The 230,686-nt window shown below is 65.4% G+C and carries 193 protein-coding genes, 2 tRNA genes and 2 riboswitches (1 of these 197 cut by a window edge); of the genes, 74 read left to right on the plus strand and 121 right to left on the minus strand.

What is annotated here, in order from left to right; all coding sequences use genetic code 11:
- Window positions 1-261: 261 nt before the first annotated feature.
- From C7450_RS13260 to dnaQ, 5 genes are read left to right on the plus strand one after another with little or no spacing between them, the layout of a single operon-like run.
- Window positions 262-1,092 carry a pyruvate, water dikinase regulatory protein gene (locus C7450_RS13260; protein WP_110374924.1) on the plus strand — a complete coding sequence of 277 codons (831 nt, stop codon included), beginning with the start codon at window positions 262-264 and terminating at the stop codon, window positions 1,090-1,092.
- Window positions 1,089-1,709: a Maf family protein gene (locus C7450_RS13265; protein ID WP_110374925.1), complete on the plus strand. Its 621-nt coding sequence runs from the start codon at window positions 1,089-1,091 to the stop codon at window positions 1,707-1,709. Before C7450_RS13260 ends, C7450_RS13265 begins: the two co-directional genes overlap by 4 nt.
- Window positions 1,710-1,724: 15 nt before the next feature.
- Window positions 1,725-2,594: a shikimate dehydrogenase gene (locus tag C7450_RS13270; RefSeq protein ID WP_110374926.1), complete on the plus strand. Its 870-nt coding sequence runs from the start codon at window positions 1,725-1,727 to the stop codon at window positions 2,592-2,594.
- 5 nt (window positions 2,595-2,599) lie between these two features.
- Window positions 2,600-3,205: a dephospho-CoA kinase gene (coaE, locus tag C7450_RS13275; protein WP_110374927.1), complete on the plus strand. Its 606-nt coding sequence runs from the start codon at window positions 2,600-2,602 to the stop codon at window positions 3,203-3,205.
- 4 nt (window positions 3,206-3,209) lie between these two features.
- Window positions 3,210-3,920 carry a DNA polymerase III subunit epsilon gene (gene dnaQ / locus C7450_RS13280; protein ID WP_110374928.1) on the plus strand — a complete coding sequence of 237 codons (711 nt, stop codon included), beginning with the start codon at window positions 3,210-3,212 and terminating at the stop codon, window positions 3,918-3,920.
- 238 nt (window positions 3,921-4,158) lie between these two features.
- Here dnaQ and secB read toward each other — a convergent pair whose 3' ends face one another.
- Complete coding sequence (gene secB, locus C7450_RS13285; RefSeq protein ID WP_110374929.1) at window positions 4,159-4,647, minus strand: protein-export chaperone SecB; 489 nt, start codon at window positions 4,645-4,647, stop codon at window positions 4,159-4,161.
- A 375-nt stretch (window positions 4,648-5,022) separates the two neighbouring features.
- Between secB and C7450_RS13290 the strand changes: the two genes are divergently transcribed.
- From C7450_RS13290 to C7450_RS13310, 5 genes are all read left to right on the plus strand, one after another.
- Window positions 5,023-5,742 carry a Tim44/TimA family putative adaptor protein gene (locus tag C7450_RS13290; RefSeq protein ID WP_110374930.1) on the plus strand — a complete coding sequence of 240 codons (720 nt, stop codon included), beginning with the start codon at window positions 5,023-5,025 and terminating at the stop codon, window positions 5,740-5,742.
- Window positions 5,743-5,755: 13 nt separating this feature from the next.
- Window positions 5,756-7,096 (plus strand): murein transglycosylase A, encoded by a 1,341-nt coding sequence (gene mltA / locus C7450_RS13295; RefSeq protein ID WP_245449696.1) that lies wholly within the window; start codon window positions 5,756-5,758, stop codon window positions 7,094-7,096.
- The gene (locus tag C7450_RS13300; RefSeq protein WP_110374931.1) at window positions 7,093-7,728 is read left to right on the plus strand and encodes a Smr/MutS family protein; all 636 of its coding nucleotides are present in this window, start codon (window positions 7,093-7,095) and stop codon (window positions 7,726-7,728) included. Before mltA ends, C7450_RS13300 begins: the two co-directional genes overlap by 4 nt.
- Window positions 7,725-8,111, plus strand: coding sequence for a helix-turn-helix domain-containing protein (locus C7450_RS13305; RefSeq protein ID WP_110374932.1), 387 nt, complete (start codon window positions 7,725-7,727; stop codon window positions 8,109-8,111). The genes C7450_RS13300 and C7450_RS13305 overlap by 4 nt, the downstream gene beginning before the upstream one ends.
- Window positions 8,112-8,319: 208 nt before the next feature.
- Window positions 8,320-9,318, plus strand: a complete 999-nt coding sequence (locus tag C7450_RS13310; protein WP_110374933.1) for an adenosine kinase — start codon at window positions 8,320-8,322, stop codon at window positions 9,316-9,318.
- A gap of 263 nt (window positions 9,319-9,581) precedes the next feature.
- On the opposite strand, the gene coaA is transcribed toward C7450_RS13310, so the two are convergent.
- Genes coaA through hisB form a run of 7 tightly spaced genes read right to left on the minus strand, consistent with a single transcriptional unit; the run spans window position 9,582 to window position 14,338 of the window.
- Window positions 9,582-10,556: a type I pantothenate kinase gene (coaA, locus tag C7450_RS13315; RefSeq protein ID WP_110374934.1), complete on the minus strand. Its 975-nt coding sequence runs from the start codon at window positions 10,554-10,556 to the stop codon at window positions 9,582-9,584.
- Window positions 10,557-10,581: 25 nt separating this feature from the next.
- Window positions 10,582-10,944: a phosphoribosyl-ATP diphosphatase gene (locus C7450_RS13320; RefSeq protein WP_110374935.1), complete on the minus strand. Its 363-nt coding sequence runs from the start codon at window positions 10,942-10,944 to the stop codon at window positions 10,582-10,584.
- A 37-nt stretch (window positions 10,945-10,981) separates the two neighbouring features.
- Window positions 10,982-11,788 (minus strand): imidazole glycerol phosphate synthase subunit HisF, encoded by an 807-nt coding sequence (gene hisF / locus C7450_RS13325; RefSeq protein ID WP_110374936.1) that lies wholly within the window; start codon window positions 11,786-11,788, stop codon window positions 10,982-10,984.
- 15 nt (window positions 11,789-11,803) lie between these two features.
- Window positions 11,804-12,559 carry a 1-(5-phosphoribosyl)-5-[(5-phosphoribosylamino)methylideneamino]imidazole-4-carboxamide isomerase gene (gene hisA, locus C7450_RS13330; protein WP_110375135.1) on the minus strand — a complete coding sequence of 252 codons (756 nt, stop codon included), beginning with the start codon at window positions 12,557-12,559 and terminating at the stop codon, window positions 11,804-11,806.
- Window positions 12,556-13,206, minus strand: coding sequence for an imidazole glycerol phosphate synthase subunit HisH (hisH, locus tag C7450_RS13335; RefSeq protein WP_110374937.1), 651 nt, complete (start codon window positions 13,204-13,206; stop codon window positions 12,556-12,558). The genes hisA and hisH overlap by 4 nt, the downstream gene beginning before the upstream one ends.
- Window positions 13,203-13,724 (minus strand): DUF2628 domain-containing protein, encoded by a 522-nt coding sequence (locus C7450_RS13340; RefSeq protein ID WP_110374938.1) that lies wholly within the window; start codon window positions 13,722-13,724, stop codon window positions 13,203-13,205. The genes hisH and C7450_RS13340 overlap by 4 nt, the downstream gene beginning before the upstream one ends.
- A gap of 26 nt (window positions 13,725-13,750) precedes the next feature.
- Complete coding sequence (gene hisB, locus C7450_RS13345; RefSeq protein WP_110374939.1) at window positions 13,751-14,338, minus strand: imidazoleglycerol-phosphate dehydratase HisB; 588 nt, start codon at window positions 14,336-14,338, stop codon at window positions 13,751-13,753.
- A gap of 238 nt (window positions 14,339-14,576) precedes the next feature.
- On the opposite strand from hisB, the gene hslV reads away from it, so the two are divergent.
- The 12 genes from hslV to trxA all read left to right on the plus strand — a co-directional run bounded on the left by hslV (window position 14,577) and on the right by trxA (window position 35,022).
- Window positions 14,577-15,161 (plus strand): ATP-dependent protease subunit HslV, encoded by a 585-nt coding sequence (hslV, locus tag C7450_RS13350; protein WP_110375136.1) that lies wholly within the window; start codon window positions 14,577-14,579, stop codon window positions 15,159-15,161.
- Window positions 15,161-16,246, plus strand: a complete 1,086-nt coding sequence (locus C7450_RS13355; protein ID WP_245449698.1) for a hypothetical protein — start codon at window positions 15,161-15,163, stop codon at window positions 16,244-16,246. The genes hslV and C7450_RS13355 overlap by 1 nt, the downstream gene beginning before the upstream one ends.
- 10 nt (window positions 16,247-16,256) lie before the next feature.
- Window positions 16,257-17,576, plus strand: a complete 1,320-nt coding sequence (gene hslU / locus C7450_RS13360; RefSeq protein WP_110374941.1) for an ATP-dependent protease ATPase subunit HslU — start codon at window positions 16,257-16,259, stop codon at window positions 17,574-17,576.
- Between the two features lie 323 nt (window positions 17,577-17,899).
- Window positions 17,900-19,447, plus strand: a complete 1,548-nt coding sequence (murJ, locus tag C7450_RS13365) for a murein biosynthesis integral membrane protein MurJ (protein ID WP_110374942.1) — start codon at window positions 17,900-17,902, stop codon at window positions 19,445-19,447.
- Window positions 19,448-19,601: 154 nt separating this feature from the next.
- Entirely contained in the window at window positions 19,602-20,642 is a 1,041-nt protein-coding gene (gene trpS / locus C7450_RS13370) for a tryptophan--tRNA ligase (protein WP_110374943.1), read from the plus strand.
- A gap of 373 nt (window positions 20,643-21,015) precedes the next feature.
- Window positions 21,016-22,425: an adenosylhomocysteinase gene (ahcY, locus tag C7450_RS13375; RefSeq protein WP_110374944.1), complete on the plus strand. Its 1,410-nt coding sequence runs from the start codon at window positions 21,016-21,018 to the stop codon at window positions 22,423-22,425.
- 314 nt (window positions 22,426-22,739) lie between these two features.
- Window positions 22,740-25,292, plus strand: a complete 2,553-nt coding sequence (locus C7450_RS13380) for a sensor histidine kinase (protein WP_245449700.1) — start codon at window positions 22,740-22,742, stop codon at window positions 25,290-25,292.
- Between the two features lie 34 nt (window positions 25,293-25,326).
- On the plus strand, window positions 25,327-26,988 hold the full coding sequence (gene tsaE / locus C7450_RS13385) for a tRNA (adenosine(37)-N6)-threonylcarbamoyltransferase complex ATPase subunit type 1 TsaE (RefSeq protein WP_110374945.1): 1,662 nt from the start codon (window positions 25,327-25,329) through the stop codon (window positions 26,986-26,988).
- 126 nt (window positions 26,989-27,114) lie between these two features.
- A complete protein-coding gene (locus C7450_RS13390) occupies window positions 27,115-27,813 on the plus strand; it encodes a nucleotidyltransferase family protein (protein WP_245449740.1) in 699 nt (232 codons plus the stop codon).
- A 2-nt stretch (window positions 27,814-27,815) separates the two neighbouring features.
- Complete coding sequence (addB, locus tag C7450_RS13395) at window positions 27,816-31,010, plus strand: double-strand break repair protein AddB (RefSeq protein ID WP_110374947.1); 3,195 nt, start codon at window positions 27,816-27,818, stop codon at window positions 31,008-31,010.
- Between the two features lie 2 nt (window positions 31,011-31,012).
- The gene (addA, locus tag C7450_RS13400) at window positions 31,013-34,594 is read left to right on the plus strand and encodes a double-strand break repair helicase AddA (RefSeq protein ID WP_245449702.1); all 3,582 of its coding nucleotides are present in this window, start codon (window positions 31,013-31,015) and stop codon (window positions 34,592-34,594) included.
- 107 nt (window positions 34,595-34,701) lie between these two features.
- Window positions 34,702-35,022 carry a thioredoxin gene (gene trxA, locus C7450_RS13405; RefSeq protein ID WP_110374949.1) on the plus strand — a complete coding sequence of 107 codons (321 nt, stop codon included), beginning with the start codon at window positions 34,702-34,704 and terminating at the stop codon, window positions 35,020-35,022.
- Between the two features lie 171 nt (window positions 35,023-35,193).
- On the opposite strand, the gene C7450_RS13410 is transcribed toward trxA, so the two are convergent.
- The 29 genes from C7450_RS13410 to C7450_RS13550 all read right to left on the minus strand — a co-directional run bounded on the left by C7450_RS13410 (window position 35,194) and on the right by C7450_RS13550 (window position 62,743).
- Window positions 35,194-36,513, minus strand: coding sequence for a bifunctional folylpolyglutamate synthase/dihydrofolate synthase (locus C7450_RS13410; protein ID WP_110374950.1), 1,320 nt, complete (start codon window positions 36,511-36,513; stop codon window positions 35,194-35,196).
- A 38-nt stretch (window positions 36,514-36,551) separates the two neighbouring features.
- Window positions 36,552-37,469, minus strand: a complete 918-nt coding sequence (gene accD, locus C7450_RS13415; protein ID WP_110374951.1) for an acetyl-CoA carboxylase, carboxyltransferase subunit beta — start codon at window positions 37,467-37,469, stop codon at window positions 36,552-36,554.
- Between the two features lie 51 nt (window positions 37,470-37,520).
- Window positions 37,521-38,354, minus strand: coding sequence for a tryptophan synthase subunit alpha (gene trpA / locus C7450_RS13420; RefSeq protein WP_110374952.1), 834 nt, complete (start codon window positions 38,352-38,354; stop codon window positions 37,521-37,523).
- Window positions 38,351-39,598 carry a tryptophan synthase subunit beta gene (trpB, locus tag C7450_RS13425; RefSeq protein ID WP_110374953.1) on the minus strand — a complete coding sequence of 416 codons (1,248 nt, stop codon included), beginning with the start codon at window positions 39,596-39,598 and terminating at the stop codon, window positions 38,351-38,353. The genes trpA and trpB overlap by 4 nt, the downstream gene beginning before the upstream one ends.
- Window positions 39,595-40,290 (minus strand): phosphoribosylanthranilate isomerase, encoded by a 696-nt coding sequence (locus C7450_RS13430; protein ID WP_110374954.1) that lies wholly within the window; start codon window positions 40,288-40,290, stop codon window positions 39,595-39,597. Before C7450_RS13430 ends, trpB begins: the two co-directional genes overlap by 4 nt.
- Before the next feature lie 48 nt (window positions 40,291-40,338).
- On the minus strand, window positions 40,339-40,665 hold the full coding sequence (locus C7450_RS13435; RefSeq protein ID WP_110375138.1) for a LapA family protein: 327 nt from the start codon (window positions 40,663-40,665) through the stop codon (window positions 40,339-40,341).
- Window positions 40,666-40,812: 147 nt separating this feature from the next.
- Complete coding sequence (locus C7450_RS13440) at window positions 40,813-41,136, minus strand: integration host factor subunit beta (RefSeq protein ID WP_110374955.1); 324 nt, start codon at window positions 41,134-41,136, stop codon at window positions 40,813-40,815.
- 27 nt (window positions 41,137-41,163) lie between these two features.
- Window positions 41,164-42,129, minus strand: coding sequence for a signal peptide peptidase SppA (gene sppA / locus C7450_RS13445; RefSeq protein ID WP_110374956.1), 966 nt, complete (start codon window positions 42,127-42,129; stop codon window positions 41,164-41,166).
- 89 nt (window positions 42,130-42,218) lie between these two features.
- Complete coding sequence (locus C7450_RS13450) at window positions 42,219-43,535, minus strand: Hsp70 family protein (protein ID WP_245449704.1); 1,317 nt, start codon at window positions 43,533-43,535, stop codon at window positions 42,219-42,221.
- Window positions 43,536-43,686: 151 nt separating this feature from the next.
- On the minus strand, window positions 43,687-45,390 hold the full coding sequence (gene rpsA, locus C7450_RS13455) for a 30S ribosomal protein S1 (RefSeq protein ID WP_110374957.1): 1,704 nt from the start codon (window positions 45,388-45,390) through the stop codon (window positions 43,687-43,689).
- Between the two features lie 417 nt (window positions 45,391-45,807).
- Window positions 45,808-46,494, minus strand: a complete 687-nt coding sequence (gene trmB / locus C7450_RS13460; protein WP_110374958.1) for a tRNA (guanine(46)-N(7))-methyltransferase TrmB — start codon at window positions 46,492-46,494, stop codon at window positions 45,808-45,810.
- 90 nt (window positions 46,495-46,584) lie between these two features.
- Window positions 46,585-47,757: a methionine adenosyltransferase gene (gene metK, locus C7450_RS13465; protein ID WP_110374959.1), complete on the minus strand. Its 1,173-nt coding sequence runs from the start codon at window positions 47,755-47,757 to the stop codon at window positions 46,585-46,587.
- A gap of 124 nt (window positions 47,758-47,881) precedes the next feature.
- On the minus strand, window positions 47,882-48,241 hold the full coding sequence (locus C7450_RS13470; RefSeq protein ID WP_110375140.1) for a helix-turn-helix domain-containing protein: 360 nt from the start codon (window positions 48,239-48,241) through the stop codon (window positions 47,882-47,884).
- Window positions 48,242-48,470: 229 nt separating this feature from the next.
- The gene (gene lnt, locus C7450_RS13475; RefSeq protein WP_110374960.1) at window positions 48,471-50,102 is read right to left on the minus strand and encodes an apolipoprotein N-acyltransferase; all 1,632 of its coding nucleotides are present in this window, start codon (window positions 50,100-50,102) and stop codon (window positions 48,471-48,473) included.
- Complete coding sequence (locus C7450_RS13480; RefSeq protein WP_110375141.1) at window positions 50,099-51,139, minus strand: hemolysin family protein; 1,041 nt, start codon at window positions 51,137-51,139, stop codon at window positions 50,099-50,101. Before C7450_RS13480 ends, lnt begins: the two co-directional genes overlap by 4 nt.
- A 19-nt stretch (window positions 51,140-51,158) precedes the next feature.
- Window positions 51,159-51,644 (minus strand): rRNA maturation RNase YbeY, encoded by a 486-nt coding sequence (ybeY, locus tag C7450_RS13485; RefSeq protein WP_110375142.1) that lies wholly within the window; start codon window positions 51,642-51,644, stop codon window positions 51,159-51,161.
- A gap of 68 nt (window positions 51,645-51,712) precedes the next feature.
- Complete coding sequence (locus tag C7450_RS13490) at window positions 51,713-52,798, minus strand: PhoH family protein (RefSeq protein WP_425351207.1); 1,086 nt, start codon at window positions 52,796-52,798, stop codon at window positions 51,713-51,715.
- Window positions 52,799-52,860: 62 nt separating this feature from the next.
- The gene (gene miaB, locus C7450_RS13495; protein WP_110375143.1) at window positions 52,861-54,240 is read right to left on the minus strand and encodes a tRNA (N6-isopentenyl adenosine(37)-C2)-methylthiotransferase MiaB; all 1,380 of its coding nucleotides are present in this window, start codon (window positions 54,238-54,240) and stop codon (window positions 52,861-52,863) included.
- 309 nt (window positions 54,241-54,549) lie between these two features.
- Window positions 54,550-55,350, minus strand: a complete 801-nt coding sequence (locus C7450_RS13500; RefSeq protein WP_110374962.1) for a lysophospholipid acyltransferase family protein — start codon at window positions 55,348-55,350, stop codon at window positions 54,550-54,552.
- A gap of 15 nt (window positions 55,351-55,365) precedes the next feature.
- Window positions 55,366-55,854: a GNAT family N-acetyltransferase gene (locus C7450_RS13505; protein ID WP_110374963.1), complete on the minus strand. Its 489-nt coding sequence runs from the start codon at window positions 55,852-55,854 to the stop codon at window positions 55,366-55,368.
- Window positions 55,851-56,546, minus strand: a complete 696-nt coding sequence (gene tsaB, locus C7450_RS13510) for a tRNA (adenosine(37)-N6)-threonylcarbamoyltransferase complex dimerization subunit type 1 TsaB (RefSeq protein WP_110375144.1) — start codon at window positions 56,544-56,546, stop codon at window positions 55,851-55,853. Before tsaB ends, C7450_RS13505 begins: the two co-directional genes overlap by 4 nt.
- An 87-nt stretch (window positions 56,547-56,633) precedes the next feature.
- Window positions 56,634-57,194, minus strand: a complete 561-nt coding sequence (locus tag C7450_RS13515; protein ID WP_110374964.1) for a NifU family protein — start codon at window positions 57,192-57,194, stop codon at window positions 56,634-56,636.
- A gap of 211 nt (window positions 57,195-57,405) precedes the next feature.
- Entirely contained in the window at window positions 57,406-57,993 is a 588-nt protein-coding gene (locus C7450_RS13520) for a GNAT family N-acetyltransferase (protein WP_110374965.1), read from the minus strand.
- 33 nt (window positions 57,994-58,026) lie between these two features.
- On the minus strand, window positions 58,027-58,521 hold the full coding sequence (locus C7450_RS13525; RefSeq protein ID WP_110374966.1) for a universal stress protein: 495 nt from the start codon (window positions 58,519-58,521) through the stop codon (window positions 58,027-58,029).
- A 225-nt stretch (window positions 58,522-58,746) separates the two neighbouring features.
- Entirely contained in the window at window positions 58,747-59,070 is a 324-nt protein-coding gene (locus C7450_RS13530; protein WP_110374967.1) for an HPr family phosphocarrier protein, read from the minus strand.
- Between the two features lie 31 nt (window positions 59,071-59,101).
- Window positions 59,102-59,503, minus strand: a complete 402-nt coding sequence (locus tag C7450_RS13535) for a PTS sugar transporter subunit IIA (protein WP_110374968.1) — start codon at window positions 59,501-59,503, stop codon at window positions 59,102-59,104.
- A gap of 77 nt (window positions 59,504-59,580) precedes the next feature.
- Window positions 59,581-60,078, minus strand: a complete 498-nt coding sequence (locus C7450_RS13540; RefSeq protein ID WP_110374969.1) for an HPr kinase/phosphorylase — start codon at window positions 60,076-60,078, stop codon at window positions 59,581-59,583.
- Between the two features lie 3 nt (window positions 60,079-60,081).
- Window positions 60,082-61,902: a stimulus-sensing domain-containing protein gene (locus C7450_RS13545; RefSeq protein WP_110374970.1), complete on the minus strand. Its 1,821-nt coding sequence runs from the start codon at window positions 61,900-61,902 to the stop codon at window positions 60,082-60,084.
- 142 nt (window positions 61,903-62,044) lie between these two features.
- Window positions 62,045-62,743, minus strand: a complete 699-nt coding sequence (locus tag C7450_RS13550) for a response regulator transcription factor (protein ID WP_110374971.1) — start codon at window positions 62,741-62,743, stop codon at window positions 62,045-62,047.
- Between the two features lie 553 nt (window positions 62,744-63,296).
- On the opposite strand from C7450_RS13550, the gene C7450_RS13555 reads away from it, so the two are divergent.
- Window positions 63,297-64,091, plus strand: a complete 795-nt coding sequence (locus C7450_RS13555; RefSeq protein ID WP_110374972.1) for a HugZ family pyridoxamine 5'-phosphate oxidase — start codon at window positions 63,297-63,299, stop codon at window positions 64,089-64,091.
- Window positions 64,092-64,300: 209 nt separating this feature from the next.
- The gene (locus C7450_RS13560) at window positions 64,301-65,929 is read left to right on the plus strand and encodes a phosphoenolpyruvate carboxykinase (protein ID WP_110375145.1); all 1,629 of its coding nucleotides are present in this window, start codon (window positions 64,301-64,303) and stop codon (window positions 65,927-65,929) included.
- Between the two features lie 144 nt (window positions 65,930-66,073).
- On the opposite strand, the gene C7450_RS13565 is transcribed toward C7450_RS13560, so the two are convergent.
- Window positions 66,074-66,859 (minus strand): SDR family oxidoreductase, encoded by a 786-nt coding sequence (locus C7450_RS13565; protein WP_110374973.1) that lies wholly within the window; start codon window positions 66,857-66,859, stop codon window positions 66,074-66,076.
- 360 nt (window positions 66,860-67,219) lie between these two features.
- Between C7450_RS13565 and C7450_RS13570 the strand changes: the two genes are divergently transcribed.
- The gene (locus C7450_RS13570; protein WP_110374974.1) at window positions 67,220-68,524 is read left to right on the plus strand and encodes a glycosyltransferase family 4 protein; all 1,305 of its coding nucleotides are present in this window, start codon (window positions 67,220-67,222) and stop codon (window positions 68,522-68,524) included.
- 117 nt (window positions 68,525-68,641) lie between these two features.
- Here the strand turns inward: C7450_RS13570 and C7450_RS13575 are convergent, their stop codons facing one another.
- Window positions 68,642-69,166 (minus strand): DUF1269 domain-containing protein, encoded by a 525-nt coding sequence (locus C7450_RS13575; RefSeq protein ID WP_110375146.1) that lies wholly within the window; start codon window positions 69,164-69,166, stop codon window positions 68,642-68,644.
- A 934-nt stretch (window positions 69,167-70,100) separates the two neighbouring features.
- On the opposite strand from C7450_RS13575, the gene C7450_RS13580 reads away from it, so the two are divergent.
- Entirely contained in the window at window positions 70,101-70,361 is a 261-nt protein-coding gene (locus C7450_RS13580) for a glycine zipper domain-containing protein (RefSeq protein WP_110374975.1), read from the plus strand.
- A 510-nt stretch (window positions 70,362-70,871) separates the two neighbouring features.
- Here C7450_RS13580 and C7450_RS13585 read toward each other — a convergent pair.
- Window positions 70,872-70,956 (minus strand) — tRNA-Leu (locus C7450_RS13585).
- 467 nt (window positions 70,957-71,423) lie between these two features.
- On the opposite strand from C7450_RS13585, the gene C7450_RS13590 reads away from it, so the two are divergent.
- Window positions 71,424-72,428 carry a complex I NDUFA9 subunit family protein gene (locus tag C7450_RS13590; RefSeq protein ID WP_110374976.1) on the plus strand — a complete coding sequence of 335 codons (1,005 nt, stop codon included), beginning with the start codon at window positions 71,424-71,426 and terminating at the stop codon, window positions 72,426-72,428.
- Window positions 72,429-72,439: 11 nt separating this feature from the next.
- Here the strand turns inward: C7450_RS13590 and C7450_RS13595 are convergent, their stop codons facing one another.
- Both C7450_RS13595 and C7450_RS13600 read right to left on the minus strand, forming a co-directional pair.
- Window positions 72,440-73,168 carry a sulfate transporter family protein gene (locus C7450_RS13595; protein WP_245449710.1) on the minus strand — a complete coding sequence of 243 codons (729 nt, stop codon included), beginning with the start codon at window positions 73,166-73,168 and terminating at the stop codon, window positions 72,440-72,442.
- A gap of 5 nt (window positions 73,169-73,173) precedes the next feature.
- Window positions 73,174-74,172, minus strand: coding sequence for a 2-hydroxyacid dehydrogenase (locus tag C7450_RS13600; RefSeq protein ID WP_110374977.1), 999 nt, complete (start codon window positions 74,170-74,172; stop codon window positions 73,174-73,176).
- Window positions 74,173-74,859: 687 nt separating this feature from the next.
- Here C7450_RS13600 and C7450_RS13605 point away from each other — a divergent pair.
- Window positions 74,860-75,504 carry an SH3 domain-containing protein gene (locus C7450_RS13605; RefSeq protein WP_245449712.1) on the plus strand — a complete coding sequence of 215 codons (645 nt, stop codon included), beginning with the start codon at window positions 74,860-74,862 and terminating at the stop codon, window positions 75,502-75,504.
- 57 nt (window positions 75,505-75,561) lie between these two features.
- Here the strand turns inward: C7450_RS13605 and otsA are convergent, their stop codons facing one another.
- The 4 genes from otsA to irrA are packed head-to-tail and all read right to left on the minus strand — an operon-like array spanning window position 75,562 to window position 80,163.
- Window positions 75,562-76,956, minus strand: coding sequence for an alpha,alpha-trehalose-phosphate synthase (UDP-forming) (gene otsA / locus C7450_RS13610; protein ID WP_110374978.1), 1,395 nt, complete (start codon window positions 76,954-76,956; stop codon window positions 75,562-75,564).
- A complete protein-coding gene (locus tag C7450_RS13615; RefSeq protein WP_110374979.1) occupies window positions 76,953-78,791 on the minus strand; it encodes a glycoside hydrolase family 15 protein in 1,839 nt (612 codons plus the stop codon). The genes otsA and C7450_RS13615 overlap by 4 nt, the downstream gene beginning before the upstream one ends.
- Window positions 78,788-79,609, minus strand: a complete 822-nt coding sequence (gene otsB, locus C7450_RS13620) for a trehalose-phosphatase (RefSeq protein WP_110374980.1) — start codon at window positions 79,607-79,609, stop codon at window positions 78,788-78,790. The genes C7450_RS13615 and otsB overlap by 4 nt, the downstream gene beginning before the upstream one ends.
- A 50-nt stretch (window positions 79,610-79,659) precedes the next feature.
- The gene (gene irrA / locus C7450_RS13625; RefSeq protein WP_110374981.1) at window positions 79,660-80,163 is read right to left on the minus strand and encodes an iron response transcriptional regulator IrrA; all 504 of its coding nucleotides are present in this window, start codon (window positions 80,161-80,163) and stop codon (window positions 79,660-79,662) included.
- A 352-nt stretch (window positions 80,164-80,515) separates the two neighbouring features.
- On the opposite strand from irrA, the gene fabA reads away from it, so the two are divergent.
- The 3 genes from fabA to fabI all read left to right on the plus strand — a co-directional run bounded on the left by fabA (window position 80,516) and on the right by fabI (window position 83,450).
- Window positions 80,516-81,040 carry a 3-hydroxyacyl-[acyl-carrier-protein] dehydratase FabA gene (gene fabA, locus C7450_RS13630; protein WP_110374982.1) on the plus strand — a complete coding sequence of 175 codons (525 nt, stop codon included), beginning with the start codon at window positions 80,516-80,518 and terminating at the stop codon, window positions 81,038-81,040.
- Between the two features lie 121 nt (window positions 81,041-81,161).
- Window positions 81,162-82,385: a beta-ketoacyl-ACP synthase I gene (fabB, locus tag C7450_RS13635; protein WP_110375149.1), complete on the plus strand. Its 1,224-nt coding sequence runs from the start codon at window positions 81,162-81,164 to the stop codon at window positions 82,383-82,385.
- A gap of 219 nt (window positions 82,386-82,604) precedes the next feature.
- Window positions 82,605-83,450, plus strand: coding sequence for an enoyl-ACP reductase FabI (gene fabI / locus C7450_RS13640; RefSeq protein WP_110374983.1), 846 nt, complete (start codon window positions 82,605-82,607; stop codon window positions 83,448-83,450).
- A gap of 112 nt (window positions 83,451-83,562) precedes the next feature.
- On the opposite strand, the gene C7450_RS13645 is transcribed toward fabI, so the two are convergent.
- From C7450_RS13645 to C7450_RS13665, 5 genes are all read right to left on the minus strand, one after another.
- Window positions 83,563-84,495 carry an AEC family transporter gene (locus C7450_RS13645; protein ID WP_210206438.1) on the minus strand — a complete coding sequence of 311 codons (933 nt, stop codon included), beginning with the start codon at window positions 84,493-84,495 and terminating at the stop codon, window positions 83,563-83,565.
- A gap of 205 nt (window positions 84,496-84,700) precedes the next feature.
- Window positions 84,701-86,956 (minus strand): glycosyltransferase, encoded by a 2,256-nt coding sequence (locus C7450_RS13650; RefSeq protein ID WP_110374985.1) that lies wholly within the window; start codon window positions 86,954-86,956, stop codon window positions 84,701-84,703.
- Window positions 86,956-87,678, minus strand: a complete 723-nt coding sequence (locus tag C7450_RS13655) for a hypothetical protein (protein ID WP_110374986.1) — start codon at window positions 87,676-87,678, stop codon at window positions 86,956-86,958. Before C7450_RS13655 ends, C7450_RS13650 begins: the two co-directional genes overlap by 1 nt.
- Window positions 87,675-89,177, minus strand: a complete 1,503-nt coding sequence (locus tag C7450_RS13660) for a glycosyltransferase family protein (protein ID WP_110374987.1) — start codon at window positions 89,175-89,177, stop codon at window positions 87,675-87,677. The genes C7450_RS13655 and C7450_RS13660 overlap by 4 nt, the downstream gene beginning before the upstream one ends.
- 106 nt (window positions 89,178-89,283) lie before the next feature.
- The gene (locus tag C7450_RS13665; protein WP_110374988.1) at window positions 89,284-90,456 is read right to left on the minus strand and encodes a hypothetical protein; all 1,173 of its coding nucleotides are present in this window, start codon (window positions 90,454-90,456) and stop codon (window positions 89,284-89,286) included.
- Between the two features lie 631 nt (window positions 90,457-91,087).
- On the opposite strand from C7450_RS13665, the gene argH reads away from it, so the two are divergent.
- Complete coding sequence (argH, locus tag C7450_RS13670) at window positions 91,088-92,452, plus strand: argininosuccinate lyase (RefSeq protein WP_110375150.1); 1,365 nt, start codon at window positions 91,088-91,090, stop codon at window positions 92,450-92,452.
- A 23-nt stretch (window positions 92,453-92,475) separates the two neighbouring features.
- Window positions 92,476-93,684 carry a TIGR03862 family flavoprotein gene (locus C7450_RS13675; protein ID WP_110374989.1) on the plus strand — a complete coding sequence of 403 codons (1,209 nt, stop codon included), beginning with the start codon at window positions 92,476-92,478 and terminating at the stop codon, window positions 93,682-93,684.
- 85 nt (window positions 93,685-93,769) lie between these two features.
- On the opposite strand, the gene C7450_RS13680 is transcribed toward C7450_RS13675, so the two are convergent.
- Complete coding sequence (locus tag C7450_RS13680) at window positions 93,770-94,894, minus strand: Ldh family oxidoreductase (protein ID WP_110374990.1); 1,125 nt, start codon at window positions 94,892-94,894, stop codon at window positions 93,770-93,772.
- A 379-nt stretch (window positions 94,895-95,273) separates the two neighbouring features.
- Here C7450_RS13680 and C7450_RS13685 point away from each other — a divergent pair, with 379 nt between their 5' ends.
- The 3 genes from C7450_RS13685 (at window position 95,274) to C7450_RS13695 (ending at window position 99,217) form a co-directional block, all read left to right on the plus strand.
- Entirely contained in the window at window positions 95,274-96,209 is a 936-nt protein-coding gene (locus tag C7450_RS13685; protein WP_110374991.1) for an alpha/beta hydrolase, read from the plus strand.
- A 123-nt stretch (window positions 96,210-96,332) separates the two neighbouring features.
- Window positions 96,333-97,742, plus strand: a complete 1,410-nt coding sequence (gene uxaC, locus C7450_RS13690; RefSeq protein WP_110374992.1) for a glucuronate isomerase — start codon at window positions 96,333-96,335, stop codon at window positions 97,740-97,742.
- Window positions 97,739-99,217, plus strand: a complete 1,479-nt coding sequence (locus C7450_RS13695) for a mannitol dehydrogenase family protein (protein ID WP_110374993.1) — start codon at window positions 97,739-97,741, stop codon at window positions 99,215-99,217. Before uxaC ends, C7450_RS13695 begins: the two co-directional genes overlap by 4 nt.
- Window positions 99,218-99,276: 59 nt before the next feature.
- Here C7450_RS13695 and C7450_RS13700 read toward each other — a convergent pair whose 3' ends face one another.
- The 3 genes from C7450_RS13700 to C7450_RS13710 form a co-directional block, all read right to left on the minus strand.
- On the minus strand, window positions 99,277-100,080 hold the full coding sequence (locus C7450_RS13700; RefSeq protein ID WP_110374994.1) for a 2-keto-4-pentenoate hydratase: 804 nt from the start codon (window positions 100,078-100,080) through the stop codon (window positions 99,277-99,279).
- A 26-nt stretch (window positions 100,081-100,106) separates the two neighbouring features.
- Window positions 100,107-100,850, minus strand: coding sequence for a M48 family metallopeptidase (locus C7450_RS13705; protein WP_110374995.1), 744 nt, complete (start codon window positions 100,848-100,850; stop codon window positions 100,107-100,109).
- A 75-nt stretch (window positions 100,851-100,925) separates the two neighbouring features.
- Complete coding sequence (locus tag C7450_RS13710) at window positions 100,926-102,215, minus strand: polyhydroxyalkanoate depolymerase (RefSeq protein WP_110374996.1); 1,290 nt, start codon at window positions 102,213-102,215, stop codon at window positions 100,926-100,928.
- Between the two features lie 347 nt (window positions 102,216-102,562).
- Between C7450_RS13710 and C7450_RS13715 the strand changes: the two genes are divergently transcribed.
- Entirely contained in the window at window positions 102,563-103,900 is a 1,338-nt protein-coding gene (locus C7450_RS13715; RefSeq protein ID WP_110374997.1) for an ActS/PrrB/RegB family redox-sensitive histidine kinase, read from the plus strand.
- 379 nt (window positions 103,901-104,279) lie between these two features.
- The gene (locus C7450_RS13720; protein WP_110374998.1) at window positions 104,280-104,834 is read left to right on the plus strand and encodes an ActR/PrrA/RegA family redox response regulator transcription factor; all 555 of its coding nucleotides are present in this window, start codon (window positions 104,280-104,282) and stop codon (window positions 104,832-104,834) included.
- Between the two features lie 140 nt (window positions 104,835-104,974).
- On the opposite strand, the gene C7450_RS13725 is transcribed toward C7450_RS13720, so the two are convergent.
- The 3 genes from C7450_RS13725 to C7450_RS13735 form a co-directional block, all read right to left on the minus strand.
- A complete protein-coding gene (locus tag C7450_RS13725) occupies window positions 104,975-105,487 on the minus strand; it encodes an MmcB family DNA repair protein (protein ID WP_110374999.1) in 513 nt (170 codons plus the stop codon).
- Between the two features lie 48 nt (window positions 105,488-105,535).
- Window positions 105,536-106,153: a LysE family translocator gene (locus C7450_RS13730; protein ID WP_110375151.1), complete on the minus strand. Its 618-nt coding sequence runs from the start codon at window positions 106,151-106,153 to the stop codon at window positions 105,536-105,538.
- Window positions 106,154-106,253: 100 nt separating this feature from the next.
- Entirely contained in the window at window positions 106,254-107,423 is a 1,170-nt protein-coding gene (locus C7450_RS13735; protein WP_110375000.1) for an MFS transporter, read from the minus strand.
- A 270-nt stretch (window positions 107,424-107,693) separates the two neighbouring features.
- Here C7450_RS13735 and C7450_RS13740 point away from each other — a divergent pair, with 270 nt between their 5' ends.
- Window positions 107,694-108,365, plus strand: a complete 672-nt coding sequence (locus C7450_RS13740; RefSeq protein WP_110375001.1) for a TetR/AcrR family transcriptional regulator — start codon at window positions 107,694-107,696, stop codon at window positions 108,363-108,365.
- A gap of 69 nt (window positions 108,366-108,434) precedes the next feature.
- Here the strand turns inward: C7450_RS13740 and C7450_RS35105 are convergent, their stop codons facing one another.
- From C7450_RS35105 to C7450_RS13785, 9 genes are all read right to left on the minus strand, one after another.
- A complete protein-coding gene (locus C7450_RS35105; protein WP_110375002.1) occupies window positions 108,435-108,815 on the minus strand; it encodes a DUF4354 family protein in 381 nt (126 codons plus the stop codon).
- Window positions 108,816-108,897: 82 nt separating this feature from the next.
- On the minus strand, window positions 108,898-109,584 hold the full coding sequence (locus tag C7450_RS13750; RefSeq protein WP_110375003.1) for a TetR/AcrR family transcriptional regulator: 687 nt from the start codon (window positions 109,582-109,584) through the stop codon (window positions 108,898-108,900).
- Window positions 109,574-110,959 (minus strand): enolase-like domain-containing protein, encoded by a 1,386-nt coding sequence (locus tag C7450_RS13755; protein ID WP_110375004.1) that lies wholly within the window; start codon window positions 110,957-110,959, stop codon window positions 109,574-109,576. The genes C7450_RS13750 and C7450_RS13755 overlap by 11 nt, the downstream gene beginning before the upstream one ends.
- An 8-nt stretch (window positions 110,960-110,967) precedes the next feature.
- Window positions 110,968-111,756, minus strand: coding sequence for an ABC transporter ATP-binding protein (locus C7450_RS13760; protein ID WP_245449716.1), 789 nt, complete (start codon window positions 111,754-111,756; stop codon window positions 110,968-110,970).
- Window positions 111,757-111,855: 99 nt separating this feature from the next.
- Window positions 111,856-112,869 carry an ABC transporter substrate-binding protein gene (locus C7450_RS13765; protein ID WP_110375006.1) on the minus strand — a complete coding sequence of 338 codons (1,014 nt, stop codon included), beginning with the start codon at window positions 112,867-112,869 and terminating at the stop codon, window positions 111,856-111,858.
- A 63-nt stretch (window positions 112,870-112,932) separates the two neighbouring features.
- Entirely contained in the window at window positions 112,933-113,739 is an 807-nt protein-coding gene (locus C7450_RS13770) for an ABC transporter permease (RefSeq protein ID WP_110375007.1), read from the minus strand.
- 266 nt (window positions 113,740-114,005) lie between these two features.
- Window positions 114,006-114,293 (minus strand): GIY-YIG nuclease family protein, encoded by a 288-nt coding sequence (locus C7450_RS13775; RefSeq protein WP_110375008.1) that lies wholly within the window; start codon window positions 114,291-114,293, stop codon window positions 114,006-114,008.
- 161 nt (window positions 114,294-114,454) lie between these two features.
- Complete coding sequence (locus C7450_RS13780; protein WP_110375009.1) at window positions 114,455-115,942, minus strand: M81 family metallopeptidase; 1,488 nt, start codon at window positions 115,940-115,942, stop codon at window positions 114,455-114,457.
- Between the two features lie 301 nt (window positions 115,943-116,243).
- The gene (locus tag C7450_RS13785; protein ID WP_245449718.1) at window positions 116,244-117,485 is read right to left on the minus strand and encodes an aspartate aminotransferase family protein; all 1,242 of its coding nucleotides are present in this window, start codon (window positions 117,483-117,485) and stop codon (window positions 116,244-116,246) included.
- Between the two features lie 228 nt (window positions 117,486-117,713).
- On the opposite strand from C7450_RS13785, the gene C7450_RS13790 reads away from it, so the two are divergent.
- From C7450_RS13790 to C7450_RS13805, 4 genes are all read left to right on the plus strand, one after another.
- On the plus strand, window positions 117,714-118,517 hold the full coding sequence (locus C7450_RS13790) for an IclR family transcriptional regulator (protein WP_110375153.1): 804 nt from the start codon (window positions 117,714-117,716) through the stop codon (window positions 118,515-118,517).
- 156 nt (window positions 118,518-118,673) lie between these two features.
- Window positions 118,674-120,284: an ABC transporter substrate-binding protein gene (locus tag C7450_RS13795; RefSeq protein ID WP_110375010.1), complete on the plus strand. Its 1,611-nt coding sequence runs from the start codon at window positions 118,674-118,676 to the stop codon at window positions 120,282-120,284.
- A gap of 124 nt (window positions 120,285-120,408) precedes the next feature.
- Entirely contained in the window at window positions 120,409-121,389 is a 981-nt protein-coding gene (locus tag C7450_RS13800; RefSeq protein ID WP_110375011.1) for an ABC transporter permease, read from the plus strand.
- The gene (locus tag C7450_RS13805; RefSeq protein ID WP_110375012.1) at window positions 121,386-122,222 is read left to right on the plus strand and encodes an ABC transporter permease; all 837 of its coding nucleotides are present in this window, start codon (window positions 121,386-121,388) and stop codon (window positions 122,220-122,222) included. Before C7450_RS13800 ends, C7450_RS13805 begins: the two co-directional genes overlap by 4 nt.
- Window positions 122,223-122,534: 312 nt before the next feature.
- Here C7450_RS13805 and C7450_RS13810 read toward each other — a convergent pair whose 3' ends face one another.
- Window positions 122,535-125,135 carry a transglycosylase domain-containing protein gene (locus C7450_RS13810; RefSeq protein WP_425351200.1) on the minus strand — a complete coding sequence of 867 codons (2,601 nt, stop codon included), beginning with the start codon at window positions 125,133-125,135 and terminating at the stop codon, window positions 122,535-122,537.
- 270 nt (window positions 125,136-125,405) lie between these two features.
- Between C7450_RS13810 and C7450_RS13820 the strand changes: the two genes are divergently transcribed.
- Window positions 125,406-127,256: a potassium/proton antiporter gene (locus C7450_RS13820; RefSeq protein ID WP_110375014.1), complete on the plus strand. Its 1,851-nt coding sequence runs from the start codon at window positions 125,406-125,408 to the stop codon at window positions 127,254-127,256.
- On the opposite strand, the gene C7450_RS13825 is transcribed toward C7450_RS13820, so the two are convergent.
- Window positions 127,239-128,036, minus strand: coding sequence for a class II glutamine amidotransferase (locus C7450_RS13825; protein WP_110375015.1), 798 nt, complete (start codon window positions 128,034-128,036; stop codon window positions 127,239-127,241). The genes C7450_RS13820 and C7450_RS13825 overlap by 18 nt on opposite strands.
- A 229-nt stretch (window positions 128,037-128,265) precedes the next feature.
- Here C7450_RS13825 and C7450_RS13830 point away from each other — a divergent pair, with 229 nt between their 5' ends.
- On the plus strand, window positions 128,266-129,669 hold the full coding sequence (locus C7450_RS13830) for a sodium:proton antiporter (RefSeq protein WP_110375016.1): 1,404 nt from the start codon (window positions 128,266-128,268) through the stop codon (window positions 129,667-129,669).
- Window positions 129,670-129,845: 176 nt separating this feature from the next.
- Entirely contained in the window at window positions 129,846-130,526 is a 681-nt protein-coding gene (locus C7450_RS13835; protein WP_110375154.1) for a hypothetical protein, read from the plus strand.
- A 13-nt stretch (window positions 130,527-130,539) separates the two neighbouring features.
- Here the strand turns inward: C7450_RS13835 and gyrB are convergent, their stop codons facing one another.
- The 7 genes from gyrB to mutM all read right to left on the minus strand — a co-directional run bounded on the left by gyrB (window position 130,540) and on the right by mutM (window position 140,465).
- Window positions 130,540-132,963 (minus strand): DNA topoisomerase (ATP-hydrolyzing) subunit B, encoded by a 2,424-nt coding sequence (gene gyrB / locus C7450_RS13840; RefSeq protein ID WP_110375017.1) that lies wholly within the window; start codon window positions 132,961-132,963, stop codon window positions 130,540-130,542.
- A 133-nt stretch (window positions 132,964-133,096) separates the two neighbouring features.
- Window positions 133,097-133,726: a LysE family translocator gene (locus C7450_RS13845; protein WP_110375018.1), complete on the minus strand. Its 630-nt coding sequence runs from the start codon at window positions 133,724-133,726 to the stop codon at window positions 133,097-133,099.
- Between the two features lie 116 nt (window positions 133,727-133,842).
- Window positions 133,843-134,982, minus strand: a complete 1,140-nt coding sequence (gene recF / locus C7450_RS13850; protein WP_110375019.1) for a DNA replication/repair protein RecF — start codon at window positions 134,980-134,982, stop codon at window positions 133,843-133,845.
- A gap of 161 nt (window positions 134,983-135,143) precedes the next feature.
- The gene (dnaN, locus tag C7450_RS13855; RefSeq protein ID WP_110375020.1) at window positions 135,144-136,265 is read right to left on the minus strand and encodes a DNA polymerase III subunit beta; all 1,122 of its coding nucleotides are present in this window, start codon (window positions 136,263-136,265) and stop codon (window positions 135,144-135,146) included.
- Between the two features lie 214 nt (window positions 136,266-136,479).
- Window positions 136,480-137,964 carry a chromosomal replication initiator protein DnaA gene (gene dnaA / locus C7450_RS13860; RefSeq protein WP_110375021.1) on the minus strand — a complete coding sequence of 495 codons (1,485 nt, stop codon included), beginning with the start codon at window positions 137,962-137,964 and terminating at the stop codon, window positions 136,480-136,482.
- A 1,114-nt stretch (window positions 137,965-139,078) separates the two neighbouring features.
- Window positions 139,079-139,345: a 30S ribosomal protein S20 gene (rpsT, locus tag C7450_RS13865; protein ID WP_110375022.1), complete on the minus strand. Its 267-nt coding sequence runs from the start codon at window positions 139,343-139,345 to the stop codon at window positions 139,079-139,081.
- A gap of 238 nt (window positions 139,346-139,583) precedes the next feature.
- A complete protein-coding gene (mutM, locus tag C7450_RS13870) occupies window positions 139,584-140,465 on the minus strand; it encodes a bifunctional DNA-formamidopyrimidine glycosylase/DNA-(apurinic or apyrimidinic site) lyase (protein WP_110375023.1) in 882 nt (293 codons plus the stop codon).
- 270 nt (window positions 140,466-140,735) lie between these two features.
- Here mutM and ubiE point away from each other — a divergent pair, with 270 nt between their 5' ends.
- From ubiE to cysK, 6 genes are all read left to right on the plus strand, one after another.
- Complete coding sequence (gene ubiE, locus C7450_RS13875; protein ID WP_245449720.1) at window positions 140,736-141,491, plus strand: bifunctional demethylmenaquinone methyltransferase/2-methoxy-6-polyprenyl-1,4-benzoquinol methylase UbiE; 756 nt, start codon at window positions 140,736-140,738, stop codon at window positions 141,489-141,491.
- Between the two features lie 45 nt (window positions 141,492-141,536).
- Window positions 141,537-143,108, plus strand: a complete 1,572-nt coding sequence (gene ubiB / locus C7450_RS13880; protein WP_210206439.1) for a 2-polyprenylphenol 6-hydroxylase — start codon at window positions 141,537-141,539, stop codon at window positions 143,106-143,108.
- Window positions 143,109-143,214: 106 nt separating this feature from the next.
- Window positions 143,215-144,438: a bifunctional phosphopantothenoylcysteine decarboxylase/phosphopantothenate--cysteine ligase CoaBC gene (gene coaBC / locus C7450_RS13885; RefSeq protein ID WP_110375025.1), complete on the plus strand. Its 1,224-nt coding sequence runs from the start codon at window positions 143,215-143,217 to the stop codon at window positions 144,436-144,438.
- Window positions 144,435-144,887: a dUTP diphosphatase gene (gene dut, locus C7450_RS13890; RefSeq protein WP_110375026.1), complete on the plus strand. Its 453-nt coding sequence runs from the start codon at window positions 144,435-144,437 to the stop codon at window positions 144,885-144,887. Before coaBC ends, dut begins: the two co-directional genes overlap by 4 nt.
- A gap of 27 nt (window positions 144,888-144,914) precedes the next feature.
- On the plus strand, window positions 144,915-145,364 hold the full coding sequence (locus C7450_RS13895) for an RrF2 family transcriptional regulator (protein WP_110375027.1): 450 nt from the start codon (window positions 144,915-144,917) through the stop codon (window positions 145,362-145,364).
- A gap of 91 nt (window positions 145,365-145,455) precedes the next feature.
- The gene (gene cysK, locus C7450_RS13900; RefSeq protein ID WP_110375028.1) at window positions 145,456-146,436 is read left to right on the plus strand and encodes a cysteine synthase A; all 981 of its coding nucleotides are present in this window, start codon (window positions 145,456-145,458) and stop codon (window positions 146,434-146,436) included.
- Window positions 146,437-146,608: 172 nt separating this feature from the next.
- Here cysK and pnp read toward each other — a convergent pair whose 3' ends face one another.
- The 9 genes from pnp to C7450_RS13945 form a co-directional block, all read right to left on the minus strand.
- Complete coding sequence (pnp, locus tag C7450_RS13905; protein ID WP_110375029.1) at window positions 146,609-148,744, minus strand: polyribonucleotide nucleotidyltransferase; 2,136 nt, start codon at window positions 148,742-148,744, stop codon at window positions 146,609-146,611.
- A gap of 661 nt (window positions 148,745-149,405) precedes the next feature.
- Window positions 149,406-149,675 (minus strand): 30S ribosomal protein S15, encoded by a 270-nt coding sequence (gene rpsO, locus C7450_RS13910; protein ID WP_110375030.1) that lies wholly within the window; start codon window positions 149,673-149,675, stop codon window positions 149,406-149,408.
- 137 nt (window positions 149,676-149,812) lie between these two features.
- Window positions 149,813-150,817: a tRNA pseudouridine(55) synthase TruB gene (gene truB, locus C7450_RS13915; protein WP_245449721.1), complete on the minus strand. Its 1,005-nt coding sequence runs from the start codon at window positions 150,815-150,817 to the stop codon at window positions 149,813-149,815.
- A gap of 10 nt (window positions 150,818-150,827) precedes the next feature.
- Complete coding sequence (gene rbfA, locus C7450_RS13920) at window positions 150,828-151,316, minus strand: 30S ribosome-binding factor RbfA (RefSeq protein WP_110375032.1); 489 nt, start codon at window positions 151,314-151,316, stop codon at window positions 150,828-150,830.
- A gap of 165 nt (window positions 151,317-151,481) precedes the next feature.
- A complete protein-coding gene (gene infB, locus C7450_RS13925; RefSeq protein WP_110375156.1) occupies window positions 151,482-154,217 on the minus strand; it encodes a translation initiation factor IF-2 in 2,736 nt (911 codons plus the stop codon).
- Window positions 154,210-154,938 (minus strand): RNA-binding protein, encoded by a 729-nt coding sequence (locus tag C7450_RS13930; RefSeq protein WP_110375033.1) that lies wholly within the window; start codon window positions 154,936-154,938, stop codon window positions 154,210-154,212. Before C7450_RS13930 ends, infB begins: the two co-directional genes overlap by 8 nt.
- Window positions 154,939-154,952: 14 nt before the next feature.
- A complete protein-coding gene (nusA, locus tag C7450_RS13935) occupies window positions 154,953-156,650 on the minus strand; it encodes a transcription termination factor NusA (protein ID WP_110375034.1) in 1,698 nt (565 codons plus the stop codon).
- 21 nt (window positions 156,651-156,671) lie between these two features.
- Window positions 156,672-157,412: a ribosome maturation factor RimP gene (gene rimP, locus C7450_RS13940; protein WP_110375157.1), complete on the minus strand. Its 741-nt coding sequence runs from the start codon at window positions 157,410-157,412 to the stop codon at window positions 156,672-156,674.
- A 186-nt stretch (window positions 157,413-157,598) separates the two neighbouring features.
- Window positions 157,599-158,219, minus strand: a complete 621-nt coding sequence (locus tag C7450_RS13945; RefSeq protein ID WP_245449722.1) for a 2-hydroxychromene-2-carboxylate isomerase — start codon at window positions 158,217-158,219, stop codon at window positions 157,599-157,601.
- A gap of 297 nt (window positions 158,220-158,516) precedes the next feature.
- On the opposite strand from C7450_RS13945, the gene C7450_RS13950 reads away from it, so the two are divergent.
- Window positions 158,517-159,764: an argininosuccinate synthase gene (locus C7450_RS13950; protein ID WP_110375036.1), complete on the plus strand. Its 1,248-nt coding sequence runs from the start codon at window positions 158,517-158,519 to the stop codon at window positions 159,762-159,764.
- Complete coding sequence (locus C7450_RS13955; protein ID WP_110375037.1) at window positions 159,761-160,507, plus strand: site-2 protease family protein; 747 nt, start codon at window positions 159,761-159,763, stop codon at window positions 160,505-160,507. The genes C7450_RS13950 and C7450_RS13955 overlap by 4 nt, the downstream gene beginning before the upstream one ends.
- 46 nt (window positions 160,508-160,553) lie before the next feature.
- Here the strand turns inward: C7450_RS13955 and C7450_RS13960 are convergent, their stop codons facing one another.
- A complete protein-coding gene (locus C7450_RS13960) occupies window positions 160,554-161,732 on the minus strand; it encodes a multidrug effflux MFS transporter (protein ID WP_110375038.1) in 1,179 nt (392 codons plus the stop codon).
- A 413-nt stretch (window positions 161,733-162,145) separates the two neighbouring features.
- Here C7450_RS13960 and typA point away from each other — a divergent pair, with 413 nt between their 5' ends.
- On the plus strand, window positions 162,146-163,972 hold the full coding sequence (gene typA / locus C7450_RS13965) for a translational GTPase TypA (protein ID WP_110375039.1): 1,827 nt from the start codon (window positions 162,146-162,148) through the stop codon (window positions 163,970-163,972).
- A gap of 301 nt (window positions 163,973-164,273) precedes the next feature.
- Window positions 164,274-165,446 carry an AAA family ATPase gene (locus tag C7450_RS13970; protein WP_110375040.1) on the plus strand — a complete coding sequence of 391 codons (1,173 nt, stop codon included), beginning with the start codon at window positions 164,274-164,276 and terminating at the stop codon, window positions 165,444-165,446.
- Window positions 165,447-165,469: 23 nt separating this feature from the next.
- Here C7450_RS13970 and kdgD read toward each other — a convergent pair whose 3' ends face one another.
- Both kdgD and C7450_RS13980 read right to left on the minus strand, forming a co-directional pair.
- Window positions 165,470-166,381: a 5-dehydro-4-deoxyglucarate dehydratase gene (kdgD, locus tag C7450_RS13975; RefSeq protein ID WP_110375158.1), complete on the minus strand. Its 912-nt coding sequence runs from the start codon at window positions 166,379-166,381 to the stop codon at window positions 165,470-165,472.
- Window positions 166,382-166,441: 60 nt separating this feature from the next.
- Window positions 166,442-167,602: a mandelate racemase family protein gene (locus C7450_RS13980; RefSeq protein WP_110375041.1), complete on the minus strand. Its 1,161-nt coding sequence runs from the start codon at window positions 167,600-167,602 to the stop codon at window positions 166,442-166,444.
- 302 nt (window positions 167,603-167,904) lie between these two features.
- Between C7450_RS13980 and C7450_RS13985 the strand changes: the two genes are divergently transcribed.
- Window positions 167,905-168,771, plus strand: coding sequence for a dienelactone hydrolase family protein (locus C7450_RS13985; RefSeq protein ID WP_110375042.1), 867 nt, complete (start codon window positions 167,905-167,907; stop codon window positions 168,769-168,771).
- Between the two features lie 281 nt (window positions 168,772-169,052).
- Here the strand turns inward: C7450_RS13985 and C7450_RS13990 are convergent, their stop codons facing one another.
- The 10 genes from C7450_RS13990 to C7450_RS14035 form a co-directional block, all read right to left on the minus strand.
- Complete coding sequence (locus C7450_RS13990; protein ID WP_170147238.1) at window positions 169,053-170,387, minus strand: amidase; 1,335 nt, start codon at window positions 170,385-170,387, stop codon at window positions 169,053-169,055.
- The gene (locus tag C7450_RS13995; protein ID WP_110375044.1) at window positions 170,387-170,902 is read right to left on the minus strand and encodes an FAD-dependent oxidoreductase; all 516 of its coding nucleotides are present in this window, start codon (window positions 170,900-170,902) and stop codon (window positions 170,387-170,389) included. The genes C7450_RS13990 and C7450_RS13995 overlap by 1 nt, the downstream gene beginning before the upstream one ends.
- Window positions 170,890-171,183, minus strand: coding sequence for an FAD-dependent oxidoreductase (locus tag C7450_RS14000; RefSeq protein ID WP_110375045.1), 294 nt, complete (start codon window positions 171,181-171,183; stop codon window positions 170,890-170,892). Before C7450_RS14000 ends, C7450_RS13995 begins: the two co-directional genes overlap by 13 nt.
- An 11-nt stretch (window positions 171,184-171,194) precedes the next feature.
- Entirely contained in the window at window positions 171,195-171,908 is a 714-nt protein-coding gene (locus C7450_RS14005; RefSeq protein WP_110375046.1) for an SDR family NAD(P)-dependent oxidoreductase, read from the minus strand.
- Window positions 171,909-171,974: 66 nt separating this feature from the next.
- The gene (locus tag C7450_RS34535) at window positions 171,975-172,532 is read right to left on the minus strand and encodes a hypothetical protein (protein WP_245449723.1); all 558 of its coding nucleotides are present in this window, start codon (window positions 172,530-172,532) and stop codon (window positions 171,975-171,977) included.
- 81 nt (window positions 172,533-172,613) lie between these two features.
- The gene (locus tag C7450_RS14015) at window positions 172,614-173,207 is read right to left on the minus strand and encodes a CarD family transcriptional regulator (RefSeq protein ID WP_110375048.1); all 594 of its coding nucleotides are present in this window, start codon (window positions 173,205-173,207) and stop codon (window positions 172,614-172,616) included.
- Between the two features lie 346 nt (window positions 173,208-173,553).
- Window positions 173,554-173,892 (minus strand): ferredoxin FdxA, encoded by a 339-nt coding sequence (gene fdxA / locus C7450_RS14020; protein ID WP_110375049.1) that lies wholly within the window; start codon window positions 173,890-173,892, stop codon window positions 173,554-173,556.
- Window positions 173,893-174,206: 314 nt separating this feature from the next.
- Window positions 174,207-174,542, minus strand: a complete 336-nt coding sequence (locus C7450_RS14025; protein WP_281064269.1) for an RNA-binding S4 domain-containing protein — start codon at window positions 174,540-174,542, stop codon at window positions 174,207-174,209.
- Complete coding sequence (locus tag C7450_RS14030; protein WP_245449724.1) at window positions 174,539-178,033, minus strand: helicase-related protein; 3,495 nt, start codon at window positions 178,031-178,033, stop codon at window positions 174,539-174,541. The genes C7450_RS14025 and C7450_RS14030 overlap by 4 nt, the downstream gene beginning before the upstream one ends.
- A 568-nt stretch (window positions 178,034-178,601) precedes the next feature.
- Window positions 178,602-179,453 (minus strand): DUF3108 domain-containing protein, encoded by an 852-nt coding sequence (locus tag C7450_RS14035; protein WP_170147240.1) that lies wholly within the window; start codon window positions 179,451-179,453, stop codon window positions 178,602-178,604.
- A gap of 288 nt (window positions 179,454-179,741) precedes the next feature.
- On the opposite strand from C7450_RS14035, the gene rpmB reads away from it, so the two are divergent.
- Window positions 179,742-180,038 (plus strand): 50S ribosomal protein L28, encoded by a 297-nt coding sequence (rpmB, locus tag C7450_RS33540; RefSeq protein ID WP_146227337.1) that lies wholly within the window; start codon window positions 179,742-179,744, stop codon window positions 180,036-180,038.
- 225 nt (window positions 180,039-180,263) lie between these two features.
- Complete coding sequence (locus C7450_RS14040) at window positions 180,264-180,827, plus strand: queuosine precursor transporter (protein WP_245449744.1); 564 nt, start codon at window positions 180,264-180,266, stop codon at window positions 180,825-180,827.
- An 11-nt stretch (window positions 180,828-180,838) separates the two neighbouring features.
- On the opposite strand, the gene C7450_RS14045 is transcribed toward C7450_RS14040, so the two are convergent.
- From C7450_RS14045 to C7450_RS14060, 4 genes are all read right to left on the minus strand, one after another.
- Entirely contained in the window at window positions 180,839-181,918 is a 1,080-nt protein-coding gene (locus C7450_RS14045) for an esterase-like activity of phytase family protein (protein ID WP_245449725.1), read from the minus strand.
- Window positions 181,919-181,923: 5 nt separating this feature from the next.
- Window positions 181,924-183,825, minus strand: coding sequence for a cobaltochelatase subunit CobT (gene cobT, locus C7450_RS14050; RefSeq protein ID WP_110375053.1), 1,902 nt, complete (start codon window positions 183,823-183,825; stop codon window positions 181,924-181,926).
- Window positions 183,826-183,875: 50 nt separating this feature from the next.
- Window positions 183,876-184,862: a cobaltochelatase subunit CobS gene (gene cobS / locus C7450_RS14055; RefSeq protein ID WP_110375054.1), complete on the minus strand. Its 987-nt coding sequence runs from the start codon at window positions 184,860-184,862 to the stop codon at window positions 183,876-183,878.
- Window positions 184,863-185,171: 309 nt separating this feature from the next.
- Window positions 185,172-185,795: a J domain-containing protein gene (locus C7450_RS14060; RefSeq protein WP_110375055.1), complete on the minus strand. Its 624-nt coding sequence runs from the start codon at window positions 185,793-185,795 to the stop codon at window positions 185,172-185,174.
- A gap of 232 nt (window positions 185,796-186,027) precedes the next feature.
- Here C7450_RS14060 and C7450_RS14065 point away from each other — a divergent pair, with 232 nt between their 5' ends.
- From C7450_RS14065 to C7450_RS14080, 4 genes are all read left to right on the plus strand, one after another.
- Window positions 186,028-186,309, plus strand: coding sequence for a BolA family protein (locus tag C7450_RS14065; RefSeq protein ID WP_110375056.1), 282 nt, complete (start codon window positions 186,028-186,030; stop codon window positions 186,307-186,309).
- 281 nt (window positions 186,310-186,590) lie between these two features.
- Entirely contained in the window at window positions 186,591-188,066 is a 1,476-nt protein-coding gene (locus C7450_RS14070) for a D-alanyl-D-alanine carboxypeptidase family protein (RefSeq protein ID WP_110375057.1), read from the plus strand.
- A 194-nt stretch (window positions 188,067-188,260) separates the two neighbouring features.
- Complete coding sequence (locus tag C7450_RS14075; protein ID WP_245449746.1) at window positions 188,261-189,457, plus strand: CobW family GTP-binding protein; 1,197 nt, start codon at window positions 188,261-188,263, stop codon at window positions 189,455-189,457.
- Window positions 189,458-189,989: 532 nt separating this feature from the next.
- Window positions 189,990-191,267: a GNAT family N-acetyltransferase gene (locus C7450_RS14080; protein ID WP_110375058.1), complete on the plus strand. Its 1,278-nt coding sequence runs from the start codon at window positions 189,990-189,992 to the stop codon at window positions 191,265-191,267.
- A 169-nt stretch (window positions 191,268-191,436) separates the two neighbouring features.
- Here the strand turns inward: C7450_RS14080 and atpC are convergent, their stop codons facing one another.
- From atpC to C7450_RS14105, 5 genes are all read right to left on the minus strand, one after another.
- Window positions 191,437-191,838 (minus strand): ATP synthase F1 subunit epsilon, encoded by a 402-nt coding sequence (gene atpC / locus C7450_RS14085; protein ID WP_110375059.1) that lies wholly within the window; start codon window positions 191,836-191,838, stop codon window positions 191,437-191,439.
- A 140-nt stretch (window positions 191,839-191,978) separates the two neighbouring features.
- Complete coding sequence (gene atpD / locus C7450_RS14090; protein ID WP_110375060.1) at window positions 191,979-193,430, minus strand: F0F1 ATP synthase subunit beta; 1,452 nt, start codon at window positions 193,428-193,430, stop codon at window positions 191,979-191,981.
- Window positions 193,431-193,508: 78 nt separating this feature from the next.
- Entirely contained in the window at window positions 193,509-194,387 is an 879-nt protein-coding gene (locus tag C7450_RS14095) for a F0F1 ATP synthase subunit gamma (RefSeq protein WP_110375061.1), read from the minus strand.
- Between the two features lie 165 nt (window positions 194,388-194,552).
- Window positions 194,553-196,085, minus strand: a complete 1,533-nt coding sequence (gene atpA, locus C7450_RS14100; protein WP_110375062.1) for a F0F1 ATP synthase subunit alpha — start codon at window positions 196,083-196,085, stop codon at window positions 194,553-194,555.
- A complete protein-coding gene (locus C7450_RS14105) occupies window positions 196,085-196,645 on the minus strand; it encodes a F0F1 ATP synthase subunit delta (RefSeq protein ID WP_110375063.1) in 561 nt (186 codons plus the stop codon). The genes atpA and C7450_RS14105 overlap by 1 nt, the downstream gene beginning before the upstream one ends.
- A gap of 325 nt (window positions 196,646-196,970) precedes the next feature.
- Here C7450_RS14105 and C7450_RS14110 point away from each other — a divergent pair, with 325 nt between their 5' ends.
- The 3 genes from C7450_RS14110 to C7450_RS14120 all read left to right on the plus strand — a co-directional run bounded on the left by C7450_RS14110 (window position 196,971) and on the right by C7450_RS14120 (window position 202,059).
- Window positions 196,971-198,149 (plus strand): M20 aminoacylase family protein, encoded by a 1,179-nt coding sequence (locus tag C7450_RS14110; protein WP_110375064.1) that lies wholly within the window; start codon window positions 196,971-196,973, stop codon window positions 198,147-198,149.
- A gap of 469 nt (window positions 198,150-198,618) precedes the next feature.
- A complete protein-coding gene (locus tag C7450_RS14115) occupies window positions 198,619-200,196 on the plus strand; it encodes a hypothetical protein (protein WP_146227338.1) in 1,578 nt (525 codons plus the stop codon).
- Window positions 200,197-200,727: 531 nt separating this feature from the next.
- Complete coding sequence (locus C7450_RS14120; protein ID WP_110375066.1) at window positions 200,728-202,059, plus strand: DUF4214 domain-containing protein; 1,332 nt, start codon at window positions 200,728-200,730, stop codon at window positions 202,057-202,059.
- A gap of 28 nt (window positions 202,060-202,087) precedes the next feature.
- On the opposite strand, the gene C7450_RS14125 is transcribed toward C7450_RS14120, so the two are convergent.
- The gene (locus tag C7450_RS14125; protein ID WP_110375162.1) at window positions 202,088-204,289 is read right to left on the minus strand and encodes a primosomal protein N'; all 2,202 of its coding nucleotides are present in this window, start codon (window positions 204,287-204,289) and stop codon (window positions 202,088-202,090) included.
- Window positions 204,290-204,469: 180 nt separating this feature from the next.
- Here C7450_RS14125 and C7450_RS14130 point away from each other — a divergent pair, with 180 nt between their 5' ends.
- A complete protein-coding gene (locus C7450_RS14130; protein ID WP_110375067.1) occupies window positions 204,470-205,507 on the plus strand; it encodes a tyrosine recombinase XerC in 1,038 nt (345 codons plus the stop codon).
- 35 nt (window positions 205,508-205,542) lie between these two features.
- On the opposite strand, the gene C7450_RS14135 is transcribed toward C7450_RS14130, so the two are convergent.
- On the minus strand, window positions 205,543-206,085 hold the full coding sequence (locus tag C7450_RS14135; RefSeq protein ID WP_110375068.1) for a hypothetical protein: 543 nt from the start codon (window positions 206,083-206,085) through the stop codon (window positions 205,543-205,545).
- A 115-nt stretch (window positions 206,086-206,200) separates the two neighbouring features.
- Window positions 206,201-206,668 (minus strand): VOC family protein, encoded by a 468-nt coding sequence (locus C7450_RS14140; RefSeq protein ID WP_110375069.1) that lies wholly within the window; start codon window positions 206,666-206,668, stop codon window positions 206,201-206,203.
- Window positions 206,669-206,829: 161 nt separating this feature from the next.
- Here C7450_RS14140 and C7450_RS33955 point away from each other — a divergent pair, with 161 nt between their 5' ends.
- Window positions 206,830-206,973: a hypothetical protein gene (locus C7450_RS33955; RefSeq protein WP_170147241.1), complete on the plus strand. Its 144-nt coding sequence runs from the start codon at window positions 206,830-206,832 to the stop codon at window positions 206,971-206,973.
- Between the two features lie 441 nt (window positions 206,974-207,414).
- Here C7450_RS33955 and lpdA read toward each other — a convergent pair whose 3' ends face one another.
- From lpdA to zapE, 9 genes are all read right to left on the minus strand, one after another.
- A complete protein-coding gene (lpdA, locus tag C7450_RS14145; RefSeq protein ID WP_110375070.1) occupies window positions 207,415-208,821 on the minus strand; it encodes a dihydrolipoyl dehydrogenase in 1,407 nt (468 codons plus the stop codon).
- Window positions 208,822-208,849: 28 nt separating this feature from the next.
- Window positions 208,850-209,593 (minus strand): SDR family oxidoreductase, encoded by a 744-nt coding sequence (locus C7450_RS14150; protein WP_110375071.1) that lies wholly within the window; start codon window positions 209,591-209,593, stop codon window positions 208,850-208,852.
- 105 nt (window positions 209,594-209,698) lie between these two features.
- Window positions 209,699-210,931, minus strand: a complete 1,233-nt coding sequence (gene odhB, locus C7450_RS14155) for a 2-oxoglutarate dehydrogenase complex dihydrolipoyllysine-residue succinyltransferase (RefSeq protein WP_110375072.1) — start codon at window positions 210,929-210,931, stop codon at window positions 209,699-209,701.
- A 93-nt stretch (window positions 210,932-211,024) separates the two neighbouring features.
- Window positions 211,025-213,985, minus strand: a complete 2,961-nt coding sequence (locus C7450_RS14160; RefSeq protein ID WP_110375163.1) for a 2-oxoglutarate dehydrogenase E1 component — start codon at window positions 213,983-213,985, stop codon at window positions 211,025-211,027.
- A 308-nt stretch (window positions 213,986-214,293) separates the two neighbouring features.
- The gene (gene sucD / locus C7450_RS14165; RefSeq protein ID WP_110375073.1) at window positions 214,294-215,178 is read right to left on the minus strand and encodes a succinate--CoA ligase subunit alpha; all 885 of its coding nucleotides are present in this window, start codon (window positions 215,176-215,178) and stop codon (window positions 214,294-214,296) included.
- Window positions 215,178-216,377 carry an ADP-forming succinate--CoA ligase subunit beta gene (gene sucC, locus C7450_RS14170; RefSeq protein WP_110375074.1) on the minus strand — a complete coding sequence of 400 codons (1,200 nt, stop codon included), beginning with the start codon at window positions 216,375-216,377 and terminating at the stop codon, window positions 215,178-215,180. The genes sucD and sucC overlap by 1 nt, the downstream gene beginning before the upstream one ends.
- 142 nt (window positions 216,378-216,519) lie before the next feature.
- Entirely contained in the window at window positions 216,520-217,482 is a 963-nt protein-coding gene (mdh, locus tag C7450_RS14175; RefSeq protein WP_110375075.1) for a malate dehydrogenase, read from the minus strand.
- Between the two features lie 285 nt (window positions 217,483-217,767).
- Window positions 217,768-218,397 (minus strand): TetR/AcrR family transcriptional regulator, encoded by a 630-nt coding sequence (locus C7450_RS14180; protein WP_210206440.1) that lies wholly within the window; start codon window positions 218,395-218,397, stop codon window positions 217,768-217,770.
- A 93-nt stretch (window positions 218,398-218,490) separates the two neighbouring features.
- Window positions 218,491-219,723 (minus strand): cell division protein ZapE, encoded by a 1,233-nt coding sequence (zapE, locus tag C7450_RS14185; protein ID WP_110375164.1) that lies wholly within the window; start codon window positions 219,721-219,723, stop codon window positions 218,491-218,493.
- A gap of 156 nt (window positions 219,724-219,879) precedes the next feature.
- Here zapE and C7450_RS14190 point away from each other — a divergent pair, with 156 nt between their 5' ends.
- The 4 genes from C7450_RS14190 (at window position 219,880) to C7450_RS14205 (ending at window position 225,840) form a co-directional block, all read left to right on the plus strand.
- Window positions 219,880-220,461 (plus strand): YqaA family protein, encoded by a 582-nt coding sequence (locus C7450_RS14190; protein ID WP_110375077.1) that lies wholly within the window; start codon window positions 219,880-219,882, stop codon window positions 220,459-220,461.
- A 40-nt stretch (window positions 220,462-220,501) separates the two neighbouring features.
- Complete coding sequence (locus tag C7450_RS14195; RefSeq protein ID WP_110375078.1) at window positions 220,502-221,014, plus strand: disulfide bond formation protein B; 513 nt, start codon at window positions 220,502-220,504, stop codon at window positions 221,012-221,014.
- Window positions 221,015-221,077: 63 nt separating this feature from the next.
- Window positions 221,078-221,291: riboswitch (cobalamin riboswitch) on the plus strand.
- A gap of 114 nt (window positions 221,292-221,405) precedes the next feature.
- A complete protein-coding gene (locus C7450_RS14200) occupies window positions 221,406-224,369 on the plus strand; it encodes a ribonucleoside-diphosphate reductase subunit alpha (RefSeq protein ID WP_110375079.1) in 2,964 nt (987 codons plus the stop codon).
- Between the two features lie 340 nt (window positions 224,370-224,709).
- A complete protein-coding gene (locus tag C7450_RS14205; protein ID WP_110375080.1) occupies window positions 224,710-225,840 on the plus strand; it encodes a ribonucleotide-diphosphate reductase subunit beta in 1,131 nt (376 codons plus the stop codon).
- Window positions 225,841-226,118: 278 nt separating this feature from the next.
- Here the strand turns inward: C7450_RS14205 and C7450_RS14210 are convergent, their stop codons facing one another.
- Together C7450_RS14210 and metE are read right to left on the minus strand one after the other, a co-directional pair.
- Complete coding sequence (locus C7450_RS14210; protein WP_110375081.1) at window positions 226,119-226,877, minus strand: acyl-CoA thioesterase; 759 nt, start codon at window positions 226,875-226,877, stop codon at window positions 226,119-226,121.
- On the minus strand, window positions 226,874-229,249 hold the full coding sequence (gene metE / locus C7450_RS14215) for a 5-methyltetrahydropteroyltriglutamate--homocysteine S-methyltransferase (RefSeq protein WP_210206441.1): 2,376 nt from the start codon (window positions 229,247-229,249) through the stop codon (window positions 226,874-226,876). Before metE ends, C7450_RS14210 begins: the two co-directional genes overlap by 4 nt.
- Before the next feature lie 108 nt (window positions 229,250-229,357).
- A riboswitch (cobalamin riboswitch) is annotated at window positions 229,358-229,580 on the minus strand.
- 202 nt (window positions 229,581-229,782) lie between these two features.
- Between metE and C7450_RS14220 the strand changes: the two genes are divergently transcribed.
- Both C7450_RS14220 and C7450_RS14225 read left to right on the plus strand, forming a co-directional pair.
- A tRNA-Leu gene (locus tag C7450_RS14220) sits at window positions 229,783-229,867 on the plus strand.
- Window positions 229,868-230,408: 541 nt separating this feature from the next.
- Window positions 230,409-230,686: the 5' end (the start) of an HlyD family secretion protein gene (locus C7450_RS14225; protein ID WP_110375082.1), read on the plus strand. The gene runs 892 nt beyond the window's last position; 278 of the gene's 1,170 nt are visible here — the first part of the coding sequence; the start codon lies at window positions 230,409-230,411; its stop codon lies beyond the right edge, outside the window.

Raw genomic sequence — 230,686 nt, forward strand, 5'->3', positions numbered from 1 at the left:
CCGTTAATCTTCATGGTTTGTTAACGATTGCGGCGTGATTGAGTCCGGACTGTCCCCATTCCCGCGGTATGACCCCTGCTGAATCCGTCCATAAGAAGCTCGCTGTTGATCGTCTCGGCCACTCAAGTCACAGTGGGGCGGCGCGCCTTGATGCGGACGGACGTTCTCCACAGTCGTCAACGCTTCATCCACTTGATTGCTCTATTGGCTTGGGGTGGCGCGGGTGCGCCGCACAGGCCGCAGGAAGTCCGGGAAAAGTCCTTGAGTCGCAGCTACTTCCATATTCATCTCGTGTCCGATTCGACCGGCGAGACACTCATTGCGGTCAGCCGCGCTGCGGCCGCCCAGTATGAGGGAATATCGGCGATCGAACATGTTTATCCGCTCGTGCGATCCAAGGCGCAGCTTGAACGCGTCATCGCCGAGATCGACGCGGCGCCGGGCATCGTTCTCTATACCTTGGTCGAGCCGGATCTCGCCGCGATGCTGGAGGCGGCTTGTATCGCGGCGAGTTCACCCTGCCTGCATGTGCTCGATCCCGTTCAGCGGCTGTTCGAATCCTATCTCGGTATGGCATCGCTGGCGCGCCCCGGTGCGCAGCATACCTTGAACGCGGATTACTTCCGGCGCATCGAAGCGATGAATTTCACGCTGATGCATGATGATGGGCAGATGGCCGACGATGTCGACGCGGCGGATGTCGTGTTGCTTGGCGTCAGCCGCACATCGAAGACCCCGACCAGCATCTATCTGGCGAATCGCGGCATCAAGACAGCCAATATTCCGCTGGTGCCAGGCGTTCCCGTGCCGCCGCAGGTGATGGAGGCACGCAAGCCCTTGATCGTCGGGTTGATCGCGACACCCGAGCGCATCGTGGAGATTCGTCGCAACCGGCTGCTCAGCCTGCGTGCAGATGAGGATTCGGCTTATGTGGACCGCGATAAGGTGGCCGAGGAAATTGCCCAGTCACGACGCTTGTGCTCGCGCAACAACTGGCCGGTGATCGATGTCACGCGCCGCTCGATCGAGGAGACGGCGGCGACGATCATCGAGCTCCACCGCGATCATCGTTTGAAATTCATCGCCCTATGACGTCAACGGACCTCTGGCTCTCGCCCGAAGCGCTTATTCTCGCCTCGACGAGCGCGACGCGCTGCCTCCTGGTCAGCGCCGCCGGCATTCCCGTGGAAACAATGGATCCGGCCGTCGATGAACGCGCCGTCGAAGCCCCGCTCAAGGCGGCCGGTGCATCGCCGATGGACGTGGCCTTGGCCCTAGCCCGGGCCAAGGCCCTGGCGGTCAGCCATCGGCTCCCGGGACGGTTGGTGCTTGGAGGCGACCAGACCCTGGATTGCGAGGGACGATCCTTCTCCAAGCCTGCAGACAGGGAAGCCGCCCGCCGCCAATTGAGCGCACTGGCCGGCCGAACGCATCATCTTCATGCGGCGGCAGCGCTGGCGCGCGACGGTCGGATTGTTTTCGAGACGGTTTCGAGCGCTGCGCTGACCATGCGGGCCATGGACGCGGCCTTCATCACGCGCTATCTCGCGGCAGCGGGTGAGGCGGTGACCCTGAGCGTGGGCGGCTATCAACTTGAGGGGCTCGGCATCCATCTGTTCTCAACGATCGTCGGAGATCATTTCACCATTCTCGGCCTGCCCCTGCTTTCGATCCTTCCGGCGCTGCGCCGTGAAGCCGTGCTTGCCTGATAGGAACCGCGATCGATGTCCGCCACGTTGCCGAAAGCCTGTGTCATTGGTCATCCCATCGGTCATTCCCGCTCGCCGCTGATCCATGGCCATTGGCTCAGGGAGCATGGGCTGGCGGGCGCCTATGAAAAAGTGGATGTCGCCCCGGATGATCTCGGCGCCTTCGTGACGAGCCTGGCAGAACGCGGCTACGTCGGTGCCAATGTCACCGTTCCGCACAAGGAAGCGGTCATTCCCCATATCGTTCATCTCGGCGATACGGCCGCGGCTCTCGATGCCGCCAATACGCTCTGGCTGAACGAGGACGGCGAACTCTGCGGTGACAACACGGATGTTGCGGGCTTCCTCGGCAATCTCGATGAAGGTGCTCCCGGCTGGGACGCCCGCGCAGAGGTCGCCCTCGTGCTGGGAGCCGGCGGCGCCGCCAAGGCGGTGGTCTATGCCCTGCTCACACGCGGCGTCCAGCGGGTGCTGATCTCCAATAGAAGCTTCAGCCGCGCGGAAGCCCTGGCCGAGCGTTTCAGGGGCGCATCCAATGGCCGGGTGGAGGCCGCGCCGTGGCAGGATATCGGCAAAGTCCTGCCACAAACCAAGCTTCTCGTGAATGCGACCTCGCTCGGCATGTTCGGCCAGGATCGGCTGGTGATCGACCTCACCGGTCTCCCGGTCAATGCGGTTGTCAACGACATCGTTTATGTACCGCTTGAGACCGAGCTTCTCGCCCAGGCGAGGTCCCGCGGCATCCTCGGCGTAGACGGCCTCGGCATGTTGCTGCATCAGGCCGTACCCGGTTTTGAGCGCTGGTTCGGGGTCCTGCCACGGGTCACGCCCAAGCTGCGGGAGCATATCGCGTCGGACGTCCTGCGGCACTACCCGGGGAACTGATCGGCATGACCTTCATCCTGGGCCTGACCGGTTCGATCGGCATGGGCAAATCGACGACCGCGGCCATATTCAGGTCGCGGGGAGTGCCCGTCCATGATGCTGACGAGGCGGTCCATCGGCTTTACCGGGGGCGAGCCGCACCGCTCGTCGAGGCGGAATTTCCAGGTACGACGGTGGATGGTGTCGTCGATCGCGCAAAGCTTGGGGCCAAGGTCATCGGTCATCCCGACCGTATGGCCGCGCTCGAGCGTCTGATCCATCCCCTCGTCCGGGCGGACAGGGATGATTTGCTCGCGCGCGCCCGCGCCGCCGGAGCACCCCTCGTGGTTTTCGACGTCCCCCTTCTTTACGAGACGGGCGCGGATAAAGAATGCGATGCGGTCCTGGTGGTGACCGCCGCGCCCGAGATCCAGCGCGAGCGCGTTCTGGCGCGTCCGGACATGACACCGGAGCGCTTCGCCCTGATTCACGTGAAACAGATGCCCGATGCCGAGAAGCGGCGACGGGCGGATTTCATTGTGGACACCGGCCGCGGATTGGCCGACGCGGAAGCTCAGGTCGATGCGATCATTGCTAGTATCGCCGCCCGGACAGGCGAGACGAAGGACTGATGTGATGCGTGAGATCGTGCTCGACACGGAAACCACCGGCCTTGATCATCTGACCGGGGATCGCATTGTCGAAATCGGTGGTGTCGAACTGATCAACCATTTGCCGACCGGGCTCACGTTTCACAAATATATAAATCCGCAATATCCCGTCGCGCCCGCTGCTTTCGATGTGCATGGGCTGTCCAATCAATTTCTCTCCGATAAACCACTGTTCGCGGATGTTGCCGCCGAATTCATCGCATTCATCCAGGATGCGCGTCTCGTCATCCACAACGCCGCCTTCGATATCGGGTTTCTCGATTCCGAGCTGACGCGACTTGGTTATCCACCTATCGAGCCGACCACTGTCATCGACACGCTCATGCTGGCGCGGCGCAAGCATCCGGGTGGGCCGAACAGTCTCGACGCCCTGTGCGCACGCTACGGCATCGACAATTCCCGCCGCACCAAACACGGGGCTTTGCTCGATTCGGAGATCCTGGCGGATGTGTATCTGGAACTTATCGGTGGCCGGCAGACCGATCTGGGGCTTGCCGTCGCCGGGATGATCCGCACCACCATCTCGGTGTCGCAAGGCTCAGGGCGAGCGATTGAGCGGCCGGAACCGCTTCCGTCGCTCCTGAGTGACGCCGAACGCGACGCTCATCGCAAATTTGTGACGACCCTGGGCGAAGCGCCCATTTGGACGCGCTATGGCGTCTCAACCGAGGCCTAGAACGTTTTCCGAACCGTTTGAGGCGCCTGCCTCCGCCGGCGTCATCCCCGGCCTTGTGCCGGGGATCCCGACTGGGAGGGCGCCGCGTTGGACAAGCTGAAGTCGGGCCGCCCGACTTCAGTGACAAAGCCCGGCCATGACGGCTGAGGCTCGGCTTCCCCCGGTTGTCCCCGGCCCGTGGCCGGGAACCCTCGGATGCCCGAATGGGCCGATATCCACTCCGATCAGGCTTGGTCGATCAGGCCTGGGCGGTCGGCTGCGGCTGCTGCACTTCCGACAGCTTCTGGCGGTAAAGCGCCGCAAAGTCGATCGGGTCGATGAACAGGGGCGGAAAACCGCCGTTGCGCACGCTGTCCGCCACAATCTGCCGGGCGAAGGGGAAGAGCAGGCGCGGGCACTCGATCATCACGGTCGGGTGCAGATGCTCCTGCGGGATATTGCGCAGACGGAACACGCCGCCATAAACCAGCTCGAAGACGAACAGGACGTCATTACCGATGGTTGCCTTGCCTTCGAGGGTGAGATCGACCTCGAAATCGGTCTCGGCGAGCTGGTTGGCACCGACATTGACCTGGATCGAGATTTCCGGACCCTGCTGCTGCGGCGTCAGCGAGCGCGGGGCGTTGGGGTTCTCGAAGGAGAGATCCTTGATGTACTGTGCCAGGGCGTTCAGTGAGGGCGCGGTGTCGGCAGGAGCGCCGGTGCCGTTGGTTGAGATGTCGGACATGTCGAAACTTCTCCGGATTGACGGATGATGGAAAACGGGGTTCCGGAAGGCATCCGCGCTCCCCGGACCGGGACTCGTCGATCGGCGACGGATCCCTGTCGGAACCGGGCCGTTCTGAATGATCTACCGAAGCCTCACAGAATTTCCCGGCTCCAGCCGCTGGGGGCTAGCATGGAAAGCCGGTCACCGACAAGGCATCATGGTCCCAATCCCGCAGCCTTGTGAGCCAGCGATCTCTTGTTTGCTGCGACGGTGGATGTTACGAGCGCAAGGCCCCATATCTATCGAGCGGTATCGGACGACAATGGTCTTTGTGGCTATGAAGCGAACCGTGGGACTTGACGCCAGGGTACGAGCACGAGACGACTGATAACCATGCAAGACGGTTTTGACGTAACGACCATAGTCTTCCTCGCGCTCGCGGTGTTCGTGATCTGGCGCCTCCGGTCGGTGCTTGGGCAGCGCACGGGCAATGAGCGCCCCCCGAACGATCCCTTCGCGCGCCGCGATCCGCCCATGAAGCCCGCCAACGGGACCACGAATGGCGACAATGTGGTGCGCCTGCCAGGCGCAGCCAATGACGCCGGCCCAGACGCGGAAGCTAATGCGAATCGCTGGAAGGGCATTGCGGAGCCGGGGACCCCGCTCGCGGCGGGTCTCGATGCTCTGGTTCGCGCTGAACCGAGCTTCAATCCGCAGGAGTTTCTCAGTGGCGCCAAGATGGCCTACGAGATGATCGTGATGGCCTTTGCGCAGGGCGATCGAAAGAGCCTCAAGGGCCTCCTGTCGAAGGACGTGTTCGAAGGCTTCGACCGCGAGATCGGTGAACGCGAGAAGCGCGGCGAAAAGATTGAGACCACCTTTGTCTCGATCGACGGTGCCGAACTTCTCGCTGTGGACCTCAAGGGCAAGCTGGCCCAGGCGACCGTGCGCTTCACCTCGAAGCTCATCACCGCGACCCGTGACGCCGCCGGCGTCGTTATCGACGGCAGCGCCGAGACGGTTGTCACCGTCACCGATGTCTGGACCTTTGCGCGCACGGTAGGTGGCCGCGATCCCAACTGGCAACTGGTCGCGACCGAAGCGGCTCAGTAGCGGGCCCGGGACGGTGCGACCCGGCATCGGCATCGGTATTCATCGCGCGGGGATCTCCGGTCGCCTTAACGCCGCGCTGCAGGGTTGCCGCATTTCACCAGTCGCCGAAAGCGCCCCATCACCGCATCGAAAGGCTATTCGGCCCGGGCAATCGCCGTTCACGGGGTGCGGGCTTGTTCTGCTGGCCGCTGGCCTTGCCCTGGCCTCCATCGCCTCGCCGGCATTCCCGGCGGCTATCCGGGAGGTCGGCGACGCGCGTCTCGAGCCCGTCGCCTTTCCCGCTCTCGATGGCTGGAAAAGGGACGATCACCGGGCAGCCTTTCGCACATTCCTCAGATCCTGCGAGGCGATCCGTCAATCCACGAGCGACCGGCAGCCGGCCACTCCGACGTCGTGGAGTTTGACCGGCATCTGCCAGCATGCCCTGAAGAACCCCCCGCGGACGCAGCCTGCGGCGCGCCGCTTCTTCGAGCGAAATTTCGCGGCTTTCCGCGTCGTGCCAGCACAGGGCAATGGCTTCCTCACCGGCTATTTCGAGCCGGAGTATCGTGGGAGCTTGCAGCCGGACGCGACTTTCACCACGCCGCTTCTCGGTCGCCCTGACGATCTCGTCACCCTCGAGAAGGGTGAACGTCTGCCAGAGCCGAACGCCGCGCTCACGGCCGCACGGCGGACCGCCACGGGCCTCGAGCCCTATCCCGACAGAGCCGCCATCGAGGACGGCGCCCTCGGCGCGAAGGCGCGGCCGCTCGCCTATCTCGACCCCATCGACGCCTTTCTTGCGCATATCCAAGGGTCGGTTCGGGTGCGAATCGATGATGGCCGTGTCATCCGGCTGGCCTATGCCGGCCGCAACGGGCAGCCCTATCGTTCGCTTGGCCGTATGGTGGCCGTCGAGACGGGCCTTCCGCCGGCCGAGCTCAACACGCCCAAGCTGGTGGCTTGGCTCAAGGCCAATCCCGAAATTGGCCGGCGGCTCATGCGGCAGAACCGCTCGTATATTTTCTTCCGTGTGGCGGATGAGCTCGATCCCGCGCGGGGCCCGCTCGGCGGGTCGTCTGTCCAGCTTGTTCCCGGGCGCAGTCTTGCGATCGACAGCAAGCTCTGGTCCTACGGTCTGCCGTTCTGGATCGAGGCGGAGCTGCCGCGCCCCGACGAAAGCCTTGAGCCGTTCCGAAGGTTGATGGTCGCGCAGGACACGGGCTCGGCCATACTGGGGCCGGCGCGCGGCGATATCTTCTTCGGCAGCGGCCCCGCGGCGGGGGACAGGGCTGGATTGATCCGCCATCCCGGGCAGTTCGTGGTTCTTCTGCCACGCCGGGCATCTGTGCCGGGTGGTGGGGCCAGGCCATGAGACGCCGGCGCGGCCGCGCGCTCGATAAGGAGGAGATCGCCCTATGGCATCATGTCGTGAAGGGTGTGAAACCCTTGCCCGGGCGGGCCATACCGGCCCTACCACCGGAGGAACCTGACCCCGGTTCGGACGGTCAATCCGGAGGCGAATCGAAGGACATCGCGCGAGCGACGCAGGCGCTTGCGGATAAGCTCGGGGTTAAAGCCGGGGGGAAGAAGGGTGTTGGCAAAGCCGCGCCGCAGAAGCCCGCCGCTCCCAAAATCCCCCCGCTTGCGCCTCTGGAACGCCGCCAGCGTCTGGCGCTGCGACGTGGGACGGAAGCGATCGAGGCCGTTCTCGATCTCCACGGCATGCGGCAGACCGAAGCGCATGCGGCCCTGATCGGCTTTGTGCGGCGGGCGCAGCGGGAGCAGAAGCGGATCGTGGTGGTCGTCACCGGCAAGGGCGGCGGCGATGAGGGGAGGGATCTCATGTTCGGGGAGCGCGGTGTGTTGCGCCGGCTGGTCCCCCAGTGGCTCGCCTCTGCGGAACTGCGATCGGTGGTTCTGGGCTATGGGGAGGCCGGGCGGCATCACGGCGGCACTGGCGCGCTTTATGTGCGCCTGCGCCGAAGGCGCGAGGAGCGGCCATGACGCCGTTCGGCGCGCGGATCCGTGAGCTGCGGCGCGAGCGTGGCGTGACCCTGAAAGACATGGCAGAGGCGCTCGATGTCTCGAGCGCCTATCTGTCGGCGCTGGAGCATGGCCGACGCGGGCGGCCGACCTGGGCGCTGATGCAATCCATCCTCCAGTATTTCAATATCATCTGGGATGAGGCGGACGAGCTCATCCGGCTTGCCGAGCTCTCGCATCCCCGTATCGTGATCGATACGGCGGGCCTCAGCCCGGAAGCAACGCTGCTCGCCAATCGTCTGGCGCGGGCCATCGGCGCGTTGCCGCCGGTCCAGGTTCGGCGGTTGTTGCTGATCCTGGGCGAGCGCGAGGACGATGAGCCAGGGCCCATGTCCGCCGACTGATCGCTTGGACGGGTCGGGCTATGCTTGACCCCCCAAGCCCGGCAATGCTTAGTGCGCGGCCAGAGGGCTCAGTGCCCGCTCGTCGCTTCTTAAGGGGGGCAGGTCCGCGACAGACGGACCCGCTCCGGGTCTTTGTTTCTGCGCATTTTCTTCACGCGTACCGGTGTTCACCACGCGCGAAAATGCTCCAGGCTCGAAAGGGAATTGGATGACGCGCCGCTATGACGTGCTGGGCATTGGCAATGCCATCGTCGATGTCATTGCTCGCACGGATGAGGACTTCCTCCTCACCCACAATCTGCGCAAGGGCGGCATGGCCTTGATCGACGAGGCGCGGGCCGAGGCGCTCTATGCCGCCATGGGGCCCGTCACGGTCATGTCCGGCGGGTCCGCCTCCAACACCATTGCCGGTCTTGCTTCGCTTGGTGCGTCTGCGGCCTTCATCGGCAAGGTGAAGGCGGATGAGCTCGGGGGATTGTTCACCCACGACATCCGGGCGCTCGGTATCGATTTCGAGACGACGCCGGCCGCCGATGGCCCGGCTACGGCGCGCAGCTTCATCCTGGTCACGCCCGACGGCGAGCGCACGATGAATACCTATCTCGGCGCAAGCCAGGATCTCGCGCCGGCCGACATCGACGAAGAGACCATTGCCGCGGCCGCGATCGTCTATCTGGAGGGCTACCTGTGGGATCCGCCGGCCGCGAAGGAGGCCTTCGTCAAGGCCGGGCGCATCGCCCACGCGGCCGGCCGCAAGGTGGCGCTGACCCTGTCGGATTCGTTCTGCGTTGACCGTTATCGCGAGGAATTCCGCGGTCTGATGCGCACCGGGGCGGTCGACATCCTGTTCGCCAACGAATCGGAGCTCACGAGCCTCTACCAGACGGCGGATTTCGATTCGGCTCTCAGCTATCTGCGTGAGGAAAACCTGCTCGGCGTGGTGACCCGCTCCGAGAAGGGCGTCGTGGTGGTGACGCGCGAGGAAACGCTCGCCGTACCCGCCGAGCCCATCGAGACCCTCGTCGACTCGACAGGTGCCGGTGATCAGTTCGCGGCCGGCTTTCTCTTCGGTCTCGCGCGCGATCTCGACCTGCGCACCTGCGCCCATCACGGCGCATTGGCGGCGAGCGAGGTGATCCAGCATGTCGGCGCCCGCCCGGAGCAGGATCTCAAGCAGCGCGCGGTGGACAACGGTTTGCCTGTCTGAGCGGTTGCACCAGCACGTCGTGTCGACCTTGGGGTTCCTTCTCCCCGGCGGGGAGAAGGACAGGATGAGGGGCCGGGGAACCGCTCGAGCAAATCCGGCTTGGATGGAATCGTCTGATACCATCTAAGCTCTTGAATTTGCTAGTTAATTTCTGAGTGGAGCAAGTCCGCAACAGACGGCCTTGCTCCAGTCGCCCTCACCCGGACGCTACGCGTCCGACCTCTCCCCGCCGGGGAGAGGTAACCCGCGCCTTGCGGACTTGCTCACAACCGCCGCAGCGCGACTTCCTCGATGCGGTGGCTGTCGCCCTTTTTCAGGATGAGGCTGGCGCGTCGGCGCGTCGGCAGGATGTTCTCGCGCAGGTTGGGAAGGTTGATGCCGGCCCAGAGGCTCTCGGCGGTCGCCAGCGCCTCTTCCATCGAAACGACAGCGTATTTCGCGAAGTAGGACTTCGGATCGCGGAAGGCCGTCTCGCGCAGCCGCATGAAGCGGCTCACATACCAGTCGTGCAGGTGTTCTTCGTCCGCATCCACGTAAATCGAGAAATCGAAGAAGTCGGACACGAACGGGATGGCCTTGCCATCGCGCGGCAGGCGCGCCGGCTGCAACACGTTCAATCCCTCGACGATGAGAATGTCCGGCCGATCGATGACGGTGGTCTCGCCCGGCACGAAGTCATACACGAGATGCGAATAGACCGGCGCCGCGACCTGCCGCTTGCCGGCCTTGATATCCGTCAGGAAGCGCAAGAGCGCCTGGGTGTCGTAGCTCTCGGGAAAGCCCTTGCGCTGCATCAGACCTAGCCGGTGGAGTTCGGCATTCGGCAGGAGGAATCCATCCGTCGTGATGAGGTCCACCTTCGGCGTATTGGGCCAGCGGGCAAGAAGCGCCTGCAGCACGCGGGCAGTCGTGGATTTGCCCGCGGCGACCGAGCCGGCAACGCCGATGATATAGGGAACCTTGCCGTTCTCGTCGGCCAGCAGGAAGCGCTGGGTCGCGCGGAACAGCCCTTGGGTTGCCGCCACATAGAGGGAGAGCAGCCGCGACAGGGGCAGATAGATCTCCGACACCTCCGACAGGGAGATGATATCGTTGAGGGACTGCAGGCGCAGGACCTCGTCCGCCGTCAATGTGAGCGGCGTATCGGCGCGCAGGGCCGCCCATTCCGACCGCCGGAAGATCCGGTAGGGTGACAGATCGGCCTCGAGATCAGGAAATGGGGTGACGCGATCATCCATGGGCGGATTCCAGTCGTCGAGGGGATCAGCGCTGGCGCTGGGCTTTCTCCGCCAGGCCGGATTGGGCCGTGCGACGCTGCAGCTCGGCCAGAACGTCGGCGATACTGACATCACCGGCTTCGAGAACGACAAGCAGGTGATAGATCAGGTCGGCTGCCTCGTAGGTCAGGGCCTGGCGATCACCCGCCATGGCGGCGATCACAACTTCGACCGCCTCCTCGCCCAATTTTTTCGCCGGTGCTTCAGGACGTTTCGCCATCAGCTTGGCCGTATAGGACTGGTCCGGCGCGGCCTTGGCCCGCGTGGCGACGATATCCGCCAAGTCGGCGAGCGTGAAGGCGGCAGTCGGCACGTCGGCCGTAGCGGCAGATGTTCTGGCGTCAGTCATTGGCCTTGCGTCCAAACCACAAAAGCGACGGTCGATGTCAGTCCGCTCGATGGTGGGGACCGCTCCGCGGGGGATCCAGACGCATCGCCAGGCCGGCATCGGCCATATAAGCCTTGGCTTCACTTATACTATAGTCGCCGAAATGAAAAATTGAGGCGGCGAGCACGGCACTGGCGTGGCCCTCGCGAACGCCCGCGACAAGATGATCGAGATTGCCGACGCCGCCGGAGGCGATCACCGGAATGCTGACGCTGTCGGCAATCGCGCGCATCAGGGCGAGATCATAGCCGGCGTGGGTACCGTCACGGTCCATTGAGGTCACGAGCAGTTCGCCGGCGCCGAGGCTGGCCACTTCCTGGGCATAGGCGACGGCATCGAGCCCCGTCGGGGTCCGCCCGCCATGGGTGAAGATCTCCCAGCGATCAGGCGCGCCGGGCAGGGAGGTCTTCTTGGCATCGATCGCGACGACGATGCACTGATCGCCGAATTTCTCCGCGGCCTCACGGACGAACTGGCGGTTCTTCACCGCCGCCGTCATGATCGAGACCTTGTCGGCACCCGCCAGCAGGAGCGTGCGGATATCCTCGACGCTGCGGACGCCGCCGCCGACCGTCAGCGGCATGAAGCAGGCCTCGGCCGTGCGCTGCACGACATCGAGCAGTGTCCCGCGGTCTTCGTGGCTCGCGGTGATATCGAGGAAGCACAATTCGTCCGCCCCGGCGGCATCATAGGCGATCGCTGCCTCGACGGGGTCGCCGGCATCGCGCAGATCGACGAATTGTACGCCCTTGACGACGCGGCCGTCCTTGACGTCGAGGCAGGGAATGAGACGCACCTTCAGCATGACGCCTATACCCTCCTATGAGGCCAAGGGCGCGGGCGTGCGCCCGGCGGCCTTGATCAACGCCATCGCCTCGGCGGGGTCGAGGCGCCCGTCATAGAGTGCGCGGCCGGTGATTGCCCCTTCCAGAATGGCGCAATCCGGCTCGAGCAGTCGCTTCACGTCGTCGATGGAGGCAAGGCCACCCGAGGCGATCACCGGGATGGATACGGCCTCGGCAAGGCGCAGCGTCGCTTCGACATTGAGCCCCTTGAGGATGCCGTCACGCGCGATGTCGGTATAGATGATCGCCGCGACGCCGGCGTCCTCGAACCGCTGCGCGAGTTCCTCGGCCGTCATCTCCGACAGCCGTGCCCAGCCCTCCACCGCGACACGACCGTCGCGGGCGTCGATGCCCACGGCAATCCGGCCGGGATGGACACGGGCCGCCTCGCGCACGAACTGCGGGTCCCGGACGGCCGCCGTGCCGATGACGACGCGCGTGATCCCGCGCTCGATCCAGCCGTCGACGGTCTTCATGTCGCGGATGCCGCCGCCGAGCTGGAGGGGCATCGCGCTGCGCGCGATGATGCCTTCCACGGCCTCGGCGTTCATCGGCCGGCCGGCGAAGGCGCCGTCGAGATCCACCACATGGAGCCACGAAAAGCCCTGCGCGGCGAAGGTCTCAGCCTGCGCGGCCGGATCATCGTTGAACACGGTGGCCTGGTCCATGTCGCCCTGGACCAGACGCACACAACGACCCTCTTTCAGGTCGATGGCGGGAAACAAGATCATGGCCGCCACCTCAGGAAATTGGCGATGAGCGAGAGACCGAGCTCCTGGCTCTTCTCCGGGTGAAACTGGGTGCCTGCGATATTGTCGCGGGCGACGATGGCGGTGATCGCGCCGCCGTAGTCCGTCTCCGCGACGAGATCGGACCGGTCGCGTGGCTTCAGCGCGTAGGAATGCACGAAATAGGCGTGCAGGCCGCCCGGTCCAGTCCGGAGATCCTTGAGGAGCGCATGGTCACGCGTCGCCACCAGCGTATTCCATCCCATATGCGGGATTTTCAGGCTGGCGGCGCCTGGTTCGATCAGGGCAACATCGCCGCCGATCCAGTCGAGGCCCGGGGTGATCTCATATTCGAGGCCGCGCGTGGCCAGCAGCTGCATCCCGACACAGATGCCCAAAAAAGGTGCACCACGATTCCGCACAGCGGTCTCGAGTGCCTCGACCATGCCCGGCACCGCATCGAGGCCGCGCCTGCAATCCGCAAAGGCACCGACGCCCGGTAGGACGATGCGCTCCGCGTCAAGAACCACCTCCGGATCGGATGTCACGGTGATCACCTCCGCGAGCCCGGCCTCGCGCGCCGCTCGCTCGAAGGCCTTGTGGGCGGAGTGCAGGTTGCCGGAGCCATAATCGACAATGGCCGTGGTCATCGCGGGCCCTCCTGTTCGGGGAACAGCCCGAGCACCGGTTGCGCGCCGGGTGTTGCCGCGGCGGCATGTTGCGGGGGCGGGTCATAGGCCGAGGTCGGCGTGGACGGGCGCGGCGATGCGGCGCCCATCTGCCGCGCGCCGAGCCAGGCCGAGAAAGCGCGTGCCTCCGCGTCGGAATAGCTGTCGGCCACCACGACGCCGGCGGCCTTGAAGCCGCGTCGCTCCAGCGCCCGCCGCCGGAGTCCATTGGCTTCCAGGGCGAAGAAGGCTGCGATGAGGAGCGAGATCACCGTGACGGCGAAGGAGGGCAGGCCAAACCACTGCAGCCCCGCGCTGACACCGCCGGTGATGATCGCCAGAGCGAGCGCCACCAGCCAGAGCCGATGGTACAGGCACCACAAGACCTGGAAAATGAAGGCACCCCAAGCGAAGCCGTCCTTGAGGACAACGGCCTCGCCGAGCGTTGCCGGATCGCCCGGCATGTCCTCTGTGGGGACATGCAGCGTGTACACTGCCATCACCAAAACTCCCGCACCAAACCGCCCTAAAGTGCGCCCTTCGTCGACGGGATACGCTCACCTTCGCGTGCATCCACGGAGACAGCGGCACGCAAGGCGCGGGCCAATCCCTTGAAGCAGCTCTCTGCAATATGGTGAGCGTTGTCGCCATAGAAAGTCTCGACATGGAGTGTCAGGCGCGCGTTGACGGCGAAAGCCTGAAACCATTCGCGCACGAGCTCGGTGTCGAATTGGCCGACCTTCTCGGTGGGGAAGGCAGTTCGGAAGACGAGAAACGGCCGGCCGGAGATGTCGACCACGACGCGGCTCAACGTCTCGTCCATCGGCAGGTCGACGCTCGCATAGCGCTTGATGCCGCGCTTTTCGCCGAGCGCCTTGAGCACGGCTTCGCCGAGCGCGATGCCGACATCCTCGACCGTGTGGTGCTGGTCGACATGCAGATCGCCGGTGGCCTTGACCTTCATGTCGAACAGGGCGTGGCGCGCGAAGAGTTCGAGCATGTGGTCGAAAAACCCAACGCCCGTCGCAATCTCAGCCTTGCCCGAACCGTCGAGATCAACCTCGACGGCCACGTCGGTCTCGCTGGTGCAGCGTTTCACGGTCGCGGCCCGCATCACTTGTCTCCTTCGGCTGCCGAGCAGCATTCTCTTGGCATTCTCTTGGCAGTTCGGCTGCTTCTAGCAAGACGCGAGGCGCCGCGCCACCATCGCCTCACGCTTTGCTCGTCAAGGCCCGGTCGCGGCGCGAAAGTCTGGACCTTGGCAAAAAGGAGCTTACATGAAACCGACGACGGTCCTATCGATTGTCGCCTATTCCTGTTCGTCTTTCAGAAGCTGGCCAGATCCCATGCGCATGCACAATCCGAGCTCCCATCCCGACGGCGACCAGGGCGGCGTCTTCCACGCCACGACCATTCTCATGGTGCGCAAGAATGGCCGGGTGGTCATCGGCGGCGACGGCCAGGTCAGCCTTGGGCAGACCGTCATCAAGGGCAATGCGCGCAAGGTGCGCCGATTGGCCGGGGGGACGGTGCTGTCGGGTTTCGCTGGTGCCACCGCGGATGCCTTCACGCTGTTCGAGCGGCTGGAAGCCAAGCTTGAGCAATTTCCGGGGCAGCTCACGCGCGCCTGCGTCGAACTCGCCAAGGACTGGCGGATGGACCGTTATCTGCGCCGGCTCGAGGCCATGATGCTGGTTGCGGACAAGGAGGTCGGCCTCCTTTTGTCCGGCACCGGCGACGTGCTTGAACCCGAGGTGCAACACGGAGCAGCCATCATGGCGATCGGCTCCGGAGGCAATTATGCGCTCGCCGCGGCGCGAGCGTTGGCAGACAGTGACCACGATGCGGAAGCCATCGTACGCCGCGCGCTCGGCATCGCGGCGGACATATGTGTCTATACCAACAGCAATCTGGTGATTGAGAGTATAGAGACATGATGAACGAGAGCGTTATCGCCACGGCGGTCAGCCGTGGCATCCTGTCGGCCGACCAGGCCGGTGCGCTCAACCGTCTCGCGGCCGAGCTCGGCGGGGACGGCCCGCCGGCGGCTCAGCGCACGCCCGATGACGAGGCTTTGCGGCTGATCACCGGCTTCGCCGATATTTTCGTGACCCTAGGGCTGGGATTATTCCTGGTAGCCGTTACTTTCTTTGGTTCCCGCCTTGGTGAGGCGGTCGGCCTCTCGAAGGCGGTGGCTTGGCCCTTACTCACAGTCGTCACCTGGCTTCTCGCGGAATTCTTCACGCGCCGGCGCCGCATGGCGCTGCCCTCCATCGTGCTTCTCGCCGTCTTCGTCGGTGCGACCTTCCTCGCGTTGCTCCACGCCTTCGCGGCGCTCACCGGTGATGCCGGCATTGCCGCGGGCAACTACCTCGATTTTGTCAATGGCTATCCCATGGTCGCGAGTGTCGCGGCCCTGGCGACGAGCGTGGCCGCTTTCCTGCACTACCTGCGCTTCCGCGTCCCCATCACCGTCGCGGCGGGCGTGGTGGCGCTTGCCTTCGCGCTTTTCGCCGGTCTGCTGGCGGCCGCTCCCGGCCTCATTCGGCCGCATTTGACGGCTCTGATCTTCGTACTCGGCCTCGCCATCTTCGTGCTCGCCATGCGTTTCGACATGTCCGACAAGGCAAGGGTGACGCGCCGCACGGACGTGGCGTTCTGGCTTCACCTCGCGGCCGCGCCGATGATCGTCCATCCGCTCTTCGCCGGCATAGGTGCCGACTTCGAGCAGGTTAGCTTTGGCCAGGCTGTGGCTGTCCTTGGCGCCTTCCTCGCGCTCGGTGTGGTTGCCGTGATTATCGATCGGCGCGCCATCCTCGTATCCGGCCTCGCCTATGCCGGTCTCGTCTGCGAAACCTTGCTGAAGAACGCCGGCGCGTCGGACCTCACGATACCGGCGACGCTGCTCGTGCTGGGCGCCTTCATCCTTCTGCTCAGCGCCGGCTGGCAGCCCCTGCGGCGCCTGTTCCTCCGGGGCCTTCCGCTGAGCCTCACCCTTCGCCTTCCAAACCCTGTGACCTGATTGACCCGACATGACCCATTTTTCGCCCCGTGAGATCGTCTCCGAGCTCGACCGCTACATCGTCGGCCAGAACGACGCCAAGCGTGCCGTCGCCATCGCCCTGCGCAATCGCTGGCGCCGGCAGCAGCTCACGGGGCCGTTGAAGGAAGAGGTGCTGCCGAAGAACATCCTGATGATCGGCCCGACCGGCTGTGGCAAGACCGAAGTGTCGCGGCGTCTCGCCAAGCTCGCGGGGGCGCCTTTCCTCAAGGTCGAGGCGACCAAGTTCACCGAAGTGGGCTATGTCGGCCGCGACGTCGAGCAGATCATCCGCGATCTCGTCGAGGTTGGCATCGGCCTGGTGCGCACGGCCAGGCGCCGTGACGTCGAGGCCAAGGCCCATCTCGCGGCGGAAGAACGCGTGCTGGTGGCGCTCGTCGGTCCGAATGCCAGCGCCCCGACCCGTGATTCGTTCCGCCGGAAGCTGCGCGCCGGCGAGCTCGACGACAAGGAAATCGAGATCGAGGTGCAGGCACCGGCGCCGGGGATCTCCATGTTCGACCTGTCAGGCATGCCGGGCGCCTCGATGGGCGCCATCAATCTCGGCGATATCTTCGGCAAGGCGATGGGCGGTCGCGCGAAGGCCCGTCGCGTCACCGTGAAGGAGGCCTATGAGCCGCTTCTCGCCGAGGAGAGCGACAAGCTCATCGACCAGGACCAGATCACGCAGGAAGCCGTCCGCGAGGTCGAGCAGAACGGCATCGTCTTCTTGGACGAGATCGACAAGATCTGCGCGCGCGGCTCGGAGGCCGGCCGTGGCGGCGGGGCCGACGTATCGCGCGAGGGCGTGCAGCGCGATCTGCTGCCCCTCATCGAAGGCACGACCGTCTCCACCAAGCACGGCCCGGTGAAGACCGATCACATCCTGTTCATCGCCTCCGGCGCGTTTCACGTGTCGAAGCCGTCTGACCTCTTGCCGGAGTTGCAGGGACGTCTGCCGATTCGCGTGGAATTGCAGCCACTGAACGAGGCCGATTTCCGCCGCATCCTCACGGAGACCGAGGCAAGCCTGATCAAGCAGTCCGTGGCGATGATGGAGACGGAAGGCGTGACCCTCGTTTTTGCCGATGATGCCATTGATGCCATCGCCAAGGTGGCCGTGGATGTGAACAGCTCCGTCGAGAACATCGGCGCGCGCCGCCTGCAGACCGTCATCGAGCGTGTGCTCGACGACATTTCCTTCACAGCGCCGGACAGAGGCGGGGAGACCGTGACCATCACCGGCGACTATGTGCGCTCCGGCGTCGGCGATCTCGCCAAGAACACGGACCTGAGCCGCTTCATTCTGTGATGTAGTAAGCGGCGCGCCCGCCGGAATGTTTCACGTGAGACAGGTCGGCGGTAGCCACACCCCACCCGACCTCGCTGCGCAAGGCCACCCTCCCCTCGGGGGAGGGATCGGCACGCGTGCTCACGGACGGCGCGATCCTCCCCTCCAGGGGGAGGTGCCAGCCGCAGGCTGGCGGAGGGGGACATGCGTTATCCCGGGAGGTACGCCCGTTCCAACTCTCGAACAATCAGCCGCTGATCTAAGCCCGCTAGGTCTTTGTTTCTACGCATTTTCTCCACGCGAACCGGTTTCCACTTCCCTCGAAAATGCTCTAGACCTCAGGCATGTCGCTCGCTCGCTCCAGCCTCATCGTCGGTTTGGCCGCCATCGCCTCACGCCTGATCGGTTTCGCGCGTGATGTGATGATCGCGCGCGTGCTCGGCGCGGGTATGGCCGCGGATGCCTTCCTTCTGGCCTTCCGCCTTCCCAATGTGGCGCGCCGGGTGTTCGGGGAAGGCGGGCTCAATGCCGGCTTCGTGCCGCTTTACAGCCGTATCCGCGCGGAGCGGGGCGAGGCGGAGGCGGGGCGCTTCGCCGGTCAAGCCATGAGCGGCGCATCTGTCGCCCTGCTCGGGCTGACGGCGCTGGTCGAGCTCGCCGCGCCTCTGGTCGTGATGGCTTTGGGCGCCGGCTACGCCGCCGAAGCGGACAAATTCGCGCTGGCGGTGACCTACCTCAGGCTGGCTTTCCCGTTCGTCGCGCTGGCGGGCCTGGCTTCGCTCATCGGCGCCTATCTCAACGCGGACCGGCGCTATACGGCCGCCGCCATGGCGCCCGTGCTGGTGAACGTGCTGATGATTGCCGTGCTCATGATGCTCGATGTGCCGGACGAGGAGACCGCGATCCGGCAGGGCTGGTGGCTCTCACTCGCGGTCAGCATCTCCGGCCTCGTCCATCTCGGTATCGTCGTCGTCGCACTGCTGCGCGATCCCGGACGGTTCACCTGGCAGCGCCCCCGGCTGACGCCGGACATCCGCAGGCTGGCACGGCGCGTCCTTCCGGCGACGGCCGCGAGCGGTGCGACCCAACTCGCCGTCGTCGTCGCGACTGCGGTCGCCTCGCAGGAGCCCTCGGCCGTGTCCTGGCTCTACTATGCCGACCGCGTGGCGCAGCTCCCGCTCTCGCTCATCGGTGTCGCCGTGGGCACGGTCTTGCTGTCGGACGTCGCGGCGCGACTCGCCGCCGGCGATCATCAGGGCGCAGCCATCGCGCAGGCGCGGGCCCTGGAAGGGGCGCTCGCGCTCGCGCTGCCGGCGGCGGTCGCGCTGGCCATACTGGCCGGACCGATCAGCATCGTGCTCTTCCAGCGCGGGGCCTTCGGCCCGGAGGATGCGGCCGGCACCGCCACGCTGCTGCGCATGCTGGCGATCGGCCTGCCGGCGGCGGCGACTGCCAAGGTGCTGGCGCAACCGTTCTTCGCCCGGGAGGCCCTGCGCATCCCGATTGCTGGCGGCATGGCCTGCCTCGTCGTCACGGGCCTCGCCGGCCTCGCCTTGCAGCCGGCCATGGGCGTTGCCGGGATAGGCCTCGGCCTCAGCCTCGGTCTTGGCGTGAATGCCCTGGTGCTGTGGGGCGCCGCGCGGTCCGTGGCCCCGGCTTTCCCGGCCGGTATGGCCCGCCGCGTCTCGCTGCTGTTCGCCGCGGCGCTCGCCATGGGTGTCGGCCTTGCGGCGGGCATGCGATGGCTCGCGCCCTGGCTCATCGCGGACCAGCTTGCTGTGAAAGCAGGCGCCTTGGCCCTGCTCTGCGTCAGTGGCCTTGCTCTCTATGCCGGTGTGGCGCGTGGCATTGGTGCCATCGAGCCACAGTTTCTGCGATGGCGACGCCCGTGAGCTGTGCGATCACGCGGCACCTTGCGCTGAGGCCGGCGCATTGCGATAACGCCGCACGTTTTTTCAAGCGGGCAATGGCGCAGCGCGCGGGATGGATGGGCCATCCGCGACAGGCGCCGGCTGATCCGCAGAGGCTGGGGTTGACGGAGTCATCATGGCGGCTTTTCAGGAACGTGTTTTCTCCGGCGTGCAGCCGACGGGAAACCTTCACCTTGGCAACTATCTCGGTGCCATTTCGCGCTTCGTCCCGTTGCAGGACCAGTACGACTGCATCTACTGCGTGGTCGACATGCACGCCATTACGGTGCCGCAGGATCCCGCTGAGCTGAAGCGCCAGATCCGCGAGGTCACCGCCGCCTTCCTCGCGGCCGGCATCGATGCCACGCGGCATATCGTCTTCAACCAGAGCCAGGTCTCGGAACATGCCGAGCTCGCCTGGGTCTTCAACTGCGTTGCCCGCATCGGCTGGATGAACCGTATGACGCAGTTCAAGGAGAAAGCCGGCAAGGACCGCGAGAACGCCTCGCTGGGGCTCTACGCCTATCCCTCCCTGATGGCCGCCGACATCCTGGCCTATCGCGCGACGCACGTGCCCGTGGGCGAGGACCAGAAGCAGCATCTGGAATTGACCCGCGACATCGCGCAGAAGTTCAACAACGACTATGCCGCGTCGATCGCGGAGCGTGGCTTTGGCGATGCCTTCTTCCCGCTGACCGAGCCGCTCATCCAGGGCCCGGCCATGCGCATCATGTCGCTGCGTGACGGCACCAAGAAGATGTCGAAGTCCGACCCGTCGGACTATTCGCGCATCAACCTGACCGACGACGCGGACACCATCGCCCAGAAGATCCGCAAGGCGAAGACCGATCCCGAGCCTCTTCCGTCCGAGGAGAAGGGCCTGGAAGGCCGTCCGGAGGCGGACAACCTCGTGGGTATCTTTGCCGCGCTGCAAGGCATTCCCCGCACGGAGGTGCTGCGCCAATACGGCGGCGGCCAGTTCTCGGCCTTCAAGGCGGCGCTGATCGACCTTGCCGTCGACCGGCTCGGCCCTCTCGGAGCGGACATGAAACGCCTGGTCAACGACCCGGCCTATATCGATTCCGTGCTCATTGATGGCGCCGATCGGGCGCGCGCCATCGCCAAGCCGACGATCGATGCGGTGAAGGACATTCTGGGCTTCGTGCGCGCGAAGTAGGCCTACGCCTCGCGACGATATCATTTGTTTCGGAGACGATTCGAGCCCGGACGGCATGAGCCCTCCGGGCTTTTTCGTCATACGGGGTCTCTACCCCCACCCCTTACCCCTCCCCGCAAGGGGGAGGGGAGCGGCGGCGTAGTGAATTTTCGTCAAACTGGGCGTCGGGATGCTTGAAGCCCCAGCGCCATTTCCAGAGGTCTCAACGCGAGACACGCCCCTCCCCCTTGCGGGGAGGGGTAAGGGGTGGGGCCACGCGTCTCGTTGCAAATCGCACAGTTAGCCATATAAAGACTTCTTTATGTCTTTATTGCGCGTCTGGCCGCAGCCTGCTATAGAGGCCACGCTATCGTATCAGAACGGAAATCGCGCCATGTCCACCGCCGCCCAGGACTACATCGTCAAGGATATCTCGCTGGCCGATTGGGGCCGCAAGGAAATCGCCATTGCCGAGAGCGAAATGCCCGGCCTCATGGCTGTCCGTGAGGAGTACGGCGCGGCACAGCCCCTCAAGGGCGCCCGCATTGCCGGTTCCCTGCATATGACGATCCAGACCGCCGTGCTCATCGAGACCCTGAAGGCGCTCGGTGCCGATGTGCGCTGGGTGTCGTGCAACATCTATTCAACCCAGGACCACGCCGCGGCCGCCATCGCCGCCGCCGGCACGCCGGTCTTCGCCATCAAGGGCGAGACGCTGACCGAGTACTGGGACTACACCCGCAAGCTGTTCGAGTGGCATGGCGGCGGCGTGCCGAACATGATCCTCGACGACGGCGGCGACGCGACGCTCTTCGTCCATCTCGGCCTGCGTGCCGAGAATGGCGACACCGCCTTCCTCGACAAGGCGTCCTCGGAAGAGGAAGAGGTGCTCTTCGCGCTTCTGAAGAAGACGCTCGCCGAGAAGGCCAAGGGCTGGTTCGCCGAGATCGCCCAGTCGATCCGCGGTGTCTCGGAAGAGACGACCACGGGCGTGCATCGCCTCTACATGATGGAGAAGGACGGCAAGCTCCTCTTCCCGGCGATCAACGTCAACGACAGCGTCACCAAGTCGAAGTTCGACAACCTCTATGGCTGCCGCGAATCGCTTGTGGATGGCATCCGCCGCGGCACCGACGTCATGATGGCCGGCAAGGTCGCCTTCGTCGCCGGCTTCGGTGACGTGGGCAAGGGCTCGGCCGCTTCGCTGCGTCAGGCCGGCGCGCGCGTGATCGTCTCCGAGGTCGATCCGATCTGCGCCCTGCAGGCGGCGATGGAAGGCTACGAGGTCACCACCATCGAGGCGGCCCTGCCGCGCGCCGACATCTATGTCACGGCCACCGGCAACAAGGACATCATCACCGTCGAGCATATGCGCGGGATGAAGGACCGGGCGATCGTCTGCAACATCGGCCATTTCGACAACGAAATTCAGGTCGCCGGTCTCAAGAACTTCAAGTGGCATAACGTCAAGCCGCAGGTGGACGAGGTGGAGTTCCCCGACGGCAAGCGCATCATTCTCCTGTCGGAGGGGCGCCTTGTGAATCTCGGCAACGCCACCGGCCATCCGTCCTTCGTCATGTCGGCGTCCTTCACCAACCAGACGCTGGCGCAGATCGAGCTGTTCACGAAGCAGGGCCAATACGACAAGAAGGTCTACACCCTGCCCAAGCACCTCGACGAGAAGGTTGCGCGGCTGCATCTCGCCAAGATCGGTGTGAAGCTCACGGCGCTCAGCGCCGAGCAGGCCGCCTATATCGGCGTGACGCCGCAGGGCCCCTACAAGCCCGATCACTATCGTTACTGATCCGAATCGGCTGAAATCGGCCGAGACCCCATCGGCAGCAAAGACACAGCACCCGGCCTTCCATGGCCGGGTGTTTTTTTGCGTCCGTTAACCACTTCCTGAGGGAGTCTGGCAAACGATACAGTGAAACTGATTCGGCCATTGACCCTCTGCCCGCTTGCGTCGCCCCCGGTCGGGCGTGACGTGATCGGTGATGGGTAGCGGGGCCGATTTCGGGGGCTGATATCGCGCTTTGGCGCGCGAGTCGGTTCAGGCAGAATCGTGAGTGAAACGGGTTGAATCGCGTGGCGATGAGACGGGGGATCGTGACGAGAATGGCGCGTTTCGGACATCCGCAGGGCCAGACCGCAGCCAAAGCCGGCTCCAGGCCTGTCCTGGCGCCGGCCGCTGCCGTTGGCGGCGGGGTCTCCTTACTGACGCTCGGCGTTCTCGCGGTTCCCTCGATGGCCCAACCCGCCCCCGGCGTGGCTGAGGGCTTCTCGCTGGCCGGCTGGCTTGCCCGCGCGCCGAACTATGGCAGCGATCTCGCAACGGCTGTTCCTTTCGCCGTCATCGGCGGACTTACGCTGTTTGCGGCGGCGACGGCACTCTTCCATCTGCGCGAGCGCCGGCGCGCGAAGCTGCGCGAGGATGCACTGGCTGTCGAGGTCGCGCAGCTTCAATTGCGCTGCGACCGCGCGGAGGTGATCTTCGCGGCCGAGCGGCGTGTCGTCATCAGCTTTGGGCGGAAGGATGACGACCCCGTCATCGAGGGCGACGTGTCCATCGTCGGCGATGGCGCCGCGCCGCGCCGCATCCTGGCTTTCGGCTCCTGGCTCACGGCGGCGAGCGCGCAGGCGCTGGAAACCGCGCTCGGGCATCTCAAGCGCAACGGCGCAGCCTTCCATCTCGTTCTGCGCGCGGCCTCCGGCCTCTATTTCGAGGCGGAGGGCAGCGCCATCAGCGGACAGGCCGTGCTGCGCCTGCGTGAGATCACGGCCGAGCGGCTGGAACTCGTGCGCGCCCATGATGCGCTGATCACGACGCGCGGCGACCTGGAGGGCCTGCAGGCGCTTCTCGATGCCCTTCCCCAGCCGATCTGGCTGCGCGCCGGGGATGGCGAACTCCTGTGGGTGAATGCGGCCTACGGCCGTGCCGTGGACGCGGCCGACGCGCGCGATGCCCTGGAACGTCGCCTGGAACTCCTCGATGAACCGACCCGTACCGCGTCGCAGGATGCGCGCGCTGGCGGTGGCGCTTACAAGGCGCGGATCGCGGCCGTAGCGGCCGGCCAGCGGCGCACGCTCGACGTGGTGGAGGCGCCGACCGGGGCGGGCAGTGCCGGCATCGCGACCGATGTCTCCGAACTCGAAGCCATGCGGCTTGATCTGCAACGACAGATGCAGGCGCATATTCGCACGCTTGATCAGTTGCCGACCGCCGTGGCGAGTTTCGACGGCACCGAGCGGCTGGTGTTCTACAACAGGGCCTATCGCGAGCTCTGGCAGCTCGACGCCGAGCTCCTTGACTCCCGGCCGAAGGACGGTGAGATCCTCGATCATCTGCGCGCCGCGCGTCGCCTGCCCGAGCAGGCTGACTTTCGCGTATGGAAGAACGAGATCCTGGCGGGCTACAAATCGCTCGAGGCGAACGAACACTGGTGGTACCTGCCGGATGGGCGCACCCTGCGCGTTATCGGCAATCCCGCGCCGAAGGGCGGGGTCACCTATCTGTTCGATGACGTGACAGAGCGCGTGCAGATGGAATCGCGCTACAATGCCCTTGTCCGGGCGCGCGGCGAGACGCTGGATTCACTTCGCGAGGGCGTGGTCGTCTTTGCCGCCGATGGCAGCCTGACCCTCTTCAACCCGGCTTTCGCCACCATCTGGAATCTCGAGCCCTCCCTTCTCGCCGGGCACCCGCATATCGACGAGATCGTGGCGTTGTGCGGGCATCTCTCCGAAGACGCGGACTGGAGTGAATTGCGCGCGGCGGTGACCGGCCTGCACGACACGCGGACCAGCCATTCGCAACGCATCAAGCGGCCGGATGGCACGGTCGTCGACTGCGTTACCGCACCTCTGCCCGACGGTTCCACGCTCATCACATTCACGGATGTCACGGCGGCGGTGGACGTGGAGCGGGTCCTGATCGAGCGCAACGATGCGCTGGAGAAAACCTCCCGCCTGCGCGACGACTTCGTCCATCACGTGTCCTATGAGCTGCGTTCGCCGCTCACCACGATCATCGGATTCACGCAGCTTCTGGGCGACGAGACGGTCGGCGCGCTCAATGCGCGTCAACGCGAATACACCTCCCATATCACCAAGTCCTCGGCGGCGCTGCTCGCCATCATCAACGACATCCTCGACCTCGCGACGATCGACAACGGCTCGATCGAGCTCGATCTCGGGCCGGTCGATGCGCGCGAGACCATCGCGGCCGCGGTGCGCGGGCTGGAGGACAGGCTGGTGGAGCGCAGCATCCAGCTTGAGATCGAGGTGGCGCCGAGCATCGGCGTGTTCATCGCGGATGCCAAGCGTGTACGCCAGGTGCTGTTCAACCTCCTGTCGAATGCGGTCGGCTTTTCCGCGGCCGGGCAGACGGTCAAGGTCGCAGCCTATCGGCAGGATGACGAGATCCTGTTCTCGGTGGCCGATGAAGGGCCGGGCATCCCGCCCGAGATCAAGGCCCATGTCTTCGACCGGTTCGAGAGCTATGCCATCGGTTCACGCCATCGCGGCGTGGGCCTTGGATTGTCGATCGTGCGGTCCTTCGTGGAACTGCACGGCGGCCATGTCGAACTCGAATCCGGCACGGGCCGCGGAACAAGAGTAGTGTGCCATTTCCCGGCAGCCGGCGGGCTCGCCCGCGTCGCCGCCGAATAAGAGTAGTGTAACGCGCATGACGGCGGTAACAGCAATGGCGTTCGACGACACCCCAGATGGCGCGGCTGCCGCGACGACCATCAACAGCCTCCTTTCGCCGCCCGCTCCCGCGCTCCTGCGCGCAGACAACCCGAGAGCCGAGGCGACGTGGGAATTTCCCATCGACAATGAGGCCGGAACGGAAGCCTTGGCTCATCTTCTGGCGGAGGAGCTCAGGCCCGGTGATCTCGTGACCCTGTCGGGCGATCTCGGTGCCGGCAAGACGACCTTCGCGCGCGCCCTGATCCGGATCCTCGCGGATGATCCCGATCTCGAAGTGCCAAGCCCTACCTTCACTCTGATGCAGCTCTATGAGACCGTCCACGGTACGGTTGTCCATGCCGATCTCTACCGTGTCGGCAGTGCGGCGGAGCTTGAGGACCTCGGCTGGGATGAGGCGAGCGAGGAGGCGATCGTGCTCGTCGAATGGCCGGAGCGCGCCGCGGGCGTTCTCGCCGCCGACAGGCTCGATGTCGCACTCACCCATGTGAACAGCGACAACTACGAGGCCCGGCGCGTCCGGCTCACCGGCACCGGCCATTTTGCGCCACGGCTCGCGCGGCTCCAATCGCTGCGCCGCCTTCTGGAGAAGGCGGGGTGGGGCGAGGCGCGGCGTGAGCACATCTACGGCGACGCCTCGGTTCGCCTCTATGATCGCCTGCACAAGCCCACGGGCGAAACGGCCATCCTGATGATCGCCCCGCCACGGCTTGCAGGCCCAGCGATCCGCAACGGGCGGCCCTACCACGAGCTGGCCAAGCTCGCCGACCGTGTCGATGCCTTTGTCGCAGTCGCGCAGGGTCTGCGCGAGCAAGGCTTCAGCGCGCCCGAGATCTATGGGGCCGATCTCGATCAGGGCCTCGTTCTCGTCGAGGATCTGGGCCAGGAGCCCGTGGTCAATGCCGATGGGCCGATCCCGGAGCGTTATCGCGAGGCGGTGGGCGTGCTCGCCGCGCTGCACGACAAGGACTTGCCGAGCGTCCTGCCGGTCATGGACGGCCGCGAGCACGTCCTGCAGCCGTATGATCTGGAGGCGCTGCTGATCGAGGTCGAGCTGCTGCTTGACTGGTACGCCCCGCACCAGGGTGGCGGTTCGCTCGGGGCGGCGGCCAGATCGGATTTCCTCAAGATCTGGACCGAGCTACTCGGGCAGGTGGTGAATGGTCCGCAGACCGATATCCCGCAGACCAATATCCCTCAGACTTGGACGCTGCGCGACATGCACTCGCCGAACCTGTTCTGGCTGCCGGAGCGGAAAGGTCTGGCGCGGGTCGGGCTCATCGATCTGCAGGACACGGTGCTGGGCCATCCGGCCTATGACGTCGCGGCCTTGCTGCAGGATGCGCGGGTGACCGTGCCGGCGGCGCTCGAGCTGGAGCTCATCGCCCATTACGCGAAACTGCGCCGAGCCCGCCATCCGGACTTCGATGTGGCAGGCTTCGCCGAGGCCTATGCTATTCTTGGTGCGCAACGCATCACCAAGCTCTTCGGAACCTTCGTCCGGCTCGACAAGCGCGATGGCAAACCGCAATATCTGGCTCATCTGCCGCGGCTCCAGGATTATCTCGCGCGCAATCTCGCACATCCGGTGTTGTCGGAGCTGAAGCTCTGGTATGAGGCACGCCTGCCGGGTCTTGTGGCCCAGACCTCCGCATAACCGGCCCGCCTTTCATCGACTGGAGAGGCGGCGGCCCCTCAAGATCGATCCACGATGACAGACGGTGTGACGACAGTGTCTTCTGAGAAAGCCGGCCGTGAGGCTGGGCAACTGCCCACGACGGCCATGGTGCTCGCGGCCGGGCTCGGCAAACGCATGCGCCCGATCACGGCAATGACCCCGAAACCGCTGATCCGCATCGCCGGCCGCTCCCTGCTCGACCATGGACTCGACCGGCTCGCGGCCGCCGGCGTGAAGCGCGCGGTGGTCAATGTCCATTATCTCGCCGACCTCGTGGAGCAGCATCTCAAGCGCCGCAAGACGCCCGAAATCATCATTTCCGACGAGCGCGGCAAGCTCCTGGAGACCGGTGGCGGCATCAAGAAGGCCCTGCCGCTGCTGGGCCCGGACCCGTTCTTCATCATCAACACCGATTCGCTGTGGCTCGAAGGGCCGCATGGCAATATCGCGCGCATGGGCCGGATCTGGGATCCGGCGCGGATGGACATCCTGCTGCTGCTCGCCTCCGGGGCCACCAGCATCGGTGACGAGGGCTACGGCGATTTCACGATGGACCCCGCGGGCGTGCTCCGCCGGAGGGGCGAGCGGGAACTGGCGCCGTTCATCTATGCCGGCGTCGCCATCGCCAAGCCGGAATTGTTCGCGGATACCCCGGACGGATCCTTCTCGCTGAACCTGCTGTTCGACCGCGCCATCGCTGCCGGCCGCCTCTACGGCCTGCGGCTCGATGGCCAGTGGCTGCATGTCGGTACGCCGCAAGCCGTGAAGCTCGCCGAAGCGACTTTCATCGCGAGCGCGAGGTAGGCATGGCGGAGGCGGTGGCGCCACGGGTCTTCACCATCGCGCCCGGCGCGCCCTTCCTGCCGACGCTGGTCGAGGCACTCTCCACGGGTCGCATCCTGCCCGGCCTCAGCCTGTCCGACGGCACGCTCGATCCGCTGGCGCTCGCCGATACCACCATCTTCCTGCCCACCCGCCGCGCTGCGCGGGCGCTGACGACCCTTCTCGCTCAACGCTGCGAGGGGCGAGCCGTGCTCCTGCCGCGTATCGTGCCGCTGGGCGATGTCGATGACGCCGAGATCGCCCTGGCCGCCGACCTCGGCGGGCTGGGCGAGGGGGATTTCACAGGCCTGCCCCCGGCGATCGGCGAGACCGAGCGGCGCCTCATCCTGACACGGCTGGTGCTGGCCTGGGCCAAAGCCGTCGATCGCGCACTGCTGCGGCTCGACGATCACGAGCCGTTGCTGGTGCCCGCTTCTCCGGCCGATGCCCTCGGCCTCGCGGGTGATCTCGCCCGTCTCATGGATGCGCTGGCCACCGAGGGGATCGCCTGGGAGAGCCTGCACAGCCTCGTGGAGGACCGCTATTCCCGCTACTACGGCATTACGCTCGACTTCCTGAAGATCGCCGCCGAGACCTGGCCGCAGATCCTGGCGGACCGTGGCGCGAGCGATCCCGTCAGCCGCCGCAACGCCATCATCCTCGCCGATGCCGAACGGCTCGCCCGCGAGCGGCCTGAGGCCCCCATGATCGTTGCGGGCTCCACGGGTTCGGTGCCGGCGACGGCCCATCTCATCGCCGCCGTGTCGCGGCTGCCGCAGGGCGCGGTCGTCCTGCCCGGCCTCGACCGGAGCCTCGACGAGCCCTCCTGGCGGGCCATTGCCGAGGCCCGCCACGGCCATCCGCAGGCTGCCCTGCAGCGGCTCATGACAACCATCGGTGTCGACCGTGCCGACGTCCGGGAACTCGCGGATCGCTCCCCGGAGGCCATGGCCCGCGCGACCTTCCTTGCGGAGGCCCTGCGGCCGGCCGAGACCACCGATGTCTGGGCGGCGTATCGTCAGGGAGGTGGGGGCGACGGCGCGGGAGATTTCCTGACGGGAGACTTCGGCGCAGGAGACTTCGCGACCACGACGCGCGCGGCCCTCGCGGGCCTGGCGCTGGTGGAGGCGCCGGACGAGCGTTCCGAGGCCCTGGCCGCCGCGCTCGCCATGCGCGAGGCGCTGGAGACGCCCGGGGCGACTGTCGCGCTCGTCACGCCGGACAGAATGCTGGCCGAACGCACCATCGCCGAACTCGCCCGCTGGGACATCGCGGTGGAGGATTCGGCCGGGTTGCCGCTCAGCCGCACGCGCGCCGGTGGCCTTGCCCAGCTCGTGGCCGAGGCCGCACTCGCCGATTTCGCGGCACCGGAGCTGCTGGCGCTCCTCAGCCATCCCGACGCGACCTTCGGGCAGGGTTTCGCGGCGGCGCGCCAGGCAGCAGAGGCGTTCGAGATCGGGCTCCTGCGCGGGCCGGAGGCGCCCCCCGGCATCGCGGGCCTCAAGGTGATCCTGCCCGAGCGGCGCGCCGAGGCCACGAGCCGGCGCAGCCCCAGGCCCCTGCGGCGCCTCGGCGCACCGGCCTGGGACCGCATTGCCGCGCTGCTCGACGCAATGGAGGAAGCCTTCGGGTCCTTCAACCGGCAGATCCTCGCGGATGGCCCGGTTGACCTCGTCGCGATGGCCGCCGCCCATGACGCGGCCGTGCGCGCCGTTTCGGCGCGCGCGCCGGAGGAGGAGCGGGAGCCGCCGCGGGCCGATGGCTGGGGCGATCTCGCGAGCCTGTTCGACGATCTCGCCGCGGCCGAGGCTGCCGAACTCGTCGGCCGCGCGGCCGACTATCCGGCCTTCTTCGCCGGGCTCCTGGCCGAGCGCATGCTGCGCCGGGGCGAGGCCGCGCATCGCCGCGCCAAGGTTTTCGGCCTGCTGGAAGCCCGCCTGCTGAGCGCCGACAGGATCGTGCTGGGCGGGCTCGATGAAGGCATCTGGCCGCCAGTCGTGCGCACGGACGCCTTCCTCAACCGCCCCATGCGCACGGCGCTCGGGATGAGCCCGCCGGAGCGACGCATCGGCCAGACCGCCCATGACTTCGTGGAGGCGCTCGGGACCCGCGATGCCGTGATCACCCGCGCGCTGAAGCGGGAAGGCGCGCCGACCGTGCCCTCGCGCTTCCTGCAGCGCATGCGGGCGCTGGCAGGCACTGAGGCCTGGGAGGAGGTTCGGGCCCGCGGCCGCACCATCCTCGCCTGGGCCGAGGCCCTGGAGCAGGCGCCGGCACAGCCGACGCTGCGCCGCCCGCGGCCGAAGCCGCCGCTCCATCTCATTCCCCGTTCGCTGAGCGTGACCGAGGTGGAGACGCTGGTGCGCGATCCCTACGCGGTCTTTGCCAAGCATGTGCTGAAACTCGACCCGCTGGAAGGGCTCGCGGTGCCCCCCGGCGCCGCCGATCGCGGCAATCTGGTCCACGAGGCGCTCGGCCGTTTCGCCATGGCTTACCCGGCCGCGTTGCCGGCCGATGCGCTCGCCGCTCTGACAGCCATCGGCCGGGAGGTCTTCGCGCCCTATCGGGCCTATCCCGACGTGATGGCGCTGTGGTGGCCGCGCTTCCTGAGGCTCGCGGAGGCCTATGTGGCGTGGGAGGAGGGTAGGCGGCCGGGTCTGGCGCGGCTTCATGCGGAAATCTCCGGCGCGCTTGACCTTGCCCTTGCGGATGGATCGAGCTTTGCCCTGCGCGGGCGCGCGGACCGCGTCGAGGAACGCGGCGACGGCGCGGTGATCGTCGATTTCAAGACGGGGCAGGTGCCGTCCGCAAAGCAGGTTTTCGCCGGCTTCGCACCGCAGATGACGCTTGAGGCCGCGATGCTCGTCGCCGGAGGCTTCAAGGGACCGGCACCGGTGCCCGCGGACCGGATCGAGCTCCTCTATGTCAGCGCCACCGGCGGCAAGGAGCCGCTCAGGCCGCGGCCGGTCAAGCCTGAGAAGGACGAGACGCGCAGTGTCGCCGATCTCGTTGCCGAGCATCCCGTCCAGCTGGCGAAACTCATGTCGCGCTACTGCAGCGGCGAGATCGGCTTTGCCTCGCGGCCCTTTGCCGAATATGCCAAGCGCGAAGGCGTCTATGACCATCTGGCGCGGGTGCGCGAATGGTCCACCGGCGGCGACGACGGGGGCGGCGAATGAGCATGCCGCCTTCATCCACGCCGGCCTTATCGGTCGATGATGTCATCGGCCGGGTCATCACCCAGCAGCATCGCGCCGCCAATCCTGGCGCTTCCGCCTGGGTGTCGGCCAATGCGGGTTCCGGCAAGACGACCGTGCTGGCCAACCGGGTGTTGCGCCTGCTGCTGGCGGGTGCGGAGCCCGGACGCATCCTCTGCCTCACCTTCACCAAGGCCGCTGCCGCCAATATGTCGAACCGGGTGTTCGACGAGCTCGGCCGCTGGGTCGCGCTCGATGATGCCGCGCTCGATGACGCCTTGCTGCGCCTCATGGGGACGCGCCCGACGGCGGATCTGCGCCAGGTCGCGCGCCGGCTGTTCGCGTGGGCGATCGAAACCCCGGGCGGCCTCAAGATCGAGACCATTCACGCCTTTTGCGAGCGCGTGCTGCATCTCTTCCCCTTCGAGGCGAATGTCCCCGCCCGGTTCGAGGTGCTGGACGACATGGACGCCGCCGATCTCCTCGCCCGCGCCCGCGTCGCTGTGATCAGCGACGCCATTGCCGGCCGGGCGCCCGCACTGGCCGCCGCGCTCGACCGGCTGGTGGAGGAGGCGGGCGACGTCACCATCGACAAGGCCCTGGCTGAGGCGCTGCGTGCCAAAGCTCTGCTGCGGCAGGGCTTCTCCAGGGAGCACGGCGCGCCCGGGGCGAGTGGCATCGCGACAGACGCCATCAAGGCGGCGCTCGGGCTTGATCCGGCGGACGATCGCGCCCGCGTCGAACGGGCCATGCTGGAGGACGGCATTCCGGAGGTGGATTGGCCTGATATCGTCGCCGCGCTGGCGGCCGGCCAGAAGACGGACAGGGACCTGGCCGATTGCCTGAGGTCCGCGCTTGCGGCGACGAACCAGCCGGACCGGCTGGCGGCCTATCGGTCGCTGTTCTTCACCAAGGCCGGCGGGCCGCGAGCCGACAACCGCTTCGGCACGAAGGCCATCGATCCCGCCTTGATCGAGCGCCTGCGTGCCGAGCGTGACCGGTTGGCAGCGCTGACCGGGCGCTTCAAGGCGGTGCTGGCCGTCGAGCGGACGGCGGCGCTGCTCACAGTGGCGAGCGCGGTCTTTGCCCGTGTCGAGGCGCTGAAGAATGCGCGCGGCGCCTTGGATTTCGACGATCTCATCGCGCGCACGGTCGATCTCTTCGCCCGCCACGAGGCGGCCTGGGTGCTCTACAAGCTCGACGCCGGCATCGACCATATTCTCGTGGACGAGGCGCAGGATACGAGCCCCGCGCAATGGCGCATCCTGAAGGCGTTGGCGGAGGAATTCACCGCCGGCGAGAGCGCGGCGGTGACGCGGCGGACGCTGTTCGCCGTGGGCGACCCCAAGCAGTCCATCTACGGCTTTCAGGGCGCCGCCCCGCGTGAGTTCGACGGCAGCGGCCGTTATTTCCGCCGGCGCGTCGAGGCCGCCGGCCAGGCTTTCGAGGACGTGCGCCTCACGGTCTCCTTCCGCTCGGCGCCCGAGGTGCTGAAGGCCGTCGACGCCGTCTTTGCCGATCCCCAGCATTTCCAGGGCCTGTCCTTCGAGGACGGCGCCGTCGGCACGGTGCACGAGAGCGCCCGGCCGCAACTCGCCGGCCTCGTTGAGCTGTGGGAGGCCGAGCGTCCGACCGAGGTGCCGGATTCCGAGGCCTGGACGCTGCCGGTCGACGAGCTGGAGGAGGGCTCACCGCCGGTACGGCTGGCCCGGCGCATCGCGCGCGCCGTGAAGCACTGGACGGGCGGGGGTGACGACGGCCGGCGCTTCTCCGCCGGCGATATCCTTATTCTCGTGCGCAAGCGCGGCGGCTTCTACGAGCAACTGATTCGCGCCCTGAAGGACACCGGCCTGCCGGTGGCCGGCGCCGACCGGCTCAAGGTCACCGAGCATATCGCGGTGCGCGACCTCGTCGCCGCCGGACGCGCCGCCCTGCTGCCCGCCGACGACCTGACGCTCGCGGCGCTCTTGAAGTCGCCGCTGGTCGGTCTCGATGACGACGATCTCATGCGCATCGGCGCCGAACGGCCGGACGACCAGTCGCTCGAGCGCGCCCTGACGCTGGCGGCCGACGCCGGCGACGAGAGGGCCACCCATGCCGCCACCCTGCTGGCGGAGTGGCGCCAGCGCGCGCGGTGCGGCGGACCCTTCGCCTTCTATGCCCATCTCATCGGGCCCGGCGGCGGCCGCCGGCAGCTGGTGGCGCGCCTTGGCGCCGAGGCGGGCGACGCCATCGACGAATTCATGGCCGCGGCCCTGGGGTATGAGCGCCGGCAGGCGCCGTCGCTGGCGGGCTTCCTGACGGCCTTCGGCGAAGCCGAGCGCGAGGTGAAGCGCGATCTCGACGACAGCCGTGACGAGATCCGCGTCATGACCGTGCATGGCGCCAAGGGGCTGGAGGCGCCGGTCGTCATTCTGGCCGATGGCTGCGACGTGCCGACCGGGCGCATGGACCCCAAGCTCTTCGCGATTGCCGGCGGCGATGGTGTCGCCGTGCCGATCTGGTCGCCGCGAGGCGAGCTCGATCCCCCCGTGGTCGAGGCCGTCCGCGCCGGGCTGCGGCGCGAGGCGGAGGAGGAGCATAATCGCCTCCTCTATGTGGCGATGACGCGGGCCAAGGAACGGCTGGTTGTCGCCGCCTACACGAGCCTTGGCCGCGACCCCAAGACGGGCGAGTTCAAGCCGCTGCCGGAGAAAAGCTGGCCCGCGATGATCCACAAGGGCCTCGAAGCCGGCGCCTATGGGCTTGTCGAGGCCCCGGTGCGCTACGGCACGGCTCCCGTGTGGCAGTGGCGCGATCCTGCCCGCGTGGCAAGCCCATCGGCGCCGCCGGCGGTAACGGCCCCGCCGGTGCCGACCTTGCCCGCCTGGCTCGGCCGTCGCCTGCCCCCGGAAAGGGAGGCGCGCCCGCCGTTGCGTCCCTCGAGCGCGCTCGGTGCGGCCGACCAGCTTCCCCCTGACGGTGGTGCCGCCGGTACGCTCGCCGGGCCATTGGGGGCGCCGCCGCGTTCCCGGCGCGATGATGACGCGCGGCGCCTGGCGCGGCTCGGCGGCGATTTCCTGCATCAGCTCCTGCAGCACCTGCCCGAAGGCCTCATGCGCGGCGGCGAGGCGGCTGCGCGGGGGATCGCGGCGCTCCTGAAGGTACGTGCGGCCGGTCTTGACGACGAGCAGCGTGACCGCCTCGTCACCGACGCGCTGGCGGTGCTGGCCCGGCCGGATCTCGCCGCCCTGTTCGGACCCGGCAGCCGCGCCGAGGTGCCGATCGCCGGCGCGATCACCATCGACGGTGAGGCCGTGCCCGTCTCGGGCCAGATCGACCGCCTCGCCGTGACGGACGAGGCCGTCCATGTGGCCGACTTCAAGACGAGTCACTGGCCACCAGCAACGCTCGACGCGGCCCCGCCGGGCCATCTCGCGCAGCTCGCCGTCTATGCCGCCCTGCTGGCCGAGATCTATCCGGATCGGCCGGTCCGGGCCTTCCTCGTCTATACGCGCGGGTCGCGCGTCTTCGCCGTGCCACCGGAGGCCCTTCAGTCCGCACTCATGCTCGTCAAGCAGGCGTGATCTGTGCTGCCTGCTCCTTGACCGACCCCGTCACGCTTCTTACGTTTCCACCCAACGGACGGCCATGGCTCCGCGTGCAGCCGTCACCCAGGAAAGGTTTTTTCATCATGGCGACCACCAAGGTAACCGACGCAAGCTTCGAAACCGATGTCCTGAAGGCCGGTGAGCCGGTGGTTGTGGACTTCTGGGCCGAGTGGTGCGGTCCCTGTCGCATGATTGGCCCGGCCCTTGAGGAAATCGCCACCGAGATGGCCGGCAAGGTCAAGGTCGTGAAGGTCAATGTCGACGAGAACCCGGCGACGGCCGCGCAGTTCGGCATCCGCTCGATCCCGACGCTTCTCCTGTTCAAGGACGGCAAGCTCGCCGGCCAGAAAGTCGGCGCCGCGCCGAAGAGCGACCTGTCGCGCTGGATTTCCGCTTCGGTCTGATCAGACCCAGGCGCTTTGCTGCCGCAAATTAAAAAGAACCCGGCCCCTCATGGAGCCGGGTTTTTTGTTGGGGCCGGGCAAGGCAGTATCAGCCCGAGGGAGGGGAATGGCTCGCTGCGCATTGTTGGGGAGGAACGCGCGAGCGGGCTGCCGCCGCAATCCGGCGGATGCTCAGGTCGGCGGCGTGCCGTTGGCAGCCAGGACCTCGCCCGCGAAATAGAGCGATCCGGTGATCAGGATGCGGGGCGGATGGTCCCAGTCCTGGTGCTTGAGGGCGGCGAGAGCCGCCTCGACACTGGCATGGGCCGAGGTGACGAAGCCGAGGTCCTGGGCGATTTCGGCAATCTCCTCGGCCGGGCGCGCGGCGAGCTGCGTCGTCATCGACACCGCCAGCAATTCGCGGGCAAGCCCTGCGAAGGGCGACAGGAAGCCGACCGCATCCTTGGTGCCGAGCATGCCGACGATGAGCACGAGCGGTGCCGGACGGCTCTCTTCCATATCGGCCATGGCACTGGCTATCGCGCGGCCCCCCTCGGGGTTATGCCCGCCGTCGAGCCAGATTTCGGCGCCCTCAGGCGCATGGCCGATGAGATCGCCGCGCGTGAGGCGCTGCATGCGGGCCGGCCAGTCGGCGTTCTTCATCCCCGCTTCATAGGCCGCAACGGGCAGGCGATCGAAGCCGCCCGTCCGCAGCGCCGCGATCGCGGTGCCGGCATTGATATGCTGGTGCCGGCCGGCGAGGCGCGGCAGCGGCAGATCGAGCAGGCCGCGCTCGTCCTGATAGACGAGCCTGCCTCCCTCCTCGTGGATGGAGAAATCCTGGTCGCCGATGACAAGCGGCGCACCGATGCGCTCGGCGCGCGCTTCGAGAACGGCGGCCGCCTGCGGATCCTGCGGCGCGATCACGGCCGGCACGCCGCGCTTGAAGATGCCGGCCTTGGCAGCGGCCACGGTCGTGATGCGGTCGCCGAGATATTCGGGATGGTCCAGCGAGACGGGCGTCACCACCGTCACCAGCGGGTCCGTGATGACATTCGTGGCGTCGGCCTCGCCGCCCAGCCCGACCTCGAGCAGGAGCGCGTCGGCCGGGCTTTCCGCGAACAGCAGGAAGGCGGCGGCCGTCGTGATCTCGAAGAAGGTGATGGGCTCGCGGCCGTTGGCCTCCTCGCAGCGGCGGAAGGCGTCGAGCAGGCGCTGCTCATCGACGATCCGGCTGCCGTCCGGGCGCCCGATCCGGATGCGTTCGTGGTAGCGCACGAGATGCGGCGACGTATAGACATGCACCGACAGGCCCGCCGCTTCCAGAATGGCGCGCGTGAAGGCGATGGTGGAGCCCTTGCCGTTGGTGCCTGCGACATGGAAGGTCGGCGGCAGCCGGCGCTCGGGATGGCCAAGGCTCGCCAGCAGGCGCGCGATGCGCCCCAGCGAAAGGTCGATCACCTTTGGATGCAGCGCGAGAAAGCGCGCCAACAGGGCATCGGACGATTCCATCGCGTTTCCCGCTTTCTGCCCGTCCATGGAAACGCGGATTACTCCGCGGCGGCCTCGAGCGCCGGCGCCTCGGGCTCGGGCTCGTCCTTCGCTTCGGCGGCCGGCACGGCCGGGGTCCGCATCATGATGCCGTTCAGGCGCGCGATGGTCGCCTTCAGGTCATGGCGATGGACCACCATGTCGACCATGCCGTGGTCCTTGAGATATTCCGAGCGTTGGAAGCCCGGCGGCAGTTTCTCGCGGATGGTCTGCTCGATGACGCGGGGACCGGCGAAGCCGATGAGCGCGCCCGGCTCGGCAATGTGGACGTCGCCCAGCATGGCATAGGAGGCCGTGACCCCGCCCGTGGTCGGGTTCGTCAGCACGACGATATAGGGGAGCTTCGCGTCACGCAGGCGCTGGACGGCGACCGTCGTGCGCGGCATCTGCATGAGCGAGAGGATACCCTCCTGCATGCGCGCGCCCCCCGAAGACACGAACAGGACGAAAGGCGTGCCGCGGCTGCGCGCGGTGTCGAGGCCGGTGATGATGGCCTCGCCGGCCGCCATGCCGAGAGAGCCGCCCATGAATTCGAAGTCCTGGACGGCGATGGTGGTCTTCTGGCCCTCGACCTCGCCGACGCCGACGAGTACCGCATCCTGCATGCCGGTCTTGGCCTTGGCGTCGCGCAGGCGATCGACGTAGCGCTTCTCGTCGCGGAACTTGAGGGGATCGATCGCGACCTCGGGGGTCGGGATGGCTTCCCATCGCGCCTCGTCGAACATCGCCTTCAGGCGATTGGTCGCCGTCATGCGCAGGTGATAGTTCGAGCCGGGAATGACGTAGAGATTGGCCTCGACGTCCTTGTGGAACACCATCTGCCCCGTGTCGGGGCACTTGATCCACAGATTCTCCGGCACTTCGCGCTTGAAGAGTGTCTTGATCTTCGGCCGAACGACGTCGGAGATCCAGTTCATCGTCTATCCATCCTTCCAGATGTCACGGCCACACAACGCGGGGCGCGATGCTCATGCCCTGACGCGCTGGCCGTCGCGCACACCGGCGGCGAGTTCCTTCACCAGACCGACGACAGACTCGACAGTCCCTGTCCCGGCCCGGCCGTCCGCAGCGAGCGAACGGCGCACCGCATCGACTAGAGCCGATCCGACAACGACGCCATCCGCAACCTTTGCCACCTCTGCCGCGTGGGCACGGCTCTTTACGCCAAAGCCCACCACAACAGGAAGGTGGGTATGCGCCTTGATCCGGTCAACCGCCACGCCCACTTCTGCGAAGTCCGGGGTCGCCGAGCCGGTGATACCGTTAATGGACACGTAATAGACGAAACCGCTGGTATGCGCGAGGACTGCCGGCAACCGCTTGTCGTTCGTCGTCGGTGTCGCAAGCCTGATGAAGGCGATGCCGGCCTCCAGCGCCGGCAGGCAGAGCTCGGCGTCTTCCTCAGGCGGCAGATCGACGACGATCAGGCCGTCGACCCCGGCCGCCTTGGCATCGGCGAGGAAGCGCGGCACACCATAGATATAGATGGGGTTGTAGTAGCCCATCAGGATGACAGGCGTGTCGCTGTTGGCTTCGCGAAAGGCTGCGACCATGGCGAGCGTCTTCGCGAGCGTCTGTCCGCCTTTCAGCGCGCGCTGCGACGACAGCTGGATCGCCGGGCCGTCGGCCATCGGATCGGTGAAGGGCATGCCGATCTCGATGAGGTCGGCCCCGGCGCCGGGCAGCGCCTTGATCAGGGAGAGCGACGTGTCGTGGTTGGGATCCCCCGCCGTCACGAAGGTGACGAGCGCGGCGCGGCCTTCCGCCTTCACGGCGGCGAATTTGGCGTCGATGCGGCTCATGACAGATGGCTCCCCAGCATCTCCGCGACCTGCGACACATCCTTGTCGCCGCGGCCGGACAGGTTCACCACCATGATGTGGTCGCGCGGGCGCTCGGCGGCGAGTTCGACGGCCTTGGCGATCGCGTGGGCGGATTCAAGCGCGGGAATGATGCCCTCGAGCTTCGAGAGAAGCTGGAAGGCCGCGAGCGCCTCGGCATCCGTCGCGCCGATGTAGTTCACCCGGCCGACGTCATGCAGCCAGGAATGTTCCGGGCCGATGCCGGGATAGTCGAGGCCGGCCGAGATCGAGTGCGCCTCGATGATCTGGCCGTCATCGTCCATGAGGAGATAGGTGCGGTTGCCGTGCAGCACGCCCGGCCGGCCGCCATTGATCGAGGCGGCGTGGGCTTCCGTCAGGAGGCCATGGCCGGCCGCCTCCACGCCGAAGATTTCGATACCGCGGTCATCCAGGAAGGGATGGAACAGGCCGATGGCATTGGAGCCGCCACCGACGCAGGCGACGAGCGAGTCGGGCAGCCGTCCCTCGGCGTCCATGATCTGGCTGCGGACCTCGTTGCCGATGATCACCTGGAAGTCGCGCACCATGCCGGGGTAGGGATGCGGGCCCGCCACCGTGCCGATGCAGTAGAAGGTATTGTCGACGTTGGTCACCCAGTCGCGCAGGGCGTCGTTCATCGCATCCTTCAGGGTGCGCGAGCCCGACTGCACGGGAACGACCTTGGCGCCCAGCATCTCCATGCGGAAGACGTTGGGCTTCTGCCGCTCCACGTCCACGGCGCCCATATAGACCACGCATTCAAGGCCGAAGCGGGCGCAGAGCGTTGCGGTCGCCACGCCGTGCTGGCCGGCGCCCGTCTCGGCGATGATGCGAGTCTTGCCCATGCGGCGGGCGAGCAGGATCTGCCCCAGCACATTGTTGACCTTGTGGGAGCCCGTGTGGTTGAGCTCCTCGCGCTTCAGATAGATCCTGGCGCCGCCGCTGCCGCCTTTGGCCGCGGCTAGATCGCGGACGTGCTCTGTCAGCCGCTCCGCAAAGTAGAGCGGGCTCGGGCGCCCGACATAATGCGTGTGGTAACTCGCCATCTCCCTGGCGAAGGCGGGGTCTGCCTTGGCGGCGGCATAGGCCGCCTCCAGCTCGAGCAGATTGGGCATGAGCGTCTCGGCCACGAAGCGGCCGCCGAACAGCCCGAAATGCCCGTGCTCGTCGGGGCCTGTCCGATAGGAATTCGGCTCGTTGGTCACGCCACTTTGCCTCTCGCGTCGCCGCCATCGTCGCAAGCTGCGCGGGCGGCCTTGATGAAAGCTTCGATACGGGCCGGATCCTTGACACCCGGTGCCCGCTCGACCCCCGATGATACATCGACCCCCCAGGGGGTGACGAGACGGATGGCCTCGGCCACGCTCGCAGGGTCAAGCCCTCCTGACACCATGAACGGCAGGGCGAGGTCAAGTCCGACGACGAGGTTTCGGTCGAACGGCAGCCCGTTTCCGCCAGGTAACGCCGCATCCTTGGGGGGCTTGGCATCCAGCAGAATGCGGTCTTCGCCGTCAGCCTGGGCGAGCAGGGTTGCCGCGAGATCCCGCGCCGCGGCAACATCCGCCGCCGATGCGATGCCGACGGCCTTCATCACCGGCCGCCGGAAGCGCGCCTTGATGGCGGCGACGCGCGCGGCCGTCTCATGGCCGTGCAGTTGCAGAAGGTCGGGCCGCGTGGCGGCGACGATATCCTCAATGAGAGCATCGTCGGCATCGACAGTGAGGGCAACGATCGCCGCGCGCCCGCGCGCCTGATCCGCGAGAAAGCGCGCGGTGTCGAGGTCGACGCAGCGCGGGCTCTTCGGAAAGAACACGAGCCCGACCATGTCGGCGCCGCTGTCGAGCGCTGCGGCCAGGGTGTCGGGCGTGCTCAGCCCGCAGATTTTGATGATCGTCAAAGGTCCGTCATCCCCACAGCGCGAAAGCGCTGCGACGCATTAAGCGCTTCAAATCGGCGGAATCGTGGCTATGGCCTGGGATTGCGGGCGATGGGAGACAGGGCCCGTGCGCAGACGTTCCAGCTCACGCTTCTGTTGGCGCACGATCCTGCGGTGCTTGCCTTGTGCCGTCCAGACGACGACGCCACCGATGATGACGCCGAGCATGACACAGAGGAACAGCGCGACGAACAGCGGCATCTCGAGGCTGGCCAGAGGCTGCTCGGGGGAGAAAGGATCGAGCGATACCCGGATGAGGCCACGGTTGGCAACCGACAGGAGCACGACGATAAGGCCAAGCGGCACAAGCACCAAGGCTTTCAGAAATCGCTTCATCGCGATGTCTCCCGTCGCATAGCAAGCATTCTCAAGCGAAATGGGCACCGGTTCGCGCGAAGACAATGCGAAAAGCAATCAACTGGAGACAATACCGATCGGATCGGAATTGCCTCCAGCCTCGGCTCTTTCCCATCCAACGCAGGATTACGCCCGCGCGCGCGCCGCACCGCGGCTGCGTGAGGTCGGGGCTGCGCCATTGAGCCGCTGGCGCATCTCCTTGCCTGTCTTGAACACGGGAATCATCTTTTCCGCGACCGAGACGGTCTCCCCGGTGCGCGGATTGCGTCCGACGCGGGCATCGCGCTTCTTCACCGAGAAGGCCCCGAAGCCGCGCAACTCCACCCTGTCGCCACGGGCCAGCGCCCGCGTGATCTCGTCCAGGATGGCGTTTACGATGTTCTCGACATCTCGTTGGTAGAGATGCGGGTTTTGCTCAGCAATGAGCAGCACCAGTTCCGACTTAATCATGTGCCCCGCTTAGTCCTTGAAAAATCACTATTTTTCGAGTGCAGGGTGCCAGAGGGCGAGAAGCCCGTCAAGGCGGTCGGCTGCTAATTGATTGTCAAGACGGTCAAAAATTGCGGCAACATTGGTCAGCCCCATGCCTTGTGCGCCCATCGCCACGGCACTCCACAGCCCGAACGTTCCGTCTGATCCGGCCCGTTTCCACTCGCGTACGGGAAGATCCCGGGCGATCTTCTTCTCCTGTTCGAGCCAGGCAATAGCCTGGCGGCGATCGCCGAGCTGGTCCACGAGCTTCAGCTCCAGCGCCTGATGGCCAGTGAACACGCGCCCGTCGGCAACCACGGTCAGCCGTGCGTCGTCGAACTTCCGCCGCTCGCGCACCAGTCGCTTGAACCAGCCGTAGCTGTCGGCGACGATCGATTCGAGCGCGGCGCGCGCGGCCGGAGACGTCGGCTCGAAGCCGTTCGGCGCAGCCTTCAGCGGGCTCGATTTCACCTCCTCCATCTTCACCCCAAGGGTATTGAGGAGCCCCTCGACGTTCGGATATTGCATCAGGACGCCGATGGAACCGACGAGCGACGTCTCGAGCGCGACGATACGGTCCGTGCCGATGGCTGCGATATAGCCGCCGGATGCGGCCAGCCCGCCGACAACGGCGACGGTCGGCTTCTTCGCCGAGAGCTCCCGCAGCGCGTTGTAGATCCTCTCCGCGCCGGACGTCGTGCCGCCGGGGCTCGAGATCTCGACGAGCACGGCCCGCACCGAGCCGCTGTTGCCGACATCGCGAATGAGGTTGAGCGTGCGCTCATCGCCGCTGATGAAGCCGGACAAGGAGATGCGCGCAATCTGCGCCTGACCGTCGCTTACCTTGTCGCGGAAAGCCCAGGCAACAGCCCCGACCGCGAGGATGAGAACGAGGAAGACCGCGGCGCGCCACCAAGTGAGCTTGCGCCGGAGACGCTTGCGATCGACAAGAAGATCGGCCTCGAAGGACATCGGCGGGGTTCCTCACTGGCGCAAACGAGAAGCGCAAACGGCATGCGATGCCGTCTGATTTAGTCTCGAGCGGCGGAGCCGGCAAGGCTTCAGGCCGAGATGGCGGCCTGATGGCGATCGAGCGCGATCAGGGCGAGGCCGCTCGCGACGGAGCGGAAGGCATCGCCCACATGGATGCGCGCGGGCCCGAAGCGCCGGTCGAACAGGGCGCGCACGCTCGGCACATGCGACGTGCCGCCGGTCATGAAAACCGCTTCGATAGCCTCGGGAGCCGTGCCTGCGCGGGCCAGCGCCTCATCGAGCGCACCCTCGATGGCATTGACGTCGTCAGCGATCCATCGGTCGAAATCGCTGCGCTTGATGGTCGCCTCGATCGTCACGCCCATCTCGTTGAACGACAGCAGCGCTTCGTCTGCCGATGACAGGGCGATCTTGGCGGCGGAGACCGCCCGATAAAGCGCATAGCCGAGGTCGTATTCGATGACGGCCAGGAGATCCTCCAACTTCGCCGGATCCTCCGAATCGCGGATCAGCGCCTTGAGCTCGGTCATGGTCTCGCGGCTTTTCATCAGCGAGAGGCGGTGCCACTGCGCAAAGGCCGCGTGATAATGCGCCGGCACCGGCAACCATTTGTCGAAGGAGCGATAGCGGCTGTCCTTGCCCAGGCGCGGCGAGACGGCGTGCTCGATGATGCGGTAATCGAAGCTGTCGCCCGCGACGCCGACACCGGCATGGGAGAGCGGGATGGCCTTCAGGCGTCCGGCATCGCCGCCGGGCTCGAAGCGCATCACCGAAAAATCGCTGGTGCCACCACCGAAGTCGGCGACGAGCATCGTTTCCGCCCGGGTGAGGTTGCGCGCATACCAATAGGCGGCCCCCAAGGGTTCATAGGCATAGTCAACGCTCGCCATGCCGCCGGCCGCATAGGCGGCGGTGAGGCGGCTGAGCGCGAGCTCCTCGTCCGGCCGATCGCCCGCAAAGACGACGGGGCGCCCCGAGATCAGCGACAGCTTGTCGAGCCCGTCGAGCCCGGCCGTGAGATCGCTGAGGAAGACGCTGATCAGATCTTCCAGGCTGTAAAGCTTGCCGAAGAGACGCGTGTCCTGGAAGGCGCGGCTGGACAGGTGAGTCTTGAGCGATTGCAGGAAGCGGTGCTCGCTCGTCATGTCGATCGCCATATGGAGCGCGTCTGGCCCGCTCGCATGGCGGATGGCGGTGGCGGGCGGGCGCCCCTCGCGCCAGAACATCAGGGCCGACCGGTAGGCATCAACCGGCCCGGCATGCGTGGGGAAGCTGCGCGTGGTGACGTGTCCGTCGTGATGCGCCAGTGCCACGACGCTGTTCGTCGTGCCGAAATCGATGCCGATGGCGGCAACATCCTCCGGGGCTTTCGCTGCGATCGTCACGTCAGGCTCCTGTCGGGCAATTCCAGGACAAGCGGATACCGGCGCCCCGGCCGGAATTGCGTGAAATCAAAGAGATGCGGATAGAAAAACCCGCGCAGATCGCTCCGCGCGGGTCGTTGTCTCTGAAAGGCCGCGTCGCCGCGGCCCGGGATCACTTCTTCTCGTTGGCGCGCTTGAGGGCGGCCCCGAGGATGTCGCCGAGCGACGCGCCGGAGTCGGACGAACCATACTGCGCGATGGCTTCCTTCTCCTCGGCCACTTCCAGCGCCTTGATCGAGAGCTGGATGCGGCGCGCCTTGCGGTCGAACTGGACGACGCGGGCGTCGACCTTCTCGCCGGGCGCGAAACGCTCCGGACGCTGGTCGCCACGCTCGCGGGCAAGCTCGGCGCGGCGGATGAAGGAGGTCAGGTCGGTATCGACGATCTTCACCTCAAGACCGCTGTCCTTCACCTCGAGAACCTCGCAGGTGACGATGGCGCCCTTCTTGAGCTCGCCGGCATCGGCGAAGGGGTCACCCTCAAGCTGCTTGATACCGAGCGAGATGCGCTCCTTCTCCACATCGACGTCCAGAACGACGGCGCGCACGACGTCGCCCTTCTTGAACTCTTCGATGACCTGCTCGCCCGGACGGTTCCAGTCGAGGTCGGTGAGATGGACCATGCCGTCCACGTCCCCGTCGAGACCGATGAACAGACCGAACTCGGTCTTGTTCTTGACCTCGCCTTCGACGGTGGCGCCGGCCGGGAATTTCTCGGCGAAGGCTTCCCACGGGTTCTGCAGGGTCTGCTTGAGGCCGAGCGAGATGCGGCGCTTGACCGGATCGACCTCGAGGATCTGCACTTCGACTTCCTGGGAGGTCGAGACGATCTTGCCGGGATGGACGTTCTTCTTCGTCCAGGACATCTCGGAGACGTGGATCAGGCCCTCGATCCCCGGCTCCAGCTCCACGAAGGCGCCGTAGTCGGTGATGTTGGTCACGCGGCCCTTGAAGCGCGCCTCGAGCGGATAGCGGGCGGCGATGCCTTCCCACGGATCGGCCAGGAGCTGCTTGATGCCCAGCGAGATGCGGTGCGTCTCGTGGTTGATCTTGATGATCTTGACCTTGACCGACTGGCCGATGGTGACGACGTCGGTCGGGTGATTGACGCGGCGCCATGCCATGTCGGTGACATGGAGCAGGCCGTCGATGCCGCCGAGGTCGACGAACGCACCGTATTCGGTGATGTTCTTGACGACGCCCTCGATGACCTGACCCTCTTCGAGGTTGGCCACGAGTTCGGAACGGGCCTCGGCGCGGGTTTCCTCGAGAACGGTCCGGCGCGACACGACGATATTGCCGCGGCGGCGATCCATCTTGAGGATCTGGAAGGGCTGGGGCTGGCCGATCAGCGGGGTGACATCGCGCACGGGGCGGATATCGACCTGGCTGCGCGGCAGGAAGGCGACGGCGCCGTCGAGATCGACGGTGTAGCCACCCTTGACCTGGTTGAAGATGACGCCCGTGACCTTCTCGTTGGCCTCGAAGGCCTTCTCGAGCTTGACCCAGCTCTCTTCACGGCGCGCCTTGTCACGCGAGATGACGGCTTCGCCGAGCGCATTCTCGACGCGCTCCAAATAGACCTCGACCTCGTCGCCCACCTTCAGGGACTGGTCGCGGCCGGGGCCGTTGAATTCCTTCAGGGCAACGCGGCCCTCGGTCTTCAGGCCGATGTCGATGACCGCGACATCCTTCTCGATGGCGACGACCGTACCCTTGACGACACTACCCTCGTGGGACTCGTGTTCGCCAAAGGATTCTTCGAGGAGCGCCGCGAAATCTTCACGGGAAGGGGCGCGATTGACGGAAACGGACATTCGTTCTCCACTGCCAGTGTACCGGCGTACAGGTTGCGTTCCGCTCCTCGACCTCGGGCTCGCAAGGCTTGGCAGGCCATGCGAATTCGTCGCGGACCATCCTGAAGTCAGGCCGAAAGCTCTCGTCAGGCCAATGGCTCAGGGCGATCACGGGACGAGCCGGCACATCGAACCGATGGTCGGGAACGTCTGATGCGTCCGTGCGGTCCCGCCTGCGGCGGATCCCGCAACAAGAGGGCAGATCTTTGAACACGAAAAGGGCGCGCCTCAACGCACCCTGACGCGCTGCCAAAAGATGCAGCATCTTGCCGGACGGCACAGCTATATAGGAGAGGAAAGGGACTCCGCAAGGGTTTCCCGCGTCGGAAAGCCTCACAAAATCGAAAGAAACAGCCTCGCAGCCCTCACTATTGGCCCTTAGCGCCTCTGGAAGGTAAAATAGCCCGGCACGCGCCCCTCGCGCAGGGCCTTGGCCTCGTAGCGGGTGCCCGGCCAGCCCTCCCAGGGCTTGCGCCAATCGTCGGGCCCCGCAGCCGTCCAGGTGAAATCGCCCGAACGGAGAATCCGGGCCAGCGTCCAGGCGGCATAGTCGTCGATGTCCGTCGCGAAGCAGAAGGCCGCACCCGGCCTCAGCACGCGCGCCAACGCCGCCAAAGTCGCATCGGATACGAAGCGCCGCTTGCGATGCCGGCGTTTCGGCCACGGATCGGGATAGAGCAGAAAGACGCGGCCAACGCTCGCCTCCGGCAGACGCGGCAGCAGGAGGGCTGCGTCCTCGTCGAACAGCCGGATGTTGTCGAGCCCGCGCTCCTCGACGCCGGCGAGCAGCTTCGCCATGCCATTGATGAAGGGCTCGCAGCCGATGAAGCCGATGTCGCGGTGCGCCTCGGCCCGCGCCAGGAGATGCTCGCCACCGCCGAAGCCGATTTCGAGCCACAGGTCGTCCATCGGGCGGCCGAACATCTCATCGCGGTGCGGCACCCGTCCGTCCGGCACCATCAGATGCGGCAGCAGCACGTCCATGAGCTCGGACTGGCGCCCGCGCAGTTTGTGGCCTATCCGGCGGCCCCAGAATGCGCCGCGTCTGTCCTCGGTCTCGATCATACCGGTCTCATCACCGTCGTACGGACGGCTCATATATGGCAAAGGCCGGGCGAGCCCGGCCAATCCTGCCTTACGGCAATGTCTCGTAAATCAGACCAGCGCGTTGCGGATCTCTCTGGCGAGATCGGTGCGCTCCCAGGAGAAGCCGCCGTCGGCCTCAGCTGCGCGGCCGAAATGGCCATAGGCCGCGGTACGCGCATAGATCGGACGGTTCAGCGCGAGGTGCTGGCGGATGCCACGCGGGGAGAGGTCCATGACATCAAGCAGGACCGTCTCGAGCTTGGCCTCGTCGACCTGGCCGGTGCCGTGCAGATCGACATAAAGAGAAAGCGGCTGCGAGACGCCGATGGCATAGGAGACCTGGATGGTGCAGCGCTCGGCGAGCTCGGCCGCTACCACGTTCTTGGCGAGGTAGCGCGCCGCATAGGCGGCGGAGCGGTCGACCTTCGTCGGGTCCTTGCCGGAGAAGGCGCCGCCACCGTGCGGAGCCGCGCCGCCGTAGGTGTCGACGATGATCTTGCGGCCGGTGAGACCGCAGTCACCGTCCGGGCCGCCGATGACGAACTTGCCTGTAGGATTGACGTGCCAGACGGTCTCGCCGGTAATCCAGTTCTCGGGCAGCGCCGAGCGGATATAGGGCTCGACGATGTTGCGAACGTCGTGCGAGGTCAGCGCCTCATCGAGATGCTGTGTCGACAGCACGATCTGGGTCACCCCGACCGGCTTTCCGTTCTCGTAGCGAACGGTGACCTGGCTCTTGGCGTCCGGACCGAGAGCGCGGGTCTCGCCCGAGCGGCGGGCTTCGGACAGGGTCTTGAGAATGCGGTGCGCGTAATAGATCGGCGCCGGCATCAGCTCCGGCGTCTCGCGGCAGGCGTAGCCGAACATGATGCCCTGGTCGCCGGCCCCCTCGTCCTTGTTGCCGGTCGAGTCGACGCCCACGGCAATGTCGGCTGACTGGGCGTGCAGAAGGACATCGATCTCCGCCTTTTCCCAGTGGAAGCCGTCCTGCTCATAGCCGATATCGCGGATGGCGAGCCGCGCCAGATGAGCGAGATAGTCCCTCGTGAGGCTCTCCGGCCCACGCACCTCACCGGCGATAACGACGCGATTGGTCGTCGCCAGCGTCTCGCATGCCACGCGCGCTTCGGGAAGCGCGGCGAGATAAGCATCGACGATGGTGTCCGAAATACGATCGCAGACTTTGTCCGGATGGCCTTCGGAAACGGATTCGCTCGTGAAAAGATAATTCTGGCGAGGCACAGTCAACCCTCTCTCGACGCGAGCCGTTGCGCTGCTCGCAGATGCGGGAGTTGTGACAGCCTGGGTGCTCTGGGTCAAGGTGAAAGACAGGAATCGTTCGATAAAAAGAACGCAATGATACGCTTTATTCCGCTTCCTGCTCTTCACCAGCAAGGGCCGTGACAAGGTCCACGATGCGCCGGCGAACTTTCGGGTCGCGAATGCGGACGAAGGATTTGGTGAGCTGCACGCCCTCGCTGGTCGATAAAAAGTCCGCGACATAGGCGGTAGAGGACGCCTCGGCGAAGCCGCCGGCTCCGTTTCCGGGAACGGGAGCGTCCGTGAAAAAGAAATCAACCGGCACGCCCAGCACCTGGGATATCTGCTGGAGGCGGCTGGCACCAATGCGATTGGTACCTTTCTCGTATTTCTGCACCTGTTGAAAGGTGAGACTCAGCGCTTCGCCGAGCTTTTCCTGGCTCATACCCACCAGCATGCGCTGCATGCGCACGCGGCTACCGACATGCTTGTCGATGGGGTTGGGAGTTTTCTTCACGCTCTAATCTCCATTGCCCCCAATGGCATCAACATCACCCGCTCGAAGCCGCAGCCCGTTACGTCGCGATGTCCAACACTAGAGCATCTCCTGAAAAAGAGGGAACAGCTAATCCAGTGTTGATACCGTTAAATATTTGATGTTGAGCGGTTTGTCGCCCAATAGCCTGATCGCCGGGCTACCGGTCCCTGCGGACCGGACGCCGTGCGAGCGAGAATATTAAAATCGCCGCGCACCATATAAGCGGAAACGCGACAAATACATTGCCGAATTGCGCATATGGTGTCGAGGGGAGCGCGACGGGGAGGCGGGCGTCGATGACGCCCTCCTGCCCTAGCCCGAGCGACGCCGTGATCCGGCCGTAAGGGTCGACTACCGCCGAGATACCGGTATTAGCGGCGCGCACCAGCGGCAGGCCCTGCTCGATCGCCCTGAGACGGGCCTGTGCGAAATGCTGGTAGGGGCCGGCGGTCAGGCCGAACCAGGCGTCATTGGTCACGTTGAGGAGCAGCGCGGGGCGGGTCCCGACGGGGATGACGTCCTCCGGGAAGATCGCCTCGTAGCAGATCAGGGGCGCGGTCTCGGGCAAGCCGGGGATAGCGAGCGGGGCACTCCTGTCCCCCGCCGCGAAGGTGCCGGGCACTTCGACGAACTGGCGGAGCCCGAAACGCTCCAGCAGGCCGCCAAATGGAAGATATTCGCCAAAGGGAACGAGGTGCACCTTGTCGTAGGTCGCGCGCAGCGTGCCCTGTCCATCGACGACCTGGATGCTGTTGTAGATGCGGTAGTTCTCGCCGGGCAGGCGGTCGTCCGCGCGCGCCGCGCCGGTGACGAGGATGCGGTCCGGGCCGAGAACCGCGCCGATCTGCGCGAGCGCTGCCGGCTCCCTCTCGAGCAGGAAGGGAAAGGCGGATTCCGGCCAGATCACGTGGGTCGGTTCGCCGAGCGCCGCGTCGACGGGCCGCCGGGTCACGGCGAAATAGTGGTCGAGGATCGCCTGGGCGCGGTCCCGCCGGAATTTCTCGTCCTGCGGGACATTCGGCTGCATGATGCGCAGGACGACGCCGGGCACGGTCGCGACGTCCTGCTGTGGGATGCGCGCGAGACCAAAGGCGCCAATGGCGGCGAGCGTGAGCAGGGCGGCCAGCGGCGCCGCGATGCGGCGGTCAAGGGGGCCGGGGTCGGCCAGGGTCGCCGGGCTCGCGAGACACGCCACCGCAACGAAGGTCAGGCCCCACAGACCAATGATCGAGGCGATTTGTCCCATGATGGGGGTCGCGGCAATTTCTGGCCCTTGGGCGAGTGCCATCCCCAGGACATTCCACGGAAAGCCTGTCAGGATATGGCCGCGTAGCCATTCCGCCAGCGTCAGGGCCGCGGCGAGGGTCACGATGCGTGTGGCGCCGGGCGCCCACAAGGCCCGCGCCAGCGCGAAGCCCCCGGCGAAGAAAATCGCGAGCCCGGCGGGCAGGCCGAGCACGCCGAGTGGGAGCGCCCAGAGAAACTCATCGGCCTGAACGAAGAAGGCCGCGCCGAGCCACCAGAGGCCGGCGACGAAATAGCCGAAACCGAACCACCAGCCGTCCCAGGCGGCCGATCTCACGCTGCGCCAATAGGTCTCCCCGCGGCCGGCGCGGCCGTCGAGGAGCCACACCGCGGTGATCAGCGACAGAATGAGCACGGGCCAGAGGCCGACCGGCGGCATGGCGAGCGCCCCGAGAGCGCCGGCGATCCAGGCCGCGCCCCGACGCGGCCAGCCACGCGTGGTCGCGACACGCGAGGCGACGGCCGAGACGGCTGCTGGAATCACGCGGCGGTATCGGAGCGCGGCGGCTTCGCAGTCTCTGCCAGGGATCCCTCGGCAGAGGATGCGGGCTCTGCGGGCGGCGCGACCGCACCTGCAAGCGCGCGCCGATAGATGCGCACGCGCTTGACACGGCGCGGATCGGCATCCAGCACCTCGAATGCGAGCTCTTCCGGCCCGTCGATGGTCTCGCCCTGGGTCGGGACACGGCCCGCCAGCGTCACGATCAGCCCACCGATGGTGTCGACGTCTTCCGCCGTATCGGCGGCTTCGAGATCGATCCCGATGGCCGAGGAGACTTCTTCGAGCCCGGCGCGGGCATCGACGATGAAGGTGTCACCTTCCATCGCCTCGATCTGGAGATCATCGTCCTCGTCATGCTCGTCGGAAATATCGCCGACGATCATCTCGACGAGGTCTTCCATGGAAACCAGGCCGTCGGTGCCGCCATACTCGTCGATAACCAGCGCCATATGCGTCCGTGTCGCCTGCATCTTCACGAGCAGGTCCATCGCCGGCATGGAGGGCGGCACGAACAGCACCGGGCGCAGGATCTTGGCGGAGGCGAGTGGAGCCGACAGGTCGATGGCGAGGCGCGCCATGGCAATCTTGGCGCGGCCGGGCGCCTGTGCCTCGGTCCGGCTGGCGAGATAGTCGACGAAATCGCGGATATGGACCATGCCGCGCGGGTCATCGAGGGTTTCGCCATAGACCGGAATGCGGGAATGTCCCGCGGTGCGAAACAGATTCAACACCTCGGCGAGGCTTGCGTCCGCATGGATGGCGACGATCTCGGACCGCGGCACCATCGCATCGTCGACGCGCATTTCGCGCAGGTCGAGGACGTTCTTGAGAAGTGAACGCTCCTGGGCATTGAAATCGCCACCGGGGCCGGTGGCGTCCAGGGCATCAGCGAGACCCTCGCGAATGGACGGGGCGTTTCTCAGGCCGATCCCGGCGAGTAGCCGGTCGATCCAGCGTTCACTGGGAGGCTCCCGGTGCGCCGGACCATCGTCCTGTCCCGTACTTCGGTCGTCACTCATGGCCTCTTTCATCGCTCCATCAAACATCGTGTGGTTCCGTATAAGGATTGGCAATGCCGATCCTTGCAAGCGCGGCGACTTCCCGGGCCTCCATGGCCTCGGCTTCCTCGTCGTCCAGATGGTCCTCGCCGAGGAGGTGCAGTATACCGTGAATGACGAGATGGCACAGATGGTCGCTCACGGACTTGTCGTCGCCGGCTGCCTCGCGGGCAATGGTCTCCCCCGCCAGCACGATATCGCCGAGATGTGAACTCTCTCCGACAGCTTCCGGCTCGGCGGCTGGGAAGGACAGGACGTTGGTCGGCTTGTCGAAGCCGCGCCACTGTCTGTTGAGCGCGCGGATATGAGCGTCGTCGGTCAGCATGATGCTGACTTCGGCCCCCTCGGCGGGCTTCACGGGCGCCTCTTCCAGCGCTGCGGCGACAGCCCGCTGGATCAGGGACGCGAGCGGCAAAGCCGACCAGTCCCCGGCCTCGACGGTGATGTCCACGACAAGGCCGTTCACGATAAGCGCGTCGGCGGTGTCATCCGCCTCGTCCGCCAGGGACGGATGGTGCGGTTCAGGGCGAGCGGTCAACGCCTGCGGTCCTCTTGTCCAGCCTCGCGGAGCCGGGCTGTCTCGTCCTCATAGGCCTTGACGATGCGCTTGACCAACTCGTGGCGAACGACATCGCCTTCACGGAAGCGGATATGGCCCACACCCTCGACCTTCGACAAAAGACGGACGGCCTCCACCAGACCCGAGCTTTGTCCAGGCGGCAGGTCGATCTGGCTGGGGTCGCCGGTGACGATCATCCGCGAGCCTTCGCCAAGGCGCGTGAGGAACATCTTCATCTGCATGGCAGTGCAGTTTTGCGCCTCGTCCAGCAGGACGGCGGCATTCGTCAACGTGCGTCCCCGCATGAAGGCAAGCGGGGCGATCTCGATGAGCCCGGTGGAAAGCCCACGCTCCACCAGCCGCGCCTCCATGAAGTCGTAAAGCGCGTCATAGACGGGTCTGAGATAGGGATCGACCTTCTCACGCATGTCGCCCGGCAGGAAGCCGAGGCGCTCGCCAGCCTCCACCGCCGGCCGTGACAGGACGATCCGTTCGACCAGGCCTTGCTCGAGCAGTGACACGGCATGGCCCACCGCAAGCCAGGTCTTGCCGGTGCCGGCGGGGCCTTCCGCGAACACGAGTTCATGCCGGCGCAGCGCCCTGAGGTAGATGTCCTGCGCCGCGTTGCGCGCCTTCACGGAGCCGCGCTTGCGGGTGACGATCTGCTCGAAGCCGCTCGGCCGGGGCTCGGCATTGATGTCGTCCTGCGGAAACAGGAAACCCTGCTGGGCGCTCTCCTCGATCGCACCATCGACATCGCCGAGCGTGATCTGCGCGCCGGCCTTCACACGCTGTGCCAGGCTTTCCATCACATGGCGAACGCGCTCGGTCAGGTCCGGCGGGCCTTTGATGATGACATGGTTGCCATTGGCGGTGGCGCGGACATCCAGCCGGCGTTCGATATGGGCGAGATTCTGGTCATAATGGCCGAAGACGAGGCTTGCGGTGCGGTTGTCGTCCAGGGTCACGAGGATTTCGTCGGTATCGCTGCTGCCGGCGTCAGGGCTGCCACCGGGGCTGCCAAGGACCAGTGGATCACCGACTGCACGTCCCCGCGGCACGCGTTGCGACACGTCGTCCCCTCCCTTGAAGGCCTTCCCCGGCATCTGCCTGACGTCACGGCTCACAATGCGCCCATCCTCTCCCTGGTGGGGGTGGACAGGGCGCCGACCGGCCGGCCGAACAGGCTGTTCGGGCCGGTTTCGGTAATTTCGACGGTGATGGTATCGCCGATCGCGACACCGTCGGCCTCGAACTGCACGGCCTGCAGATAGGGCGATTTGCCCGCCATCTGGCCGGGATGGCGTCCCTGGCGTTCGACCAGGATGTCGGTGACGAGCCCGACGGTTGCCCGGTTGAAGGCGCGGCGGCTGTCATCGAGTTCGGCCTGGAGGACGGCCAGACGCTCGGATTTCACAGCCTCTGGCAATTGGTCGTCCCGATCGGCCGCCGGGGTGCCCGGCCGTGGGCTGTATTTGAAGGAATAGGCGCTGGCGAAGCCGATATCGCGGACGAGCCGCATGGTGTCTTCGAAATCGGCATCGGTCTCGCCGGGGAAGCCGACGATGAAATCCGACGACAGCGCGATGTCCGGCCGCGCGGCGCGGACGCGGTCGATGATCCGGCGGTATTCGTCGCTGTCGTGCTGGCGGTTCATAGCCGCGAGAATGCGGTCGGAGCCGGACTGAACGGGCAGGTGCAGGTAGGGCATCAGCGCCGGCAGGTCGCGATGCGCCGCGATCAGGGATGCGTCCATGTCGCGCGGGTGGCTGGTCGTATAGCGCAGGCGCGCCACGCCGGATATCTGCGCGAGCCGTTCCAGCAGCAGGCCGAGCGTCCATGTGCGCCCGTCCGGCCCCTCGCCGTGATAGGCGTTGACGTTCTGGCCGATGAGCGTGAGTTCACGCACGCCTGCATCCGCGAGTTGCTCGGCCTCGGCCAGGATCTTGACGACCGGGCGCGACATCTCGGCGCCGCGGGTATAGGGCACCACGCAGAAGGTGCAGAACTTGTCGCAGCCTTCCTGCACGGTCAGAAACGCCGAGACCCCGCGCGCGCGGGTGACGGCGCGCGGCGCGGCGGGCAGGTGGTCGAACTTGTCATCGGCCGGAAACTCGGTCTCCACCACCTTTTCGCCGCTGCGGCTGCGGGCGATGAGGCCCGGCAGGTGGTGGTAGCTCTGTGGCCCGACCACGAGATCGACGACAGGTGCGCGGCGGGTGATCTCGGCACCCTCCGCCTGGGCGACACAGCCGGCGACGACGATTGACGTGTCCTGCCCCCGCGAGGCGCGCTCGCCCTTGAGTTCACGCAGACGCCCGAGCTCGGAATAAACCTTCTCCGCCGCCTTTTCACGGATGTGGCAGGTGTTGAGGACCACGAGATCGGCATCGTCTGCCGTCTCCACCTCGACATAACCCTCCGGCCGCAGCACGTCCGCCATGCGCTTGGCGTCATAGACGTTCATCTGGCAGCCGTAGGACTTGATGAAAACTTTCTTCACGTCGCTCATTCGTCCGGATGGTAACACGCAGTTAGCGGATGGGTCAGGATAAAGTATGGAAGCGCTTGTCTGCCACGGTGCGGATCAAGCCACTTCGGGATGCGGGACGAATCCTCAATGGACCCGTACGGCCAAACCCTGTGGCGGGCGTCGATCTGCCGTTTGATCAGGCCCCCTGTTCAAGTCGGCCCGCCGTGCTGCATCGGGGGTCTCGCGCGACCTGTCTCCTTCTGTCCCCAGCCTCTGTTTAAGCCGCCAGGCGGCTCGAGGAAATAGGCTCGGCATGACAATAGCGATAATGCGCCCGCCTCATGTCAAGCCACGCGCCGCCCGCGCCGCCCGCATGGCCGCGCGAACCCGCGCTTCCGCGAGCCGTGTCGCTGCCTTGCGGTCCGTCGCCGCATCGGCAGTAATGGGCTCGCCCCATGTCAGTATGACGTCGATCGGCGCGCCTTTCAGGATGGCGCTGAGGTGGGGCGCGAGCTCCATGTCGCCGTACCAGGCGATGTCGGCCTGCTCCGCATCGCTCAGCGGAAGCCCGCCGCGCCTGGCATAGGTGATGGTGAGCGGCTGAAGGTTGACGGGCGTGTCGCGCCCGTCCGTGAGTGCGTCGCGCACGGCGCCGACCAGCGAGGACCGGAAGGGCAGGATGCGGATGCCGTCGCCGGTTGTTCCCTCGGGGAAGAGCACGACCGCGTCGCCCCGGCCCAACCGCGCGGCAACCGCGGTATTGGTCGCCGCCGTCGCCGCGCGGCGGGTGCGATCGATGAACACGGTCCGCTGCAGCCGGGCGAGCAGGCCGACCATCGGCCAGGTCCCGACTTCCGCCTTGGCGATGAAGGATACGGGGGTGGCTGCCGAGATCACGGGGATGTCGAGCCAGGACACGTGGTTGGCGACGATGAGAGCCGCGCCGTTCTTCGCCGGTTCGCCGCGCACCACCAGACGCACCCCGAGGATGCGGCACAGCATGCGGTGGTAGAGATGCGGGATGAGCTTGGCGACGCGCGGGCTTGTCCTCACGGCCGCCCATTGCAGAGGAATGCCGACAAGCGTGATCGGGGCGATCATCGCAAGACGCAGGACCTGCTTGGGGTGGGGGGCCTTCATCGGTGAGGGTCTCCGTCAGGACGAGGAGCGCCGCATCATATGCGCCGCGACACGCCGTCCGTCAGGTTTCACATAGTAGCTTTCGCGCCGTCCCGTGTGGATAAAATCAAAGGCTTGATAGAGCGCGATAGCAGGCTTGTTGCCCTCTTCCACCTCGAGAAAGATGTCGGTGATGCCGCGCGCCATGACGCGGCCGAGGTGGCTGGCCAGCAGGATCTTGCCGAAGCCCTTGCCCTGATGGCGCCGTGCAATGACGACTGTCAGGATCTCGGCTTCGTCCAGCACCGTGCGCGACAGCGCGAAGCCGCTCGGCTGCCGGTCTCGCCCCAGAAAGAGGCCGTCGCCGACGATCTGCGGGTCGACGACCATGGCTTCGAGATCCGCGGCGCTCCAAGGTCGCGCAAAGGCCTCCGCATGCAATGCGGCCATGGCGCGCGCGTGGTCCGGCCGCAGGGCCGTCACATGGGGGTCGGGAGGGGCCTTCCGCAGACGGTCGAAAATCATTGCGGAACGGGCTGCCTCGGGATCTGGGCCGCCGTCTGGGGTTTGGCGTCGGCGGGGCGCAGGTAGAACGGCTTGGGCAGCGCGGTTGCCGGATCGGCCGTGAGACCGAGCCGCGCGACCCAGGCAATCTGCGGGGCCATGTTCACACCTTCGGTCGATACGTCGACGCCCAGCGCCCGCGCCTCAGCGGCGACGAGGCCTGCCCCGGAGCCGGCGAGCACGGCCGGACCTGCGCCGAGGGCGCGTGCCGCGTCGCGGATCGAGATATGGCGGGCGTTGACGACACTGCGCCCGCCGGGGGCGACTGCCTGGAAGAAGACATGCCCGTGTCGGGCATCGATGGCAGCGCCGACAAGCCGCTGCTGTCCGCGCGCCACGAGCGGGGCGGCGAAAGCCGTCAGCGAGGTAACGCCGACAACCGGGATTTTGGCGGCAAGGCCGATCGCGCGGGCCGCTGCGATACCGACGCGGATCCCCGTGAAGCTGCCCGGCCCGATGGTCACGGCGACGCGGTCGAGACTCTTGAAGCCCCCATCGACGCGCGCCATCACACGCTCGATGAGCGGCAGCAGGGCTTCCGCATGGCCGCGCTCCATGACAAGCGATTCGGCCGAGAGGGGCGTCTCCGCATCGTCCTGCTGGACGCAGGCGGCGCATAAGCCGAGCGCAGTATCGATGGCGAGAATACGCAACCTGAGAGCCCTTCCGCCCTGAACGCGAGCGCCCTTGATGGCGACGCCCGCTTGCATCAATTGTGTGTCGTCTTGGGCGGGTCCCCGTCAGACGGCCTGGACCTCGCGCACATCCGGCAGGAAGTGCCGCAGCAGGTTCTGGATGCCATGGCGCAGGGTCGCGGTCGACGATGGGCATCCCGAGCAGGATCCCTTCATGGCGAGATAGACCACGCCTTCGCGGAAGCCGCGGAAGGTGATGTCGCCGCCATCGCCCGCGACTGCCGGGCGCACGCGCGTTTCCAGGAGCTCCTTGATCGTTTCGACGGTCTCGGCGTCTTCCTCCGCAAAGAACTCCTCTTCGGCAGGGAGGTCATCGGCCGCGTCAGACCGCAGCAATGGCTCGCCTGACATGAAATGTTCCATGATCGCGCCGAGTATGGCCGGCTTCAGGTGCTGCCACTCGCCGCCACTCTTGGTCACCGTCACGAAATCGGACCCGAAGAACACACCGGATACGCCGTCGATGGCAAACAGCCGCTCCGCCAGCGGCGAGCGCTCCGCGCCGACGCGATCAGGCAGGTCCAGGGGCTCGCCTGACTTGACCTCACGGCCGGGAAGGAACTTGAGGGTTGCCGGATTGGGCGTCGCCTCGGTCTGGATAAACATAGGGTCTCTCCTCACGCAGCCGGTTCAAGGCCGGCGGTGGCGGGTTAGGCCGACAGTCATGTCGATACATCACCCAGCGCATTATGACATATTCTTCATCACCCGAATGCGATGAATTTGTCTTGGTCGGCAAGTGTGAATGTCGGCAAGTGTGAATGTCGGCAAGTGTGTTTGTCGGCAAGTGTGAATGTGGCGATCGGGCCCGGGTCAATCAACGTGCAGCTTGTCGCGGCGCGTCTGGTCCGTGAGGCGCGAGATCGAGCGCCATGAGTTCCTCGTCGCGGTAGTCGCCGGGACCGAGCTTGAGGGCGTGGCGCTCGAGTCCGTAGGGCGTGAAGCCACGCGAGACGTAAAGCGCGCGGGCGGCCGGATTGTCCGCCGCCACGGACAGCAGAAGGATCTCGAGGCTCTCGCAGCGCCGCGCGTGGGCGATCAGCGCATCGATCATGGCGGCGGCGAGCCCCTGCCGGCGCCAGGCTTCGCGGACATAAACGCCCCAGACCAGCCCCTTGTGCAGCTGCTTGATGGATCCGCCGACCATCAGCCCGGCCATGGCGACGAGACTCTCGGGGGAAGCCTCGGAGATCGGCTCCTGCGCGAAGGCGCCCAGGATGACGCTGGGCGGCTGCGTAGGGATACGCGCCGCGACTGCTTCGTCGGAGAGCTCCGCCCAGTCGGAAGCCGCGGCCCCGAAGGCGCCGGGATTGCGGGTCAAAGCCTTGACCCTGATGGCCCGGAAGGCTGCGGCGTCGGCACGCACCAGCGGGCGGATGGCTGGGGTCGCTTGGATGGGGCTCATCGCGGTGGGTCTCGCCGCAGGGACAGGGCCGTTTCAGGCAAGCGCATCGATCTCTTCCGTGCTGAGATGCCCGGGGACGATGGCGACCGGAACGGGAAAACTCGCCGCAGCGCGTGAGGCGAGCGCTGAAACGAGCGGTCCAGGCCCATCGCTCCCCGTACCGGCCGCGAGAACAAGCAGGGCAATGTCCTCGTCGTCGTCAATGAATTTTACGAGTTCGTCCGCCAGCACGCCGATGCGCGTGGCGCATTCCGGCTCCAGGCCGACCATGCCGCGCACATAGGCCGCAGCCCGATCAAGGGCGGCCGCGGCGTCGTCCTCGGCTTCAGCCCGCATCACGTCGCCTACGCCGAGCCAGTCCTGCATGTCGGCTTCCGGCTTGATGCAGAGAAGCACAAGCGACACGCCGGTGCGCACGGCCCGTCTGGCGGCAAAATGGATCGCCCGCTCGCATTCAGGCGTGTCGTCGACGATGGCGAGAAACTTGGCATGATGGCCGGCTTCATAGGCGCGTCGCGGTTTGCCCATGGATCTCTCCGGGGAACGCTTCGGGAGCATTGATGCTGGCAGGCCGGCCAGCGGCGAGCAAGAGGGCTTGATAGGCGTCGCCGCCAGGAAACAAATTCCGGGACCCGCAGACGAGGAATCCCGGTCATCCCCGTGATTCGCAGACATGCGACGAAATTTCCGTTGTTCCAACGATGCCGCTGGGTCTGCGGCCAGTCGGATCGGTCTTGTCCGGGGGGCGGGGGCTTATTCGTCCTCGCCGAAACGGGAGGTTACGAGGTTGGTGATGGCCTCGAGGCAGGCTTCGGCGTCATCGCCCTTGGCGGTCACGAAAATGGTCGTCCCCTGCGCGGCAGCGAGGATGAGCAGACCCATGATGGACCGCCCGCCCACGGTTTCGCCGCAGCGTGTCACGGTGACGTCAGATTCGAATGCATCGACCGTCTGCACGAATTTGGCGGAGGCGCGGGCATGCAGCCCCTTGCGGTTGATGATCGCCAGCTCGCGCACCAGAGCACCGGGCGGTGGCACGAAGGGCTCGCAGTCCTCCACGTCGTCTGTCGGGCTCATTGGGTGCTCTTCGCGCTCATCCTTACGGCGCTTACTTGCCCGCCAGAACGCGGCTTGCGACGTTGATATATTTCCTGCCCGCATCCTGCGCCTGGAGGACGGCCTCCTGGAGGGGCAACTCATCGCGCACGCTGACGAGCTTGATGAGCATGGGCAGGTTGATCCCGGCGACGACTTCGATCTGGCGCCCCCCCATCACCGAGATTGCGAGGTTGGAAGGCGTGCCACCGAACATATCGGTCAAGACGACGACGCCGTCGCCGGTTTCGACGTGATCGACCGCGGCGACAATATCACGCCGACGTCCCTCCATGTCGTCGTCCGGACCGATCGTGACGGTCTCGACTTGCTTCTGCGGGCCGACGACATGCTCCAACGCCGCACGGAATTCCGTGGCGAGGCAGCCGTGCGTCACGAGCACTAAACCGATCATTCAGCAACCTTGCGGCACCCCCCAATTGGGGAGCGCTCATTTTGTGCATTGCGGCGCCAAGTGCAAGTGCAATACGTCTAACTCTTCATCATTTTGTCATCAGCAAGGCCTGAGAAGGCGTTCCCAGTCATCAAAAACGCCAATATGTCGGCACCTATTGCTGCGCTGCCACATAAGCGTAGCCTCGGCAATTCAATCCCGCTGATAGCAGCCCTTTGAGCCGCCGCATCAGGCATCCGCTCAGGATACGCTTCCTCGCAATCCACAACCAGTCGGACGATGCAGGCCGGTTCGAAATTAACATTCACAATTCCGAGGCCGCGGACCTCGATCATACCGGCGATGGCGGCCGGGGCTTCGGCAAGGATGCGACCGTTGCATGGCATCACCCGCACCCGGTCGTCCGCGACGAGTGCGGCAAATCGTCCGTCCCGCAGGGATTCTGTGATGAGTCGGCGTGCGAGTGTCGATTTTCCGGACCCCGACGATCCACGGATGAGAATTCCCTTCTCACCTATAACCACGCAGGATGCATGAATGGTGGCCTGCCTCGGCCGGTCGGCGAGGGCGCCCATGGTTCAGGCTGCGGGTGCCGCCGCCGCTGCCGGCAGGCGGACAATGAAGCGCGCACCAAGACGCGGACGCTCGCACGCCGCGATGGGATGGTCGGCGTCTTCGGCAGGAGCGTCCGCGAAGCGGTTTTCCGCCCAGATGCGACCGCGGTGCGCCTCCACGATCTGCCGTGAAATGGACAGCCCGAGGCCGGAATTCTGGCCGAAGCCCTGCTCCGGCCTGTCGGTGTAGAACCGTTCGAAGATCCGCTCCAGCGCATGCGGCGGGATGCCCGGCCCGTCGTCCTCCACCACGATCTCGACCTCCTGCGGCAGGCGCTGCAGCGTCACCCGGATCTCGGCACCGGGCGGGGAGAAGGATGCGGCGTTGTCGATCAGGTTGCGCACGACCTGCCCGAGGCGCCCGTCGTTGCCAACGACGAAAAAGGCGCTGTTTCCGAGCGAACTCTTGTTCACGCTGACCTTGATCGGCACCAACCCCGCCGGCTTCAGCTCGTTGGCGACGCTCGCGACAGTTTGCACGAGACGCTCGACATCCACCGGTTCGGCCTCCGCGCGGGCGAGTTCCGCGTCGAGGCGGGATGCGTCGGAAATATCGCTGATCAGCCGGTCGAGGCGCCGCACGTCCTGCTGGATCACCTGGAGCAGGCGATTGCGTGCATCGGCCCGCTTGGCGAGCGGCAGGGTTTCCACAGCACTGCGCAGGGAGGTCAGGGGGTTCTTCAACTCATGCGCGACGTCGGCCGCAAAGCTCTCGATGGCGTCGATGCGGTTGTAGAGCGCGCGCGTCATATCCCGCAGCGCGCCCGAGAGATGGCCGATCTCGTCGGAGCGATCCGTGAAATCCGGGATTTCCTGCCGCGATTTGATGCCCCGCCGCACCCGCTCGGCGGCCTCGGCGAGCCGGCGTACGGGGCCGGCGATCGTACCGGCGAGAAGCACCGAGAGGACCGTCATCACGCCTGCGGAAACGGCGAAGACGCGCAGGATCGCCCAGCGTTCGGCTGAAATGATGCTGTCGATATCGCCGCCCTGCGTGGAGAGAAGCAAGGCGCCGCGCACCGTACGGAAACGCTGAATTGGCACCGCCACGGAGACGATCGTCTGCCCGCGGTTGTTGACGCGGACAACCGTGCCGGGCGTCCCGATGAGCGCTTGCTGCACCTCGGGAAGCGAGCGGCCGTTGATGGGTGCGAGCTCGTCGATCAGGGGAGACGAGCCCCTGCCAAAGAGCTTCCAGACCCCCTGCCATACCCGCTCGAGCAGCGGTGGCTTCGGCTCCACGAGCGGCGGCAGGTCGTATCGGAGGATATCGCCGCGCGAATAGAGCGAGCGGGAATCAAGCAGCAGAAGGCCATCGCGATCGTAGATGCGCGCGCGCGTGCGGGTCGGCGTCACGAGGCGGCGCAGGACCGGCGCCACGCGTTCGGGATTGATGGAGAACTCCAGCGGCGACAGCTCGTCGTTCATGCCGAAACTCTCGCCGGCCTGCAGTTGCAGGAGCTTGTCGGGATCGAGCGTCAGGGTGTCGGTTTCGACCGTTGCGGATGCGGCGACCGCGGCGGCGATGATCTCGCCCTGGGTCAGGAGGCTCTGCACGCGCGCGTCGATCAATCCGGCGCGAAACTGGTTGAGATAGAGAAAGCCGAGGAGCAGGGCGACGAGCCCGGCCAGGTTGAGGACGACGATGCGTCGCGTCAGGCTCGACGCGCTGCGCGACGCAAGACCCCCCGCGGCGCGCCGGAGCGTCCGGGCAACACCATGGAGGAAGCGCCGCGCCCCGCTGAGCTGCGCGCGCTCCGAACGATCAATCGGCTCGACCGCCATTGTCCTCGTCTAGACCTCTCCGGAGGTCCGGCGGACCTCCGATATCAGCCGTGTGCGGCGTAAAGGCCTCGCGGCTGGATAGGCGCGGCGATCCGCCCCTGGAGCCAATCCAAAACACACGGATGCGCCCCATGATCAGCGCTCACGCCTCCTTGAAGCGATAGCCGACGCCGTAAAGCGTCTCGATCATGTCGAAGCTGTCGTCCACCGCCTTGAACTTCTTGCGCAGCCGCTTGATGTGGCTGTCGATGGTCCGGTCGTCAACATAGACCTGGTCATCATAGGCCGCATCCATCAGGGCGTTGCGGCTTTTGACCACGCCCGGCCGCTGGGCGAGCGCCTGCAGGATGAGGAACTCCGTCACCGTGAGCGTGACGGGGTCGTTGTGCCAGGTGCAGGTGTGGCGCTCGGGGTCCATCTTCAGGAGGCCGCGCTCCAGGGCCTTGGCGTCGCTCTCGCGGGCGGTCGTCTGGTCCCGGGGGCTGACGCGCCGCAGCACCGCCTTGACGCGTTCCACAAGAAGGCGCTGGGAAAACGGCTTCCGGATGAAATCGTCGGCGCCCATCTTGAGCCCGAACAATTCGTCGATTTCCTCATCCTTGGATGTCAGGAAGATCACCGGCAGGTCGGTTTTCTGACGCAGGCGGCGCAGGAGCTCCATACCGTCCATGCGCGGCATCTTGATATCAAGAATCGCAAGGTCCGGCGGATTGGTCTTCAGGCCATCGAGCGCGGATGCGCCGTCAGTGTAGGTCTGGATGCGATAGCCTTCCGCCTCCAGTGCAATGGACACCGAGGTGAGGATGTTTCGATCGTCGTCGACGAGGGCGATGGTCGGCATGCGTCTCGCTCATCATTCCGTTTTGCTCGGCCAAAAAGCCGCAGAGGCGGCCGCAGAGGCGTTACGTGACATGTCCACCTCGCGTCCCACGGCGGCCGAAATAAGGCAGCGCGGTCAGCCATCTTAGCCTGATCAGCGCTTTCGCACCATCACGCGGGCCAAAAAGCGACTTAAGTCCCCATCGCAATCCGCCATCCGGGACTGCGCGAGGTCGGCCGCACCGCCATTGTCCGAGTGAAGATAAGTCTAGGATTATTTCCGTTTGGTGCAAGAGGCGCTGCTGTTTCCCTCACTTGTCGACACCGCGATTGTCCGGCTCGATCATCGCTATCTTCGGCCGCGCCGGTCATGCGGCAGGCGTTACAATCCAGGCGGATTGTCTGCCAATTGCCGCGAAAGCTCTTGCAAAGCGGGCGCTCCTGGCGAAAAAACGCCATGGAAACGAAAGGCGCCGACCGAACTGCGAATTCGGCCGGAGCGCGGCACGATCCTGGCAATGTGATCTTGCCTGGCAATGTGCTCTTGGCTGGCAGTGTGATCTTTGGAGAAATATATGTCCGAACCAGACCGACACCTCCCCCCGGCCGGAGATGCCGATGCTGAGAAGGCCATCACGGCGGCCGCCGCGGGCAGCGCGTCGTTCGACCAGATCGGTGCGGCCAAGGCGCTGCTGCGTGCTACCCGCTATGGTTCGCTCGGCACGCTCGATTCCGAGAACGCGCCCTATACCTCGCTTGTCAATGTGGCGACGGATATCGACGGTGCGCCCGTCATCCTGATTTCACGGCTCGCCCTTCACACCAAGAACATCCTGCGTGATTCCCGCGTCTCATTGATGCTGTCGCATGTTGGCGGTGGCGATCCCTCCGCCCATCCGCGCATCAGCATCAAGGGGCGGGCGTCGTTGACGACGGACGAGAATTCCCGTCGCCGCTTCCTGGCGCGGCATCCGGCATCCGCTGGCTATGCCACTTTCGCCGATTTCGGCTTCTACCGAATTGAGCCGGAAAGCGCGCATCTCGTCGCGGGTTTCGGCCGCATATTCAGCCTCCGGGCCGAGGCGTTCATGACGGATCTCACCGGCGCCGAGGCCATCGTCGCGGGCGAGGCGGGGGCGGTCGCCCATATGAACGAGGACCACGCGGACGCGCTGGAACTCTATGCGGTGAAGCTCCTCGGCCTTGAGCCCGGGGCCTGGCGGGCCACCGGCATTGATCCCGACGGTCTCGACATGATGCTCGGTGACAAGACGGCGCGTCTGTCCTTTCCGAAGGCAGCCGGGGGCACCAGCCTTTCGCTGCGTGGGGTCTTGAAGGACCTGGCGCAGGAAGCCCGCCGCGTCGCCTGATCGAAGCATTCGCAACCTTGGGGCGCCCGGCCTGATGTGATCAGGTACGGGCTCTGTTCATCTGTCGTCCGCTTGGCTTTTGGTCTAATCTCCGAGCGTACGGCGTCACGGCGAGAGGATCTTGGGATCTCGTCACCATTGTGAGAGGCATGGCAAAATCGCGCATGGCAAAATCGCGCCTGGCAAAAACGCACATGGCAAGAACGCACATGGCAAGGGAGACAAACGTGGCGAATGCCGGACTGTTCAATGAAGCTCATGGCGCCGAGACCTTCGGCTTCCGGAAGCTCAAAGGTGTCAATTGGAACTTTCAGGCACCGCACCTCTATGAGGAGGCGCTGAAGCGCGGCGAGGCGAAGATTGCCGCCGGCGGCGCTTTGACGGCTGATACGGGCGTCCACACCGGGCGCAGCCCCAAGGACAAGTTCATCGTCAAGGATGCGGCCACCACCGACGCCGTCTGGTGGGACAATAACGGCGCCATCACGCCGGCCCAGTTTGATGGTCTCCTCGAGGATTTCCTGAAGCACGCCGAGGGCAAGGAACTTTTCGCCCAGGACCTCTTCGGCGGCGCCGACCCGGCCTATCGGGTGAAGACGCGCGTCTTCACCGAATATGCATGGCACTCCCTTTTCATCCGTAACCTCCTGGTGCGTCCCGAGCTCGGCGAACTCGCCAGCTTCGAGCCGGAACTCACCATCATCGATCTGCCGTCGTTCAAGGCCGATCCCGCCCGCCACGGCGTACGGAGCGAGACGGTCATTGCCTGCGACTTCACCCGCAAGATCGTGCTGATCGGCGGCACCTCCTATGCGGGAGAGATGAAGAAGTCGGTCTTCACCTACTTCAACTATATCCTGCCTGCGGAAGGCGTCATGCCGATGCATTGCTCGTCGAACGTCGGTTCGCGCGGCGATGTGGCGATCTTCTTCGGCCTCTCCGGCACCGGCAAGACGACATTGTCGTCAGACCCGGAGCGCACGCTCATCGGTGACGACGAGCACGGTTGGAGCGAGCGCGGCGTCTTCAATTTCGAGGGCGGCTGCTATGCCAAGACCATCCGCCTGTCGCGCGAGGCCGAGCCGGACATCTACGCGGCCACCGAGCGCTTCGGCTCTGTCCTCGAGAATGTGGTGCTCGATCCCTTCACGAGCGAGCCGGACTTCGATGACGATTCGAAGACCGAGAACACGCGCTGCGCCTATCCGCTGGACTTCATCGCCAATGCAAGCCCCACGGGTCGCGCCGGCATCCCGAAGAATGTGGTGATGCTGACCTGCGATGCCTTCGGCGTGCTGCCGCCGATCGCCAAGCTCACGCCGGCGCAGGCAATGTACCATTTCCTCTCCGGCTACACCGCCAAGGTCGCAGGCACCGAGAAGGGCGTGACGGAGCCGGAGGCGACATTCTCCACCTGCTTCGGCTCGCCGTTCCTGCCGCGCCACCCATCCGTCTATGGCAACCTGCTGCGCGATCTCATCGGCAAGCACGGCGTCGACTGCTGGCTGGTGAACACCGGCTGGACGGGCGGCAAATACGGTGTCGGCCGCCGCATGCCGATCCGCGTCACCCGCCGCCTCCTGACGGCCGCGCTCGACGGATCGCTGAACCGCGCGGATTTCCGTCAGGATCCGTATTTCAGCTTCGCGGTGCCGACCTCGGTGCCGGGCGTCGAGCCGCATATCCTCTATCCGGTCAAGACCTGGGCCAACAAGGCCGAGTTCGCGGAGACGGCGAAGACGCTGATCAAGATGTTCCAGAAGAACTTCGGAAAGTTCGAGAGCCACGTCGATGCGGACGTGCGCCAGGCCGGCCCGCACAACGCGATGGCGGCTTAGAGCCAATCCGACTTGCATGGACTCGCCTGATGCCATGCAAGTCGATGAATTTGTTCATCTATTTTTGAATGGGGTGCATCCGCAACAGATGGATTTGCTCTCGCGAGAAGGCCGGAGAATTCTCCGGCCTTTTTCGTGCCGTTATCAGATCGAACGGGTCGCACCGCCGTCGACGCGCACCTTGGTTCCGGTCACGTAGGACGCTTTTTCGCTTGCGAGGAAGGCGACCACATTGGCGAATTCCTGCGGATCGCCGAGGCGTCCGGCGGGAATGGTCGCGATCGAGGCTTTTGCGACCTCGTCCACGCTCTTCCCGCTCTGCTTCGCCGCCGCATTGTCGAGTTCCGCGATGCGCTCGGTGGCGATACGGCCCGGCAGCACCACATTGACCGTGACGCCGTTGGCGGCCACTTCGCTGGACAGCGTCTTTGACCAGCCGATCAGCGCCGAGCGAATGCCGTTGGACAGCGCGAGCCGTGGGATCGGCTGTTCGACGCCGGAGGAGGCCACGGTGATGATACGGCCCCAACGCTTCTCCTGCATATGCGGCAGGAGTAGCTGCGTCAGATGGATGAGGTTGGCGGCCATGGCCTCAAACTGCTTCAGCCAGATGTCACGCGGGGCTTCCTGGGCGGTGGCCGGCGGCGGTCCGCCCGAATTATTGACGAGGATATCCGCGCCGCCCTTTGCGGCTATGCCCGAAGCGAGCGCCTCCACCGAGGCGACATCGAAGAGATCGACGGTTGCAGGCGTCACGCGCGCCTTTGCGTCCGCGGGCAGCTCTGCCATCCAGCTCGTGATCGTCTCGAGGTTGCGCGATGCGGCGACGACCTCTGCGCCCTCCAGCGCCAGCGTCCGGGCGATCGCCGCGCCGAGGCCGCGGCTCGCGCCGAGCACCAGGGCGCGCTTTCCCGACAATCCTAGATCCATGGTTCCGTCTCCATCTCATCGCGACCCACGTTTAACACGGTCTTAGGCCGAATGGCCCAGGATGGGAATGCATGTCGCTTCACGATGTCCGTCACGGCCGTATTGATCGGCGGATTGCCGGCAGCCGCGGAAACGCGCTGGTCTGTGGATGACTCGGCTGAAATGTGGAGCGCGCGCCTTTTGCAACGCCGCGCGCACAGTTTGCATTTCACGGCAACAAATATCGGATCTATCATAACATAATAGAAGTATAATATAAATATAGTTATTGAGTATTTCATCATCTATGACGAATAGAACTTGACTCGGTATTTTTTCCACAGGAATAGTCGCGCCAATTATTGCTGCGTGGTAGCGGATATGTCATTTTTAGCTCATCATGGGGCTGTCGCCTACGATATTTTCGGGTCGCGTCTGCGGACCGGAATTGGCACGCTCTGGCAGCGTATCCCGAGCAATCTTCGTCAGACCATGCGATTGAGCGTCATCCGCGCCCCGGCGCGCAGCGGCGCGCGACCGTCGTCGCCAGGCGGCCCCGTCTATATCGCGGGGGTCCTGGGCGGAGCTTCCGAGCTCGGCTGGTCGGCCCGGCTCATGCAGAAACTGGCCGGGGAGGCGGGGCTGCCTGTCGGAGAGATCGACATTGGCCATGCCTTCTGGGCAGCGGGGCGACGGAGAGATCGGCCGCGTGCCACGGGACCAGGCACGCTGCTCGTCCACCTCGGCCCGGATCAGCTGGCCTATGGACTGTCCTATCTCGAGAGCGAGGTGCTCGCTGATAAATTCATCATCGGGTACTGCCCCTGGGATCTGGAGCAGCTGCCGACAAACGTGGCCAGGCAAGTCGCGCTCCTCGACGAGATCTGGGTGCCGAGCCATTTCACCCGCCGCGCCTTTCAGGCGGCGGGCGTCAGCCGGCCCATCCGTGTCATCCCCTATATCCTGGAGGTGCCTGCGGCCGTTCATGCCGATCGCAAGCGCTTCGGGCTCGACGAAGACAGCTTCATCGTCGCCGCGGTGGCCAATCTTCGGTCGGGCTTTGCGCGCAAGAACCCGCTCGCCGCCATATCGGCCTTCCAGCGGGCTTTCTCCCATCATGAGCGGGTGACACTCGCGTTGAAGATCACCAAGGCGGACCTGGTCTCGGCCGGTTATGCCAGGCTGCGCAAGATTGCGGGGCAGGATCCGCGGATCAAGCTGATCAGTCGCGATGTAGCCGATGACGATATGTGGCGCTTCCTGGCTAGTGCCGATGTGGTGCTGTCGCTACACCGGGCGGAGGGGTTCGGGCTGACCCTCGCGCAGGGCATGCTTCTTGGGCGGCCCGTCGTCGCCACGGCCTGGTCGGGCAATCTCGATTTCATGCCGCAGAGCGCGAGCTGCCTCGTTCCGAGCCGCTTGATACCGGTTGAGGGGCCCGACAAGATCAAGGACGGCAAGGGCCAGGTCTGGGCCTCGCCGGATGTGCCCGCTGCCGCCGATATCCTGCGCCGCTTGCATGGGGACCCCAACCTCCGGCTCATCCTCGGCGAGGCCGGACGTCAGGCGGTGCGCCGCTTCATGCAGCATCATCGGCTTCGCTTGCTGGGCGAGTTGCGCAACTGGTTGGCAGAGCCGCGGGAGCCGTCACGTGGCCTCACACCGGGGGACCGTCGGGCGGGATGAACGCGCCCAGGTCTCGCGTCATTCCGGACGGAAGACGGGCGGCACATTCGTCCCGGAATGCTTGGGCGCCGCGCGTGCTGAGACCCGCGGCGCGTTGTCTGTTCCGGAAAAATGCGCTCAGGCGGAAGGCTGGGACGCGGCGGCCTCGGTCGTGATCGGATGCGCAGCGAGCGCCTCACGCAGGGCCTGCTCCTTGCTGTGGTCGAGCGAGGTCTTGAGCACCGTGCCGCCGGTGCCGCGCAGGTCTTCAAGAACTTTGTCGCTCGTGACCCCGTCGACGAGCACGAACAGAGCCGCGTTGCCGGGCTGCAGCGTTTCGCTCAGCTCCTTCATGAATTTGTCGTTGATGCCATAATCGGTCAGGGCGCCGCCCAGCGCGCCCGAGGCCGCGCCGATCGCGGCGCCGACGAGCGGCATCAGGAAGATGGCGCCGATCAGCAGACCCCAGATCCCGCCAGACGCGGCGCCGATAGCCGTCGAATTGACGAGCTGGTTGAGCTTCACATGCCCGCTCTCGTTCTTGGTGGCGATGACGGCGTCGCCAATCTTGATCAGATATTCCTTCTGCAGCTCGAAAAGGCGCTGGCGGACCTCCTCAGCCTTCTGCTCGGTGGGGTACACGACGACGACGAGATCGGACATGGGATACTCCGCGAGATGAGCATGGAACAGGACGCGGGCGGAGCGTATCACCAAGTCTCGGCGCCTGCCAATCTCTCCGCCTTGTGCTTGACAGTGCCTGCATGGCTATCGAATGCAGTAAACAGGGGCGTGCTCATGGTGTTTTCGGCAGTCGGTCCGGCCGCATATGTCAATTCCGTGGATCTGCCCGGCGCAAGCCGGCACATGATGTTTGCTCGAAGCCCTTGAGCCGGCAAATCATCCTCGGCGCATAGGCAGGCGATGCCGGATATCTGCATCCGGCAGGTCTTTAATTCTGCGCCTGTTCTGCAAACCGGAATCGCGCGCCAAACGGGCAGATGGAGCCTTCGCGTAGCTCCAGACATTGAAGGCCCCGTCGAGCGGATATATCGCCACGCCGGCTGCTCGCATGGCGGGTCCCTGCCGATAGCCCTTCAGCGGCTCGGGCGCCACCCTCCGAAAAAAAGGCACGCCCCGCGAGGATGGGCACGCCCCGCGAGGATGGGCACGCCCCGCGAGGATGGGCACGCCCCGCGAGGATAGGCACGCCCCGCGAGGATGGGCAAGCCCCGCGAGGATGGGTACGCCCCGGGAGGGTGGGCACGCCCCGCGAGGATGGGCAAGCCCCCCGCGCGGAGAGAAAGGCTGTCTCAGGAAGCCGGCCTTCGGCGTGCTGCAACATTCTGCCACGCCATGCATTATGGGATGGGGCGGTTTGGGAGGACGCGATGCCGATGTCAGGCTCAGCGGCATCGCGCGTTTGTAGTGGCGAGCTTAAACAATGATCGGCGTGCGAAATGCGCCACAATCCAAAGGTAGGCGGTTCTCACGGGTCGTTTAAACTGAAAATTCAATGAGCCGACCTATCGTATCTTTGCGTGAGGCGATCGAGGTCAATTCGCGAACAGGAACCGGGTGTCGTGGGAGAACTTAAATGAAGCGTTTCATTATTCTGGGGCTGCTCGCCGTTGGCTTGGCGGCGTGCAATCCGAATGATCGTACTGATCGCACCATCGGTGGCGCGGCCATCGGCGCCGGTGCCGGCGCGCTGGTGGGTGGTTTGGCGACTGGCCGGGCAGGCGGTGCCCTGGCGGGTGCGGCCATCGGCGGTGTCGGCGGCGCCATCGTCGGCAACGCGACCACTCCTTCCTGCCGCACCTACTATTACCGCGGTCGCCGCTATCAGGAATGCTGACGCCGACGCCGGGCGGCTTCGCGCCGTCCGGGCCGTTCCTGTCAGGCCGTGAGCGCGAGAAACAGCCTCCGGGCTCCGGAAAACGGGGTTCGCAGGCTGCCGTTCGCGCGGCTGCCAAGTATGGCCGCAGTATTGCCTTTGGCCTCAGCTTTGCCAAAGCGTGACCGTACCGTCAGAGCTCCACAGCCGCCTTGTGGCCTGGCGATGCGGGAGCCGTCGTGGCAACCGTCGCGTGGGCCGCAGGTCGCGCTCGACGGCGTGGTCTATACGACGGCCACCGCCCCCAGATAACCATTGGCCGCGAGAGCTCGTTTCACGGTCAGGGCGCCGGAGCGGGCGGACCTTCTCCGATCGTCCATCAGGGCGAGCCGGACCGACGGGCAACATGCGACGTAAGCGAGACTGCGCCAAGCGGGCCGGCGCGCTGGACGCCCCGTCGCCGCGCGGCTCCTGTCCGAGCTGGCTACCGCCGAGACGACTGAATTTTAGGGATTAACGCATATCGAGCGTTGGTGCCCAGGAAAGGACTCGAACCTTCACGCCTTGCGGCACAGGTACCTGAAACCTGCGTGTCTACCAATTCCACCACCTGGGCAGGTGGCCTCCCCATCGGGGCCGGCAGGCGCTCTTTAGAGGGTCGTTGCATCACCTGTCAACGGCATTCGTCACGCTGCGGTCATATCCGGGCCAATCGCGCGGGAAAAGGGCTGCGATGCGGCAACGGGGCTCCCTGGAGCTCACCGCATATCGCGATTCAGCGATGTCTTGCCCGCGATCGCATGCCCTGGATGAGCATCCGCCGGGCGCGGGCAGCCGTGGGGCTTCGCGCGCGCGCATCCGACTTGAAAGGAATCGTCCGATATCATCCAAGTCGCTGGGTTTTCTAATCTCTTGCTGAGTGAAGCAAGTGCGCAAAGGACCGAGCTGCTCCAGACAGGGGCTCGCAGCGACGCAATGGCGCGCGTGATTTGACGGATTCTTCACCGCCGCATGTTCCCTCCCGCGGTAAAGGGCTCTATGGAACACGTGTCGAGATCAATTCCAAACAGGCGGAGGCTTTCGATGGCAGCGGGAGTGATGGGGACGTCCTCACAGCTCATCACCGTCTTCGGTGGATCGGGCTTCATCGGTCGTCATGTGGTGCGCGCCCTGGCTCAGCGTGGCTATCGCATCCGGGTCGCGGTGCGGCGCCCCGATCTGGCGGGCTTCCTGCAGCCGCTGGGCCGTGTCGGGCAGATCCACGCCGTGCAGGCCAACCTGCGTTACAAGCAATCCGTGCTCGCTGCGGCGCGCGGGTCCGACGTGGTGATCAACCTGGTCGGCGTCCTCACGGAGGCGGGCCGGCAGAATTTCGCCGCGGTGCACAGCTTCGGCGCCCGCGCCGTGGCGGAGGCTGCCGCGGCGGCCGGCGCCCGGCTCATTCATATGTCGGCGCTCGGCGCCGATGCGCAGTCCGCTTCGCTTTATGCGCGCACGAAGGCCGCCGGCGAAGGGTTCGCCTTCACCCATGTGCCTAAGGCGACCATCTTCCGCCCGTCGGTGGTGTTCGGACCGGAGGACGGTTTCTTCAACCGTTTCGCCGCGCTCGGCAGCCGGTTGCCGGTCGTGCCGATCACCGGCGGCGCCACGCGCTTCCAGCCCGTCTATGTGGGTGACGTCGCCGAGGCCATTGCCCGTGCCGTCGATGGCGCGGTGGCCGAGGGCCATGTCTATGAGCTCGGCGGACCCGAGGTGAAGACGCTGCGGGAGATCGTCGACTATACGCTCGGCGTGATCGGCCGCCGCCGCCTGGTGCTCGATTTGCCGGCGGCCGGCGCCTCGCTGATGGCGGGCTTCGTCGAATTCGCCGACAAGCTCACCTTCGGGGTCCTCCCGGACTATCTCGTGCTCACGCGGGATCAGGTTGCGTTGCTCGGGCAGGACAACGTCGTGTCGGCCACGGCGATCGATACGGGCCGCACGCTCGCGGACATCGGCATTGCGGCGACCCCCTACGAGGCGATCGTGCCCGGTTATCTCTGGCGCTTCCGCCGGGCCGGTCAATTCGCCGACATTCGCACCATCTGACCAGAGACCGGCTATGGCGGCGCGCGCTCGGGGACCCGGCCACGCGCCGCCAGTCCCTTGTGAATGTGCACCATGAGGGCGACGCCGAACAGCGGCGTGAACAAATTGACGAGGGGGATGGCCACCATCCCCGCAAGCAGGAAACCAGCGATCAGGATCGTGCCGCGATGGGCGGCGCGCATTGCGGCGGCCTCCGGCATGGGCCGGAAGCGGCCGGCGGCGAGCTCGAAATACTCCCGCCCGAGCAGGTAGCCGTTGGCCAGGAAGAAGGCCGCCACATTCACCACCGGCACGAAGAACAGAATGAGCGCCACGCCGTTCACCAGCACGGCGAGCCCGGCAAAGCGCAGGCCGTAGAGCAGCGAGCGGCTGAATGACAGCGGCTGTCCCGGTGGATCGGCGGGATAATAGCGCTCTTCCACGAGGGCGGCCGCATCGTCCAGGAAATAGCCGGCGACAACAGCCGTCACGGGCGCAATGATATAGGCGAGCCCGATGAAGATGCCGACGCCGGCGAAGAAGAACGCCAGGCTGTCGATGAGCGGATAGTTCGACAGGATGTCGCTGCCGTCCATGAAATGGGCAATGACCCGCGTCAGGGCGAACCAGACGATGGCCAGAAGCAGGATCGTCAGCCCCAGCGAACGCCACAACAGGCGGCGGAAGCCGGGGGACAGGATCTGCGATGCCGCCTTGATCGCGGCTTCAAGGACGAGGGAAATGGACGCGAGGAGGGGCAAGGCGATCACAACATGCTGGGCAGAATGCGGTTCGGCGGCTTGTGCCCATCGAGAAAGGCACGGATGTTGACCATGACCTTTTCACCCATGTCGATCCGGCCCTCAAGGGTCGCCGAGCCCATATGCGGCAGAAGCACCACCTTGTTGGCCTTGGCGAGCCGCAGCAGTCGCGGATTGACCGCCGGATGATGCTGGAAGACATCGAGGCCCGCGCCGCTGAGCTCGTCGGCTTCGAGCATCGCAATGAGGGCGGTCTCGTCGATGATTTCGCCACGCGCCGTATTGACGATGACCGCGTCGCGTTTCATCAGCTTCAGGCGGCGTGCTGACAGGAGATGGTACGTCGCAGGTGTATGCGGGCAGTGGATCGAAATGATGTCCATGCGTGCCAGCATGCGGTCGAGGCTCGACCAGTAGGTGGCTTCCAGCGCATTCTCCGTGTCCACGGGCAGCCGGCGCCGGTTGTGATAATTGATCGAGAGACCGAACGCACGCGCTCGAACGGCCAGCGCCTGGCCGATACGTCCCATCCCGACGATGCCGAGACGTTTTCCGGTAATGCGCCGCCCGAGCATCCAGGTGGGGGACCACCCCGTCCACGGCTCCTCGTTCGGAATGATGCGAGCGCCTTCCGGCAAACGGCGGATCACGGCGAGCATGAGGGCCATGGTCATGTCGGCGGTATCGTCCGTGAGAACGCCGGGCGTGTTGGTGACGGTTATGCCCCGGGCGGACGCAGCCTCGACATCGATGTGGTCGACGCCATTGCCGAAATTGGCGATGAGGCGCAATTGCGGGCCCGCCTCGGCGAGGATGGAGGCATCGATCCGGTCGGTGATCGTGGGGACGAAAACGTCGGCGCTCCTCATCGCGGCAACCAGCTCGGCGCGCGCGAAAGGCTGGTCGCTTTCGTTGAACTGTACCGAGAAGAGTTCGCGCATGCGCGTTTCGACGGGTTCCGGCAGGCGACGCGTGACGATGACGAGAGGCTGTGGCTTGCTCATCTTCTGGGATCTCGGCCTCAGAGCAAATCCGGGATGGATGGAATCGTCTGATGTCATCCAAGCCGGTGAATTTGCTTGTCTCTTTTTTGGGCGGAGCAAGTCCGCGATAGACGGACCTGCTCTAGCGGAGCGAATTTGACATTTGAGTCCCGCCTCACGTCAGGCTCCAGATCAAATGTCAAATTCAAAAGCTCCACTAGAACCAATAACTTGCTAGTGGTCCTTTTGACTCCGACATTTGCTCCGAGGCCCGTATCAGGCGGATGCAAATGTCAGAGTCGAACCACTAGCGGAACGGCGACCACGTCGCAAGAGAGCGAAGCCGGGGGCGGCCGTCAAGTCGCTGGTTCATGACAGTTGTTGTCCACCGACCGGCGCGTATCGAGCTTCTCTGGAAATTGTTGCGGCAGCTCAGTTGAACGATATGCTCCGAGGGCTCATTAAGACCCCGTTAACGCATGGCGCCCCAGATTGGCGCTAGTGTCCCGAATGCGAAATTCGTATCATTGCCGAGAGGCGCCGTTCGAATTTCGGATGAGATCAGGACGCTAGCAAGCTGATGATTCTCGTGTGGTTTTCGGATTTGAAATTCGTTCGTCGATCCATTCTGTGACGAATTTCAGATCCACCGCACTCGTATACCGCGTTTCGCTCGACCGCTTGGACCGAATACTGACTGAGAAGACGATGCTGATCCAATCTCCGAATGTGATGCGCCTCGCCTGCCTCCTGATGCTCGCCGCGGTGCCGATCGTTGCCGTCGCGACCCACGGGGCACCGGATGCCCAGGCGGCGAACGGCACGCCCGCGGAGAAGGCTGTCGCCGGCGCCGCGGAAGGCGCCGAGGTCGCACGTGTACAGGTTGCCGCGGTGCCGGAACAGCCTGCCACTCCTGTGGGCACGGTCAGCGGCCTGCCTATTCCGCGCTACGTCAGCCTGAAGTCTGATCGGGTCAACCTGCGGGAGGGTCCGTCCAAGGATCATCGTGTCACCTGGGTTTTCCAGCGTGCCGGATTGCCGGTGGAAGTGACGGCGGAATTCGAGACTTGGCGTCGCATCCGCGATTCGGAAGGTGCGGAGGGCTGGGTGCTGCACAGCCTGCTGTCCGGCCGGCGCACCGCCCTGGTCGCACCCTGGGAAAAAGGCCAGACCTTCGACATGCGCGACCAGACCGATGCGAAATCGCCGATTACCGCCCGGCTGCAGGCGGGCGTCATCGCCAATGTGCGCTCCTGCGACGGCACATGGTGCAGTGTGATGGTGCGGGATGTCGCGGGCTATATGAAGCAGGATCGCCTCTGGGGGGTCTATCCGCACGAACAGGTCAAGTAACCGGACAGAGCACCGGGGCTGTCCGACAGCCCTGCCGGGCTCTTCGGCACGAGCGTGCTACCAGAGCGGCCGCCGGCGATGGGAGACGCGCTCGAGCGCGGCGAGGAAACGCGGCGCCCAGCCGGCAATATCCGTGGTTTCGAGGCGATCCCACATGGATTGCCAGCGCTGGCGTCGCTCCTCGAGCGGCATGGCCAGCGCCTGGCTGAGGGCATTGGCGGTTCCGTCCATGTCATAGGGATTGACGACCAGTGCACCGTCAAGGACGCTGGCGGCACCTGCAAAACGCGAGATCACGAGGACGCCTGGATCCTCCGGGTCCTGAGCCGCCACAAATTCCTTGGCGACGAGGTTCATGCCGTCGCGGAGAGGGGTGACCACACCGACTTTGGCGACGCGGTAGAGGCCGGCGAGCTCAAGGCGTGTATGGGAGCGATTGACGTAGCGGATGGGTGTCCAGTTGGCCTCGCCATAGCGTCCGTTGATGCGGCCTGCCGTTTCTCCCAGCGCGCGCTGCATGGCGGCATATTCGGGAATGTCGCCGCGGCTTTTGGGCGTGATCTGCAGGAAGGTGACATGGCCGCGCCATTCGGCCGCCGTTTCCAGCATGCGCTCGAAGGCATCGAGGCGCTGCGTCAGGCCCTTGGAATAGTCGAGACGGTCGACGCCCATCAACATCGGCCGGCCGTTCAGGCTATTCGCGACCTCCGCAACGAAGCGCGAGCGGCTGGCGCGCTTCGCCATCCTGGCAAAACCGATCCGGTCGATCCCCACGGGATAGACGCCGGTCCTCAATTCACGGCCCGCGACCGAAAAGACATGGTCCTTGCGTGCGAAGGCGCCCAGTTCCTCGACAAGGTAGCGGCCGAAGTTCACCGCGTCCCGCTCCGTCTGGAAGCCCACGAGATCGCAGGCCGTCAAGGCATGGCCGATCTCGATATGGTTCGGCAGGGCGAGAAAAATATCGGGCGATGGCCAGGGGATATGCTGGAAATAACCGATCCGGTTGTTGACCCCGCGGGCGCGTAGGGCTTCCGCCAGCGGAATGAGGTGATAGTCGTGGATCCAGATGACATCGTCAGGCTCGATGTGCTTGATCAGGAGATCCGCGAAATAGCTGTTGACCCGGCGGTAGCCCGCAAGATCACGGCGGGCGAATTCCGTCAGGTCCAGCCTGTAATGCAGCAGAGGCCACAGCGTTCGATTGGCGAATCCATTATAATATTCGCCGAAATCCTCGTTCGAGAGATCGCAGAGGGCGTAGGTTATCTTGCCATGCTCGACGAGCGTCGCTTCGGATTGGGGCGCTCCGATCTTGCCGCTCCATCCAAACCATAGGCCGCCTCGCTCGGCGAGGACGTCGTTGAGGGCCACGGCCAGTCCACCCGCGGCAACCCCGCTTTTTCTCGTGGGGACGCCGACACGGTTGGAAACGACCACCAGCTTGCTCAAAAGGCCTCCTCCCAGGATCGCGACAACGACAAGGCGGCGTGGATGAGCCCGACCATGGAATAGGTCTGGGGAAAATTACCCCAAAGCTCGCCTGTCTCGACGTGAATGCCTTCAGAGAGAAGGCCGAGACTATTCCGGCGGCCGAGCACGTGTTTGAACAATTCGCGTGCTTCCGCCCCGCGGCCGATCTTGGCCAACGCCTCGATATACCAGAGCGTGCAAATCGTGAAAGCCGTCTCCGGCTTTCCGAAATCATCCTCCCCGGCGTAGCGGAACAGATGATTGTCACGCTTGAGGCGTTTGCCGATCAATTCGACCGTTGAGCGGAAGCGCGGATCATCCGCCCTGACAAGGCCGATATCGGCCAAGAGCAGCAAGGCCGCATCGACATCCGCGCCACCGAACGATGAAACGAAGCTTTGCAGCTCCTCGTTCCACGCTTCTGCGAAAATTTTCGAGCGCAGCCGGTCGGCATGCTCGCGCCAGTATGTGGCGCGGTCGGTCAATTCGAGCTTCAGCGCGATGCGCGCCAAACGATCGCAGGCGGCCCAGCACATCGCGGCAGAATGGGTGTGGACGCTGGAGAGCGTCCGGTATTCCCAAAGCCCGGCGTCCGGTTCATTCCACAGGGCGGCTGCCCGCTCGCCCAGGGCTTCGAGGCGATAGAACAGGTCGAGATCGCCCCGGACATCCAGGCGTTCGTCGAAGAAGCATTGGGCGATCGCCAGGATCACCGAGCCGTAGCCGTCATTCTGGCGCTGCAGATAGGCGGCATTGCCCCGCCGCACCGGCCCGTAGCCACGGTAGCCGGGAAGGGCGTCCAGCGTTTCCTCGTCGATCCTGGCCTCGAACTGCAAGCCGAACAGCGGCTGTAGTTCACGGTCGGCGCTGCGGGCCACCACATTGGTGACATAGCTGATGAAATCCTCCATCGTCTTGGTGACGCCAAGGCGATTGAGGGCGCGCACGGTGAAGAAGGAATCGCGCAGCCAGCAGTAGCGGTAGTCCCAGGTGCGGCCACTCATTCCATATTCGGGAATGGAGGTGGTCAGGGCCGCGACGATGCCGCCGGTTTCCTCATAGGCGCAGAGCTTCAAGGTGATCGCAGCGCGAATGACCACGTCCTGCCATTCATAGGGAACGGCGAGATAGCGCACCCATTCCCGCCAGTATTGCGTCGTTTCCTCGAGGAAATGCCGGAAGACCGCACCAGGCGCTTCGTTCAAGGTCTCATCGGAGCCGAGCACGAAGGTGAGCGGCCTGTCGAGGACGAAAGCTACCTCATCGAGGATCAGGCCCGGCGAGGCATCCGTCGTCAGGCGGAGCGTCTGCTCGCCGAGGCGGAAGCGAATGTGGTTCGATCCGCGCGTGATCTCCGGCGCGACGCGGCCAAAGTCGGCGCGCGGCTTGATGCGGATCGTGACCTGCGGGGTCCCCACGATCGGCTCGATCTGGCGCATCAGCATCGCCGGGCGGAAGATACGCCCGCTGAATTTGAACCGGGGCGCGAAATCGACAACCCGCACCCGCGCGCCATCGGCCGTCTCGATAATCGTTTCCAGAACGGCGGTGTTGGGGAGATAGCGCCGCTCGGTCGTGATGACATTCGCGATGTCGATCGAGAAGGCACCGTCGCCCGGGTCGGGACTGCCGAGCAGCGCGTGGAAGACCGGATCTCCGTCGAGGCGGGGGTAGCAGCACCAGACGATGCTCGCCCTGTCGTCGACCAGCGCAGCCAACGCGCTGTTGCCGATGACGCCGAGATCGAGGTTCGCTGGTGAGGGATCGGGGCCTGACCCCGGGGTTTCAGACTTGCTCAGTCCGTCAGATGTCATGCAATCACTCCGACCGGCTCCAGATTCTCGGCGCCGGCCAGAGCGATGAAATTCCGAACGCTGGCGGGATCGGGAAGGGACAGGTTTGCGCCCGCTTCCTCCGCTGGCCGGCCAATGACCACGGCGACGCCGCCCTTCTCGCGCGCGGCGGCGAATGCGTCCTCATCGGTGCGATCATCGCCGAAGAAGACAGGCAGGCGGCCGGCAAAAGGGTCCTCACGCATAAAGGCCATCAGGGCGGAGCCCTTGTGGGCGCCCGTCGTGCGCAGCTCGACCACGGCCTTGCCCGGCATCACGTCGAGCAGGCCGTCACTCGCCTCGGCGAGGCGCGTCAGCAGGCGCTTGACCCGCAGTCGCTGCTCCGGCGCGGCACGGTAGTGCAGTGCGATGGAGAGATCCTTGTCCTCGACGAGGACGCCCGTCATATCGTCGAGCGCCGCCATGATAGTGGCCCGTGCCGCTTCCAGCATCGGCGGCGCGGTAATGCGCCGCAGAACGCCACCGGCGTCCCGCCGTTCCAGCCCATGAAGCCCGCCGACGGAGACCACGGCGTTCTCGAAGCGCCCGTCGAGCCACGGAATGGACCGCCCGCTCAGGAGGGCGAGCGCATCACCATAGCGGCGGGAGAGACGGCGCAAGGCATCCGGCAGGTCGGGGGGGACTTCTACGGCATCGGGCGATAAGGCGATATCGATCAACGTGCCGTCGACATCGAAGAAAAGGGCATAGTTCGTCGGATTCTCAACGATTGTCCGCAGCAGCGAAGCGGCCGCATCGGAATCGTCGCCTGTTCCGATTACTCCAGACACCATACTCATTCCGGCTCCATCCGTGGCCGGCTCCGGGCTTGGCAAGCGAAACGCGGGAATCAGGCCTTCCGACGCAGGCGGACGATGACGTCCACGCGCGCGACCTCCATGCCGGGAGGTGGCTCGGGAAGATCGCTGACCGCAATGGCGGGCGACGGGATATCCATAAGCGTGTCATCCCCTTCCAGGAAGAAGTGGTGATGGTCGGACACGTTGGTATCGAAATAGGTTTTCGATCCGTCGACGGCGAGTTCGCGCAGGAGGCCAGCCTCGGTGAACTGGTGGAGGGTGTTGTAGACTGTAGCCAGCGACACGGGCACGCGAGCGAGCGTCGCCTCCTCATAGAGCATCTCGGCAGACACGTGCCGGTCACCCTTTGCAAAGAGCAGCCAGCCCAAGGAAATGCGTTGGCGCGTCGGGCGCAACCCCGCCTTGCGCAGATGCTCGCGCAATTCATGGACTGGGCAGCCGGTTCGCGGCGACCGATCGGCGATCGCTCCGCCCGCATGGTTCGAAGTGTCGCTCGAATCACGCGCAACGCGGACCTGTACGGCCTCCGTCATTCGTTCCACTTTCCAATTTTCAAGAGCCAAGGCGGCTTATCACCTTATAACAATAAGAACTTCAGCCTTCCGCCGCAACCCGCCCCCCAGGGAAGGGCCATCAAATGTCGGGCAGCCATCGATCAGGCCGAGGCCCGCGCGGACATTGCTATGGTGCTCGCGGCTAACGACAATCGCTGTCGGGACGCCAAGATTGCAGCCTGCCGGGGGGCCAAAGGCCCGGCATCCTGCGCTAAAACGCTGCAGCCCCGCTTTCGGCCATCAAGGCTGTATGTTACGACATCGGTGAATGAGCCGGCTTCGAAGGAGCCAGCGAAACGCGGCAAAATGATGAAGAGGTTGCCTGAAGGATATGGAGCGGCAGTCCAGTTTTAACTACGAGGAGCTTCTGGCCTGCGGCCGCGGCGAGATGTTCGGCCCTGGCAATGCGCAGCTTCCTCTGCCGCCGATGCTGATGTTCGATCGAATTTCGGAAATCGCGGAAACCGGCGGGGCGGCCGGCAAGGGATTGGTGCGCGCCGAATTGGACGTCAGGCCGGACCTCTGGTTCTTTCCCTGCCACTTCAAAGGCGACCCGGTGATGCCAGGTTGCCTCGGGCTCGATGCGCTGTGGCAACTCGTCGGCTTCTATCTCGGCTGGCTCGGCGCGCCCGGGCGCGGGCGGGCGCTCGGGGTTGGCGAGGTCAAATTCGTCGACCAGGTGCTGCCGACCGTCAAGAAGGTCGTCTACGGTATCGACCTGAAGCGCGTCTTCCGCTCCAAGCTGGTTCTCGGCATTGCCGACGGCTGGCTGGAAGCGGATGGCAAGCGCATTTACCTCGCGCAGGATCTGCGTGTCGGTCTTTTCCAGGTGCAGGCGGACGCCCAGGGCGGCTGACCCGTCACGTGCGCCGCGTCGCAGCCGGATTGAGAGAAGAGGCTGGACTTGACGGCGCCGAGTGGCCATATCGCGGGGCAGAAATGGCCGCGAGGTCGAAGGCAAAGCAGAGGATATTGCGATGAAACGCGTTGTGGTGACGGGGATGGGCATCGTCTCGTCCATCGGCAACAACACGCAGGAGGTGCTTGCATCGCTGCGCGAAGCGCGCTCCGGCATCGTCTTTGCGGACGACTACGCCAGGCTCGGCTTCCGCTGCCAGGTTCACGGTGCACCGACGATGGACCCCGCGCAGGTGGTCGATCGGCGTGCGATGCGTTTCCTCGGTGAGGGTGCGGCCTGGAATCACGTAGCCATGGAGCAGGCTATCCTCGATTCCGGACTGGAGCCGAACGAGGTGTCCAATATTCGCACGGGCATCATCATGGGGTCGGGTGGCCCGTCTGCACGGGCCATTGTGGATGCCGCCGACATCACCCGTTCGAAGGGTCCGAAGCGCGTTGGTCCCTTCGCCGTGCCCAAGGCCATGTCGTCGACCGCCTCGGCGACGCTCGCCACCTGGTTCAAGATCAAGGGTGTGAACTATTCGATCTCATCGGCCTGCGCGACGTCGAATCATTGCATCGGCAATGCCTACGAGACGATTCAGATGGGCAAGCAGGACGTCATCTTCGCCGGTGGCTGCGAAGAGCTCGACTGGACGCTCTCGGTGCTGTTCGATGCCATGGGTGCCATGTCCTCGAAATACAACGACCGTCCCCATGCCGCGTCGCGCGCCTATGACAAGAACCGCGACGGTTTCGTGATCGCCGGCGGTGCGGGCGTGCTGGTGCTCGAGGAGCTCGCGCATGCGAGAGCCCGTGGCGCCAAGATCTATGGCGAGATCGTCGGCTATGGCGCGACCTCGGATGGCTACGACATGGTGGCGCCTTCGGGCGAGGGCGCGGTGCGCTGCATGCGCATGGCCCTGGACACCGTGAAGGTGCCGGTCGACTATATCAACCCTCATGCCACCTCGACGCCTGTTGGCGACGAGAAGGAGATCGAGGCAATCCGCGCGGTGTTCGGCTCGGGGGAGACATGTCCACCGATCGCCGCAACCAAGTCCCTCACGGGGCATTCCCTCGGCGCGACGGGTGTGCAGGAGGCGATTTATTCGCTCCTCATGATGAACAACGGCTTCATCTGCGAGAGCGCCAATATCGAGGACATCGATCCGCTCTTCGCTGACATGCCCATCGTTCGCAAGCGGATCGACGACGTCAAGCTCGGCTGCGTGCTGTCGAACTCCTTCGGTTTCGGTGGGACCAACGCGACGATCGTCATGAAGCATGTCGATCTGTAACGGGCGTGTCGCCGCTCACCCGTCGGCGGGTGACGGATTGCAGTGCGGCAGGTGGCGTAATGGCGGCGAGGCGGCCACTCCGCCTTGCGTTTCAGGCCAAGTTTCCCCGCGATGATCGCGCGCGTGGTGCGCATCGGTAAAACGAAGGACGGCCATTGTGCGTGAGGCCGCCCCTGGACGGCACGATTGAACAGCAACTCAGCAGCAAGGACTTCAGGAATGGTCGCCACGGGGCTGATGCACGGAAAACGCGGTCTCGTGATGGGCGTTGCCAACGACCATTCCATTGCCTGGGGCATTGCCAAAACCCTGAGCGACCACGGCGCCGAACTCGCCTTCACCTACCAGGGCGAAGCGCTGCGCAAGCGCGTGGCGCCGCTCGCCGAATCGGTCGGCTCGTCCCTGGTTCTGCCATGCGATGTCGAAGATCTGGCCTCCGTGGACGGGGTGTTCGCGGCTCTTCAGGAGAAGTGGGGGGCACTCGATTTCGTGGTGCACGCCATTGCCTTCTCCGACAAGTCGGAGCTCAAGGGGCGCTATGCCGACACCTCCCGCGAGAACTTCTCGCGCACCATGCTGATTTCCTGCTTTTCCTTCACCGAGATCGCCAAACGGGCCGCGGCGATGATGCCGAAGGGCGGATCGCTGCTCACGCTGACCTATGGTGGTTCGACCCGCGTGATGCCGAACTATAACGTCATGGGCGTCGCCAAGGCGGCTCTCGAAGCGGGCGTGCGCTATCTGGCCGGCGACTTCGGCGCCGAGGGCATTCGCGTCAATGCCATATCGGCCGGTCCGGTCCGGACCCTGGCCGGCGCGGGTATCAGCGATGCGCGGCTCATGTTCAACTACCAGCGCGCCCACGCGCCGCTGCGCCGGACGGTGACGATCGAGGAGATCGGCGGCGCCGCGGTCTATCTCCTGTCGGACCTGTCGACCGGGGTGACCGGGGAAATCCATTACGTCGATTCCGGCTACAACATCATCTCCATGCCGCGCCCTGAGGTGCTCAAGGCGCAGGAGGCCGCGGAAACGGTCGCTGAGGCAGTGGCCGAGGCGGACTGAACCCGCGGCCAGAGCATTTTCGAGCGAAGTGGACACCGGTTCGCGTGAAGAAAATGCGTAAAAACAAAGGTCAATTTTTGAGCGGAGCCAATCCGCAACAGGCGGACTTGCGCTACGGCACGAGCCAGGCCACGAGGAGTGCGGTGGTCACCACCGAGCCGAGCGTGGTGAGGAGGATCGCACGCGAGGTGACGCCGGCGTCCAGCCTGTAATATTTGGCGAGCATGAACGGGCCGGTGCCGATGGGCAGGGCGCTCAGGAGCAGCGCCGTGCTCGCCCAGATAGGGGGCAGCTCGAACACGCGGAAGGCCAGAAAACCCGTGATGGCGGGCTGCACGAAGAGCTTGAGCAGGACGACGCCCCACACGCCGCCATGCGGAACGACGGTCTGCCTCTCCGCGAGAAACAGCCCGATCGTCACGAGCGCGCAGGGGCTTGCCGATCCGCCGAGCAGTTCGAGGAAGCGGTCGATGGCCACGGGCAGGCCGATGCCCGATGCGGAATAGGCGGCCCCCAGAACCGGCGAGAGCATCAGCGGATTCTTCAGGAGGCCCCAGGCGACCTTGGCGAGGGTGTGCGCGAGGCTCGGTGTCGTCGCCCGATCCATCTCGATGAACACGATCGCGATGCCGAAGATGACGCAGGTCGTCATCAGCATGGCGACCGCCGCCGCGGGCAGGCTCGGTGCGCCGAAGGCCATCAGGGCGAGTGGCAGGCCCATGTAGCCCGTGTTGGGATAGGAGGCGGCGAGCGCGTTGACGGCGCGGTCGGCGAGGCTGGCGCGCGACCGCATCGAGAACAGCATCATCAGGGCGAAGGTGGCGATCATGCCGCCGCCGAAGGAGAGGATATAGGGCCCGTTGCCGAGCATCGCCCAGTCGGTCCCGACCATCGCGCGAAACAGCATGGCCGGCAGCGCGAGATAGATGACAAAGCGGTTGAGCACGTCGGTGGATTGAGGCGCAAGAATATTGACCTTGGCGGCGCCGAATCCGAGCGCGATCAGTGCAAACACCGGAAAAACCGTCGCCAGGACCGTCTGCAAACGCGGGCTCCACATCAAACGCAGCGGAGCATGCTCTCCCGCAGCAGGCCGATAGATAGCTGCCGCGCGCACTGTCGGAGGAGCATTGTGTCGAACCGACCCCGGCCGCAATCGCTTTGCCTCGTCTCTACGCGATCGCGTGGGGCCCGGCCAGTGCGACCCATGCAAGGCCGGGGCGACGCTGGCTCATGCTGACGGTCGATGTTCAGGTGCGCAGGCAGGCAAAGGGGCGATCGAAGGATCGTAGCGTGTGGATCCACTGCGCGAAGGCGGCTTCCACGCCGCTGACCATCGCCGCGACGCTGAAATGATCCTCGTAGCGTTTGCGCCCGCCGCGCCCCATGCGCTCACGGTCATGGGGAGAAAGCGCGAGCTGGACCATCGCGTCGATGAAATCCTCCATGTCGTCGGGATTGACGAGCAGCCCCGTCTCCCCGGGGAGCACGATATCCGCCCCGCCGCCCTGAGCCCCGGCGATCACGGCCTTGCCGTGCATCATTGCCTCGACATAGACGAGTCCGAAGGATTCGTAGCGCGACGGCGCGAGGATGAAATCCGCGCGTTCATACCAGGCGCGCAGCTCATCCGCCGGCACGTTGCCGCAGAAGGTGACGCGCGCCACCGTTTCGGGCTCGGCTTTCGCAAGAAAGCGCTGCCGCAGCGTCGCCCCGGAGGCGTCGATCGGCACGTCCTGGCCGACCAGCACCAGATCGAGGTTCGGCACTGCATCAAGCAGCAGCGGCGCGGCCGCCAGCAGGGCGTCGGCGCCCTTGCGCGGTTCCAGCCGGCCGATGAACACCGCCGTCACACGGCCGTCGTTGTTCGGCGGCATGGGGGATTGGCTGCGGCGGTCCGGTACGCCGTGCGGCACGAGGGTTGCGCGCGGGCCGAGCAGGCCTGGCAGTTTATAGACCTGCTCCAGATCGTTGATGATCGGGCTTGAGTTGGACAGAAGGAACGGCGCGTTGGCCAATATCCAGCGTTCGGCGGCGACGACCTCGTCGAGCATCGTCTGCTGTATGACGTCCCCTGCCTGCCAATCCGGCTTGTGCGGCCGCGCGAGGCCGTAGGTGGTGTGAAGCGATACCGCCGTAGGCAAAAGCCCGCTCGTCAGGCAGGCGAAGGGTTCGAGGTCCCAGATCGGTCCGGAGACGAGATCGAGCCCCCGCAGGGAATGGATGCGCATCGCCTCGTCGAAGCAGCGGACCGAACGCCCCTCGAGGTGACGCACGGCGGACGGCAGCTTCAGACGTGACGGGCTGATGGTGCGGCGATGCGTGAGCCGATGCACGAAGACGCCGCGCTCGAAGTCGACGCTTTCGCCATGGCCCGGCGCGGCGTCGGCGATCACCGAGATCTCATGCCCCTCGGCCGCGAGGCCTTCCGCAAGGGTTTGCGTCCAGTTGCCGATGCCGCCCATGGGGCCGGCCGTGTATTGCTGGGAGAGCAGGCAGATGCGCAGCCTCTCGCCGTCGACGCGCAGGCGGCTCGGCCGGAACACCATGGGTGCGGCGACCGGCGGCGTCAGTGGGGTGAGCGGCAGCCGTGCGGCAGCGGCCCGGCCATCAGCTTCCCCTTGCACGAGATCGGTGATGAGCGAAGCCTTCCGCGCGAGGTCGATATGACCTTCGCGCGCCAGCAGCGCGATATCCCGGCTGCGATCGCGCCGGAAGCGGGCAAGGCGCTTCTCGATGAGCGCGGGGTCGACATGGCCCGTGCCGTGGCGCAGGGCAAAGTAATAGGTGCTGCGCGAAATGGCATAGAGCGATTGGGGGACACGTGCGGCGTTGCGGATGTGGCTGGGTGCATATTTGTGGTGCACCTCGGCCTGGGGAACCGCGACATTGCGATAGCCTGCGTCCATGATGCGGAAATTGAGATCCGTCTCCTCCAGGAGATAGCGATAGTTCTCGTCGAACCCCCCGAGTTCCACGATCAGGTCGCGCCGGAAGGCGACATTGGCACCGGTCGCCGATAGCACGCGGTCCGCGCCGGGGCGCTGGTCGAGATTGGCCGACCGCTCGCTCATGAACGTCTCGAGTCGGCCCGTCCGGTCGCAGGTGACGACGCGCACCTGGAAGCCGACACCCGTATGGTCGCGGATGAAGCCGCCGGCCGCTCCAACCTGCGGATCCTCGAACGGTCTGACGAGCGCTTCGAGCCAGGTGGGCTCGGGAATGGCGTCGTCGTCAAGGAAGGCGACGATCTCGCCGCAGGCCAGCCCAAGGCCGATATTGCGCGACGCCGACAGGTTGGCGATATCGCAGCGGGCGACGCGGATGGTATCGCCGAAGGCCGCCAGAATCGCGTCCGTCCCGTCCTCGGAGGGGCCGTTCACGACGATGACCTCGAAGTTCGCATAGCGCTGCAGTTTGAGCGCCGCCAAGGTATTGGCCAGATAGGATGCGCGGTTCAGGGTATTGATGATCACGCTGACGGTGGGAAGCTGCTGCCTATGCATCACGACTCTCGCATTTCGATGATGAGGTCGACGGTCGGCCAGGTACCCGCCGTACCGCGTCGAAGTCCGATGAGCCGACAGCCCTGCCGCTCGAAGATCTCGAGCAGGAGCTGGGGCGATATCTGTCTTGCCTCATGGCCTGCCTCGCCGTCGCGGGGGGCGGCCAGGAAGATCGACAGGCGGTCGAGGAGCCGGAGACAAAGGACGGCGCGATCGCGCATGGCCTTCGCGAGCGCCTGGGCGAGTTCGCGTAATGCCTCCGGTGTCTCGCATCCCGAGAGCGGGATTGTCGCTGCACTGAGCGCGGCCGGCGAACAGGCGATGATTTCCGCGATCAGCCCGGACGGATCTCCGGCCTCGGGATTGAAGGCGATTTGTTGGGGCGGGGTTGCCTCGTCCCGCACGAGAGTGGCGGTTATGTCCGTGCTGGCCTCAGCAGCGAGATTCGTCGGCCTCGTCGCCAGCAGCATGCGCGGCGCCCGACCCGTCTGTGCCGCATTGAGGGCGACGACTGCCAGCGCGAGTTGGTCGACGTCGGCCCTGAGCGCCTGGAGGGAGGCGCCCACGACATGGACTTCGTCTGCCAGGCCGTCGAAGCCCGGTCCGGCTGGAAGAAGCAATGCCTTGCCGAGGCGGACGATCCCGGTGATCACCAGTCCGGCGACGGGAATGCGGCGGATGAGGCGGTAGACCCGCTTCATGCTGTCGACAGTCAAACTCATACGGACGTTCTCCGGCTTGCCACCCGATGCGCAGAGCCTCCGCAAATGAGGGCATCGACGCTGGCGACAGACGCCTCGTTCCAGGCGGTCATATAGGCTGTGAGTTTGGGGAAGAGCTCACCGGTCGCCGCCAGGGCATCACGTATCTTCCCGGCGAGCTGATGCGGCTGTCCCGGCCGATCGGCGACATAGACGGCGCGCAGTTCCGGATGGTCACGAAACAGGTGGCAGGAGGGACCGATGAGGCAGGGCACGCCTTCGGCCAAGCTTTCGAGAGGCAGCATCGGGAGGCATTCCGAGGTCGTGATGGACAAGGTGATCGCTGTCTTGCGCAGGGCCGCCCGGAGATCCCCCGGCCTGAGCGGATCGGGCGAAATCTCGCCGATCCTGAGGCCTAGCTCCTCGATCAACGCCAGGGCGCGGCTGTCAAAGCCGGCGCCGCTGACGGTGATGTGGCGGAGCTCCGAGAGCGCGCAAAGCGTTGCGTAGGGCAGCTTGCGGTAGTGTGACGAGCCGGACAGCCAGATGCCGGCGCTATCGCGAGCGTCGGTGGGACGGATGCCGGCGGGGTCGACGGCGACACGATTCTGCACAAAGGCCGCGTCGAAGCCCAGCGACCGCAGGAAGCCGTCGAGCCCCTTCTTCACCACCCCGATGCGGCGGATATGTCCCGCGCTTGCGGCGTCGAGCCACATCTGGAGAAGGCCCCAGTCCGCTGGCTCGCCCATCTGCAGGAAGCTCGAATGCCAAAGCAGATCGGTCGCGATAGGGCGACGTCGGCGGATGGCCTCGACCAGCTTGCGCATGGAAGGATCGCAACCCGACATCACCAGCCGGTCGATCGGCAGATAGGCGATGCGTGCGGCACAGGTCTCGATCTCCGCCGCAGAGAGATCTTCCGGATGGCTGTCGTCGACGGGAATGGGCAGCGCGCGATTGAAGAGATTGACGGTTGCCGCCGCCGGTCCGCGCCAGCGTGGCGTATAGAGCGCCAACGTCACGGCCTGCGCGTCGGACTGTGTGGGAGCGGCCATCGCCGTGGCGATATGGCGGTCGAGCGCGCTTTCCAGGGCTTTGAGTCGGAGCTGTCGCGCGCTGGTTCGGCGCTGGCCGGCCCGCACCGCCCGCGCCGCCGGGCCAGTGCCCACCGGGCGGGCGGTCGTATCGTCGAGCGTCACGATCAGCGGCGGGCAATCGGCTGCGTCGATGCGCACCTTGCCTGCAAGGGGGTGGCTCAAGAGTTCCACCTGGCCGCCGGTGAAGGGCAGACGCATCACGTCGCCTGCCGTGAGACGGATCGCGTAGGGCAGGTGAACGCCGTGGCCGATGCGCAGGTTGCGGATGCGTTCGCCGCCGGTCGGCAGTGGGAGCGCCGCGAGATCGATCGATCTGCCGAGGGCTGTCGTGGCGCCGGTGACGATGACCGGTTCGTCCGGCAGCCAGCGTGCCAGGATGGACGGCACCGGCACGACAAGGGTTTCGCCTGGCGCCGGCCGCATGGCTTGTGCCGCCTGCAGGCTGGCACGCGAGGCGCGCGGACCCGCTCGCCCAGGCAGTTGCCGGACAAGGCGGCGGAGGAGGAGGGATAGCTGGCCACGCATGACGTCAGGCCGCCGGGGACATCAGGAGCGGGGAAGCCGTCGCTCTATCGGCGGCAGGGGCGCGTGAAGCCTCGCGGATGCTGTCGTGCAGCATCGCCCATTGCTTGTGGTAGCCTTGTACGAGCGCGCCGAGCATCACGCCGAGCTCGTCCGCCTGCTCCCAGTAGGGAGAGGACATCGCATCGGCAACCGCGTCAGGCAGCGGGACAGCGCCCGGGCCGACGAGGACGAGCCCTCCCTGGTCCAGGACGACGAGCGCCTCGAGGTCCACGACGCCATCGGGAAACGGCGCGACATAGACCACGGGTGTTCCGGCGAGCCGCGCGAGCGCATCCTCGACGGTGAGATAGGGCAACAACCTCTTTCCCAAGCCGAACGATTTCAGCAGCGCTGTGAGGTGGGCCATCTCCTCGGGCACGAGGATAGCGCCCACGCGATCGCCCGCCTCCGCCACCGCAATGGCCGCGATGGCGGCGACATGGCCGTGGGAGGGCGTTTCTCCGGTCCCGCGCCCGATCAGCAGGGCCACACGTCCCATGCGTGGGCGCCGGCGCGCCGATACAGGGCGCAACCGGCACGGCAGGGCCGATCCGCCGAGCGCGGTGACGGCGCCCGTCAGGGCGTCGTCGATGGTGAGGAGCTTGAGCCGGTCAGGGTCGTGGCGCTGGAAGCCGACGAGATCCCGTAGCGCCTCCCAATCGCCGGATTGCCAGCAGAGGCCCGCGTTGAGGATATACAGGACGTTGATGTCAGGGATGCGGTTGAGAAGTAAGCCGGCGAACCTGCGTGCCAGCGGCCCATCCACGAGGACGACGCTGGTGAGCTCCGTGCTGCGCAGGCAGGCTTCGATGAGCCGGGCGCTTTCTGCGGCTTCGACGAGGGCGCTGAGGTCAAAGATGATGCGCGCCGGTGGAACCGGTGGTGCCAGATGGCGGCTCAAGGCCCGGCCGCCGACACTCTCGACGATGTGACACGCTGGGGCCGGTTCCGCCGCGGCATTGCGGCCGGGTGGCGCCTCGCCAAGCGCGGGGCTCTGATCCGATTCGCCGGCGACCGTCCGATCATCGGCAGCGTCCGCCAGGGTCAGGCGATGCCGGTTTGAAGACGGCGTATTGTCTGTTCCCGTCGCACGCTGCTCCGATTGAGGCGTGCGCGCTGAAGGCTCGCGAGCAACCACGGCAATCTCATCAATGAAATGATAATAAATAAGAATGACATATAGTTAATATATATTAATATATTCCTAATAGGGCGCTGAAATCAATATAATGTTTATTATGTTTTGATATTGTTTCGCGTACCGGGGGTTATTATAATTGTTTATTCCAGATTGACGATGATGGATCAATGGCGATTGACTATCCACACTATAAATCAATGGCTGAGAACGTGCATCGATAATGATTTCCTAATCTTAGACATTTTATGGAACCTGCGCGCGTGGGGGGCGAGCGCGACCAGCGCAGACGATGTCGCATCGCCTGCAGTTCGCGCCGATGGCGTGGCGCCTTGCGCATAGCGCCTGGCTGGCTTATGTCGCGCTGGCATGGATGATCCATTCGCGATCAGCCGCCATCCCTGCCGAGGGGGGCATTCTTCGACCGGTCTGAGAATCCTGGTGGAAAATGCATGCGTTTCATGATGCCCTGCATGGGTTGCGGGCTGCTGCCCGCGGCCTTCGCCGGACAACCGGTTTCCGGTTTCGGCAGGAATGAGAAATCGAGGTTGTGAGAGTGACCCGCGACACGACTGGACCGAGCGCAGAGCCGAAGACGGCGAGCACAGATGGCGCCAATGGCGGCAACGCCATGTGGGGTGGGCGGTTCTCCGCCTCGCCGAGCGCCCTGATGGAGGCGATCAACGTTTCGATCGGATTCGACAAGCGTCTCGCCGGCGAGGACATCGCGGGCTCCCTTGCCCATAGCGACATGCTGGCCGCGACCGGCATCATCACCGAGGCGGACCGGGATGCGATCCACCTTGGCCTCGAGGCTGTGCGCGGCGAAATCGCGGAGGGGCGGTTCACGTTCTCCACGGCCCTCGAAGACATCCACATGAACGTCGAGGCGCGCCTGCGCGAGATCGCCGGGCCGGCGGCGGGGCGGCTGCACACCGCGCGCAGCCGCAACGATCAGGTCGCCACCGACATCCGCCTGTTCGTGCGTGATGCCCATGACCGCGCCGAAGCAGGATTCACCGCCCTCATGCGGGCCCTGCTGACGCAGGCGGAGCGCCATGTGGCGACGGTGATGCCCGGCTTCACGCATCTGCAGAGTGCCCAGCCGGTGACATTCGGTCACCATCTCATGGCCTATGTCGAGATGATCGGGCGCGATCGCAGCCGGATGCGCGATTCCCGCAAGCGGCTTAACGAATGTCCGTTGGGCGCGGCAGCCCTTGCCGGCACGTCCTTTCCCATCGACAGGCACATGACGGCCAAGGCGCTGGGTTTCGACGGGCCGACGCGCAATTCGCTGGATTCGGTCTCGGACCGGGATTCCCTTCTGGAATATATGACCGTTGCGTCGATCGCTGCCGTCCATCTGTCGCGCCTGGCCGAAGAACTCGTGGTGTGGATGACGCCGCAGTTCGCTTTCGTGCGTCTCTCGGACCGCTGGACGACCGGCTCCAGCATCATGCCGCAGAAGAAGAACCCGGACGCCGCCGAGCTGGTGCGCGCCAAGACGGGCCGCATCTTCGGCGCCCTGATGGGGCTCCTGACCGTCATGAAGGGCCTGCCGCTTGCCTATTCCAAGGACATGCAGGAGGACAAGGAGCGGCTGTTCGATGCGGTCGACACGCTGGAGCTGTCTCTCGCGGCCATGGCGGGGATGATCGAGGATCTCTCGGTCAATGAAAGACGCATGGCGGCTGCCGCCGGCGCCGGCTTTGCAACCGCGACGGATCTGGCCGACTGGCTCGTGCGGACGCTCGACATGCCGTTCCGCGATGCGCATCACGTCACCGGCCGGCTGGTGGCGGAAGCCGAACGGCAAGGCGTTGACCTGGAGGACCTGCCGCTTAACGCCTTCAAGGCCGTCGAGCCGCGCATCACCGAGGCGGTGTATGATGTGCTTGGCGTGGACAATTCGGTGAAATCGCGCACCAGCTTCGGTGGCACCGCGCCTGCCTGCGTCGCGGAGCAGATCGCCTGGTGGAAAAGTAAACTCTGAACAAGGCGCAGAACACCCCGTCCATGCCAAAAAGCGTTGCGATCATCGGTGCCGGCCCGGGCGGCTTGATGGCGGCGGAGTGCTTGGCGCGCAAGGGTCACACCGTCACCATCTTCGAGCGCATGCCGAGCCCGGCCCGCAAATTCCTGTTGGCGGGGCGCGGGGGCCTCAACATCACCCACAGCGAACCGCTGGCGCTGTTTCTGAAGCGCTATGGCCGCGCGGAAGCATGGCTGAAGCCCGTGCTCGAGCAGTTCTCGCCGACGGATCTCCGCAATTGGGCGGCGGATCTCGGCATCGAGACCTTCGTGGGTTCGAGCGGGCGTGTCTTCCCGAAGGCCATGAAGGCGTCTCCGCTCCTGCGGGCCTGGCTGGCGCGGCTCCGCGGCGCGGGGGTCGCGATCAGGTTGCGCCACACCTGGCGCGGCTTCGACGAGGCAGGCCGCCCCGTGATCGAGGGACCGGGTGGCGAAACGGCCGCCTTCGCAGCGGACGCGACGCTCCTGGCGCTTGGCGGCGCGAGCTGGCCGCGCCTCGGCAGCGACGGCGGCTGGCGCAGCATCCTGGCCGATGCGGGCATCGCCGTGGCAGCCTTCCAGCCCGCCAATTGCGGATTTGCCGTCTCCTGGTCGGATCACATGCGCGACCGTTTTTCCGGCGCGCCCGTCAAGCGGATCGCCCTGATGACGGCAAGCCGGCGCGTGCGGGGCGAGGCCGTCATCACCCGCCAGGGCATCGAAGGCGGTGCGGTCTACGCGCTCGCCGATACCCTGCGCGAGGACATCGCCCGCTTCGGCAAGGCTTTGCTGGTGGTCGACCTGCGCCCGGACCTGACGGTCGAGGAACTCACCCGCCGGCTCAACCGCCCGCGCGGCAGCCAGTCTCTCTCCAATCATCTGCGCAAGGCGGCCGCCCTGTCGCCGGTGGCCACGGCGCTGTTGCGAGAGCCCAAAGGCCCCTTCCCGCAGACAGCGGACGCATTGGCGCGCCATATCAAGGCCTTGCCCCTCGTGCTCGACGGCGCGCATCCCATCGAACGGGCCATCTCGACTGCCGGCGGCATCGTGCTCTCGGAGCTGGACGAGCGGTTCATGCTGCGCCGCCTGCCGGGTGTCTTCGCCGTCGGCGAGATGCTGGACTGGGAGGCGCCGACGGGCGGCTACCTCCTGCAGGCGACATTCGCGACAGCCGTTGCGGCCGCCGAGGGCATCGACCGCTATCTCACGACGTGATCACAACGGGACGTTTCCGCTTTTTCCAATGATACGGGAACGCCCCATCCGACAGATCTTGCGTGTTTCGCGACGGACAACCGTTTCACGCTTGTCCTGGAATGGCCTTGGGCGGCGTCAGCCCGAAGCGCTCGCCCAAGGCGGCAAAAGCGGCAAATGTCGCGGGATCGACGGGAATGCCCTTGGCCGCGCGCTCAGTCTCGATCCGCCATTCGCGGTCACCCGGCGCCATCGGCGGCTCCGCGCCTTCGGCCGGTTCCATGCCACGCAATGCGGCGAGGTAATTGATCATGATGCCGTCATAGACCGCGCGGGGCACGAAGGCCTCCGGATCGATGGCCAGCACGAACTGGCCGAGCTCACGGGGCGTGCCGACGCTATCCCAGGCCGGCAGGTCGATGCTCGCCCGCATGCCCGTGAGCGCGGCGGACAGCACCTCCGCAAGGCCGCCGAGGCCGGCACCCTTGAAGCCAAACAGGCTGCCGCCTAGAGGCAGAAGGCCTGTCGCCCGTTGGGAATCGGTGGTCGGCTTGCCCTCGCTGTCGACAGAGGTATCAGGCGGCACGCCCACGCCAAGCGAGCGATAGAGCATGATGCGGTTCGCCGGGATGGAGCTTGTGGCGAAGTCGAGCAGCCATGGCCGCTGGCCTGGCACCGGCGCGCCGATGGCGAAGGGGTTCGTCCCATGGAAGGGGCGGCGGCTGCCGAACAGATGGACGAAGGAGTCGGAATTGCAGGTGGACAGGCCGATCATCCCGGCCTCGATCGCCTGCATGGGATAGGCGCCAGCGGCGCCGAAATGGTTGGAGCGCTGGATGGCGACCGCGCCGATGCCCGCCTCGCGGGCGAGCGCGATGGCGTGGTCCATCGCGACGGAGGCCACGAGCGCGCCGTGCCCGTTGTCGCCATCAAGGACGCCGGACCCGGGGCGCGATTGGGTGAAGCGCGGCTGGGGCCCCTTGTTGATGCAGTTGCCGTCGATTTCCCTGACGTAATGCGGCAGCAGCCGGACGCCGTGGCTGTCCACGCCGAGGCGGCTGCCGTGCATCATCACGCGCGTCGCGGCCTTTGCGGTTGCGTCATCCGTGCCGATGCGACGGAACACGTCTTCCACGAAGCGCGCCAGGTCCTCGGCGCGGACGCGCGGCTCCGCGTTGATGGCGCTGTAACCCGCTGCAGGATTGAGATGGGATGGGTCGTTCTGGTCCATGGTGCCCCTTGTCCTCGATCTTTTGTCGCGAGTGGAGCGAATTTGACATGTGAGTCCCGCCTGACATGAGGCTCCAGATCAAATGTCAAATTCGCTCCACTAAACCTATTAACTTGCTAGTGGTTCTCTTGACTCCGACATCGGCTCCAAGGCCCGTATCAGACGGATGCAAATGTCGGAGCAGAACCACGCGTTCGGACTTCACCCCTGTCGCTGATAGCGGCGGGCAGCGCCTGCGGCAAGCGGCTTTTGGCAGGTGACATGTCAGTCACGACGCGGGCTTGACGCTTGTTCTCATCGGCGTTGAATATGCGCGCCCCGCCGACTCCGCTGGCGCCAGCAGTCCTGCGCCACATCCCTGTTCCGAAAGGTCTGTCCCGTGACAGTCGATCCCGACCTCGTCCCTATCCTCGCGCGCATCAAGGCGGCTCCCGCCGTCGATTACCGCACCATGCCCATGGACGAAGCGCGCGCGATCTTCACCGCCGGAAATGCGGCCTTCAACCGCGCACCGCCGCACGTGGCCGAGGTGACGGATCTGGAGATTCCCGGCGATGATGGCCCGCTGCGCGCCAGGCTCTACCGGCCGAGCCTCGCCGAGGACGCGCCTGTCGTGGTCTACGCCCACGGCGGCGGCTGGACCTTCGGCTCCGTCGATACTCACGACGGCACCATGCGCCGGCTCGCCCTGAGATCGGGCGCCGCGGTGCTTGGCGTCGACTATCGCCTCGCGCCGGAGCACCCCTTCCCGAAGCCCCTCGACGACGTGCTCGCCGCCATCCGTTTCGTCGAGAACGGAGGGCTCGGGCAAAGCGTTGATGCATCCAGGATCGCGGTGTCGGGCGATTCCGCGGGCGCCAACCTTACGCTGGCGGCGCTTCTGGCGCGGCGGGATGCCGGGCTGCCGCAACTCCGCACGGCGGCCCTGTTCTATGGCTGCTATGCGCCAGACCACGGCACGGCGAGCCATGCGCGCCTCGGCGATGGCACCTACCTGCTCTCGACAGCCAGCATGCAGTGGTATTGGGGCAATTTCCTCGGGGCGCTGCCGCAGGATACGGATTCGCTCGCCGCTCCGCTGCGCGCGCCGCTCAAAGGACTGCCGCCGCTCTATCTCAATGCCGCGGGGCTCGACCCGTTGCTGGATGACACGCTGGCCTTGAGCGCCGCGCTGGCAGAGGCCGGCGTGAGTTTCCGGCTCGATGTCGTCCCGGGCGTCGTGCATGGCTTTCTCCGCATGGCGGCCGAATTGCCGGCGGCGGACAAGGCCTTGGCCGACGCGGGCGCCTATCTCGCGGGGTACTTCGCGCGCTGAAGCCTGTTTATTGCCGAAAGAAAACAGGATAACTCCATTGCGCCCATTCCCGGCGAGCAAAGCGGCGCGCTGCCCGATCGCCGCGGATCCGTGTTGCCAACAAGGGAAGTCTGGGATCCCGATATGACCCTATTGCATGACGACCGCCTGTTTCCGGCCGATGCGGCCACACGCGCTGTCGCGCGCCGGATCTATAACGAGGTCAAGGACCTGCCGCTGATCTGCCCGCACGGCCACACGGATCCGCGCTGGTATGCCGAAAATTCGGCATTCCCCGATCCGGCGCGTCTGTTCGTCGTGCCGGATCACTACATCTTCCGCATGCTCTACAGCCAGGGCATCCGCCTCGAGGATCTCGGCATCCCGACGGTCGATGGCTCCCCGGTGGAGGAGGATCCGCGCAAGATCTGGCGGCTGTTCGCGGCCAACTACCATCTTTTCCGCGGCACCCCGACGCGGATGTGGATGGACCACGCTTTCGCGACACTGTTCGGCATCAAGGAACGGCTCTCTGCCGCCAATGCCGATGCGATCTACGACAGCATAGCCGGCCAACTCGCCACGGACGCCTTCCGCCCGCGCGCGCTGTTCGAGCAGTTCAATATCGAGGTCATCGCGACGACCGAGAGCCCGCTCGACGATCTCGCCCACCATGCCGCGATCCGCGACAGCGGCTGGAAAGGGCGCGTCGTCACGGCCTACCGGCCGGATCCGGTCGTCGACCCGGACTTCGACGGTTTCCGCGACAATGTCCGCCGCTTCGGTGAAATCACAGATACGGATGTCTCCACCTTCGCCGGCTATCGCGAGGCCCATCGCAAACGCCGCCAGTTCTTCAAGAGCTTCGGCGCGACCTCGACCGACCACGGCCATCCCACCGCCCGGACCGCCGATCTCTCCCCCGTCGAGGTTGAGGCGCTCTATGCCCGCGTGATGGCGCAAGGCCAGGTGACGCCGGAGGATGCGGAACTGTTTCGCGCGCAGATGCTGACCGAGATGGCAGCGCTCAGCCTCGAGGATGGGCTGGTGATGCAGATCCATCCCGGTTCCCAGCGCAACCACAACCCCGGCCTCTTCGCGCGCTTCGGCCGCGATAAGGGCGCCGATATCCCGAGCGCCACCAATTATGTGCGCGATCTGAAGCCGTTGCTCGACCGCTTCGGCAACGAACGGGACCTGACGGTCATTCTGTTCACGCTCGACGAGACCGCTTATTCGCGGGAGCTTGCACCCCTCGCCGGCCACTATCCCTGCCTCAGGCTGGGCCCGGCCTGGTGGTTCTACGACAGCCCGGAGGGCATGCGCCGCTATCGCGAACTGGTGACGGAAACGGCCGGATTCTACAACACCGTCGGTTTCAACGACGACACCCGCGCCTTTCCCTCCATCCCCGCGCGCCATGATGTGGCGCGCCGCGTCGACTGCGCGTATCTGGCCGAGCTCGTGGTGACGCATCGCCTCGACGAGGACGAGGCTGCCGAGGTTGCGCACGATCTCGCCTACCGCTTGGCCAAGGAGGCCTACAAGCTGTGACGCATCCGCCCCGCCTCAATGCCGCCCGTCTCGGCGGCCTGCCTGCCGCGATCGAACGCCCGACCTATGATCGCGCCCAAGTCCGCTGCGGTATCGTCCATCTCGGCATCGGCGCGTTCCACCGGGCGCATCAGGCGGTTTACACCGAGGATGTGCTCAAATCCGGCGATCTCGCCTGGGGCATCGTCGGCGCGAGCCTGCGCAGCCCGGACACGCGCGACGCCTTGGCGCCGCAGGACAGTCTCTACACCATCGCAGTCCGCGAGACGGCCGGTGAGACGCTGCGTGTGGTCGGCAGCATTCTCGAGGTGGTGGTGGCGCCGGAGGATCCGGAGGCGCTGATCGCCCGCATGAGCGATCCGGACGTGGCCATCATCAGCCTCACGGTCACAGAGAAGGGCTATTGCCACGACCCGGCGACCGGACGGCTGGACGAGGCGCATCCGGACGTGGTGCACGATCTGGCCAATCCGCATCGTCCGCGGTCGGCGCTGGGCTTCATCACGGCGGCCATCGCCCGGCGGCAGGCCGCCGGCACGCGGCCCTTCACCGTGATGTCTTGCGACAACCTCCCGGCCAACGGCCAGACGCTCAAGGGCATCCTGAGCCGCTTCGCCGATTTGGTCTCCCCTGGACTCGGACGCCACGTGCGGGAGGCCATCAGTTGTCCCGACACGATGATCGACCGCATCGTGCCGGCGACGACCGATGCCGATCGCAGCCATGTCGCGGGCGTGCTGGGCCTGACCGACGCCTGGCCGATCATGACGGAGCCCTTCACCCAATGGGTGATCGAGGATCACTTCGTCTCCGGCCGCCCGGCCTGGGAGACGGTCGGCGCCACCCTGGTGAAGGATGTGGCGCCCTATGAGGCCATGAAGCTCCGGCTGCTCAACGGCAGCCATTCCGCCCTGTCCTATCTCGGCTATCTCGCCGGATATGAGACCGTTGCCGAGGCGATGGCCGATGCGGCGATCGCGGCCTATGTCGCGGCGCTGATGGAGGATTCCACCGTCACGCTGACGCTGCCGGAGGGCGCCGATGTCGCCGGCTACAAGCGCTCCCTCATCGAACGCTTCCGCAATACGGCGCTGAAGCATCGCACCTGGCAGATCGCCATGGACGGCTCGCAGAAGCTGCCGCAGCGGCTGCTGGGCACCATCCGCGACCGTCTGGCGCGCGGGCTGCCGGTCGAGCGTCATGCGCTCGCTGTCGCCGCCTGGATGCGTTACGTCACGGGGATCGACGAAGCGGGCCAGCCGATCGACGTCCGCGATCCGCTGGCGGCGGAATTCAGGTCTCTTGCAGATGCTGCCGGCCAGGATGCCGAAAAACTCGTCGCAGCCCTCATCGGCGTGCGCGCCGTGTTTGGCGAGGATCTTGCGTCCAATGCCGTCTTCCGCACGGCGGTGACGACGGCGCTGGCGAGCCTGTTCGACAACGGCGCCAAGGCGACCGTGGCGACCTACGGCTGAACGTTAGGGCAATTGCGCGCCAGGTCCCTCCCTCGCGCGGGGGGATCTGAACCCCACCGTCAATCGATCGGCTTCGCCGTCACAAAATCGATGGCGAACTGCCCACAATCGCCGAAATCGATGACAGCGCGGTCACCGGCCGCGACCTTGTGGATGCCGGTCACCATGCCGGTCGACACGAGATCCCCCGCCCTGAGGGTGCGGCCCTGGCGGGACAGGAGGTTTGCGAGGAAGACGACGGCCGCGACCGGGGTGCCCGGCACCACGGCCGCGCTGCCTTCGCCGACAGCCACATCATTGACCGAGGATTTCGCAGTCAGGCTCGCCCACGGCCGCGATTGCCAGCCGTCGATGTCCGGGCCCAGCACGACACCGGCGTTGCAGCCGAAATCGCTGATGATCGAGCCCGGCCCCAGGTCATTGAGATTGACGAGCGGGCTACCGGCAATCTCGGCGCCCACATGCACGGCGCTGATCGCCGCAGTGATCTCGGCCGCGTCATAGGGCGTCTCGCGCGGTGGCAGATCCTGCGCCATCACCGCGACGAATTCTGCTTCCACGGCTGTGTAGCCGCCGGTGATGGACGGCATGGTCGCGGTCCCGCCGTTCGGCACGTCGATGACCCGATAGACGGGGCCGATCAGTCGCTCCGCCGGGAAGGCTGCCCGCCATTCCGGCTTGATCATGGCGACTTTCCAGCCGCGCAGATTGGCGGGATGTGCGCCCATTGCCTCAGTCTGCACAGCATAGGCCGTGTCAAAACTCTCCGGGACGATGCCCGGAAAGGCCGGCAGGGCGCGGGCTTCAGCCCGGGCGTTGGCGAAGGCGAGGGCTGTGGCGGTGACGGCGGATGGCGCGCTCATGGATCGTTCCTCCGGATAGCGTGGTGTCAGCCGAAGCGATGCAGCGAGGATCCATGCCGCTTGAGCCAGGCTTCCGCTTCGTCTGTGCGGGCGCAGAGCCGGCGCGTCAAGCGCCAGAAACGCTCGGAATGGTTCATCTCCTTGAGATGAGCGACCTCGTGGGCGGCGAGATAATCGAGCACGTAAGCCGGCGCCAGGATAAGCCGCCAGGAAAAATTGAGCCGCCCCTGGGCCGAGCATGACCCCCAGCGGCTCCGGGTGTCGCGAATGCTGATGCTGCGGGCGGGGATGCCGAGCGTCTTCGTGTGGCGTGCGACCGCCTCGCTCAGGTCGCGTGTGGCTTCGCGCCGGAGAAAGTCCATCACGCGGCGCGAAACATGCGGCGTTTCGCCGGTGACGGCGAGGATGGGGGCACCGGCGGCGTCAACCGTCGCTTCCGGCACGCCGCGTATGGTCGACCAATGGACGATACGGTGGGGAACGCCGCGCAGCGGCACGAGCGCTCCCACCTCGAACGGGGTACGGTCCGGGACGCGCTTGAGCCGCACGGCGAGCCATCCGCTCTGGGATTCGGCGAAGCGCTGCGCCGCGGCCAAGTCGCCGCGCTCCGGCAAGGTCAGCACGGCCTCGCCGGTCGCGTTCGAAACCCTCAGGGTGAAGCGTTGCGCCGCCGCACGCCGCCGCACGGCGACGCGGAACGTCTCCGCGCCGTGGCGCACGGCAATATGGTCCGGGTCCGGGGCTGACCGTTTGAACAGACTGATGCGCATGCCGATTCAGGCCTGTGGAGTGTCAGCCATCAATAGCACGCGGGGATGACAATCCGCACATCGTCGGGGGCCGTCTCAGGCAGCCTCTCCTTTGACCCTGACGCGACCGGCCGGGCGGACTTCATCCGCGTTCCCATTGAACTTCCGCGTGAAGGCCGTGATCTTCGGCGCGATTTCCTGGTGAAAGCGGCGGCCATTGAACACGCCATAGTGACCGACGCCGGGCTGCAGATGCTGAAGCTTCATCGCGGCGGGAAGGTTCCTGCACAGGTCGTGGGCGGCCTGCGTCTGGCCGACGCCGGAAATGTCGTCCCGTTCACCCTCCACGGTCATCAAGGCCACGCGCCGGATTGCCGCAAGGTCGACGGGCTTGCCCCGGTGCTTCATCTCGCCTTTCGGCAGACTGTGCTTCACGAACACTTCATCGATGGTCTGCATGTAGAACTCTGCGGTCATGTCCATCACGGCGAGATATTCGTCGTAGAACTCGCGCTGCTTGTCGGCCGAGTCGCCGTCGCCGTCGACGAGGTGCTGGAACATCTCCCAATGGGCCGTCAGGTGCCGGTCGATGTTCATCGCCATGAAGCCCGAGAGTTGCAGGAAGCCCGGATAGACCTCGCGCATGAAGCCTGGCTGCGTGAAGGGCACCTTCACGATGCAATTGCGCCGGAACCAGTCGGTGCCACGCTCCTGCGCCAGGAGATTGACGGCCGTCGGCGAGCGGCGTGTGTCGATCGGGCCGCCCATATGGATCATCGAGGCCGGCACATCCGGGTCGTTCTCCGCCTCCATCAGCGCCACGGCCGCGATCACCGGCACGGACGGCTGACACACCGCGAGCACATGCAGGTTGGGCGCGAGTTCGCGCATCATTTCGGTGACATAGTCGATATAGTCATCGAGATCGAAACGCCCCTCGGAGAGCGGCACCAGACGGGCATCGACCCAATCGGTGATATAGACGTCGTGCGTCGGCAGGAAAGCTTCCACGGTTCCGCGCAAAAGCGTTGCATAGTGCCCCGAGACAGGCGCGACGATGAGAAGTTTCGGCTGATTGAGCCGCTTTGCCTTGCCGCCGCGATCAAAGTGCAGGAGGTTGCAGAACGGCCGCTGCCAGATGACCTCCTCGCGGATCCGGCAGGTCATACCGTTCACAACAGTTTCCTTCAGGCCGAAAGCCGGCTTGCCGTAGCGACGTGTCGTCCGCTCGAACAGCTCGCAGGCGGCGGCGATCGTGCGCCCATAGGCGGTGTAAGTCAGCGGATTGATCGGATTGTTGAAAGTGAGTCTGGCCGCATCTGTGACGGCGCGGGCCGGGCTGACAAGAGCATGCGCGGCCTCATACCAGAAATAGGCAAAATTCATTCTCTACCCTCGTTGGGCGAGGCGAAAGGGAGGCGCAACAGGGCTCACCGCGATGTTGCGTCGCAAAACCAACGCTTGATCTTAACCTTTTTTCTGTAATCATTCAAACCACGTCTGCGCTGATGCAGTGCACAATCGCGCGCTTGCGTTCAAGGCGACCGTGTCGGCTTCAGCCGCAAAGGCAGGCGGAGAATTCCCCTGTCGGCATCGATCACCGGGATCAAGCTGCGCTGAGGCAATAAGGAATTCTCCAAAAAGCCAACGAGAAGCTGTGCTTAGCGCTTGCGCCGCGAGGCCGCAGGCGTTAGCCGGACTGTCAGTCGGGCGTGCCCGGCCGGGATGGATCCATGGCCGTCAACGAATCAGCAACCATTCGGCGCACCGCCCAGCACCTGAGGGTGGACACCCTGGTCCGTCTGCGGTCCCTGGCTGTCGTGGGTCAGAGTGCCGCGGTCGTCGGCGTGCATTTCGGGCTGGGCTTCCCCTTTCCCTTCGCGTTCTGCTTCGTCGCCATCGCGGTATCCGCCTGGCTGAACTTCGCGCTCCGCATCCGCTACCCCATCAGCCACAGGTTGAGCGAGAATGCGGGCTCCCTGCTGCTCGGCTACGACATCCTGCAGTTGTCCGTCCTCCTCTACCTCACCGGCGGCCTCGAGAATCCCTTCGCGATGCTCCTATTGGCACCGGTGATGATCTCGGCGACGGCCCTGCAACCCTGGCGGACGCTGGCGCTTGGCTGCATGGCGATGGTCTGCGTGACCATCCTGGCCTTCTTCCACTTGCCGTTGCCCTGGTATCCCGGCGAGACGCTGCACCTGCCCTTCCTCTATGTGGCCGGAATCTGGTGCGCCATTCTGCTCGGCCTTGCCTTCACCGGCGTCTATGCCTGGCGCGTCGCGGAGGAAGCGCGGCAGCTCGCCGACGCGCTGGCCGCCACGGAATTCGTTCTGGCCCGCGAGCAGCACCTGTCGCAGCTCGATGGCCTCGCTGCAGCGGCCGCCCATGAGCTCGGCACGCCGCTTGCCACCATTGCGCTCGTCGCCAAGGAACTCGACAAGCTTGCGCCGAAGGACGGCCCGATGGCCGAGGACATCACGCTCCTGCGCGAGCAGGTGGAGCGGTGCCGCAAGATCCTCGGCACCCTGACCTCGCTTGGCACCGGCGAGGCCGGGCCGCTCGAACGCCTGACGCTGCGCGATCTCATCGAGGAAGTCGCGAATCCCCAACGCTCCTTCGGTACGCCGCTGACGCTCAATGCGAGCGGTGAAGGCGCGCAGCCCGTATGCCGCCGCAGTCCCGGCCTCCTCTATGGTCTCGGGAATCTCGTCGAAAACGCTGTCGATTTCGCGACCTCGGGCGTCGTCATCGATGCCTCCTGGACCAAGGACACCGTCACCGTGGTGGTTCACGATGACGGGCCGGGCTTTGCGCCCGAGGTGCTGCTGCGCCTCGGAGATCCCTATGTCACCACACGTGGCTCCGACCGGCGCGGTGGCGGTGAGCCCGGTGATGGCCTGGGGCTCGGCCTTTTCATCGCCAAGACCCTGATCGAGCGTTCCGGTGCGACGATCGAGTTCACCAATGCGGTTGCACCGGACTCTGGCGCCATCGTCACTGTGACATGGCCGCGCAGCGTCTTCGAGCGTGACATGGATCCGCTGCCGGAGGTCGGACGGTGGCGATGAGGTCGAAAATCCGGCGGCCGATGCGTTGAAGTGGGGCGCAGGGACTTCAGAAAAACGTCACAAATGCCTATTTGGTGGTCGATCGGCATTGATCGACATCAAAGGGGCGGCTAGGGATGGGCCATCGCGGCGGGACACGATCAATTGCGACGTGATGGAGCACGGGTTGCGCCTGAGGCAAATTCTTTTCCGTGGCGGCATCCTCTCGAGCAAGTCCGTCTGTTGCGGACTTGCTCGTTCTAAACAATGGACGAGCAAATTCACCGGCCTGGATTGAAGAAACTGAGGCCATCCAAGCCGGATTTGCTCCAGCCGGGGATGGCTCTGCGATCGAAGGAGCCCCCTGGAATCGACAGGCCCACCTGCGTGAGGTGACCGGATGGTAGACTCCGAGCAGACTGTGATCGAAGGCGACAACAGCCTCCTGATCGTTGATGATGATCGGCCTTTTCTGACGCGATTGGCACGCGCTATGGAAACGCGTGGCTATGGCGTGCGCGTGGCCGAGAGTGTAGCCGAAGGCCTCGCGGCCATCGACGAACTGGCACCGGCCTTTGCCGTCATCGACATGCGTCTCGGCGACGGCAACGGCCTCGACGTCGTCACGCGCCTGAAGGAGCGTCGACCCGACGCGCGCTGCATCGTGCTCACGGGCTATGGCAATATTGCGACAGCCGTCACGGCCGTGAAGCTTGGCGCCTTCGATTATCTGGCAAAGCCGGCTGATGCTGACGAGATCCACGCTGCCCTCATGGCGCAGCAGGGCGAGCGCGCCCAGTTACCGGAAAACCCGATGTCGGCTGATCGCGTCCGCTGGGAGCATATTCAGCGGGTTTACGAACTCTGCAGCCGCAATGTGTCGGAGACCGCCCGGCGATTGAACATGCATCGTCGCACCTTGCAGCGCATCCTCGCCAAGCGTGCGCCGCGATAGAGCAAGTCCGTCTTTTGCGGACTTGGCGTCGCTCAAAAATTAACGAGCAAATTCATTGACATAGACGGTACAGACGATTCCATCTATGTCGGATTTGCTCTGGAGCGCGCTTGCGTCTCCGCCGGCGGTAAGACGCTCGATCAAAGCAAGGTGCCTGGCGCCCCCTCGGGATCGGTCAGGCTGTGCAGCCGGGCCGCCGCGGCCTGCGCGAAACGGATGGTGACGGCCTTGCGGCGCGCCGCCGCCAAGGGGGTTCGCTCCGGCGCATGCAGAATCGCCGCGCCATAGGCATCGGCGACGATCAGCCCCGCCTCTTCCGGCAGCACCTCTATCGGGAAGTCATCGGCCACCGCGAAAAACAGGTAGTCGCAGAAGGCCTGGTAGTCCCGCCATTTGGTGTCGGCCCGAAAATCGGCAAGGCTCGATTTCACCTCCACGATGGTAATGTCGCCGTTCGGGCTGAGCGCGATGACATCGGCGCGCCGCCCGGAGGCCAGTGTCAACTCGGTCACTGAAACCTGGCCCAAGCCCGCCATGAGCCGGCCAACGCCGCGCTGGATCTTGAGCGCGGTCGGCGACTGGCGGCCGTCGGCGAGGCGCAATGCCAACGCTTCGATGCGCCATTGATGGATGCTGACCGTGTCGTCACCCATTCCGCAATTCCACGCTTATCCGCGCGATCGCCGAGCCGATTCGCCGAATCACGGCCGCCAGCTCACCGTCGCAATGCCGGCGCAGACGAGGAGGCTGCCGCCGGTGCGATTGGCGGCCTTCAGCACGCGCGGGCGGGTGACGAGGCGCCGGGCTGAGGAGGCAAGGATCGCGTAGCCCGCGGCGTTGAAGAACGCCAGGACGATGAAAGTCACAGCCAGAATGATCATCTGGGGCAGGAGCGGGCGACCCTGGTCCATGAACTGCGGGAGAAAGGCGACGAAAAAGATGATGCCTTTGGGGTTGAGGGCCGTGACCAGCGCGGCATGCGAAAACATGGCCATCGGGCGCGCTTTCGTCGGTGAGGCGACATGCGCGAGCGAGGCGTCGGCGCGCCACAGCTTTATGCCGAGATAGATGAGATAGGCTGCGCCCAGCCATTTCACGAGGGTGAAGACAAGGGCGGACGTGGCGAGAATGGCGCCGAGACCCGCAAGGGAACAGACCAATGCGGTGATGTCCCCCAATGTGACGCCAAGGACGAGCGGGATGGCCGCCTGGCGCCCCTGACCGAGCGCGTAGGAGACGACGAGCAGGATCGTCGGCCCGGGGATGATGAGCATCACGGCTGACGCGGCCGCGAAAGCAAGCCACGCCTCGAGGCTGATCCACGGCATGGCGTCAAGCCCGATGTCGGTGAGCCAGGCTGCATCCATCATGGTAATAGCTCCCAGTTGCCAGCCGACGTCACGGCCGCGTCCCCTATGATCACTGGCCGATCGCCGGCCGGAAGCGCTTCCCGCGCATGGCCCCCGCGCCGCAGGCGATGAGAAGGCAAAGGCCGACGGTCAGGCTCAGGGCGCCCGAGAGCGAGGTCGCATCGGCGACGAAGCCGAGCATCACCGGCCCGATGAGGACGCCGCCGTAGCCCAGCGTCGCCACGGCTGCAACCGCCTGCGCCGGATCGTCGGCGGAACGGGCGCTGGCCGTGCTGAAGCCGACCGGCGCCACATTGGCGAGCCCGAGGCCCGCGAGACCAAAGGCCGGAATGGCCACGAGGGGATGGTTCAAGGCGATCCCAAGCGCAAGGCTTGCGGCTGCCAGAAGGGCCCCGCCGGCCACCAGCATGACCGGCCCGACGCGCCGGCGGATCCTGTCGCCGAGAAAACGCGAGATGGCCATGGCCCCCGAGAAAACCGCGAAACCAAGCCCCGCAGAGCTCGCCGGCACATCGAGCGCCTCGCGGAGATAGACGGCGCTCCAGTCCAGCAGGGCTCCCTCGGCCATAAAGGCGAACATGACCACGGCGCCGATGGCGACGGTCCGGCGATCCGGCAGCGCCAGCTTCGGACCGTCATGGCCTGCAGCGATCAGGCGCGGCTGGATGTGGCGGATGGCTGCCAGGACGATGCCCGCGAAGACGATCGCCAGAATGGCCGCCTCGATGGCGGCGGGCAGGAGGGCGAGGCCGAGGCCGCCAAGCCCCGCGCCGATGAGGCCGCCGAGGCTCCACATCCCGTGCAGGGATGACAGGATGGGACGTCCGAACTGGCGCTCTACGGCAGAGCCATGGGCGTTCATGGCGACATCCATGGCGCCGCCAGACGCGCCGAAGAGAAACAGCGCGACGAACAGGCCGGCGGTATGGGGCATGACCGGCAGGAGCGCGAGCAGGCCGCTGAAGGCCAGTCCTGTGACGCCGAGCACGCGCCGCGCGCCGAACCGGCCCATCGCCACGCCGCAGGCAGGCATGGCGGTGAGCGCACCCGCCGCAAGCGCCAGAAGCGCGAGGCCGAGCACCGAGGGAGACAGCGCATGGACCGCCTTCACCACGGGAATATGCGTTGCCCAGGTCCCGAACACGGCGCCATTGACCAGGAACAGCGCCGCGATGGCCATGCGGTCCCGGCGCAAGCCAGGCGATTCGACGCGCAACATGGCGATGCTCTATATCTCGATAATCTGTGAGGGAGCCCTATTTTTCGGCCCTCCGCAAGGCCTGATACCGCGGGCGCTGCATTGCGAATGGCGCAGTTGACATCGCCCGTCGGCGCACCTCCCGCGCCAGCGCAGTCATCTGGCCCTTGCGAGCGGCCGCTTTGTCTGCAAGGGAACGGCTCCACGGTTCGATGTCCGGCAGCCTCCCGTTTCGGCTTCCCGGTGTCTGTGAACCTCGCGCGCGGAGCCGGCAAATGACCAGTGCAAGCAATGACCAGTGACAGGGGCGTGGCTGCGCCGCGCCGTCGCGGCTATACGGGCACCTCACGCGATCCCGACCGCACGAGTCAGGCGATCCTCATGGCCGCGACGCGGGAATTCGCCGACAAGGGGATCGGCGGCGCGCGCGTCGATGCGGTCGCGGAGCGAGCGGGCGTCAACAAGCGCATGATCTATCACTATTTCGGCGACAAGCAGGGCCTCTACCTGGCCGTGCTGGAAGAGGCCTATGGGTCGATCCGTTCCGCCGAAGCCGCGCTCAAGCTGGAAACGGCGGACCCGGAGGACGGCATCCGCCGTCTGACGGCCTTCACCTGGCAGTACTTCCTGGATCACCCGGAGTTTCTGAGCCTGCTCGCCACCGAGAACCTGCACAAGGCCGAAAATCTGCGAGCGTCAGCCAGGGTGCTGAGCCTGCATTCCCCTTTCATCGAGAAGCTGCGCGAGCTTCTCGAGAAGGGCGCGGCGCAGGGGCGTTTCCTGCCGGGCCTCGATCCGGTCGATGTCTATATCAGCATAGCCTCGCTTGCGGCCTTTTATCTCTCCAACCGCTATACGCTCTCGACGATCTTCGCGCGTGATCTCGCCGCCCCGGAGCGTCTTGCGCATTGGGGCGAGCATATCGTCCACGTGGTTCTCTCGTCGATACGGCTGGCAAAATGAGATGGTTGAAAATCCGGGCGTGGATTTCTCATGAAAAGGCGATGGGATGGCGGATATCTCATGGCAAGCTTATTCGCACGGATTGGCGATGATCACCTTGCTTTGCAGGAAGATATCTTCGTCCGCGCCGGCAAAAACGACAAATCCATTCACGGATTTCCCCGGCTCGAGCTTTCCACCCGAAACGGTGTCTTCCATGGTGTCGACGTGATACGTCTGGCCATTGTTCCCGATGAGAAGATAGCAGGCGTTCCTGAGGTCGATGGCCGTTTCGCTGACATTGGCAAGCGCGATCTGAAATTTTTTCAGGTAAGTGAACTTGCCCAGATAGCTTTTAGTCGTCGTATCCGCTGGGCTGGCCAGCAGGATAACGTTATTGAGGGGGGAAGCCTGCGCACCGAAGGCAATCAGTGTGATGATAGAAAATACTGATATGAATATTTTTCGCATGGGTTACCAACATTAAATTTTACGGAAGAACAAATTTAGTTCATGGCAATTTTATGAAGAAGTTACTTATATTGGAGATATATTAATTCTTCAGCGACGCGAGGATGAGATCCGCGACATGGGCGCGCCGCGCGTTGATCTCCGTCTTGCCGGGGAAATTGCGGTCCAGAATGACCGACAGTGTGTGGATGTTGGAAAAGTAGAAATAGGAGAGCCCGGCGATGGAGATCCACAGCTGGGCCGGATCGATGCCGGCGCGAAATAGCCCCGCCGCGACGCCGCGGTCCAGGATTTCGCTGATCACGCCGATTAGCGGCGAATGCATCTCCTTCACCCGCGACGACGTCTTGAGGTGGCGGGCCTGGTGCAGGTTTTCGCTATTGAGCAGATTGATGAAGACCCGGTCTCCGACGAAGGCGTCGAAGGTGAAGGTGACGAGACGGCGCATCGCCTCCTCGGGCGCCAGGCGGCCGAGATCGAGCTTCATTTCGGCGACGCGTGCGCGCTCGTAGGCAGCCTCGAGAACAGCAAGCCAGAGACCGCGCTTCGAGCCGAAATAGTGATAGATCATCCGCCGGTTGGCCTGCGACCGGCTGGCGATGGCATCGATGGAAGCGCCGGCGAAGCCGCTCGCCGAGAACTCGACCATGGCGGCCGCGAGGATCTTGGCGCGTGTCGCCTCGGGATCACGCGTCCGCGGCGGTTGTGCGGCCTTGACCGGAGCGGGCTCGGTCAGAGGCTTTGCGCCCTCTGCCCATTCAAGCGACATGCGTGCTGTCCCCTATGCGGGCAAGGCTCGTCCAATCCGGCATGGCACCGCTGGCAAAGCCCGGTGTGAACAAAGGCGCCGTTGGCAGCGCCCCCGTGCTGACGGCCAGGGTCGGGGCGTTTCCCCGGCGCTCGTAGAAGCCCGGCATCGCCGCCGCAAAACGGGCAGCCTCGGCTGTCGGCGCCTGGCCGAAGCCGTCGACATAATGGTGGCCGTTGCGCTCCACATGGGCGATGCCGAGGCAGGCGACCAGGGCCGTGTCCTGCTGCACGCCGAGCCCGGCCTGGCAGGTGAGATCCTCCCCCGTCACGAACCAATGGCCGGGGGTCCCGTCGCGGCGGTTCCAGGCGGCCGCCCGCGCGGCGTTGATGATGGACTTGTAGAGGCCCTTGCACGCCTTGGAGGACACGCCGCGATACCCCAGCGCCGCCGCCCTGGGAAAGGCGTCATAGCTGCCGTCGGCTTCGTCGATGATGAAGGGAATATCGCCTGAAGCCTCAAGCGGCGTCGCGAAGGTGGCGGCACGGTCGAGGGGCTGTTCGATATAGAGAAGTCTTTTACGAAGCCGGCTAATGATTGGATCGTCACCCAGTGCCGCGATCAAGGCGGCAAGGCGCACCGCATCATACTGTTCATTGGCGTCGAGGCTTGCGGCGAAGTCCGGCACCAGCGTCTCGAGAGCCCGTGTCAAGATACGCAGCCGCTCGCAGTCTGCGGCGACGTCGCCGCCGAGCTTGATCTTGAAATAGCGCAGCCGCGCGTGGGTGATTTCATCCGCCAGGGCGTCAAGCGCGTCGACGAAGCCGATCGTGTGGCGCAGGCGGACGTGAGGCTGCGGCGCCACGCCCTGAAGGAACCCGTCGATGTCCTCCTGCGTGAGATCGTTGCTAAGCCGGCTATCCAATCCGACGGCATTGGCCCTGAGACCGGCGGCGAGATCGAGCCCGGCGAGCCTCAGGACGCCGTCGACGATGGCCTTGTCGATCAGCGCGGGGCCGTAGCTGCCGGCGAGCGATGGAAGGCCGTGCGCGGCCGTGGTGGTGATCTGCCGGGGATAGACGCCTGCGTGGTGGCCGAAGGCCGTATCGGGCCGGCGCGCTCCGTCGCGATAGAGCGTGGCCGCGGAGGTGAGACTGAACCTGAGGTCGGCGATGGTGTCGGCGGGGCTTTTGGCCGGGTTCTTGTCGAACCACTTCGGCATCATCATCTCGGCGGCGACGCCGGTGGCGCTCAGGCCGTCCTCGCCGGTCACCCGCACCCGGACAAAGGCCTGCGGGGCTTCCGTCACCGTGACCGCGCCAAAGCGGAACGGCAGGCGAAAAGCCATCGGCCGTTCGAAAAGGGCGATTTCGTCGAGGGTGACGCGAAGGCTCATGAGCGGCCTCAGTCCAGGTGGCCGCGCGCGTAGAAATGTCCACGGATGGTCTGGGTCAGCGCACTGAACACGGGGTTGCCCATGTCCTCAAGGCTGCGCGGGCGCGGCAGCTCGACGTCATAGATCGCCGCGATGGTTCCCGGGCGCTCCGACATGACAACCACCCGGTCGGCGAGGAAGACCGCTTCGGGTATGGAATGCGTGATGAGAAGGATGGTCTTGCGCGTCTCCTGATGGATGCGCTGCAGTTCGAGGTTCATGCGTTCGCGCGTCAGGGCATCGAGCGCCCCGAACGGCTCGTCCATGAGCACGATCTTCGGGTCATGCACCAGGGCGCGGCAGATCGCCGTGCGCTGCTGCATGCCGCCGGAGAGCTGCCAGGGATATTTGTTCTCGAAGCCCTCGAGGCCGGCGGTCTTGAGAAGCTTGCGCGCCCGCTCGAGATGGGACGCCCGGTCGAGCCGGCGCACCTCGACCGGCATCATCACGTTACGCAACACCGAGCGCCAGGCGAGAAGCACCGGGCTCTGGAACACGATCCCGACGTCATCCGGCGGCTCCGTCACCGCCTTGCCCTCGATGAGGATCGCGCCGGCCGTCGGCGGGATGAGGCCCGCGACAAGTTTCAGCAAGGTGGACTTGCCGCAGCCTGAAGGGCCCACGACGGCGACGAACTCGCCGTCGTGGATGTCGAGGTCGATCGGCTTCAACGAGGGTACGTCGCCATCGCGAGTGCGGTAGGTCTTCTCGAGACCTCTGACCTCGATAAGCCGCCGCCTGGCCTTTGGCTCATCCATTGCGTTTACCATTCTCAGCGACAGCGACATACGTCCTCCCCCGGCGGGCCTCTTGATCTCGATCAATGCGCAGTATCTCAGCAAACACGGCGGGCTGGGTCAGCCGCCGGCCGCCTTCGGCAAGTAATCGCGGCTATAGAAGCTCTTCACATCATTCTTGGCGGAAGCTTCGAGCCCACCGTATTCCACAAGCAGATTGACGGAATCGATCATGTTCTGGTCGGTGACATGGAAGGGCGGAAGGTTCTTCGTTTCAGCCGTGCGATAGAGAGGGATGGTCAGCTCGAAGCCCTCCTTGAGCGTCGCCGGCTGGCCGGCCTTCGGCAGGGCCTTGAGGATGGCCTGGACCGCGCCGTCGGGGTCCTTCTCCGCCGCGAGAATGGCCTTGGTGGTGGCGGCCATGAAACGCCGCGTCAGGTCCTCGTTCTTCTTCAGGAAGTCACGATTGGCTATGATGCCGGACGATACGAGATGAATGCCGTAGTCCGCGAACATGATCGGGAAGACGTCCTTGCCGGTCGCATCCTTGATCTTCATGCTCTGGTCCATCGAATAGCCGAGCAGGGCATCCGCCTGACCACTGATGACGGCGTTAAGCTTGGTCTGTGCGTCGCCGGAGAGGATCTTCATCTCGCTCTCCTTCAGGCCGGCGCTCTTCAGGAACAGCGGCCAGATCTGCGACATGGAATCGCCCGGCGTGGTGGCGATGGTTTTCCCCTTCAGGTCCGCGGGCTTGCGCATGTTCTTGTCGGCAAAACCCATCACCGACATCGGGCTCGTCTGCAACAGGACGCCCGGCGAGGTGACGGGCGCGCCCTTGGCGGCGGCGCGGATCATCGTGGCAACGTCGGCATAGCCAAAGGTCGCCGTGTTGGCCGCCACCGCCTGGATCGTCACGGCCGAGCCGCGCCCCTCCTGGATGTCCAGGTCGATGCCTTCGGCGGCATAGATGCCCTTTTCCTTGCCATAGTAGAACGGGGCGTGTTCGCCGTAGACATACCAGTTGAGCATCAGCGTGACCTTGTCGGCCGCCGCCGCGGGAAGGATAAAGGAAGGCGCTGCAACAGCAGCCGCGCCGGCAAGTATCGATCTAAGAACTGTTCTTCTCAGCATAATTCTTCCTCCGGTAATTGCGGTCCGTCTTTTTCTGCGGTTGCGCAGGCGAACTATTGATTGTCAGGCAGTCACGAAAAACTCCTGCCGCTGGCTCGCATGCCAGGGGATCGCAAAGCGTTCAATGAGATCGACGATCCAGAACAGGATGACGCCGATGGCGGCAAGCAGGACGAGCGCGGCGAACATAGTGGGCAGTTCGAAATTGCCGATCGAGCGCTGCAGCACGAAGCCGAGACCGGAATTGGAGCCGACGAACTCGCCGACGACGGCGCCCACGACCGCCAGTGTCACGGACACCTTGAGGCCCGCGAAGATGGCCGGCATGGCATGCGGCAGCTTCACCATGACGAAGGACTGCAGCCACGATGCCTTCATGGAGCGGGCGAGATCGCGCATGTCCGGATCGAGCGACTTGAAGCCCTGCACGCCTGAGACGATGACGGGAAAGACGCCGAGCAGAAAGGCGGAAATCACCTTTGGGGTCATGCCGAAGCCGAACCACACCACGAAGAGTGGCGCGATGGCGACCTTCGGGATCGATTGCGAGAACACCAGCAGCGGATAGAGATAGGATTCGATCGTGCGTGATCCCGCGATCAGCATGGCGAGCGGTATGCCGATGGCTGCCGACAACAGGAAGCCGCCGATTGTCGCAAGCGTTGTCGGCACGCTTTCCGCCAAGAGCATCGGACCCTCGACGCGGAACGCCTTGATGACATCGATCGGGGCGGGAATGAGGTAGGGCGGTATGGCGAACAGCCTGACCGTCACGTCCCAGAGCACGATCAGGAGCACGAGCAGGCCAAGGGGCCGAACCCAAGGCGAATCCACAATGCGAGCAAGCGTACGGACCGACGTGGTCGCCATCCGGTAACCTCCAGCGGGGCGTTTCCCAGGCTGCGCTTTTCGCGCAAGTTGTAACTAACTGGTGATTTACTCAGGCCGGCGCATGGGTGTCAAGCGAGCGGGGGGCCACCTCGACCAAAGTCGTAGGTGGCAGCCTGCGCGGCGGGTGCTCTGCGCCGTGAGATCAAAAGGCGTATCCTTAGCGCCCGGCGTGTCATCCCCGGCGTCGCGTAGCGACGGGAAGGGGATCCAGTGTTTTCGCCGCCACATTCGCGCCACGTGCGAAGTCACATCGTTGCGTCGAGATCGCGCCATTCTGGATTGGACTGCTCGATCAGCCTGATCTTCCAGGCGCGGTTCCAACCTTTGAGTTGCTTTTCCCGCGCTATGGCTTCGCTGATCTCGCCATATCGCTCGAAATACACGAGCCTTCCCACATCATAGCGTTGGGTAAAGCCTGGTACGGCCTTGGCGCGATGCTGATCGACACGGCGAAGGAGGTCGCTTGTCACGCCGATGTAGAGTGTTCCGTTTCTGCGGCTGGCGAGAATATAGACCGCATAACGCGCACCCATCGCTCTTCCCTCTGGATCCCCTTCCCGTCGCTACGCGACGCCGGGGATGACACTGTGTCCCAGGAGATCACACTGTGTATCTCGCCGCCCCGCGTGTCATCCCCGGCGGGTTGCGCAGCAACCCGGGAAGGGGATCCAGTGACCGATGCCGCTCAATCCGCTCAGATGTCGTCGAGCGGATAGATGGGCCGCGTCACGTTCACGAGCTTGAGGCGGCGCAGGTTGCAGGCGCTGGCGCCGGGCGTGTCGCCGGCGAGGATCCGCGCGGCGAAGGGCGCGTAGGACACGCGGAAATGGGAGGGCGACTTCGCGAAAGCGAGGGCGGGATAGCGCAGGTCGAGGCCGAAGGCCGTATAGACGCCCGTGTCCCACTCAAAGCCGGCGAGGCTCCGCAGGACGAGCCTGATCGCGCCGATATGGATGACGGCGGTCGGCCCCTGGTGGGTCTCCAGCCCGGCCGCACCCGCATCGCGCATGACATAGGTGCCGTCCGAGAGGCTGCGCACGATCCCGGTGATGGTGACCGGCTCGCCGGCGGACAGGGAATGGCCGACGGAGAGCGTCAACGTTGCACCGGGGCCGGCGGCGAAGGCCTTTGCGACGGCCGGTGCGTCACGGAGGGTGACATAGGTCATGCGGTCGGCCTTGTCGGCGCCGAGCGCGAGCAGCCGCTTGAGGATGGTGGCATCGTCGGCGGGCGCCCCGCTCGTCGGCGCATCGCCGCCATCGCCGACCACGGTGAGGCCGGGCGAGGTCAGGCCGATGCGGATGGCCTCGTCGATGGGCGTCAGATCCGGCTCGAAATCGCCGCGCGCCGCCCAGGCGAGATCGGCGAGATGATCGGCGGCCGTCTGAGCCGCGGCCGCATCGCCGTCGGCGCAAACGAGGGCCGCGAAGCCGATGTCCGGCACGTCGAGCCACGGCTGCACCGGAAACAGCGAGGCATGCAGGATGCCGGTCTCGGATTTTTCCACCCGCCGGGCTTCCGCAATGATGGTGGTCAGCGGACCGTCGTCGCTGCGACAGCGCACCGGGCTCATCAGCACCGGGCGCTTGGCCAGCGCCATGACCGGGCGGCTGCGCCCGGCGAGCACATCCATCATGAGCTCGGCCACGCGCACGCCCGTCTCGTACATGTCGATATGCGGATATTCGCGATAGCCGATGAGGAAGACGCCCGGCTGCAGCATGCGCGGCGTGATATGACCGTGCAGATCGAGTGACACGCCGATGGGCAGGTCCGGATGGGCTGCGCGCACGCGCTCGAGGATCTCGCCCTCGGCATCGCCGTTGTCCTCGACCGCCATGGAGCCGTGCAGCGCCAGCAGAATCCCGTCGAGAGGCCCGGCGTCCTTCAGGCGCTGCAACAATTCCCCGAGGATGTCCTCGAAGGCGTCGCGGGTGAGAGCACCGCTCGATGCGGCATGGGTGGCGAGCAGGGGCACGGGCGTCGCGCCCGCAGCAGTGAGAACGCTGAGGAAACCGGGAACCTCGACGCGGGCGGTGCCGTAGCCCGTCAGGACGTCGGTGCCGCGTCGGAGATAGTGGGCCTCGAAATCGGCGACCGTCGTCGGCGTGGGCGAGAAAGTGTTGGTCTCCTGCATGAAGCAGCCGACGGCTATTCTTTTGCCAGCTCCAATCCCGGTCATCGCACCCTCCCCCCAATCGCTTGTCAGCTAGAGCATTTTCGAGCGAAGTGGACACCGGTTCGCCTGAAGAAAATGCGTCGAATCAAAGACCTGGAGCATTCCCGGTGAACCGGAGTTCACCGGAAATGCTCTAGTGGTTCGACTCCGACATTTGCATCCGCCTGATACGGGCCTTGGAGCAAATGTCGGAGTCAAGAGAGCCACTAGCAAGTTATTGGTTCTAGTGGAGCTTTTGAATTTGACATTTGATCGAGAGCTTGATGTCAGGCGGGACTCAAATGTCAAATTCGCTCCACTAGCGTTACAGGCTCATCTCGCCCTTGGTCTCCCGCGCCGCCGCGGCGACTGCAGCGAGCGTCTCGTCGATGACGGCGTCGTCGTGTTCGCTGGAGAGGAACCAGGCCCCGCGTTCCAGCGCACGCACACCCCGCTTCAGGAGGGCCGTGGTGAAGGCGACATAGGCCAGTCGGTTGATGCGCGTGAGGTCGCGATAGTCGCGTGCGGGCTGGTCCAGTCCGAAGGCCACATGGAACACCTGCGGAAAGCCGGCCACGGAGGCCTTAATTCCTGCCTCGGCGAGGGCATCCCGGATGCCGTTCATCAGGCGCGTGCCACGCGTTTCCAGGGTGGCGAACAGCTCCGGCGTCAACGCCTCGAGCGTCGCGACGGTGGCCGCCATCGAGAGGCACTGCGCGTTGTAGGTGCCGCCATGCACCACGCCGCCGGTGGCGAAGAGATCGAGCAGGTCGGCGCGGCCGGCCAGCGCCGCCACCGGAAAGCCGTTGGCGATGGCCTTGCCGAAGGTGGCGAGGTCCGGTGTCACGCCGAAGCGCTTCTGTGCGCCGCCGGGCGACAGGCGGAAGCCGGTGATGACCTCGTCGAAGATAAGGATCGTGCCGGTGCGCGTGCAGGCCTCGCGCACCCCCTCGAGATAGCCCGGGCCGGGGTGGATGGCGCCCGCGTTGCACATCGCCGCTTCCATGATGACGCCGGCCACATCCCCCTTGGCAAGCCGTGCCTCGAGCCGCGCGAGGTTGTTCCACGCCATCACCTCGATGCCGCCCCCGGCTTCAGCCTCCTGGCCGACGCTGCCGGCCACCGGCACGGGCGCATCCTCGGGACCTGCGGCGTTGAGAGCCGGCGCGGTCGACCATAGAATGTTGTCGAACCACCCGTGGTAGTGGCCCTCGAACTTCAGGATGATGCGGCGGCCGGTTGCGGCGCGTGCCAGCCTGAGCGCACCCTGTACGGCCTCCGACCCGGAGGAGCCGAAGCGCACGCGCTCGGCGCAGGGCACCATCTCGCAGACACGCCGTGCGGCTTCCGTTTCCACCGCGCTCTGCCCGGCGAACAGGATGCCCTTGTCGGCCTGGGCCTTCACCGCGTCGCGCACGCCGGCCGGGCTATGGCCGAGGATCATCGGCCCCATGCCGAGGTAGTAGTCGATCAGCCGGTTCCCATCGATGTCGAAGAGAAAGGGCCCTTCGCCGCGTTCGAAGACGAGCGGCGTCGGGGCGATGCCGAGGCGGAAGTTGCTACTCACTCCGCCGGGTAGCCATCGCATGTTTTCCTTGATCTGCCGGACGGAACCATCGAACGACAGGGGCGGACGGGAGACAGATGAGCTGGCGGACACGGTCGGCGCTTCCCCACGGTTGTACATCGTGAGCCAAGCAGACCAAAGCTCCATTTTCTTGTAAAGGAACATTGGTTTCGCCGGACGGAAAAATCTGGTATCGCAGTTCCTGCCTGCCGGATGAGGACCGAGACCATGCCAGCGACGCCAAACAACTACATAGTGCAGCCCGTCTTCAAGGCCTTGAAGGTCTTGGAGCTCGTTGCCGAGAAAGGCCATGACGTCTCGCTGACCGAGGTCGCCTCGGAGCTCAAACTGCCCAAGACCACCGTGTTTCGTTATCTCCAGACGCTGACGGCCGCCTCCTTCCTGCGCCATGATGCACAGAAGGACCGCTACGGTGTCGGCGGCCGCTTCCGCAGCCTTGCCCGCATCGACAAGAGCCTGCACGGTTTACGCACGCTGGCGATGCCGGAGATGCAGCGCCTGCTCGACATCTTCAACGAGACCATCAATCTCGCCATCGTCTCCGAGGGCCACGTGGTCTATGTGGAGATGCTGGAAGCCAAGCGCGCACTCAGGATGCAGGCCCGCCTGGGGGATCGCCATCCCATGCATTCGACCTCGCTCGGCAAGGCGATCCTCGCCTTTCTCCCCGAGGAGGAGCGCAAGGCCATTCTGATGACGCCGCTCGATTTCAAGACCATCAATACGGTCACCGACCGGTCGGCCCTGTCGCGGCAACTCGCGGATATCAGGCGCCGCGGCTATGCGATCGAGACCGGCGAGAACGAGGACGGGTCCATGTGCATCGGCGTGCCGATCTTCGATGAGAATGCCTATCCCGTGGCCGCGCTCAGCTTGTCGGCGCCGGAGCGGCGCATGACCACCGAGATCACGGTCGAGGCGGTCGCCATGCTGCGCAAGGCGGCTGGGGCGGTTTCCGCGGCGCTCGGCTATGCTCCGGAGGAATTTGCGACCGCGTCCATGGCAGGTTGAAGCCCCTGTTTTTGATCCTTGTTCCGCGTGGAGAAACACGGCGTTCTTGACACGAACTGGAGCCAGTCCCTAGCTTCGAGCCAAGGTGTCCATCCGCGCGTGGCTTAAAAACCGGGGCGTCCTGGATGGTCCGAGCAGCAGAGGGAACCTTGGATCATGGAATTGACACGGTCTTTGACGACGCGGCGCGGGTTTCTGCAGTCTGTGGGCGGCGCGGCCGCTCTCGCGGCCACGGCCGGATATCCCGAATGGGTCTTCGCGCAGACACGCAGCGGCGTGCTCAATGCCATGCTCAACGTGGAACCGGCGACCCTCAACTATGCGTTGCTCAACACCAGTGTCATCCAGTCCGTCTGCGGCTCGATAAACGAGTCCCTTCTTCTGTTCGACTGGCAATTAAAGCCCCAGCCTAACCTTGCGCGCAGCTTCAGTGTCTCGCCTGACGGCCTCGTCTATACGTTCGAGTTGGAGCCGGACGTCAAGTGGCATGACGGCAAGCCCTTCACCTCGAAGGACGTGGTGTTCACCTGCGCGAAGATGCTGCGGGAGCTCAATCCACGCAGTCGCGCCGCGATGGATCGTTGTGAATCCATTACGGCGGAAGGTGACCATAAAGTCGTCTTCAAGCTCAAGGAGCCTTTCAACGCCTTTATTCTGGCTTTCATGGCCTCTACCGGGCCTATGATGCCGGCCCATATCTATGAGGGTACAGATTTTCGCAATAATCCCGCCAATACGGCGCCGATCGGCACCGGGCCGTTCAAGTTCGCGCAGTGGTCCAAGGGCAACTTCATCAAGCTCGTGCGCAACGAGAACTACTGGCGTAAGGGTCAGCCCTATCTCGATGAGGTGACTTTCCGCATCATCGCTTCTGCCGAGCAGCGTGCCGTGGCGCTGGAGACCGGCGCGGTCGACATGGCCTTCGGCGATGATCTCGACCCGATCGACGTGCCGCGCTTCCGCGACAGCCCGGGCCTCGTCATGGTCCAGAACGCCTATGACGCGGTTGGCGAGATCACCCTGATGGAGATCAACCAGCGCACGGCGCCGTTCAATGATCGGCGTTTCCGCGCCGCGATCATGCACGCCATGGATCGCAATTTCCTGGTCGATCAGCTGAATTTCGGCATGGGCCGCGTGGCCGACAGCCCGATTTTCTCCACCGTTCCTTACTACGACCCCAAAGTTCTCACGCAATATGAGTATTCACCGGCCAAGGCCAAGGCATTGCTTGACGACATGGGCCTGAAACCCGGTGCGGGCGGGGTCCGGCACAAATTCTCGGTTCTGATGTTGCCGAACCAGGACGGGCCATGGCGTCGCGCCGGCGAATATTCGAAACAGGCTCTTGCGGATGTCGGCCTCGATGTCGAGCTGCAATCCACGGATGTCGCCACCTTCTACAAGCGTAACGGCGACTGGGACTATGACGTGATGTGGAACAGCTACGGGCAGTTCGGTGATCCCGCCATCGGCATGTCGCGCTTCTTCCTGTCGAACAATATTCGCAAAGGCGTTCCCCAGACGAATACACAGGGTTACGTCAATCCTAAGGTCGATGAACTCTTGCAGAAGGGCGCGACGGCCGTCAAGCGCGAGGACGCGCAGGCCGCTTACAGCGAATTGCAGAAGATCCTCACCGAGGACGTCGCCATGCTGTGGATGTATGAGCGCCGCAAGCCGCTTTTCCATGCCAAGAAGTTCAAGGATGTGGTGCTCGGGCCGAACGGCCCCTGCGACGGGTTTGGCGCCGCCAAGCCCGCGTAGCGCGTCCGACGGCCCATTCTGCGAAGCGGGATTTTCTTCGTGAAAATCCCGCTCACGTCGTCTGTGCAGGCAGCCCGCCGGCGGCGCCTGATCGTCCTGTTCGCGTTTCCCACAAGGAGAAAGAATGTCCACGAGAGCGACCTTTCTCGCGCGTCGTGTTGTTCAAGCCGCGATGGTTGTCGTTGGCGTGGTATTTCTCTCATTCTTCCTCGTGCGCTTGGCGCCGGGCGATGCGGCCATGGCGATCGCCGGCGAGACCGGCTACAGCGACCCGCAATATGTGGCCGACCTCCGCAGAGAGTTCGGCCTGGACAAGCCGGTGCTGACCCAGTTCGGCATCTACCTGTCCAAGGTGGCGGTCGGTGATCTCGGCTTTTCCTATCAGAAGCGGCAGCCGGTCTATGACCTCATCATGGAGCGCTTGCCGGCGACACTTCTGCTCGCCGGTGTCGTCATCGTCGTCTCGCTCATCATCGGCATCTTCGTCGGAGCCGTTTCGGCGAAATACGCCGGGCGCTTCGTCGACGGGGTTCTGCGCATCTTCCTCATGGCCTTCTATGCTATGCCCTCCTACTGGCTTGGCCTCGTCCTCGTGCTGATGTTCTCCGTCCATCTCGGCTGGCTGCCGGCCTTCGGCATCGAGACGATGGGCGGCGACCCGGCACCGATGGCGCGGGCGCTCGATATCGGGCGGCATCTCGTCCTGCCCGCGCTGACGCTCGGCCTTTTCTTCGCCGCGATCTACGCCCGCCTGACGCGGGCCGCGATGCTCGAGGTCGTCAATCTCGATTTCGTCCGGACGGCACGGGCCAAGGGCATTTCGGAGACGCGCCTGTTCATCCGCCACGTGCTGCGCAACGCGCTCATTCCGGTGGTCACCTATGCCGGCTTGCAGACGAGCGCCCTGGTCGGCGGCACGGTGCTGGTGGAGACCGTCTTCTCCTGGCCCGGCATCGGGCGGCTCGCCTACGACGCCCTCATCGCGCGTGACAACAATCTCCTCATCGGCATCTTCATCTTCACGTCGGTCCTTGTCGTGATCTTCAATCTCGTGACAGACCTGCTCTATGTGGTGCTCGACCCGCGCATGGAGCTTGGCAAATGAGCGCGCTGCGTCGCTTCCTGCGCAATGGCACGGCTGTCATCGGCCTCCTCGCCTTCCTCGCCATCCTGGCCTTTGCGCTGCTCGCACCGGTCATCTATCCCGGCAATCCCCTGGCCATCGCCGGCGCGCCGCTCAGGCCGCCCGGCTCGCCGAACCTGATCGCGGGCAGCGACATGCTGGGCCGCAACGTGGCGGCGGGCCTTGCCTATGGCGCGCGCGTCTCGCTGGTGATCGGGCTGTTGTCGGCGCTTCTCGCCATCGTCATCGGCGCGGTGCTCGGCGCCGTTGCCGGCTATTTCGGCCGCTGGGTCGACGATGCGATCATGCGCTTCACCGAATTCTTCCAGATCATCCCGAGCTTCATCCTGCTCATGGTGCTGATCGCCCTGATGCGCCCGAGCGTGACGGCGACGATCTGCGGCATCGCGCTCATCAGCTGGCCCCAGGTGGCGCGCATCGTGCGCGCGGAATTCCTCGTCCTGCGACGGGCCGAATTCGTCGAGGCGGCACGCGTCCAGGGGTTCACGACGACCCATATCATCACCCGCGAGATTGCGCCGAACGCCCTCTCGCCAGTCATCGTGATCGGCTCGATCCTCGTCGCCAACGCCATCCTGACGGAATCGGCGCTCAGTTTCCTCGGGCTCGGGGATCCCAACCTCATCAGTTGGGGCTACATGATCGCCGCCTCGCGCTCGGCCATGCGGCTCGCCTGGTGGACGACGGTGATGCCGGGTCTCTGCATCGCGCTGACGGTGCTCGCGCTCAATCTCGTTGGCGACGGTCTCAACGATGCGTTCAACCGCCGCCTGGGTGAAGGCGGCCGGGCTTAAGCGTTGCAGCACGGTCCCCGTGCTGAACTGCTAGGATCAATCGACATTCAGCCCTTTCAGCCGTCATGGCCGGGCTTGTCCCGGCCATCCCGATGTATCGAGGCGCCTTTCCGGTCGGGATCACCGGGACAAGCCCGGTGATGACAGTGGTAACTCTTACAGCAAGTCTTGAATGTCGATTGGTCCTAGAGCATATCCGGTGAGCTCCGGTTCACCGGATATGCTCCAGGTCTTTGTTCTTACGCATTGTCTTCACGCGAACCGGTGTCCAATTCGCGCAAAAATGCTCTAGGCTCAAACGCCCGCGCGGTTTCAGCCGCCGAACAGCTGCTCCAGCAGGCCGCGCTGGCGCTGAGGCTGCTGCGGCTGGGCGGCCACGCGGTCACCGCCGCCCACCGTGCTGGGCGGCACCAGCGTCACTTCATCCTCCGCCGTTGCGCCCTGTCCCGCCGCCATCTCGCCGCCCATGGACTGGTAGTTGGGCGTCGAAGGCTGGTAGCGGATGCCCGGCAGCGGCACCGGCTTCTCGCCCTGAACGGCGACTTTCATGTAGCGGCTCCAGACCTCGACAGGCAGGTTGCCGCCGGAGGCGCGCTTCGTCGGGGAATTGTCGTCGTTGCCGATCCACACGCCGGTAACGCCCTTGCCGGTGAAGCCGATGAACCAGGCGTCGCGGTAATCCTGCGAGGTTCCGGTCTTGCCGGCGACTTCCCAGCCCGGCAGCTGGGCGCCCTTTGCGGTGCCGATGGTGACGGCCTCGCGCAGCATGCCGTTCATCATGCCGAGTTGGGCGGGCTCGATGACGCGGCCGAGATCGACCGCCGTGCGCTTGTAGAGCACCTTGCCGTCAGCCGATTTCACGGTCTTCACCGCATAGGGGATGACGCCGATGCCGCCGTTGGCGAAGGCGTCGTAGGCCGCGACGAGCTCGATCGGCGCGACCTCCGATGTGCCGAGCGCGATCGACAGGTTGGGCTGCAGGGATGATGTGATGCCGAGGCGCTGGGCGGTCCGCACGACTGCGCGTGGCCCCATTTCCGCCGCGAGCTTCACGGTCACGGTGTTGATGGAATAGGCGAGCGCCGTCGCCAGGGTCATTGGCCCGTTGTAGCGCCGGTTGGCATTGGCCGGCTGCCAGCCGCGGATATTGACGGGCGAATCCTCGCGCACGGTATCCGGCGTCAGGCCATTCTCCAGGGCGGCGAGGTAGACGAAGGGCTTGAACGAGGAGCCTGGCTGGCGCTTGGCCGTGGTCGCGCGGTTGAACTGGCTGTCGGAATAATTGCGCCCGCCGACCAGCGCGCGGATGGCCCCATCGGTTGCGAGCGACACGAGCGCACCCTGGCTCGCCTTGTATTTGGCGCCCTTCTGGTCGAGTTCCTCGACGAGCGCGCGCTCGCCGGCGGCCTGCAGGCGATTGTCGATCGTCGTCTCCACGATGATGTCCATGTCGACCTTACCGACATAGTCATCGAGCACATCCATCACATAGTCGGCAGCATAATTGGCCGAGCCCGCGCCCTTCGCCTTCACCGCTGTCGCGGGGGCCAGCACGGCGGCCTTGGCCGCCTTGTCGGTGATGAAACCGGCATCGACCATCGCGCCGAGGACGACCTCGGCGCGGGCACGGGCGGCCTGCGGATTACGGCTCGGCGCAAGGCGCGACGGTGCCTGAACCAGGCCGGCGAGCATGGCGGCTTCCGCAAGCGAGACCTCGCTCGCATGCTTGCCGAAATAGCGCAGCGCGGCAGCCTCGATGCCATAGGCGCCCGCGCCGAAATAGACGCGGTTGAGATAGAGCTCGAGGATCTGGTCCTTGGTGTAGGTCTGCTCAAGCCACAGCGCGAGGATCGCCTCCTGGATCTTGCGCGACAGGGTCCGTTCCTGGGTCAGGAACATGTTCTTGGCGAGCTGCTGGGTCAGGGTCGAGCCGCCCTGCGCGACGCCGCGGCTGGTGACATTGCGGAAGGCCGCGCGCGCGATGCCGACGGGATCGACGCCGAAATGGCTGTAGAAGCGCCTGTCCTCGATGGCGAGGAAGGCCATCGGCAGGTAGGGCGGCAGGTCATGGATGGCGATGGTCTGGCCGCCGGTGTCGCCGCGGTTGGCAAGGAGCGATCCGTCCGCTGCCATGATGGCGATGTTCGGCGGGCGCTTCGGGACGGTGAGCTCCGACATCGGCGGGAGCTGCGCGAAGTGATAGGCGATCACCCCGGCAAGGCCGACGACGCACCACACCGCCAGTACCATGAAGAGGCCGAAGAGACGCCCGAGGAAGGAGCGCTTCCGCCGTTTCCGTCCTTTTCCAGCACCACCGCCACCGCTGCCACGGCCGCCGCGGCCGTTGCCGCCTCCGGAACCACCCTTCTTACGCGGGGACGCTACCATCACACTATCCTCGGTACGGCGGTCGTCGCCGGGCTTGGCACCTCTGGTCCTGTCGATATCCGTCCCGATGTCCGGCTCCGATCCGAAACGCGGATCGGCGCGCACCGGGGGCTCGGCCTCGAATGAAGGTTCCCTCCGCTCGTCCGAACGCGTCGTGCGCTCCGGGGGCTGCCGGTCCCTGAGGAGGCGGTCCCTGGGGAGGCGGTCATTGGGGAAGTGGTCCCCGGGGAGGCGGTCGTGGAGCGGTCCCCCGGGCCGATCGCCGGGTGAGAGGACGATATCCGCAGCCTTCGCGGGTGCCAGTCCCGCCCGCGCGGTGGGCGGGGAAGCCTCTCGGCGCGGATCCAGCTGGCGCCGGGCGTGCTGGTTTCCCAGCCGCTGGCCATGAAGAGCGCCCATCTCGGTATCCGGGCCATGTCCGCGGCGGTCGACGTCCCGCATGTCCTGTCCTTGAGCATTGATACCGGCGCGACCCGACCTCACGGCACGGGCACCACCATTGTCCTCGCCGCTGATCAGGCGCATGGCTCCCTATCGGCTCGTCCGCCGGCCTAGGCAAGGACGACTGCGCACGACGCGCGCACGTCACCCTGCATTTCCGACAGTCCACGTAAGGCATCGTAAATGTGGCAGATTAAGGGGCTGTTACTCAGAATGAACGGCGCTCACCGAGTTTCTTGACACGGTGTGACCTTGCTGCTTGCTCCCGGCCTTTCCGTGCCGCAGCATAGCGCCTCCCGAGTCGACAGATGGCTGCCCCCAAGTCCTTACGGCCCGGAGCTGGATCCAGGCCATATGAACACGATCGTCTTCGTCAATTCGCTGCTCTTTGGCGGCGCCGGGCTTGTGGCCATCGGGATTCTGTCCAGCCTGATGGCCTCCCGCTTCGGCGCTCCCCTGCTGTTGGTCTTCCTTCTCATCGGAATGGCGGCGGGCGAAGCTGGCCCGGGCGGCATCCTGTTCGACGACTACCGCATGATGTTTCTCATCGGCTCGGTCGCGCTAGCCATCATCCTGTTCGATGGCGGGCTGCGCACGCGGCTGGCGAGCGTTCGCGGCGGCGCGGTTCCGGCGGTTCTGCTCGCCACCGTCGGTGTGATCATCACGGCCGGGCTCACCGGGCTCGTGGCCATGCCGCTGCTCAATCTCAACTGGCTGGAGGGCCTGCTCACAGGCGCGATCGTCGCGTCCACGGATGCGGCGGCCGTGTTTTTTCTGATGCGGGCGCGGGGATTGCAGCTCAAGCGGCGTGTCAATGCCACCATCGAGGTCGAATCGGCGACCAACGACCCTGTTGCGGTCTTCCTGGTCGTACTCCTCGTCACTCTCATTGGTGCTAAGGGACATGCCGGGCTCGATGCGGAGATCGCCGATATCCCGCTGCATCTGATGCGCCAGTGCCTGATCGGTGGCGGCCTCGGCGTCGGCGGGGGCCTCGCCATCACCTGGTTGATCAACCGCGTCACCCTGCCGGCGGGCCTGCATCCGCTGTTCGTGATTTCGCTCGCCGTGATGATCTACGGGCTCGCCGGTATCCTCGACGGTTCCGGCTTCATCGCTGTCTATCTGGCCGGTCTCGTCGTCGGCAACCGCCCCGTGCGCGGTTTCGCCTCGATCCTGAGCTTCCATGACGCGGCGACATGGCTCTGCCAGATCATCATGTTTCTCGTTCTCGGCCTGCTGGTCTCGCCCGGGAAACTCATGGAGCATGCACTGCCGGCGCTGGCGGTTGCGGCCTTTCTGATGCTGATCGGCCGCCCCGTTGCGGTCTGGCTGTGCCTGACGCCGTTCCGCTTCAGCCGGCCGGAAAAGGCCTTCGTGTCGTGGGTCGGCCTTCGCGGCGCCGTTTCGATCTTCCTGGCGGCCATTCCCCAGCTCACGCAGGTGCCCCATGCCGAGCTCTATTTCAACGTCGCCTTCTTCGTCGTGCTGGTCTCACTCCTGGTGCAGGGCTGGAGCGTCGCCTTCGTGGCTCGCCATACGGGCGTTGCCCTGGCTGATCCCGCGCCGGAGATAAGCCGCGTGGAGATCGACCTGCCGGGAAAAGTCGATCTCGAAATGGTGGGCTATCCCCTCCTCGCCGACAGCCCCGTCATCCAGCGCGGCACCCTGCCGACCTGGGCACGCGCCGTCCTCATCGTCCGCAACGACGCGGTCCTGACGCCGGAGGAGGCCGGCGTGCTCAGTGTGGGCGACTACGGGTATTTTCTTGTGCCGCCGGACCGCATCCGCCGGCTGGACCGCCTGTTCGCCGCCTTCGAGGGCCATCGGAGCCGCGCCTTGTCGGCCGTGTTCACCTTCTCCCCGGACGTCAAATTTGCCGATCTCGCCGGCGCTTATGGCGTGGAGCCGGACGAGAACCTCGACAGCCTGACCCTCGGTGCGCTGTTTGCCGACACATTCGAGGAGGGGGTGCGGGAAGGCGATCGCCTCGACATCGGCAATATCACCCTGATCGCGCGCAGTGTGCGGGACGGCGTGGTGACGGCCATCGCCCTCATCGTCGGCGACACGGCCGAGGATGCGCCACTGGCGCAGTCACACATCGTCGCGCCTGCGCTCGCGCGCGCCAGGACTGCCGTGCAGCGCACGGCGAACCGCATTGCCGCCGTCCTGCATCGCCGCGGCTCAGGCCGCGCTCCGTGACGGCACTGTTATCGCGAAGGGGGAGATCGCGACATCCCTGCCATGTTCCACGATCGCAATGGAGTGCTGCGGCAGGGCCTGCCAGCCCTCGCGGCGCATTTCCAGGGGCTCGGAGGCGAAAATCACCGCATTCGGCCGGGTGAGCATGTAGAGGCTCGGTGGACGATCGTCGCAGGCCGTGCGCACCGCCCAGGTCGTCCGACCGTCGGACAGGGTGGCGGTGAAGCGCAACGGCGCGGTTATTCCGGCCGCGCGCATGCTGTCTTTCACCAAGGCGAGCACGTCGGTAAGCGCACCTTCCGGTGTCATTCCGGCCTCGATACGCGCCAGCGTCAGGAGGAACAGCACCTCGGAATCGGTCGTGCCCTGGCGGATGTCGTAGAGGCTGTCGGGAAGGGCGGCCTCAAGCTGGCGCTTGATGCGCGGATAGTCCCCGACCTGGCCGTTATGCATGAACAGCCACCGGCCATGAGAAAATGGATGGCAATTGGCCCGGCTCGTCGCCGTACCCGTCGCCGCCCGCACATGGGCGAAGAACAACGGGGAGCGCACCTGGGCGCAGAGCGAGCGCAGGTTTTCGTCCGACCAGGCTGGGCGCAGATCGCGGAAAATGCCGGGTGTCGGCCGCTCGCCGTACCAGCCGAGACCGAAGCCGTCGCCATTGGTCCCGGTCTTGCACTCCATGGCATGCAGCGACTGGTGGATCAGCGAATGGTCGGAGGCGCAGATCAGATCTTCCAGCAGCACCGGTTCACCGTGGTAAGCAAGAAAGCGGCACATTCCAACGAACCCCTTCGCGCATCGGCGCGGCAGAACGAAAACCCGACAGGCGCGTGCCGCGATGCGCGGCTGGGCCCTGCGATCCTCGACGATCGCGAATCACGCTGCGTGATTGCCAGCGTCTCACGAAAGCCTTAACCAGAACAGCATTCACGCGGTCGCGACGTCCGCATCAATCTGCAATCAGACCAATCCGCAATCAGACCAAGAGGACGCCTTGAAAACAGGCATGATCATCGCCGCAAGCGTGGCCGCCCTTCTGGCCAGCGCGCTTCCAGCCATGGCCGCCGAACTCGACGGCGCGTCGCTGGCGCTGCTCTGGGCCACGCCCTTCGTCGGTATCCTCTTGTCGATCGCCCTCGGACCGCTGCTTTTCGCCCATGTTTGGGAGCATCATTATGGCAAAATCGCGCTGGCCTGGGGAATTTTGACGGCGCTCCCTCTTGCCGTCATCAAAGGCGCGGATGTCGCCTTTGAAGCGCTCATGCATACGGCGCTGCTCGAATACGTGCCGTTCATCGCGCTTCTCTTCGCGCTTTTCACCTGCGCCGGTGGGATCATGGTGCGCGGCAACCTGCGCGGCAGCCCGGGCACCAACGCGGCCATCCTCGCCGTCGGGGCCGGGCTCGCCAGTGTCATCGGCACGACCGGTGCCGCCATGGTCCTGATCCGCCCGCTGCTGCGCGCTAACGACGATCGCCGCCACAGCGCGCATGTGGTGGTGTTCTTCATCTTCCTGGTGGCCAATATCGGCGGCTCGCTGACGCCGCTCGGCGATCCGCCGCTGTTCCTCGGCTTCCTGCGGGGCGTGGACTTCTTCTGGACCCTGCAGCATCTCTTCCCGGAAACGCTGTTCGTCGTCGCACTCCTGCTGGGGGTCTTCTTCCTCCTGGACCGGCACCTCTACAAGCGCGAGGCCATTGGCCCACGCCTGCGCGATCCGACACCGGAAAGCCGGCTCGGGGTCGAGGGGCTCGTGAATTTCGCCCTGATCGGCGTAATCATCGCGGCCGTGCTTGTCAGCGCAGCCTGGAGGCCCGGCATCAGCCTGGAGCTCCCGGGTGCCACGCTCGCATTGCAGAATGTCCTTCGCGACGCCGTCTTCGTGCTGGTCGCGCTGGCCTCGCTCATGCTCACGCGGCGCGGAATCCGCCAGGCGAACGGCTTCACCTGGGGGCCGATCATCGAGGTCGCCAAGCTGTTCGCGGCGATCTTCACTTGCATGATCCCGGTGATGGCGATGTTGCGCGCCGGCTCGTCCGGCGCCTTCGCGCCGCTGGTCAATCTCGTCACCGGACCGACGGGGGAACCCGTACCGGTGGCCTATTTCTGGCTCACTGGCATCCTGTCGTCGTTCCTCGACAATGCGCCGACCTATCTCGTCTTCTTCGAGCTGGCGGGCGGCGACGCCCAGCATCTGATGCGCGAGGGGGCCCTCACTTTGACGGCGGTCTCTGCCGGTGCCGTCTTCATGGGCGCCAATACCTATATCGGCAACGCGCCGAACTTCATGGTCTATGCCATCGCCCGCCACCGCGGCGTTAAGATGCCGAGCTTCTTCGGCTATATGCTCTGGTCGGGTGGCATTCTCATCCCTGTCTTCCTGCTGGTGACATGGCTCTTCTACCTGTGAGGCGCACGGATATGCTGCGACGGCCTCTGGCAAAATCCCGCAAGCTGCTCCCTGTGATGGCTGCGGCGGGAACGATTGCGATGAAAGCCGCCACGAAGGTCACCACGGCGGCGGCCAAGCGCAGGTTGAGGCATTCCTTCGAGAGCGCCACCACGGGAAGGGCGATCGGCGGCGCGATGGGCGCGGGGGTCGCACTGGTCCTTGCGGCCGGGCCGTTGCGGGCTGATCCCGTTGCGCCGGCGCGCCCGCTCGCGTGGCAGGATGATTTCGTCAGCCGCCTGGAAGTTCTGGCGCTGCTGCAGACCCTGCATGCTGAGCTCCTCAGCAACCCCAGCGCCACCCTGACGCTGGAGCGCTGGTGCGCGCGGCACCGGCTCGCCTCGCCGGCACGCGTCGTCGCGCGGCTCGTGCGCGGTACCGACAAGGCGGCGACATCAGCCATCAGGCAAACGCTTGGGGTCGGAGAGGCGGAGCCTGTCCGCTATCGGCGCGTCCAGCTCGCCTGCGGTGACTTCGTGCTGTCGGAGGCGGACAACTGGTATGTGCCGGCGCGGCTGACCCCGGAGATGAACCGCCTGCTCGATGAGACCGACACGGCCTTCGGCCACGCGGTGCAGGCGCTGCAGTTTCGACGCCGGACGCTCCTGGCGCGTCTCCTCTGGAGCCCGCTGCCGGACGGATGGGAAATGACGGTTGCCCGCAAGGACAGATCGTCGCCCGCTGCGGGTGCTCTCGCCATTCCCGCCGAACTCATCCAGCACCAGGCGGTGCTGAGCGTGCCGGACGGCACGCCCTTCAGCTTCGTCGTCGAGACTTATACGGACAGGGTGCTGGCCTTCCGGCGGTCGAGGTCCTGACCGCTGCCTCGACTTACACGTCGAGGTTGGCCACGTTCAGCGCATTCGCCTGGATGAATTCACGCCTCGGTTCCACCGTGTCACCCATCAGCTTGACGAAGATGTCATCCGCATCGCTGACTTCCTTCACCTTCACCTGCAGCAGCGAGCGCACGTCCCGATCGAGCGTGGTGGACCAGAGCTGGTCCGGGTTCATCTCGCCGAGGCCCTTGTAGCGCTGAAGCTGGATACCCTTGCGGCCGGCGGTGGTCACGGCGTTGAACAGGCTGAGCGGCCCATCCACGGCGATTTCCTCGTTGCGACGCATGAGCTTGGACGGCTTGGCATAGGCCTGCAGGCTGGAGGCCCGTTCGTCGAGCTTGAGCGCCTCGGACGAGGCAAGCAGTGCCGCATCAAGGCTTGCCACCTGCTTCACGCCACGAACGACCCGGCTGAAGACGAAGCCGCCGGCCTCGGCCCGGCCCTCCCATCCCCGCTCGGTCTCCTCGGCCAAAGCATCGAGACGGCGGGCGATATAGGCGGCCGCTTCATTCGCGGTTTCCGGCTCTTCTGCCACCTGTGGGCGCAGGGCACCGGCAATGGCCGCCTGCTCCACGGCGGCGCGGTCGTAGCGTGTGTGGAGATTGCCGAGCACATTGCGCACGAGCCGCGCCTCGTCGACAAGCGCCCTGAGATCGAGCCCGGCGCGCTCCTCGCCATTGGCGAAGCGCAGCACGGCGCCGTCGAGTCCACCCTCGATGAGGTAGTCCTCAAGCGCGCGCTCGTCCTTGAGATACTGCTGGGACTTGCCCCGCGTGACCTTGTAGAGCGGCGGCTGGGCGATGAAGATATGCCCGCGCTCGATCAATTCCGGCATCTGCCGGAAGAAGAACGTCAGGAGCAATGTGCGGATATGGCTGCCGTCCACGTCCGCGTCCGTCATGATGATGATCTTGTGGTAGCGCAGCTTGTCGGCGTTGAAATCCTCGCGGCCGATGCCGGTGCCGAGGGCGGTGATCAGCGTGCCGATCTGCTCCGACGAGAGCATCTTGTCGAAGCGCGCGCGCTCCACGTTGAGAATCTTGCCCCGCAGCGGCAGCACCGCCTGATACTCGCGGTTGCGGCCCTGCTTGGCGGAGCCACCGGCCGAGTCACCCTCGACGATGAAGAGTTCGGCCTTGGCCGGATCACGCTCCTGGCAGTCGGCAAGCTTGCCCGGCAGCGAGGCGATATCGAGCGCGCCCTTGCGCCGCGTCAGTTCCCGCGCCTTGCGGGCGGCCTCGCGGGCGGCGGCGGCCTCCACCACCTTGCCGACTACGGTCTTGGCATCGGCGGGGTTCTCCTCAAGCCAGATGGCGAGCGCCTCGTTGACGACGCCCTCGACGGCCGGCCGCACCTCCGAAGACACCAGCTTGTCCTTGGTCTGCGATGAGAATTTCGGGTCCGGCACCTTCACGGAGACGACGGCGGTCAGCCCCTCGCGGCAATCGTCGCCGGTGAGGCCGACCTTCTCTTTCTTGGACAGGCCGGAGCTCTCGGCATAGCCGGTGATCTGGCGCGTGAGCGCCCCGCGGAAGCCGGCGAGATGGGTGCCGCCGTCGCGCTGGGGGATGTTGTTGGTGAAGACCAGCACATTCTCGTGGTAGCTGTCGTTCCACCACAGGGCCACTTCGACGCCGACGCCGTCGCGCTCGCCGCGGACCATGATCGGCTTGGCGAGAAGCGAGGTCTTGGCGCGATCGAGATAATGGACGAAGGCTTCCACGCCGCCTTCGTAGTACAGTTCCTCCACCTTGCGCTCAGCATGGCGATTGTCGGTCAAAACGATACGCACGCCGGAGTTGAGGAACGCCAGTTCGCGCAGGCGGTGTTCCAGGGTGGCGTAGTCGTATTCCACCATCGTGAAGGTTTCGGGCGAAGCGAGGAAGGACACCTCGGTGCCACGCTTGCCCTGGGCGTCGCCGACGACGGCCAGCGGCGCAACCGCGTTGCCGTTGCGGAACTCGACGAAATGCTCCTTGCCGCCGCGCCAGATGCGCACCTTCAGCCAGGTCGACAGGGCGTTGACCACGGACACGCCGACGCCATGCAGGCCGCCGGACACCTTATAGGAATTCTGGTCGAACTTTCCGCCGGCATGGAGCTGGGTCATGATGACCTCGGCGGCCGAAATACCCTCACCCTGATGGATGTCGGTCGGGATGCCGCGGCCGTTGTCCGAGACGGTCACCGAGCCGTCGGAATTCAGCGTGACGGTGACCAGGGTGGCGTGGCCGGCGAGCGCTTCGTCGATGGCATTGTCGACGACCTCGTACACCATGTGATGCAAGCCGGAGCCATCATCGGTATCGCCGATATACATGCCTGGGCGCTTGCGGACGGCATCGAGGCCCTTGAGCACCTTGATGGAATCGGCGCCATAGGACTCGTCGTTCACGTCGCGGGCGGGTTCAGCCATGGATGGGGTCCAATTCGGTAACGGGAAACATCGCTGCGATTGCACCGCAGCCTTTGATTCGACAGCATAAATCTAATCATTCGGACGTGAGATTTCACGCCCGCGCGAGCACTTTTCCCTTGAGAATGCGGCTTTATCGCGTTGCGACTGCGATCGCTGCGCCCGCCATCACGGTTCCGCTGCCCCGGTTGAGCCAACGCATGGCGCGCGGCGAGGTGAAAAGCCGGCGAACGCGTGTCGCCAGAAGCACATAGCCGGTGAACACGCCGGTCAGCACGGCAACGATGACACCGACAAGCTCGATGAAGGCCAGGAAGCGGACATCCGCCAGACTGATGATGTTGGGGAGAAGCGCGAGATAGAACATCATGGATTTCGGGTTGCCGAGCGCGAGCATGACGCCGCCCACGAAGGCGCGCAGGCCCCGTTCGCCGGAGCTTGCCACGGCCGGGACCTCTGGCGAAGCGGATATCGGTGCGAACCAGAGCTTCCAGGCGAGCCAGAAGAGATAGGCCGCACCGAGATAGCGGATGACGAGGAAGAGTTCGTGGAAGGTCTGGGCGACGACGGCAAGACCGAGCACCGCCGCCGCCAGCCACACCACATCCCCGAGGATGAGCCCGGCCAGGAACGGCGTTACGCCCGCCGCGCCGCGGGCGAGCACCCTGGCCAGAATGGCCGCGACCGCGGGGCCCGGCGAGGCGCCCGCCACCGCCAGGACGCTGGCGAAGACGGCAAGGCTGATCAGGTCGAGGCCGGACATTGTCTAAGCTTTCAAGGTCGAACGCATCACAGTTGCTCATAGCAGAAATGAGGCGTTGCGCGAAGCGCGCGAACCCACGGCGCCATAAACCCGCAGGGCCACGAACCCGCGGAAGGTCACATCTCCATGGCCTCGTAGGGCGTGACCATTCCGGGCGTGACAAGGAACCGCGCCGAGCCTTCCGGGAGCTCGGTGAAAAGCGCTGGATCGGCGCCCGTCATCCAGACTTGCGAGCCCAGCGCCGCCAGTTCCCGGTAGAGCGCGGCACGCCGGCGCGGATCGAGATGGGCCGCCACCTCATCCATCAGCACGAGCGGCGCGATCCCGCTCATGGTCGCGACGAGCCGGGCATGGGCGAGCACGAGCCCGATCAGCAGGGCTTTCTGCTCGCCGGTCGAACATTGTCCGGCGGGCATGGCCTTGGCGCGATGGTGAACGACGAGCTCGCTCGTCTGCGGGCCACTCAGGGTGCGGCCGGCGGCCTTGTCGCGGGCGCGGCCGTCGCGCAGCAGGCGGCGATAGTGATCCTCGACCTCGACGGCGGCGGTCGCATTGACCAGCGCCTCGATCTCCCCTTCGAGGCGCAGTTCCGCCGAGGGGAAGGGTGAGGCGTCGTCGCGGGTGGCTTCGATGAGCGCAGCGAGCCGCGCGACCGTCTCGGCACGCGCAGCGGCGACGGCGACGCCCAGCTCCGCGAGCTCCCGTTCCACGGCATCGAGCCAGGCTCGATGTGGGGCATCTTCGGCCAGAAGCCGGTTGCGGCCGCGCATGGCCTTTTCGAAAGCATTGACGCGCGTGCCGTGGCCGGCGTCCACGGCCAGGACCAGGCGATCGAGAAAACGGCGGCGGTCGCCCGCCGGACCGGAGAAAAGTCCGTCGAAGGCCGGTGTCAGCCACACGACGCGGACATAATCCGCAAAAGCCGACGCGGACGCCACGGCGGTTCCGTCCACGCGGCATTTGCGGCTGTTGCCGCCCTCCGGCGTCGGCTCGGAGCCGATACCGAGGCGCGTTTCGCCGAGATGGGCTTCATCAGGCGGTGCGGCCAGCGTTGCGGACACGGCGAAACCGCCGCGTCCGCCGATGCGTGCGAGCTCGCCGAAGTCGGCCCGGCGCAGCCCCCGCCCTGGCGTGAACAGCGAAAGCGCCTCGATGAGATTGGTCTTGCCCGCGCCGTTGTCGCCGACGAGGGCAACCAACGGTGCCGCGCCGACATCAAGATGGAGATCCGCATAGCTGCGGAAATCCGCAAGCATGAGGCGCTTCACGCGCGGAGCTGTCGCGCGCTCCTGAATGGTCGCGTCCCCGCAGTTTGCCTGGCCACACACGCGGCGGACCCTTGCCGGTCCGCCGTCTCATTCACGATCCGCGCGTTGCCCGGACGAGCCACGCGCGTCCGTCGTTTCGCTTGACGGCGTCAGACCCGCATCGGCATCAGCACATAGAGGGCGGCCGCCCCCTCGCGATCCTGCACGAGTGTCGGCGAGCCGGCATCGGCAAGCTTGAACAGGGCCGTATCGCCATCAAGCTGGCTCGTGATGTCCAGGAGATAGCGCGCGTTGAAGCCGATATCGAGGCTCGCCGCGTCATAGTCGACCTCGAGTTCCTCGGTGGCGCTGCCCGAATCCGGGTTGGTGACCGACAGAACCATGCGACCGTCGCTCAGCGCCAGTTTCACGGCGCGCCCGCGCTCGGACGAAATGGTCGACACCCGGTCCACTGCCGCGCTGAAGACGTCGCGATCCACGACGAGCTCTTTGTCGTTGCCGGCTGGAATCACGCGCTGATAGTCCGGGAAGGTTCCGTCGATCAGCTTCGATGTCAGGATCACGGCCCCGATCGTGAGCCGAACCTTGGCAGGCGACAGCTCTACGGTGATGTCGGCCTCCAGGCCGTCGAGCAGCTTCTGGATTTCGGCAACGGCCTTGCGCGGCAGAATGACGCCGGGCATGCCGACCGAGCCGGGCGGAGCCGGCACATCGACCCGCGCGAGGCGATGGCCATCGGTCGCGACCGCGCGCAGCACGGTTGCCCCGGGCGCGGCCTCGATCGTGTGGATGAAGATGCCGTTGAGGTAGTAGCGCGTCTCTTCGGTCGAGATCGCGAATTGCGACTTGTCGATCAGCCGCTTCAGTTCGATGCCGGGCAGGCTGAAGCGATGGGGAAGGTCGCCGGCGGCGAGGTCCGGAAAGTCGCTTTCAGGCAGAGCCTGCAGGTTGAAACGCGAGCGCCCGGCGCGGATCAGCATCTGCGTCCCGTCGCCGGTCGTCTCCAGCGAGACCTGCGCACCGTCCGGCAGCTTGCGCACGATGTCGTAGATGACGTGAGCCGGCACCGTGGTGGCGCCCTCGATCTCGACATCGGCCGGAAGGGTCTCCGTCACCTCGAGGTCAAGATCGGTCGCCTTCAGGCTCAGCTGACCGGCCACGCCCTTCAAAAGGACGTTGGACAGGATCGGAATCGTTGTGCGCCGCTCGACGACGCGATGGACATGACCGAGCGACTTCAAAAGTGTCGCCCGTTCGACGGTGACCTTCATCGAACGTTCCGTTTCTCTCTAACGCAATGACCCGCGCAACGCAGACCAGGACGAAATCGGCCGGCCTGCCCGACAGGTGGGCAGGCACAATGCCGTCTCGCCAGCGCTTTCGCAAGGGCACTTGTTGTCCAAGCCACGGATCCGGGCCGCAAGCAGCAACCAGAGGGACGAACCTACAACCTGGCGCGGGCTGCGCCCTACGACGCTCCGCGCCCTACTCCTGAAGCATGCGCTTCAGAAGTTCGACCTCTTCATTCAACGCGCCGTCGTCACCGACGGCCTTTTCGATCTTCCGCACCGCATGCAGCACGGTCGTATGGTCGCGTCCGCCGAAACGCCGGCCGATTTCCGGCAGCGAGCGCAAGGTCAGGATCTTGGACAGATACATCGCGATCTGGCGGGGCTTGACCACGGCCGCGGTCCGGCGCTCGGACAGGATATCGGCGCGCGAGACATTGTAGCGGCTGGCGACCAGCTTCTGGATGTCCTCGATCTTGACGCGTTTGGGATCCTTGGTGCGGACGAGATCGCGGATGGCCGCTTCCGCCGTCTCCAGCGACATCTCCGAACCCGACAGGGTGGAATGGGCGAGCAGGCGATTGACGGCGCCGTCGAGATCGCGGCCGTTGGTGGTGATGACCCGCGCGACATAGGACACGACGGGCGAAGGCACGGAGAAGGCCGGATGGACGGATTGTACCGCCGCGATTCGGGCCATCAGGATGCGATTGCGGAGCTCCTCGTCCAGCGACGCCATCTCGACCACGAGCCCGCCGGCAAGGCGCGAGCAGACGCGCTCGTCGAGCGCCTCGAGATCGGCGGGTGGCCGGTCCGCCGCCACCACGATCTGGCGGCCGGCGTCGAGCAGCGCATTGATGGTGTGGCCGAACTCCTGCTGGATCGATTTGCCCTGCAGGAACTGCACGTCGTCGATGACGAGCAGGTCGATGCCGCGCAGCTTCTCCTTGAAGGCAAGCGCGGTCTGCGCCTTCAGCGCTGCCACGAAGCCATACATGAAGCGATCGGCCGTGAGATAGATCACCCGCTTGCCGCAGCGCTGGGCGTCATGGGCCACAGCCTGGATCAGGTGCGTTTTGCCGAGCCCGACACCCGCGTGGAGATAAAGCGGGTTGTAGAGGGGCGTCGCGCCGTCATCGCGCGCCACCCTCTCAGCGGCGGCGTGGGCGAGGGCGTTGGAACGGCCGACGATGAAGGACTCGAATGTCAGCCGGCCGTCGAGCGGATTGCCCGTCAGGTCAGAGCTGTCGCCACGCTGCGCGGCCGGCGTCGCAACCGGCTTCTCAAAAGCCGGCGGCGCCACGCTCGCCTCGGCGAAACCGTCCCGCGCGGCGGCCTGGCGCGGCACGGACGGCTCGACGGGGCGTGCCGCGGCCGCAGCATCGCGGCTCAGCGAACCACGGACGGACAGGGCTAATCGCGTCACCTCCGCGCATTCGGACCGGAACAGGGTGAGGACGCGGTCGGCATAATGGGACTCGATCCAGCTCTTGAGGAAGCGCGTGGGGACGGTCAGCCTTGCGACCCCCTCCGTCACGCCATCAAGCTCGAGACGACCGAACCAGCTCGTGAAGACGTCTTCTCCAAGCTCGACACGCAGCCGACGCCGCACACGCGACCAGGGCTCACCGAATACGGGCTGATCGCCAACCGCACCCGTGCTCACCACCGCTGCTCCCATGCCACCTGTTCCCAACGCACCGCTTCCCAAGGCACCACTTCCCAAGACACCACTTCCCAAAAGACTCGAGCCCAAACCATTCGTAACCTTGGTGACATCCCCTCTGGGGGAGCTGCCAAGGGCAACCGGGCCGATACCCGGGCCACGAACCGCTGCTGACAAGGCCTCCGAAGGCCGCAAACTCTGGCCGGATATCGAACCCTTTTCAGGGCTTCCACGGTCTCCGGGGAGTTTCGTCCCTTCGTTCGCCTTATACATCGACTGCAGCTCCTTTTTTTGTTTTAACGCCCGACCCCTGAGCGCAAACTATCCCCACGGCGCAATCAAAGACTGCACCGCTGTTGGATCTCCAACAAACAAACTTTAAGCCGCGCCGGCCCTTAAAAAGGTACGCAACAGGAAGCGTGCGGAGACTGTTTCGAAATCACGCAGAGTCAACGGGACCAGGTGCGCAGCAACAAAGAACTTTACAGATAAGGAAGCCGCATAACACCGGCATAATCTGTAACGATGCTCTTCCGACTGCTCGATAAGCACAGGTCGCCAACTGTGTATAGAGCGACCTGACAGCTGTTGAACAGACAAAAAACACCGCTCCCTCCTGAAAAAGAGGTTGAATTCTTCCAACTTTCCCGCTGAAGGCCCCAAGGCGAAAGCCTCAAGTCCGGTAACACTACGACACCCGCTTGGGCGGGCGCAACACATCAAACGGTTGTGGGGGTGCCAAAGCTCGCCTGTTGCCGAGTTGCGCCGGCCGCACGCCCGCTGGCAAGCAGTGTAAATTGTTGTTGATGCTCGGTTTTCATCACGGCCACGCCCAAGCTTGATTGCCAGCGCAGCGAGGCGATTTGCGACACGATAGGATGCCCTCACACCCCCCCGGGAGGGCAGATTCGCCCCCCCTCACACGCTTTGCCTGCTAAGGATCTGTTCTGGCGGCGTTTTATCTGCGCGGTTGGAATTTCGGGTTGCCGCTCATGCTGCGAACGTGTGTCAAGAATAAAAGGCAAGCAGATAATGCGCGAATCACGTATTCGGCGGCGGAATCATGAAAAAAAGCCCAGCTTTCACTGGGCTTTAAAATCAACGATGAGTATCGCTAAAATAGCGTCGATTAAGCGCTGAGCGCCTTGATCCGATGCGCGAGGCGGGACACCTTACGTGACGCGGTATTCTTATGCACGACGCCCTTCTGGGCGGCACGCATCAACTCAGGCTCAGCCGAACGCAGAGCAACCGCGGCTGCCGCCTGGTCACCGCTGCCGATCGCTTCCTCGACGCGGCGGAGGAATGTGCGGACGCGGCTCTTACGCGCCTTATTCACGGCCGTACGGCGTGCAATCTTGCGAGCCGCCTTTTTGGCCGACGCGGTGTTAGCCATCTCTAACCTCTTGATCGTCCCCGATCTGTCCGCACAACCTTGTGGAGGCGAGCGACCGGGATCGGCAATTGTTGAACGGTAGAAGAGGGCAGCGCCGAACGCCACCCATCCTGATGCGCGGCTTATACGGCGTTGCGACCCAAGCGTCAACGCTCGTCTTGCATTCTTCTTTACGATGGAAGTGCGGGGCGGAAGCCGCGATGAAACCGCTTGCCTGACGGCCTGCAGCCGGCCCACCTCATCGCTGGCAGGTTGCGCAGAAGAACGTCGAGCGCCCGCCTTGGGTCATGCGCGCGATGGTGCCGCGGCAGCCCGGCGTCGGGCAGGCGGCGTGCTCCCGGTCGTAGACGCGGAAGCCATGCTGGAAATAGCCGAGAGAGCCGTTCGGCTGGGCATAGTCGCGCAGGCTCGAGCCGCCGGCCGCGACAGCCTCGGTGAGGACCTCGCGGATCGCCGTCGCGAGCCGCCGCGCCCCCGCCGTGGGCCGGCCGGCTGCCGTGACGAGCGTGCCGGCGGCGCGGCGCGGTGAAAGCCCCGCCCGGTGCAGGGCTTCGCACACATAGATATTGCCGAGGCCCGCGATCAGGCCCTGGTCCATCAGCGCGGCCTTCAACGGGGTTTGCCGCCCGGCCATCAGGCGGGCGATGAGATCCGCATCGAGTTCGTTGCCGAGCGGCTCGATGCCGAGTTTCGCGATCAGGGGATGCTGGGCGAGCTCGGCGCGCGGCACCAGGACCATGAAGCCGAAGCGCCGCGCGTCGTTGTAGGTGACGATCAGGCCGTTGGCGAGGTGGAAGACGACGTGATCATGGCGGTGGTCTTCGCCCGCCGCATGCTGAAAGGCGCCGGGCATGGCGCGTCCGGCCGCCGCCTCGATGAGAAAGCGGCCGCTCATGCCAAGATGCATGATGAGGACGTCGCCGCTCGAGATATCAGCCAGGAGGTATTTGGCGCGGCGGCCGAGGCCGATGATCGTTTGGCCGCCGAGCCTGTCGGGGAAGCGCGCGGGAAAGGGAAAGCGCAGGTTGGGGCGCCGCTGCTCCACCCTGGTGATGACCGTGCCCACCATTGCCGGTTCGAGGCCGCGCCGTACGGTTTCAACTTCGGGAAGTTCGGGCATGAAGGGTCCTGGAGCGCTGCGTCAGTGCGGCTTTCATCGAGCGGCCGGTGTCAGATAGCAATCGCCGATGGCTTCCGCCAGCGCGAGGCCGGAGCGGTGTCATGGAATGCGATGATTTCCAATAAGATAGAGACTCAATAGGATAGAGGCTTGGAGCGACAAGATAGAGACTTGGAGCGACCGAATGGCCCTTTCCCCCCGCGGGCCTCATGATCTATGGTCGGCGCGCTTCGACAGCTTCATCAGTTCCAACAGGGATGCGAAACCACGGTGACCCCGGCGAATGACCTGACGCATTTCGGCTTTTCCGAGGTGCCCCTCGACGAAAAGCAGACGCTGGTGAACGACGTCTTCCATAAGGTGGCGCGCCGTTACGACGTGATGAACGACCTGATGTCGGGCGGGCTGCATCGCGCCTGGAAGAATGCGCTGGTGTCGTCGCTGCGGCCGCCGCGGAACCGCCCCTTCGCCCATCTCGACGTGGCCGGCGGAACGGGGGACGTCGCTTTCCGGGTGCTCGATGCGGGCGGCGATCAGACGCGCGTCACCGTGCTCGACATCAATGGCGACATGCTGGAGGTCGGCAAGGACCGCGCGGGCACGCGCTACGGCGATCGCATCACCTTCGTGGCCGGCAATGCCGAGGCGCTCCCCTTCGGCGATCGCGAATTCGACGCCTATACGGTGGTGTTCGGTATCCGCAACGTGCCGCGCATCGACAAGGCGCTGGCGGAGGCCTACCGCGTGCTGAAGCGCGGCGGGCGGCTGCTCTGCCTCGAGTTCAGCCATGTCGACGTGCCCGGCGCCGACGCGATCTATCGCGCCTACTCCTTTAATGTCATTCCCGCCGTCGGGCGCATGGTCACCGGCGATGCCGAGCCATATCGCTATCTGGTTGAATCGATCCGTCGCTTCCCGACCCCGCAGGCCTTTTCCACCATGCTGGAAGATGCCGGCTTCCGCTCCGTCAGTTATCGCCCGATGACCCTGGGCGTCGTTGCATTGCATTCGGCATGGAAGCTCTGATGGCGGGCGCCTTCGGCCCGCGCCGGGCGCAGGGGGGGCGATAGCGTGGCGCTCTCCGACATCTGGCATATCCTGTCTTTCGCCCGGGTCGGCTTCGTGCTGGCGCGCGAGGGCGCCTTCGGGCTGTTCGATCAGTCGCTGCTGCCGCCGGCCGCAAGGGCCGGTGTCCGTCTTGCCCGCCTCATCGAGCGGCGCGGGCGCGGCGACGGGGCGGAACGGCTGGCCGCCGCGCTGACGCGGCTCGGGCCGTCCTACGTCAAGTTCGGCCAGTTCCTGGCCACACGCCCCGATGTGGTGGGCATTCGCGTCGCGCGTGATCTCGAAGCCCTGCAGGACAGGATGCCGGCCTTCCCCAAGGCGGAAGCGGTCGCGATTGTGGAGGCAACGCTCGGACAGCCGCTCGATCAGGTCTTCGCGAGCTTCAGCGATCCCGTTGCGGCGGCTTCCATCGCCCAGGTGCACCGTGCCCGGCTGGTGGATGCGCGCGGCGGCCGCGAGGTGGCGGTAAAGGTGCTGCGGCCCGGTGTGCGCGAGCGTTTCAACGCGGATCTCGCAGCCATGCGCTTCGGAGCGCGGCTGGCGGCACGCTTCCTGCCGGACATGCATCGCCTCAAGCCGGTGGAGGTCGTCGAGACGCTGGCGCGCTCCGTCGTGATGGAGATGGACCTCCGGCTCGAGGCGGCCGCGCTCTCGGAGCTCGCCCAGAACACGGCGGACGACGTCGATTTTCGCGTACCCGCCGTCGAATGGGACATGACCGGGCGGGACATCCTGGTCAATGAATGGGTGGAAGGCTTGCCGCTGTCGGATCTCGCCGGCATCGAGGCGGCGGGTCATGACCGCGTCGCCCTTGGCCGCGCGGTGATCCAGACATTCCTGCGGCAGGCCCTGCGCGATGGCTTCTTCCATGCGGACATGCATCCCGGCAATCTCTTCGCGGGGCCGGACGGCCGGCTTGTCGCGGTGGATTGCGGCATCATGGGGCGTCTGAGCCCGGAGGAGCGTCGCTTTCTCGCGGAGATCCTCTACGGTTTCATCACCCGCAACTACCGCCGCGTCGCCGAGGTCCATTTCGAGGCGGGCTATGTGCCGCATCGCCATAACGTCGCGGATTTCGCCCAGGCGATCCGCGCCATCGGCGAGCCGATCCACAATCGGCGCGCGGATGAGATCTCGATGGCGAAGCTGCTGACCTTGCTCTTCGAGATCACGGCGCTGTTCGACATGCAGACACGCACCGAGCTCGTGATGCTGCAGAAGACCATGGTCGTCGTCGAAGGTGTGGCGCGCAACCTCGATCCCAAGCTCGACATGTGGTCCACCGCCGATCCCGTGGTGCGCAGCTGGATCGAGCAGAATCTGGGGCCGCTTGGCCGCCTCGCCGATGTGGGCCGCAACGCCAAGGAATTTGGCGGGTTCCTCGGCCATCTGCCCAGCCTCCTCACGCGGGGCGAGCGGCTCGTCAGCGATGTCGAGCGCATGGCGCGGGACGGTGTCCAGCTCGATCGCGACAGCGTGGCGGCGATCGGCCGTGCCGAGGCGTACGGAGGACGCTCCCGTACAGTTGCGCTCTGGCTGGTCGTGGTTCTGCTTGGCCTGATCTGGCTCGCCATGTAATTGGCGTTATTTCGCGTCGAAACCTGCGAAATGGGGTAAAGCCCGGCTCACGAATGTGCTAATTGTTCGCGCAGAACGTTTCGGGCGCGAGCGCTGGAGTCCTGGATTGCAGAAGCGCATTCTTCTCATCATCGCTGGCGGGATCGCGGCCTACAAGTCGCTTGACCTGATCCGGCGCTTGAAGGAGCGGGGTTATGCCGTGCGCGCGATCCTGACGCCTGCCGGTGCGGAGTTCATAACGCCCCTGTCGGTCGGCAGCCTCTGCGGCGAGCGCGCCTTCACCGACATGTTCTCGCTGACGGACGAAGCGGATATCGGCCATATCGCCCTGTCCCGGCAGGCGGACCTGCTCGTGGTCGCACCGGCCACCGCCGATATCCTCGCCAAGATGGCCCAGGGTCACGCGGATGATCTCGCGAGCACGGCCCTGCTCGCCACCGACAAGCCCATCCTCGTTGCCCCTGCCATGAACCCGCTGATGTGGGAGCATCCGGCCACGCGGCGCAACATGGCCCAGCTTGTGGCGGACGGCGTGCACGTTGTCGGACCCAATAGCGGGCGGATGGCCGAGCGCGGCGAGGAGGGGCCGGGCCGCATGGCCGAGCCGCTGGAAATCGTTGCCGCCATCGCGCTGGCGCTCCAGGGAAATGCCGGACAAGCCGGTGCGGCGCTGCCGCTCGCCGGCCGACGCGTTGTCGTGACATCGGGGCCGACCCACGAGCCGATCGACCCCGTTCGCTATATCGCCAACCGCTCGTCCGGCCGGCAGGGCCATGCCATCGCCGCGGCGGCGGCGGCTTTGGGGGCCGAGGTCGTGCTCGTTTCGGGGCCGGTTTCGATCCCCGACCCCGCCGGTGTCACGGTCCGCCATGTGGAGACCGCGGTCGAGATGCTCGCGGCGGTCGAGGCGGCACTGCCGGCAGATGTCGGCATCTTCACCGCGGCCGTCGCCGACTGGCGGGTGGCGGGCGAAGCCTCGCAGAAAATGAAGAAAACGGGCGCCGCGCCGAAGCTCGCGCTGGTCGAGAATCCGGATATCCTGGCCACCGTGGCGAAGCGCGCCGTGGATCGTCCGCGACTTGTCGTTGGTTTCGCGGCCGAAACGGAAAACGTCGTCGCCTATGCCAAGGCCAAGCGTCAGCGCAAGGGCTGCGACTGGATCATCGCCAATGACGTCAGCCACGCGACAGGCATCATGGGCGGGGACAACAACACGGTGCATGTGGTGACCGCCGATACGGTTGAGGATTGGCCCGACCTGCCGAAGACGGAGGTGGCCGCCCGGCTGGTGGCGCGCATCGCCCGCTTATTTCAAGAGGATAGGCCATGAGTATCGAAGTGGGCCTGCGTCGGCTGGCCCATGGCGAGGGTTTGCCCCTGCCGCGTTATGAGACGGCGGATGCCGCAGGGCTCGATCTCACGGCCGCGGTGCCGGACGGTGAGCCTTTGACCTTGCTGCCGGGTGCGCGCGCCCTCGTGCCGACGGGGCTCGTGCTCGCTCTGCCGCGCGGCTATGAAGGACAGGTGCGGCCGCGCTCCGGGCTGGCCCTCAAGCAGGGGCTGACTGTGGCCAACGCGCCTGGCACCATCGATGCGGACTACCGCGGGGAACTGGGTGTCATTCTGATCAACCTGGGCCAGGAGCCCGTCGTCATCGCGCGTGGCATGCGCATCGCGCAACTCGTTATCGCGCCGGTCGTTCAGGTCGCCCTGCGCGAGGTCGAGGCCGTTGACGAGACCGCACGCGGCAGCGGCGGCTTCGGCTCGACTGGCGCTTGAATTTCTGATCGAGAGGAGCCATCCGCCATGATCTTGCTCTCCAGGCGTAGCCTTCTCGCCGTAGCAGCGGTCGTTGATGTCGCCATCCATGCGCGGCCGACCCCTGTCGCGGCAAAGTTTCTGGCCGCGCGCCACAACCTGCCGCCTCGGCATCTTGAAACGGTGCTGCAGCAGCTCGTCCGCGCCGGCATTTTGAAGGGCGTACGGGGTCCCCGTGGAGGCTATGAGCTCGCCCGGGAGCGCCGGCGCATCTCGGCCGGCGACATCGTGCGCGCGGCCATGGACGAGGATGATGACAGCGGTCTGCCAACCCCCGATTCGCTCCTCGTCGATCGCGTCATCGGTCCGACGATCCGAGAGGCGAGTGAGACCTTCCTGGCGAAGCTGGACGAGATCACCGTCGAGGACCTCTGCCGCAAAGCCGACGCGATAGCCGTCTTTGAGTCTCCGCCCGCCGCTGGTGATTTTACGATTTAGATCGTATAATATTTATATCATCGCGACTTTTATGTGATATAAATGCCGAGATCAATCCGGGACGTCTGTCCCGCGCAACGGAGAAAGCGCCATGGCGGGCACATCGAATGGATCCACCGGCGACCGCGCACCAGGCCGCGGCCGCATCTATGATTCCATCACCGAGACGATCGGCGACACGCCGATCGTGCGGCTGCGCCGGTTGGAGCAGGAACGCGGCTTGAAGGCGCACCTGCTTGCGAAGCTTGAGTTCTTTAATCCGATTGGGAGTGTGAAGGACCGCATCGGCGTGAACATGATCGCGTCCCTGGAAGAGCAGGGATTGATCAAGCCGGGCGCGACATTGATCGAGCCGACCTCGGGCAACACGGGTATCGCGCTTGCCTTCGTGGCGGCCGCCCGCGGTTACCGCCTGATCCTCGTGATGCCGGAGACGATGTCCATCGAGCGGCGCAAAATGCTGTCGCTGCTTGGCGCGGAACTTGAGCTGACCCCCGGTCCCCAGGGCATGCGCGGCGCCATCAACCGGGCGGAGGAGCTGAAGGCCTCGATCCCTGGTTCCATCATCCCGCAGCAGTTCCACAATCCGGCCAATCCGGACATTCACCGCCGCACGACGGCGGAGGAAATCTGGAACGACACCAAGGGCGAGGTTGATATCATCGTTGCCGGCGTCGGTACCGGCGGCACCATCACCGGCATCGGCCAGGTGCTGAAGCCGCGCAAGCCAACGCTGCATGTTGTCGCGGTCGAGCCTGAAGATTCGCCGGTTCTCTCCGGCGGTCAGCCCGGCCCTCACAAGATTCAGGGCATCGGCGCCGGTTTCGTGCCGGAGGTGCTCGATCGTTCCGTGATTGACGAGGTCGTCACGGTCGGCAATCAGACCGCCTTCGACACGTCGCGTCTGCTCGCGCGGACGGAGGGTATCCCGGTCGGCATTTCCGCCGGCGCAGCGCTTGCCGCGGCGCTCGAAGTCGCCGCCCGGCCGGAATCGGCCGGCAAGACCATCGTGCTGATCATTCCCGATTTCGCCGAGCGTTATCTCTCGACCGCCTTGTTCGAAGGGCTGTAGGCGCGGAACGCGGCGTGCCACCTCTCCCGGCTGGGAGAGGTCGGCCGCCTTGCGGCCGGGTGAGGGCTCTGATGGCTCTTATGGAGCGGCCGACATAATCCGGGGCAATCACCGCCATAAAAAAGGCCGGCGAAAGCCGGCCTTTTCGTATCGGAGTGCGGAGGGCAGCGCCTTACTCGGCGTTGCCGTCCTTCTGCTTGGCCTCGAGGTCCTCACCGGTCTCCTGGTCCACCGCCTTCATCGAAAGGCGGACCTTGCCGCGCTCATCGAAGCCGAGGAGCTTGACCTTGACCTTCTGGCCTTCCTTGACGACGTCGGTCACCTTCTGGACGCGCTGTCCGGCGAGCTGGGAGATGTGGACGAGCCCATCGCGGGAACCGAAGAAATTCACGAAGGCGCCGAAGTCCGTGGTCTTCACCACCGTGCCTTCATAGATCGCGTTCAGCTCCGGCTCGGCGGCGATGCCCTTGATCCAGTTGATGGCGGCAGTGATGGACTTCGCATCCGACGACGCAACCTTCACCGTGCCGTCGTCGCCGATATCGATCTTGGCGCCCGTCTTCTCGACGATCTCGCGGATCACCTTGCCGCCGGAACCGATGACCTCGCGGATCTTGTCCTGCGGGATCTTGATGGTCTCGATGCGCGGGGCATATTCGCCGAGCTCGGCGCGCGCCGACTTCAGCGCCTTGCCCATTTCGCCGAGGATGTGCAGACGGCCGCCCTTGGCCTGATCGAGGGCGACCTTCATGATCTCCTCGGTGATGCCGGCGATCTTGATGTCCATCTGCAAGGCGGTGATGCCCTGATCGGTGCCCGCCACCTTGAAGTCCATGTCGCCGAGGTGATCTTCATCACCCAGAATGTCGGACAGGACCGCGTAGCGCTCACCCTCGAGGATCAGGCCCATGGCGATGCCGGCGACGGGACGGCGCAGCGGCACGCCCGCGTCCATCAGCGACAGCGAGGTGCCGCAGACGGTGGCCATCGACGAAGACCCGTTGGATTCGGTGATCTCCGAGACGACGCGCAGCGTGTAGGGGAACTCGTGGTGCGGCGGCAGCATGGGATGCACGGCGCGCCATGCGAGCTTGCCATGGCCGATTTCGCGGCGGCCGGGCGAACCCATGCGGCCCGTCTCGCCGACCGAATAGGGCGGGAAGTTGTAGTGCAGCAGGAAGGTTTCCTTATAGGTGCCTTCCAGCGAGTCCACGAACTGCTCGTCGTCACCGGTGCCGAGCGTCGCGACCACCAGGGCCTGCGTCTCGCCGCGGGTGAACAAGGCCGAGCCGTGGGTGCGGGGCAGCAGGCCGACTTCCGAGACGATCGGACGGACGGTCTTGACGTCGCGGCCGTCGATGCGGGTGCCGGTGTCGAGGATATTCCAGCGCACGATCTTGGCCTGGACTTCCTTGAAGACGATTTTCACCTGCTCGGCCGGGAAACGGACCTCGCCGTCCTCGGGGAGAAGGGCAGCGACGACCTTGGCCTTGGCGGCATCAACCGCTGCATAGCGCTTCTGCTTGTCGACGATCTGGTAGGCGGCGCGCAGATCCGCCTCGGCGATCTCGAGAACCGCCTTCTCGATCTCCGAGAGGTCCGGCGCGGCGATGTCGCGCGGCTCCTTCGCGGCCTTCTCGGCGAGGCGGATGATCGCCTCGATGACCGGCTGGAAGGCGTTGTGGCCGAACATCACGGCGCCGAGCATCACATCTTCCGGAAGCTCCTTGGCTTCCGATTCCACCATCAGCACCGCGTCGGCCGTGCCGGCGACCACGAGATCGAGGTCGGAGGCCTCCTTCTCGGTGACGGCCGGGTTGAGCTTGTATTCGCCCTTGACGTAACCGACGCGCGCGGCGCCGATGGGGCCGGTGAAGGGCACGCCGGACAGCGTGAGGGCGGCGGAGGCCGCAACCATCGATACGATGTCCGGGTCGTTCTCCAGATCGTGCGTCAGAACGGTGACGATGACCTGGGTGTCATTGCGCCAGCCGTCCAGGAACAGCGGGCGGATCGGCCGGTCGATCAGACGGGAGACGAGCGTCTCCTTTTCGGACGGACGGCCTTCGCGCTTGAAATAGCCACCGGGGATGCGGCCGGCTGCATAGGCCTTTTCCTGGTAGTTGACGGTAAGCGGCATGAAATCGATGCCGGGCTTCGGCTCCTTGGCCGCGACGACCGTCGCGAGAACCGTGGTCTCACCGTAGGTCGCGAGAACCGCGCCGTCGGCCTGGCGGGCGATGCGGCCCGTCTCCAGGGTCAGCGTGGTGCCGCCCCAATTGATCTCTTCGCGTTGAATATCAAACATGGATTCTCATCTCTCATGGTCTTCAGGCCCGCAGGCCGTGAGCCGCTTGAGGCGACGCCATGAGCAAGACGGCGAGAGGCTCTATCGAATGATGAGCATCCGGCGATCCTGCCATGGTCGTCTGGCCCGGCCGTTCACGCAACACGCCCGGCCGTTCAAGCAACCTGTGTGAGGGAGACTTTCGGACAGAATGGCCCGTCGGGTCCCTCGCGGCGGGCGGCCAGCCCCTGCTGTCCGCCCGAGGCGTAGCGTAAAACATAGCCCATGGGCCGATTTCACGATACGCAAGGATCGCAGCGTCACGCTGCGTTCTGGAGCATGGCCGCGACGAGCGGGTTACATCGCTCTTTGCCGGTCCACTGACCCGTGCGGCCCCGACCGCACGGTTGCTCCGACAGGCCGGCATGGCCTGCTGCCGACCTCGGCCCAAAGGGCCGATTTACGTCTGCCTACCGCTCTCCCCGGCTGGGGGAAAGCGGCTGCCGTAGCTCATTCCCAGACACCTGAGCCATCCAAGCGCGCAGGCTTCCAGGCTCGGGTCCTTCTTGCTCAGGTCCTCGGAGCGGCGAGCCTCGCAATACGAGGCGCGTCACCGCGCGATGGCCCCTGGTACCAAACGATCCCGGCACCGCCCATCGGCGACGGGATCGCAATGACGATATCAGCGACGAATGCCGAGGCGCTCGATCAGGCTGCGGTAGCGCGCCTCGTCCTTGCTCTTCAGGTAGTCGAGCAGCGAACGGCGCTGCGAAACCATCTTCAGCAGGCCACGGCGGGAATGGTTGTCCTTGGCGTGGGTGCGAAAATGCTCGGTCAGATTGACGATGCGCGTCGTCAGGATAGCGATCTGCACCTCGGGAGAGCCGGTGTCGTTGGCGACCCGGCCATATTCCTTGAGGAGCTCTTGCTTGCGCTCGGCAGTGATCGACATCGATATCTCCTTGACGTTGGCCTAGCCGGGATGTCGTCCAGCGAGGTCGGTTGAAGCGGCACACGGGCCACATGGTGCCGTGCTATACACGAATCCCGTGGGAAAGCCAGCGTGAAGCGCAGTTGCGCTTGACGCGTTCAGAACCCGCCTGAGAGGTTGAAAACGCGTCGCGGGACGATTTCACCCCCGGCCATGTCAGCGACAGCGACGAGCCGGCCCTGGCAAGTCACGGAGAGAGGCCCGTCGATCAGAGGCGCGTCGCGGCCACGCAAAAGAACGCCCTGGCCGCGCGCGAGACGCGCCGCATCGGGCCGGCTGACCGCCACGGACGGCAGCTCCTCCAGCGCCGCTTCCACCGGAAGAACCGCCGCAACACCTTTACTGGCCGCCGGCTGCGCCGCGCTCTGCTCGTTTCGCTGCAGGTCTTCCAGAGTGACGGCGCGGCCGGTCGTGAAGGGGCCAACCCGCGTGCGCCGAAGGGCCGACACATGGCCAAAACAGCCGATGGCGAGGCCGAGATCGCGCGCAATGGCGCGGACATAGGTGCCCTTGCCGCATTCGGCCTCGAACACGCTGTGATCCGGCGTGTGGCTGACGAGCGTCAGCCGGTCGATCCGGACCGGCCTGGCCTCAAGCTCGACGATCTCGCCGCCGCGCGCCAGATCATAGGCGCGCTCGCCGGCGATCTTGATCGCGGAAAAGCGGGGCGGCACCTGCATGATATCGCCGCTGAAGCGCGGCAGGACAGCGGCTATGGCGGCCTCATCGGGACGAGCGTCGCTGGTCGCGGTCACGCTGCCCTCGGTGTCGTCCGTATCCGTCTGGCTGCCCCAGCCAACGGTGAACTGGTAGGCCTTGCGGCCGTCCATCACAAAAGGCACCGTCTTCGTCGCCTCGCCGAGCGCGATCGGCAGCAGTCCTGACGCCAGCGGATCGAGCGTACCGGCGTGGCCGGCCTTCTTGGCCTGCAGAAGGCGCTTCACGACGGCAACGGCGTGGGTCGATGTCATGCCGACCGGCTTGTCGAGCACCACCCAGCCATGCACGTCCCGCTTGCGGCGCGGGGGGTGCTGGCCACGGGCGGAGGAGGCCCTCGTGGACGGGGGCGGGACGCTCGGGGGCTCGTCGGCGATGTCGCTCATCGTGGCGCGCTCAAGGGGTCTCATCATCATCTTTTTTTGGGGAACGGGCATCCGGTGGGGAGTTCGGGTCTTCAAGGTCTGCGTCATCCGCGTCCGTGTCCCGCCGTGAAACGAGGTCGGCCTGGACTCGGCTGGAGTGCAGCAGGCTGTCGATGCGCGCGGCCTCGTCGAAGCTTTCGTCGAGTCGGAAGCGAAGCTCGGGCATGAATTTGATGCTGAGACGCCGCGACACCTCGCCGCGCAGGAAGCGGCGGTGACGCTGCAGGGCCTCGACCACCGCCTTCTCGTCCTTGCCGCCGAGCGGCATGACATAGATCGTCGCCAGCTTGAGGTCCGGCGACATCCGGACTTCAGGAATGGTGATGACATGCGCGGTGACCACGTCATCGATCAGGTCGCCGCGCGTCAGCACCTCGGCCATCGCGTGGCGAACGAGTTCGCCAACGCGCAGCGCGCGTTGGCTCGGGCCCGGGCCCGTGTCGAATCTTTTTTTCGGCATGTTTCCTAACTCCCGGGATCGGACCGGGATCCTAGCTACGCTGGTCATCCGGACGCGCCATATAACGGCCGGTCCGGGATCCAGATGCGATCACATTGACGCGAGGAGCGCGCGGTTCTGGGCCCCGGGTTCGCGGCCAAGCCGCGTCCCGGGGGAATGAGAGCCTCAAAGCGTGCGCTTGATCTCTTCGACGCGGTAGCACTCGATGAGATCGCCCGCGCGCATGTCCTGGTAGTTCTCGAAGGCCATGCCGCATTCCTGGCCCGCCACCACCTCGCGCGCATCGTCCTTGAAGCGCTTGAGCTGGCTGAGCTTGCCTTCGTGAATGACGACACTGTCGCGGATGAGGCGCACGTTCGCGCCACGCTCCACGGTGCCGTCGAGCACGCGGCAACCGGCGATCTTGCCAACCTTCGACACGTCGAAGATCTCCAGGATCTGGGCTTCGCCCAGGCGATGCTCGCGCAGGAGCGGCGAGAGCAGGCCCGACATCGCCAGTTTCACATCGTCCACCAGGTCGTAGATGATGTTGTAGTAGCGGATTTCGATGCCCGTGCGCTCTGCAGCCTCGCGCGTTTCCTTGTTGGCACGCACGTTGAAGCCGAGGATGACCGCGTTGAAGGCCTCCGCAAGCGTGACATCGCTCTCCGTGATGCCGCCGACGCCGGAATGCAGCACACGGGCGGTGACCTCGTCGTTGCCGAGCTTGTCGAGCGCACCGACGATGGCTTCCACCGAGCCCTGCACGTCGCCCTTGACGACGAGCGCGAACTCCTTGCGGCCCGTGCCCTCCTTGAGGTCACGCATCATGTCGGTGAGCGAGCGGGCGGCGGTGACGCCACGCGCTGCCGCACGATCGCGCTTCTGGCGTTCGCGGTAGCCGGTAATCTCGCGGGCACGCGCCTCGTTCTCGACGACCGCGACGCGATCGCCGGCCTCGGGCGTGCCGTTGAAGCCGAGCACCTCGGCCGGAACCGACGGACCGGCTTCCTTGAGCTGTTCGCCGGTATCGGCGATGAGCGCGCGGACGCGGCCATATTCGGCACCCGCGACGACGATGTCGCCGACCTTCAGCGTACCGCGCTGCACGAGCACGGTGGCGACGGGGCCGCGACCGCGATCAAGCTTGGCCTCGACAACGGTGCCTTCGGCGGCGCGGTCGGGGTTGGCCCGCAGATCGAGAATTTCGGACTGAAGCTGCAGACCTTCCAGGAGCTTGTCGAGGTTGGCACCGGTCTTCGCCGAGACTTCGAATTCAAGCGTCTCGCCACCCAGCGATTCAACGACGATCTCATGCTGGAGCAGCTCCGTGCGCACGCGCTGCGGATTGGCCTCCGGCTTGTCGATCTTGTTGATCGCCACGATCAGCGGCACGTTGGCCGCCTTGGCGTGGTTGATGGCCTCGACCGTCTGCGGCATGACGCCGTCATCGGCGGCCACCACCAGAACCACGATATCGGTCACCTTCGCGCCACGGGCGCGCATCGCCGTGAAGGCGGCGTGGCCGGGCGTGTCGATGAAGGTGATCTTGCCGCCGAGCGGCGATGTCACCTGATAGGCGCCGATATGCTGCGTGATGCCGCCGGCCTCGCCGGACACCACGTTGGCGTGGCGGATGGCGTCGAGCAGCGATGTCTTGCCGTGGTCGACGTGGCCCATGATGGTCACGACCGGCGGGCGCGGCAGCAGGGTTTCCGCCTCGTCGGGCTCGTCGAACAGGCCCTCTTCCACGTCCGATTCAGCCACGCGCTTGACGGTGTGGCCGAGTTCCTCGGCGATCAGCTGGGCGGTGTCGGCATCGATCACGTCGGTGATCTTGTGCATCTCGCCCTGCTTCATCAGCAGGCGGATGACGTCGACGCCACGCTCGGCCATGCGGTTGGCCAGTTCCTGGATCGTGATGGTCTCAGGAATGACGACCTCGCGGCTGAGCTTTTCCTTCGGCTCGTTCGCACTGCCCTTCATACGCTGCAGGCGACGGCGATAGGCGGCGGCCGAATGGGTGCGCTCCTCCTCGGCCGTATGGGCCGTGGCGAGCGTCAGGCGGCCGCGGCGACGATCGTCCGTCCCGGGCGCTTTGGGGGCCTTCGGTGGCGGAGCGGGCGGCCGTCCCGGCACGCCGCTCGGGCGACGAATGACGCGCGGCGCTTCCGATTCCGCCTCGAGCGGGCGCGGACGGCTGGAGGGAACGGTTGCATTGAGCGGCGCGCGGCGTGGCGCTCCGCTTGGCTGGCCTGCACCAGCGGGGCGTGCGGCGCCACCGCTGCTCGGACCGGAATCGGGCCGGCGCGGAGCTTCCGTGCGCGGTGCGGCGGACGCCGGCGCGGCGGATTGGCCGGGGGCATCGGCTCCGAGGCGGCGACGCGCCTCGTCCTCCGCCTTGCGCTTGCGGTCCTCTTCCTGCCGGCGACGCTCGTCTTCCTCGCGCTTGCGGGCCTCGGCCGCTTCACGCTCGACGCGTTCCTGCGCTTCCTGGATGGCGCGACGCTTCGCGTCTTCCTCGGCCTGGCGGCGCTCCTCGCCCTCACGGCGCTTGGCTTCCGTCAAGGCCTGCAGGCGTGCATCACGCTCGTCATCGGTCAGGGTCCGCAGCACCACCCCGGTGGGGCGTGAAGACGCCTGTGTCGGACGCTGCGGCTGCTGGCCGGGTCGCTGCGGCGGCCTGGTCGGCGCCGGCGCCGGCTTGGGCGCAGCGACGGGCGGCGTGGTGGCAGCAGGAGCCCCTTCCTTGACATCGCCCGGTCCGATGACGCGACGCTTCACCTTCTCAACCACGACGGATTTGGTCCGCCCATGGGAAAAGCTCTGGCGCACCACGCCCTGTTCGACGGGGCGCTTCAGCGTCAACGTCTTCGACGTCACGCTCAGCGTCTTGTCGGTCGGGTTTTTTGTATCACTCATTCCGCTCGAATCCTGCGCCTTCGCGTCCATCCATCACCGGGCCGCGCGGCCCTGTGCCCAATTCGTCAATTGTACCGTCCGACGGGCCCGCCCTGGGTTCGTCATCCGCCACATAGCGCGCCAGTTTACGCCAGCGCGCCATAAATCCGTCGCTGCCAGGGCCTGCGATGAGGGCTGCATGTATCACATGTGCCCGGCCCAATGCCAAATCCAAATCGCCTTCTGCGAAAACATCGACGACGGCAACCGCCGCCGCTGTCTCCTGAAAGCCTCTCCGTAAGGCCTGTGCCAGCTTGCGCCGCCCGTCGGGCGCCGCCTCGCTGGCGTGGAGCAAGGCCACAATCGTGCCCTTCTCCGCAGCTTCCTCCACCTTGCCGAAGCCGGTGACCACCGCCCCCGCCTTGTTGGCGAGCGCCAGCGCCTGCAAGGCATCCCGGCGCATGAGCGCCGCGACTTCGTCGGCGAGCGCCGGCGAGGTCACCACGTCCCGCTTGAGGCTGCGCCCGAAGGCGCGCCGCTTGACCGCCTGCCGTACCGCCGCCGCCGTGCCGGTGACCCAGACGCCGCGCCCCGGAAGCCGGCGGCGCAGGTCCGGGACCATCGTCCCATCCGGACCGGCAACGAAACGGATCAGCTCGTCGGGATCCTTGACCTCGCGCGTGACCGCGCAAAGCCGCTCCTCCCGCCGCAGATCCACCGTTGCTTCGCGCCCGCCCGACATGGGGTCCTATGCCCTCATCGGCCCTGGGCCGGGGCTTCCGTGCCCTCGGCCTGCGGTTCTGCGTCGGCTTCCACGGCCTCCGCCTCGGTGGCCTCCGCCTCCTCGGTCTCGGTCGCCTCAGTCTCCTCGCCGTCTTCGGCTTCCTCGGCTGCCGGCTCCAGCGCGCTCGCGTCGATCCAGCCCATGCGCACGCGGGCCGACATGATCATGGCCTCCGCCTCGGCCTTGGACACCTCGAGATCGTCGAGAATGCCCTTGTGCTTGGTCGTCTCCTGGCCCTTGCGCTCGGTCCATCCGGCGAGTTCGTCGGTCGCGCAGCCGGCAAGATCCTCGATCGTCTTGATGTCGTTCTCGCCGAAGGCCACCAGCATGGCGGTCGTCACACCGTCGATTTCACGCAACTCGTCCGAAACGCCGAGCTCCTGACGCCGGCTGTCGAGCTCCGCCTCGACACGTGCCAGGTAATCCTGTGCGCGCGCCTGGATTTCAGCCGCCGTATCGTCGTCGAAGCCTTCGATCGTTGCAAGTTCGGAGGGCTCCACGAAGGCGATTTCCTCGACCGAGCGAAAGCCTTCCGAGGCCAGGAGCTGGCCGACGACCTCGTCGACGTCGAGCTGTTCCATGAAGGTATTGGTCCGCTCGATGAATTCCTTCTGCCGGCGCTCGGATTCCTCGGCTTCCGTCAGGATGTCGATATCCCAGCCGGTGAGCTGGGAGGCGAGCCGGACGTTCTGGCCGCGGCGGCCGATGGCCAGCGAGAGCTGCTCGTCCGGCACCACCACCTCGATGCGCTCGGAATCCTCGTCAAGCACCACCTTGACGACTTCAGCCGGCTGCAGGGCATTGACGATGAAGGTGGCGTTGTCGACCGACCACGGGATGATGTCGATCTTTTCGCCCTGCAATTCGCCGACCACCGCCTGGACGCGCGAGCCGCGCATACCGACGCAGGCGCCGACGGGGTCGATCGATGAATCACGCGAGATCACGGCGATCTTCGCGCGGGAACCGGGATCGCGGGCCACAGCCTTGATCTCGACGATGCCGTCATAGATTTCCGGCACTTCCTGGGCGAATAGTTTTGCCATGAACTGCGGATGCGTGCGCGACAGGAAGATCTGCGGCCCGCGTGTCTCGCGGCGCACGTCATAGACATAGGCGCGGATGCGGTCGCCCGGACGGAAGGTCTCGCGCGGGATGAGTTCGTCGCGGCGCACGATCGCCTCGCCGCGGCCGAGATCGACGATCACATTGCCGTATTCGGCGCGCTTGACGACGCCGTTGACGATCTGCCCGATGCGGTCCTTGAACTCCTCGTACTGGCGGTCGCGCTCGGCCTCGCGCACCTTCTGCACGATCACCTGTTTTGCCGACTGGGCCGCGATGCGGCCGAAATCGAAGGGAGGCAGCGTATCGGAGATCACGTCGCCGATCTGGGCCGCCGGATTGTGGCGGCGCGCCTGCACAAGGCCGATCTGGGTCGATGAATTCTCGACATCGTCCACGACGAGCAGGTGACGCGCGAGGCGCAGTTCGCCGGTGCGGGGGTTGATCTCCGCGTGAATGTCGGTCTCGGCGCCATAGCGGGATCGCGCCGCCTTGGCGATCGCATCCTCCATGGCCGCGAGCACGATGCCGCGGTCAATCACTTTTTCCCGCGCGACGGCGTCGGCGATCTGCAGGAGCTCGAGCCTGTTGGCGCTCACCGCCATGTCGTCAATCCTCTCGTTTGGTCACTCGTTGGTGGAGGGCTTGCGTTCGCCGGAAGGCTTTTTCGCCTTCTTGTCCTGCCGACGCGGCCCGCCTTTCGTCCTGGCGTCCCCGGCCTTCGTATTCCCGGTCCCGGTCTTGCCCGACCAGCCAGGCTTGTTGTCGTTGTCGGCCTCGTCCGGCACCGCGTCCGCATCCTCGACGTCGATGTCGTCGCTAAGATCTTGCGGCTCGCCGTGCTTGTCGCGGCGCAGCGTCTCGCGGATCAATTCATCCGTCAGGACGAGGCGGGCCTCGGTGATGTCGGCGAGCGGCACGGCCACATTTGCGACCTCGTCTGGCTTGGCATCGAGGCGTTCGATACGCACCGTCTCGCCGTCCAGGCCGCGCAGAAGGCCGCGGAAACGCTTGCGTCCCTCGACCGGCAGCGCGGTCTCCACCTTCGCCTCGTGACCTGTCCAGCGCTCGAAGTCGGACGGGCGCACCAGCGGCCGGTCTATGCCCGGCGAGGAGATCTCGAGGTGATAGGCGCGGTCGATAGGATCTTCGAGGTCGAGCACCGGTGACACGCCGCGGCTGATGGCTTCGCAGCCCTCGACATTCATCGAACCGTCCGGCCGCTCGGCCATGATCTGGACGGTGCAGCCGTTCATGCCGTTGATCTTGACCCGCACCAAACGGAAGCCGAGATCGGCGAGCACGGGCTCGACAATGGTGGCCACGCGCGCAGCCACGCCTTTCTCGGCAATCACACGATGTTCCATCAGCTGCAGATCAGTCTCGGTCAAATGGAGCCCTACTCGATTTCCCAGAACAAAAAGGAGCGGACCCGGTGGGGCCCACTCTCCGTCACGGTTCACCATGAACCATTCTGGATGATCAGGATGCGGGGAACATAGACCTCAAGGCAGCCAAGTGCAAGACCGGGTCGGCAGAAAAGCCGCGCCGGCTTATCGCATGTCACCCGGACGCTCGCCGGCGGCCCAGGCGATGGCCTCCTCCAGCCGGTCGTTGCCCCAGAACAATTCGCCGTCGCCGGTGAGGAAGGTGGGCGAGCCGAAGAGCCCGCGCGAGCGGGCCTCCTCGGTTTCGGCGCGCAGCCGCGCCTTCACGCCGGGAGACTGCGATTCGGCGATCGCGCGCCCCGCGTCGATACCGAGGCCGGTCAGAACGGAGGCCAGCACATCGGCATCGGACATCGTGCGTCCTTCGCCGAAGGTGGCTGCGAACAGCGCGCGTGAGAACGGGCCGACCTGGTCGTTGTCGCGCAGGTGGAGGCCGATGCGCACGGCGGCCAGGCTGTTCGGCGGAAAATTGGCCGGCGCCTTGAAGGGCAAGCCGTATTTCGCGCTCTGCCGCGCGAGATCGCGCCAGTGATAGCGCCCCTTGGCGGGGAAGAGGTTGAAGGGCGAATCCGTCCATCCCTGCGCGGCGAAGATCGGCCCGAGCAGGAATGGCCGCCAGCGGATATCGACAGCGTGGGTTTCCGCCAGGGCTTCGATCCGCATCGCGGCCAGATAGGCGTAGGGCGACGCGAAATCGTACCAGAAGTCCAGCTGATGGCGGTGCACACTGCGCTCCATTATTGAGTGAAGGACCAGTCAGGACAGCGTGAAAATGGCGTCAATACGACGGCGACGCCTGGATGGAGCAATCTCGACGCAGAAAAGGCCATTTCCCATTGCTGCTTCCTTTTACAGCATGGCGGCGCGGCTGCCTGGTTTTTTGGATGGGCTCGCCAGCTCGTCGTATCTTTGTCGCACCCGCGGCGTTGGAACGGCTTGCGCCCCTTGGCGCGCGCACTATAGTCCCGCGGCATCCCATAGAGGCTGCCGCAGCGGCCGCGTTTGTCGACGAGATCCGAACCCATGTCCCTCAGCCCATCGTCCGAGAAGCCTGTCAAGAAAGTCGTGCTCGCCTATTCCGGCGGCCTCGATACGTCCATCATCCTGAAGTGGCTTCAGACGACCTATGGCTGCGAAGTCATCACCTTCACCGCCGATCTCGGCCAGGGCGAAGAGCTGGAGCCGGCCCGGCAGAAGGCGCTGCTGCTCGGTATCAAGCCTGAGAATATCTTCATCGAGGACCTGCGCGAGGAATTCGTCCGCGACTATGTCTTCCCGATGTTCCGCGCCAATGCGCAGTATGAGGGCCTCTACCTGCTCGGTACCTCGATCGCCCGTCCGCTGATCGCCAAGAAGCAGATCGAGATCGCCGAGAAGCTCGGCGCCGATGCGGTCGCCCACGGTGCCACCGGCAAGGGCAACGACCAGGTGCGCTTCGAGCTTGGCTATTATGCGTTGAAGCCCGATGTGACGGTCATCGCGCCCTGGCGCGAATGGGACCTGACCTCGCGCACCGCCCTTCTTGAGTTCGCCGAGAAGCACCAGATCCCGATCGCCAAGGACAAGCGCGGCGAGGCGCCCTTCTCGGTGGATGCGAACCTGCTGCACGCCTCGTCCGAGGGCAAGGTGCTGGAAGATCCGGCGCTGGAAGTGCCGGATTACGTGTATTCCCGCACGATCGACCCGGAGAAGGCACCGGACACGCCGACCATCATCACCATCGGCTTCGAGAAGGGCGACGCGGTCTCCATCGACGGCGAGGCGCTGTCGCCCGCCTCCCTGCTGACGAAGCTCAACGCGCTCGGCCGCGCCAACGGCATCGGCCGCCTCGACCTGGTCGAGAACCGCTTCGTGGGCATGAAGTCGCGCGGGATGTATGAGACCCCCGGCGGCACCATCCTCTATTTCGGCCATCGGGCGATCGAATCGATCACGCTGGATCGCGGCGCGGCGCATCTGAAGGATGAGCTGATGCCGAAATATGCCGAGCTCATCTACAACGGCTTCTGGTTCTCGCCCGAGCGCGAGATGCTGCAGGCGCTCATCGACAAGAGCCAGGAATTCGTGACGGGCACGGTTCGTCTCAAGCTGTACAAGGGCGGCGTCCACATCATCGGCCGCGAGAGCCCCTATTCGCTCTACGATCAGGACCTCGTCACCTTCGAGGAAGGCGCTGTCGCCTATGATCATCGCGATGCGGCCGGCTTCATCAAGCTGAATGCGCTGCGTTTGAGGACGCTCGGCCAGCGGAAGAAGAAGCTCGGCCTGTGACGGCCACAGGGGGGACGCCAGAGAATTCCGAGCGCCCCTCCGGCCGTCCTGCCGGACAGCCGGCCGGCAAGCGAGCCGCCGTTCTGCGCCTGGGCAGGATCGCCGGCGTACCCGTGGAGGTCGATAGCGGCTTCCTTTTCGTTGCCGTTCTGCTCAGCACGCCCTATTGGCTCGCGGGCCGGCCCGCGACCATGGCGCTCGGCGTGGCCTTCGTCGCCCTTCTCGGGATATCCGTGCTGGTGCACGAACTGGCCCATTCGAAGGTTGCCGGATTTTTCCAGATCCCATCGCAGGCCATCCGGCTCAACGCCTTCGGCGGCGTCGCCCATTTGAAGGCGATGCCGAAGACGCCCTGGAAAACGGTCGCCATCCTGCTTGCCGGGCCGCTGGGCAATCTTCTGCTCTATGGCCTTTTCGAAGCCCTGCAGGGACTGACGACCCGTGAAACCCCGCCGCTCTTGCGCGCGTTCCTGGAGGTCGGCAGCTGGATCAATCTATCGCTCGGGTTGTTCAATCTCCTGCCCGCCTTTCCGCTCGATGGTGGGCGCAGCGCCTACGTCCTCCTCGCGCCCCTCATGGGAAATCGGGCTTCCGGCTTGATCATCGCCCTGTGTGGCTTGGCGCTCGTGGCCGCGCTGGTCGTTTTTTCTTTCAACTACGGCCTCTGGCTCATCGTGATCGCGCTCATCCTGGCGCAGCCGAATCTCGCGGTGCTGAAAAACGCGTGGCGACATACCGCCTAGATGTCGAAGCTGTGAAGGTTGTCCATGCGGGACAGTGAAGGCCGCCTCAGCCGCGTATCCTCAGCCCGAAATGGACGAGGATGGCCAAGAAGCCCATCGCGGGCATGATGGTCATGAGCGCGATATACGGGTCGGCGAAGAAGGCCGATAGGGCCGAGCCCGCGAGGCCGCCGGCGATCTGCAGGAAGCCGACCATGGCGGCAGCGGCCCCGGCGATGCGCGGAAAATTCGCCAGCGCGGTGGTTGTGGCGCCGGGCATGGTGAGTGCGAGGCCAAAGGCCCAGAACATGACCGGTATCATGACGAGGGTAAACGACGGCTCGCGGAACAGTGCGATGAAAAAGCCAAGCGAGGCCGTGAAAGTGAAACACAGCCCGATGGCGATGATGCGCTCTGCGCCGAGGTAGTTGATGAAGCGTCCCGTGAGGAAAGATCCCAGGGCATAGGATCCCGACTGCAATATCATCCCGAGGCCGAACAGCACCGGGGTCAGGCCCACTTCGCCGATGAGCACGAAGGGCAGCAGGGTGGCGAGCGTGTAGAGCCCGCCCGTGACCAGGGCGAGCAGGAATCCGGCCCTCAGGAAGGCCCCGTCGGTGAGAAGGATTCTGTAGCTCGCCATGAATTGCCGCGGCCGGGCCATGGCGGGGTCGGGCCGGACGTTCGTCTCGCGTACCGCGAAGAGGAGCACGCCGATTGCGACCATGGCATAGATCGCCATGAGCACGAACAGGCTGCGCCAGCTGAAGAGGCTGAGCGTAAGGCCACCGAGCGCCGGTGAAATGGCCGGCGCCACGGCGAGCATCAGCCCGATCAGGCTCATGATGCGCACGGAGGCAGCGCCGGTGAACTGGTCGCGCACCATCGCCCGCGAAATGGCAATGCCCGCCGCAGCTCCGGTGCCCTGCAGGATGCGGCCGGCCAGGAGCCAGCCGATCGACGGCGACCAGAGAGCGATAAGACTTCCGAGGAGATGGAGCGAGAAGAAGCCGATCGCGATAGGGCGCCGGCCATAGGCGTCCGACAGGGGGCCACAGGCAAGCTGGGCCAGCGCATAACCGATGAAATAGGCGGTGATGGTGAGCTTGATGGCGGCGGACGACGTTGCGAACTCGTCGACGAGGGTTGGCATGGCCGGCGTATAGAGCGCCAGGCTCACCGGCCCCAGCGCAACGAGAAAGGCCCCGAGCACCGCCGTGTAGCGCTCCGTCATGACCGTCTGCATGCGGGTATCGGCCACTCCCGCTGTGGCGCCCGTGTGTCGCAACGGTACCTTGACGCCACCGACGCGTGCGCGTCGTGTGCGAAGAAGCAGTCTCCCCCTGACATGTCTGTGGCCGTTTTCCAACCTGCCATGCCCACCGTCACCGGGCTGCACCTCCCCAGGTGCCAGCCGCCCGACAACGGTTCCTGCTTAGGGGGGCGCGGCGATAAGGTCAATGTGGCGTCAGCACCGACACCGTGCCAATTGCTACGCTACACGTTGCCGTGGCAGCGATTTCACCGTATATGCAGCGCAACATACGCGGCTGCGGACCTGTAGGGGTCCGCGGCCCGTTATTCATATTGTCATCGTCAATCTGCTAACCACCGGCCCTGACCCGCAAGGTTCCGAGAGGGTCGCGGCCAGGAAAACCCATGAATTTGCGCAACATAGCGATTATCGCACACGTCGACCACGGCAAGACAACCCTCGTCGACAAATTGCTCCAGCAGTCGGGTTCGTTCCGCGAGAACCAGCGCGTCGCCGAGCGCGTGATGGACTCCAACGACCTCGAGAAGGAGCGGGGCATCACGATTCTTGCCAAGGCAACGTCGGTCGTCTGGAAGGACGTGCGGATCAATATCGTCGACACCCCCGGCCACGCCGACTTCGGTGGCGAGGTGGAGCGCATCCTCTCGATGGTCGATGGCGCGATCGTGCTCGTCGATGCGGCCGAAGGCCCCATGCCGCAGACGAAGTTCGTCGTCGGCAAGGCGCTGAAGATCGGCCTCAAGCCGATCGTGGCGATCAACAAGGTCGATCGTCCCGATGCCCGCGCGGAGGAAGTCATCAACGAGGTGTTCGACCTCTTCGCCGCCCTCGATGCGACCGACGAGCAGCTCGACTTCCCTATTCTCTACGGTTCCGGCCGCGACGGCTGGATGGCGCATTCGCCGGAAGGCCCGAAGGACGAGGGTCTCGCGCCGCTGTTCGACCTCGTGGTCAAGCACGTTCCCCCGGCCAAGGTCGAGGAGGGTCCTTTCCGCATGCTCGGCACGCTGCTCGAGGCCAATCCCTTCCTCGGGCGCATCATCACCGGCCGCATCGCTTCCGGATCGGTCAGGCCGAACCAGACCATCAAGGTCATCGACCGCGACGGCAATCTCGTCGAGAACGGCCGTGTCTCGAAGATTCTGGCCTTCCGCGGCATCGAGCGCCAGCCGATCGAGATCGGCGAGGCGGGCGATATCGTCTCGATTGCCGGGCTGGTGAAGGGCTCCGTGGCTGACACCTTCTGCGACCCCTCGGTCACCGAGGCGATCCAGGCCCAGCCCATCGATCCGCCGACCGTGACCATGTCCTTCATCGTCAATGATTCGCCGCTTGCCGGCACCGAGGGAGACAAGGTCACGAGCCGCATGATCCGCGACCGCCTGTTCAAGGAAGCGGAAGGCAACGTCACCCTGAAGATCGAGGAATCCCGGGACAAGGACTCCTTCTTCGTCTCCGGCCGTGGCGAATTGCAGCTCGCCATTCTCATCGAGACGATGCGCCGCGAGGGCTTCGAGCTTGCCGTGTCGCGTCCGCGCGTCGTCTTCTCGGAGGGGCCGAACGGTGAGACGCTGGAACCGATCGAAGAGGTCGTCATCGACGTCGATGAGGAATATTCCGGCACCGTCGTGCAGAAAATGTCCGAGCGTCGCGCCGAGATGGTCGAGATGCGCCCGTCGGGCGGCAATCGCCAGCGGCTGGTGTTCTACGCCCCGACCCGCGGCCTCATCGGCTACCAGTCGGAACTGCTCACCGACACGCGCGGCACGGCCATCATGAACCGGCTGTTTCACGCCTACGAGCCCTACAAGGGCGAGATCGCCGGGCGCAACAACGGCGTGCTGATCTCCAACGAGCAGGGCGAAGCGGTCGCCTATGCGCTGTGGAACCTGGAAGATCGCGGCCCGATGATCATCGAGCCCGGCTGGAAGGTCTACCAGGGCATGCTCGTCGGCATCCACACGCGTGACAACGACCTTGAGGTCAATGTGCTGAAGGGCAAGAAGCTCACCAATATCCGCACGACCTCCAAGGACGAAGCCGTCCGCCTGACGCCGCCGATCAAGATGACGCTTGAGCGCGCGTTGGCCTGGATTCAGGACGACGAACTGGTCGAGGTCACGCCGAAGTCGATCCGTCTGCGCAAGGCGCTGCTCGATCCCAACGATCGCAAGCGTGCCGAGCGGCAGAAGGAAGCCGTCAGCGCCTGATCGGCGCGGTCATCCGCGGTTTTGTCCCTCCTGAGGGGGCTGATATCCAGGGGCGCGCATCACCCGATGCGCCCCCTTTTTGTTGAACCGGCTGTTGTCCGGCGACGCGGGATGACACACCGCAGGCCCTTTCTGAACGCCCGTCGGCAAGACCGGGTGTTGTGGGTGCGGTCGTCCGGAGGCCATATTGGAGCACAGATCGCTGCAGGAGTGAGAACCCGCCCCCAATGTTCCACCCCCCAATGTCCCACCCTAAGAAGTCCCGCCCGGCCATCTCTCCAGCACTGCCCTGGCCTGCCCGGTGACCGTTGCCATCCGCGAGGTCGCGATCACCGGCTATCGCTCGGTGCGCGCCATCCGCTTCCCGCTGCGCCAGCTCAATGTCTTCGTGGGCGCCAATGGTGTCGGCAAGACGAATCTCTATCGGGGCCTGCAACTGGTACGGGCCGCTGCAGCCGGCACGCTGGCGCGCGAGCTGGCCGCCGAGGGCGGTATGGAATCCGCGCTGTGGGCCGGCGTACGGGATCCCAGGAAGCCAGCGCGTATCAAGCTGGGCGTTGAATTCGGCACCGCCGGCACGAGCTGGGATGAGGCCGACGACGCACCACGATCCAGCCTGGCGCAGGCCTATGAGATCGAGGTGGGCCTACCCGTACCCACGGTCGCAGCCTTTCCGCTCGAACCGCAGATCAAGGCCGAAACGCTGACGAGCCTCGATGGGCGTCATCCGCGTATTCTGCTGGAGCGGCGCGGGCCGATGACCAAGGCGCTCGACGCCCAGGGGCGCAAGCAGAGCCACGCAGACGGGCTGATGGCCTCCGAGACGGCGCTCGGCTCGCTTGACGATCCCATTCACTTTCCCGACGTGGCGATTGCCCGCCGGCTCATGCTGGACTGGCGCTTCTATCATGACTTTCGCACGGACGCGGCGGCGCCGCTGCGCCGCCCCTGCCTGGCGGTGACGACGCCGACGCTGTCCTCCGACGGTGCCGATCTTGCTGCTGTCTTCGCCACGCTCGTGCATATCCGCGAGGACACGACCGAGCTTGACGCGGCGATTGACGATGCGTTTCCGGGTGCTCAGCTCGTCTGCCCCGTGCCGGGCCGGCATGCGTCCTTCGGCATCATCTTCCCGGATTATCCCAAACGCGTGTTCGAGATGGCCGAGCTATCGGACGGCACCCTGCGCTATCTCGCCCTGATGGGCGCGCTGCTGTCCTATCGTCTGCCGGGCTTCGTCGCCCTCAACGAGCCGGAGACGAGCCTCCATCCCGATCTGCTCGGGCCGCTGGCGCGGCTGATCGCGCGGGCGGCACGTCATGCGCAGATCTGGCTTGTGACCCATTCCGAGAAACTCGCCACGGAACTCGCCCGCCACGGCGGTGTGACGCCGCGCACGATCATTCGCCGCGATGGCAGCACCTGGATCGAGGGCCTGCGCCTCGCCGGTGATTTCGCCGACGAGGAAGACTGAGGCTCCATGCCACAGCCGGGGGCTTATTGCGGACCGAGCTTCTCGATCAGCGCCGCGAGATCGCGATGATCCTGTTCTGTGCAGTCGGCGAGCGGCGGGCGCACGGGACCGGCTGAGCGGCCGACGAGGCGGGCGCCCGCCTTCACGATCGACACGGCATAGCCGCCGCCGCGATTGCGGATCGCGATATAGGGTATGAAGAACTCCTTCAGAAGGCGGGTCGTGGTCTGTCGGTTGCCCTCGCGCACCGCCTGGTAAAATTCCATCGCCGTGCGCGGGATGAAATTGAAAACGGCGGAGGAATAAACCGGGAAGCCCGCCGCATTATAGGCCTCGGCGAAAACCTCGGCTGTCGGCAGGCCACCGAGATAGCTGACGCGATCCTCCAGGCGATTGCGGATGACGGTGACGGCTTCGATATCACCGACGCCGTCCTTGAAGCCGATGAGATTGGGGTTGGTGTCCACCAGCTTCTCAAGTGTTGCCGCTTCGAGCTTGCAGACATTGCGGTTGTAGACGACGACGCCGATCCGCACCGATTTGCAGACCGCGTCAATATGCGCCGCGAGCCCGCGCTGGTTGGTCTCGGTCAGATAATGCGGCATCAGGAGAATGCCCGCGGCGCCGGCCGCTTCGGCATTCCGCGCCATCTCGATGGCGAGCCGGGTGCCGTAGCCCGCCCCGGCAATGATCGGCGTATCATTGCCGCAGGTTTCGACCGCTACTTGTATGACACGTTGGTGCTCGGCGGGCGTCAGCGAGAACGCCTCGCCGGTGCCGCCGGCGGCGAACAGGGCTGTCGCGCCATAGGGCATCAGCCAGGCGAGGCGGTCGCGGTAGCCGGCTTCGTTGAAATCGCCGCTCTCGTCGAAATCCGTGAGAGGGAAGGACATCAGGCCCGAGGACAGGATGTGCTTGAGCTCCTGCGGGTCGATGGCACGGGCCGGGGCATGGTTCACGGTCGATATCCTCTTGGATGAGCGGCTGATCCGAAATCAGCGGAAGGCGTCGTCCACCAGATTGGCGGCGATGAAGTCGAAATTGATGTCCTCGCCGAGGCCCGGCCTGTCGGAGAGATGCACAAAGCCGTCCTTGTCCATGGGGTCGGACAGGCTGTTCAGATATTCGACCCCGTCGTCGTATTCGAGGAAGGGGTGGAGCAGGCCGCGCTCATACCAGCGGCAGTTCTTGGCGGCGGCCGTCACGATGAGATTCGCGGCTCCATTGCCGTGCACCTCGCAGTTCATGCCGAAGGCTTCGGCGAGATGCATGGATTTCAGCGCGGGCGAGATGCCGCCGACGTCGTGGACGCCGGTGCGGAGAATGTCGCAGGCCTTGGCTGACACCCATTCGGCGCGGGCGAAATGCTTTCCGGCGGCGCTTTCCGGGCCGAGCACCGGAATGTCGAGTGCTGCCGTCAACCACGCGTAGGACGACTGGCTCTGCTCGTCCATCGGCTCCTCGATCCAGGCAAAGCCCAGTTTTTCGAGGCCCCGGCCGAGCTCATAGGCCTCGGTGCGCGTGTACCAGTGGAAGGCATCGATCATCAGATGGACGTCGGGCCCCACGGCCTCGCGTACGGCGGCGCAGGCGCGGAGATCGGCCTTGACATCCGGCGCCCAGGACACCGGGGGCATCCAGGTATGCAGCTTGATGCCCTTGTAGCCGCGCTTCACCAGCGCCTCGGCGAAGCGTCCGTAGTCCTCCGGGGTGGCGAGCCCGCCCTCCAGCTCGTCGCCACACATGGTGGAGCCATAGGCGGGAACCTTGTCGCGGTAGGCGCCGATGAGCTTGTGGACCGGCAGCCCGAGCTTGCGCCCGGCGACGTCCCAGAGGGCGCAATCGACGATGGCGAGTGTCCGGTCGGTGAGCTGGGCGGCACTGCCGCGCTGCCAATGGGCGAGCTCCTGCCACAGCCGCTCGCGATCGAACGGGTCCTGGCCCAACAGGACGCGCTTGACGAAAGTCTCGATCAGATGCGGTCGCACGACCTCCGGTGGCGCGAAGCAATGGCCCTCAGTGCCGTCGTCGCAGGTAATGGTCAGGAGCGCCTGCCGCACCTTGTGCGGGTCGCCGGGATGGGCATGACCCGCCGCGTCCTGATGCCGACGGCTGGTGTGGCGAAAAACGCGGACCCTGATGTCGACGATCTGCATCGGCGGTGCTCCCAAAGGATGTCCCTTCAGCGCTGTCTGCGGACCGTAACAAGTTATATGACAACCGACAAGGCGGCCGTCCGTGCGAAAGCGAGCCAGCCTTGCCGGCTGCTCGCCGAACTGTGATCGCGTCGAGGCGGCTCGCCCGCGCGTTTCCGTTGCGTGCGCGGCGCACACGCCGACAATGGGACGGCTGTCGAAGCCTCGCCGAGGAGGACCGCTGACGCCGGCCGGTTCGACATCAGGGGTTTCTCCGACATCAAGAGATCATCAGCCATCAAGAGATCACAGAAGAGGGCCGTATGACACTCGACCGCCGTTTTATCGAGCTGTACGACGACTACACGCACCGCCCGCTGGCGCGCCGCGTCTTTCTCGAGCGATTGATGGTGCTCGCGGGATCGGCCGCGGCGGCGGAAGCCGTTTTGGGGGTGCTTGAGCCGAACTATGCGAGGGCAGCCGTAGTGGCGCCCGACGATGCGCGTATCGTGACGCGCAAGGTCGCCTTCGACGGCCCTGAAGGGCAGGTCGTCGGCTACGAGGCGCGGCCGAAAGATGGCGCGCGCCATCCGGCGGTGATCGTCATCCACGAAAACCGGGGGCTCAATCCGCATATCGAGGATGTCGCGCGGCATCTCGCGACCGACGGCATTCTGGCGGTCGCCATCGATTTCCTGCAGCCGCTCGGCGGCACGCCGGCCGATCCCGATGCCGCCCGTGCCCTCTTTGCCAAGGTCACGCCGGACATGATGGCCACCCAGGCTCGGGTCGTCGCGGATGCGTTGCGCAAGGATCCGCGGACGACGGGGAAAGTGGGGGCGGTGGGTTTCTGCTGGGGCGGCGGCATGGTGAGCCAGCTCGCGACCCGGCCGGGGATCATCGACGCCGGCGTCTCCTATTACGGCGTGGCACCCAATACGGCGGATGTCGCGAAGATCAAGGCGCCGCTTGTCCTGCACTATGCAGGTCTCGACACACGGGTGAACGCTTCACGGCCGGCCTATGAGGAAGCCTTGAAGGGCGCCGGGGTCCCGCACAGCATCTATGTCTATGAAGGGGTGGATCACGCCTTCAACAACGACACGAGCGCCGAGCGCTACAATGCGGACGCGGCCAAGCTTGCCTGGGGCCGCACAGTCGATTTCTTCAAGCAGACCCTGGCATCGTAGGGTTTCGGGCGGTGGTTCCGAAGGAATGCGCGGCAGCACGGCCGCGCTTCGTTGAGAGCGTTTTCCGACCCGTTTGAAAACCAGATCCACCGGCGTCATCCCCGGCCTTGTGCCGGGGATCCCGTTTGCAAGGGTACCGGACCTCCCGGATCGGGATGGCCGCGTTCCGCGGTGGACAAATTGAAGTCGGGCAAGCCCGTCTTCAGTGACAAGCCGGCCCTGACAGCTGAGGCTCAGCGATTCAATGAGACCGGAGAATGCTCGACCCTAGAGCGGTGGGGTTAATCTTTGTGCTGCGCGTCCACGTCGGTGGGATAGAGGGGCCCAACCCCCAGCACCTGCTCCACCCAGGCGGCGACCCGTAGCAGGATGTTGGGATCGCGGCTGGCGAGCTGGATGCCGAAAGGCAACCCTCCAACAAGGCCAGCTGGCAGCGACAGTGCCGGGACGCCGACTAGGCTGAACGGCGTGGTCAATTGCGGGTTCGAGAGGAATCCCAGCGTCGTCAGGCTCGACACCTTCGGCGCTATCCCGCCGGTCGCCGGTATCAGCAATACGTCCACGGTCTGGAGCACGCGGCCAAGGGCGGCTTCTAGTGCCGGTCTATCGGCCCGCGCCCTCGCTGCGTCAAGAGCCGTCCGTGCTGCTAGTCGCGCCCGCAGGCTCGAACCGAAGGCTTGGTCCGCCGCAGCGATTGAGGCCCCATAAAGATCATTGGCCTCGTCGATCAGCGCGGCAAAGCAGGTGTCGTGGTAGCTTCGCAAGGACGGCAGGCTCACGCTTGACATGAACGCGCCGGCCTCGGCCAAGCGCGTCTTGGTCTCAATCCAAAGCGGCAGCGCCGCCGGTTCAAAGCCAACCTCGAGGTCCCAGTTCACCACAAGACCGATGCGCGGTGCCCCGTCTTGCTTCAGTGCGCCGAAGCCGAGCGCTTCGGCTAAGCATGTCATATCCGGGACCGAACGGGCCATCAGCCCAGCCATGTCGAGGCTCGGTGCCAGTGGTACGAAGCCACTCAGGTCGACACTTCCCCGGCCCGGTTTGAAGCCCACCAGACCGCACAGGGCCGCCGGCGTCCGCGTCGATCCTGCGGTATCCGAAGCGACGGCCGCCGCGCAAAACCCGGCGGCAACCGCGCTTGCCGCCCCGCTGCTGGACGCGCCGGTCCAGCGCGTCTCGTCCCAGGGGTTAGCCGCGATGACCAGTCCTGTGCCCGGTTCAACCGTCCCGAACCCCAACTCATAGGTGCGCAGCTTGCCCAGGACGATGGCTCCGGCGGCGCGCAGCTGGGCGACAATTGGCGCGTCCCGCTCCGCGACATGTCCGGCGCGACTGCGCGAACCGGCTAGAGTCGGCAAACCGGCGACGTCGATCACATCCTTGATCGCGATGGGTACACCATGCAGGGGGCCGCGTGCGCCGCCCTGCGCATCAAGCCTCCCGGCCGCCGATCGGGCGCCGTGAGCATCCACGAGCACAAACGCATTCAGGCGCCCGTCATGCGCGGCGATTGCCTCAAGGCGCTCTTCGACTGCTGCCACCGCCGTCAGCGCGCCCGCCTCTATGGCCTCCCGGGTCTCCACGATACCTCGGTGGGGATAGCCTTTCCCCGTCATCAGATTTGCGCGCCCTGCAACCGCAACAGATTCTGCAACTCGCCAAGTGGGACGTCGCGGACGTCGCCGTTGCCAGCTATGACATTGCCGAACGCCGCCGCTGGCGTGCCCACTGCTTGGCCCATGGCCAGACATGGTCCCATCACCCGCGCCGAGCTTTGGCCCTCGCGCGTGCTCGATAGGCATCGCCCCGCCACCAACACGTTGCGCAATCCGCGCGGCACGAGCGTACCGAAGGGAATGTCGTAGTAGCTGCCACCAGGGATTTCCTGCCTCGTGTGGGCGCTGCCGGCGGCATGCATGTCGATCTCATGTGCCCCGCGCGCGACCGAGTCGGCGCGACGTCGACTGGCTAGCACGTCCTCGCCCGTCAGCGCCTCCTCGCCGACTATGCGCCGGGTTTCCCGGATGCCGATGCGCGGCGCCACGCCTGAAAACACGGCCGCTTCGAATCCCGGCACATGCTTGCGCAGAAAAGCGTTGCACACTCGGATCTGGTCCATCAATTCGGGCATGGCACGACTGAGCTTGGCTGTGTCGGTGGCATCGACGTTGGTCCGTCATATTCCGCGCATTGCTCAAACAGTCGGCGCGCAATGCCACCCACGGTCCATTCCCCGGACGAGGAAAGACAGCCAAGCGCTGGCGTGCCGCTCATCGACTCGCCGCCCGGCATAGGACCGGCATCGATCAGCAACGTGTTGGCGCCGTTGGTAGCCGCTGCAATGACAGCGGCTATGCCGGCCGCCCCCGCTCCCAACACGACAACATCGAAAACTTCGCGGCGTTCGGTCATTGCGCGGCCCCTCAATAACTCGCCCGACCGCCGGAAAGATCGAAGACCGAGCCGGTGGTGAAGCTGCAGGCCGGGCTCGCCACCCACGCGGCGGTCGCTGCGATTTCTTCCAAGGTGCAAAACCGGCCCATCGGAATTCGGCTGCGTGCGCTTTCGATATGCTCGGCCGTCATCTCTCGGAAAAGGTCCGTTTCGGTTATCGCGGGCGCTAGGGCATTAACCGTGATGCCGTCGGTCACTACCTCGCGCGCAAGTGCCTTCGTGAATCCGATCACACCCGCCTTGGCGGCCGAATAGGCGGCAATGCCTGGCATGCCCTCTTTGCCTGCAATGGAGGCGATGTTGACAATGCGCCCATAACCGGACTGCCTCATGACTGGCACGACCGCTCGGCAGCAATTGAAAACGCCCGTCAGGTTAACGGCGAGCACCTGTTCCCATTCGGTGTCCGAGTAATTGTCCACCGACTTTACTGGGCCGTTCACCCCGGCATTGTTGATGAAGATGTCGATCTTACCGAAGGCGCTGGCAGCATCCTGCACTGCGGCCGCGACGATCTCGGGTTTGGTGATGTCGACAGTGTGTGCCGCAGCTGCTGCCGGCATCGCTTCGACAAGCTGCCTGTCCCATATGATCACGCGGCATCCGCGGGAGATCAGCTCGGCCGCGATGCCGGCGCCGATCCCCTTTGCGCCCCCGGTAACGATAGCAACCTGATCGACCATTGTCGGCACTTTGGCGCATCCTTTTTTTGCGGCTTCTTCGATGTTTGTTCTTATATATGAATTACGTTACACACAAGAACTATATGGGATGCTCTCGTCGATGAACCGTCCCTTGTCCCTTGCCATCTTAGGATCGTCGACGCCGCGCCGCTCGATCTGATAGATGCCGCTGCCGCGGCCGGCTTCGACGCTCTTGGCCGGCGTTTCGCCCCCCGGGACACGGCTCTCTGCTCCGCTGGCTGATGGGCCCCATATGCTCCGGCAGATCGAACGTCGGCTTGCGGCCACCGGTCTTGACGCACTGGATGCCGACGCTGTCTGCCAGAAACCGATGTCGGCAAGCTGCAACCGCTGCTCGATGCCGCCGCGCGCATTGGAGCCCGCTACTTGCGCGTATGCTGCAATAATCCCGATTTGGAGCGTGCCGCCGCCAATCTCGCGGCGCTGGCGGAACTCACGGAACAGCGCAATGCCCGTTTGACGCCCGCTTGGTCGAGAGCATCTGGTTCGGGTCGTGCTGGGCAGGCAGATCGCCGCCGATCTCGGCCTTTCGCCGGACACCGTCAGCCGCGTCTTGCGCCGTCTCGATGCAAATTCGAGTTGAATGGAATCGTCTGATGCCATCTAAGCCGGATTTGCTCTCGCCCATAAAAAAACCCGACCTCCAAAGGAGGCCGGGCTTGAACCATAAGCAAAACAGAAACCTTACGCGGCTTCGTCCTGCAGATCCTCTTCTTCGGCCTCGCTTTCGGCCTCGGACGCTGCGGTCTTCGCGGCCCGGCGTGGGGACTTGGCCAGCGCATCGTCAATGAGCTTCATGGCCTCAGTCTCGGTGATCTGGTTCACCGCCGAGATCTCGCGCAGAATGCGATCGATGGCCGCTTCATAGAGCTGGCGCTCGCTGTAGGACTGCTCCGGCTGGGCGTCCGAGCGGTAGAGATCGCGTACGACTTCCGCGATTGCGATGAGATCGCCCGAATTGATCTTCGCCTCGTATTCCTGGGCGCGGCGCGACCACATCGTGCGCTTGACGCGCGCGCGACCGGTCAGCGTCTCAAGGGCCTTGCCCACGAGCGGCGACTCAGCCAATTTGCGCATGCCGACGCTCGCCGCTTTCGCGGTCGGGACGCGCAGCGTCATCTTGTCTTTTTCAAAGGTGATGACGAACAACTCGAGCTTGTAGCCAGCCACCTCTTGCTCTTCGATGGCGACGATTTCTCCGACGCCATGAGCGGGATAGACGATGGATTCACCCGTCTTGAATCCCTGACGCTGGGCGGTCTTCTTGGCACTCGTCATGATAGTGATCGCCTCCTGATCGCGTTCGCTTCAGACCGAACGCTGCTAACGCCGACCGGCTTCAATCGGCCGGCACGCACGCAAAAAATTGCCATGGCGTGCAAGAAACTCACACGCTGACATCAGAGCCGAAAGGGAAACACACGACACCCCGCGCGCCAGACACCTGGATAGGGTCCGCCAACTGCATTCATGTCATTGCTTATTGAACCCGTAACAACAGGGCAGGAAAGGTGCCCATGGCGTTAATCGACCATGAAGCACACCCTATCACAAAAAACGGGGGAAATCAAAGGACTGCCGGGCTGATCGCCTCGCAAGGCAACGATCAAGCCTTTAATCGTGATCAGTCGCCCTCACCGGGATTCGGCGAAAAATACGCTTCGAGCTTATTGGGCACCCCGTCCATGGCCTTTGCATCGGCCGGCGGCTCGCCCTTCTGGGTGATGTTCGGCCAGGTCTTGGCGTAGTCTGCATTGAGCTTCAGCCAGGACTCGAGCCCCGGCTCGGTGTCCGGTTTGATGGCCTCGGCGGGGCATTCCGGTTCGCAGACGCCGCAATCGATGCATTCGTCGGGATGGATGACGAGCATGTTCTCGCCCTCATAGAAGCAGTCCACCGGACATACTTCAACGCAATCCATGTATTTGCAACGTATGCAGTTATCGGTGACGACGTAGGTCATCGACCTCTCCGCTGGCGAGCTGACGAGGCTCGCAGCCTCTGTTTGAACGCAACACCGCAATCCGGCTGCGCTTCGCGTGTCGAAGCGCGCCCGTGATCTAGAACCAATTGCAAGCCCTTACAAGAGTGGACTTGTCGCATGATCCCGCGAGCGGATGTATAAATACCAGAAGGCATATGTATTAATCACGTATTGGTACGATTCCGACGTAAATATGACGTGTGGCCTCTCAGGTCAACCCGCGGGCGCAGCAATCCTGCTGTGCAGGGCTGTATCGACGGGCTGGTCGGCGGTTTGAACACAAGCCGCGGTCGTCACTCGTCGGCCACGTCCTTGGCGATGTCCTCGGCCATGTCCTCGGCGATTGTGACGGCGCTTTCGCTCCGGTCGCGATAGAGCGTCCTGGCTTCCGATGCCGGGCCGCGCCGATGCCCAAGCGCCAGAACCTCCACGACAAGCGTGGCATGGGGCAGGGCCAGCGTCAGAATGTCGCCAGGCCTGATCAATCGGTCCGAGCCCTCGATACGCCGGCCATTGAGCCGCGCATGCCCGCTTTCAACCAGCTTGCCGGCAAGCGTGCGGCTCTTGGCCATGCGCGCATGCCACAGCCATTTGTCGATCCGTATCCGCTCGCCGGGAGCCGGCTTCACCCCTTGCGGCTCGCGCGGGCTTCAAGTTCCTCCTTGAGGGCGAGGAGCTTTGCGAAAGGTGAGTTGGGATCAGGGGCCTTCTCGGCCCGCTGCTGCGGCCGATCCTGCCAATTGCCGCTTCTGCCTCCGCGATGCCCGCCGCCACCGTCCGGCCGGCCGCCATCCTTGCCGAAAGAACCGCCGCCGCGCTTGCCGCCACCTTTGCCGAAGTCGCCCTTGCCGAAGTCACTCTTGCCGAAGTCACTTTTGCCAGCCCCGCGCCCGCCCTCACGGTTGGGAGCCTTGGCCTTCCAGTCGCGCTTCGGGCGGTCCCCAGCGCCATCCTCGCGCGGCGGCCGCTGTGGAGCCTGCCCCTCGCGGGCCTGGGCGTCCTGTGCCGCGACCGTGCCCGCCTCGCCGGGGGCGCCGCGACGGCCCTGGCCTTGGCCGCGGTCTCCGCGCCTGTCGGGCCGGCCTTCGCCCTGCGGGCGGTCGGTGCGCCGGCGCGCCTGGCCGTGATGCTGCTGACGATGGGGCCGCCAAACCTCGATCATCTCGGGTTCGGCCGGTGCAGGCTCGGCCAACGGTGCTGCCGCCACCTCGCCGGTCTCCGCCGAAACCTCCTGCGGGCTCGCGGCGGGCTCTTCTCCTGCCGGGGGAAGCGTTTCCGGCGGGATGTCCGCAGGCGCTTCCGCCGAGACCTCGGCCGAGACCTCCGCGAGGACCTCTGCCACAGCCGGCTCGGCCTCGACGGGGGCCGGCGCCGCTTCAGGTCGCTCGCTGGTTTCCATCACCAGGGACGCTGCAGCATCCTCCGGCGTGTCGGAGGCTTCGGCGACGGAGGCCGCCTCCGCGATATCGGCCATCAACTCCGTTTCGCCGCTGGAAACCGCTTCGTCACCGCTCTCTGCGGCGGTGGCTTCGGCGGCGCCGGCCTCAGCAGGTGTCGCCGCATCGGAAGCTGCCGCGACGCTGGCGGGCGTTTCGGCCGCCGGGCGGATGAGCTGGGGCGCGGGCACGAGCGGAACCGTGATCGCCGGGCCTGCGCGCCGGTCGACCACATAGCCAAGGGATTTCAGGATCGATGAGAAATCCTCACCGGAGCAGCCGGCGAGCGAGGTCATCCCGACCGTTATCACGAAGCCGTCGCCGTCGGCTGCACCGGGCGGTGGTTCGCCGGGCGTCGTGCCGGGCCGATAGCCGATGGCGGGCCGGATGAGATCGGCCAGGCGCTCCAGGATATCGATCCGCACAGCCCGGCCGCCGCAGACGCGGAAGCCGGCAGCGCGATAGAGCCCGCGCGGCACTTCGGTGTCGGCTGGGAAGGAGGTGCGGCCGGAGGCTGCAAGATGCGGAATCTCGTCGAGGCCCTTCACGTCGAGGCCGCCGTGCTTCAAGGCCCAGAGCTGGGCGGCGAGGCCACGCGGGGCTGGCTTCAGCAGCAGCGGCAGATAGAGATGATAGGCACCGAAGCGCACGCCGTAGCGGCGGAGCGCGGCGCGCCCGTCCTGGTCCAGGCTCTTCACATCCTGCGCGACGCGGGCGCGTTCCAGCACGCCGAGAGCCTCGGTGATCTGAAAGGCGATGCCCCGGGCGATACCGGGAATGTCGGCGGCCTCCTCGAGAACGACCAGGGGACCGAGCAGTTTGGTGATATGCGCCTTGATCCAGGCGGCAAGCCGCGCATCGACCTTTTCGCGCGGCGGGCCCGACAGCTGTTCGTCGGAGAGGACCCGGAAGCGCGGGGCGAGCAGCTTGTCGCCGGCCACGAGCTTGGCGACGGCCTCGCCCATCCAGCGGATGGTGCCGTCATTGGCGAGCACGAAGGTGTCGTCCGGCGCTTGGGAAAAGCGTTCGGCACGGGCCTCGATCTCGCCGGCCAGGGCTTTCTGAGCGGCTGCCCGCAACGCTTTGGCCTCCTGGCCGTCGGCCTGGGGGTCCGGGGCAAACTGAAATCCGTGCAGCCGACCGACGTGCTGGCCTTCGACCAGGACATCGCCGCTGGCGGTTACTTCCGCTTCGAGCATCGCATTCTCTCTCAAGCGCCGCATGAGTACGCTGGTCCGCCGATCAACGAACCGGCTCGCCAAACGCTCATGCAGAGCATCCGACAGATTGTCCTCTACCTGACGGGTGGCCTCCTGCCAATGCTCAGGATCACGTAACCAGTCGGGACGGTTGGCAACGAAGGTCCAGGTGCGCACCTGCGCGATGCGGGCCGAGAGGGTATCGATGTCCCCATCGGTGCGATCCACGAGTGCGACCTGCCGCCGAAACCAGTCATCCGCTATCACGCCCTGGGTCATCAACGCACGGTAAATCGTCATGGTGAGGTCGGCATGGGCGGCGGGGGCCACACGCCGGTAGTCCGGGATGCGGCACACCTCCCAAAGCTTGGCGACCGCCTCCGGCCCCACGGCGAGCCGCCGGATGTCGTCGTCGCGCGCGGCAATGTCGAGTGCATTCACGTCATCGGCGAGCGGCGCACGCGTCAGGCCCGGCTCGGTCGGCAGGACGGCAAGGCTCGCCTGCAGGGCGCTTATCGAGCGGAAATTGAGATCGGCATTGCGCCATTGCGCGACCCGGACGGGATCGAAGCTGTGGCTCTCGAGCGCCTCCACCAGCTCCGCGTCGAACGGCGGGCAGCGTCCTGTCGTGCCGAAGGTCCCGTCGCGCATGTGGCGCCCCGCGCGCCCGGCGATCTGGCCGAATTCGGCCGGATTGAGCTGGCGGAACCCGAAGCCGTCGAACTTGCGGTCGCCGGCGAAAGCGACATGGTTGACCTCGAGATTGAGGCCCATGCCGATGGCGTCGGTGGCGATGAGATAGTCCACCTCGCCCGACTGGTAGAGGGCCACCTGCGCGTTGCGCGTGCGCGGGCTGAGCGCGCCGAGCACGACGGCGGCGCCGCCTTTCTGGCGCTTCACCAGCTCGGCGATCGTATAGACCTCCTCGGCGGAGAAGGCGACGATGGCCGAACGCGGCGGCAGCCGCGTAATTTTCTTCTCGCCCGTGAAGGTCAAGGTCGAGAGGCGCGGGCGCGAGACGATATTGGCGCCGGGAATGAGCGTCTCGACCAGGGGGCGCATCGTGGCGGCACCGATGATCAGCGTTTCCGCATAGCCCCGGCGATTGAGCAGCCGGTCCGTGAAGATATGCCCGCGGTCGAGATCCGCGGCGAGCTGGATTTCGTCGATCGCGCAGAAGGCAACGTCGAGATCGCTCGGCATCGCCTCCACGGTGGCGACCCAGTAGCGCGCCTGGGGCGGCTTGATCTTTTCCTCGCCGGTGATGAGCGCCACCGCATCCGCGCCGACGCGCTCCACCACGCGTTGATAGACCTCGCGCGCGAGCAATCTGAGCGGCAGGCCGATGACACCGCTGGTGTGGCCGACCATGCGCTCGATGGCGAGATGCGTCTTGCCGGTGTTGGTTGGGCCGAGAACCGCTGTTACGCCGCGCGCCCGCATCTGCGGGGAGAGCGACCGTGCTGCCGTCAGGGATGAAGCCATGAAACCCGATGCCGTAGAGTCTGGACGGAAACGCCGTGACCGCAACTCCTGCAACGGCCCCTGAACGCGATGTGGCAAGCCTTCTATATCAAGCCTTCTGTATCACATCGACACGTAAAGCGCGGCTGAATTTATGGTTTGGAACGAGTCTGGAACGAATCGCGGCCGAATCGCGGACTCCGGCAGAATCAGGTTTCGTTCTCACACGAGATATTGTGGTCGGTATGCTAAGGAGGCACAAGTGGAACCGATCAGCCCCAGCACAAACGATCGGCCTGCGCCAACGAAACGACAGAGTACGGTTTCGCGCCAACGCCGGAATGCTTTGGCTGTTCGCCATAGGCCAAGGCGCCGGTCTCGATCGACACCACAAAACAACAGGCGGGAGACCTTTGCTCCGCGCCTAGTGGAGCGAATTTGACATTTGAGTCCCGCCTGACATCAAGCTCCAGATCAAATGTCAAATTCATAAGCTCCACTAGAACCAATAACTTGCTAGTGGTTCTCTTGACTCCGACATTTGCTCCGAGGGTGGTATCGGGCGGATGCAAATGTCGGAGCAGAACCACTAGTTTCTGGCCCGGACCGGCATGCGCGGATTGTTGCCGTTCACGTTCACACGCGTGGCTTCGATGACAGTGGTGCCGAGCGGGGTGCGCACTGAAATGCGATAGGGGATGAAAACCCGGTCTTCGCCAACGGGCATCAGCCAGGCTTCCATATCCTTGTTGTTTTCCATGAATTTGGTGGCCGTCCGGTCCGCGCGATGGCCGGAGATGGGCAGATAGCGCGCCCGGCATACGGCGACCGGGCCGGAATAGGTGGCGCTGCGCACCGTCTCCTCGCGGGCGTAGGACAGTTTCACATCGAAGCGCGTGGCGCCGTCGAAGACGGGAATGTTGCGGTCGCAGGCCGCCGCATTCGATGTATTGCCCGAGGACGCCGGCATCAGGAGCGCCGAAAGCGGATCAACCACGCCGCGCTTGTTCTGCTCGGTGACGGGGATGCGGTCGGGTCTCGGCTCGATCGGCGGCTTGATCTCGACGGCCTGCACGCTGCCGCCGGCCAATGCCATGCGGACGGTGATCGACTTTTCGGAATTGGCTGTCGTCACCGCGAAGGTCGCAGGCAGGATGCGATCGCCGGAGATGCTGCCCGTGGATGTGGCCGCACCCTTGCCGCCGGTGATGATGCCGGCCAAGCCCGTGAGCTGAGACCAGACATCAAGTTTGTATTGGTCTTTGACGACATCGGCCTTGATGGCGGCGATGCCGATTTTCAGGCCGAGCAGCGAAATGTCGTAGTTGGCTTCGATCGACGCGGCGCTGGCGGGCAGAGGTGCAAGCACCATGATCCCCAGCGCGGCCCGGCGGAAGCCACGTGCTGCACGGCCAGCCTTGCTGTTCCAACGCCGGATCATACTGTTGCACTCTCCATTGCGCGAGACCCGGGTTCTCTCGATCCCAGGCATCGACACAGGCCACGGGCCGAATCGCCCGTCGTTTATCGGCTGCAAATCCGTTCGAATCGTGACGCATCTCGCGTCCGATCGCAATGATATCGCGCAGGATCCTTGACGTTGCCTCATCACATCTACTATACACGCGCAACTTTCATTCAGACATCGGCGCCTCTTGGCCCGGCTGACGTCGGGACCAGCTTCTGTAGCTTTGCAAGAGTGCACCAACCAAGTTAAGGACGAAGCGTCATGGCGCGCCGCTGCGAACTCACGGGTAAGGCCGTTCTGTCCGGTCACCTCGTGAGCCATTCCAACCGCAAGACCAAGCGGAAGTTTCTTCCGAATCTGGTCAATGTGACCCTTCAGTCGGAAGCCCTGAACCGTGGCGTGAAGCTGCGCATCTCGGCGGCCGCCCTGCGCTCGGTCGAGCATCGGGGTGGGCTGGACGCGTTCCTGGCCAAGGCCCCGGAGACGGAGCTGGCGCAGAACGTGCGCGTCCTGAAGCGCGAAATCGCCAAGAAGCAGACCGAAGCGGCTGCCAGCTGAGGCTTCTTCAGAGCTTCGGCGCCTCGAGGCTTTGATGCAGGATGATCGCGCTGGCATTGTCGGCGCGATTTTTGCTGTTTGCAGTCCGGCCTGGGCTTATCTGTGCCGCGGTGCCGAAAGGGTGAGATTGAGCCGATGAACACCTCGCGCAGGTCCGCAAGTCGCACGTCCACAAGTCGCACAGTCGCAGATCTTGTGGCGCAGCTTTGGCTGCCGGTGGCCGCCATGGCCGCCGTCGTCGTTCTGTCCAACGTGGCGGTGCAATATCCGTTCACGCCCTTCGGTCTCGCGGACTATCTCACCTGGGGTGCCTTCACCTATCCCGTCTCCTTCCTGATCACCGACCTCACCAACCGGCGCTATGGGCCGAAGCTGGCCCGGCGGCTCGTGATCGTCGGCTTCATCATCGCGGTCTTCGCCTCGATTGCCGCGGCGAGCCCGCGTATCGCGATCGCCTCGGGCACGGCCTTCCTGGTCGGGCAACTGCTCGACATCTCGGTGTTCAACAATTTGCGGCGTTTGGCCTGGTGGCGTGCGCCGCTGATCGGCAGCCTCCTGGGCTCGGCGATCGACACGGCCCTGTTCTTCACGCTCGCCTTTGCCGGTGACATCACGGATGTCGCGACCTACGGCGTCGGCGGCCTTGCGGTGACGGCGCCGGTGTGGATGGCCTGGGCGGTCAGCGACTTCATCGTCAAGGTGGCGATGGCGCTCGTGATGCTGCTGCCCTATGGCGCGCTGCTCAATGTCGTGCTGCCGGCCGAGCGGTTTCAGCGCAGCGCAGGCTGATCGCTTTCCGCCTATTGCGCCTTCACCGGTGGCGCGATTGAGGCAGTATCCGCGGGCAGCAGGGCGAACTGCAGCAGTACCGTGCGCTGGAACATCGAGAAATTGTCGTCGGAGATCAGCGTGAGGATGGTTTCACCCGCGGCGTTCCGGTGCGCGGACAGACCTTCCATATTGTCGATCTCCGCGCCGAGGTCTGCCGTCAGCAGGATCTCGCCGTCGACCGCTGCGCCCGGCCGCAGGGCTGCGCGCTCGACGAGGCGCAGGCGCATGGCGAGGCTGAAGGGCGGCAGATAACGGCGTTCCAGCAGGACGAGATCGCCGCCCGGCAGGAACGCCATATCGGTGACGGCGAAGCCGTCATGGCGGACGACGCTGAAGGTGCCCCTGCGCGGGCCGGTGAGGATGAAGCCGTCCGGCCCGCCGGCGCGCGGTGGTTCCTCTGCGATGGTCACCACGGCGCCGGCGAGGGGACTACCGTGCGGCGCGACGCCGATCGCCTCGAGGCCGCGGTTTCGCCCGAGGGCTTTCACCTCCTGCGGAAGCGGCACGGCCCTGACCGGGCTGCGCGGTCCCGCCACCCCCCAGTCGAAGCGCAGCACCTCATGCGTGCGCTCAATGGAGACATAGGCCTGATGGCCCGCGATGGTGAGGCCTTCGGTATCGTAGGAGCGCGTCGCGGCCAGCGGCCGGCCGCTCGGGGAGGGCAGGAGCCCCATGACGGCATGGTCCAGGCCGACCATGCGGCCGCCGGCCTCGGCGACGGTAGCGCTGAGCCAATAGCCCTTGTCGGAGATCGCTTTGAGCTGCCCGTCCGGCGTACGTGCCAGGCCGGAGAAGCCGCCAAAGGCCTGATGCGATGACCGCAGCTGCAGGCCGCCGCGAAAGTCCAGGCGGCCGAAACGCTGCCGGTCCGGCGTGCTGGCGGCGAAGGCCGTGATCGGGATTGCGCCGATCGCGATCGGCTCCGGCCCCCTCGCGAGCACCTCCGACAGGGCGGCCCCTTGCGGCACCGCGAGCGTCACGGCCAGCATGGCGAGGCCGATCCGCAGGGAGCGGTTCGTCGCCAGCCATGCCGGTCGCCGCGCGCGCATGCCTGTCAGGCGCGTGTTGAGCGGCGCAGGCGTGCGCCGGCCCCGCGCTGAGGCACCGGCTTCTCCTCGAACAGCTCGGCGAGCTTCTCGGTCATGACGCCGCCGAGTTCCTCCGCATCGACGATGGTGACGGCGCGCCGATAGTAGCGCGTGACGTCATGGCCGATGCCGATGGCGATGAGCTCCACGGGGGAGCGCTCCTCGATCTCGGCGATGACATGCCGGAGATGACGCTCCAGATAATTGCCGGGGTTGACCGACAGCGTGGAGTCGTCGACCGGGGCGCCATCGGAGATGACCATCAGGATACGCCGTTGCTCCGGGCGCCCGAGCAGGCGCTTGTGCGCCCAGTCCAGCGCCTCGCCGTCGATGTTCTCCTTGAGCAGGCCCTCGCGCATCATCAGGCCGAGATTGCGCCGCACACGCCGCCATGGCGCGTCGGCGGCCTTGTAGATGATGTGGCGCAGGTCGTTGAGGCGTCCGGGATTGACGGGCTTGCCGTTCTGCAACCAGGATTCGCGCGACTGTCCGCCCTTCCAGGCACGCGTCGTGAAGCCGAGGATCTCGACCTTGACGCCGCAGCGCTCCAACGTGCGCGCCAGCACGTCCGCGCAGGTGGCGGCAACCGTGATCGGTCGCCCGCGCATCGAGCCGGAATTATCGATCAGCAGTGAGACGACCGTGTCCTTGAAGTCGGTGTCCTTTTCCCGCTTGAAGGAGAGAGGCTGGAACGGGTCTGTCACCACCCGCGACAGGCGGGCGGGATCGAGCATGCCCTCTTCCAGGTCGAACTCCCAGGAACGGCTCTGCTGCGCGAGCAGGCGCCGCTGGAGGCGGTTCGCCAGGCGGGCGACCACGCCTTGGAGATTGTCGAGCTGCTTGTCGAGATAGGAGCGCAGTCGGGCCAGTTCTTCCGGATCGCATAGATCCTCGGCAGCGATCACCTCGTCGAACTGATTGGTATAGACGCGGTAATCGGGCCCGCGTGGCTCGTTGTGCCGGGGCGGCGGCGGGCGCCAGGCCTCATCGGCGTCGCCATCGTCGAATTCATCGCTGTCGTCCGGTACCTCGCCCTGCGGCGCTTCCGCCGATTCGCTGGTGCCGTCCTCCATGTCGTCGCTGGCTTCGTCCGTCAGCTCGATGTCGCCCTGGTCGGCGCTGGCGTCCTCCTGGGACTCGCCCTCACCCTGCTCCTGCTTGTCGCCCTCGTCCTCGCTGTCGTCGGATTCGTCCTGCTCGCCGTCGCTTTCGGCCTCATCGGCCATGTCGAGATGGGTCAAGAGGTCGCGGATGCCGCGTGCGAACCCGCGCTGGTTCTCAATGGTGCCGAGCAAGCTATCGAGATCCTTGCCGGCTTTGGCTTCGATGACGTCGCGCCAGAGGTCCACCACCCCCTGGGCGGCGGCAGGCGGTGCGCGCCCGGTGAGGCGCTCACGCACCATCAGGGCAATCGCATCCTCGATCGGCGCATCGTCGCGATCGGTGATGCCTTGCAGATTGGCGCGCTGGAAACGCTCCTCGAGCACCGCCGTCAGGTTGTCGCCCACACCGGTCATGCGGCGTGCGCCGATGGCCTCCACGCGTGCCTGCTCCACCGCGTCGAAAATGGCCCGCGCCGCCGCGCTTTGCGGTGCAAGCTTGCGATGTGTCGCCTCATTGTGGCAGGCAAGCCGCAGCGCCATGGCATCGGCCTGGCCGCGCAACAAGGCAATGTCGTGGGGCGACATGCGCCGGGGCGGCTCGCTCAGGCGGGCCCGTCCGGGGGTCAAGGCCGGCTTGTCCGTTGAGAAGGCGACCTCGAGTTCCGGTTGCCGCGCAATGGCGCGCAACGTCGTCGCCACCGCCTGCTTCAGCGGCTCGGTCGGCGCCTCCTTCGGCGATGACGGCTTGCGATTGGAAATGGACATGGGTCTCCTGCCGCCGGGCGATCAGGGTATCGGCCGCGGCGGCTCCATCATCAGCTCAGGGCGACGTTCACGGTTGATTCCGGCAACTCCTTGCCGAAGCAGCGCTGGTAGAATTCGGCCACCAGCGGGCGCTCCAGTTCGTCGCACTTGTTGAGGAAGGTCAACCGGAAGGCAAAGGCGATATCGTTGAAGATATCCGCGTTTTCCGCCCAGGTGATCACGGTGCGCGGCGACATCACGGTCGACAGGTCGCCGTTGATGAAGGCGTTGCGGGTGAGATCGGCCACACGCACCATCTTGTTCACGATGTCGCGGCCAGCCGCGTCGCGGTAATGCGGCGACTTGGCCACCACGATGTCGACCTCGCGGTCATGCGGCAGGTAGTTCAGCGTCGCGACGATCGACCAGCGGTCCATCTGACCCTGGTTGATCTGCTGCGTGCCGTGGTAGAGCCCGGAGGTGTCGCCGAGGCCGACGGTATTTGCGGTCGCGAACAGCCGGAAAGCCGGATGCGGGCGGATGACGCGGTTCTGGTCGAGCAGCGTGAGCCGGCCCGAGACCTCGAGCACGCGCTGGATCACGAACATCACGTCCGGGCGGCCGGCGTCATATTCGTCGAACACGAGGGCGATATTGTGCTGCAGGGCCCATGGCAGCATGCCATCGCGGAATTCGGTGACCTGCAGGCCGTCCTTCACGACGATGGCGTCCTTGCCGACGAGATCGACGCGGCTGACATGGCTGTCGAGGTTGACGCGCACGCACGGCCAGTTAAGCCGCGCGGCGACCTGCTCGATATGCGTGGACTTGCCCGTGCCATGGTAGCCGGTGATCATGACGCGTCGGTTGCGGGCAAAGCCGGCGAGGATAGCGAGGGTGGTGTCCCGATCGAACAGATAGTCCGGGTCGAGGTCGGGTACATGCTCATCAGGCTGGGAGAAGGCGGGAACTTCGAGATCGGTATCGATGCCGAACACCTTCCGCACGGACAGCTTCATGTCCGGTATGCCTGACTGGTTCTCGCTCGTCGCTTGCATAGGTCCTCTCACTCCGTCGCGGCAAGCCTATGCCGCCCGTGGGGCGATTCGCATGAGTTTTCACGCCGCTGATGCGATATCGCGCCACGATTACCATGGATTGCCGTCAGGTCTCTGCCAGCACCTCTCCATACCCGCAGGCTGTGTGAGGGGTCGGCGCGCAGCAGCCCTGAAAACGAGATACAGGGCGCCGCCCAAACAGGCAAATGGGCCAGCCCATCAACTACCACATCGCGCGACGAAAACCAGCCGCGGCAAAGGCGCCCGCCATCGGTCGCAATAGCTCCGCGGTCTCGGTCGCCCCGGTGGTCAGCACAATCCCAGCGCCTTCAGCGTGTTATAGGCGCGGATAATCGCCTGCAGCCGCTCCTCGAAGGCGCGGTCGCCGCCATTCGCGTCCGGATGGAAGCGCTTCACGAGCAACTTGTAGCGGGCCTTGATCGTCACGGCGTCCACGCCTTCGTCGAGGCCGAGCGTATCGAGGGCCTGCAAGGCTGGCTTCGACAGGCGCGGCCTGGCCTCCTCCTGGCGTGCGGTCTGATTGAATGCCCGCGCGCCAAAGACGCCGAAGGGATCCTCGACATTGGCACCGGACGCGCGGGCGTTGTCCGCCGTTGGCCGGGCGCTGCCGCGCGCCGCCGCATTCATGCCCATCGTCCAGGTCGGCCGATGGCCCAGGATGGCGTCCTTCTGGAACTCGGCCACGGCGTCGTCACTCATGCCATTGAAATAATTGTAGGACTGGTTGTAGGCGCGCACATGCTCCAGGCAGAAGTGCCAATATTGGTTCTCACGCCCGCGCCCCTTCGGCGCGCGATGGTCGCCTGGCTTTTCGCAACCGGGATGCTCGCAGGTACGCGTCGCCGTCGCCGTCGGCTTGCTGGCCGTCGACTTCACCCGGATACGATCGAAGAGGCGCGAATTCAGATTCATGGTCTCAGACTACGTTTGCGCGAATACCATGGACAAGTGGTTTAAAGACACATCAGACCCGCTATAAACTCGACCCTGGCTGTAGCCGCAGCCCTGATCGCAGCCCTGGCCGTCGCTTTGGCCGCAGGCCCGCCGGTACGTGGCGACGGCAGCCCGACGCTGCTGCCGCTTCCTCTCGCCCTGCTGCCGGGCTACGAACACATGAATCCACCTTCGCCAGGAAGGAGCTCCCATGGCCCGCGCCGACCGGATCAGTGCCAAGCTCACCGCAGGTCTCAAGCCCCTCGTCATGAACGTCGTCGACGAGTCGCACCAGCATGCCGGACATGGCGGCTGGCGTGAAGGCGGTGAAACCCACTATCGCATTACTATCGTCGCAGATGCTTTTGCAGGCAAGTCGCGGCTGGAACGGCACCGGCTCGTCAATGCGCTTCTCAGGGATGAATTTGACACCGGCCTGCACGCGCTCGCCATTGAGGCCGCGGCGCCCGGCGAGGCTGTGCGCGGGCTTTGATGGTCGTATTGCACGGCGATGATGCTGCAGCAGCGGCTGAAACAGCGGCATTCTTCGCCGTCTGGTAACTTTTCTCACCGGAAACTATGGGCCTTGCCTGCAACCTGCCGTATTGTGCGGTTAGCCGTTGCCGCGCCCGAGCGGCTGGTTTCGATGTTGTTGCGTTGCGAGCCTTGACCGTTGCCCGCGGTGTGGTGCCGCTGGATCGTTTGAGTGCGCACGGGCCGTGTCCGGAATCTCTGCGTTTCCGGTATCCCGCGCTCCCTGATTAAGGTTGGACAATGACGAATGTGATCTCTCGTTGGGCGGTTGCCCCCTTCGTCGCCGCGGCGGCTGTTGGTTTTTCGATAGCATCCATTGTACCAGCCTCCGCCAACCCGACCCTCGTCGTCGACGTCGCCAGTGGCCGTGTGCTGAAATCGACGCAGGCCTCCGACCTCTGGTACCCAGCCTCGCTCACCAAGTTGATGACGACCTATCTCGTCTTCCAGGAGATCAAGGCGGGACGGCTTGCCCTCGACACGCCGCTGAAAGTCTCGGCACGCGCCGCTGCGGAGAAGCCCTCGAAGATCGGCGTCAAGCCGGGCACGGAGGTTACGGTCGACAACGCCCTCAAGATGATGCTCGTGAAGTCGGCCAACGATATCGCCGTGGTCCTGGCCGAGGGCGTGAGTGGTTCCGTCGAGGCTTTCGTGGCGCGCATGAACGCGACGGCCCAGTCGATCGGCATGTATGACAGCTACTTCGCCAACCCGAACGGCATGCCGGACGACCGCGCCCGGACGAGTGCCCGCGACCTCGCCGTGCTTGCCCGCTCGCTGATCGTCGATTTTTCCCCCTATCGCGGTTATTTCGAAATCGGCTCCATCCAGCTTGGCAAACGGACCTTCCAGAACACCAACGGCCTCGTCGGCCGGTACCCCGGGTCCACGGGGATGAAGACCGGCTTTATCTGTGCGTCCGGCTTCAATGTGGTGGCGACGGCGCAGCAAGGCAACCGTGAGCTCCTCACTGTGGTGCTGGGGGCTCCCTCTGCCGTCCAGCGCACCATCCAGGCCGCCGAGTTGTTCGATGCCGGCTTCGCGCAGTGGGGCGGGGGTGGCCCGACCGTCGACAGCTTGCCGCGCGCGTCGCAGGCAGCGCCTGCCAATCTCTATGACGAGGTCTGCGGCAAGAATCGCGGGGCCTATCTCGTCGATGACGACAATGCGGCACCCGTCAGTGCATCGGCGGGCGATGGTGGCAGCCTTGCCAATTTCTTCGCCAGCGGGCAGCGTGTGAACGGCGCGGCGGCCGTCCGCGGTTCGTCCCCCAACAGGCTCGGCCCGCGCGAGAAATTCGTGCCGCTTGCGGTCTTCATCGGCCGCACGCCGGGCGCGGAGCCGGACCCGACAGCCGTCGCGGAGACGGTGAAGCCGAAGTCGGCAAAGGCGTCCAGGCAGGCCGCAAAGACAGACGTGACCGGCAAAACCAACGCCGCCGGTCGTAAGCAGATCGAGATTAGCCGCTCCGGCAAGGGTGCCCCGGCAGCGCAGGCCACGGCCTTCGCGCCGGTCGAGCAGCCGAGCGGCAGCGCCTCCGGCGTCCTGCAAAAGGCGATCAAGCCCGCCAAGAAGCCGGCCTCGGCGGACAAGGCGACTGCCGCCAAGGCCACTGGCGGCAAGGCCACTGCAGTCAAGGCGGCGCCGGCACCGCGCCCGGTCGCGAAGGGCAACGCAAAACCGAAGCCGTTGAGCCTGACCCCGGGCAAGGACTGATCGGGGCGCAGATGGCGGGCATGCACAAAGCGCATGTTCTGTTCGAAGTGATACAATGTTACATATCGGGCGAGGCACAAGTGGCCTCGTCCTTTTGTTGTGATCACCTGCGCGCCCGACCGCCTGTCCCGGACGTGTTGCGCAACCGTCTGTGAGACCTGCCCATGACCCTGTCTCCGATGACCCTGTCTCCGATGCCTCAGCCTGAGGAATCTCACCGGGTGGCCCGCTCGAAGGGGCCCTTGCCCCCGATCCCGCTGACAATCGTCACCGGTTTTCTCGGCGCGGGCAAGACGAGCCTTCTGAATGCACTGCTGCGGGAGCCGGAGCTGGCCGATACGGTCGTCATCATCAACGAATTCGGCGAGATCGGCCTGGACCACCTCCTCGTCGAGAAGGCCGACGAGGGCATGGTGACGCTGGCGTCGGGTTGTCTGTGCTGCACGATCCGCGGCGATCTCATTTCCACCCTGGAAGATTTGCTGCGCCGCCGTGACAACGGCCGGATCATGGCCTTCCGTCGCGTGGTCATCGAGACGACCGGATTGGCGGATCCGGCTCCCGTCCTGCATACGGTCCTCTACCATCCTTATCTCGCCAAGCGTTACGCGATTGATGGCGTCATCACCATCGTCGATGCGGTCAATGGCGGGGCAACGCTGGACGCCCATATCGAGGCCGTCAAACAGGCGGCAGTGGCGGATCGTATCGTCATCAGCAAGACCGATCTGCCGGAAGCGGATGCGGCTGATCTCGCGGCGCTGAAGCGGCGCCTGGCTGCCCTCAATCCCGCCGCCTCGATCCTCGACGCCGCCCGGGGTGAAGCCACGCCTGCCGCGCTCCTCGGCATCGGGCTCTATGACATCGACGGCAAGATCGCCGACGTCAGGGCCTGGTTGCAGGCCGAGGCCTTTGATGACGATCATGGCCACGATCACGGTCACGATCACGGGCATCACCACGGGCACGGCCACGATGATCACGGTGGCCATCGTCACCACCACGACGTCAATCGTCACGATGCCCGCATCAGGGCTTTCTGTCTGACCAGCCCGCGTCCCATCAGTTCGCACAATCTTGATCTGTTCCTTGATCTCCTGCGTGCATCGCACGGTCCCAATCTGCTGCGGGTCAAAGGGATCGTCGCGCTCGCCGACGATCCCGACCATCCGATGGTCATCCATGGCGTCCAGCATGTCTTCCATCCGCCGATCCGGCTGGAGCGGTGGCCGGACGGAGACCATCGCAGTCGCCTCGTCTTCATCTTGCGTGATCTCGACGAGAGCTTCGTCTCGCGTTTGTGGAACGCCTTCCTCGGCGAGCCGGCGATCGACGCGCCGGATGCCGCGGCATTGACCGCCAATCCGCTGTCGCTCGGCGGTGGGCGTTAGAGCACGTCCGTCTGTCGCGGGCGGGCTCCCTTCAAAACTGGACGAGCCGGTTCATCGGCTTGGATGGCCTCGGCTGTTGCAGTCCAGAACCCACTCAATCCGAGCCGGGCTGGCTCCGGACACGGAGCGCCATGCGGGGGACGCTGTATGGCGCCTCTGGCGGCGTATGATTTCGAAACACTGGCGGCCGCTCTCGCCGGATCTCGGCCGGGGCGTGCCGAATGCGTGCGCGACGCGGTCCCACCCGCCGCCCGGCCCGCGCGCGCGGCTGCCGTTCCTGAAACAGTAATATCGGCAGAGGCTTCATCGGGCTTCGTGCGAGCTGGCGCCTATACTGTCGGATGCGGCTTCCGGTTTCAGTAACCGTGCCCTGCGATGAAAACCCATCACGCACATCATTGGCCCCATTGTTATCCGCAGCGGTCTAGCCTGTGGCACAGGTCTTGTTCTTTCCGGTGCAGAAGCCCCTTTCCATCGAGGAGTTGTCCTCTTCCGGGACGGGGCGCCAGTTTGAGCTGGGTGGGGATTGCGAATGTCCGACGCTTTTCCTTCCGTCGTTGCGGAACGTGCGCAAGCGGAAGCGGTCTCAGGGGGCGCCATCGCGGTGCGCGCCCGGCTTGTCCCCAAGCCCGCTCCGAGGCATTTCCCGCCCGCGGTGGAGGGGCCGCTTGGCGTCGAGCAGCGCCTGCTTCGCAACATGGGGGACTATGAGGAGGCCTGGGCCGATCTCTCGCAACGGCTGTTACAGGAAAATCCCTTCTACACGCAGGCCTTCGCGGCATCGGCGGCGCAACACCTGCCTGATGGGCGTCACGTCACGGCGGTGCTCGTCTGGGGCGGTGGCCAGGACGAGCGTGTGCTCCTCGGATTGTTTCCCGTCATCCTTCCGCGCGCGGGGATCGTTCCGGCCGCCGCGCGCCTGTGGCAACCGCCCTTGATGGCCTTTGGCGTGCCGCTGGTCGATCGAGACAATGCCCGGGCCGTGATCGCGGCCTTTCTCGACCACCTCGGCAAGCGCGGACTGCGTGGGACGGCTGTGCTGTTCCCGCTCCTGGCAGAGGACGGGCCATTCGCCGCTGCGCTGCGGGCGGTGATCGGCCAGACGGGGCGCCAGACACGGGTGTTCGGTCGCCATCGCCGCGCCATTCTGCCGGCGTCGCGCCACTCGGACGGTCTTGTCACGCTGCAAACCATCCGCAAACGCAAGGAGCTGCGGCGCCAGTTGCGACGCCTCGAGGAACGCGGCACCGTCAGCTTCACACGTGCCAGTAGTCCCGTCGCGGTGCGTGACGCGGTCGAGAGCTTCCTGGCGATCGAGGCGTCCGGCTGGAAAGCGCGGGCCGGCACGGCCATTCTGCAGCATGCGGGTGCGGTCGCTTTCCTGCGCACCATGACGCGCCGCATGGCCCATGAGGGCCGCTGCGAGGTGCATCTCCTCAACATTGGCGACCGCGCGATCGCCGCCGGCATCGTCCTGCGAAGCGGTAGTGAGGCCTTCTTCTGGAAGATCGCCTATGACGAGGCCTTCGCCCGCTTCTCGCCTGGCGTGCAGCTGACGCTGGCGCTGAGCCACGCGCAGCTCGACGATCGGACGATCGCCTATACGGATTCCTGCGCGATTGCCAACCATCCGATGATCGATCATCTCTGGCGCGAGCGCCTGTCAATTGTCGATATGCTCGTGGGGACGCGCGCCGGTTCCTCCGTTGCCATGCGGGTCCTCGGGCAGCATGAGGAAAGCCGTCGCAGGCTGCGGGTGGTGGCCAAGGCCGTGTGCCGTCGAGTCGCCGGCTGGTTTGCCCGCCGCTAGAATTTGGGGCGAAGTGGCAGCCGGTTCGTGTGAAGAAAATGCGTTAAAACAAACACTTCGAGTAATTTCGGTGAGCCGGCGAGCGATGACGAGCAGGCTCTTCACATGAAAACGGCCGCCCAGAAGGCGGCCGCGTCGAAGCGGGTCATGGGCAGCGCGGAGCGTTTGCTCAGCGCAGAACCTGCATGCGCAGCTCGGTCAGGCGCATCAGCCGGGTCGAGGCGGCCATGCGGCCGGCATCGCTGGTGGCGGACGCCACAAGCGTCTCGACGGATGTGATCTCGACGTCAAGCACCTCGGGGCTGAGTTCAGCAACGGGGACCGCATAATCCGCGAGGATCGAAATGTTGTCGGGCCGGATCTCGGCGAGGCCGCCACGGACGAACAGGCGCTGCGACGAACCCGCGCCGGAATCGATCGTGATGATGCCTGGCTCGAGAACGGCGATCACCGGTGCATGCCCGGGCATCACCTGCATTTCACCCGCGACGGACGGAAGGATGACGCTGGCGACGTCGCCCGAGAAGAGAAGTCTTTCGGGCGCGACCAGCTCAAGCGGAACGGTGGCCATGGCTCAATCTCTTTCGATCTCGCGCGCGTCTGAGGCGCAGTAAACGCAATGTCCAGGCTGCGACCCGCCGGTGGGCGACCACAACATCTGGCTTCGTCACGCGGATGCGCGCCGCCCGCGCATCCGTGCATCGTACAGGCTTAGGCCGCCGCTGCGGCGAGGCGCTGCGCCTTCTCGACGGCCTGTTCGATGGTGCCGACCATGTAGAAGGCGGCTTCCGGCAGGTGGTCGTACTGGCCTTCGACGAGGCCCTTGAAGCCCTTGATCGTGTCCTCGAGGGCGACGAGCTGGCCAGGGGCGCCCGTGAACACTTCGGCGACGAAGAACGGCTGGCTGAGGAAGCGCTCGATCTTGCGGGCGCGGGCCACTGTCGTCTTGTCCTCTTCGGACAGTTCATCCATGCCCAGGATCGCGATGATGTCCTGGAGGGCCTTGTAGCGCTGCAGGATCTGCTGGACGCGACGCGCCACGTCATAGTGCTCCTCGCCGACGATCTGCGGCGACAGCATGCGCGAGGTGGAGTCGAGCGGGTCCACGGCCGGGTAGATGCCTTTTTCCGAGATGGCGCGCGACAACACCGTCGTGGCGTCCAAATGGGCGAAGGAGGCGGCCGGGGCCGGGTCGGTCAGGTCGTCGGCCGGCACGTAGATCGCCTGAACCGAGGTGATCGAGCCCTTCGTGGTGGTGGTGATGCGCTCCTGCAGCTGGCCCATGTCGGTCGCCAGCGTCGGCTGGTAACCCACCGCCGAGGGGATGCGGCCGAGAAGCGCCGACATTTCGGAGCCCGCCTGGGTGAAGCGGAAGATGTTGTCGATGAAGAACAACACGTCCTGGCCCTGATCGCGGAACTGCTCGGCGACCGTGAGCCCGGTGAGGGCGACGCGGGCGCGGGCGCCCGGAGGCTCGTTCATCTGGCCGAACACGAGCGCGCATTTGGAACCGGCGGTCGAGCCGTTGTTCTCATGCGGATCCTTGTTCACGCCCGACTCGATCATCTCGTGATAGAGGTCGTTACCCTCGCGGGTGCGCTCACCGACGCCGGCGAACACGGAATAGCCGCCGTGGGCCTTGGCGATGTTGTTGATCAGTTCCTGGATCAGCACGGTCTTGCCGACGCCGGCGCCGCCGAACAGCCCGATCTTGCCGCCGCGGGCATAAGGCGCGAGCAGGTCGACGACCTTGATGCCGGTGACCAGGATCTGCGCGTCCGTGGACTGCTCGGAATAGCTGGGCGCCTCGGCATGGATGGGGCGCAGCGCCTCGGCCGGGACCGGGCCGGCTTCGTCCACCGGCTCGCCGATGACGTTCATGATGCGGCCGAGCGTGCCGGCACCCACAGGCACCATGATCGGCGCCCCGGTGTCCTTCACCGGCTGGCCGCGAACAAGACCTTCGGTCGTGTCCATGGCGATGCAGCGCACCGTCGATTCGCCGAGCTGCTGGGCCACTTCGAGCACCAGGCGGTTGCCGTGGTTCGTCGTTTCCAGCGCGTTCAGGATTTCCGGCAGATGCCCGTCGAACTGCACGTCGACGACGGCACCGATGACCTGAGCGACGCGCCCACTCGTTACCGGCTCTTGCTTCGTTACCATGGGGAAACTCCCGTCCGAGCCCGTCCGGGCCTCATCAAACTACAATCAGTGCCGCTGGAGCGGCCGTCCTCAAATGCGTCAGACCGCCTCGGCGCCCGAGATGATCTCGATCAGTTCCTTCGTGATCATGGCCTGACGCGAGCGGTTGTAGAGCTGCGTCTGCTTCTTGATCATTTCGCCCGCGTTGCGGGTGGCGTTGTCCATGGCTGACATCTGCGCACCGTAGAACGAGGCGTTGTTCTCGAGCAGGGCGCCGAAAATCTGGACCGCCAGATTGCGGGGCAGCAGGGTGTTGAGGATCTCCTCCTCGTCCGGCTCATAATCATAGACCAGACCGGCGACTTCCCCGTCATCGGCGGCCTCGACATTGGCCGGAATGATCTGCTGGGCGGTCGGGACCTGGGCAATGACCGAGCGGAAGCGCGAGTAGAACAGCGTCGCCACGTCGAACTTGCCTTCGTGGAAGAGGCCGATGATCTTCTGCGCGATATCTTCGGCATGCTCGAACCCGAGCACGCGGACCGAACGTAGCTCGATGAGCTCGATGATGTCCTTGGCGAAGTTGCGGCGCAGCTGGTCATAGCCCTTCTTGCCGACGCAGAAGAACTTCACGCGCTTGCCTTCCGCGATCAGCGCGTTGGCCCGCTCGCGGGCAAGGCGCACGATGGCGGAATTGAACGCACCGCAAAGCCCGCGCTCACCCGTGCAGACGATCAGCAGGTGCGTTTCGGCCAGACCCGTGCCGACCAGCAGTCGCGGCGCACCCTCGCGGGATGGCATCGCATTCGCCAGATTGGCCAGGACGTGAGACATGCGCTGCCCATAGGGGCGGGCGGCCTCGGCGGCCATCTGCGCGCGACGGAGCTTCGCCGCGGCCACCATCTGCATGGCCTTGGTGATCTTCTGCGTCGCTTTAACGGAGGCGATGCGGTTGCGAAGGTCTTTTAAGCTCGGCATCAGGACCTACCCTCTCCCCATGCCGGGGAGAGCTGGAGAGGGGATGGGGCGCAAACGAAGGAGAGGTCAGCGTCTGCCTTCCTCTCCCCGCCCGCTCCCGCAAGGGGAGAAGGGCTTTCCACGAATGCACCCAGCGTCAACACGGGGAAGCTGTCACGCACAGGCTTAGGCGAAGGTCTTGGCGACGTCCTCGACCGCGGCCTTGAGCTTGCCGGCGGTGTCGTCGGACAGATCCTTGGACGTGCGGATCGCCTCGAGGATCTCCGGATGCTTGGTCCGGACGGCGCCGAGCAGGGCCTCCTCGAAACCACGCACGCGGTTGACCGGCAGCGGATCGAGATAACCGTTCACGCCGGCATAGATCACGACCACCTGCTCTTCCATGGTGAGCGGCGAGAACTGGCCCTGCTTCAGGAGCTCGGTCAGGCGCGCACCGCGGTTCAGAAGGCGCTGGGTGGTGGCGTCGAGGTCGGAGCCGAACTGGGCGAAGGCGGCCATTTCGCGATACTGGGCGAGCTCGCCCTTGATCTTGCCGGCCACCTTCTTCATCGCCTTGGTCTGCGCGGACGAGCCGACGCGCGACACGGACAGGCCGACGTTCACCGCCGGGCGGATGCCCTGGTAGAACAGATCGGTCTCGAGGAAGATCTGGCCGTCGGTGATCGAGATCACGTTGGTCGGGATATAGGCCGAGACGTCGTTGGCCTGCGTCTCGATGACGGGCAGGGCCGTCAGGGAACCGTTGCCGCTCGCGTCGCTCATCTTGGCGGCGCGCTCGAGCAAGCGGGAATGCAGGTAGAACACGTCGCCCGGATAGGCCTCGCGGCCCGGCGGGCGGCGCAGCAGCAGCGACATCTGGCGGTAGGCGACAGCCTGCTTCGACAGGTCGTCATAGATGATCACGGCATGCATGCGGTTGTCGCGGAAGTACTCGCCCATGGCGCAGCCGGCGAAGGGTGCCAGGAACTGCATCGGCGCCGGATCGGACGCCGTGGCCGCCACGACGATCGAGTACTCGAGGGCGCCTTGCTCCTCGAGCACCTTCACGAACTGGGCGACCGTGGAGCGCTTCTGGCCGATGGCCACATAGACGCAGTAGAGCTTCTGGTTCTCGTCAGCGCCGGCGACGTTGAGCGACTTCTGGTTGAGGATCGTATCGAGCGCGACGGCCGTCTTGCCGGTCTGGCGGTCGCCGATGATCAGCTCGCGCTGGCCGCGGCCGATCGGGATCAGGGCATCGATCGCCTTGAGGCCCGTGGCCATCGGCTCATGCACGGACTTGCGCGGGATGATGCCCGGCGCCTTCACGTCCACCTGGCGCCGCTCGGTCGAGTCGATCGGACCCTTGCCGTCGATGGGGTTTCCGAGGGCGTCGACAACACGGCCAAGAAGTCCCTTGCCGACCGGCACGTCGACGATAGCGCCCGTGCGCTTCACCGTCTGGCCTTCGGCGATCTCACGGTCGGAACCGAAGATGACGATGCCGACGTTGTCGAGCTCGAGGTTGAGCGCCATGCCGCGCACACCCGATTCGAACTCCACCATTTCGCCGGCCTGGACATTGTCGAGGCCATAGCAACGGGCGATACCGTCACCAACCGAGAGGACCTGTCCGACCTCGGTGACCTCAGCCTCCTGGCCGAAGTTCTTGATTTGCTCTTTGAGGATTGCGGTAATTTCCGCAGCGCGGATGTCCATCAGCCGACCTCTTTCAACGCGAGACGGATCGAATTCAGTTTGGAGCGCAGGCTGGCATCGATCATACGGCTGCCGAGCTTGACGATGAGCCCGCCGATGATGGCGGGGTTAACCTTGACGTTGAGCGCGATGCTGCCACCGGCGACGTCCTTGAGAGCGGCCTCGATATCGGCCAGCATCTTGGGGGAAGGCTGTTCCGCGAGGGTCACCTCGGCGCGAACAATGCCCTTCTTGTCGGCGACGAGGCTCTTGTAACCCTCGATCATGCCCGGAAGGGCGAACAGCCGGCGCTTCGACGCGACGAGCCGGATGAAATTCGCGGTGAGGCCACCAATGCCGGCTTTGGCCAGAATGGCCGTGACGGCCTTCTCCTGCTCCTCGGCGGAGAACACGGGGCTCCTGACCAGGCGGGCGAGGTCAGGACTCTCCGCGATCAGACCACTGAATCGGTCGAGGTCGGCACCGACGGTATCCACCGCCTTTGCGTCCTCTGCGAGGTCGAGCAACGCCTTGGCATAGCGCTCCGCGACACCCGACACCATTGCACCCCCGTTAGCCACCGGGCCTCTCTTTCGTCTCAAGGGCGACGTCGTCACCGATTGCTCGGCGGCGCATAACCCTGTTTGGCTATCTTCTGATAGGGTTGGGACAAGCTGAACCCTTAATCCCAATACGGGGGTGCACTAGCATAAGGATGCCGGCTGCGCAACCGAGCCCGGCATACTTTCGCCGCCTTTGCGGAGGCGCGCCCGGGTCAGTGAAATGTTGGTGAATGCGGGGCTGGGCGCTGGGCTGCCTTGACAGGCCCGCGACGCCGTCGGGTGCCTCACGGCACCGACTGTGCTAAGCCATTGCCCTTGGTGGTGTCAGCGGGAGGATTGGCGCATGTCGCGCGCGGAACGTATTGCCGACATGAAGAACGACGTCGTTGCCTGGCGGCGGGATCTGCATACGCATCCCGAGTTGCTCTACGACGTCGTCCGGACAGCCGGCGTCGTGGCGGACAGGTTGCGTAGCTTCGGCGCCGACGAGGTGGTGACCGGCATCGGCCGCACGGGGGTCGTGGGCCTCATTCGCGGCAAGATACGCGGCAAGGATGCGGGGCCCGTCATCGGCCTCAGGGCTGATATGGATGCGCTCCCCATCGAGGAGGAGACCAATCTTCCCTATCGCTCGGCAACGCCGGGGATAATGCACGCCTGCGGCCATGACGGCCATACGGCCATGCTTCTCGGCGCGGCGCGCTATCTCGCGGAGACGCGCGATTTCGCCGGGACGGCGGTGGTCATCTTTCAGCCGGCGGAGGAGGGTGGTGCCGGCGCCAAGGCCATGCTCGACGATGGCCTCCTCGATCGCTTCGGCATTCAGGAGGTCTATGGCATGCACAACATGCCGGGCATGGTCCCCGGCAGCTTCGCCATCCGGCCCGGCGCGATGCTCGCGGCCGCCGATCGCTTCCGCATCGTCATCGAAGGCAAGGGCAGCCATGCCGCCCACCCGCATGAGGGCATCGACAGCGTCGTCGCGGCGAGCCATCTGGTCCTCGCACTGCAGACCGTCGTCGCCCGCAATGTCGACCCGCTCAAGAACGCCGTGGTCTCGGTGACGACCGTCAACGGCGGCGATGCCTTCAATGTGCTGCCCCAGCGGGTGACGCTGACGGGGACGGTGCGGACCCTTGATCCAGCCGTCCGCGATCTTTGCGAGGCGCGGCTTACGGCGCTGGCCCGCTCCATTCCGGCCGCGCTCGGTGCAACCGCCGAGGTCGAGTTCTGGCGCGGCTATCCCGTGACCATGAACAATCCGGACGCGACGCGCTTCGCCGCGGATGTCGCGCGAAGCATATCGAGCACCGGCGCGGTTGATACGGGCATCCAGCCGATCATGGGCGCGGAGGATTTCTCCTTCATGCTGGAGCAGCGGCCGGGCGCCTTCATCTTCATCGGCAACGGCGACAGTGCCGGGCTCCACCATCCGCGCTATAATTTCAACGATGAGATCGTGACGGCGGGCATCGCCTATTGGACGAGTCTCGTCGAGGAGCGTTGCGCCGTCCAGGTCTGACACGGCGGCGTAAGCTGGCGCAATTTTCCGGCTGTTCAGGCGTATAGCCCGACCCGGCGTCCAGGCGCCACGCAGCAGCGTGGTGCCCGGCGCATGCGTCGTGCTGTCGCGATGACAAGGCGTATGTGTCGGGCGCTCACGCGGTCGGGTCACATCGCTGAAAGCGGCCGCGCGGCGATGATCCCCGGGGATGGCTGCGGCGGCGCACTCTTGGCATTCGAAAGGAAGATTTAATCTTCCGCTCCTTGCTTGTGCAGAATTTGCTAGAATAAAATTCGAATTATTATTCGGTTTAATTACTATGAAACAGTCATAAATCAATCATAAGTAGTTGTTTCCGAAATATTATTATAATTAGATCTCGATACACGTTAGTATATTACCAAATGATTTTTTCCATGGCCTATATTTCACGCGTATTGTATTGATAGAGGGAATAGGCATGGGTAGGAAAATCGATATTTCTTCAGTGACCTCTGCTGATTTGCTGGCGTTGCTGAAGGGAAGGCCAGATCTGCTGGCAGGGCTCGTGGCCGGCCTTAAAAAAAAGGGTGCGCCGACGGCTCAGCCCGCCGAGGCGGAGGACGCTGGCGCTGTTCCGGCGCCGTCCGGGGAGCCTGCGGCACCCGCGCCGGATAAGGGTGCGGCGGTGCCCGTCGGGCTGAGGGAAGGGGCTGTGAAGGTGATCGCGGCTCCGCCGCCGTCCCAGGAGCCTGCGGCGCCCGTGCGGATCGAGCAGGCGCCGGCGCCCGTCGGGCCGAAGGAAGGGACTGTGACGGTGGTCACGGCTCCGTCGGCGTCCGAGGAGCCTGCGGCGCCCGTGCGGGTCGAGCAGGCGCCGGCGCCCGTCGGGCCGAAGGAAGGGACTGTGACGGTGGTCACGGCTCCGTCGGCGTCCGAGGAGCCTGCGGCGCCCGTGCGGGTCGAGCAGGCGCCGGCGCCCGTCGGGCCGAAGGAAGGGACTGTGACGGTGGTCACGGCTCCGTCGGCGTCCGAGGAGCCTGCGGCGCCCGCGCCGCGTGAGGAGGCGGTGGTGTCAGTCGCGTCGGAGGACGGGGCTGCGCCGGTGATCGTGGCCCCACCTCCGTCCGAGGAGCCTGCGGCGCCCGCGCCGGGCGAGGAGGCGGTGGTGTCAGTCGCGTCGGAGGACGAGGCTGCGCCGGTGATCGTGGCCCCGCCGCCGTCCGAGGAGCCCGCGGCGCCCGCGCCGGGCGAGGATACAGCGGTGACCGTGGTGCCGGAGGAGGAAGAGGCCGTAACGGCGACGTCTGCTCCGCAGCCGGAGGAGGAGCCCGCGGCGCCCCCGCCGGGCGGGGGAGCGGCGGCTGTCACGCCGGATGAGGAAGAGGCTGCAATGGCGGCCATGGATTCGCAGTCGGCGGAGGTGGCGGCTCCCGCAGCGCCCAGACCCTTCAAGATCGTCTCCACATGCTGCTCCAACGATTTCATTACGTTGGACGCATCGACGTCGGGTTCCGTCGATCTGGGAGCGGGGCGGGACGCGGTCGCCCTGCCGGGTAACAAGGTGGATTACAAGGTCGCGCGCCAGGACGGCGGCTGGACCGTGTCCCATGACGTCGATGGCGCGAAAGTCACGATCAGTCTGCGGGGTGTCGAATGGCTGCAGTTCGATGACGGCATCGTCTGTCTGGACATGGCTGACAGCAACGCCATTACCGGCTATCAGATCGTGAAGGCGGTGCTGGGTGTTCCACGTGATCTCAACCGTGTGTTTTCCGTGGCCGGGGATCTCGATCACGGGCAGTCGCAGGGAACCGTCATCAGCGAGCTGATGCACGTGATGCAGTCCCAGTTCAAAGGGCGCTTCAGTGCCCCCCATTATACGCAGGACGGCATCACGCAGCACTATGAGAACGTGCTCAGCCGCGAGCCCGACGCTTGCGGACTGACGGCGTGGCTCAAGGTCGCGTCCCACATGACGCCTGAGCGCATGTTGGCGAGTTTCGCCTTGGGACCGGAGGCGACGGCCACCGCCGTGAGGGAAGTCGGGCAGGGCGCGCCCTTCGAGCCCACGCTCTTCGTATAGCGGAGCGGATCAACGGTTCGGCCGCGGGCCGGATCCGCGCCATGCGGCTTCGGCCGATCCGCGATCGAGGCGGGCGCGCTGCGTCGCGTTCCACAAGAGCAAATCCGGCTTGGCAAATCCGGCTTGGATGGAATCGTCCGATACCAGCCAAGCCGGTGAATTTGCCCGCCTATCCTCAAGCGGAGCAAGTCCGCCACAGACGGACTTGGCCCGAGGGGCGCCGCCGCTCTCGTGACAACAGGCCGGAACGATACGGCCTCGCCGCATATGCGTTGGCTCATGACGAGGCGCTCCGGAGGGGCGCCTCGTTTCGTTTCTGCAAAGCTGGAGTGCTGAAGTCCTGAAAATTCCTGCAGGTGGATGGCAGCTTTGGTGCACTTTCCCTCGCACCGCCGGCCTCCTCGCCGCATCCGATGCGAATATATGCTTATTGTGCTCACTGGATTAATATATCTATATAAATAGAGATATACTTATAAATTGCTTATATAGATCTGCTAAATTGCTGAAAATTCAATTTCAGGATGTTTCATGCAGGAAAATATTGTGTTCAATGATGAAACTGGATCCGTCTCCGATGAGATGCGCGTTCAGCTGGAAGCCTCCTATAAGCATGCCTTGGCGGATTGGATGGCGCGTCTGCCGTCTCCGCATCCTCTGGATATCAAGCTCACCATCGTTTCCAGCCTCGAGCGGGGACGAATCGCCGAAACGGAAGTCGCGGGCCTGAAGACCATTGCCTATCGCGACAACGGAGCGGGGGTGCGCCTGATGCCCCACGCCGCCTACAAGGCAATAACCGGCATCGACAACCAGGAGGACGTAGCCGATATCGACGTCAGGATTCCGCGGCGCATGGTGGACGCTCTGTCCTTTGACGGCACCTTCGATGTCGTGCACCGCTACGATGCGACAACGCTCTTCCGCCATGAAGTCGCGCATGCGCTGTTCATGGCTGCTGCGCCCGACCCTGCCAAAGGCAATGTCACAGGCTGGCAGAGCAACGTTATCGAAGGCGATGGCGTAACAACAGTGTTCGGAGCCCATGCGCGGGCTTTTCTGCCGGCTGGCATCCCGCTCGCAAACCCCGTTCACCTCGATCCGGACGTGGCCCGGCGCTTCGGATCCGCGCTCGGCGCGCAGCTGCCGCAGGGTGTTGCCGTCAAGATTTCCGCACTTGATGAAGCCCTGATGTCCGACTCCGGCCTGCCGACGGCCCTGAACGACCGCATGGTCTTTGGTCCCTGGTATCACGGCGAAGTCGACATGGGAGGTGGGCTCGACCTCGCTGTTATCCAGGCGCCTGGCAATCAATATCGGATCAGTCACGAAACGGACAAGATCACGCTTGCTTCAAAGATACGGTATGCGGCGCCAGGGGGTGATGAAGGCGCCTTCAAGCCCGAACTGACCCTGCACAACGTGGAGAGGATCCAGTTCTCCAATACGCTCCTCGCGTTCGATGTCGACGGCCATGCCGGGCAGGCTTACCGCCTGTCGCGGACCGTCTATGGTGAGGATCAGCCCGATGCCGTTCTTGCCCGGCAGCTCCAGGCGCTTGATCAGGGCAAGGCGCTGCGCACGCTGGCCGGCGAACTCGTTGCCACCGACGATTTTTCCGCTCGCTACGGTTCGGCAGCATCCGGCGCTGACCTGATAACGCGGTTCTACCACGGGATTCTGGGCCGGGCGCCCGATGCCGCCGGCGCGGAATTCTGGCGCAAGTGCATGGCGGAGGGGCTTGGCGAGGACCAACTCCTTTTCTATTTCGCGGAATCTTCGGAACACAAGGAATTGACGTCCCCACTTCTCGGAATTGTCCTGCAGATCAATATGGAAGAGCCTATGTGGCAGGTTGGTTGACCTATAGGTGCGGAAACGACCTGCCGCCCTACAGAAAGCTTTGCGGATCCACGTCGATGGTGACGCGGATCCGCTGCGGCGGCCGGGGTGCGCGCGCCATCCAGTCCCTGAGATAGCCTTGCAGGTCGGTCTCGCGGGTGGCGCGCACCAGGAGCCGGAAACGGTAGCGGCCCCGGATGAGGGCAAGCGGCGCCTCGGCGGGGCCGAACACATGCACATCCGGCGGGGTTTCGGCGGTTCGCGCCAGCGCGCGGGCGTGGGCTTCCGCCTCGTTCCTGTCGGCTGCCGCCACGATGATGCCGGCGAGCCGCCCAAAGGGCGGCAGCCCCGCCGCTTCGCGCTGGGCGATCTCCTCCCGGTAGAAGCGTTCGGCATTGCCGGACAAGAGCGCCTGCAGCACGGGATGATCGGGCTGGAAGGTCTGGATCAGCGCGCGCCCGGGCTTCTCGAAGCGGCCGGCGCGCCCCGTGACCTGCTGAAGAAGCTGGAAGGTGCGTTCGGCGGCGCGTGGGTCGCCATTGGCAAGGCCGATATCGGCATCGACGACGCCGACCAGCGTCAGGCCCGGGAAGTTGTGGCCCTTGGCGACGAGCTGGGTGCCGATGACGATGCTGAATTCACCGTCGGCCACGGCCTGGAGTTCCTCGCGCAACCGCTCCGTGCCGCCGGGCATGTCGCTCGACAGGACAATGCAACGCTTGTCCGGGAAATGCTCGGCGACTTCCTCCGCCAGCCGTTCCACGCCGGGGCCACAGGCGGTCAGCGCATCGACGGTGCCGCAGGACGGGCAGTTGTCCGGCCGGCGCTCCACATGGCCGCAGTGATGGCAGACGAGCGCGCGCCGGTAGCGATGCTCGACAAGCCAGGCCGAGCAGTTGGGGCACTGGAAGCGATGCCCGCAGGCGCGGCAGAGTGTCAGCGGTGCATAACCGCGCCGGTTGAGATAGAGCAGCGCCTGCTCGCCTTGTTCGAGCGTGTCGCGCATGGCTTCCACGAGCGGCGGCGACAGCCAGTGGTCGCGCTCGGCCGGGTGGCGGCGCAGGTCGATCGCCCGGATCGTCGGCATGGCGCGGCCGCCGAAGCGTTCCGGCAGGGCGAGATAGCGGTAGCGCCCGGACTGGGCGTTGACCTTGGTCTCGATCGACGGTGTCGCCGAGGTGAGCACCACCGGGAAGCCCTCGATGCGCCCCCGCACGATGGCCATGTCGCGGGCGTGGTATTGGACATTGTCTTCCTGCTTGTACGCCGTCTCGTGCTCCTCATCGACGACGATGATGCCGAGCTCGCGAAAAGGCAGGAACAGGGCCGATCGGGCGCCGACGACCACGCGTACCTCGCCTGCAGCCACGCCAAGATGGATGCGCTCGCGCCGGCGGGCCGCAACGCCCGAGTGCCATTCCGCCGGCTTCACCCCGAAGCGGCCCGCGAAGCGCTCCAGGAACTGGGCGGTCAGGGCGATCTCCGGCATCAGGATGAGCGCCTGCTTGCCGCGCGCCAGGGCCTCGGCGATGGCCTCGAAGTAAACCTCTGTCTTGCCGGAGCCGGTCACACCCTCCACCAGCGTGACCGAGAATGCGCCTTCGCCGACCGTCTCGCGCAAGGCATCCGCCGTTTCCAGCTGCGCGGGGGAAAGGCTCGCCTGCGCGAAGGCGGGATCAGGCGGCAGGGCGACCGGCTCCTGCGCCAGCGCCACCGTCTCGAGCGTGCCTTCATCGATGAGGCCGTTGACCACGGCCTGGCTCACGGCGGCTTCCTCGGCCAGCGCCTTCTTGGTGAAGACGAGGCCGCCCGCCGCCACTTCGAGCACGCGTTGCCGCCCCGGAGTCAGCCGGGCAGGTGGCGGTCCGGCCAGTCTCACGCCGACGCGCGGCGTCTCCGGACGGCTCGGATCGGGCACGCGCAGCGCGAGCCTGAGCGCAAGGCCGCGTGGCGACACGGTGTACCAGGCGATCCACTCGACGAGCTTCCGCAAGGCCGGGCTCATGGGCGTGGTATCGACGCGTCCGACCACGGCTTTCAGGTTGCCGCCGTCGCCAGACCGTGCGTCCCACACCACACCGACCGTCTCGCGCGGGCCGAGCGGCACCACGACGACATCGCCCCTGGCAAGCTCGAGGCCGGCTGGGACCTTGTAGGAATAGGCCGTATCGAGCGCGACCGGCACCAGCACGTCAACGATCTGGCCGGTCGACGCCGTCTTGATCGCAGGGCTTGCCTCGGTGATGCTCATGACGTTGCGGTGCCCATGGCAGCTTTCGTGGCGGCTTTCGTGGCGGCGTTCATGGCGGCAGGCATAGCACTGCCGGGACGGATGTTCATCCTCCACGCGCAGCCGGGCGGCGGGAATGGCGATCAGCCGCGACATCGGGCCATTCACCCGTGATTAGGACGAATCACGGATCATCATGCCATGTCGAGACATCATCCAAGACATCATCCAGGACATCATCCGCTGGCGCCCACCGATGATCCGTCCGCCTCCGCGCCCCCCGCCGCTGTGTCGGTGGAGAGGGAAGACGCGGACACCGAGCACGGCTTGTTCGCGGCGACGACGGGCTGGTTGTCTTATCTCGCCGCCGAGCGCCGCCTCTCGCCGAAAACGGTGGAAGCCTACGGGCGGGACCTGCGCCAGTTCCTGACCTTCCTCACCGAATATCAGGGCGAGCCGGCCAGCCTTGGCACGATCGCCGCGCTCGGGCCGGCGGATCTGCGCGCCTTCCTGGCGGCGCGCCGGCGCGAGGGCATCGGCAGCCATTCGCTGATGCGCCAGCTTGCCGCGCTGCGCTCCTTCGCCCGGCATCTTGAACGCACGGGCGCGGGCAATGCCTCCGCCTTCGCGGCGGTGCGTGGCCCCAAGGTGAAGAAGAACCTGCCTCGCCCGCTTGCGGTTTCGGCCGCGAAGGCCGTCACCACGGTCGAAAGCCGCGCCGGCGATGACCGGCCGGAGTGGATCCTGGCGCGCGACGCCGCCGTGCTCGCCCTGCTCTACGGGTCGGGCCTGCGCATCAGCGAGGCGTTGGGCATCCAGCGCCGCCACGCCCCTGTCGGCGGGCAGGCTGACATCACGGTGACGGGAAAAGGTGGCAAGACCCGCAGCGTGCCCGTGCTGCCGCAGGTGTCACGCGCCATCGCGGAGTACATTGCGGCCTGCCCTCATCCCCTGCCGCCGGAAGGGCCGCTTTTCGTGGGCGCGCGGGGCGGCCCGCTGTCGCCGCGGATCATCCAGCTCGTCATGGAGAACCTGCGTGGCGCGCTCGGGCTGCCCGCGAGCGCGACGCCCCACGCCCTGCGCCACTCCTTCGCCACGCATCTCCTCGGCGGCGGAGGGGACCTCCGGGCCATCCAGGAATTGCTGGGCCATGCCTCCCTGTCGACCACGCAGAACTACACCAAGGTCGACGCGGCGCGGCTGCTCGCGGCCTATAATGCGGCTCACCCCCGGGCTTGACGCGGACGGGCGACTTCAGACAGGGACCCGCGCGACTACGCAGTTCCGCCCGAGCGGCGTGTTCGCCGGCGCAGAAGGCCGATGCGCCGGCCCAGCTGGCCATTGAAGCCAAGGCGCTGCCGCACGGCAGCGATGGCGGCGCGCACTGCCCGGCGCGCGGGCTCGGTCTGGCGATGCGCCCAGGCGCGGATGGCGAGGATATGCCCGTAGAGCCAGGCGAACCACGGCAACTGCAGAAGCTTCTCGCGGCACAGCTCGAAGAGATAGGCCGTCACGCCGAGCCCCAGCATCTTGGCGAGCAGCAGCAGGCCAACCGCCATGAACCAGTGCTCGTTGGCGAGGAGCCAGAGGGCGAGAAACTTGACCGGCAGGAGCAGGCTCGCCGGCAGGATGAAGAGCGCGGCCACCGCCGGCGGCGGCAAACGGTCGATCAGCGCGGCGAGTGCCTTCGTCCATTCGGCCCAGGGCAGGAGCCCGACGATGGCGGCGACAACGGGGGCGAGCCTGTCCCACAGCCAGGCCTCCACCAGGAAGAGCACGGCGAGAAGGAACCACAGCGGCTTCAACAGGCGGCGCATGGATCAACTCCGAACATCACGCTCCGCTCGTGCCCGTCTTTCGTGGTCGTTGCAAGGCGTTTCGATGGCTCGCCGGTGAATGCTCCAGTCGGGAGCCGGCCGGGTGGTTCCGCTGTCAGCTCATGCCGTAGAGTTCCTTGGCCCGACGGCGCATCTCATCGTGGGATATATCCTCGATATGGGTCGAGACCCACCAGATGTGGCCGAACGGATCCTTCACCTTGCCGCCGCGATCGCCATAGAACTGGTCCTCGACCGGCTTGAGGATGGTGGCACCGGCCGCTTCCGCCTTGGCGACGGTGGCATCCGCGTCTTCGACATAGATGTGAAGCACGACCGGCGAGCCGCCGATGGTCTCGGGGCTCAGCGCGCCATATTCTGGAAACTCGTCGCACAGCATGAAGGACCCCCGGCCGATCGTCAGTTCGGCATGCCCCACCTTGCCTTGCGGGTCGGATATCTTCAGGGTCTCCACGGCGTCGAAGACCTGCTTGTAGAAGGCGATGGCATCATTGCCCCGGCTGACGCAGATGTAAGGCGTGGGGCCGCCGTTGTCCGGAATGGGATTCACGCTTTCCGCCATGATCACTCTCCTCCTCGCTCGCACACTATTGCGTGAGATGCCTGATCTTAGGGCAGAACGAACGTGACCCCCATCTTGTTCTCTGCGATCGGCCGTGTAGCCTGAAGGGGAGAGCCCCAATCATCGGGATTGGATCTCAGGACCCTGGAAGGAGAAAGACGATGCGTTCCCTGATCCTCGCCTTGACCCTCGCCGCGAGTGCGGCTTTTGCCCCGGCCGCCTTTGCGGATTGCGGCCCCAAGCACACCTCCTCGCTCGACAGCCAACAGTCGATCCAGACCCCATCGTCCACGCGCACGGGCTGACACTCACCCACCGACGACCTCCAAAAATACCTCCAAAAATGATGAGCAGCCGTCCTTGACCGAGGCGGCTGTTTTTTTATGTGAGTCCAGGGCCGACTGGGGGAGGCAGACTGCTCATATGAGAGTGCGCGAGCTCTCTCAGTGCTGTCGTCGTTTCGTCGCGAACTGCTGCGGTTATGGATCCCCTTCCCGTCGCTGCGCGACGCCGGGGATGACACCCTGCGGATGACACCTGCACATGGGGCGGAGGTCTCCGTGTCATCCCCGGCGGCCAGCATAGCTGGCCGGGAAGGGGATCCATCAAACGATAGATGCCGTTCATTCCGGCGGCTGAGTGGCGGCTCAGTTGGTTCTGCCCCAGATGGTACTGGATCCCCTTCGCCATAAAAAATCCCCGGCGCGAGGCCGGGGATGATCGTCCGTCAGGGTGGTGCGTCGCACTCACATATGGATGGCGCGCTTCTCCACGGCCATCGCCGCTTCCTTCACCGCTTCCGAGCGGGTGGGGTGGGCGTGGCAGGTGCGGGCGAGGTCTTCGGAGGAACCGCCGAATTCCATCAGCACGGCGACTTCATGGATCATCTCGCCGGCCTCGGGGCCGATGATGTGGCAGCCGAGGACCCGGTCCGTCTTGGCATCCGCCAGGAACTTCACGAAGCCGTCCGTGGTCTGGTTCACCTTGGCGCGGCCATTGGCCGTGAAGGGGAACCTGCCGACGTTGTAGGCGATGCCGGCTTCCTTGAGCTCTTCCTCGGTGCGGCCGACGGAGGCGACCTCCGGGAAGGTATAGACGACGCTCGGGATGACCTCGTAATTCACATGGCCCGCCTTGCCGGCGAGGACCTCGGCGACCGCAACGCCTTCGTCCTCGGCCTTGTGGGCCAGCATCGGCCCGGCGATGACATCGCCGATGGCGTAGATGCCCGGAACCTTGGTGGCGTAATGGCCGTCCACCACGATGCGATTGCGCTTGTCGAGCTCCACGCCGAGCTCGCCGAGGCCGAGACCCTCGCTGTAAGGCGTGCGGCCGATGGCGACGAGCACGATGTCGGCCTCCAGCGTCTCGGCCGTGCCCCCGGCCGCCGGCTCGACGGTGACCTTGGCGCCGCTCTTGCCCGTCTCGACCTTTGTGACCTTGCTCGACAGCTTGAAGGTGAAGCCCTGCTTGGCCAGGATGCGCTGGAACTGCTTGGCGACCTCGCCGTCCATGCCGGGCAGGATGCGGTCGAGATATTCGACCACCGTGACGTCGGCGCCGAGGCGCTGCCAGACCGAGCCGAGCTCGAGCCCGATCACGCCGGCACCGACGACGATGAGCTTCTTCGGCGCCTTGGCAAGTTCAAGGGCGCCGGTCGACGACACCACGATCTTCTCGTCGATGGTGACGCCGGGGAGCTTGGCGACGTCCGAACCGGTCGCGATGACGATGGATTTCGTGGTGAGGGTCTGCACCGCGCCATCCGCGGCCTTGACGACGACCGAGCCGGCGGCCGGGATGCTGCCGGTGCCGAAGAACACGTCGACCTTGTTCTTCTTGAGGAGGAATTCAACGCCCTTGACGTTGCCGTCGACGCCTTCCTGCTTGAAGGCCTGCAGCTGCGCGATGTCGATCTTCGGCGCCGACACACCGATGCCCATTTTGGGGAAGGCGTGGGACGCCTCGTGGAATTTCTCCGAGGCATAGAGCAGCGCCTTGGACGGGATGCAGCCGACGTTCAGGCAGGTGCCGCCATGGGTCTTGCGCTTCTCGACGACGGCGGTTTTCAGGCCGAGCTGGGCGGCCCGGATGGCGCAGACATAACCGCCCGGCCCGGTGCCGATGACGACGAGATCGTAAGCGTCAGCCATTTCGCGTTCTTTCCTTCTTACAGACAGATTACCGGCCGCCCGATACGTCGATCGTCGTGCCGGTCACATAGCTCGCCTTGTCCGACAGCAGCCAGAGGATCGCGTCGGCCACCTCGTCGGCACTTCCTGCGCGGCCCATCGGGAGCGTGCTGCCCATGCGCGCCGCCCGGCCGGGATCGCCCGCGCTCGCATGGATATCGGTTTCGATGATGCCGGGCCTGACCCCCGCGACGCGGATGCCCTGATCGGCGACCTCGAGGGCAAGCCCGCGGGTCAAGCTGTCGATGGCGCCTTTTGTGGCGGCATAGTCGACATACTGCTTGGCGCCGCCGAGTTCCGCCGCCCGCGACGACAGATTGACGATGACGCCGCCCTTGCCGCCGAACTGCGTCGACAGGCGGCGCACGGCTTCGCGGGCCGCGATGAGACTGCCGACGACATTGACCATCATCAGCCGCGTGATGCGTTCGGCCGACATGTCGACGAGAGACATGGCGCGATCGATGACGCCGGCATTGTTGACGAGCCCGGAGAGCGGCCCGAACGCGTCTGCCTCGGCGAACAGGCGGATGACGTCAGCCTCGTTGGCCACATCGCCCTGAACGGCCATGGCGGTGCCGCCGGCCTGGGCGATGGCCGAGACCACCGCATCGGCCGCTGCCGCGTCAGAGGTGTAGTTCACGACAACCCGGTAACCGGCGGCGGCTGCCTTCAGTGCGGTGGCGCGGCCGATGCCCCGGCTACCGCCTGTAATGACCAGAACGCCATCCATCGCACCAGCCTTTCCTTAACAATCAGAGGACTGGGTCCCAGAGCCCTGGGTCCAAGAGCTCTGGATCCAAGAGCTCTGGATCAAAGCGGCGCTATCCTCCGGTGATCAGAGGTCGAGCACGAGGCGCGTCGGATCCTCGAGGTTCTCCTTGACGCGCACGAGGAACGTCACCGCTTCCTTGCCGTCGATGAGACGGTGGTCGTAGGAGACCGCAAGATACATCATCGGCCGGGCGACGATCTGGCCGTTCTTGACCACCGGGCGCTGCTCGATGCGATGCATGCCAAGGATGGCGGATTGCGGCGCGTTGAGGATCGGCGTGGACAAAAGCGAGCCGTAGACGCCACCGTTGGAGATGGTGAAGGTGCCGCCCTGCATCTCCTCGATGGTCAGCTTGCCGTCACGGGCGCGCTTGCCGAAATCGGCGATCTGCTTTTCGATGCCGGCAATCGAGAGCTGGTCCGCATCGCGCACGACCGGGACCACGAGGCCCTTCTCCGTGCCGACGGCGACGCCGATGTGATAGTAATTCTTGTAGATGATGTCGGTGCCGTCGATCTCGGCATTGACGGACGGCACGTCCTTGAGCGCCTGGACGCAGGCCTTCACGAAGAAGCCCATGAAGCCGAGCTTCACGCCGTGCTTCTTCTCGAACACGTCCTTGTACTGGTTGCGCAGGTCCATCACGCCGGACATGTCGACGTCGTTGAACGTCGTCAGCATGGCGGCGGCCGACTGGGCCTCCTTGAGGCGGCGCGCGATGGTCTGGCGCAGCTTGGTCATGCGGACGCGTTCTTCGCGCGAGGCATCGTCCGGGGCTGATGGCGCGCGCAGCTGCACGGGCTGCGCCGGCTGGGCGGCGGGCGGGTTGGCGAGCGCGCCGAGGATATCGCCCTTCGTCACGCGGCCGTCCTTGCCGGTGCCGGCAACCTTGGCCGGATCGAGGCCGGTCTCGGCGGCAATGCGGCTGACCGCCGGACCGTTGTCGCCCTTGGCGGCGGCAGCGGGAGCGGCAGCAGGAGCCGGTGCAGGAGCCGCGGCGGCTGCGACCGGTGCTGGTGCAGGCTTGCCGGCTGCTTTGGCGGGGGCGGCGGCCGCGCCACCGTCGCCGACGGAGCCGAGCAGCGCGCCGACCTCGACGGTGTCGCCTTCCTTGGCCGTGATTTCGGCCAGGACGCCGGCCGCCGGAGCATTCACTTCCAGCGTGACCTTGTCGGTTTCCAGCTCAACGAGCGGTTCGTCGGCCTTCACGGCCTCGCCCTGTTTCTTGAACCACCGGCCGATGGTGGCCTCCGTCACGGATTCGCCGAGGGTCGGCACACGGATTTCGGTCGCCATGATCTTCGCTTCTTACTGTCTGCCGGCCGGGCCGGCTGGATGACGATCTTACGGCCTTGCGGCCAGTTGGATTGAGCGCGGCGAGGGCTTCCGTCAGGAAGCCAGCGCCTCGTCAAGGAAGGCCTGCAACTGGGCCAGATGCTTCGACATCTGGCCGACAGCGGTGGAGGCCGAAGCGGGACGGCCGACATAGCGCGGACGCTTCGCCTTGAGGCCGGAATGGTCGAGCACCCACTCGAGATAGGGCTCGACGAAATTCCACGAGCCCATGTTCTTGGGCTCTTCCTGGCACCACACCACCTCCGCGTTGCGGAAGCGGGAGAGGATCCCGGCGAGCGTCTTGGCCGGGAACGGATAGAGCTGCTCGACGCGCAGGAAGAAGATGTCGTCGATGCCGCGCTTCTCGCGCTCCTCGTAGAGGTCGTAATACACCTTGCCCGAGCAGATCACGACCCGGCGGATCTTCTCGTCCTTGACGAGCTTGATCTTTTCCTTCGGCAGACGCTCGGCGTCGTCCCGCAGGATGCGGTGGAAGCTCGTGCCGTCGGACAATTCGTCCAGCGTCGAAACGCAGCGCTTGTGGCGCAGCAGCGACTTCGGCGTCATCAGGATGAGCGGCTTGCGGAACTCGCGCTTCAACTGACGGCGCAGGATGTGGAAGTAGTTCGCCGGCGTCGTGCAGTTGGCGACCTGCATGTTGTCTTCGGCGCAGAGCTGCAGATAGCGCTCCAGGCGGGCGGAGGAATGCTCCGGCCCCTGGCCTTCGTAGCCATGCGGCAGCAGCATCACGAGGCCCGACATGCGGAGCCACTTGCGCTCGCCCGAGGAGATGAACTGATCGATGATCACCTGGGCGCCATTGGCGAAATCGCCGAACTGCGCTTCCCACAGGGTCAGCGCGTTCGGCTCGGCCAGCGTGTAGCCATATTCGAAGCCGAGCACCGCCTCCTCGGAGAGCATCGAGTTGATGACCTCGTAGCGCGCCTGGTTCTCGGTGAGGTTGTTGAGGGGCGTATAGCGATCCTCGTTCTCCTGGTCGAGCAGCACCGAGTGGCGCTGGCTGAAGGTGCCGCGCTCCACGTCCTGGCCCGATAGACGCACGGGATGGCCTTCCAGGAGCAGCGAGCCGAAGGCAAGCGCTTCGCCGGTCGCCCAATCGATACCCTGGCCCTCGTTGATCGTCTTGCGACGGTTGTCGAGGAAGCGCTGGATCGTCCGGTGCAGGTGGAAACCCTCCGGCACCGTCGTCAGACGCTCGCCCATGGTCTTCAGCGTGGCGTCAGGGAGGCCCGTGGCACCGCGCCGCGGATCGTCGGCATCTTCGCGGACGGCCTTGAGGCCCGACCAACGGCCGTCGAGCCAGTCAGCCTTGTTGGGCTTGTAGGTCTGGGCGGATTCGAATTCGCCTTCGAGCTTGGCACGCCAGGCGGCCTTGGCTTCCTCGACCTCGCTCTCGGCGAGCACACCCTCGGCCACGAGCTTCTTGCCGTAGATCTCCAGCGACGTCGGATGCTGGCGGATCTTCTTGTACATGATCGGCTGGGTGAAAGCCGGCTCGTCGCCCTCGTTGTGGCCGAAGCGGCGATAGCAGAACATGTCGATGACGACCGGCTTGTGGAACTTCTGCCGGAATTCGATGGCGATCTTGGCGGCGAAAGTGACCGCTTCCGGATCGTCACCATTCACGTGCAACACCGGCGCCTCGACCATCTTGGCGAGGTCAGACGGGTAGGGCGACGTGCGCGCATAGCGCGGATTGGTGGTGAAGCCGATCTGGTTGTTGATGATGAAATGGAGGGAGCCGCCGGTGCGGTGCCCCTTCAGACCGGACAGGCCGAGGCACTCAGCGACGACGCCCTGGCCGGCAAAGGCCGCATCGCCGTGGATGAGAAGCGGCAGCACCTTGGAGCGCTCGATGGTGTCGCCCAACTGGTCCTGCTTCGCGCGGACCTTGCCGAGCACGACGGGATCGACGATCTCGAGATGCGAGGGGTTGGCGGCGAGCGAGAGATGGACGCGGTTGCCGTCGAACTCCCGGTCCGACGAGGCACCGAGGTGGTACTTCACGTCGCCGGAGCCTTCCACGTCGTCGGGCGCGAAGGAGCCGCCCTTGAACTCGTGGAAGATGGCGCGATGCGGCTTGCCCATCACCTGCGCGAGCACGTTCAGGCGGCCGCGATGGGCCATGCCGAGCGCGATGTCGCGGACGCCGAGCGCCCCGCCGCGCTTGATGATCTGCTCGAGCGCCGGGATCATCGACTCGCTGCCGTCAAGGCCGAAGCGCTTGGTGCCGGTGTATTTGACGTCGAGGAACTTCTCGAAGCCTTCCGCCTCGACGAGCTTGTTGAAGATCGCCCGCTTGCCCTCGCGGGTGAAGCTGATCTCCTTGTCCGGCCCCTCGATGCGCTCCTGGATCCAGGCCTTCTCGGTCGGATCGGAGATATGCATGAACTCGACACCGAGCGTCTGGCAATAGGTGCGGCGCAGGATCTCCAGCATCTGGTTGATGGTGGCGAACTCAAGCCCGAGCACGTTGTCGATGAAGATCTTGCGATCGTAGTCCTGCGGTCCGAAGCCGTAGGTCGAGGGATGCAACTCCTCGTGATCGCCCCGTGGTTCCAGCGCCAGCGGATCGAGGTCCGCGTGCAGGTGGCCCCGCATGCGATAGGCACGGATCATCATGATGGCGCGCACGCTGTCACGCGCGGCCTGCTCGACCTCGGCCTGGCTGAGCTCCACGCCCTTGACCTGAGCCTTGCCCTTGATCTTGTCGCCGATCGCCTTCTCGACGCCGACCCAGTTGCCGTCCAGCGCCGAGACGAGCTCGCCGTTGGCCACGATCGGCCAGTTGGGCCGCTTCCAGGACGCGCCACGCGCGTTCTCGACGATCGTTGACCCCTCGTCCTTCAGCCCGGCAAAGAACGTCTGCCACTGCTCGTCGACGGAGGACGGGTTCTGCTGGTAGCGGGCGTAGAGCTCCTCCAGATAGGCGGCATTGCCGCCGTAGAGGAAGGAAGTTTGAGCAAAGATGTCGTTCACGTCCTGGCGTGCCATCGTCTTCATCCTGGCCGGGACCTCTGCGGCGCACGCGGGTGCTGCTGCGAAGGCAAGTGCGCGGCCGTCGAAGGCCGGCTTCTCCCGCCGCAACCCGGTTTCGCGGCGAGAGGGATCGCGCGCGGCGATCCCGTTTCGATCGAACTGGATCTCTTGGATCCCCGCCGGTCATATGGCGATCGAATCGCAATATTCCCAGAAGGTTTCCAGACCCTTTCCTCTTCGACCCTCAGACGAGGATCTGTCACGTCCGGACAAGACAGATGTAAATCTGGTCCGGCGCGCGCCGGACCAGGTAAAATGCCGTCTTATCCCTTCAGGACCTCAACCAAGGTCTTGCCGAGGCGTGCCGGCGAAGGCGAGACACGGATGCCCGCTGCCTCCATGGCCGCGATCTTGTCCTCGGCGCCACCCTTACCGCCCGAAATAATGGCGCCAGCATGGCCCATGCGGCGGCCGGGAGGGGCCGTGCGGCCCGCGATGAACCCGACCATCGGCTTCGCGCGGCCCTTCTTCGCCTCGCGGGCGATGAATTCCGCGGCATCCTCCTCGGCCGAGCCGCCGATCTCGCCGATCATGACGATCGATTCGGTCGCGGGGTCGGACAGGAACATGTCCAGCACCTCGATGAACTCGGTGCCCTTCACCGGGTCGCCGCCGATGCCGACCGCCGTGGTCTGGCCGAGGCCTTCCTGGGAGGTCTGGAACACGGCTTCATAGGTCAGCGTGCCGGAGCGCGAGACGATGCCGACGCTGCCGGGCCGGAAGATGTTGGCCGGCATGATGCCGATCTTCGACTGGCCGGCGGTGACGACGCCGGGGCAGTTCGGGCCGATGAGGCGCGACTTCGAGGCATCGAGCGAGCGGCGCACGCGCACCATGTCGAGCACCGGAATGCCCTCCGTGATGCAGACGATCAGCGGGATCTCGGCATCGATGGCCTCGCAGATGGCGTCAGCGGCGCCCGCTGGCGGCACATAGACGACCGAGGCATCCGCACCGGTCTTCTCGCGCGCCTCGCGCACGGTGTCGAACACCGGCAGGCCGAGGTGCTTGGAGCCGCCCTTGCCGGGCGACGTGCCGCCCACGAGGTTGGTGCCATAGGCGATGGCCTGCTCAGAGTGGAACGTGCCGTTCTTGCCCGTGAAACCCTGGGTGATGACCTTCGTGGACTTGTCGATGAGAATGGACATCAGCGGGTTCCCTTCACGGCGGCGACGATCTTCTGCGCCGCGTCGTCGAGATCATCGGCCGGAATCACGTTCAGGCCGGATTCGCGAATGATGGTTTTGCCTTCCTCGACATTGGTGCCTTCGAGGCGGACGACCAGCGGCACTTCGAGCCCGACGGCCTTCACCGCGGCGATGACGCCGCGCGCGATGACGTCGCACTTCATGATGCCGCCGAAGATGTTGACCAGGATGCCCTTCACGTTGGGATCCGAGGTGATGATCTTGAAGGCGGCCGTGACCTTCTCCTCCGAGGCGCCGCCGCCGACATCGAGGAAGTTCGCCGGCTCTTCGCCGTAGAGCTTGATGATGTCGAGGGTCGCCATGGCGAGGCCGGCGCCGTTGACCATGCAGCCGATCGTGCCGTCGAGCGCGATATAGGCGAGGTCGTATTTGGACGCCTCGATTTCCTTCTCGTCCTCTTCCGTCACGTCACGCAGCGCGACGACGTCCGGATGCCGGTAGAGCGCGTTGGAATCGAAGGAGATCTTGGCGTCGAGGCATTTCAGCTGGCCGTCCTTGGTGACGATCAGCGGGTTGATCTCGAGCATCGCCATGTCCTTGGCGACGAAGGCGGCGTAGAGATTGGTGATGAGCTGGCCGGCCTGCTTGGCGAGGTCGCCCGTCAAGCCGAGCGCCTGCGCGACGGTGCGGCCGTGGTGCGGCATCACGCCGGTCGCAGGATCGACCGAGAAGGTATGGATCTTCTCGGGCGTCTTGTGAGCGACGTCCTCGATGTCCATGCCGCCTTCCGTCGAGACGACGAAGGCAACGCGCCCCGTGGAGCGGTCGACGAGGGCCGAGAGGTAGAACTCGCTCTCGATATCGGAGCCGTCCTCGATATAGATGCGGTTGACCTGCTTGCCGGCAGGTCCGGTCTGGATCGTGACGAGGGTGTTGCCGAGCATCTGGCCGACGAAGGTCTTGACCTCATCGACGGACTTGGCGAGGCGCACGCCGCCCTTCTCGCCGGCCTCTGCTTCCTTGAACTTGCCCTTGCCGCGGCCGCCGGCGTGGATCTGGCTCTTCACCACCCACAACGGGCCGCCAAGCTCCTTGGCGGCGGCTTCGGCCTCATCGACCGAAAAAACGGCCCGACCAGCGGAAACGGGGGCGCCGAATTCCTTGAGGATGGCCTTGCCCTGGTACTCGTGAATATTCATCCGTTTAGCCTTTCAGCTGCGGAACTGGCCGCTTGTCCGGCAGAGGCCGGACACCATCCGGCCCCTCGATCACAACAGACGCTGGCCACAATGAGGAGCTCCGGCGACCCCTGCCGCCGGACACACCCTGTGGCCGCGCTCATCAGGCAAAGGCGGGATTGATGCCCTTGCAGGCTTCGATCAGGCCTTCGACCGCCTTGACCGACTTGGCGAATTCCGCCTTCTCGGCCTCGTTCAGCTCGATCTCGACAATGCGCTCGACGCCATTCGCCCCGATGACGATCGGCACGCCGACGAAGACGTCGTTGACGCCATACTGGCCGGTGAGATGGGCGGCGGCCGGCAGCACCCGGCGCTTGTCCTTGAGGTAGCTCTCGGCCATGGCGATGGCAGAAGCCGCCGGCGCATAGAAGGCCGAGCCGGTCTTGAGAAGGTTGACGATCTCGCCGCCGCCCTTGCGGGTGCGCTCGATGATCGCATCGAGCCGCTCCTGGCTGGTCCAGCCGAGCTTGACGAGATCGGTCAGCGGGATGCCGGCAACGGTGGAGTAGCGGGCGAGCGGCACCATGTCGTCGCCGTGGCCGCCGAGCACGAAGGCGGTGACGTCCTCGACGGAGACCTTGAACTCTTCCGCGAGGAAGTAGCGGAAGCGCGCCGAGTCGAGCACGCCGGCCATGCCGACGATCTTGTTCCGCGGCAGGCCCGAGGCCTTCTGCAGCGCCCATACCATCGCGTCGAGCGGGTTGGTGATGCAGATCACGAAGGCGTCGGGCGCATATTGCTTGATGCCCTGGCCGACCGAGTCCATGACCTTGAGGTTGATGCCGAGGAGATCGTCGCGGCTCATGCCCGGCTTGCGCGGCACGCCGGCCGTGACGATGATGACGTCCGCGCCGGCGATGTCGGCGTAAGACTGCGTTCCCGAATAGGCCGCATCAAAGCCGTCGACCGGCGAGGATTCCGCGAGGTCGAGTGCCTTGCCCTGCGGGGTGCCTTCCGCGATATCGAAGAGGACGATGTCGCCGAGTTCCTTGAGACCAGCCAGATGCGCGAGCGTGCCGCCGATCTGGCCTGCGCCGATCAGAGCGATCTTCTTACGGGCCATAGAAAACGTCCTTGGCAGTTGAAAGGGAGGGATCGTGCCCCCGGGAAATATCGAGGTTCTTTGCCTCAAAGGCAGCACTGCATCAAGTCAAGGTTGTGACAGCCACCCAGGCTGCCTGGGTGCGGCGAAAACGCGCTGGAGGCGCGGTGCGTCCGATCGGAATGAAAAATAATTGCAATTGCAAATACTTATCCGTCCGCTATCGATTTGTCCGATCGATTCAACGGTAACGATTGAAGTCTGTAACAGAATTTGAAAATTGTAATTTTCGGGCTTGCGCTGAGCCTAGATCAGCCCGACCGACAGCGCCCTGAGTGCCACCCGTACCACTGCCGCGAGGCGCCTGTCGAGGACGTCACGCGGTACCCTGGTGTCAGCGAGGATGGCGCTTGGATGGGTGAATCGATACAGCACATCGGTCAGGAAGGAGAGCGCGCCTTCCCGGTCGCGCGGCTCGAAGGCGCCGGTCGCGATGCCCTCGTCCACCACGCGCTCCACGAGCATGCGGACACGCCCGCGATGCCGGCGTGTGACGGCCCGGCTCTCCAGGGTGGCCGTGACGAAGAGTTGGAAGACCGGCGCGTTCTGCTCCATCAATGTGCGGTAGAGGCGCGCCAGGTCGAGCACCAGGCGCTCAAGCTTGTCGTCGGCCGGATCCGGCGCGCTCGCCACATCGGCGATGACGGCCTCGATCGGCCGCAGCGCCTCGGCGACGACGGCGTCGACCAGCGCTTCCTTGGACGGAAAATAGCGGTAGACATTCGCGTGGGTCATGCCCGCGGCCTCTGCCACGGCCACCACGGTCATCTTGCCGGCCCCGAACTGGCGCACATGCTCGGTCGCGATGCCGATCAGCCGCGCGTCCACCCTGTCGGGCGCGATACCTTGGGGCTTTGCGGAGGGGTGTCTAGCCATGGGAGAGGTCGCCCTGGCCTGTCTCGAGAACGTCCGCCGGGCCGCAGGCCTTCCCGCGGTAAGCTCTTGCCCGGGGCGGCCGGCGCGGCCTCATCAGGTCTCCACGAGGCCCGTGCTGTCGCCGGAGCCCGTGGAGTCCCCGCGTCCGTGCGGCGCCGACAGATACTCCTCGGACTGCATCTCGATGAGGCGCGAGACCGTGCGGTCGAATTCGAAGACCTCGCGCCCCTGGTCCGCATGGTAGAGGTCCTGCGGTTCGGTGGCGGCCGAGGCGAGAAGCTTGACGTGCCGGTCATAGAGCGTGTCGATGAGGGTGATGAACCGCTTGGCCTCGTTGCGCCGGTCGAAATTGAGTGTCGGAATATCCTCGACGATGAAAGTGTGGAAGCGCTCCGCCAGCGCCAGATAGTCGGATGCGCCGAGCGGCTTGCTGCAAAGATCGGCAAAGGAGAAACGCGCGACACCGCCGGCGGCGCAGGGCACCGCGACGGGATGCCCCTTCACCGTGAATGATAGGGGAGCGCCGATGGAGCCAGAGAGGGCATGGAACATCCTGTCCAGTCTCCGGCGGGCGTCATCGTCGGCGGGCACGAGGAAGACCGGGTTGCCGGCAAGCTTTTCCAGGCGGAAATCCGTCCGCGACTGCAGCTTGACGACGTCCATGCGCTCCTTGAGGAGGGCAATGAACGGGACGAACAGCGCCCGGTTGAGCCCGTCCTCGTAAAGCCGGTCCGGCACCACGTTGGACGTGGCGACCACCACGACGCCAAGCGCGAAGAGATTGGTGAACAGACGGCCCAGGATCATCGCGTCGGCGATGTCGGTCACCGCGAATTCGTCGAAGCACAGAAGCTGGGCCTCTTTCGCCAGTTCGGCTGCGACATGGGGGATGGGGTCGGTGTCCTTCTCCTCGCCACGCTTGACGCGCTGCCGGAACTGGAAGATGCGCTCGTGCACATCGCCCATGAAGGCGTGGAAATGCGCCCGCCGCTTCAGCGCAACGGGTGCGGCCTCGAAGAAGAGGTCCATCAGCATGGTCTTGCCGCGCCCGACGGAGCCCCACACATAGAGCCCCCGTACCGCCGGCCCGTTGTCCCGCTCGCGCCGCCCCAACAGCCAAGCCAGCGGGCGCTTGGGCGCGGCCTTCACCTTTTCCGCCTGGCGCAACCTATCTACGAGGCCGTCGAGCAGCGTGATGAGGTCGAGCTGCGCCTGGTCACGCTCCACGGTGCCCGTGGCGACGAGCGCTTCGTAGCGTGCGGCGACGGCACCGGGGCTGGTGCCGGCCGTGCGGAGGTGGGTCGGGGGACGAGAATGAGCGGTCACGCCCCACGCAATAACGCTTTCGGTCGACAAGAACAATCGCGTGGGGCGCGTAAGTCTTCTGAAAAGCGAGACCGGAGGGCCGCGGGGTTGCGAATTCGGCAACCACAAAGCGCGATCGCGATGGACAAGACGGGTGGGGCAGCTTAAGCGGTCCCAATGCTGCGCCGCCTCTATGACTGGACATTGTCGCTTGCCGCAAGCCCACACGCTGCCTGGGCGCTGGCGCTTGTTTCCTTTGCGGAGAGCTCGTTCTTCCCTGTTCCACCGGACGTGCTTCTCATTCCGATGGCGTTGGCGCGGCCTGACAAGGCCTTTTTCTATGCCGGGGTGTGCACGGTCTCGTCCGTGATCGGCGGATTGTTCGGTTATGCCATCGGCGCCTTGCTCTATGACACGCTCGGGACCTGGATCATTCAGGCTTACGGCTATGGCGAGAACGTCGAGGCCTTCCGGCACGCCTATGCGGCCTACGGCGAATGGATCATCCTGATCAAGGGTCTCACGCCGATTCCCTACAAGCTCGTGACCATCACGTCCGGCTTCGCCGGTTACGATTTTCTCTGGTTCACGATTCTGTCAATCATCACCCGCGGGCTGCGGTTCTATATTCTCGCCGTCCTGGTCAACCGCTTCGGGGCTCCCGCCAAGGAAATTCTGGAGCGCAACCTCGGTCTGGCCGCAATCATCCTGTTTGCCACCATCGTCGGCGGCTTCGTAGCCTTCCGCTATATATTCTAGGGGCGCGCATCGACAGGGCGCCTCGCCTCACGAGCGTTCAATGGTTCTTCTTTCGCGCCCCCGTCTTGTTGCCCTCGCGATCCTCGTCCTTTGCGTCGCCCTCATCGGCGGCGCCTATTATTTTGAGTATGGGCTGGGGCTCATGCCCTGCGAGCTGTGCCTCAAGCAGCGCCAGCCCTATTATTTCGCCATGCCGGTGGCGGCGGTGCTCGCCCTGCTGCCCGACACGCGGCGCGATCGCCTCTTCAGGAGCCTCCGCTGGATCGGCTTCGGCCTCCTCGCGGTCGCATTCCTCTATAATGCTGGTCTCGGCGTCTACCACAGCGGGGCCGAGTGGCATTTCTGGCAGGGACCGGCGGATTGCACGGGCCCTATGAACAACAATGTCGGCCTCAATGATTTTCTGAAGAATCTGCAGTCCACCCGCGTCGTGCGATGCGACGAGGCCGCCTGGCGTTTCCTCGGTGTTTCGCTCGCCGGATGGAGCGCGCTGGCCTCGCTCGGCCTTGCCCTGCTCGCGCTCGGCGGTTTGGTCAAATTGAGGAAAAATTAACCCTGAGTGCGCCCCGCGGTTTATCGCGACAGCGCATATATTGACTTGATCCGACAACTACCCCCTATATCTAGTGGTCACGGTCGCTCGATTCGGACTCGGGCGGGCAAGAGGGAATTCGGGCACGGTGCTTTGCACCGTATAACCGAAGCTGCCCCCGCAACTGTACGTGGTGAGTCTACGTCCAACTAATGTCACTGGCGTCGCACGGCGCCGGGAAGGCAGGGCGTGGGCGGCGATCCACAGCCAGGAGACCTGCCGCGACACCATGAGATTGTCCTCGGGCGGGGTGCCCCGGTGGATCGCCAGGGGCCAGTCGCGACGGCACACGCCGGTCGTTCTCGCTCGCGCGTCCGCTCGGCCTTTGCCCCAAGAGAAGGGGTTGTTGCCGATGTCTCTGACGACAGAAATTGAAACCCGATTGTCCAATCCGCCGGCCATGGCGGTGGGCTCGGCCCGCCCCGGAACTGAGCCGGGATATCAGCTCATCCGCCGCAATGGGGCGGTGACACCGTTCGATCCGTCCAAGATCGCCGTCGCCCTGACCAAGGCGTTCCTTGCCGTCGAAGGCTCCGGCGCGGCCGCCTCCCGCCGGGTGCACGACATCGTTGCGGATCTGACCGACCAGATCGTGGCGGCGCTGACCCGTCGCGTCGAAGCCGGGCGCACCTTCCATATCGAGGATGTGCAGGACCAGGTGGAACTCGCCCTCATGCGCAGCGAGCACCACAAGGTGGCCCGCGCCTATGTGCTCTATCGCGAGGAACGGGCCCGCGAGCGTGCCCGCGCCGCCAATGAGGCGAAAGCGACGGCGGTAGAGCCGCGCCTCCAAATGAAGGACGCCGACGGCGCTTTGGTGCCGCTCGACGAGGCGCGGCTTGCCGCCATCATCGACGAAGCCTGCGCCGGCCTCGAAGGGGTGGCACCGGAGGCGATCCTCGCGGAGACGCGCCGCAACCTCTATGACGGCATCAGCCGGGACGAGCTGGCGCTCGCGCCGATCCTCGCGGCCCGCACCCTCGTCGAGACCGAGCCGGACTATGCCAAGGTCTCCGCCCGGCTCCTGAACGACAAGCTGCGGCGCGAAGCCTTGAGCTTCGTCTTCGGCCAAGCGGAGGAAGCGACCCAGGCCGAAATGGCCGCACGCTATCCCAGCTATTTCCAGGCCTATGTGAAGGCCGGCATCGACCATGAGCTTCTCGATCCGGAACTTGCGCACTTCGACCTCGCGCGTCTTGCCGGCGCCTTGAGGCCCGAGCGTGACCTCAATTTCGACTATCTCGGCTTCCAGACGCTCTATGACCGCTATTTCCTGCATGTGCGCGGCACCCGCTTCGAGCTGGCGCAGGCCTTCTTCATGCGTGTCGCCATGGGCGTTGCCCTGCGCGAGGTTGACCGGGACGAGAAGGCGATCGAATTCTACAATCTGCTCTCCTCCTTCCGGTTCATGTCATCGACGCCGACGCTGTTCAATGCCGGCACGCGCCGCTCGCAGCTCGCCTCCTGCTTCCTGACGACGGTGTCGGACGATCTCGACGGCATCTTCAAGGCCATCAAGGATAACGCCTTGCTCGCCAAATATTCCGGCGGCCTCGGCAACGACTGGACGCCGGTGCGCGGCCTCGGCGCCCATATCAAGGGCACCAACGGCGAGAGCCAGGGTGTCGTGCCGTTCCTGAAGGTCGCCAATGACACGGCGATCGCCGTGAACCAGGGCGGCAAGAGGAAGGGCGCCGTCTGCGCTTATCTCGAGACCTGGCATGTGGATATCGAGGAGTTCCTCGATCTCAGGAAGAACACGGGCGACGACCGCCGCCGCACCCATGACATGAACACGGCCAACTGGGTGCCGGACCTGTTCATGCAGCGTGTGGAGGCCGATGGCGTATGGACGCTGTTCTCGCCGGACGAGGTGCCGGATCTGCACGATCTCTACGGCCCCGCCTTCCGCGAAGCCTATGAGGCCTATGAGGGGAAGGCCGCACGCGGCGAGATGCACGTGTTCAAGCAGGTGAGGGCGGTCGATCTCTGGCGGCGCATGCTGACCATGCTGTTCGAGACCGGCCACCCCTGGCTCACCTTCAAGGATCCCTGCAACATCCGCTCGCCCCAGGGGCATGTCGGCGTGGTGCATTCCTCGAACCTCTGCACCGAGATCACGCTGAACACGTCCCACGACGAGGTGGCTGTCTGCAATCTCGGCTCCGTCAATCTGGCAGCCCATGTCACGGCCGACGGCCTTGACAGGGAGAAGCTGGCGGCGACGGTCAAAACCGCGATGCGCATGCTCGACAATGTCATCGACATCAATTTCTACACGATCCCCGAGGCGCGCCGGTCGAACCTGCGGCATCGGCCGGTCGGCCTCGGGCTGATGGGTTTCCAGGACGCCTTGCAGACGCTGCGTATTCCCTATGGCTCGGACGCGGCCATCACCTTCGCCGACGAGAGCATGGAGGCGATTTCCTTCCATGCGATCGCTTCCTCCGTCGATCTCGCGGCGGAGCGCGGGCGCTATTCCTCCTTCGAGGGCTCGCTGTGGTCGCGCGGCATCCTGCCGATCGATTCGGTCGGCCTGCTGGCGGAGGCCCGAGGGGTCGCGTCCGAGGAGGGCGTTTTCAATCGCGCCGCGACGCTCGATTGGGAGGGCCTGCGCCAGCGCGTGGTGACGACCGGCCTGCGCAATTCCAATACGATGGCGATCGCGCCCACCGCGACCATCTCCAATATCTGCGGCGTCAGCCAGTCGATCGAGCCCGCCTATCAGAACCTCTTCGTGAAATCCAACATGTCGGGCGATTTCACCGTGGTGAACGCCGCGCTGGTGCGCGACCTCAAGGCGCGCGGCCTGTGGGACGAGGTGATGGTGTCGGACCTCAAATATTTCGACGGCAGCGTCGGCCAGATCGACCGTGTGCCCGACGATCTCAAGGCGCTCTATGCCACGGCCTTCGAGATCGATTCCGCATGGCTGATCGAGGCGGCCGCGCGCCGGCAGAAATGGATCGACCAGGCGCAATCGCTCAATCTCTATATCGCCAATCCGTCCGGCCGGAAGCTCGATACGCTCTATCGCCTGGCCTGGCAGCGCGGCCTGAAGACGACCTATTACCTGCGCTCGCGCTCCGCGACCCATGTCGAGAAGTCCACGCTGAAGGGCACGGACGGCAAGCTCAATGCGGTGTCCGCGGTCTCTGCGGTCTTGCCATCGGCCGCGGTCGCACCGGCGAAAGCGCCAATCTTCGTTGCCGAGGCGCGCAGCTCCGGCGATGCGACGGCGGGCGATGTGGACTTAGGTAACGCCTGGGGCAAGGCCTGCGCCATCGACGACCCGGATTGCGAAGCCTGCCAATAGGGGACACCGCCCTGGAACGCGATCGCCCCCTTGAGACCAATCCACGTTCAAGAATTGCCCAAGCGCTACCATCGTCATCACCGGGCTTGTCCCGGTGATCCCGACCGGAAAGGCGCCTCAATAAATCGGGATGGCAACGGAACTAGGCTGTAGCCGAGTTCCGCGTTGGACAAGTTGAAGTCGGGCAAGCCCGACTTCAATGACAAGCCCGGCCATGACAACAGAGAATGCTGAATGTCGATTGAACCTAGAGGGAAGCCCTTGCCCGCAGGGCCGGGGTGGGGTGAAGGCCCCCGCCCCCCCGGGGCCACTGCCCAAATTCATCCTGGAGAATAAAAGAATGCTCGACTGGTCAGAGCCGAAGGCAACAACCGCGCTCCCATTCCAGCCCTCGCTGTCCGGCCAGCAGCCCGCTGGCGACGCGACGGGCCTCGGCACCATCGATCGCGGTGGCCAGCGCGTGTCCGTCGATGACAAGGCGATGATCAACTGCCGCGCCGACGTGAACCAGCTGCTGCCGCTCAAGTATAAATGGGCGTGGGAGAAATATCTCGCTGGTTGCAACAACCACTGGATGCCGACCGAAGTCTCCATGCAGGCCGATATCGCCTTGTGGAAATCACGCGACGGCCTGACGGAGGACGAACGCCGCGCCATCAAGCGCAATCTCGGCTTCTTCGCGGCCTCCGAAAGCCTCGTCGCCAATAATATCGTGCTGGCTATCTATCGCCATCTGACCAATCCGGAATGCCGGCAGTATCTGCTGCGCCAGGCCTTCGAGGAGGCGGTCCACACCCACACCTTCCAGTATATCGTGGAGAGCCTCGGCCTCGACGAGGGCGAGCTGTTCAACATGTATCGCGAGGTCCCCTCGATTACTGACAAGGCGGCCTGGGCGCTGAAGCACACGCAGCATCTCGACGATCCCGACTTCAAGACCGGCACGCCGGCGGCGGACCAGGCCTTCCTACGCGATCTCGTGGCCTTCTACGTCGTCTTCGAGGGCATGTGGTTCTATACGGGCTTCGCACAGATCCTGTCGCTCGGCCGGCGCAACAAGATGGTCGGCATTGCCGAGCAATACCAGTACATCCTGAGGGATGAGAGTATTCATCTCAATTTCGGCATCGACGTCATCAACCAGATCAAGCACGAGAACCCGCATCTCTGGACATCGGCCTTCCAGGACGAAATGCGCGGGATGCTGCGCGACGCGGCGGAGCTCGAAGCGTCCTATGGACGGGACACCATGCCGCGCGGTTTTCTCGGCCTGAATGCCGCGCTCTGCGAGCAGTACATGCATTTCATCGCCAACCGGCGCTGCGCGCAGCTCGGGCTTTCGCCGGTCTTTCCCGAGACGGACAATCCCTTTCCCTGGATGTCCGAGGCGATGGATCTGAAGAAGGAAAAGAACTTCTTCGAGACACGCGTCATCGAATACCAGAACGGCGGCGCGCTGAGCTGGGATTGATTGGTCCGGAGAGCCCCCACCCCTTACCCCTCCCCCGCGGATCTTGGGCTTGTCCAAGATCCGCGGGCATCTGCGCAAGTCGCGCAAGCCCGACTTGCGTTGGGGGGCATCCCACGTTGAGAATTCTGGATAGCGGATCGGCCTTCCGTCCGCTTCGTCGCACGATGGCTTGGCCTCCACGCTGCCGTCGCCCCTCCCCCTTTGCGGGGAGGGGTAAGGGGTGGGGGGTTAGAGCAATTCCGGACGCAGAACCGCTGCACACTTCCGCTGGAATGGCTCTAACCGTCGATCGGCACGGGACGCTGGTTCTCGTCAACGGCGACCATCACGAAGCTGCCTTGCCCGCAGAGCCGGCGCGTGCCGGCCAGGAGGTCCTCGCTCCAGAGATCGATGGCGATGGTCATGGAGCTGCGGCCGGTGGCCTCGACCCTCGGCACGAGTTCCATGACCTCTCCCTGCCCGATGGCGTGGGTGAAGTTGACCTCCCGCGTCGCGGCCATGACGATCGGCTTGCGGGCATGGCGCGTCGCCGTGATGAAGGCTGCCTTCCCCATGGCGGCGAGCGCGTTGCCGCCATAGAGTGTGCCGTAGTGGCTGAGCTGCTGTGGGAAGACCATCTCGACCATGCGGAAGACACCGTCGTCGCCCCCATCGGGTTGGAGAGGCGGCAGCGTCGCGCCGGCCTCGACGCCGACGGCCACCATGTTGAAGACCCCACGCGTGCACAGTCGCCGTTCGCCGGTGAGAAGCGCCTCCGCATGGAGCTCCACCGCGGCGCTGACAGAGCGTCGCCCGACGCGAACAAGGCGGCCGGTGAGTTCGACGATCTCGCCGAGCCGCGCGGGGGCGGCGAAGTCGATGCGCTCGCAGGAGGCCGTGACGAAATCGACCCGCCCATGGCGCGAGGCGGCGATGAACGCCACCTTGTCCATATGCGAGAGGCCGACGCCGCCGAACAGGGTGCCGTGGTGATTGGTATCGCCGGGAAAGACGATGTCGACGAGGCGGGTCACGGGCCCGGGATTGTCGGCGCTCATTCGGCGGCCTGCGCCGTGGCGCTGCGCAACTGTCGGGCGGCGGCGACCATATTGACGAGCGCCGGCCGCACCTCCTCCCATTTGCGCGTCTTCAGCCCGCAATCCGGGTTCACCCAGATCTGGTCGGGGCTGAGCCGTTCTGCCGCGCGATGCAGCAAATCGACCATCTCCTGGACCGTCGGCACGCGCGGCGAATGGATGTCGTAGACACCAGGCCCGATTTCATTGGGGTAACGATAGGTCACGAAGGCATCCAGCAGTTCCATCTTCGAGCGCGACGTCTCGATGGAGATGACATCGGCATCCATCGCGCCGATCGAAGCAATGATGTCGTTGAATTCAGAATAGCACATATGCGTGTGGATCTGCGTCGCGTCGCGCACGCCCGAAGCCGACAGGCGGAACGCCGTCACCGCCCAGTCGAGATAGGCTGGCCAGTCGCCGCGCCGGAGCGGCAGCCCCTCGCGGATGGCCGGCTCGTCGATCTGGATGACGCCGATACCGGCGGCCTCGAGATCCGTGACCTCATCACGAAGGGCGAGCGCGATCTGCCGGCAGACCTCGGCCTTCGGCAGGTCGTCGCGCACGAAGGACCAGAACAGCATGGTGACCGGCCCGGTCAGCATGCCCTTCATCGGCTTCTGCGTCAGCGACTGGGCATGGGACGACCATCGCACGGTCATGGCCGCCGGCCGCGACACATCGCCGAAGATGATCGGCGGGCGGACATAGCGCGAGCCATAGCTCTGCACCCAGCCATGCCGGGTAAAGGCATAGCCGGCTAACTGCTCGCCAAAGTACTGGACCATGTCGTTGCGCTCGAACTCGCCATGCACGAGGACATCGAGGCCGATCTCCTCCTGCCAGCGAACGGCCGCCTCGGTCTCACGCTGCAGAAAGGCCTCGTAGTCGCTGTCGCTGAGCGCCCCCCTGGCATGGGCGGCGCGGGCCTTGCGGACCTCCGCTGTCTGCGGGAAGGAGCCGATGGTCGTCGTGGGGAAGGCCGGCAGGTTGAGCGCGGCCTGCTGCAGCTTGCGCCGCATGGGGAAGGGCGACTGGCGCGCGGCCATCGCGGGCGTCACTGCGGCTGCGCGCCCCTGGACGGCCGGATCATGCACCTTCGCGGATGTCCGGCGCGCCTCGGCGGCCTTGGTCGATGCCTCGAGCGCGGCGCCGACACTGGCGCGGCCATGGGTGAGGGCGGTGCCGAGCGTGACGAGTTCTTCCATTTTCTGCACGGAAAAGGCGAGCCAGTCCCTGAGGTCGGCGTCGAGTTCCGTCTCGCGTGCCAGGTCGATCGGCACATGCAGCATCGAGCAGGAGGGCGCGAGCTGGATGTGGTCGCGCCCGCGCCGCGCCAGGGCTGGCTCCAGCCTGTCCAGCAATGCTGCAAGATCGGCGCGCCAGACATTGCGGCCGTCGATGATGCCGAGCGACAGCACGAGTCCCTGCGGCGCGCTGGCCAGCACGGCATCGAGCTGTTCGGGGGCGCGCGCGAGATCGATATGCAGCCCGGCGACAGGCAGCGTCACGGCGGTGACCAGATTCTCGCCGAGCGCGCCGAAATAGGGGACGAGCATGATCTTGAGATCGGGCAGCGCATGGGCGAAGAGGCCATAGGCCTCGTGCAGCGCCTGCCGGGTCCCGTCGTCGAGGTCGAGCACCAGGCAGGGCTCGTCGATCTGCACCCAGGTCGCGCCATTGGCGGCGAGGCGCCGCAGCACGTCGACATAGACGGGAAGGAGTGCGCCGAGAAGCGACAGGGGATCGAAGGCCGGATCCTTGCTCTTGCCCAGCTTGAGATAGGTCACCGGTCCGAGCAGCACCGGCCGTGTCTCGAAGCCGAGCGCCTTTGCCTCGCGATATTCCTCGACAGGCTTCAGGGACGCCAACGAAAAGACCTGATCGGCTGCGAATTCCGGCACCATATAGTGGTAGTTGGTGTCGAACCACTTGGTCATTTCCAGCGCCGGCACTCCGGCTTCGTGATCGTGACCGTGCCCATGACCGTCACACCCATCGCCATGCGCGTCGCCTTGTGTGCCGCGCGCCATCGCGAAATAGGTCTCGAGCGGGACTTGCCCGCCGGTCCAGCCATAGGCGGGCGGGATTGCGCCGACCATGGCGCTGGTGTCGAGCACGTGATCGTAAAGCGAGAAGTCGTTCGACGGGATCGCGGTCACCCCCAACGCATGCTGCCGCGCCCAATTGGCGGCGCGCAGGGCTGCGGCCGTTTCCAGGAGCTGCGAGCTGCTGGATTGACCTGACCAGAAGTGTTCGAGCGCGGCCTTGAGTTCACGGCGCGGACCCATCCGCGGCGTGCCAAGCGTGCTGATGACGAGAGATTGTGAAGACATCGATTTGGAAGACATCGGCTTGAACCCAAATGTTGGGAGCAAAGGCCGAGCGGCAGGCAAACAGCCCCGTCACGGGCAACCGTCGACGAGCCTGCAAGCGCACCACCGGGACACCCCGCCCAGGGACGTTATCAGGCCGCGGCAGGTCTCCTGGCTTGCGGGTCCATGCTTTCGCCCGGCCTTCCCGGAGCACGATGCTCCAGTGACACGGAATGGGCGACAGCTCACCGCTCACAGTTGCGGGGGCAGCTCCAGCATAGGCGTTCTGGAAGAACGCCGCACCGGATTCCCTCTTAGCTCCGGTGCCTCACGCAAGGCCCGGAGAACCACGACGTCGGCGAATGTGCCTCGCGGGCGGGAGTGTGTCAAGATAGATATAAAGACATGCTTATATCGTAATCTTCTTGCAGGCCATGGCGTGGTGTATTCCGGCGCTGCACAGGGAGCCGAGGCGGTGAGGACGAGCGGAAAAACAATCCGCTCGAGGCTGGACTTTCCCCGGTCTGCTATGGCAAATAGCTGCCCATGTGACGGCTCCGTCGTCCTATGCGGGTGTGGTGGAACTGGTAGACGCGCCGGACTCAAAATCCGGTTCCGAAAGGAGTGTCGGTTCGATTCCGACCACCCGCACCACTTTCTCGGGCTGCCGCGCTTACGGGCAGAGATACGGAAATCTGGAACCCGTTGGCTAAGCTGGATGTCTGCCAACCAGCGAGGCGTGCTGTCGGTTCTGCCCCCCTCCAAGGTCGCGCGCGGTCGAGCCTCAGGCTCGTGAACAAGCGGGCGTCCAGGCATTCCGCCCGGACCTGACCGCTGAGCGGCGTCGTGAAGCCGCTGTTGGTCAGCACTCCGGGCCGCGCACAACGCGATAATGCCGCATTCCCCGCGGAAAAATATCCCGCGAGCACCCATAAGGTGCCCGCCGTGGCTTCGGCTTATCAGCTTATCGGGCTCAGACGGCACCTCATCGCGCATCTCACGCCGATTACACGCAGCGGCGTGCGAACGCGAAAGTTGCTCTCCGCCTGCGAAAGACCGGGGCCGGTTTCACCGCCATGGTGTCGACATGGCCGGGACGAAGGTTGGCTGACCAATCGTGTCCGACGTCGCCTCTTCGAGGCGGCGCCTGAACACCGACGCAGACGGGGCCGCATTGCGCGGAGGCAGGACGATCATGGCGATGACAAGCCCAGCGACCTCAGACTTGCAGCGTCCTGCTCCGGCCGCCTCGCCCGCGCCCGCATCCCAATCCGTCGTCATCGGCGCCGCCCCGGCACCAGACGCGGCTTCGCCGCGTCGCAAGCTGATCCGTCGTGCCGCGATCGGCCTGGCGGTCTTGGCCGTTCTTGGCGGGACGATCGTCTGGGGCGTGAACTACTGGACGACCGGACGCTTTCTCGTCGCGACCGACGACGCCTATGTTCAGGCCGATGTGATTACGATCTCGCCGCA

Source organism: Chelatococcus asaccharovorans (genome assembly GCF_003201475.1).
In the GTDB taxonomy this organism is placed as follows: Bacteria; Pseudomonadota; Alphaproteobacteria; order Rhizobiales; family Beijerinckiaceae; genus Chelatococcus; species Chelatococcus asaccharovorans.

Coding starts and splice junctions, on each gene's coding strand:
- C7450_RS13265 (WP_110374925.1), top strand. CDS start 1,089: ATGACGTCAACGGACCTCTGGCTCTCGCCCGAAGCGCTTATTCTCGCC.
- C7450_RS13270 (WP_110374926.1), top strand. CDS start 1,725: ATGTCCGCCACGTTGCCGAAAGCCTGTGTCATTGGTCATCCCATCGGT.
- coaE (WP_110374927.1), top strand. CDS start 2,600: ATGACCTTCATCCTGGGCCTGACCGGTTCGATCGGCATGGGCAAATCG.
- dnaQ (WP_110374928.1), top strand. CDS start 3,210: ATGCGTGAGATCGTGCTCGACACGGAAACCACCGGCCTTGATCATCTG.
- secB (WP_110374929.1), bottom strand. CDS start 4,647: ATGTCCGACATCTCAACCAACGGCACCGGCGCTCCTGCCGACACCGCG.
- C7450_RS13290 (WP_110374930.1), top strand. CDS start 5,023: ATGCAAGACGGTTTTGACGTAACGACCATAGTCTTCCTCGCGCTCGCG.
- C7450_RS13300 (WP_110374931.1), top strand. CDS start 7,093: ATGAGACGCCGGCGCGGCCGCGCGCTCGATAAGGAGGAGATCGCCCTA.
- C7450_RS13305 (WP_110374932.1), top strand. CDS start 7,725: ATGACGCCGTTCGGCGCGCGGATCCGTGAGCTGCGGCGCGAGCGTGGC.
- C7450_RS13310 (WP_110374933.1), top strand. CDS start 8,320: ATGACGCGCCGCTATGACGTGCTGGGCATTGGCAATGCCATCGTCGAT.
- coaA (WP_110374934.1), bottom strand. CDS start 10,556: ATGGATGATCGCGTCACCCCATTTCCTGATCTCGAGGCCGATCTGTCA.
- C7450_RS13320 (WP_110374935.1), bottom strand. CDS start 10,944: ATGACTGACGCCAGAACATCTGCCGCTACGGCCGACGTGCCGACTGCC.
- hisF (WP_110374936.1), bottom strand. CDS start 11,788: ATGCTGAAGGTGCGTCTCATTCCCTGCCTCGACGTCAAGGACGGCCGC.
- hisA (WP_110375135.1), bottom strand. CDS start 12,559: ATGATCTTGTTTCCCGCCATCGACCTGAAAGAGGGTCGTTGTGTGCGT.
- hisH (WP_110374937.1), bottom strand. CDS start 13,206: ATGACCACGGCCATTGTCGATTATGGCTCCGGCAACCTGCACTCCGCC.
- C7450_RS13340 (WP_110374938.1), bottom strand. CDS start 13,724: ATGGCAGTGTACACGCTGCATGTCCCCACAGAGGACATGCCGGGCGAT.
- hisB (WP_110374939.1), bottom strand. CDS start 14,338: ATGCGGGCCGCGACCGTGAAACGCTGCACCAGCGAGACCGACGTGGCC.
- hslV (WP_110375136.1), top strand. CDS start 14,577: ATGCACAATCCGAGCTCCCATCCCGACGGCGACCAGGGCGGCGTCTTC.
- C7450_RS13355 (WP_245449698.1), top strand. CDS start 15,161: ATGAACGAGAGCGTTATCGCCACGGCGGTCAGCCGTGGCATCCTGTCG.
- hslU (WP_110374941.1), top strand. CDS start 16,257: ATGACCCATTTTTCGCCCCGTGAGATCGTCTCCGAGCTCGACCGCTAC.
- murJ (WP_110374942.1), top strand. CDS start 17,900: ATGTCGCTCGCTCGCTCCAGCCTCATCGTCGGTTTGGCCGCCATCGCC.
- trpS (WP_110374943.1), top strand. CDS start 19,602: ATGGCGGCTTTTCAGGAACGTGTTTTCTCCGGCGTGCAGCCGACGGGA.
- ahcY (WP_110374944.1), top strand. CDS start 21,016: ATGTCCACCGCCGCCCAGGACTACATCGTCAAGGATATCTCGCTGGCC.
- C7450_RS13380 (WP_245449700.1), top strand. CDS start 22,740: ATGGCGCGTTTCGGACATCCGCAGGGCCAGACCGCAGCCAAAGCCGGC.
- tsaE (WP_110374945.1), top strand. CDS start 25,327: ATGGCGTTCGACGACACCCCAGATGGCGCGGCTGCCGCGACGACCATC.
- C7450_RS13390 (WP_245449740.1), top strand. CDS start 27,115: ATGGTGCTCGCGGCCGGGCTCGGCAAACGCATGCGCCCGATCACGGCA.
- addB (WP_110374947.1), top strand. CDS start 27,816: ATGGCGGAGGCGGTGGCGCCACGGGTCTTCACCATCGCGCCCGGCGCG.
- addA (WP_245449702.1), top strand. CDS start 31,013: ATGCCGCCTTCATCCACGCCGGCCTTATCGGTCGATGATGTCATCGGC.
- trxA (WP_110374949.1), top strand. CDS start 34,702: ATGGCGACCACCAAGGTAACCGACGCAAGCTTCGAAACCGATGTCCTG.
- C7450_RS13410 (WP_110374950.1), bottom strand. CDS start 36,513: ATGGAATCGTCCGATGCCCTGTTGGCGCGCTTTCTCGCGCTGCATCCA.
- accD (WP_110374951.1), bottom strand. CDS start 37,469: ATGAACTGGATCTCCGACGTCGTTCGGCCGAAGATCAAGACACTCTTC.
- trpA (WP_110374952.1), bottom strand. CDS start 38,354: ATGAGCCGCATCGACGCCAAATTCGCCGCCGTGAAGGCGGAAGGCCGC.
- C7450_RS13435 (WP_110375138.1), bottom strand. CDS start 40,665: ATGAAGCGATTTCTGAAAGCCTTGGTGCTTGTGCCGCTTGGCCTTATC.
- C7450_RS13440 (WP_110374955.1), bottom strand. CDS start 41,136: ATGATTAAGTCGGAACTGGTGCTGCTCATTGCTGAGCAAAACCCGCAT.
- sppA (WP_110374956.1), bottom strand. CDS start 42,129: ATGTCCTTCGAGGCCGATCTTCTTGTCGATCGCAAGCGTCTCCGGCGC.
- rpsA (WP_110374957.1), bottom strand. CDS start 45,390: ATGTCCGTTTCCGTCAATCGCGCCCCTTCCCGTGAAGATTTCGCGGCG.
- trmB (WP_110374958.1), bottom strand. CDS start 46,494: ATGATCGAGACCGAGGACAGACGCGGCGCATTCTGGGGCCGCCGGATA.
- C7450_RS13470 (WP_110375140.1), bottom strand. CDS start 48,241: ATGCAGCGCATGCTGGTGGGTATGAGCCAGGAAAAGCTCGGCGAAGCG.
- C7450_RS13480 (WP_110375141.1), bottom strand. CDS start 51,139: ATGAGTGACGACCGAAGTACGGGACAGGACGATGGTCCGGCGCACCGG.
- C7450_RS13500 (WP_110374962.1), bottom strand. CDS start 55,350: ATGAAGGCCCCCCACCCCAAGCAGGTCCTGCGTCTTGCGATGATCGCC.
- C7450_RS13505 (WP_110374963.1), bottom strand. CDS start 55,854: ATGATTTTCGACCGTCTGCGGAAGGCCCCTCCCGACCCCCATGTGACG.
- C7450_RS13515 (WP_110374964.1), bottom strand. CDS start 57,194: ATGTTTATCCAGACCGAGGCGACGCCCAATCCGGCAACCCTCAAGTTC.
- C7450_RS13520 (WP_110374965.1), bottom strand. CDS start 57,993: ATGAGCCCCATCCAAGCGACCCCAGCCATCCGCCCGCTGGTGCGTGCC.
- C7450_RS13525 (WP_110374966.1), bottom strand. CDS start 58,521: ATGGGCAAACCGCGACGCGCCTATGAAGCCGGCCATCATGCCAAGTTT.
- C7450_RS13530 (WP_110374967.1), bottom strand. CDS start 59,070: ATGAGCCCGACAGACGACGTGGAGGACTGCGAGCCCTTCGTGCCACCG.
- C7450_RS13535 (WP_110374968.1), bottom strand. CDS start 59,503: ATGATCGGTTTAGTGCTCGTGACGCACGGCTGCCTCGCCACGGAATTC.
- C7450_RS13540 (WP_110374969.1), bottom strand. CDS start 60,078: ATGGGCGCCCTCGCCGACCGGCCGAGGCAGGCCACCATTCATGCATCC.
- C7450_RS13545 (WP_110374970.1), bottom strand. CDS start 61,902: ATGGCGGTCGAGCCGATTGATCGTTCGGAGCGCGCGCAGCTCAGCGGG.
- C7450_RS13550 (WP_110374971.1), bottom strand. CDS start 62,743: ATGCCGACCATCGCCCTCGTCGACGACGATCGAAACATCCTCACCTCG.
- C7450_RS13555 (WP_110374972.1), top strand. CDS start 63,297: ATGTCCGAACCAGACCGACACCTCCCCCCGGCCGGAGATGCCGATGCT.
- C7450_RS13560 (WP_110375145.1), top strand. CDS start 64,301: ATGGCAAGGGAGACAAACGTGGCGAATGCCGGACTGTTCAATGAAGCT.
- C7450_RS13565 (WP_110374973.1), bottom strand. CDS start 66,859: ATGGATCTAGGATTGTCGGGAAAGCGCGCCCTGGTGCTCGGCGCGAGC.
- C7450_RS13570 (WP_110374974.1), top strand. CDS start 67,220: ATGTCATTTTTAGCTCATCATGGGGCTGTCGCCTACGATATTTTCGGG.
- C7450_RS13575 (WP_110375146.1), bottom strand. CDS start 69,166: ATGTCCGATCTCGTCGTCGTCGTGTACCCCACCGAGCAGAAGGCTGAG.
- C7450_RS13580 (WP_110374975.1), top strand. CDS start 70,101: ATGAAGCGTTTCATTATTCTGGGGCTGCTCGCCGTTGGCTTGGCGGCG.
- C7450_RS13590 (WP_110374976.1), top strand. CDS start 71,424: ATGGCAGCGGGAGTGATGGGGACGTCCTCACAGCTCATCACCGTCTTC.
- C7450_RS13600 (WP_110374977.1), bottom strand. CDS start 74,172: ATGAGCAAGCCACAGCCTCTCGTCATCGTCACGCGTCGCCTGCCGGAA.
- C7450_RS13605 (WP_245449712.1), top strand. CDS start 74,860: ATGCTGATCCAATCTCCGAATGTGATGCGCCTCGCCTGCCTCCTGATG.
- C7450_RS13615 (WP_110374979.1), bottom strand. CDS start 78,791: ATGACATCTGACGGACTGAGCAAGTCTGAAACCCCGGGGTCAGGCCCC.
- otsB (WP_110374980.1), bottom strand. CDS start 79,609: ATGAGTATGGTGTCTGGAGTAATCGGAACAGGCGACGATTCCGATGCG.
- irrA (WP_110374981.1), bottom strand. CDS start 80,163: ATGACGGAGGCCGTACAGGTCCGCGTTGCGCGTGATTCGAGCGACACT.
- fabA (WP_110374982.1), top strand. CDS start 80,516: ATGGAGCGGCAGTCCAGTTTTAACTACGAGGAGCTTCTGGCCTGCGGC.
- fabB (WP_110375149.1), top strand. CDS start 81,162: ATGAAACGCGTTGTGGTGACGGGGATGGGCATCGTCTCGTCCATCGGC.
- fabI (WP_110374983.1), top strand. CDS start 82,605: ATGGTCGCCACGGGGCTGATGCACGGAAAACGCGGTCTCGTGATGGGC.
- C7450_RS13650 (WP_110374985.1), bottom strand. CDS start 86,956: ATGCATAGGCAGCAGCTTCCCACCGTCAGCGTGATCATCAATACCCTG.
- C7450_RS13655 (WP_110374986.1), bottom strand. CDS start 87,678: ATGAGTTTGACTGTCGACAGCATGAAGCGGGTCTACCGCCTCATCCGC.
- C7450_RS13660 (WP_110374987.1), bottom strand. CDS start 89,177: ATGCGGCCGGCGCCAGGCGAAACCCTTGTCGTGCCGGTGCCGTCCATC.
- argH (WP_110375150.1), top strand. CDS start 91,088: ATGTGGGGTGGGCGGTTCTCCGCCTCGCCGAGCGCCCTGATGGAGGCG.
- C7450_RS13675 (WP_110374989.1), top strand. CDS start 92,476: ATGCCAAAAAGCGTTGCGATCATCGGTGCCGGCCCGGGCGGCTTGATG.
- C7450_RS13680 (WP_110374990.1), bottom strand. CDS start 94,894: ATGGACCAGAACGACCCATCCCATCTCAATCCTGCAGCGGGTTACAGC.
- uxaC (WP_110374992.1), top strand. CDS start 96,333: ATGACCCTATTGCATGACGACCGCCTGTTTCCGGCCGATGCGGCCACA.
- C7450_RS13700 (WP_110374994.1), bottom strand. CDS start 100,080: ATGAGCGCGCCATCCGCCGTCACCGCCACAGCCCTCGCCTTCGCCAAC.
- C7450_RS13705 (WP_110374995.1), bottom strand. CDS start 100,850: ATGCGCATCAGTCTGTTCAAACGGTCAGCCCCGGACCCGGACCATATT.
- C7450_RS13710 (WP_110374996.1), bottom strand. CDS start 102,215: ATGAATTTTGCCTATTTCTGGTATGAGGCCGCGCATGCTCTTGTCAGC.
- C7450_RS13715 (WP_110374997.1), top strand. CDS start 102,563: ATGGCCGTCAACGAATCAGCAACCATTCGGCGCACCGCCCAGCACCTG.
- C7450_RS13720 (WP_110374998.1), top strand. CDS start 104,280: ATGGTAGACTCCGAGCAGACTGTGATCGAAGGCGACAACAGCCTCCTG.
- C7450_RS13725 (WP_110374999.1), bottom strand. CDS start 105,487: ATGGGTGACGACACGGTCAGCATCCATCAATGGCGCATCGAAGCGTTG.
- C7450_RS13735 (WP_110375000.1), bottom strand. CDS start 107,423: ATGTTGCGCGTCGAATCGCCTGGCTTGCGCCGGGACCGCATGGCCATC.
- C7450_RS13740 (WP_110375001.1), top strand. CDS start 107,694: ATGACCAGTGACAGGGGCGTGGCTGCGCCGCGCCGTCGCGGCTATACG.
- C7450_RS35105 (WP_110375002.1), bottom strand. CDS start 108,815: ATGCGAAAAATATTCATATCAGTATTTTCTATCATCACACTGATTGCC.
- C7450_RS13750 (WP_110375003.1), bottom strand. CDS start 109,584: ATGTCGCTTGAATGGGCAGAGGGCGCAAAGCCTCTGACCGAGCCCGCT.
- C7450_RS13755 (WP_110375004.1), bottom strand. CDS start 110,959: ATGAGCCTTCGCGTCACCCTCGACGAAATCGCCCTTTTCGAACGGCCG.
- C7450_RS13760 (WP_245449716.1), bottom strand. CDS start 111,756: ATGGATGAGCCAAAGGCCAGGCGGCGGCTTATCGAGGTCAGAGGTCTC.
- C7450_RS13765 (WP_110375006.1), bottom strand. CDS start 112,869: ATGCTGAGAAGAACAGTTCTTAGATCGATACTTGCCGGCGCGGCTGCT.
- C7450_RS13770 (WP_110375007.1), bottom strand. CDS start 113,739: ATGGCGACCACGTCGGTCCGTACGCTTGCTCGCATTGTGGATTCGCCT.
- C7450_RS13775 (WP_110375008.1), bottom strand. CDS start 114,293: ATGGGTGCGCGTTATGCGGTCTATATTCTCGCCAGCCGCAGAAACGGA.
- C7450_RS13780 (WP_110375009.1), bottom strand. CDS start 115,942: ATGACCGGGATTGGAGCTGGCAAAAGAATAGCCGTCGGCTGCTTCATG.
- C7450_RS13790 (WP_110375153.1), top strand. CDS start 117,714: ATGCCAGCGACGCCAAACAACTACATAGTGCAGCCCGTCTTCAAGGCC.
- C7450_RS13795 (WP_110375010.1), top strand. CDS start 118,674: ATGGAATTGACACGGTCTTTGACGACGCGGCGCGGGTTTCTGCAGTCT.
- C7450_RS13800 (WP_110375011.1), top strand. CDS start 120,409: ATGTCCACGAGAGCGACCTTTCTCGCGCGTCGTGTTGTTCAAGCCGCG.
- C7450_RS13805 (WP_110375012.1), top strand. CDS start 121,386: ATGAGCGCGCTGCGTCGCTTCCTGCGCAATGGCACGGCTGTCATCGGC.
- C7450_RS13810 (WP_425351200.1), bottom strand. CDS start 125,135: ATGCGCCTGATCAGCGGCGAGGACAATGGTGGTGCCCGTGCCGTGAGG.
- C7450_RS13820 (WP_110375014.1), top strand. CDS start 125,406: ATGAACACGATCGTCTTCGTCAATTCGCTGCTCTTTGGCGGCGCCGGG.
- C7450_RS13825 (WP_110375015.1), bottom strand. CDS start 128,036: ATGTGCCGCTTTCTTGCTTACCACGGTGAACCGGTGCTGCTGGAAGAT.
- C7450_RS13830 (WP_110375016.1), top strand. CDS start 128,266: ATGATCATCGCCGCAAGCGTGGCCGCCCTTCTGGCCAGCGCGCTTCCA.
- C7450_RS13835 (WP_110375154.1), top strand. CDS start 129,846: ATGGGCGCGGGGGTCGCACTGGTCCTTGCGGCCGGGCCGTTGCGGGCT.
- gyrB (WP_110375017.1), bottom strand. CDS start 132,963: ATGGCTGAACCCGCCCGCGACGTGAACGACGAGTCCTATGGCGCCGAT.
- C7450_RS13845 (WP_110375018.1), bottom strand. CDS start 133,726: ATGTCCGGCCTCGACCTGATCAGCCTTGCCGTCTTCGCCAGCGTCCTG.
- recF (WP_110375019.1), bottom strand. CDS start 134,982: ATGCTTGCGGATTTCCGCAGCTATGCGGATCTCCATCTTGATGTCGGC.
- dnaN (WP_110375020.1), bottom strand. CDS start 136,265: ATGAAGGTCACCGTCGAACGGGCGACACTTTTGAAGTCGCTCGGTCAT.
- dnaA (WP_110375021.1), bottom strand. CDS start 137,964: ATGGGAGCAGCGGTGGTGAGCACGGGTGCGGTTGGCGATCAGCCCGTA.
- rpsT (WP_110375022.1), bottom strand. CDS start 139,345: ATGGCTAACACCGCGTCGGCCAAAAAGGCGGCTCGCAAGATTGCACGC.
- mutM (WP_110375023.1), bottom strand. CDS start 140,465: ATGCCCGAACTTCCCGAAGTTGAAACCGTACGGCGCGGCCTCGAACCG.
- dut (WP_110375026.1), top strand. CDS start 144,435: ATGAGTATCGAAGTGGGCCTGCGTCGGCTGGCCCATGGCGAGGGTTTG.
- C7450_RS13895 (WP_110375027.1), top strand. CDS start 144,915: ATGATCTTGCTCTCCAGGCGTAGCCTTCTCGCCGTAGCAGCGGTCGTT.
- cysK (WP_110375028.1), top strand. CDS start 145,456: ATGGCGGGCACATCGAATGGATCCACCGGCGACCGCGCACCAGGCCGC.
- pnp (WP_110375029.1), bottom strand. CDS start 148,744: ATGTTTGATATTCAACGCGAAGAGATCAATTGGGGCGGCACCACGCTG.
- rpsO (WP_110375030.1), bottom strand. CDS start 149,675: ATGTCGATCACTGCCGAGCGCAAGCAAGAGCTCCTCAAGGAATATGGC.
- truB (WP_245449721.1), bottom strand. CDS start 150,817: ATGAGCGACATCGCCGACGAGCCCCCGAGCGTCCCGCCCCCGTCCACG.
- rbfA (WP_110375032.1), bottom strand. CDS start 151,316: ATGCCGAAAAAAAGATTCGACACGGGCCCGGGCCCGAGCCAACGCGCG.
- infB (WP_110375156.1), bottom strand. CDS start 154,217: ATGAGTGATACAAAAAACCCGACCGACAAGACGCTGAGCGTGACGTCG.
- C7450_RS13930 (WP_110375033.1), bottom strand. CDS start 154,938: ATGTCGGGCGGGCGCGAAGCAACGGTGGATCTGCGGCGGGAGGAGCGG.
- nusA (WP_110375034.1), bottom strand. CDS start 156,650: ATGGCGGTGAGCGCCAACAGGCTCGAGCTCCTGCAGATCGCCGACGCC.
- rimP (WP_110375157.1), bottom strand. CDS start 157,412: ATGGAACATCGTGTGATTGCCGAGAAAGGCGTGGCTGCGCGCGTGGCC.
- C7450_RS13950 (WP_110375036.1), top strand. CDS start 158,517: ATGTCCCTCAGCCCATCGTCCGAGAAGCCTGTCAAGAAAGTCGTGCTC.
- C7450_RS13960 (WP_110375038.1), bottom strand. CDS start 161,732: ATGCAGACGGTCATGACGGAGCGCTACACGGCGGTGCTCGGGGCCTTT.
- typA (WP_110375039.1), top strand. CDS start 162,146: ATGAATTTGCGCAACATAGCGATTATCGCACACGTCGACCACGGCAAG.
- C7450_RS13980 (WP_110375041.1), bottom strand. CDS start 167,602: ATGCAGATCGTCGACATCAGGGTCCGCGTTTTTCGCCACACCAGCCGT.
- C7450_RS13985 (WP_110375042.1), top strand. CDS start 167,905: ATGACACTCGACCGCCGTTTTATCGAGCTGTACGACGACTACACGCAC.
- C7450_RS13990 (WP_170147238.1), bottom strand. CDS start 170,387: ATGACGGGGAAAGGCTATCCCCACCGAGGTATCGTGGAGACCCGGGAG.
- C7450_RS13995 (WP_110375044.1), bottom strand. CDS start 170,902: ATGCCCGAATTGATGGACCAGATCCGAGTGTGCAACGCTTTTCTGCGC.
- C7450_RS14000 (WP_110375045.1), bottom strand. CDS start 171,183: ATGACCGAACGCCGCGAAGTTTTCGATGTTGTCGTGTTGGGAGCGGGG.
- C7450_RS14005 (WP_110375046.1), bottom strand. CDS start 171,908: ATGGTCGATCAGGTTGCTATCGTTACCGGGGGCGCAAAGGGGATCGGC.
- C7450_RS34535 (WP_245449723.1), bottom strand. CDS start 172,532: ATGGCATCAGACGATTCCATTCAACTCGAATTTGCATCGAGACGGCGC.
- C7450_RS14015 (WP_110375048.1), bottom strand. CDS start 173,207: ATGACGAGTGCCAAGAAGACCGCCCAGCGTCAGGGATTCAAGACGGGT.
- fdxA (WP_110375049.1), bottom strand. CDS start 173,892: ATGACCTACGTCGTCACCGATAACTGCATACGTTGCAAATACATGGAT.
- C7450_RS14030 (WP_245449724.1), bottom strand. CDS start 178,033: ATGGCTTCATCCCTGACGGCAGCACGGTCGCTCTCCCCGCAGATGCGG.
- C7450_RS14035 (WP_170147240.1), bottom strand. CDS start 179,453: ATGATCCGGCGTTGGAACAGCAAGGCTGGCCGTGCAGCACGTGGCTTC.
- rpmB (WP_146227337.1), top strand. CDS start 179,742: ATGGCGCGCCGCTGCGAACTCACGGGTAAGGCCGTTCTGTCCGGTCAC.
- C7450_RS14040 (WP_245449744.1), top strand. CDS start 180,264: ATGGCCGCCGTCGTCGTTCTGTCCAACGTGGCGGTGCAATATCCGTTC.
- C7450_RS14045 (WP_245449725.1), bottom strand. CDS start 181,918: ATGCGCGCGCGGCGACCGGCATGGCTGGCGACGAACCGCTCCCTGCGG.
- cobT (WP_110375053.1), bottom strand. CDS start 183,825: ATGTCCATTTCCAATCGCAAGCCGTCATCGCCGAAGGAGGCGCCGACC.
- cobS (WP_110375054.1), bottom strand. CDS start 184,862: ATGCAAGCGACGAGCGAGAACCAGTCAGGCATACCGGACATGAAGCTG.
- C7450_RS14060 (WP_110375055.1), bottom strand. CDS start 185,795: ATGAATCTGAATTCGCGCCTCTTCGATCGTATCCGGGTGAAGTCGACG.
- C7450_RS14065 (WP_110375056.1), top strand. CDS start 186,028: ATGGCCCGCGCCGACCGGATCAGTGCCAAGCTCACCGCAGGTCTCAAG.
- C7450_RS14070 (WP_110375057.1), top strand. CDS start 186,591: ATGACGAATGTGATCTCTCGTTGGGCGGTTGCCCCCTTCGTCGCCGCG.
- C7450_RS14075 (WP_245449746.1), top strand. CDS start 188,261: ATGCCTCAGCCTGAGGAATCTCACCGGGTGGCCCGCTCGAAGGGGCCC.
- C7450_RS14080 (WP_110375058.1), top strand. CDS start 189,990: ATGTCCGACGCTTTTCCTTCCGTCGTTGCGGAACGTGCGCAAGCGGAA.
- atpC (WP_110375059.1), bottom strand. CDS start 191,838: ATGGCCACCGTTCCGCTTGAGCTGGTCGCGCCCGAAAGACTTCTCTTC.
- atpD (WP_110375060.1), bottom strand. CDS start 193,430: ATGGTAACGAAGCAAGAGCCGGTAACGAGTGGGCGCGTCGCTCAGGTC.
- C7450_RS14095 (WP_110375061.1), bottom strand. CDS start 194,387: ATGCCGAGCTTAAAAGACCTTCGCAACCGCATCGCCTCCGTTAAAGCG.
- atpA (WP_110375062.1), bottom strand. CDS start 196,085: ATGGACATCCGCGCTGCGGAAATTACCGCAATCCTCAAAGAGCAAATC.
- C7450_RS14110 (WP_110375064.1), top strand. CDS start 196,971: ATGTCGCGCGCGGAACGTATTGCCGACATGAAGAACGACGTCGTTGCC.
- C7450_RS14120 (WP_110375066.1), top strand. CDS start 200,728: ATGCAGGAAAATATTGTGTTCAATGATGAAACTGGATCCGTCTCCGAT.
- C7450_RS14125 (WP_110375162.1), bottom strand. CDS start 204,289: ATGAGCATCACCGAGGCAAGCCCTGCGATCAAGACGGCGTCGACCGGC.
- C7450_RS14130 (WP_110375067.1), top strand. CDS start 204,470: ATGTCGAGACATCATCCAAGACATCATCCAGGACATCATCCGCTGGCG.
- C7450_RS14135 (WP_110375068.1), bottom strand. CDS start 206,085: ATGCGCCGCCTGTTGAAGCCGCTGTGGTTCCTTCTCGCCGTGCTCTTC.
- C7450_RS14140 (WP_110375069.1), bottom strand. CDS start 206,668: ATGGCGGAAAGCGTGAATCCCATTCCGGACAACGGCGGCCCCACGCCT.
- C7450_RS33955 (WP_170147241.1), top strand. CDS start 206,830: ATGCGTTCCCTGATCCTCGCCTTGACCCTCGCCGCGAGTGCGGCTTTT.
- lpdA (WP_110375070.1), bottom strand. CDS start 208,821: ATGGCTGACGCTTACGATCTCGTCGTCATCGGCACCGGGCCGGGCGGT.
- C7450_RS14150 (WP_110375071.1), bottom strand. CDS start 209,593: ATGGATGGCGTTCTGGTCATTACAGGCGGTAGCCGGGGCATCGGCCGC.
- odhB (WP_110375072.1), bottom strand. CDS start 210,931: ATGGCGACCGAAATCCGTGTGCCGACCCTCGGCGAATCCGTGACGGAG.
- C7450_RS14160 (WP_110375163.1), bottom strand. CDS start 213,985: ATGGCACGCCAGGACGTGAACGACATCTTTGCTCAAACTTCCTTCCTC.
- sucD (WP_110375073.1), bottom strand. CDS start 215,178: ATGTCCATTCTCATCGACAAGTCCACGAAGGTCATCACCCAGGGTTTC.
- sucC (WP_110375074.1), bottom strand. CDS start 216,377: ATGAATATTCACGAGTACCAGGGCAAGGCCATCCTCAAGGAATTCGGC.
- mdh (WP_110375075.1), bottom strand. CDS start 217,482: ATGGCCCGTAAGAAGATCGCTCTGATCGGCGCAGGCCAGATCGGCGGC.
- C7450_RS14180 (WP_210206440.1), bottom strand. CDS start 218,397: ATGGCTAGACACCCCTCCGCAAAGCCCCAAGGTATCGCGCCCGACAGG.
- C7450_RS14190 (WP_110375077.1), top strand. CDS start 219,880: ATGCTGCGCCGCCTCTATGACTGGACATTGTCGCTTGCCGCAAGCCCA.
- C7450_RS14195 (WP_110375078.1), top strand. CDS start 220,502: ATGGTTCTTCTTTCGCGCCCCCGTCTTGTTGCCCTCGCGATCCTCGTC.
- C7450_RS14200 (WP_110375079.1), top strand. CDS start 221,406: ATGTCTCTGACGACAGAAATTGAAACCCGATTGTCCAATCCGCCGGCC.
- C7450_RS14205 (WP_110375080.1), top strand. CDS start 224,710: ATGCTCGACTGGTCAGAGCCGAAGGCAACAACCGCGCTCCCATTCCAG.
- C7450_RS14210 (WP_110375081.1), bottom strand. CDS start 226,877: ATGAGCGCCGACAATCCCGGGCCCGTGACCCGCCTCGTCGACATCGTC.
- metE (WP_210206441.1), bottom strand. CDS start 229,249: ATGTCTTCCAAATCGATGTCTTCACAATCTCTCGTCATCAGCACGCTT.